This is a genomic window from Flavobacterium sp. DSR3-2 (genome assembly GCF_049896525.1).
Lineage (GTDB): Bacteria > Bacteroidota > Bacteroidia > Flavobacteriales > Flavobacteriaceae > Flavobacterium.
This window is the reverse complement of record NZ_JAFCUM010000001.1, coordinates 173,015-403,700: the sequence shown is the minus strand read 5'-3', so window position 1 is coordinate 403,700 and position 230,686 is coordinate 173,015. Positions and strand designations below refer to the sequence as shown.

Genomic DNA, 230,686 nt, shown 5'->3' with positions numbered 1-230,686 from the left:
TTTCCCGTGGGTTTGAATTGAAAAGTGGTTTTGTTGAAAACTACCGTTCGTTTTTCTTCTGCGTTAAAATCAATAAAATAAAAAGCAGCGTTAAGCTCCTTGATGATTTCCTCGTTTTTAAAAGTGGTGTTTTTCATCGCATGGCAAAACGAGCACCAAGCGGTTTGAATGAAGACAATCGTTTTTCTTTTTTCAATCTTTTGCAAACTGTCTATTTGTTCGAATGAAACGGAGTGCAACTGCGCAAATCCAGCGGGAATCCCACAGCATAATACCAACAGTAAATAAAGAATATTTTTCATTATCTTAAGGTATATCGAAGTCCGAAAAAACTTCTGATTCCTTGATTGGGTCCGTATACATACGTCGTGTCAAATGTCAACCCATACGGGTTTTCAGGCGTTGCCAATACTTGTCCGTTCGAGTCGTACCTTACATTTTTATCAAATGGATCATTTGTCCTTGCAATTAAAAACGGGTTATTTTGTTTAGGCAAAAAGTTCAACAGGTTTTTAATTCCGGCATAAAATTCAAAGTTTTTCAAACCAGAATAGGTAAACTGAATGTTTTGTAAACTGTACCAAGGCGATTCTGGAGCACGAGGATCTAAAGTGCTTAAAAGAGGCAGTTGCATGGGGCTGTAGACATTTCCAGTGTAATCTACATTCAAATCAATAGCTTGAATTTTATAGGAAGCGCTCCAGGTTGCAGTAAATTTTTCGGTTAAAAAAGGTGTTTCTTTCCGGCCATTTTGAACGTTTTTATTGTCTAGCAAAGAAGCACCGGTAATAATTTTTAATTCATTTGGGAAAGTAATATCGATATTCATGCTGATTCCTTGGCTTATCGCGTAACCATTGATGTTGTCGTAGATGATTTGGTTGGGATCAGTAACATAATCCGAAACAATTTTATTGCTGAATCGGGTATGGAAAAAGGAAGTTTCAATTCCAATAAAGGTTCCGCTGTCGAAATTTATTTTCTTGATATAATTCAAATTGGCATTTATCGATTGTTCCGGTTTCAAATTATTTGTGATTACAATTTCACGAGCACCGGTCAAAGCAGCGTGATCTTCGGTAAATAAATTCACCACTCTAAAACCTGTTCCGGCGTTCAGTCGAATAATATTATTATCGTCCAATTTCCATTTAAAGGCAATTCTTGGCGTCAAGATACTTCCGTGATACGAGTTGTAATCGTAACGCAGTCCTAACAACAACTTGTGTTTTTCTGTAAATGTAATTTCGTTTTGAATAAAAATCCCCGGTAACCAGGTTTTTTCTGGATTGTTATTTCCAAGTTTTGAAGTTGCAGCTGTATTGTCATCGTAATAATTGTAACGGGTTGCAATTCCGGTAAGCAAATCATTTCTCCCTATTTTTTTATCCCAAGTCAGCTGTAAAAAGCCAATTTTTTGGTTGGCAATATAGCTCGTTGTACCGTAGCGACTGTCTTGAAAATGTATGTTTCCTGAAAAGGAAAGCATTAGTTTTTCCGGAAAAGGCAATTGGTAACTTCCTATCAATTCGGCTCGTTTGGTATAAATGCTTTCGCCATAGATTTCGTCTCCACCTCGGTATTTTTTCTCCCAACGCACATCGCCACCAAAACGGTCTTCATAAACGCCACGTGCCGCGATGGTAAACAATCGATTTTCTTTTCTGTTGAAAATCCATTTTTGAAAAAGAGAAATTCGGTCTGAAAGTGTTACATCGGTAAAATTGTCGTTATCGTTGTCTATTTTTTGATTGTATCTGAAATAATTTAAACCCAAAAGAGCTGTCGCTTTCTTGCCTACATTGATTTTTACTCCTAAGTCAAGGTTGGTTTCCAACCAAGAAGTAGAGAACGCATCTGCGGAGAATAGGGGAGCGTTTGTTGGATTTTTGGTAATAATATTAATCAAACCTCCAACGGCCTCACTACCGTATAAAGACGATGCGGGACCTTTTACGATTTCGATTCGTTCCACCAGTGAATTTGGAATTCCGGATAATCCGTAAACCGTAGATAAACTGCTCACGATTGGCATTCCGTCAATTAGAACCAAAGTATACGGACCTTCAAGCCCATTAATATGGATGTCGCCTGTGTTGCAAACGCCGCAATTGAGTTGTGGTCGAACGCCATTTACATTTTGTAAGGCTTCATATATACTGGCTGTTGGATTTTTTTTGAAAAATATTGGGGAATAAACCTCGACAGGAACGGCGCTTTCTAATCTTTTTACCGCTTTTAATGTTCCCGAAACCACCACTTCGTTGAGCTGGTTTTCAGTATTTGAAAGTTCAAAATCCAAATTATTATTCTCATTTTTTTTGAGCGTAATGCTCTTTTTTAAAGTTTGAAAACCTGTGGCGACAATTTGAATTTTATAACTTCCTTCATTAATATTCTCGATAATATACTTGCCTAAACTATCCGTTTGGGTGGCATATTTTGTTCCAATTATAAAAACTTGGGCCTCCGAAATCCCTTTTTTTTCTGACGAAACAAATCCCGAAAGACTTGTTTTTTCTTGGGTATAGCCAAAGTGAAACATCAGAAACACAAACAATGGGTATATTTTTTTCACAATGCTTAAATTAAATTTAGACAAAGCTAAAAATTATATTTTGCAAAACAAATTTTTTAATTACATTTGTATCAATAACTTAATGTCATGACTGAATCTTTAGAAGAAGTAAACCAATCCGTTTCCACACTAAACAAGAAATCAGTATTTAGAAAAATCCTTGCTTTTTTTGGTCCCGCTTATTTAATCAGTGTTGGATATATGGATCCGGGAAATTGGGCGACGGACATTGCGGGCGGCAGTCAGTTTGGGTATGCCTTGCTTTGGGTTTTATTGATGAGTAACATTATGGCGTTATTGTTGCAAAGTTTAAGTGCCCGATTGGGGATTGTTACCCAACGTGATTTGGCGCAAGCCTCGCGAGAAACCTATTCGCCGTTTATCAATTATATATTATATTTCCTTGCCGAGATTGCCATTGCAGCCTGTGATCTTGCCGAGGTGTTAGGAATGGCGATTGGTATTAATTTACTCTTTGATATTCCGTTGATTGAAGGTGTGTTGATCACAGTTTTAGACACCTTTTTGTTATTGTTCTTGATTAATAAAGGCATCCGTAAAATGGAAGCTTTTATCATTGTGTTGGTTGCTATTATTGGATTTTCCTTTATTTTTGAAATGATTTTTGCCCAGCCGGAACTGGATAAAGTGTTGTTTGGATTAATTCCTTCGATGCCCAGTGAAGCGGCTCTTTATATCGCTATTGGAATTATTGGCGCTACAGTTATGCCGCACAACTTATACTTGCATTCCTCTTTGGTGCAAACCAGAAAATTCGAGCGAACTACTGCGGGAATTAAACAGGCTATAAAATACAACTTCATCGATTCTACGATTGCATTAAACTTAGCTTTTTTAGTAAATGCCGCCATTTTAATATTGGCGGCAGCCACTTTTTATAAAAACGGAATGTTTGAAGTGGCCGAAATTCAGGATGCTCACCGTTTTTTAGAACCACTTTTAGGAAGTAAATTGGCACCTGTATTATTTGCAATAGCCTTGATTGCTGCAGGGCAAAGTTCCACAATTACAGGAACGCTGGCGGGTCAAATCGTAATGGAGGGCTATCTTAATTTGCGTATTCAGCCATGGGTTCGAAGAATCATTACACGATTAATCGCCATTATTCCTGCAGTTATTGTAATTACTATATATGGCGAAAGTGTCACCGGAAAACTATTGATTTTGAGTCAGGTTATTCTAAGTTTACAATTGGGTTTTGCCATTATTCCGTTAATTCATTTTGTAAGTGATAAATCAAAAATGAAAGGATTTCATATTGGTAGAATCACCCAAATCGCTTCTTGGATTATTGCTACAATTATAGTTGCTTTAAACGCTAAATTGGTTTTTGATGAAATTACGGGTTGGCTGGCAACATCTAAAAACCCAATTTTGTTGTGGTTAACAGTGGTTCCTTTAGCCATAAGTTTCTTGATTTTGTTACTTTATATTGTGTTTAAGCCTTTTATCACCAAAGCTAAAATAGATATTGAAAATCATTCGCCGCATAATTTAAAATTGAAACTTTCTAAATCAGGAAATTACACTAAAAAGAACATTGCGGTCTCCGTAGATTTTTCCGATGCAGATGAAGTGGCATTGAATAACGCTTTTGAATTAGGCGGAATAGGAGCACAATACACTTTGATTCACGTGGTAGAAACCGTTGGCGCTATGATTTATGGCGAAAATATTGATGATCACGAAACTTTAATTGACGAAAAATTATTAGAGCAATATAAAGCAATGCTTACCGAAAAAGGATACAAAGTGGCAACACAATTAGGCTTTGGAAAACCTAATAAAGTCATTCCGGAAATTATCAATAAAGGAGAATTTGACATTTTGATTATGGGAACACACGGACACACTGGATTCAAGGATTTAATCTTTGGAACCACGGTGGATAAATTGCGGCACAAAATTGATATCCCGCTACTAATCGTAAAAAATTAAATTCTTATGTTAAATTTGTTTCGGTATCAGAAGCTATTAGCGTTGTAAGCTGTCCTCACTCGTGTCCTGCTGTCAGTTAAATATTTATTATTTTGTAAAGGGAAAAAAACAACGGATTTATACTGCTATGTGGACTTGGCCATCTGAAACCAAAATACTAATCCTCAATCTAAAATCAAATGACATTTTCAGAAGAAAATTATCTCAAGACCATTTACCACCTTACGGCAGTTTCGGATGCTGATATCAGTACCAATGCCATTGCTGAAAAAATGGAAACTAAAGCATCATCCGTTACTGATATGCTAAAGAAACTCTCCGAGAAAGACTTGGTGAACTACGTAAAATACCAGGGCGTTTCGCTTACTGGAAAAGGGAAATTAGCGGCGAAGATGATCGTTAGAAAACACCGTCTTTGGGAATGTTTTTTAGTGGAAAAGTTGGATTTTTCTTGGGATGAGGTACACGAGATTGCCGAACAATTGGAACACATTAAATCTGAAAAACTCATCAATAAGTTAGATGATTTTCTGGGAAATCCCACTGAAGATCCACATGGAGATCCCATTCCGGATGCTAACGGAAGAATTATAAAAGTAGAAAAACAATTGCTTTCTGAATTTGAAAAAAACCAAATTGGGATTTGCGTGGGTGTCAAAGACACCTCCTCTGATTTTTTAAAATATTTAGACAAACAAGAAATCGCTTTGGGTTCCCAAATTGAAATTATCGAAAAGGAAAGTTTTGATTCCTCCTTTAGAATTCGGGTTGGAACCAAAGAAATAACGGTCTCAAATAAAATAGCCAGTAATATATACATCAAATAATTATGTTTCAATCTGTAGTAGATTATTTTACGAGCATTGACCCAATTTTAGCCGCTTTGTATGCTAGTTTGTTCACTTGGTTTCTAACGGCTTTGGGAGCTTCTTTCGTTTTTATGTTTAAAACTATGAATCGGACGGTTCTTGACGGAATGCTTGGATTTACCGGTGGCGTAATGGTTGCGGCCAGTTTTTGGAGTTTATTGGCTCCAGCTATAGAAATGACCGGTGGTGAAGGCTTTGCAAAAGTCATTCCCGCAGCTTTTGGTTTTTTCCTAGGCGCGCTTTTTATTTTCGGAATCGATAAAGTATTACCGCATCTTCACATCAATTTTAAAGTTACTGAAGGAATCAAGTCGCCTTGGCAACGCACCACTTTACTGGTTTCGGCAATTACACTGCACAATATTCCGGAAGGATTGGCTGTTGGAGTTCTTTTTGGAGGAGTGGCCGCCGGGATTCCGGAAGCTTCCATCGCGGGTGCTGTTACGTTAGCCATTGGTATTGGAATTCAGAATTTTCCGGAAGGAATTGCCGTTGCAATGCCGCTTAGACGTATGGGAATGAGTAGATGGAAAAGTTTTATGTACGGACAATCTTCAGCTTTAGTGGAGCCGGTTGCCGCTGTTTTAGGTGCTTTTGCAGTCACATTTTTCACTCCGATTTTACCGTATGCTTTGGCTTTTGCCGCAGGCGCGATGATTTTTGTAGTTGTGGAAGAAGTGATACCGGAAACGCAACAAGATAAAAATACTGATATTGCCACGCTGGGATTCGTTGGAGGATTTATTGTAATGATGGTTTTGGACGTAGCTTTGAGTTAGAAATTTCGTGGTCTTTCAATAAAATTTTTAAATCTTTAAATACAATATATGAAAAAGTTAGTGCTATTGCTTTTTATGATTATCAGCAGTATAGTTTTGGCGCAAAGCCAAAAATCACAAAAGGTTAAATACGTAACCATAAAGCAAAAAGTATGTCCCAATCAAAAAGGATTTCAGTTGGTTTTAAAAGCGATATCCAATGATTCCCGATGTCCGGAGGGCGTAACCTGCATTTGGGCAGGAGAAGTTACAGCCGTTGTTTCGGTATATAAAGATTCAAAATTAATTGAAGATTCGACTTTGGTTTTTTCAATGAAGAATGAAGAAGACAATAAAAAGTGGCTTGCAAGCTATTTGTCAGACAAACAAAAGAAGATAAAAAGCATTAGTGTATTGCCGTATCCAAAAGAAGGAAGCAAGATTAATCCAGAAGAGTATTACCTGAAAATTGATTATTTAAAGTAGCATTAGCTACAGCCACAATCACCACTACCGCAATCTTTATCGGATTTTTTCTTTTTGAAGAAGAATTTTTTAATCAAAAAAGCCAGTGCTATTCCGAGCGCTAAAAAAGCTAAAATTTCTTGAATATCCATATCGTAAAAATAAGAAAAAGCAACCGAAAATGGTTGCTTTTTTGAGTTAAACTAATGACAAAGTTTTTACAACCGTGCCCTTGTTCCAAAGTTAATACCAAAGGTTTTTATTTCAGATTAGGAAACAGCAATTTCATATTTAATTACAATTTTGCACCAATGGAAATGTAAAATGTTCTTCCTTCTCCCGGTAAAATTCCCGGACCTGGATAACCTCCAGCTCTTCTAGTAGCATAAGATTTGTCGAATAGATTGTTGATTCCTGTTCGTATATTATAGTTTTTTAAAAACTTATACTCGCTAGAGAAATCAAACACATTGTAACTCCCTAACAATCCTGTTACACCATTTGCTGATGGTTCGGTAGTATTATTGGCATCAGTAAAAATTTTACCTGCCATCTTGTATTGCAAAGTACTTGAAATGCTATTCTTGCCCCAAGATAATCCAAAATTATGAATGTATCTTGGTGCATTTTCAACTCTGTTACCTTTAAGATTACGCTCCGTTATAGTTGTATTAGGCGCCGTTCCGGATGCGGTTGAGATTTTAAAATCAGTGTAGCGGCTGTCAATAAAACTTATTGTGGCAAATAAATCTATATTACCCAATTCTTTTTCTTTACCAAGAAAACGCGTTACATTTATATTAACAAAACCTTCAATTCCTTTGTTCACTGTTTCTCCTAAGTTTGTTCTGAAAAGAAAAGTACCTTGACTAGGATCATTGTTAGTAAACTGTCTTACTCCACCAATACGATTATTATAGCTTAAATAGAACAAGCTAAAATCAAAATTCACATAGTTATTGTAGTTGCCTCTATAGCCTAAATCTGCATTATAACCACTTGCATCTTTTAGATTAGGATCAATTACGTCAGTTACTGCTGGGGGTGTTAAATCAGAAAACAGAACGGGTCTGTATGCTTGTGTAATATTGGCATATACATTTGTAGACGCAAATTTATATTCCAATCCTAAACCTAATAACGCCTTGTTTCTCACTAATTTTTTTTCTGAAAAAGGAACATTATTCCCTCCTTTTATGCCAAATAATCCTTTTCCTTCTGAACTTATGTGTTCGTATCTAATGCCGGGAGTGACGCTAAAATTTTCCGTAACTTTAAATTGATTCTCTGCAAAAAGTGCTATATTTTCAGTTATGAAATTTAAATCACGTGGATAGGTTCCACTGATCGATAGGTCAAAATCACTGCCGGTGGTTCCTTTACCGTCCTGTTGTCTTGTAGTTTTAGCTTTGTATAATCTAGCACCAAATGCTAGGTTATGTTTTGTTTTTCCTAAAGTATACTTGAAGATATTTCTGTTTTCAACACCAAAGTTTTCATAAAAGTCACGATCTACACGTCGGTTTGCATAATTGTCTGTAGCAGGATTTATGGCATCTGCCACATTTGGAGTTGCTGTAAAACCAACACTGTTTCTTTCGCCAATTAATCCAAAAAATTTCGTGTTAGAAGTTAAATTAGTATTTATTCTAGTGTCGAACTGCAATGAAAATACGTTCCAGGGGGTTCCAAACCAGTTTCGTTCGCGTAAAGATTTTTGAGAATTTTGCTGAAATTGCGCATCAGTTAATCCGCCGGCTTGTTTCATTTCATAATCCATGTTTGTATATTCTGCAGAAATTTTTGTATCGGCGGTAAAACGATATTCCATGAATGCATGTGAATTTCTTACAGTATACTCACTGTTTTCTCTCCAGCCATCAGCACTGCGCGAGTGATTATACAAATAGTATGAGAATTTTTTTAAATTTCCGCCTATGGCATTATAACTGCTCATTAAACCATAACTACCAATTGTATTTTGAGTTTCGAATGAAAACGTTTTTTTGTATTCTCTTTTCAGAACATAATTCAACATTCCACCAAATTGGGGGCCAAATTGAAGTGAAGCTCCACCGCGAATCAATTCTATTGTTTCAACCGCTTCCAAAGGCGGATTGTAATAGGCTTCTGGATAGCCAAAAACATCAGAGGAGATGTCGTATCCGTTCTGTCTGGTATTTAATTCCCAACTTCTATTTGGACTCAATCCTCTAACACCTATGTTGATTTGAATTCCGGAACCTTCATTTTCCCATATATTTACGCCAGGAACTCTAGAAAAAGTTTCTCTCGCATTATTTGTGGTAAAGTTTCCATTTATATTTGAAAGTTTTATTACTTCATTTTTTTTACCTGAAAAAAGTATGTTTTCCTTTATTTCAGGCATACGTTCAGGACTTTGAATTTTTGGAGTAACCAAAACTGGCAACAAATTTTTAATTGTATCGCTTTGTTGACGCTCAATTTCTTGCGCATAAAACGTTGTGATTAGTAAACACATACATAGCGAAATCGTGTATTTCATATTATTTTTATTTAGATTGATTCTGTGCTGCGAAGTTAAATCCTAAATCTTATTTAGACAAATTAAAAATAATAAATTTGTAATTTTTAACACTTGTTCAATAAATCAAGTGCGTTGTGGAAGAATTTTCAGGTTCAGTAAATTGTTAATATTGTAAACTTGAAGATTATAAGCATATTGGAACTTCGCTGGGAAATACGCAAATACTATTAAAAAATTTTTGTTATTTATATGTAGTGCGGTATCGTAATTTGATGACTAAAATAATTTTAGTCAAACGACATAAATTTTGGTAACGGAAAATGATAGTCTTTTATTTCAGGATTTGGTATGCAAGTAATGCTACGACATAAGCAAACCCAGACATAAAGATTAATTGTCCGGCCGGCCATTTCCATGAATTGGTTTCTTTTTTAGTAACCGCAAGTGTACTGGCACATTGCATGGCAAAAGCATAAAACAACAACAGCGATATCCCGGATGCAAAGTTGAAAATCTTTTCACCAGTAACCGGATTTACTTCGGCAGCCATTTTGTTTTTGATGGTAACTTCATTGTCGCTTCCGCCAACGCTGTATATCGTGGCTAATGTTCCCACAAAAACTTCTCTGGCCGCAAAGGAACTGATAATGGCAATGCCTATTTTCCAGTCATAACCCAAAGGCGAAATGGCGGGTTCAATTGCTTTTCCCATAATTCCAATGTAGGAGTTTTCCAGTTTTTGCGAAGCGACAGCGTTTTCAAATTCGGATTCAGTCAACGGATTTTGCAGGGTGTTTTCAGTAACAATTTTTTCCGCGTTATTAAATTTTTCTCCAGGGCCATAAGAGGCTAAAAACCACAACACAATAGAAATGGCCAAAATGATTTTTCCGGCTCCAAAAATAAACGCTTTTGTTTTTTCGATTACATTGATTCCCACGTTCTTGAAAAGCGGTAATTTATAATTGGGCATTTCTACGACAAAGTATGTTTTTCCTTTAATTTTCAAGATTTTATTTAAAATATAAGCTGAAAAAATTGCCATTCCAAAACCCAAAAGATACAACAGCATCAAGGTCATTCCTTGCATGTTCAGAAAACCAAAAACGCGATTATCCGGAATTACCAAAGCGATGATAATGGCATAAACCGGCAATCTAGCAGAACAGGTGGTGAATGGAGTTACGAGAATAGTAATCAATCTTTCTTTCCAGTTTTCGATATTTCTGGTTGCCATAATCGCGGGAATGGCACAGGCTGTTCCAGAAATAAGCGGTACCACACTTTTGCCCGATAATCCAAATTTTCGCATGATTTTGTCCATCAAGAAAACCACACGACTCATGTAACCGCTTTCTTCAAGTATCGAAATAAACATAAATAGAAAGGCGATTTGTGGAATAAAGATCAAAATTCCTCCAATTCCCGGGATGATTCCCTGCGAAATTAAGTTGGTTAAAACTCCGGCTGGCAATCCTTCCGCAGCAAGCGTGCTCAAGGAAGCAAAAGAAGTATCGATGAAATCCATTGGAATTTTAGACCATTCAAAAATCGATTGGAAAATAACAAACAAAATAAGGAAGAAAATGACGTATCCCCAAACTTTGTGTGTCAGCACGCGATCTAATCTGCTGCGGTAATCTCTTGCAACGCTGGAATCGATTTTTAGTCCCACTTTCAAAACATCATTAATGAATTGATAGCGTTTTATGGTTTCTTTTTGTTGCAAACGTTTTAAATCAGAATGCGATTTGGTAAACGAGCTTCGGATTTCATTTCGTTCTAAATTCAGGAAATTTACGTCTTGTGTAATAACCAGCCACAATTTATAAAGCAATTGATTCGGGAAGGCTTTACGCAAACTGTTGAAATAATCGGGATCAATTACGGAGGAATTCAGGCAAGGTTCGCTCGAAATGGTTCGGTAGCTTACAATCAACTTTTTCAATTCATCAATTCCATACCCTTTTCTGGAACTGATTAACGCAATCTTTGTTTTTAAGTGTGCTTCCAGATATGGAATATCCAATGTAATCCCTTTAAATTTCATTCTATCAGCCATATTGATGACTAAAATAGTAGGAATTTCCAAGTCTTTTATTTGGGTAAAAAGAAGTAAGTTTCGTTTTAAATTTTCCACGTCAGTGACAACTAAAGCCACGTCAGGGTATAATTTGTCGTTTTTGTTGAGTAATAATTCAATGACAACATTTTCATCAATTGAACTGGCATTCAGGCTATATGTTCCTGGCAGATCCAGAATATTCGCCTTTATATTATTGGGTAATTTGCAAAAACCTATCTTTTTTTCAACGGTAATCCCGGGATAATTCCCCACTTGTTGATTCAAACCCGTCAGCTGATTAAAAACGGAAGTTTTGCCTACATTCGGATTCCCGATCAACGCGACATTGATGTTTTGCTTGCTTACCATAAGTTGGTTTTTATAATCTCAACCTCAATTTCTTTTGCGGTTTCCACCCTAATTGCTACGTGCGAACCATTTATATTCAAATACAAAGGATCTCCAAAAGGTGCAATTTGAAGTAATTCTACAAGATTGCCAGGTAAGCAACCCATCTCCAATAATTTTAATGGAACGGTATCGATGTCAAAGTCTTTTATAATGGCTTTTTCGCCTTTTTTGAGAGAATGTATCGTTGTTTGCAAAACTTATTTAGATTGAATTAAGATTGCAAAAATACACATTTTAATACAAACACAAATGATAATTATCACATTTATACGGTAATTAAAACAAATCGAGACAGCGGTTGTCTTTTGTGAAAACCTTTATTTGTAAAGCAGAAATCCGTCTTTATGCTTGTTATTTGCTGCTCAAAAAAGTGATGTCCTCAATTAATCGTTTCATGTCCTCTTTATTGGTTCCGTCATAAAAACCACGCACTCTTTTTTTGGTATCCACCAAAACAAAATTTTCGGTGTGAACCATATCGTAGAGTTCACTTGGTTTACCCAATTTTACAGCCAAATAGGATTTTCTGGCCATCGTGTAAATTTCTTTTTTATCTCCGGTTACTAAGTTCCATTTGTTGTCATCAACATGGTGTTTTTTGGCGTAAGCCTTCAAAACGGGAACACTGTCAATCTCTGGAAAAACGGTGAAGGAAAGCAATTTTACCTTTGGATTGTTGGCGAAAGCTTTTTGAATATCGGACAAATTGGTCGTCATCTTCGGACAAATGGAGCCGCAAGTGGTAAAGAAGAAATCAGCGACATATATTTTGCCTTCGTAATCTTTTTGGGTGATGGTTTTCCCATTTTGATTAATGAATGAAAAATCGGCAATCGTATGATATTTGCTTTTGTACTGAACGGTGCTGTCTACTAATTCTGGATTTACATCTGCGGGATTGAAAATGGGAAGTGTTTTTTTTGGCTTTAAAGCCGAATAAAATAAGGATAAAATAATTGCCGAAAGAACAATGAAAACTCCAAAAAAGAGACGGTATTTTTTAAAAAAATCTGACATGATGCTATTTTGATGCAAAAGTACAAAAACGGGATTTGTTTTTAATTCAAATTAACACAATCTTATTTTAAGCAGATTCTTTCCAAATAAAGCGTGTAAATTAATTCTTTCATGATTAAACCTTTTAGAAATTTTGGTGTCAAAACTTTCGCATATATTTGATTTTAGTAGAAAATCAAAAAATTATTAATAGCTTTGTTTACATAACTAAAAAACAAAAAAAATGAAAAAAACCAGCAATAAGCAATTGCTTTTTGTGATTCCTGCAATTATGGGTTTTGCGGTGAGTCAAGCACAGAATGTTCCGGCAGCCAAAGAACCGGGAATCAATGTGAATTACATGGACAAAAACGTAAAACCAAGTAATGATTTCTTTCGCTATGTGAATGGAACTTGGTTGGATAATACGGCGATTCCAGCTGATAGAACCCGTTGGGGTAGTTTTGATGAATTGCGTCAAAAAACGGATGCTGATGCGTTAGCGATTTTAAAAGAAGCTACAACAAATCCAAGTTACAAATCCAATACAGATCAAGGCAAAGCGGTAAATTTATACAAGTCTATTCTTGATACCGTGGGAAGAAACAAGTTAGGTATTGCTCCGTTGAAACCGTATTTGAAAAAAATTGACGCGGTTAAAAACGCCAAAGATTTAGAAGCATTAATGATTGAGATGGAACCTATCGGTGGCATTGGATTTATGGGTGCTGGCGTGGGAACTGATGCGAAGAACAGCAGTAGAAACGTGATTAATCTAGGTCCTGGAGGCGTAGGTTTGCCGGACAGAGATTATTATGTTTCTGAGGATGCCGATTCTAAAGAGAAACGTGCGAAATATGTTTTACACGTTGCCAAAATGTTGCAATACCTTGGTGATAAACCAGCAGTGGCTAAAACGAATGCTGAAAAAATCCTGGCTCTTGAAATTGCTATGTCTAAACCAAGATTAGACAGAGTAGAACGCAGAGATCGTCGTAAGTCATACAATCCTATGACATTGAGTGAGTTGAGTAAGTTAACTCCATCAATCAACTGGAATAATTATTTTACAAAAATTGGATTGGCAAAAGTAGATACCGTAATCGTATCACAACCAAAATACATGACGGCGCTAGAAACTATTTTTAAAGAAAACAAAGTAGAAGACTGGAAAGCATACATGCGCTGGAGTTTGTTGAATAGTGCTTCAAGCCAATTATCGACAGAAATTGAAAACGCAAACTGGGAGTTTTACGGAAGAACATTGACGGGTGCAGTAAGCCAAAGACCACGTGACGAAAGAGCACTTCAAACGATCAACGGAGCGGTAGGAGAAGCTTTAGGAAAATTATATGTAGAGAAAAAATTTCCGGCTGCAGCCAAAGCTAAAGCGGAGAAGATGATCAAAAATATATTTTCAGCTTTCGAAAACAGAATCAATAATTTGTCTTGGATGTCAGCAGAAACAAAGGTAAGCGCGCTTGCTAAATTGCATAAATCAAGAATAAAAATTGGTTATCCAGACAAGTGGAAAGATTATTCGGCCTTGACGATTAAAAGTCCGGCAGAAGGCGGAACCTATTTTGAAAACGCTAAAAATATGTCTCAATGGCGTTTCAATGAGAATATTGCTGAGTTAAGTAAGCCAGTTGATAAAGAAAAATGGGGAATGTCACCGCAAACGGTAAATGCGTATTACAATCCTTCAAATAATGAAATTGTATTCCCGGCAGCTATTTTGCAACCGCCTTTTTACAATTACCAAGCAGATGAAGCGGTAAATTATGGTGGAATTGGTGGTGTTATTGGTCACGAAATTTCACATGGTTTTGATGATTCAGGATCTCGTTACAACGCTGACGGAAACTTAGTAGACTGGTGGACGGCTGAAGATTTGAAACAATTCTCAGCTTTAACTGGAGCACTTGCAGCTCAATACAGCGCCTTGCAACCTATTCCGGGAACTTTTGTAGATGGTAAATTTACGCTGGGTGAAAACATTGGAGATTTAGGTGGCGTAAATGCTGCTTATGATGGTTTACAATTGTATTTGAAAGAAAACGGAAATCCGGGATTAATTGACGGATATACTCCAGAACAACGTTTCTTCATTTCCTGGTCGACTATCTGGCGTTCAAAAATGCGTGATGAAGCCTTGAAAAATCAAGTAAAAACAGACCCGCATTCTCCAGGAATGTACCGTGCTTATGTTCCTTTGCAAAATATAGATACGTTCTATAAAGCGTTTGATATTAAAGCAAATGATGGCATGTACATTGCACCTGAAAAGCGTGTAAGAATCTGGTAATTGACTTCTATTTATAGCAAAACCCATTCGCAAGAATGGGTTTTTTTATGAACTAATTGTTCTGTACTGTAATAGTGATACATAAATTTCATCGTTGCAGAAAAGACCCCATTAAGTCTCATTGCAAACCCTAAAGCTTGTTTTCATAATACTAAATGCTACTTGTTCGATATGCGAAAGCTGATAAATCTGTATACTTATGTTGTAAATTTAGCGGTTGTAAATAAAATTCAAAACCGCTTTTTCTTTGTTTAAGAATTAATTTCCCTGTTTATAATACCATAGACGATATAAAAAACGATTAAGCCCACAAAAAAAATCCAATCTTTAAAAAAATATTGATCTCTTGTTTTTTTGATTAGATAGACGATTGACATTACTATTAAATTAATTATAGTCATAATTGCAAAATAAGCTGGAAAAAGAAGCGCTAATGTGTCTTGATAGATTATACCCCAGTAGCTAAAAGATAAAAGAGAAGCAATTAGTAGAATATAATTTAACCAACTCAAATAAATAAATTTGTCTTTTTTAATATCTGATGAAATAAAAAATAAGTATAGTGATAAAGTAAATATTGAAAACATTAAAAATTGAAATGCTGCAAAGTATCCTTTTGTGTCGAAATACATTAGATTGAAAAAATAATCAATCAAAGCTAAAATAATAGATAAGCTTCCTGTAAAGACAAAAGTTTTCTTAAATAAATATATATGTTTTTCCATGCTTAATTACATCCTAAATCACTTATTGCTACTTCTCCTCTCAAAACTTGGCGAAATTTTGTCCAATCTGGCCTCCAAATAACGTTTGGACTAGCAGATTGGTAATGCCATATGATATTGCACTATCATAACCATATATACTTTCTAACTAACTGTTCTTAAATTGTATTTTGCTTTTTCTTTGTAATAGTCAGTTTTTTGAAAGGCAGTTTTATAGCTTTCTGAAATCTTTCCAAAATCAAAAAAATTCTTAAAGAAATATGAAAATGAAAAATCGAATCAATTTTTTTGAGACGGTTACTCTTTATTTTTATATAATTTCGCTACTATTTCTCCTTCCTTTCCTCAACGAATAATTTACCATATACAATCCAAACAGCGTAACTCCGCCACCAATGGCAATGGCTGCATTAAGGACTTCACCAAAAATCACAGCGCCTAAAATCACGGCTATAATTGGATTGATATACGCATAAACACTGCTTATTTCAGCAGGAAGGTTTTGGAGCGCATAGATAAAGGCAATGAAAGTCAGTACAGAACCGAAAACAACTAAATACGCAATCGACCACCACGAAATTGCAGGAATAGCACTCAGACTAACTGAAGTTCCTGTTGCACCATTGTACGCAAAAAGTAAAATACTGGATATAAACATTTGCAACCCTAAACTAAAATACGGATTAAAGCTCGCCGCCTTTTTCTTTGTATATAAGGTGCCAAATGCCCAAGTTAATGTGGCTATTAAAGACAGTACAATTCCAAATCTAAAATCTAAAATCATAAAATCACTTAAATGATCGTAAAAAATAACACAGACGCCGCCAAAACTGATAATTAAACCAATAACCGTGAGTCTGGCCAATCGTTCTCCTCTAAAAAAAGTAATGATTACAATCCATAAAGGAACAATAGCTCCAATGATTGCTCCCAGTCCGCTACTGATGTATTTTATACCCCAAGTGCTTAATCCGTTACTTAAAACAAAATTGAGGATGCTTAAAATAATAATGGTTTTCCATTGTTTTCCTTTTGGCCAAGGAGTTTTTTTGAACAAGAAAAAGGAGATATACAATAGTCCGCCAATGAATTGTCTAATGGCAGCAAGTTGTAACGCCGGCATGTGTTTTACACCTTCTTTTGAAGCAATCCAAGTAGTTCCCCAAAAAAAACTGACCCAGCATAAAGCCAAAATAGGCAATCCAATTGCATTGACTTTCGACGAAAAAGCATTTTTAATTTTAGTTTTCACATTATAAATTTGGTTTCGTAAAAGTATACTTTAAAACGGTTTCTATTTTAGTACTCAAGATTGTTTTTCCAATTGATGGATTTTTTTGATTAAATTTTGGCAAAGCCAAATCTAAATCCAGCGCTTTTTGACTGTAATACATTTCTCGGGAAGGATGAAATGGAGCGACCGCATTGAAAGTTTCATTCCAAGCACCATTTTCTATAATTTTTAGAATTATACCAATGCAATCTTCCTGATGAATTAAATTAATCGGAGCGTCCGGATTATCCAAATTTTCACGCCCAGCCAGAAAATGTATCGGATGACGGTCGTCGCCAATTAAGCCTCCAAAACGCAATGCCGTTGTTTTATAATTGCTATTGCTCAGCAAAAGCAGTTCTGTTGCCAACAATTGTTTACCACTTTCAGTATCCGGTTTCGGAATTGTTTCTTCAGTTACCGATGCATCATCATCATTATAAACTGATGTCGAACTGATGAAAAGCACTTTTCTAACAGATGATTTTTCTATGAATGGAATCACATTTCTAATCTTGGAAACAAAATTTTCTATTCCTGAACCGCGAAGTTTCGGTGGAACATCGATGATTAAAATTTCAGAATTTTCCAGAAAATTCGTTAGGTTCTCAGTTGTTTTATTTTCTGAAAGCACAATTAAAAAAGGGGCAATTCCTGCATTTTTCAATACGTCTAATTTTTCTGCAGATGTCGTCGAGCCATTTACTAAATAATCGTTTTTCAATAAGGCTTTCGCCAAAGGCAGACCCAACCAACCACAACCCAGAATACTAATTTTTTTCATTTTTATTTTTTGTAGCCAATTTGTTTGCGGTCTTTTTGTATGTTGTCTTTCTCGTCTTTTTTGATGAGGTAATTCAAAGCTTCATATACATCACTGAATTTCTTATCGTATTTTGTTTCTATTTCAAGCAATTTTTCGTTGAATTCCTTGTGTTCCAATGCATATTTACGAATAATGACAAAAGTACGCATGATAGCAATATTTACATGTATTGCTACATCCGAATTTAAAATGCCACTAAGCATTGCTATTCCTTGTTCGGTGAAAGCAAAAGGATTGTATTTTCTATATTTACCTCTGCCGCTATTCTCTAAGGTCACAATTTGTGACCTTAGAGAAAGATATTCTTCGTCAGATAACTGGAACATAAAATCAGTAGGAAATCGTCGTATATTTCTTTTTACGGCTTGATTTAGGACTTTGGTTTCTACTTCATAAAGTGCAGCAAGGTCAAAATCAAGTATCACTTTTTGTTCCCGAACATCATGTATTTTAGATTGTAATGTATGTATCTGCATATAATTTGTAGTGAGTTCGTTTTTTTATGGTTTTTCTAAACTGTCTTTCACAACGCTTAAACTATCTTTTATAATAGAATTTGAAACAGCAGCTTCCAAAGCATTCACAACAGATACAGGTCTTGGTTTTATTTTTTGTCTAATGACCACAGCATCATTTAAAACAAAAGGCGTTGGCATCATCCAGTTTTCTCTTTTTGCTATTTGAAATAAAGGGTTTGTCATTAAATCAAAAGAGCTTTCCATCAGTTCCATGTCTAAAACTGTTGAGGCATTTATGCTGAACTGCATTTCTAAAGGTGCGTTTCCAACAACATAATAACTCAATATTTTCTTTCCTTTTCGTTGGTAAAGCGAATTTTTCTGGCCTAATGTGGTCACGCCATTGGCTTTGAAATTATGAATAGCCATTTTTTCATTTGCAAAAATATCATAGCGATTTACGTTTCGATTCGGAGAAATTTTAATTTTAAAAAATCTTTGATTGCCCACGATTCTGTCTTCCAGAAATTCTATACTTGGTTTCAGAATGTCTTTTTTGGGCGCTTCGGAAGCATAGGTAAAACCAGAATTGTATTTGCTGAACAATGGTATTTCGTTCAGAGCGGTTGCGTTTTTCGGGTTTTCACCCAAATAGCCTTTGGTCCAGGAGTCAAGATTGGTGTCATACGTTGCCCAATTGGCTTGATCCGTATCGGCATTGTACACATATAGCAAACTGTTTGATTTGGCTTTTCCATATTCGTAACCTGATTCGGAGTGTGCTTTTGCAAAAAAGCCAATGGCAAAAACTAAAAACACTAAAGACCAAATTCCTTTTTTGGCGAAAGCCCCAAAAACGGGTAACAATAGAGCAAAGATCAAAACAGTAAGAACAGCACTTCCAAAAAGCACTTTTAATCCCAAACCAACAGGAAACATTTGGATGAAAGGCGCTATGATGATCAAAGCAGGAATGCTTAAAAAAAGATTTAATGTTTTATTTGATTTTTGAGTAACAATGAAAATACCAAAAATAATCAGACCAAAGTACACTGGGATAATCAAAAATCCGGCTCCTTGTAAACTAAAAGCAAGAGCTCCATTTATCAAAATCCAAATAAATAATGGCGCTACATAATGATTGATGGTTACTTTTCGTTCTGAAAATAAATGATAGAAGAGCATGCTTATCGCCAAAGCCAAAAGTACAAATGCGGCAATATAAGCGTGTCCGTTGTACGTAAATCCGTTGAGTAAATCATTGTATTGCGGATACACATTTAGCAATGCTTTCCAGCCAAAGAACGTAATTAATCCAGTACTAATTATCGAGGCGAAAAACGGAATAAATCCTTTTATAATTACGCGCAACGATAAAATACGCTTGGCTTTTCCTAAAAACAACAGGAAAATAAATAGCGCCAGTGCGATTATGACCATTGGTAAAACCCAGCTAAAAGGATAGCTTATAAAAGTATACGGAATGGTAAAGTAGACATAATCTTCGCTGGCTTGTGTCGTGCTTAAGTTGGTATTTGAAAAATAATTTAACAACGGCATCAAATAAGAACCTTGATGTGCCAGTGTGTTTTTGTTCAAGTGATGGATATCGTCCTGAGCAGTATGATAATTAAAATGGTCATCGATAAAAGCAAAATTATAGCCTTGAATATTGCCTTGTTCCCTAAAAACAGTCAAATCGGTATCATTGGGCAACATTTTATAAATGCTGTACATCAAGGAATTTGAAACTGGAAAAGTCGCTTTTGCGGCAGCGAACTCTTTCACTAATCCAGCATTTCCCTTGTTAGTTTCCATCAGCATGTAGCTGGGTCCGGAAGAACCACGTGCTTCAAAATTGAGGACCAAACCTATTTCTTTTGCCCATTGATGTTGGGTTACAAAAAGTGCAGAGCCGTTTAATCCTAATTCTTCCGCATCTGAAAACAGAATAATAATGTCATTTTTATGCGAAGTTTTATTGTATAAAAAAGCACGAATACTCTCCAGAATTGTCGCTACACCAGAACCCGCATCGCTCGCCCCTTTCGAGTAGGAATGTGGCGCGCTGTCATAATGAGAAAGCAATAGTAAGGCCTTCGAACTATTGGAACCTTTTATTCGGGCTAATATATTTTTTGACTGCACCAGATTTCCCCAATCACTCAAGGTATATCCTTGCTGGACGGAAGTTAGCAGTCCTAAGTTATTAAGCTCTTTCACGAGATAATCAGCGACTACTTCATGTTCTTTGGAACCTACATAATGCGGTTTTTTTGCAATAGCTTCTACTTGGGTCAAAGTTCTTTTGGTCGAAAACTCAGCAAGGGAACTTTCTTCATTAGAAGTCCAATGTGGCATCATGGTTAAGTAAATCAATCCTAGAGTTCCTAGGATAAATAAACCGGCAAAAATGGAGGAATAATCTTTTTTCATTTTTAGTTAGGTAGATTTTGGGGGGGAGATCTGGTGTTAAATATCTTTTTTGACTATCATATAAAAATCATTGTCCAAAAGCATATACCCTTGGTCATATAGGAAATAGTAGGTATTTCCAGTTTTGGTTTGTAAAATATTGGTAAAAAATTCAAAATCGAAACCTTTGCTTAGGAGTTTAGTCCGTGTGGTTTTTGATTTTCCGTCAGTATTAATTTCAGATAAAATGCGATAGTTTTTGCGCAACTTGTTGTTGATGTTGCGCATAAAATTAGTACTGTCTTTGTTTATTTTATTATTGAAAGCGTTACGACAGCCGTCGCTACAAAACTTTTTGTCTTCACGGCCTACAATTTTTTCTTCGCATTCTAAGCAGGTTTTGTTCATGGATTGATTTTTTTGATGTCGTATAAGTCAGTTCTACGATCTTTTAGAATTCGAACACTTCCGTGCTCGTGAAGTTCTTTCAGTAAATCTAAATCTACATCGACAATCAGTGTCATCTCCGTATTTGGAGTTGCTTCAGCTTTGATTCCGTTACTTGGAAAGGCAAAATCAGAAGGCGTAAATACTGCGGATTGCGCATATTGAATGTCCATGTTGTTCACCTTTGGGAGATTACCCACACAGCCAGCTATGGCAACATAACATTCATTTTCAATCGCTCTGGCCTGCGCGCAATGTTTGACTCTGGTGTAGGCATTTTGAGTATCAGTCAAGAACGGAACGAATAAAATGTTCATTCCTTCATCCGCCATTAATCGGGATAATTCAGGGAATTCAACATCATAACAAATCATGATGCCTATTTTTCCGCAATCAGTATCAAAAGTCTTAATTTGTGATCCGCCTGTCATTCCCCAATGCTGTACTTCGTTTGGAGTGACGTGAATTTTAGCATACATTTCAGAAGTCCCGTCTCTTTTACAAAGAAAACCAACATTGTATAACGTACCATTTTCCAGGTAAGGCATGCTTCCCGTGATGATGTTGATATTATAAGAAATGGCTAATTCCTGAAAGCGTTTGCGAACAGGTTCTGCATGTTTGGCTAATTCGCGTATGGCTTCCGCTTCCGATAAATGGTTGTAATCCGCCATCAATGGAGCCGTGAACAATTCCGGAAATAAGGCGAAATCGCTTCCGTAACCAGAAACAACATCTACAAAAAATTCACATTGTTCGAATAAAGCTTCCAGATTATTCAATTGACGCATTTGCCATTGAACGAGTCCCAATCGGATTACGCTTTTTGCGAGGTTTATCAGTTTTGGACTTTCGTCGTAATAAATGTTATTCCATTCCAGCAAAACGGCAAATTCTTTAGAATCTGAGTCGCCTTCCAAGTAGTTTTTAAGTACTCGGATCACGTGAAAATCGTTACTCAACTGAAAAGAAAGAACAGGGTCATGCAATTCTTTCCTTTTTACTTTTTCGATATAATTTTTAGGAGTGAGTGTTCCTGCGTGTTGTCCGTAGTTTGGAATCCTGCCGGCAAAAACAATTGCTTTCAAATTCAATTGTTCACACAATTCTTTTCGGGCGTCGTATAATCGTCTTCCAAGGCGCAGTCCTCTGTAATTTGGATGAATAAAAACATCTATTCCGTATAAAACATCTCCTTTTGGGTTATGAGTAGAGAAGGTGTATTTTCCGGTTATGTCCGAATAATTATGGTTTTTATCTACTAAACTTTCGTCAACAATTAGAGACAAAGCAGAACCAACTACTTTTCCATCTACCAAAATTACCAGTTGACCTTCGGGAAAAAGGCTTAATAATTTTTCAATGTGATGTTCTCTCCAGTAAGAACCTACCATTTCCTTGTACGATTCTACCATAGAGTTTTTTAACTCTTTATAGTCATCAAATTTCAGATTTCGTAACTCTACTTTGTTTATTTTGGTTTGCATAAAAATTTTATTTTATCAAATATATATAAATTTTCCCATTTACAAACGCTTACAAATAGTTACAACCGAAAGTAAGTAGTTAGCAACCGAATACTTTTTGACAGTCAGCGCATCTTTGCAGTGTTGATTTGAAAGAACAATTCAACAAATAACTTATATACACTAACATTTAAATTTTACACGCCATGAGTACATTAAGAAACAAAGTACAGTTAATTGGACACGTTGGGAATGATCCGGAAATCAAATCATTTGACGGAGGGAAAAAGTTGGCCAATTTTACATTAGCAACTAATGAAAGCTACAAAAACGAAAAAGGAGAAAAAGTAGAGGAAACCCAATGGCACAAATTAGTGGCTTGGGGAAAAACGGCTGAAATTATAGAAAAGTATGTTACCAAAGGCAAAGAAATTGCGATCGAAGGAAAACTAACCCACAGAAGTTACGACGATAAAAATGGCGAAAAAAGATATGTCACCGAAGTAGTCGTTAATGAGGTAATGCTTTTAGGAAAATAAAATCAGTTCCCAATAGTAAGTCCCGGTTTGCAGCTAAATTTTACTGCAAACCGGGACTTTTTTTAACAAAAATTGAACGCTTTTATTGGTTCATTAATTCCTGAAAACAATCCACAAATTGTCCGAGATGAAAACCATCCATCAATCCGTGATGAACATGAACAGACATTGCCATGGTTTTTTTGCCGTTGTCAGCAATTTTCATTTTTCCAAACGAAATTTTAGGACAACTATCCGGAAAAGTATAACTTCTTGCGTGGGATAAAGAGGTAAAATCTAACCACGGAATCGCCGAAAAGTGAATGACATTATCATCGTCAAATGATCGGGTAAAGAGTCCGGTTGTAGTTTGAATACGTTCGATTTCGTTAGAGGTGTTTGTTGCAAAAACCGAAAAATCAGAATTGTATTCAATCAATGAAAAACCAAACGTCCCGTCTTCCCGACCAATAGTCGCTGAAGCATTAACTTGGTCACAAACATATATATTGTTGTCTGAAATTCGATAGCGAAACGATTCAATCGCATTCACTGCGATCAATGTATTATGTAAATAGTAACTGAAAAAGGAAGCTTTCAATGCTTTTGCAGTTGTGTATGCTTTAGTACAATCAATTTCGACAGTGGCGCCAAAAAAGGGTTCTTCAAATTGTCTGAAAAAATGGAAGTGTTCTTTTCTTGACCAATTTTCTATATCTAAAAGGGTTCTCAAAATGGGATAATTTTATTTATTTTTCAAAAGTACTGCTAATGTTTTGAATCATAAATCCGTTTTTTTGGAATTTTTGTTTTAAGGAACTGAGCAAATGTTTTTCAAATCGAAACAAAAAGACATAAAAAAACCCTAAAAGAAATTTCTTTTAGGGTTTTTATAGAATATAGAGAGATAATTATTTTACTCTGAAAGTAACTCTTCTAACTAATTTTCTTGCAGCATCTGAATCTTTATCAACTGAAGTGTCTTCACCAGCAGCTACAACATTCAATCTTGACGCGTCAACATTAGCTTTTATCAAAGTATTTTTTACATTATTTGCTCTTGCAGCAGATAATTTATCATTGTATTCTGATCTACCTAATTCGTCAGCGTGACCAATAATGTCAACTGTAGCAGTAGGATTGTTTCTTAAATATGTCAAGATAAAATCTGTACCTTCTGTAGAAACATTTGTTGGAGTAGACTTATTGTAATCAAAATAAACAGCAACATAACCACCGTTGATTAAACTTTTGATTAAATCGTTATTGTAGATAACAGAACCGTCACCAGTATTTCCAGCATAATTTTTCAAGATGTATGCTTCAGTATCGTCAGCAACATTGTTGCTGTTCTTATCAATTGATCTACCTTTTGTATCCACCATTGCACCTGCAGGAGTATTAGCTTCTTCATCTAAATAATCAGCTACACCATCTTTATCTGTGTCTAACATTTTATTTTCAATTGCCATAAATCTTTGGTCAATTGCGTCGAATCTACCTTCATTGTCAATCACCCAGTCAGCATGTTTTTCGTTTTTACCTAAGTAAACTGTTAAACCTACAGTACCATTAAAAAGAATTCCTGAAAATCCTCTTGCGCTACGAGTACTTGCAGCATCAAAAGCAGCATCTTGAGCAGCATTAAGGATAGTTGTGAAATCTCCTGTCAAAGCAATTCTGTTTGATAGTTTGATTTGACCTGTTACACCAGCAATGAAGTTACCCATTCTGTCTTTCAATGCAGAATTTTGATCTTCTAATTGCGCTAAACCAAAACCAGCATGACCGATTAAACCAAGTGTATTGGTCCAAGTTTCAAAGTTCATGATTCTTCCTAAGTTAGCAACGGCTTGTAAGTCTGCTCTGTAATATTTAGTGTCGAAATCAATTGAATTGTTTTTTCCTTCAAAACTGTTCATTCCAAGATCAGCTTTCAAACCAAATTTGTTATTAAACATATATCTAACTCCAAGATCAGCCACGAAAGGACTTGGCGTAGAAGTAAAATAACCAGCAGTCATTGGTCGTTGTGTTTTATTAACACCACCTGCAATTTCAATAGACCATTTATTATAGTCGTTTTCAGTACTTTTTACAGTTTCTGTCTGAGCACTCATTGTAGTAATTGCTGAAGCAAAAACTAACGTAAGTATAATTTTTTTCATTTTGGGAAAATTTTAATTTTCGGCAAATTTACTACACAAAATCGTTAGATTTACGAAAAAGAGTAAATTATATAAGAATTTGTTGTAATTTTATAAAAATAGGGTTCAAAAAGAGCTTTTATTGGATTATTTGCAAGATCAGAAGAATTTTTTTTTAAAATCTAAAAATTTTTATGGCGAATTAGATTACAATCCTGCTTTTTAATCGTTCGTCAGAATTTCAAATGTCTGATTAATAGGCACTTATTTTTTTGTTTTTGATAGCAGATTTAGTGTTTTATAATTGTCTTAAAACCTCCGTGATTTTTTCGAAAGCACTGAAGTTTTCATGCTCCACTTTATGGTCAATTTTTTCGTGTGCCCAAGTTGTATGAAACGGAATATGAACGGCGTGTCCGCCAATGGCCAAAACTGGTAAAACATCAGATTTCAAGGAATTTCCAATCATTAAAAATTCTTCCGGTTGTATTTCCAATCGTTTTATTAAATCGGAATAATCAATTTCTTGCTTGTCTGACATCACTTCGATGTGGTGAAAATAATGACCCAAACCCGAATTGTGTAATTTTCTTCGCTGGTCTAATAAATCGCCTTTGGTGGCAACCACTAATTTGTAATTTCCGTGTAAAGCTGCTAAAGTTTCTTCGACACCTTCTAATAAAACAATCGGTTTTTCGAGTAATTCTTTTCCATATTGAATGATTTTTTCGATGATTTCAATAGGAATGGTATTATTTGAAATATTCATGGCTGCTTCAATCATCGAGAGAATGTAGCCTTTTATTCCGTATCCGTACAATTTTAAATTATCAATTTCTACTTTAAATAGTTCTTTGGAAATCCCTTGATGGGACAGATAATCTTCCATTAAACCACAGAATTTCTTCTCGGTTTCATCAAAATACGTTTCGTTGATCCATAAGGTGTCATCAGCGTCGAAAGCAATTATTTTTAGATTCATAGTGTGTTATGTTTTTTGGGGATAATTACAAAAGCTAATTCTGAATTATAATTTTGCAACTAGTTTAGTTGTAAAATTTGTCTTCTTTCCACAGTTCAGGATTGGTTTCTATATAATTTTGTATTCTCTCAAATGATTCGGAATCACGAATAATATGGTCATGAAAACGTGCTTGCCATTCAAAATCAGCATGGATAAAATGCGCATTTTTGGTTACCACCGATTTGTAGGAACGAATTATGGTGGAAATCGTTCCTCGTTTAGGAGAAATTTTTGACATTGTTTCATTTATTATTACAATATCTGTATTATTTGTAGAGACGTTGCAATGTAACGTCTTTACAACGGTATTTGATTCAATTACATTTTTTTTGTCAATTATCAATATTCCATGAATGTGATTCGGCATAATAACATAATTTCCCAATTCAACAAATGGGAAATGTTGGGGTATTTCTGCCCAAAATTGATCCGTCAATTTTCCGATTTCATTCAACTGCATTTCATTTTCATCATTAACCAAAACGATTTCGCCAAAAAAATGTTCCCGGTTTGAAGTACAAATCGTTATAAAATAGGCCCCGTTATTTCCATAATCCCAATTTTTCAATCGGGCAGAGGGTATGCGGTATTTATTTTGGAATTTGGTATTCATATTATTTCGTTCGGATTTATCAGATAGAGACGTTGCATTGCAACGACTGCCGTCTCCTGTACATTGATGATAACGAATATAATAATTTTTTATATAATTTCTGAATGGTTCTTGGTTAAAACAGTAGAGACGTTGCATCGCAACGTCTCTACGTAATCGTGGATATATGAATGTTTAATTTATCGTCTCCCCATTCGCAACTCCATCATTATCTGGATTTACAAACACTAATTTTCCTTCGGTATTAGTTGTCATCAAAATCATTCCCTGACTTTCTACGCCACGAAGGTTTCTTGGAGCCAAATTCACTAAAACAGTGACTTTTTTCCCTACAATATCTTCTGGTTTGAAACTCTCCGCAATTCCAGAAACGATGGTACGCACGTCAATTCCGGTATCTATTTTCAAAATCAAAAGTTTGTTCGCTTTCGGCATTTTTTCGGCTTCCAGAATCGTTCCTGTACGGATGTCCATTTTGGAGAAATCCTCAAATTGAATCGCTTCTTTCTGTGGTTCTGCTACTTTATTTTCGGCTTTGTTGGCTGTTTTAGTCGCTTCTAGTTTGTCTATTTGTTTTTGAATTTCCTCGTCTTCAATTTTGGCAAACAATAATTCGGCCTCGCCAATTTGGTGTCCCGCTTGAATCAAATCAGAAGTTTGAGCAATAGTATTCCAGTTCAATGGACTTTCTATTTTTAGAATTCTTGATAATTTTTTGGCTGTAAATGGCAAGAATGGCTCGCAAAGTGAACTTAACGCAGCCGCAATTTGCAATGCCACATACATTTGAGTTTGTACGCGTTCCGGATTGTCTTTAATGACTTTCCAAGGCTCTTCGTCGGCCAAATATTTATTTCCCAAACGGGCCACATTCATCAATTCGCTCAACGCTTCACGGAATCTGTAACGTTCCAGAGAGCTTGAAATCACAGCGGGATACGCTTTTAATTCAGCGAGAGTTTGTTCATCAACTTCTGATAGCACATTTGGTTGCGGAACAATTCCGTTGTAATACTTATTGGTTAAAACCACGACACGATTAATGAAATTCCCGTAAATCGCTACTAACTCATTATTATTTCTCGCCTGAAAATCTTTCCAGGTAAAATCATTATCTTTCGTTTCCGGTGCATTTGAGGTCAACGCATAGCGCAAAACATCTTGCTGATTTGGGAATTCTTCTAAATATTCGTGAAGCCAAACCGCCCAATTTTTAGACGTCGACAATTTATTTCCTTCTAAATTCAAGAACTCGTTAGCAGGCACATTGTCCGGTAAAATATAGCTTCCCTCAGCTTTCAACATCGCCGGGAAAATTATGCAATGGAAAACAATATTATCTTTCCCAATAAAGTGAACCAGTTTTGTATCCCGATCTTTCCAGTACGGTTCCCAATCTTTTCCTTCGCGCAAAGCCCATTCTTTGGTAGAAGAAATATAGCCAATTGGCGCATCAAACCACACGTATAATTTCTTTCCTTCGGCACCTTCAACAGGAACATCAATTCCCCAGTCGAGGTCACGAGTTACCGCACGAGGCTCTAAACCACCGTCAATCCATGATTTTACTTGTCCGTAAACATTCGGTTTCCAGTCGTTTTTATGTCCAACGAGAATCCATTCTTTAAGGAAATCTTCATAACGGTCCAAAGGCAAAAACCAGTGTTTCGTTGCTTTCATAATCGGAGTTTCTCCCGTAATGGTCGATTTTGGATTTATCAAATCCGTAGCATTTAAGGTCGAGCCACATTTTTCGCATTGATCGCCGTAAGCTTCTTCGTTGCCGCATTTTGGACAAGTTCCCACCACAAAACGATCTGCTAAGAATTGGTCTGCTTTCGCATCATACAATTGCTCGGTTACTTCTTCAATAAAATCACCTTGTTCATACAATTTTCTAAAAAATTCCGAAGCCGTATCATGATGGATTTTAGCCGAAGTTCTGGAATAGTTATCAAACGAAATTCCAAAATCAGAGAACGATTTACGGATAATTCCATCATATTTATCGATTACTTCCTGTGGCGTAATGCCTTCTTTTTTGGCTTTCATCGAAATCGCCACGCCGTGCTCGTCACTTCCGCAAACAAACAAAATGTCTCTTCCCTGCAATCTTAAATATCTGGAATAGATGTCCGAAGGCACGTAAACACCCGCCAAATGGCCAATGTGAATCGGTCCGTTCGTATAAGGCAATGCAGCTGTAATCGTATATCTTTTTGGATTCTGTATCATAAAATTATTTTTAGATTCTGAAATTAATTCAGAACAAGCTGCAAAAATAAGCAATAGAATTTTTATTTGGAGCTATTTCCCGCTATCCGTTGCAATCTTTCTATTTTTAAAGAAAAAATAGAAAGGATTTTCACTTCTATCGGGGCTAAAAGATTTCGTATGGTGACAACTTTTTACGCTAAGCATATTTAGTTATCTAACAATACTGAAAGATTCAAAAACTTAAGATCAGCAATATAAAACTCTAAAAAATAGTATTATATTTACATTTTTTTTGCCAAAGTATTTTAAATCTAAACGCTTACAATTAAATTCAACTATTTATTAAAATGAAAAAAATAACGATACTGTCACTGTTTTTATGTGTTTTTTCTGTTTATTCTCAAATTCAAAAAGAAGTTTCAAGCGATTGGACTTCTTTTAACCAAACTATAACCATTCAAACTACCGTGTCAAAAAAGTTTAAAGTAATTGCCTCTGTAAAAGTGGAGTCCGAAGAACCTATGGCTTGGGCTGGGGTTTGGGCTAGAGTAGATACCAAAAATGAAGAAGATGGCTTTTTTGATAACATGAATGATAGACCAATTAAAGCAAAAGCTTGGCAATCCTATACTGTTGAAGGAATTATTGATACCAATACTAAATCATTAAGTTTTGGTGGCTTGTGTTTATATAATGGAAAATTCTATTTCGATAAATTTGAATTGCTTATTGAAAATGAAAAAGGCATTTTTGAACCAATTACGGTTTTAAATGCCAGTTTTGAAACTCCTGTAAAGAATGGTGATATTCCAAAATGGGACTTAGGAATATCCAAAAACAAAATAGTTAAAGTAAAAGAATATAAAATTATATCTGATAAAAGTAACGTTGATGGAAAGTTGGGGTTATTGATCGAGGGAAGTGGTATAAAAATAAAAGAGACTGGAAAGATCGGTAATGTTGAAGGAGCTTCACCTCAAATTGGCGCAATGATTTCGATGCTTGAAGATTTAAAAGACCGTGTTGAAAACACAGTCAAAAATATGGATAAATACGAAATTGATTATTTACATGATGAAGAAGCTAATAGGATTGGGGCTTTGGTAATGCATTTAGCGGCAGCCGAGGCTTATTATCAAGTTGTAACCTTTGAAAACAGAGAATTTAACCCAGAAGAAAAGAAAAAATGGGGTTTGGCTTTAGATTTAGATAAGGGTGGTCGCAATGAGATAAAAGGGCATGACATACAGTATTATTTAGATCTATATAATGAAGTTAGAACAAAAACGATAACTGAGCTAAAAAAGAAAGATGATGCTTGGTTTGCTACAGAGCAAAAAAGATATGGTGTAACAAACCAGTATTGTTGGTTTCATGTTATGGAACACCAATCCAGTCATTTAGGGCAAATTTTATTTTTAAAGAAAAGGATTCCGCCGCAAATGGCAGTGGATTTGGAACAAAAGATTAAAAACTAAAGTAATAAAATTTTATCAATAGTACGTCAATTAGGAAAGCCACGTTATTAATGTGGCTTTTTTCATCTTTACAAACGGAATTAATAAAGACTGTAAATTATGACAAAAGGACCCGAAAAAAATACCAAAAATAAGGCTTTACATACCAAATTGCTGAATCGGAAAAAGACTAAACTTCAAGAAGAAAAAAAAGAAAAAGCGATACGTTTGAAAGCTTTAGTGACAAAAATGAATCAGAAAAAGACTAGTGACGAATAGGATGTCAATTGAATAGTAACGCTAATCAATCTGTGCTAATCTGTGCAATCCGTGGCTAAAAAAACATTTCGATTCCTCACTATTTTACCCGAAATTTGCAGCACATATTCAAATAAAAAACCTATGGAATTCGGTAGAATAATTATTTCAGAAACAGCAATGAACAGTGAAAATCTCCAAGATGTAATTCACTCTAATATTTCAGTAATCAACTTAATGCGTGAGGAAGGCGTAAACGATGATTTGATTCACGAAGATGCCATAATGAGTTATTATTTAGATTATTACACATCACAATATACCGAAGGAAATTTTGCTCAATTTGTATACAATTCGGGTTGGGATAAAGAACTGAACGAACTGATAGAAGAAGGTTTGGCTTTGATTGGCGCCGAAAAGCATTTGGACTTGTTTCAACAGCAATCCAAAAAAGTAAAATTGATGAGCAGTGTCAAGCTCAATAAATTCCTAAAAGGGAAACTGGAAGGCGTAAATCCTATCCGAGATTTACTCAACAACGACGCTTTTTTCGAAATAGAAGAGAATTTGGTTACTTTGAATGCTAATTTCTTGAAAACCCACCCCGATTTTGAAGTGCTTTCTGTAGATGACATGTTCGCCACTTTAGAAGAATTTGTGGGTCATGAGATAAAAAGAGAGTAGTCGCTACAATTATTTTGTTCAATAATTACAGGCTTTTTAGGATAATGTCAAATTAAGTATATTTTTGTCCGAACTAGGAGCATTTGGTTAATCAGACAAAAATATAACTTTAGAAATTTATGGAAACACTAAATCAATTTTCAAAATTATTTGTGTTGGATATTCGCAATATATTGGGATTATTGTTTTGGGGTAATTTTGCTTTAGCTACTTTAGTTTTCACCTTCCGTTTGACGGATTCTAGCAAGGACAATAAAACACATTTGTTGGTATTTGGTTGTTCTAAAATTTTTCAATCCTTTGCCTGGTTAGCTTTTTTTCTAAGAACAGACACTAGTGCATTTAATCCAATAAATATTATCATTCCCAATACTTTAGTTTTTGCAAGCTATTACCTTGAGTCCATCGCTATGCTCATGATGGTTAAAGACAGTTCTAAAAAAGCTCATCGAATACAGGCATTACTTTTCGCGATTGTACTGTTAAGTTTTTATTACGCTGTATGGATTAAAGCTGAAGCTAACATCAGAGTTGCCCTGGCTTCTCTATCTATTTTTTTATTGTTGATAATTCCCGCTTTACGATTTTTAACAGAAACACGAAGCAGTTTGTTCAAAAAAATACTTGGGTTTAATTACATCATATTATTGCTAACCTTGATTTTCAGGACTATTTACTCTCTTTTTTATACTAAGACAAGTCTTTACAATGCTGGTCCTACGCAAAACATCATGTTTTTGATTATATTTCTTATGATGATAATCAGCGGAGTTGGTTATTTGCTTTTATTGCAAGAAGAAAAAGAAATACAAATCAAAAAACTGTTAGGGGATAAAGATAAATTTTTTTCCATCATTGCCCACGATTTAAAAGCGCCGTTTAATGGAATCATTGGACTTTCCGAGTTGTTATTGGAAAAGAAGGACCATTGCGACAATGACGAGAACAACGAATTTATTCAGCTCATTCATCAATCGTCAAAGAATACCTATTCATTACTCGAAAATCTTTTAACTTGGGCGCAATCTCAAACCGGAAGCATTGAATTTAGCCCGAAAAAATTAGAAATAATTTCAGTTGCTGACAAAACGATCAATTTGTTGGCCAACATTGCCCAGAATAAAAATATAGCCATACGGTCTCAAATAGAAAAAAACGAATATGTAATTGCCGACAGGGATATGCTTGAAACAATCCTTCGCAATCTGGTTTCTAATGCCATAAAATTTACCCAAACGAATGGCGAAGTGCTTCTTTCGATGACAAGAGAAAATAATCAAACCGTGTTTTCTGTAAAAGACAATGGCATTGGAATTTCTCCAGAAAAAAGCGCTGGGTTATTTACAATTGACCAAAAACACTCAACATTCGGAACGAATGACGAGACAGGAACAGGATTAGGACTGATGTTATGCAAAGAATTTGTTAAAAAACACGGCGGTAAAATTTACGTTGAAAGTCAAATTGGAAAAGGAAGTGATTTCAAGTTCAGCATACCCAATAGTTTTTAATCAATGCCTACCCTAAGTATTTTTTTCAAATGAAAACTTTGTCCCAATCTTATCAAACATTTCCTTAAATTTGCTACCATTATTATACAAGTTAGCGTTTAAAAAATCAGGATATGTTACAAATTGCATTTATTAGAGAGAATCAAGAAAAAGTAATCACCGCTTTGGCAAAGAGAAACATCGATGCTACAAGTGTTGTTGAAGAAGTGGTACAACTAGATGAAAAACGTCGCGCTACGCAAGTGGAGTTAGACGGAATTTTATCCGAATCTAATAAATTATCCAAAGATATTGGTGAATTGATGAAAGCTGGAGAGAAATCGAAAGCCGCAATTTTAAAAGAAAAAACAGTTTTATTGAAAGAGAAAAGCAAGAAATTATCTGAAAGTGCTGATGTACTTGCTGCTGAACTTTTGGAAAAATTATACACATTACCCAATCTTCCTGCAGATATTGTTCCTGCTGGGAAAACACCGGAGGAAAACCTAAACGTTTTTGAAGAAGGGGAGATTCCAGTTTTGCACGAAGGAGCGCAACCTCATTGGGAATTAGTAAAAAAATACGATATTATCGATTTTGAACTTGGAGTAAAAATTACTGGAGCAGGATTTCCGGTGTATAAAGGAAAAGGAGCCAAGTTGCAACGTGCTTTGATCAATTATTTCTTGGATAAAAATACCGCTGCAGGATACAATGAAGTTCAGGTTCCGCATATGGTAAATGAAGCATCGGCTTATGGAACGGGACAATTGCCAGACAAAGAAGGGCAAATGTACCATGATAAAACCGATGATTTATATCTGATTCCAACGGCTGAGGTTCCAGTGACGAATTTGTTTCGTGATGTTATCTTAAACGAAAATGAATTGCCAGTTTTAACGACGGCTTACACGCCATGTTTCCGCAGAGAAGCAGGTTCTTATGGCGCGCATGTACGTGGATTAAACCGTTTGCATCAATTTGACAAAGTTGAGATTGTTCGTGTAGAACATCCAGATAAATCGTATGAAGCTTTGGACGGAATGGTGGAACACGTTAAAAATATTCTTCGAGAATTGAAATTACCATACAGAATATTGCGTCTTTGTGGCGGCGATATGGGTTTCACAGCTGCTTTGACCTATGATTTCGAAGTGTTTTCTACCGCGCAAGATCGCTGGTTAGAAATCAGTTCGGTTTCTAATTTTGAGACTTTTCAAGCGAATCGTTTGAAATTACGTTACAAAGACAAAGACGGAAAAAATCAATTAGCACACACCTTAAACGGAAGTGCACTAGCTTTACCAAGAGTTTTGGCCGGAATTTTAGAAAACTATCAAACTCCGGAAGGAATCGTAATCCCGGAAGTATTGCGTCAGTATTGCGGGTTTGATATTATAAATTAAACATAACATTACTGAAAAACATTTTGTTGATGAAAAGAATTACGGTGTTCTGTGGCTCCAGTTTTGGGAATGAAAAAAATCACGAGGTTCAAGCTATTTTGCTGGGACAGGTAATGGCTAGGAAGAACATCGATTTGGTTTACGGTGGCGCAAAAGTTGGTCTAATGGGTGCAGTTGCAGATGGTGTTTTGAGCGAAAACGGAAAAGTATTTGGTGTTTTACCCCGTTTTTTGATGTCTAAAGAAGTGGCTCACGATAATTTGACAGAATTAATTATTGTAGAAAGCATGCACGAAAGAAAAACCAGAATGAATGAATTAAGCGATGGCGTAATTGCATTGCCTGGTGGATTTGGAACTTTAGAGGAGTTTTTCGAAATGCTGACGTGGGGGCAACTCGGACTTCATAAGAAACCCATTGGGATTTTAAACGTTGATGGATTTTATGATTTATTATTGCAATTCATTCAAAAAATGGTTGATAACGGTTTTTTAAAAGAAATCAATCAAAAGATGATTTTGGTTAGTGATGATGCGGAAGACTTATTGAGCAAAATGGAAAATTACACAGCGCCGGAAGTTGGAAAATGGATTAAAAAGGGAAATGAATAAAGACGTAAATCTGTATTCCATAATCCAAATCTGAATTAGAAAAACAGATAAAAAAATGAAAAAAATCGTTCTCTTAATACACCTGTTTTTATCGCTATTTGCGTTTGCTCAAAACGAACAATTGGCGCAGTATTATTATGATAAAGGCGATTTTGAGAAAGCGAAGATCAGTTATGAAGAGTTGCTGCAGGAGATTCCACAAAATTCACAGTATTTTTTAAGAATAATAGATTGTTCTCAGCAATTACAGCAGTTTGAAAGCGCCGAAAAAGCCATTCAACAACGACTTGAAAAATACAATCAAGGAAATCTTCTGGTAGAATTAGGATACAATTTTCAGTTGCAAAAAAATGAAGCTAAGGCCAAAATTCACTACGAACAGGCGTTAGACCGAATCAAAAAAAATCCAAATGATGTTTACGGAATTTCCAACGCTTTTGAGAGAAAAGTGTTGCTCGAACATGCGCTAAAATCGTATCAAACCGCTTCAGAACTTGATAAAAATTTTAATTTTAATTATCAAATTGGATTGCTTTACGGTCAATTATCCAATATGGAAATGATGATTTCTACGTTTCTGGATGAGGCATATGCCAATCCTCAAAATTCCATTAGAATCCAAAATCAGCTGGTTCGTTTTATGATGGATGAAGGTGACGCAAACTTCAATGAAATATTAAGAAAGGCGCTGATTGTAAGAACCCAAAAAAATCAAGATCTGTTTTGGAATCATTATTTGAGTTGGTTTTATGTCCAACAAAAAGAATTCGAAAAAGCATTTATTCAGGAAAAAGCCATTTATAAACGTAATTCGGAATCGCTTGCTAACATTGTAAATTTAGGGCAGTTGGCAATTGAAGACGAGAATCAAGAAGCAGCTAAAGAAATTTTAAGTTTTGTATTGGAAAATACACAAGATTTAGAATTGCTTATCCAAGCGAATTCTTATTTGGTAACAATGAGAATTGAAAAAGCATCTGAAAAAGATTTTGCAGCCATCAGTACGACATTAGACGGTTTGTTGAAACAGTTTGGGCTAAGTCCTTTTACCTTATCTTTGCAGCTGATTCAGGCACATTTCACGGCATTTAATTTAAAAAAACCTGAGGAAGGAAAGGCAATGGTCAAGCGAGCCCTGGAATTGCAATTGAATGATTATGAAGTGGCTAATGCCAAAATGGAACTGGCCGATATTTTGCTTTACGAAGAAAAATTCAATCAGGCTTTAATCTATTATTCGCAAATTGAATTGGATTTAAAAAATGATGTAATGGCGCATGAAGCCAGTTTGAAAGCCGCAAAAACCAGTTATTTCAAAACCGATTTTGCTTGGGCGTTGAAGCAATTCAAGGAATTGAAATCAGCCAATACGCAGTTGATCGCCAATGATGCTTTGGAATATTTTCTGTTAATTAACGACAATACCGTAGCAGATTCGACACAAACAGCTTTGAAGCAATTTGCAAAAGGAGATTATCTGTTGTATCAAAACAGAAATCAGGAAGCTATAACACAGTTTCAATCGATTTTGAAAAACTACAAAGGACAAGAAATAGAAGCTGTGACCTTGTTGCGATTAGGAAAAATATATGAAAAGAAAGGCGATTTTGCTTTGGCTTTAAGCCAATACCAGACTATTATCGACCAACATAGCGACGGAATTTATATAGATGAAGCGTTGTATTTTTCTGCAGAAATTTATAACAAGCAATTGATTCCTGAAAAAGCGAAGCCGTTGTATGAAAAAGTATTGTTCCATCACCAGGACAGCATTTATTTTGTGGAAGCGAGGAAGAAATTCAGACAATTGCGAGGCGATACTAATTTATAAAAAAGGTTAATTGGTTATTTGTTTATACGAATAACCAATTAAACAAATCAACGACTAAACAGTTAAAAATGATACTATACAACGTTACCACAAACATACACGAAAGCGTTCACGATCAATGGATGATTTGGATGCAGCACAAGCATATTCCTGAAATTCTGGCTACAGGGAAATTCTCTTCCGCAAGAATGGTGCGGGTTTTAATTGAAGAAGAAATGGGCGGAGTGACCTATTCGGTTCAATATGCCACAGAGAGTAAAGAAACTTTGGAGAAATATTACCAGGAAGATGCACCGGCTTTTCGTGAAGAAGGATTGAAATTATTTGGAGATAAAATGCTGGCGTTTAGAACGGAATTGGAATTGATTGCTGATTATAAATAGTCATGGAACTCTATTTTCAAACCAAAGAAGAAAGCAACAGAAAACAATTGGAGGATTTTTTGAAATTGTCCAAAGCAGAACGTTTTTATCAATTTTTGCGTTTGATGGAAAAGGTTAATCAATTTCCAATGAAGTATAAAAAAGACACTAATTCGAATTTTATTATTCAAATAAAAGCAAACTGATATGTTTCAAAAATGGGAAGAAAACATCAATCAATTTATTTCTATTGCCAATAAACATGAAGTAAGAATGTTAATGGTGGGTGGAGGTGCGGTAAATTTTCATGGATACCAGCGCCACTCCGCAGACGTCGATTTTTGGATAGAGACAACGGATGAAAACTTTAAAAAATTAGTAGCGGTTTTTAATGATATGGGATATGAAATTGATGATTTTCCAGAAAATGTAAAAAAACAAGAACAAAATATATCCGTTAAATTCTCTCCTGTAGACTTGGATTTAGAATTAATCACAAAATTTTCCGTAAACAAAACTTTTGCAGAAGCATTTAAAAATAGCGAGGAAGTAGAAGTGAATGACAATCTTTTTTTAAAATGGAATGTACTGTCATTAGAAGATTTAATAACAAGCAAAATTAAAGCAAACAGACCTAAGGATTTATTGGATATTCAGCAATTGCGAGAAATAAATAAAAACCAATAAAATTAGCTAAATAAAAAATACTGAAAGTATTCAGCATAAACATGGAAAAAGTAACAGCCAAAAAACACCTCGGACAACATTTCTTGAAAGACGAAAGCATTGCAAAAGACATTGCTGACACCTTGAACTTAGAAGGATATGAGGATATATTAGAGATAGGTCCGGGAATGGGAGTTTTGACAAAATATTTGTTGGAGAAGCCAGTGAACACCTACGTTATTGAAATCGATTCGGAATCAGTGACGTATTTGGACCAAAATTATCCAAAATTAAAAGACAGAATCATTTCTAAAGATTTCTTGAAATACAATATTAACGATATTTTCGAAGGGAAACAATTTGCTATAATTGGTAATTTTCCTTATAATATTTCGACACAAATTGTGTTCAGAACTTTGGAATACCGCGATCAGATTCCGGAATTTGCAGGAATGTTTCAGAAAGAAGTAGCAAAACGTATTTGTGAAAAAAAAGGAACCAAAGCCTATGGAATTCTGTCGGTTTTAGTTCAGGCTTTTTATGATGCCGAATATTTATTTACAGTAGATGAGAATGTTTTTATTCCGCCGCCAAAGGTAAAATCAGGAGTTTTACGTTTGCGCAGGAAGAAAGATTACAGTTTGCCGTGCGGCGAAAAATTGTTTTTTACCGTAGTGAAAACGGCTTTTCAACAACGACGCAAAACGTTACGAAATAGTTTAAAAACCTTAAATTTGTCGGATAGTTTGAGAGAAGACGAAATTTTCAACCTTCGACCAGAACAATTAAATGTAGAACAGTTCATAGAACTTACCCAAAAAATAGAAGCCGATGGAGTTTAAAATCAGCAAAGAATTAATTCAGGAATTAGAGCAACTCATTCAAAATAAAAACGACCAACAATTGGAAGTATTATTGAATGACATGCACCATGCTGATATTGCTGAAATTCTCGATGAGCTTGATTTTAATGAAGCGACCTATATTTTTAAAGTTTTAGACAGTGAAAAAACCGCCGAAATTCTTCTTGAACTGGAAGATGATTTGCGGGAGAATATATTAAGCAGGCTTTCAGCAAAAGAGATTGCGGAAGAATTAGATGAGCTGGAAACGAATGATGCGGCCGATATTATTGCGGAGCTTTCTAAAGATTTGAAAGCCGAAGTAATATCAGAACTTCAAGATGTTGAGCATGCCAAAGATATTGTTGACTTATTGCGTTATGACGAAGATACCGCAGGTGGAATCATGCACAAGGAATTGGTTAAAGTCAATGAAAATTGGAATGTGCTTACTTGTGTAAAAGAAATGCGCATTCAGGCCGAAAATATTTCCAGAGTCCATTCGATTTATGTGGTGGACGATGAAGACCGACTGAAAGGACGTTTGTCGCTAAAGGACTTATTGACAACCTCTTCCAGAACACCAATTAATGATGTTTACATCCGAAAACTAAACTCCGTAAAAGTAGATACTGAAGATGTTGAGGTGGCCCGGATCATGCAAAAGTACGATTTAGAAGCTATTCCTGTCGTAGACGAAATGGGACGATTAGTAGGAAGAATTACTATTGATGACATTGTAGACGTAATAAAAGACGAAGCCGATCAGGATTATCAATTAGCGGCGGGTATTTCCCAAGACGTTGAAGCGGATGATAGCATCTTTGAACATACAAAAGCACGATTGCCTTGGCTGGTTTTGGCGCTTTTGGGCGGATTCATCACCGTAAGAGTGTTGGGGTTGTTTGAAGGAGCGATGCTTCTGCACGGAAATTTATTCTTTTTCACGCCACTTATTGCCGCTATGGCAGGAAACGTAGGGGTGCAATCATCGGCAATTATTGTGCAGGGCTTGGCAAACAATTCATTGAGCGGATCCTTGTTTAATAGATTGATCAAAGAAGTTTCACTAAGTTTATTAAACGGAGTAATTCTGGCTACGATATTATTTTTAGGAAGTCATTTTCTGTTGAATGTCGAATTCATCATTGGGATTATTGTGACTATAGCATTAATGTCTGTAATTATAATTGCCTCGTTAATAGGAACTTTTATTCCGTTATTGCTGGATAAATTTGGAATTGACCCCGCGCTGGCAACCGGACCGTTCATTACAACGAGCAATGATATTTGCGGAATTCTGATTTATTTTTCGATAGCAAAAATGATTTTGGGGTTTTGAAAAAGTGAAAAGTACTTTTCAAAAAACTTTATTTTATTTTTTGTCAATTAAAAAGGGACAAAAATAAAAAAATAGATAAAAATAATTTAAGACAAATTAAATTCTAATTTTTATAAAAGAATCTAAAAAATTCAACAAAAACTAACACTTTCCCATATTGGCTCCGTCTCCTTTGGAGAGGGTTGGGGAGAGGAAAAACCATAACCAGCATGAAAGTACACATCATTGGCGGAGGAAATTTAGGCGTTTCTATCGCATTAGGACTATCAAAATTTTCACCAGAAAATCAAGTTACGATAACCCGAAGAAACACCTCCAGCATTCTGTATCTCGAAAAATCAGGTGCTACGGTTTCCACCAACAATACCCATCAGATTCAAGAAGCTGATGTTATTATTTTGACGATAAAACCGTACCAAGTAGATGCCGTTTTAGCCGAAATTCTCCCTGTAATTTCCAATAAAATTATCGCTTCGGCCGTGAGTGGATTATCAATCGAAAATTTACAAAACAAAATTGGTACTGCTAATAGTGCGATCCGAATCATGCCCAATATTGCGGCACAGTTTGGCGCATCAGCTACTTGTATTGCGTTTCATGAAAAAGACAAAGAAAAGGCTCAAGAAGTAGTTTCTCTTTTTCAGAGTTTGGGAACTGCTCCTATTATAGACGAAAAATTAATGGATGCTGCAACGGTCCTCGCGGCCAGCGGAACTGCTTTTGCATTGCGATACATTCGCGCTTCGATGCAAGCCGGAATCGAAATAGGATTTGACTGGCAAACTGCTTTAGCCATTTCTGCACAAACCGTAAAAGGCGCTGCCGAAATGCTTTTGGAAGAAAAAGTACATCCGGAACAGTTAATTGACCGTGTCACCACACCACAAGGTTGTACGATTGCGGGATTGAATGAAATGGAAATGCACGGATTCAGTTCGTCATTGATACGAGGAATCAAAACGTCCTTGAAACAAATCAAGGGTTAAGTGTCGTTTGGGCTTGTCCTGCTCCTCAAATTATTAGTTAAATAATGCGTGCCGGTCTGCCGTGCTGACCATGCAATCTTTAAAAGTCTAAAAAGAATTTTCTATAAAACTCCAAATAGAAATTGCTTCACTTGTTAATCAAGATTCTGAAATTTAGTATCTTGATTAACAGCGAAGCAATATTTTTTTACTTGAAATAGGTTCAACCAACGGGTTAGTAAATTGCATTTTGACTATTGCCCGTTTCCTTAAACAAAAATTTAAGCCATAAGATTGCTTAAATCTTTTATTTTTTGGTAGTTTGCTTTTACAGCAGCATGTTGTTGTTTAATCATCACCAGTTGTTCCGCGGATAAATCTTCATCGTGACTTAACGCGTCATCGTAGGTTTCAAGGGCAGCTTCTTCTCCATATTCACATGAATTAATTATCGCTTTTCTGTCGCTACCTGTCATAGCAGATTTGATATCCATCCATACTCTAAATAATTTACCGGATGTAGTTGTTCCTTCTGTAGGTGTTCCACCTAATCTTTTTACTTCCGCAACAAGTTCTGATTTGCATTTTAGACTTGTTTCAGTAAAATGAGAAAACAATGTTTTCAAATCTGTTTCATCAGCCTCTTTTGAAGCAGTTTCGTAACCTATAATTCTATCGTTGTTGATTTGGATTAACGAATTTAACGTGTCAATTGCTTTATCAGTGTTCATCTTTTTGGTATTTATTAAGAGAATTAATTTTCACTTACACAAATATCAGTATACTCTACAATAAAACTTTTACACAATTTTTTTTTAAATTTGCAACATTCACACATTGTTAAGTATTTGACAAACAGAATGTAAGACATGCTGCAGTAAAAAGTTTTAATTGTGAATTCAAAACATTTTTAACTCGTATAATACGTTACATCAACAATCAAAAATCAGTAATAATTTTGTTTTTTTATTTAAATGTGGAAGTTGTAAAGTGTTGTTTTTCTTTTTTACTACTTTTAATTGTGAATTAATTTTATAAAATAAATCTTATATTTGAAAAAACTACCTGCTCCGCAAAATGCTCATCATACAAGCTGCTCAAATGTCTCTGAATTTACGTCTGCAGGAACTAAATTTTAAAATCAAAAAAAATGAACGAGAAAATCAAAGTACTTCAAATTATTCATCTCGCTATTTCCGCGGGAACAGTAATTGCCTATTTATTTATTGGACAGCTTTCAATTGAAAGTTTAAAAATAGAGTTTATTGATTCCTCAGATTTGATATATTTTGCTATCCCGATTTTAGCTTTTTTCGTGAGCAATTTTTTATTTCAATCGCAACTTAAACAAGTCGACGTTAAACTAAAACCTGAAGATAATCTTCCTATTTACCAGACCGCTTCAATTATTCGGTGGGCCATTCTTGAAGGTTCAGCCTTATTTTTCTTGTTTTTAAAACAAGATTTATTGATCCTTGGAATTTTGATAATAGTATATCTTTTATTTTTAAGACCGACAGAAGATAGAGTTATTAGTGCGTTATCTAAAGCAATATAACTGCAATTAGGCTTTTTTACAAAGTGTTTATCATACAAGCTGCGCAAATATCTTTGACGTTGCGCAATTTTTTTACTAAAGCTTCATAAATATCAACATTTCGTTTTCGTGTAAAACATTCAAATAAATCCTATATTTGAAAAAAAACTATCGTGAAAAAACTACTCTTATTAGCGCTTATTTTAATTTCAAGTTATACCGTAAACGCCCAGCAAAACAAACAAAAACAACTGCTCAGGCATGTGGTAATGTTTGGTTGGAAACCGGGAACAGATGCCGCAGCAATTGACAAAGTGGTAACTGCTTTTGGGAATTTGGAACATAAAATCAAATTAATCAAAGCCTATGAATGGGGAATCAACAACAGTCCTGAAAACCTAAATAGTGGTTTGACTCATTGTTTTGTTTTGACTTTCAGGAGTGAAGCGGATAGAGATGCGTATTTAATTCATCCGGCTCATAAAGCTTTTGTAGCTGTTTTAAGTCCGGCGCCGGATAAAGTTACAGTAGTTGATTATTGGGTTAATAAGTAAAAGGAAGATACAATCAGTATCATGGAGATAGCTTTTAAATAAACTAAAAAAGCCTCGTTTGCTGCTTCTTAAACGAGGCTTTTTTCTTGTAAAAATGGAGTTAGATTATATACTATTTGGTTATTTTTTTTGCTTTCCCGGATTTCAAACTAAATTTCAACCATAAGAAACCAACAGTTCCTGCAATAAAGGAAGCAATCAAAATTGCAATTTTAGAATAGATAATTACTTCTTCTCCGTCGTTTTTAAAAGCAAGCAAGGTTATGAAAATAGACATCGTGAAACCTATTCCGCCCAGCATTCCTGCGCCCAGAATACTGCTCCATCTTAGATCTCTTGGAAGCGTACAAATCCCTAAACTCACAGCAAGAAACGAAAACAACCATATCCCTAATGGTTTTCCAACCACGAGGCCTAGCATAATTCCAATCGTGTTGGGATGATTCAAGCCTTCATACCAATCTGATTTTATGGCAATACAAGTATTTGCTATAGCAAACAAAGGAAGAATAAAAAAGGCAACTGGTTTGTGTAAAAAATGCTGTAATCGGTACGAAGATGTTTTTTTGTCACCATTTCCAAACGGAATTACAAAAGCCAATAATACTCCGGTTATCGTCGCGTGAACCCCAGAATTCAGCATGAAATACCACATCGCCGCTCCACCAATCAAATAAGGAATTAGGCTGTGTACTTTTCTTCGGTTCAGGATAAACAAACCGCCCATAATGGCAAAAGCAATAAGCAAATTCAGATAAGCAATCGTGTCTGTGTAAAATATGGCAATTACCACAATGGCACCTAAATCATCGATTACGGCAAGCGCAGTCAGAAACACTTTCAGTGATGTAGGCACGCGATTTCCTAAAAGGGACAGAATACCAATGGCAAATGCAATGTCGGTCGCCATAGGGATTCCGGCTCCGTTTTGTGTAATAGTTCCATAATTCAGCAGTAAAAAGATTCCTGCCGGGAAAACCATGCCGCCCAAGGCTCCAAAAATGGGTAAAGCCGCATTTTGAATACTGGATAATTCTCCTTGATACATTTCGCGTTCTAATTCTAAACCAATGAGAAGAAAGAATACAGCCATTAAACCATCATTAATCCAATGCGTTATCGAATGGCTGCCAATATTGGTTTCCCAAAACGCAATGTAGCCGGTTTGAATTGGCGAATTGGCTAATAAAAGAGAGAGTATCGTAACAAAAAGTAATAATAGGCCACCTGCTTTTTCACTTTCAAAAAAAGCTTTGAATGTTTTTGTTAATTTCATTTTTTGGTTTTCATTTATTATAAGCATGAATTTTATAATAAAAAATTCAGAGGGCTAATTTACAAATTACAACTTTAATCTCCGTTGTTAAAACAATAAACCGTAATTTTTTTGTTAATTTGAAGTATCAAAAACCGAACAATTATGGACATCAAAATCCTTCACATAGACAGCAATCATCCCGTACTTTGGGATCAATTACAGCATTCCGGATTTATAAATCACAGTGATTTCAATTCTTCAAAAGAACAAATCGAAGCCAAAATTCAAGAGTATCAAGGAATTGTAATTCGGAGCCGATTCAAGATTGACAAAACATTTTTGGACAAAGCCACTAATTTGCAATTTATTGCGCGCGTGGGAGCAGGATTAGAGAGTATTGATTGTGAATATGCCACATCCAAAAACATCACGCTGATTGCGGCTCCGGAAGGAAACAGAAATGCGGTTGCCGAACATACATTGGGAATGATTTTGTCACTTTTTAATAAATTAAACCAAGCCGACAGCGAGATACGTTCAGGACACTGGAATCGGGAAAGCAATCGCGGTCATGAACTCGACGGTAAAACGGTGGGAATTATTGGTTACGGAAACATGGGAAAATCTTTTGCAAAAAAACTTCGTGGTTTTGATGTCAAAGTGTTGTGTTACGATATTAAGGAAAATGTAGGTGATGCTAATGCGAAGCAACTTTCACTAGCAGAATTTCAGCAAAAAGTGGATGTCGTAAGTTTGCATATTCCGTGGACTCCCGAAACGGATAAAATGGTTGACAGTGATTTTATCAATGGATTTACTAAACCCTTTTGGATTATAAATACATCTCGCGGTAAGAATATTGTTACTGCCGATTTGGTTGCTGCCATGCAATCCGGTAAAATTCTCGGTGCTGGTTTGGATGTTTTGGAATACGAGAAATTGTCTTTCGAGACTCTTTTTAATGATAAGCACACCCCAGAAGCTTTTCAATATTTGTTGAAAGCCAAGAATGTAATTTTGACGCCGCATGTTGCCGGTTGGACATTTGAAAGTCACCAGCGATTGGCTCAAGTAATTGTAGATAAGATAAAAACTAAATATTTTGGTCAAGCCAAAGATGTAGAGCCGGAGCAACGCGTGACAGGAATTGGCGGTTTCTTTTTTAAATCAAAAAATTCAAAAGAACTGGTTGCTTGGTATGCAAAACACTTGGGTTTAAAAACCGATCAATATGGTGCTACTTTCTGGTGGAAAGACAAAGAGGGTAATGATTGTTCTACACAGTGGTCGCCATTTGTGGAGGACACCACTTATTTTGCACCAAGTGAGAAACAATTCATGCAAAATTTCCGAGTGCATGATTTAGAGAATTTATTAAAAAAATTATCGGATGAGGGTGTAACAATTGTGGGTGATATGGAGTCTTATGAGTATGGAAAATTTGGTTGGATTCTGGATAGCGAGGGAAATAAGATCGAACTTTGGGAACCAACAGATAAAGCATTTCAATAAAATTTTATATTTTTAACCGCTGAAAAACAAGCTAATACCAATAATTTATGGAAAACTTGAAAAATGAAGAATGGAATAATCCGCTTCCAGTACGACAAAACAACAAGAGACTTGCGGCAGGGCTGCTTGCTATTCTTTTAGGACCTTTAGCGATTCACAAATTTTTTTTAGGTTACACTACAGTAGGGATTATTTGGTTAGTAATTAGTTTATGCACTTGTGGAACCGTAACCGGTTTATTGGGACTTATTGAAGGAATAATTTATTTAACAAAATCTGACGAAGAGTTTTACCAAACGTATCAAGTTGGTAAAAAAGCATGGTTTTAATACATAAAAAATCCCGAATAAGTTCGGGATTTTTTTTATAAACAGGCATTCTGCAGTCAATCTTCTTTCTCGCTCAGTTTGCGTTCCAATTCAGCCTGAAACTCTTCCATTACCGGTTTCATAGTGCTTTCCGGAATATCTGCAATTCGGATGTACATCAATCCATCAACGGCATTATTAAATAACGGATCCACATTAAAAGCGACCACCTTCGCGTTTTGTTTGATGTATTTTTTGATCAAAACCGGCAAACGCAAACTTCCTGGTTCGAGCTCATCAATAATTTTATCAAACTTATTTAAATCGGATTCAGCTTCATCAAAAATGAAATCTTTATCGGCATCCTTCAGTTTGACCTTGTACGCTTTCTTCGGATGAATGTATTGCGCAATATACGGATCGTAATAATTAGACTTCATGAATTCAATCATCAGTGATTTCGAAAAATCAGAAAATTGGTTGCTGATACTCACGCCTCCCAATAAAAATTTATGTTCCGGATAGCGTAAAGTGGTATGCATAATTCCTTTCCAAAGCAAGAAAAGCGGCATTGGTTTTTGTTGGTATTCTTTGATGATAAAGGCGCGCCCCATTTCTATGGATTTGTGCATCATATCATGTAATTCTGGTTCAAATCGGAAGAGATCATTGAGGTAAAAACCATTTATTCCATATTTCGGATAAATTTCTGAACCCAATCCCATTCGGTAGGCACCGGCAATTTTATTAGCTTCATTATCCCATAAAAACAGGTGATGGTAATATTGATCGTGCTTGTCTAAATCAATAGACTCATTGGTTCCTTCGCCAACTTCTCTAAAAGTTATTTCTCGAAGACGGCCAATTTCGTGCAGGATATTGGGTATTTTTTTTGCTTCAGCGAGAAACACTTCGTAATTTTTACTTTGTAAAAGACGACAATCCGTACTTCGCAATGCATCCACTTCCTTCGTCATTTTGTCCTGATTGGCGGGAGTGACAATTTTCTTTGGACTTTTAAGAATTTTTAAAGTAGGTGTTGGCAAAAAAGTGCTTTCTTTTTCAAAAGGATTTGCCAGCATGTACGTTTTCTTTCGTAAAAATTCTGAGTATTCCTCGAGCGTAGTATGTTCGTTTTGTTCGCTTACTGAAATCGGTTTCCCAATGCGCACTTTTATCACACGATGTTTCTGGCTAAATACTTCTGACGGTAGTTTTGCGGTCCTAAAAGTCCCGCTGATTTTAGAAAGCAAATAAAATAACCGACTGTTTTTAGCATGAAAATAAATGGGAACGACAGGAACTTGGGCTTTTCGGATTACTTTAATAGCGCCTTCTTCCCAAGGTTTATCTACCATTAATTTTCCGTCTTTATAGGTTGAAACTTCTCCTGCAGGGAAAATACCTAACGGTTTTCCGTCACTCAAATGGCGAAAAGTTTCTTTTATTCCTACCACACTCGATTTAGTATCCTTATGATTTTCAAAAGGATTCACCGGCATGATGTATTTTTTGAGCGGTTCAATGCGATGCAAAAGGAAATTAGCGATAATTTTGAAATTTGGTTCTCTTTCCAGCATCAATTTTAATAACAGAACTCCGTCAATTCCTCCTAACGGATGATTTGAAATGGTGATATACGCACCTTCTTTTGGCAATCGTTTTAAATCCTCTTCAGGTATTTCAAATTTTATTTGTAAATCATCTAGAATTCCATTTAAAAAGGCAACATCCTGAAGATGTTTATTTCTGTCATATACTTTATTTAAGGTAGAGATTTTTAGCGCCTTCATCAGCATCCAGCCGGAAAAAGTACCTAAAACTCCGTACTTATCTGCATTTATTGCTTTTGCAACTTCTTTCGCGGTTACTAAACCCATGTATTTTTTGTTTTTTTTGGAGCAAGAAACAAAGATAGCAAAAAACTCCATTTTCTCTATTTTTCTCAATCAAACTTGTACTTTTTTGTTACATTTGGAACCCACATTCAAACAATATAATTTTTTCCGAGAAAATAAAAAAGTGGGTTCCTGACAACCGCAGGGGAAGATAATTTTCCGGAAGAAATTCAAATTTTTTTTAAATGAGAATTATTTCATACAACGTAAACGGAATCAGAGCCGCCATTTCTAAAGGATTTATCGATTGGTTGCAACACGCAAATCCGGATATTATTTGTCTACAGGAAATTAAAGCGACCGAAGATCAAATCCCTGTCGAAGATATCACAAAAGCAGGTTATCCGTACCAATACTACTATTCAGCAACGAAAAAAGGATACAGTGGTGTAGCGATTCTCTCTAAAATCAAACCCAACAATGTCTTTCACGGCACCGGAATTCACCACATGGATTTCGAAGGAAGAAACCTTCGTGCTGATTTTGATGATTTTTCAGTGATGAGTTTGTACCTGCCATCGGGAACAAATATTGATCGATTGGATCATAAATTCACGTTCATGGATGATTTTCAAACCTACATCAACGAACTAAAAAAAGAAATGCCAAACCTTATTATTTGTGGCGACTACAACATTTGTCACGAGGCAATTGACATTCACGATCCTGTCCGCAACAAAAATGTTTCGGGATTTTTACCTCAGGAGAGATCTTGGCTAGATGGATTCATGAAGTTGGGATTTGTTGATAGTTTTCGCCATTTCAATTCCGAACCGCACCAATATTCGTGGTGGAGTTACCGCGCCGGAGCCAGAGGAAACAACAAAGGTTGGCGTATCGATTACAATTTAGTCAGCGATACTTTAAAACATAAATTAAAAAGAGCCGTTATTTTATCCGATGCCGTTCATTCGGATCATTGTCCAGTTTTAGTGGAATTAGAGTAACAATTTTAGGAGCTGTTTCCCGCTATCCGTTACAATCTTTCTAGTCCTAAACTTGTTTCATGATCCTGAAACAAGTTCAGGACTAGAAAGGATTTTCACTTTTATCGGGGCTAGGGCATCCGATTATAATTTAATTTTTGCTTTCATCGCAACATAAGAAACAACATAAATACCAACAAAATGATTAAAAGAGTTTCCATCGGATTATTAGTACTGGCGCTTTCCACTTCCTGCGTAACCAAGAAAATATACAATGATTTAGAAAGTAAATACGCCGATTCCAAAAAAGAAAATAGAAGTTTAGCAGATGATAATGCCGATTTGCTAAAAGCTAAAAACCAATTAGAATTAGACCGCGACGAGTTAAAAACTGATTTAAGCAAATCCAAAGCGGAATTGGATAAATTGAAAGCAGATTACGCGGCTGCTCAAAATAAGTTCAAAGTCTTGCAGGATTCGTATGTCGCTTTAGAAAAAAATAGCGGAGACGCTTTGCAAAGCAACATGAAGAAAAATCGTGATTTGCTGGAACAATTAGACGAAAAAGGAAAAGCATTGGCATTCGAACAAGAGCGATTGAGCAAAAGCGCACAACGTTTGCAAGAACTGGAAGATTTGATCGCTGCCAAAGAAGCCAGCATGAAAAAACTAAAAGAAACCTTGTCGAAAGCCTTGAATAGTTTTGAAGGAAAAGGGCTGACCGTTCAACAAAAAAACGGGAAAGTGTATGTTTCCATGGAGAACAAATTACTTTTCAATTCGGGAAGTTGGGCTGTAGGTTCCGAAGGTAAAAAAGCAGTTGTAGAATTAGGTAAAGTTTTGGGTGACAACCCGGATATTTCCGTGCTTATTGAAGGTCATACAGATGATGACGCCTTCACGGCTTCAGGTCCTATTGCTGACAACTGGGATTTATCGACCAAAAGAGCGACGGCAATTGTCGCTATTTTGAGTGAAAACAAGAAAATCAACAAGGAAAATCTAACGGCTGCCGGAAGAGGAGAATTTTCACCATTGGGAAGCAATGCAACCGCGGAAGGAAAAGCGAAAAACCGTAGAATTGAAATCATTCTGACTCCAAGATTAGATGAAATTGCCGAAATGTTGAATGAGATAAATTAAGATCAAAACATCTAATGTTATAATTTTCACCATATCGGTATTTAAGGGCTTATTCAAAATGAAACTTAATGTTGCAATGGTTTAAAAAAAGAACTTTCCTATAACTACCGCCAATTTGCTAATTTTATCTTTCGATTGAAGGCTTTTAATTTGCGAATTTGCGGTTATATTTTGTAAACTTTTCTCAATTTTCTGTTAACAGCAAATGGTAACGACAAACTAATTTTATCTTTGTTTTCGAAAAAATATAATACAATTCCCTTCAACATGAAATACACCACTTTACCCAATACTGATGTAAAAGTCAGCAAAATTTGCCTTGGAACCATGACTTTTGGACAACAAAATACAGAAGCTGATGGCCATGCCCAAATGGATTATGCCTTAGAAAACGGAATCAATTTCTTTGATACTGCCGAAATGTATTCGGTTCCGGCGCGTGAAGAAACGTACGGAAGTACAGAGAAAATCCTAGGAACCTGGTTCAAAAAAACAGGTAAAAGAGAAGAAATAGTTTTGGCTTCTAAAATTGCTGGACCCAATCCAAATTTCACATACATGCGTGAGAAAAATGATTTTTCGCCCGCCAGCATCAAATTTGCTTTAGACCAAAGTTTACAACGCTTACAGACGGATTACATTGATGTGTATCAATTGCATTGGCCGGAACGTAAAACGAACTTTTTCGGACAACGCGGTTTTAAAGTACAAGAAGATGGTTGGGAAGATAACATTCATAACGTTTTGGAGACATTAGACGGTTTTATTAAAGAAGGAAAAATTAATCACATCGGACTTTCTAATGAAACGCCATGGGGAATTATGCGTTTTCTGGAAGAAAGCAAATACAACGATTTGCCAAGAATAAAAACGATTCAGAATCCATATTCGCTTTTAAATCGACTTTTTGAAAACGGTTCCGCTGAGATTTGCATCAGAGAAAATGTCGGTTTATTGGCTTATTCGCCAATGGCTTTTGGAGTTTTGTCCGGTAAATTTCTTACAGGTGAAAGTCATCCAAATGCCAGAATAAAATTATTCCCACAATTTTCCAGATACAACAGCACACAAAGTACCGAAGCTACACGCTTATATCAGGAAATCGCCAAGAAAAACGGATTGTCTTTAACAGAATTGTCTTTGGCATTTGTATCGCAACAGCCATTTGTAACGAGCACAATTATTGGCGCAACCACATTGGAACAATTAAAAGAAAATATTAATACGATTCAAGTATCACTTTCGGAAGAGATTTTAATGGCGATTGATGAGGTGCAAGCGGTAATTCCTGACCCGGCACCATAAATTAATTTTAACCACAAAGTTCACGAAGTTTTATACTTTAGGATCAAAAAAAATCAGTTCAAATCTTTGTGAAATTCGCGCTTTCATTGTGAACTTTGTAGTTAAATTTTAAGAATTAAAGGTCAAATTCGTCATCAACGGCCACGGAATCCACTTTAATTTGCGTGGAATCTTGTACTTTAAATTTGATAAAAGATTTTGCAGGTCCTGAAATCAATATGGGTAAGGACTTGTAAATAGTGTCTTCAGGAGTTAAAAGCCCTCTTCGAAACATGATATTTGTTAAGAACGATTCTTGTTGTATCGCAAAATCTTTCAACATCCCTTGATCGTTGAACTGATACATGAATTTTTTCGGACTTGGAATAATTCTGGCGAGATACAAGCATTCGTTCAGCGATAATTCCGAGGGTGTTTTTTGAAAGTAAAACTGACTCGCTTCACCAATTCCATAGACATTTGGACCCCATTCGATAATATTAAAATACACTTCGAGCATGCGCTCCTTGCTCACAATCCGGTTGTTTTCTAGAATGTAAACCAATAAAATCTCTTCCAGTTTACGCGACACTGTTTTCTCTCGACTGAGAAAAACATTTTTCACTAACTGCATGCTGATGGTACTGGCACCGCGCGAGAATTTTTTGGTTTTAATATTTTTGATAATCGATTGTTTGAAAGCTTCTTTGATAAACCCACGATGCGAAAAGAAAGAAGGATCTTCCGTTGTCAAAACCGATTTTCTTAAATACGGCGAAATTTGTTCCAGTGGCGTATAATTTGCATTAGCCGAACCCACTAAAACCGGGCGTTGCAACACGTTTTTTATAAGTGCCCGATACACAAATTCACCATTAAGTTTGTTGAGATTGGCTCTGCCATATTTGGTAATTTTTAAATTTTCTTTCTTCAATTTACTGTCAAAAACCAACTGATTGGGTTTGTTTTGATTATATGCAAAATCCAATTTATAATCAAAAGTACCGCTGGCTTTCATTCCTTGAAAATTGGCAAATAAACCGTCAGGAAGCGAAGTAATAAAGTCTTGCGCTTTCATTTTAGGGATGTTTACTTTGAGTTTATAAATCGTATCTTTTTCCGTTTCATAAGCCGCGTAAGGATAAAATTTTATCTTGTTCAATTGAACCGTTGAGTTGCTGTCAATTGAAATAAAATTAGAACCCAATAAAAATCGGTAATCAAATCTGGCGTTTTTTAGCAATACATCTTTACTGGCAATTTTTGGGTGGTTAATTTTTAAATTAGCAATAGCCATAAAACCATCAATATGTAATTCGTCGCCGTCTTTATCTATGTTTTGAATATTCAATCTGATAGAATCAAAACTCGATTTCAGGTTAAAACGTTCATCTAAATAAGGCATTTGGATGGCGCCAGTATCTATATTTACAAAACGGATATCGGCTTTTTTGTTTCTTGGATCGGCAAAACCTTTGATTTTCCAACGTTGTGAAATGGTGTTGGTTTGAACTTTTATTGAAGCTTCCAATTGCTTACTGACCAATAGCAATTTTTGAAAATTGATGGTTGCTTTTTTCCCGTTATCATTGAGTCGGAAAGAAAGATTGTAGAAAATCATATCTGTCGGGACTAAATTCAATGCTTTTGAGATGATGTTGTAAGCAAACTGTGCGTAATCTCTTTTCTCGTCGCGAATCTCAGTTTGAATGTCTTTATTTAGAAAAGCATCGTAATTTCCTGTTTTCCCTTTTTTTATCAGCTGTACAAAACCATTTTGTATTTCTAAAGTTCCAAGTTGTACATCGCCCATAACCAAGCGCAATAAATTGACGCTGGTTTTTAATTTTTGTATTCTTAGAAGCGTGTCGGCATTTTTTGGAACCAATATTATTTCAGTAAGATTCAAGCCCGATAATCCGTCAAAAGAAGCTTTTTTTATTGTAAAAGTACTATTATAATCCACTGCCATTTCATGGGTAACTTTTGCAATCGTCTGCTGTAAAACGGCATCACGAAACATATAAAAACCAATAATAAAAACTGCAAATAGTACAAAAAGTATTTTTGCAACTAAAAATATTTTTTGTTTTTTCATAAATGGTTTAATAAGTAATAGAATCTAAAACAACAGGCGTTTGGAATATTGGACATAAAGAAAAGGAAAATAATACTAAAGGAAAGTTTTTTATAATTTTCTTTAGAAGGTTGATTGGGAAAATGATTGATATTCCATTTTAAGACATAAAAAAACTACAACATAACTGAGTTGTAGTTTTTTTATGTCTTAGAAGTAGGGATATTAGCTGTTGGGTTCCGGTTTTTTATATTCGGAAGGGTTGTAATAACGTCTTACTTTTTCCACAATTTGGTTTAAGGTCATTTTGTCTGCGGTTTCTACTGCTTTTAGTTTTCCGGGTTCGATTAAATTTCCGTCCATTAATTTTTTTTCTAACCTTGTTTTGGTTTGTGCCGGACCAAAAACAATAAGTTCATCTGATTTTTTGACGTAAGACAAAACGGATTTTATAAAGTAATTGAGTTGTTCTTCTTTTCGAGCCTCAAATTGTGATTCGTTAGTGCTATGATGGCTGTCGCTGGAGAAAGTGCCTTTGTTGCCTTCCCTGTTGTGATATACGTTGTTTTCAACCTCAGAATCTATTTCAGTAATTTTTTCTGTATCACCATCAAGAGCAACAATTATTGCTTTTGAGGAATCTATCCAAATGCCAGTTTGTCTTTTCATGTCTTTGATTTTTAAGTTAAAGTAGATTGTTTTAAAACAGCTTTATTTTAATTTTCATTCAATCCGTTGGGTGTAATTCGATGTGTTTAATTTTTTTAAATCCACTCTGACTTCGCCCTGTGCAGGCTAGACACATAGATTATAAAATTTTGGAAAGCGTTTCACTTTTTTAATGAAAATTATAGTCATGTAAACCCAATAATTGGGCTATCTGACTTTTTTTCTCTGTGTTTCTATTTGGTTCAATTTCTTATTTTTGATTATTTGAAATATTATTATTTACGCCCAACAATTATTCATTTAATTTTCAACCATTTAAAATGAACGTAAGTTCTCTAGTTAAAACTTGTTCTGATTTATTTTTTCCTGAAAACGAAGAAGCGATGGCGTTGGTAGTTTTTAGAATTAAGGCATTAATTTCCGGCGTGAACAAGTGCTGATGTTCTGTTCTGAAAATTTTAAAGTCGGAAATCACTTGTTCCAATTCCCATTCATTTGTGACCAGCCGGTCAAAAACAATTTCGACTTAATAAGCGGTGTCATCGCCATATTCATTGAAACTGTTTTCCAGCGGAAGCGATTCCTTCTTAAGGTTTTATTTCAGTTTCTCTACTTCCTCTTTACCAATGGTTTTTTCAATGGCCGCAATATAATAGAACACCTTGCCTAAATGTTCGTATAAATGAGTCATATTTTGGTGTGAAGGTTTCATTTTATTTTCGCAATGCATTGTTAAACATAAAGTTACAAAAAATAATTAATTCTTCTTCTGAATTGTTGTTTTTCTTTAAAATAAGGAATTTTTAAAGTGACTCAAGGAAAGTTGAAGAAGTTAAAAAGTACTATTTCGTTTTTGCCTCCAGAAAAGACAGCAGATTGTCAGTTTCCAGTTTTTAATCGGCGTATTTTAATTGAAGTTCAGAACCTTCGCCCATTCTATTGTAGTATTCCAACGCTTTTTTTGCAAAGAAGCGTTTGTGAAAATATTGAAGTTCAGGAATTTAAGGAAATGTTTTATGAAAAAGCATTTCGTAATAGGCTTGCCATTCTCTTTCATTTTTATCTTCAATCAAGTTTTCTGTCATTTTTTGACCCATGTGAATCATTTCATGCAGTAGCAAATTGAGCATTAAGTGCAGCGGATATTTGAAAGTGTTTTCAGGAATGCGGATAATTTGGGGTTCGCCAAGAGCGCCTTCGGTAGTCATTAGGATAAATTCTGGTTTGGCTTTTTCCCTCAATTCAAAGCCTTTAAAATTTGGGTTTTCTAAACCATATTCTTGTATTAAAAACCTGACAGCAGCAATGGTTTCTCCAAGTTCATGAAAGGTATTGACGATTTGTAAATGTTCTGGATACGATTTCATTTTAGGTTATTACTATTTTGTGTTATGTGCTGACTGTAATGGGAATGGATTGCAGATTTTCGCTATGGTTGTGTTAATATGCCCGAGCCGTGGGGTTTTGTGTTGTGGTTATATAATATTTTTTCTTATAATTTGTTTTGTTGTATTGTAAAGTGGATTGTGGTCCCTTTATTTAATTCTGATGTTGCCCAGATTTCCCCATTTAGTTTTTCAACTATCTTTTTGCAAGAGGCTAAACCTAAGCCGCTACCGTCAAACTCTTCTTGATTATGTAAACGTTTGAATGGTTCAAAAATAGTTTTGAGATATTCTGGTTTTATGCCTATTCCGTTATCTTCTATTGAAAAAGTAAAAATAGAGTTCGATTCTTCGAGCTTTATATTCAATTGTGTGCGTGTTGCTTTTATTTGATATTTTAAGGCATTACTCAATATATTTTTGAATAATACGATCAGTGCCGTACGTGAACTTTTTATTACCGGCATTGTGTCAATATTGATTTCTGGCTTGTGACCATCGATATTTTCAGTTAGTTCTTCAAAAATAGATGTAATCAATAAGTTCACATCGATGGACTCAAACTCTTTGGTAATAAAACCTCCTTTTGCATAATCCAGTAAATCATGTATCAAAAGGTTCATTCTAGTAGTGGTGTTGTTAATTAATTTAAAGAATGTTTGGTCGGTATCGTCCCATAAATCCTCGTGTTTCACCTTGATAATTTTTAGCGCTGCTTGAACAGAACCTAACGGTTGCTTCAAATCATGTGATGCCATTGCCGAAAAAGCTTCCATGTTTGAAGAGTATTCCTGTAATTTTTGCTGATAAGAGACCAACAGTTTATTTTTCTTTCTAAGATCTAATAAAAACATTACCTGATTTGATAAACTTTGCAGTGCTTCAGTTTGTGCTGCGGATAATTTACCGGGCTTTTGGTCTATGACGCACAATGAACCTAAAGCAAAACCTTCGGAAGTAACGAGTGGAATACCATAATAAAAAACGATATTAGGGTGACCGGTCACCAAGGGGTTCGCGGCAAATTGAGGATTTACACGAGCATCTGTAACTTCGAAATGCGACTGAGGATCTGCAATCGCATGTGCGCAAAAAGAATGCTCCAATGGTGCCGGTTCACCTTCCCCAAGTCCTAAATTTGACTTGAAATACTGACGCTCACTATCAATGAAATTGATTAGTGATATTGGCGTATTACAAATTGAAGAAGCAATTTTTGTTAAATCATCAAACATTTTTTCCGGAAGAGTGTCCATTATATCAAACTCCATCAATGCTTTTACACGCTCTATTTCATTATCGTTTTCTAGAGTCTTCATATTTTTATGTCTTACTTTCAGTATGATTATTTTTCTTTAGTTTAATGTTCCCTTATTGAGGAACAATATTTATTCCTTAGATTTTTCTTTAACAGTGTAATTTGCCTTTAATTTTTTTCTAAATTATTTATCATCAATACCAGCAATTAGTTAGTAATAAAATTTTACAAAAGTAAAATAAAAGATGACATTTGTTAAACCCTGTAGCGCATACTCGTAATCTCTTCACTATACAAATCTATAACTAAAGCTTCTACTTCATACACCAAGCATTCGTAATTTCTTGCAGCAATGAGCCTATAAAAAGGAATGTTATTTTAAATATCAGCCAAACAATTCACTCGCCACATCTTCAATTTTGGCTACTAATCTAATGTTGATTCCGGTATTTTTTAATGCAATTTTATTGTATTTTGATACAAAAATGGTCGAAAAACCTAATTTTTCTGCTTCCTGAATGCGTTGGTCCACGCGATTTACAGGACGTATTTCGCCAGAAAGTCCCACTTCGCCGGCAAAGCAAAAATCTTTATTGACTGCAATATCTTCATTCGAGGATAAAATGGCGGCTACAACAGCCAAATCTATTGCGGGATCATCTACTGAAATTCCTCCGGTTATGTTCAGAAAAACGTCTTTGGCGCCAAGCCTGAAACCGGCTCTTTTCTCTAAAACGGCCAGAATCATATTGAGTCTTTTGGCATTATAACCCGTGGTGCTGCGTTGCGGTGTTCCATAAACTGCGGTGCTGACCAAGGCTTGGATTTCAATCATTAACGGGCGCATGCCTTCTAATGTGGAGGCAATTGCGGTTCCGGATAATTCCTCGTCTTTGTGTGAAATCAATATTTCCGAAGGATTCGAAACTTCGCGTAATCCGCTTCCTAACATTTCATAAATTCCTATTTCGGCAGTGGAACCGAAACGGTTTTTTAACGAACGTAAAATGCGATACACGTGATTTCTGTCGCCTTCAAATTGTAAAACGGTGTCGACCATGTGTTCCAGGATTTTTGGCCCTGCAATATTTCCGTCTTTGGTAATATGACCAATAAGAATCACGGGAATATTGGTTTCTTTGGCAAATTTAATTAGTTCGGCGGTGGTTTCCCGAATCTGAGAAATACTTCCGGGAGTGGATTCAATATAATCCGTGTGAAGCGTTTGAATGGAATCGATAATCACGATTTCCGGTTGTATGGCTTCAATTTGCTTGAAGATATTTTGTGTTTTGGTCTCGGTAAGAATATAGCAATTGTCGCCGCTGGGTGTGATTCTTTCGGCACGCATTTTTATTTGTTTCTGACTTTCTTCACCCGAAACATATAAGGTTTTATACGGTAGTTTTAAAGAAATTTGAAGCAAAAGCGTACTTTTTCCAATTCCGGGTTCACCGCCCAAAAGAATTAAGGAGCCGGGAACTATTCCGCCACCCAGAACGCGATTCAATTCGCCATCAGTGGTGTCCATTCGGATTTCCTGGGCCGAATCAATTTCGTTTATTCGTAATGGTTTTGGTGCCTTACTGCTATTAGGCGTTTCACTTTTCCAAGCTGTTTTTTCTTGTTTTTGGATAATTTCTTCTGCAATGGTATTCCATTCTTTACAAGAATTGCATTGTCCTTGCCATTTTGCATATTGTGTGCCACAGTTTTGGCAAAAAAAAGTTGTTTTTACTTTTGACATTATTTTTTTGGTGTTTGACTGGTCATATCATCGTATTTTTCCATCATCATATTTTTTGTCAGGTTGCCAATTTCCTCTAATTGGGACGCGGTTTGATAACGTTTTGCCGCTTTTTTAAGGTCGCCCATTTTTTCATACATTAAACCCAATTCATAATCGGCTAGCATTGATTTTGGATAATTTTTGTTGGCAATTTCAGCTAATTTATCCAGTTCTGAATAGGCTTTATTTTTAAGAATTGCAGCTTCAATAGCTTTGAAGTCGTTGACGCGAATGGGCATTTTTAGGCCTAAATTTTTAGACAAAACCTCGTATTTATTGGTCAGGTAATCTACATATCCCGATTGAAGGATGACAATTTTATCCGAATATTCGGTAGAAGAAATGGGTTTATAAGTGTCGAAAAATTGGTACAAAGCATTTGGAATCGAATACAGAACCAGTGAATAATGGGAAGCTCCTGCAAAATTATCAAACTTATAATTAAGTAACGGATTCGTCACCTGTTTTATACTGGTGTCTAATTTCTTGATGGATGTCTGTAGTTTTTTTACATCGCCATCACCATTTGACTGATAATAAAAAATTGGTTGTTTGAGTTTTGAAAGTTGCTCCGGAATGCGATTTTCCATATCAGGCGCTAATTCGGGGCTTAATGAAATATAGGCATTGAAAATGGGATTGTCTTTATACAGAAAAAAGTTCAAAAAACCAGCAGTCGTGTCATGACCGGCGATGATGCGGAAAGGCGCAACAGGGTATTTTTTTTCAATGTATGGTAGTAATTCCGTGCCAATAAACTCAAAAAATTTCGCTCCTTTTCCAGAAGGTACGCCATCTGCTTCGTCATAATTGCAATCGTCAAATCGTTCCTTATTTTTGTTTTGGCTGATGCCAACGATAATGGTTTCCGGTAAATCATCCCAATAGGCTCCATAATTTAAAGCGCCAAAGAAAGGTTCAAACAAGTAATCGCCGTCCAATAAAACGAGAATCGGGTATTTTTTATTAGGGTTTTTTTCAAAAGAAGGCGGAAGTCCAATGGTGATTTCCCGACTTTCACCAAGCACTTGAGAATCGAAAGCAATCGTAGTTTTTTGTGAAAATGCGGAAACAGAAAAGAGTAATAAGAGTATTAGTTTTTTCATGATTTAGTTTGTTTTAGAAATTATGATTTACTCTAAATAAGAGCAAGCAATATAAACATTATTACTTTTAATTGAAAATGAATGCCAGTAAATGTTAAGAATGCGCTTTGATTTCAAGGGCGAAATCAGCGTTTATTTGTTTAGAAAAACAGCGTTAAAAAAAACAGCTACTGATTCTCGGATTTTAAAATACAAAATCAAAGAATAAGTAGCTAAAAAAATAGTTATTGGTTTTTTATTCGAATATAAATTAAGTCAACGAATTGTCATTTTCATTTGGAAAAATAACCCATGGTTTGAAAGTTTTAGCTTCTTCAAAATCCATGCTTGCGTAAGAAATGATGATGATGATATCGTCTTTTTGCACTTTTCTGGCAGCAGGTCCGTTGAGTGTTATGGTTCCTGAATTTTTCTCGCCTTTGATTGCGTAAGTATCAAAACGTTCTCCGTTATTGATGTTTACGATAGAGACTTTTTCGCCTTCAATAATATTTGAAGCTTCTAGTAATGACTCGTCAATAGTGATGGATCCGATGTAATTTAAATCGGCGCCGGTTACTTTAACGCGGTGAATTTTTGATTTTAATACTTGAATTTGCATGCTACAAAAGTAAATTAATTTAATGAAATGGTGTCAATCAAACGAATATTGTTGACTAATACGGCAATAAAAGCACGGTATTTTTTATTTTTATTTTTTCGTGTACACGATAAAAGAGTTGCTTCGTCCGCAATGGTGAAGTATTCTAATGTAAAGTGAGGATTGTTGCCGAATGATTTTTGAACCCATCCGGAGATTTCAGCGGTGCTTTTTGTTGCAAACTGCTCACGTACATTAGTTAGCACTTTGTAAATAATGGCAGCTTCATCTCTTTCCTTTGCTGATAAACGCTCGTTTCTGGAGCTCATGGCTAGATGATTAGATTCTCTGTAAATAGGACAACCAATTACGTTTACTTTTAAGTAATTTTTAGCAACCATCTTTTTTACGATTTGCAATTGTTGAAAATCTTTTTCGCCAAAATATGCGTTAGTAGGTTCAATAATTTCAAAAAGTCGTTTTACAATAGTACCTACACCATTGAAATGTCCGGGTCTAAATTTGCCTTCCATTTGGTTTTCCAATCCGTCAAAATCGAACGATTCCGAGACCGGTGTTCCGTCATAAATATCCTCTACAGTTGGAGCGTACAAAATGATATTTGGATTCAGATTGGCAAGTTTTTTTACATCTTCATCCAGCGTTCTGGGGTATTTTTTTAAGTCTTCCGAATTATTGAATTGGGTAGGATTTACAAAAATACTGACAACGGTAGTGTCGTTTTCCAGCAATGATTTCTGCATTAAAGCCAAATGACCTTGATGTAAAGCACCCATCGTTGGAACAAATCCAATGGTGGAATGGATAGTTTTTATAGATTTCAAATAGTCCATTAAAGATGCTTTTCCGTAGAAAATATGCATGGCAGTATTATTAAAATTAAATGCAAACTTACTATTTTAGTTAATAACTGCATAAATTTTTGTAATTTTGCATGGTTTTTATTGCCAATAAATTAAGTAAATTACGATATGAAAGATAAGAGGATATTATATGTATCATCTGAAGTGGTGCCGTATCTCGCTGAAACCGAGGTCTCTTTAATGTCTTATGACGTTCCAAAAATGATTAATGATCAAGGTGGACAGATAAGAATTTTTATGCCAAGGTATGGAAATATTAACGAGAGAAGACACCAATTGCACGAGGTAATTAGACTTTCGGGGATGAATTTGGTAGTTAATGACTTGGATATGCCGTTAATTATTAAAGTGGCTTCTATTCCAAAAGAAAGGATTCAAGTTTACTTTATTGATAATGACGAGTATTTCAAAAGAAAAGCTACGTTTGCTGATGAAGAAGGGGTGATGTATCCAGATAATGATGAACGTGCGATTTTCTTTGCTAAAGGAGTTGTTGAGACAGTTAAAAAACTCAATTGGGTTCCGGATATTATTCATGTTCATGGATGGATGGCTGCAATGCTACCTATTTATATGAAGCATTTTTATAAAAACGAAGCATTGTTTTCGGAAACAAAAATTGTTACTTCTGTGTACAGCCAATCTTTTGAAGGGACTTTAAATGAAGAAATGATTAATAAAGTAAAATTTGATGGTGTTCCAGACGATGCAATAACAGATCTTGAGATTCCAAACTACGAAAATATCATCAAAGCAACTATCAAACATTCTGATGCAGTGATTATTGCTTCAGAAAACCTCTCTCCAAGTTTAACAAAATTTATAGAATCTTCAGGAAAACCTTTTTTACCTTTCGCACCGAAAGATGCATTCGCGGAAGCGTATACAAATTTCTACAGAAACGAGGTTCTTTAAATTAAACTTTTTTAATAAGTATGTACAATAATTCTTTTTTTAAGAAAATTCTTTTAGTAGCAAGTGTTGTTTTTTTATATTCTTGCGATAAAGATTATAACGAAATTGGTGGAGATTTAATCGGTGAAAATAATTTTGATTTTAAAAAAGAAACATACAGTGTTTCTGGTTACAATCAAAAAACAGGACCAATACAATCCAATAATCTTGAAGTAAATCCTTTGGGAATTTACAGTAGTACAAATTTTGGCGAAACAACCGCAAACTTCAATACTCAGTTAACTTTACCTGCTCTTATTACTTCAGTAAGTACAAAACCTTTTGTTGAAAGTGTAGTGCTCTCTATTCCGTATTACACAGACGCAGCCCAAACAAAAACGAATGCTGACGGAAGTCATGTCTATGCATTAGACTCTATTTATGGTCCGGATAAGGCTAAAATGAAATTAAGTATTTATGAATCAGGTTATTTTATGAGAGATGCGGATCCTATTGGAGGATTTCAACAATCTCAAAAATACTTTACAGATCAGAATACTGAATTCGATAATTTAAAAATTCCGACCCGTTTAAATGACAACGTTGATAAGGCTCAGAATGATGAGTTCTTTTTTAACCCTGCAGAGCATGTTGTTGTAACAACAGATACGGTAACGAAGGTGAAATCAACAGCATACATTGCTCCGGGAATGAAGCTGAATTTGAATAGGGATTATTTTAAAGCCAAGATTATTGATGCGGTTAATTCAGGTAAGTTAGCCTCAAATGAAGTTTTTAAAAATTATTTTAGAGGTCTTTATTTTAAAATGGAGAAATCCGGAGGCGGTCAAGGCAATTTAGCGATGCTGAATTTTAAAGGAGGCAAAATAACCATTATTTACAATGAGGATTTAGTTTCTACAACAGGTGGGGCTACAACACGAGTAAAGAAAACGATTGTTTTAAACATGACAGGAAATACTGTTAGTTTATTGAACAACGATTTTAGCGGTAATGGAAGTGCGTATAATGCCTTGCCAACGACTGGAAACACAACTGAAGGAGATGAGAAATTATTTTTAAAAGGTGGTGAAGGATCTATAGCGGTTTTAGAGCTCTTTGATAAAACAGATTTAAAAGGATATGATGCTAATGGAGTGTTAACAGGTCCTAATAAAATTTCAGATCAATTAGATGACTTAAGAAACCCGGCAGATGGTAAAAAAATATTGATTAATGAAGCAAATCTTGTTTTTCATATTGATGCAGCCGCTATGGCCAACACTTATGAGCCACAAAGAATTTATTTGTATGATTTTAATAACAGCCGACCTTTGACAGATTATTACCTAGACCCCACTACTAATAGTGCGAATCCAAAAAAATCTAAAACTATTTTGGATGGCATTATAAAGAAAGTTGCCACTAGTAAAAAAGGGGTGACCTATAAAATTAGAGTAACCAATCAAATAAGAAATCTGATTAATAACAACGATTCTACTAATGTTAAATTAGGTCTCGTAGTTACGGAAGACATTGGAATGATAACATCTTATAAGTTAAAAACTCCAAATACATTTATTTCTCAAGCACCAAAGGCTTCGGTTATGAACCCATTAGGAACCATTTTGTACAGCGGAAAATCTACCGTAACTGAGGCCAAAAGATTAAAACTTGAAATTTATTATACAAAACCTAATTAAACCAAGACTATGTGTGGAATTGTTGGATATATTGGATACAGAGAAGCTTATCCTATTGTAATTAAAGGATTAAAAAGACTCGAATATAGAGGCTATGATAGTGCTGGAGTCATGTTGTATGACGGTGAGAACTTAAAGGTTTCGAAAACAAAAGGGAAAGTTTCAGATCTTGAGGAGCGAGCTTCAAAAGAGATTACCATCAACGGAAGCATTGGTATAGGTCACACACGCTGGGCAACTCATGGTGTTCCAAATGATGTAAACTCACATCCACATATTTCAAATTCAGGGGACTTGGCAATAGTTCATAACGGAATTATTGAAAATTATGCGCCCTTAAAAGCAGAGTTGATCAAAAGAGGATACGTTTTTCATTCTGATACGGATACCGAAGTATTAATTAATCTTATTGAAGAAGTACAGAAAAAAGATAATTTAAAATTAGGGAAAGCAGTTCAGGTGGCTTTGAATCAGGTAGTAGGAGCGTATGCGATTGCTGTTTTTGACAAAAAAACTCCAGATGAAATTGTTGCTGCCCGGTTGGGAAGCCCACTAGCAATTGGTGTTGGTGAAGGGGAATTTTTTATTGCCTCAGATGCTTCTCCTTTTATAGAATATACATCTAATGCGATTTATCTGGAAGATGGTGAAATGGCAAATATTAGATTGCACAAACAAATGAAAGTGCGTAAAATTAAAGATGATACTTTAGTTAATCCTACTATTCAAGAGCTTCAAATGAATTTGGAGCAAATTGAAAAAGGTGGTTACGATCATTTTATGTTGAAAGAAATTTATGAGCAACCAAGCGTTATCAAAGACACATATCGTGGAAGACTTCATGCTAATGAAGGTTTGATTCAAATGGCAGGTGTTGAGGATAATTTAGAAAAGTTCTTAAACGCGGAAAGAATCATAATTGTGGCTTGCGGAACTTCGTGGCACGCTGGTTTAGTTGCAGAGTATATTTTTGAAGAATTTGCAAGAATCCCAGTTGAAGTGGAATATGCTTCTGAATTTAGATACAGAAATCCAATCATAAACAGTAAGGATATCGTTATTGCTATTTCTCAATCTGGAGAAACGGCTGATACCATGGCCGCTATAAAATTGGCTAAAGAAAATGGTGCGTTTGTTTTTGGAGTATGTAATGTAGTGGGATCTTCTATTTCAAGAGAAACTCACGCCGGTGCTTACACTCATGCGGGACCTGAAATTGGTGTTGCGTCTACAAAAGCATTTACAACTCAAATTACGGTGCTGACAATGATTGCGTTGCGTTTGGCTAAAGCCAAAGGGACATTGTCAAATTCAGCTTTTCATACCTATTTACAAGAATTAGAAATTATTCCTGAAAAAGTAAGAGAGGCTTTAGAAACAAATGACAGAGCAAAAGAAATTGCTGCAGTTTTCAAAGACGCTCCTAATTGTTTGTATTTGGGAAGAGGGTATAATTTTCCAGTGGCTCTTGAGGGAGCTTTAAAATTAAAAGAAATCTCCTATATACATGCTGAAGGATATCCTGCAGCGGAAATGAAACATGGACCAATTGCGTTAATTGACGAGCACATGCCTGTGGTTGTAATTGCACCAAAACAAGGGCATTACGATAAAATCGTGAGTAATATTCAAGAAATTAAATCCAGAAGTGGAAAAATTATAGCGGTAGTTACTAAAGGAGATACACAAGTACGCGAATTAGCGGATTATGTTATCGAAATTCCGGAAACTTCGGATGCATTATCACCGTTGATTACTACTATTCCATTGCAACTGTTATCTTATCACATTGCTGTTATGCGTGAATGCAATGTAGATCAACCTCGTAATCTTGCGAAATCAGTTACCGTAGAATAAATTTGTAGATAATTGCATTATTTATAACAAGCCTCGGAAGTTTTTTTCGAGGTTTTTTTTGTGTTTTATAATTTATTAAATAAGAATACTGAGACGCTGGAAAAGTGAAATAAACGGTAAATTTTGCGGCTTTTTGAACTTTTATCAAATATCTAAAAATTAATAATTATTTTGTGATAAATGTATTTTTTATATGCGTGCATAATGATATTCTGGGTTTTTAGCATAAATTTTAACATTAAATAATTAATTATAAATGTGGAATAAGCTTAAATGGGGCAAAAGAACTGAAGAATATGAAATTTTTTCAGTCCTTTTTTATTAATATTAAAAATATTTGTACTTTGGCGGCATAAACCAACAAATTATATCCCAATGAGAGTGTATTTACTTTTTTTGTCATTGTTTTTTTGTAGCCTAACTTTTGCTCAAAACTCAATTTCAGGTATTGTTACAGACAGTAACAACCAACCTATTCCTGGAGCCAACATAAAAATTGTTGGAGAATCTTCGGGTACTATTTCCGATTTAGACGGTTCATTTACATTACAAACTGCTAAAAAGCCTCCTTTCGTAATTGAGATTACAAGTGTTGGGTTTGGAACTCAAAAGATCAATGTTTCCTCTGCTGATCAAAGAATTTCTGTAAAGCTTATAGATGAAGAAAATAAACTGGATGAAATTGTAGTTTCTGCATCAAGAACTCCTGAAAGAGTGATTGAATCACCGGTTACTATTGAAAGAATGGGTATACAACAAATAAAAAGTACAACTGCACCGACATTTTATGATGGTTTAGAAAATCTTAAAGAGGTGCATTTTAACACAAGCAGTATTTCGTTCAAATCTATAAATACAAGAGGTTTCTCTACAGTTGCCAATACTCGTTTTATGCAGTTGGTGGACGGGATGGACAACTCTTCACCAGCATTGAACTTTGTTTTAGGAAATCTGATCGGGCTATCTGATATTGATGTTGCCAACGTTGAGTTGCTTCCGGGAGCATCTTCCGCTCTTTATGGCGCAAATGCTTTTAATGGTATTTTGTTCATGAACAGTAAAAATCCTTTTGCGAATCAAGGAATTAGTACTTACGTAAAATACGGACAAACTACTCAGCAAGCTGCTGGTACGAATGATTATTTTGATTTTGGATTGAGAGCAGCAAAGGCTTTTACTAAGCATTTTGCAGCCAAAGCAAATTTCAATTTTTTGAGAGCTACAGAATGGATTGCCGCAGATGACAGAAGTTTAACAGGTGGTTCAATTGGACACGCTAACAATCAAAACTATGACGGGTTGAACTTGTATGGTGATGAGGTTACTACTTTCATCACTAACGTAGGGCAGGTAAGCAGAACAGGATACCGCGAGCAGGATTTGAATGACAATAAAGTTAGAAGTGTAAAAGCAGATTTCTCTTTGCATTTTAAACCTTGGGAGGGTGAAACCGAAATTATATTACAACATAAATTAGGTTTAGGAAGTACTATCTATCAAGGAGCGAACAGATATGCATTGAATGATTTCTTTATGCAACAATCTAAAATCGAGATAAAAGGGAAAAATTTCTTTGTAAGAGGATATATTACTGACGAAGATGCTGGTAATTCTTATGATATGCGTTTTGCTGCGTGGAATGTTAACAGGGCTGCAAAATCAGATACAGAATGGTTTACTAATTATGCTACTGCGTATCAGTTATCGGGAGCTGTATTAGGTACTAACGCACAGCAATCTGCTACAAATGCAAGAAATTATGCAGATTACAATATCAAACCAGCAGGTTTATCTTTCTTAGTTACTCCAACAGGAAGTGCAAGATTTGAACCAGGTTCTGTACAATTTAAAAGCGCTTTAGCAGCTGCAATTGCAGAGCCGGATTTAACTAAAGGTGCTAAATTTATCGATCAGTCTAAAATTTACCATTCAGATGTAAATTACAATTTTAAAGATTTGGTAAAATTTGCAGAGATTCAATTAGGAGGTTCATTCAGACAATATGAAATGAACTCACAAGGAACAATCTTCACTGATTTTGACGGTCCATTAAGATATAATGAGTACGGTGCTTACGGGCAATTGACCAAAAAATTCATGAATGACAGGTTGAAATTCACAGGATCTGCGCGTTACGATAAAAGTCAAAATTTTGACGGAAATATTTCGCCTCGCGTATCTTTTGTCTATTCTGCCGGAGCAACAAAAAGACATAATTTTAGAGTTTCCTATCAAACAGGTTTCAGAAACCCAACTACACAAGATCAATACATTGGTTTAGACTTAGGGCCGTTTGCTTTAATTGGTTCTGCTCCTGAGAATTTAGATCGTTTTACTGAAGTTAGAGGAGTTAGTGCTGCTGGTCAAGCATTAGGAATTCCTGCAACTTTAACTTTAACAGGTCAAAATGCCTATACTAATTCTTATACTTTGACATCAGTTCAGGCTTTCAGTGCTGCAGTTGCTGCAAGTCCATCGAATATTCCTGCAGCAGCAGCTTTATTAAAAGTAGCTAATCCAATATTGGTTAAGCCTGAGGAGGTTCAGGCTATAGAATTAGGGTATCGTTCTGTAGTTAACAATGATTTGTCAATTGATATTAATGGATATTATAATATTTATAATGATTTCATGAATACTTCAAGAGTGATTAGTCCGTATTACGGAAATGTTAATACCGCTTTTGATTTTGGTAACCCTGCAACTTTGGGTACGCTTTCTGCTTTGAGTAATGGAGACAGAAGAGTGTATCAGGTATATACCAATACTACTGCAAAAATTACATCTTTAGGTTTTGGTGTAGGTTTGTCTAAAAAAGTGTATCAGGATTTTGAAGTTGGTGTAAATTATAACTATGCTGAGTTCAATTTTAATCAAGAAGAAGACCCCAGTTTTATAGCTGGTTTTAACACTCCTAAACACAGAGTTAAAGCATCTATAGGTAACACTAAATTGTTTAAAAACTTTGGTTTCAATGTTAATGCAAGATACAATACGGAGTATTTATGGCAGTCTTCTTTTGCTGACGGTATGGTTCCGGAAAACACTGTATTAGATGCTCAAATTAATTATGGTTTTCCAAAATTAAAATCTGTACTTAAAATTGGTGCTACCAATATTGGTGGAAAAGATTATCTTCAGGTTATTGGAGCAGGAGCCATAGGGCAACAATGGTTTGCCTCTTGGACAATCAACCCATAATTATAAAAAGGTCAATAATTTTAAAAAATATATTATGATAAAAAATTTCAAATGGCTGTTGTTGATTTCGCTAACATTCGCAGCATGTAATAACGATGATGAGGTAATTGCCGAAGAGCCGCTAACAGCGGGTACGGCCGATTTTTCTAAATATGTTGCTTTAGGAGATTCGTTTGCAGCGGGATATAGTGATGGAGCTCTTTTTAAAGCCGGTCAAAAAAATTCATACCCTAATATCTTGGCAGGGCAATTTGCTTTAGTTGGCGGAGGTGCTTTTACAAATCCATTCATGGCCGATGACAACAGAGGTGGGTTTTCAATTGGAGGAAATCAAGTTCCTCAATTCCCAACACGTTTGTATTTCAATGGTGCTGGACCTGTAAATGTTTCAGGGGTTTCGGGAACAGTTTTTGGTGCTAGTATTTCTGGTTCATACAGCAATATGGGAGTTCCAGGTGCAAAAGCAATACATTTAGGAGTTGCAGGTTACGGACGAGCTAATCCATATTTTGGTCGATTTGCGAAAACGGCGATGTCAAGCGTAATAAAAGATGCTACAGATCAAAATCCAACCTTTTTCTCTTTGTTTATTGGAGGAAATGATGTTTTAGGATATGCTACCAATGGTGGTATACCTACTTCGCAAGATCCTGTTGCGGGGAATGACATTACTCCCACTGGTACTTTTAATGCGGCTTATAATGCATTAGCTACTGCTCTCGCGGCAGGAGGTAAAAAAGGAGTTGTTGCCAATTTACCGTATATCAACAATCTACCGTTTTTTACGACGGTTCCTTTTAACCCAGTTCCGTTAGATGCTGCAACTGCAACACAATTGAATACACAGTTGTTAGGGCCAGTAAAACAAATTCTTACAAAACTAGGTGCTGGAAGTAGAATTAAAATATTAACGGCTTCTGCTACAAATCCTTTATTGATAAGAGATGAAACGTTGGTTAATTACAGTGCTCAAATTACGAGTGAGTTAACTGCAGCGGGTGTTCCAGCGCAGCAAGCAGCTTTAATGGGCAATCTTTATGGACAAGCGCGTCATGCTAATGGTGGTGCAAATGTTACTGACAAAGATTTTGTATTGCTTACAACCAGAACAGTTATTGGAACACCACAAGCTGGAGTTCCGCCTCCTTTTAATACCGTTGGGGTAACTTTTCCATTGCAAGACAATAGGGTTTTGACAGCTTCAGAGATTTTGGAGATAAAGTTAGCGACAGATGCCTATAACGTAACGATTAAAGCTGCGGCTGAATCAAACAATTTGGCTTTCGTTGATACAGCTTCAATTTTGAATCAGTTGAACAATGGCGGAATTCGTTTTGGTACTTTTCACATGACTGCTGCTTATGTTACAGGTGGTACTTTTTCTTTAGATGGAGTTCACCCAAGTCCAAGAGGATATGCGTTAATTGCTAACAAATTCTTGGAGGCTATAAATGCTAAATATGGTTCTAATTTGAAAGGTGTTGATTTAGGTTTGTATGGAATTCAATATCCAGCTACCATTCAATAATTTGAACTTTTTTTTTATAAATAATAACCACCCGTTTCTTGACGTGGTGGTTATTTGTTTTTGAGGATATTGCGATCTTTTGTCTGTTTCCAAGTCATTTCTCCAGTATCTATTAAAAATATCCTTTTTTTATAAAAAATTATTGATTTTATATTTTAAAAAATTATCTTTGCACACTGAAAAAAGCATTTAATCGATACAATTCGGTTAGTACTATTTCATAAACCTAAATAGCTATTTAATAAATACATAAGTAATGTCGAAAGTAATAGGAAAAGTTGCCCAGATCATTGGACCAGTAGTTGACGTAGTTTTCAACGGTAAGGATGTTGAACTTCCAAAAATTTATGATTCATTAGAAATCACAAAAAAAGATGGTACTTTATTAGTACTTGAAGTACAATCTCACATAGGTGAAAACACAGTTCGTACCATTTCGATGGACTCAACAGATGGTTTGAGTAGAGGTTATGAGGTAGTTGGAACAGGTAATCCTATTCAAATGCCAATTGGCGCCGATGTTTACGGACGTTTATTTAACGTAATTGGAGATGCAATTGATGGTTTGCCGGAATTGCCAAAAACAGGTGAAAACGGAATGTCGATTCACAGAGCAGCTCCAAAGTTCGAAGATTTATCTACTTCTTCTGAAGTTTTATTCACAGGTATTAAAGTAATCGATTTAATTGAGCCTTACTCAAAAGGGGGAAAAATTGGATTGTTTGGTGGTGCTGGAGTTGGTAAAACAGTATTGATTCAGGAGTTGATTAATAATATTGCAAAAGGTCACGGTGGACTTTCCGTTTTCGCAGGAGTAGGAGAAAGAACACGTGAAGGGAATGACTTACTTCGTGAGATGTTAGAGTCAGGAATTATAAAATACGGGGATGAATTCATGCACTCTATGGAAAATGGAGGATGGGATTTGTCTAAAGTAGATTTAGTAGGAATGAGAGAGTCTAAAGCCACTTTCGTTTTCGGACAAATGAATGAGCCTCCAGGAGCTCGTGCTCGTGTGGCACTTTCAGGATTATCTATCGCTGAGTATTTCCGTGATGGGGCAGGAACTGATCAAGGTAAAGATGTATTGTTCTTCGTGGATAATATCTTCCGTTTTACACAAGCAGGTTCTGAGGTTTCGGCACTTTTAGGTCGTATGCCATCTGCGGTAGGATACCAACCAACATTAGCAACTGAAATGGGTGCAATGCAAGAGCGTATCACATCTACAAACAAAGGTTCTATTACATCTGTTCAAGCGGTTTACGTTCCTGCGGATGATTTAACGGATCCAGCTCCGGCTACAACTTTTGCCCACTTAGATGCAACAACAGTATTGTCTCGTAAAATTGCTGAGTTAGGTATTTATCCTGCGGTTGATCCATTGGATTCAACTTCAAGAATACTTACGCCTCAAATTTTAGGGAATGAGCATTATGACTGTGCACAAAGAGTAAAAGAAATTTTGCAAAAATACAAACAATTACAAGATATCATTGCGATTCTCGGTATGGAAGAATTATCAGAAGATGATAAATTAGCCGTTTCAAGAGCACGTCGTGTACAACGTTTCTTATCTCAGCCTTTCCACGTTGCGGAGCAATTTACAGGATTAAAAGGAGTTTTAGTTGATATTAAAGATACTATTAAAGGATTTAATATGATTATTGACGGTGAATTAGATCACTTGCCAGAATCCGCTTTTAACCTGAAAGGTACTATTGAAGAAGCAATCGAAGCTGGAGAAAAAATGTTAGCGGAAGCTTAAAAATTATAAGTTATGAGTTATGAGTTGTTTCAAATTTTGAAAACTCATAACTCATAATTCAAAACTCATAATTATGTTATTAGAAATAGTATCACCAGAGGCAAAATTATTTTCAGCAGAAGTAACTTCGGTTACATTGCCAGGAGTGGATGGAAGCTTTCAGATTTTGAATAACCACGCGCCAATTGTTTCTATTTTAGAAAAAGGAGTAGTGAAAATTACCGCTTCTAACTTTGCTTTTGCAAAAGAAGTCGCAGGTAAATTCACCAAACTCGATGCCCAAAATTACACACTTGCTATCAATTCTGGGACAATCGAAATGAAAGACAACAAAGTTATTGTTTTAGTCGACTAAAATGATTTCAATATATAAATTAAAGCTTCACAATTTGTGAGGCTTTTTTTTTGGAGCTATTTCCAGCTGTCCACTATATCTTTCACAAAGCTTCCAGCCTTCAAAAGGCTGGAACCTTTGTAAAAGGATGCCGTTTCCATCTGGGCTAAAAATTTGACAACAAGAGATTATTCATCCTTTACAAACTCCATAATATCTCCGGGTTGGCATTCCAGAATTTCACAAATCAATTCTAAAGTCGAAAACCGAATCGCCTTTGCTTTTCCGGTTTTTAAAATAGAAAGATTAGCTGTTGTGATTCCCATTCGTTCCGCTAGTTCATTGGAGCGCATTTTTTTTTTGGCAAGCATTACGTCAAGGTTTACTATGATTGGCATAATTATATGGTTAGTTCGTTTTCTTCTTTCAATTGTTTCCCCATTTTAAAAACTTCGGCTAAAACCGTAAAAAACAATCCAAGAGAAATAAGATACAGGAAAGGATTTGCTCCAATTTCTATTTTTATTTCACCTTGTGCTACTTTATAAAAGAAAGCAGGAATTCCCGATACAAATCCGGAAAGTATAAATAGGTTTCCAATTCGATTGAAGTAAAAGATTATTTTGTTATCGAAAATAATCTTCAACTGAAACAATCGGAGTAGTTTTTTTATTAGATATAAACCATACAATAGTAAGAGATAAGACAAGGTTGCAAAAAATAAAACAATTTTAGCATTGAGGTCCAAAACAGTAATTTTGATACCATTCATGTTTATTGGAACATCAAACGGTTCATTTGAAATCGATAAATATCCGATAAAAAACAATAAGAACGGAATAAAAATTAATGCCATAATCCAGACAAAATCGATAATCGTTTTTAATAAATTTAATTTTTTCATACTATTTTATATTGTTAAATTATTTTCAGTTTCTATGATATTTCCTTTTTTAATTACATCAGAAAAAGCTAATAACCCAATTCCAATTGCAAGTAATAACAAATACATAATAATATCAGATAGTATCTGGTCCTTTGGCGTCTGACTCATGCCCAACAGTTTAATTATGATCCCAGAAACGCTTAACAGCAACGAAAGGTAGCCACTTCTTTTAAATCTCTCTGAGCTTTTAAAATTAAAAACGCCTTCTTTAATAAACGCTTGGAGTCCTTTTTGAATATTAAGTACCGTGAATATTAAGACCACTATTCGTAATAACATTATATAAGGACTTAAATTTCCGAAAATAGATTCCTTATATATTATAGTTATTTCTTCGCTAGACATGTTATACCGTAAGCACTCGTTTATTGGGATAGCTAAGATTAATAATCCTATGAAAATTTTTAAAACCCAATTTAAAATAATAATTTTTCTCATATTTTTTCTTGTAAATATATAAAAATTATCGATAAACAATAATTAAATGTTTAAAAACAATAAAATATAGAAAAAGATTAATTACAGGTATTTTTTTCCCCTTTTTATTTTAAATCTGAATTAAAAACTGTTTTAGGCAAAACTCATTTTTGAATAGTTTTTTTATAAAAAAGCCTAACAGGTTTCCAACGTCTGTTAGGCTTTGGTTGATAACAAATATTAAAACAAACCATTTACAAATTATCAACTTATATTTTAATTATTCAGCTCCATCTATTGTAGCTCTTGCAACAGCAAAGCCACCTACTTTTTTCCCTAATTCAAATCCTTTTTCACAATCACTCCTATAATGAATGGCGCCAAGCAAGCGCGAATCAGAAGCCTGTTTAGCCATAATTGAAAAATTTTGCGCTTTTGCAGGAATAATATGCGATAATACGGCACTGGCAGCACCACTAAAGGTCGAGTGACCTGATACATAAGCAGGAAAATTCGGAATCCCTGTTAATGTTTTTATGGATGGATCCATCTGACACGGCCTTGGATTAAAATAAAAGTATTTTGCATCCCAGCAACTGATAGCCGCATCCATCATGGCAATATTCAATAACGCCATATTTCTGGCCCATCGTACTTCGCTGTAATTTTGGGCTACAAATTCTTCAGCTGCAATAGCATTCCAGTGGCCTGGCGGTGTGTATGTACCCGCACCATCAGCCCAAAAGGTAACAATTTCCATATTTTTTCTAGTGGCATTTTTGCTGTTGGTTTTTACTTCAGCTAATTCTTTTGCAAATTGTTCTGATTTCGTGGAAGGCGGTGGAACCGGACGACTGGCAAGAACCATTTCAGGGGTCATAAGGAATGATTTTACTTTTCCAAACATTGGTAACATCGGTGGTCTCGCGGGAATATCTAGTGATTTCCATGGAGTTTCTCCAGCGGCTGCAGTTTGAGTTTCAAGTTGTGTCCAAAGTGCTTGATTGCCAATAGCTGCTCCTGTTCCGTCAGTGGCAGCTCTGGCGATAAATTTGGCGGCAATTTTTCTGCCTAAAATAATTCCGGCATCAACATCACTTCGAACATTGGCACCACTAATAATGCGATATAATTTTTGTTCCTCTGCTTTTTCTTGGATGTAAGCGATTTCTGTTGGGAATAATAATTTTAATAATTCAACAGTAATTCCTGCTAAAACAGCATCTTCAGATGGATAAGAAGGTAAGCTGCTCTTCGGGATTAGAACGGGTAAAGTTGCGTCAACTATAAATGGTGCATCTCTATTATAAAGTTTTTTATAATGCCAAGTTGCAACCATCGCATCGTATTGCGCAGCGCTCACATACGCATAAGCTCTGGCTGCGTAAGGAGGATTTGAAAAAGGAAATTGAGGATTCGCAAATGGATTTGCTCCAGATGGTGCAGGATATGTTTCGTCTTCATTTTGATATGGTGGACGATTGTGTCTTGCCACTAAGGTCCGCATAATCTCATTCCAACGTAAAACGCCTCCGGCGCTCCAATATTGCATTATTTTTTTCTGTTCCGGAGTTATGCTTGCTTGGTAACTTTTTATTTCATTAATTTCTCTTGCAAAAGCAGGTGTGTTTGATGCTATTGGCGGATCCAAATAAAATTCATTTGGGGCAGTCAATAGGAATGTTTTCCAGCTTCCGGCTAATACATCTGTATTGGCGGGATTTAATTGAGGAAATTGCTCATTGCGTTCTGTTAACTCGTCACTACAAGAATAGTTCAACGTAAGAAACAAAACCAAAAGACTATTGCAGGCTATTTTTTGTACTTTATTTTTCATCTTCTTGTACTGTTTTTTTTAGATTAACGACATAAAATAGACCGCCGTAAAAGGTATTTGATTGCCCTACATTTCGGCCTTTTGTAACAAAATTGCACCCTCCAATAATAGATAATGCCGGTACTTTCTTAAGCGTGTATTTAGTATTCACACCAATTTTTAATGCATTCATAGTATTGCTTAGAAAAGGCATATTGTTCGTTGTAATGTCAAATCCACCAGATTGCGTAACCCAATTATCAAGAACAGCTTCGGTTATTAATCTGCTGGAGCGATAGCCTATTCTGTAGTTTATAGATATAGCATTCGGCATGTCAACTTCATTGGTGTAATGTATTTCGGTTGTGTAATAGGAATTTCTGTCAATGGTTACGTTAGCTCTTTTTACATACGCGCCGGATAGCGTGGTAAAAAAGCGACCTCTTTGATAATCACCCATTAATCGTAAGGAAGCAGTCTTGCTTTTCAGGCCAATACTTAATGGTAAATAATCTGCTGGATAATTTGAAATTGGAGCCGATAGACCTGCTAAAGCATATAGAGAGTAAGTGGCTTTGCCAATTGTTTTTTCAAAAGGCATGTATTTTACGGTAAAAGAGATGTCCTGTAATCCTTTTACTCCTCCCATTGTGCCAGCAGAAGCTTTAGTTTCTACATACGGAAGGCTGAAAATAATATTTAATTTATCAGAAACACCATAGTTTCCCATCAAAGCCAATGACTTTGTGGATACGGTACCAAAATTGAGGTTTTTTCTTTTAAAGGTTCCTTCCCAATACTTGTCCCAGCTACTATGTTGGTATATTGTTCCAAAACAAAAATTGCCTTTACTCATCATAATTCCATCAATCTCTGTTTGAGCATTCATAAATAAAGATGCCAACAGCAGACAACTTAAGTAAAATTTTTTCATTAAAAAATGGTTTTTGTTAATAGCGGGTGTTTGGTATTTAAAAACATTTTGTTTTAATTATTAAGAAAACAACAAATTTTCAGATGCTTAATAACTAAAATCTGGTTAATAATCCTATGTTTGTTGTGTAATCAGCAAAAGCTGAATCACCTTGAACAGGAGTACCTCTCGTCGTTGAATTCTTCTTGTCGGTAACACTTTGCGAACGGTTACAAACCACTGCGAATGATACTGATGCAAAAAGAACAATTTTTTTTACTCGGAGTCTACTATGTTTTCACGGTTTAAAGGAAAGGATATTGTCCTAGTTGTTTAAAAAAAATTGACAAAAAAATCAAATAACAATGTGAATTAGATTGGCGAATCAATGATTTTCCTGCAGTAATAAGGTACTTCTCGCCGTAAATTTATACCAATGTAGCAGACACTAATCAATTTTAATATCAAAACCCAGCGGAGTTATATTGATTTTGAAAATTAATACTAAACACTATATATTCAGTATTGTAATGTTTTTGGTATAAAATGTAAATTAAACGAAATCAGGTGGTGTGTACGATAAAGCAAGGTGTCCCGAGCGTAAAGACGCTATTGGATTTTCATTAATCGCTACAACTTCTGCTTCTTTTTCAGGCGAAAAAGCGAAACAAACAGCAGTGTTTGGTACGTAATCTTTAAGGAAAGATTTTAATAGTTTTTTAACCGGAGACTCTTTTGAGGAAGATCCGTTGAATAATTGATTGTCAACAATGTCTTTTAAATCCTGACTTATTGCATCTTGATGTGAATTGCGCAGGTAATACAGACTTAATATGTTGTTTTGAATTCTTTTTTTGAAAATGTGATAGCTTTTGTTGTTGATTACCACATCTTCATTGACATACTCAAAACCGGTGTCTTCGATAAAAGAGTATAAAGTTGCATTCAATTTGATTACTTGAAACTCAGAATCATGTCTCTTTTCCATAGAAGATACCCACGCTTGCTCTTCTTGATAAGCAAACATCAGATAGTATCCCATCACGTTGTAAAACAACGTTACTACTAAAAAAAGTGATGCAATTCGTTTCATATTTGCCGAAAGTAAAAAACTATTTCATTGGTTAACATTTTCAATATTTATTTTAAGTTTTTTTTAACATAATTTTACGAAGGTTATAAATCGAAACCGTTTTCGAAAAAATTTATGTATTTTTTTTTCATCGGTTTAGTTTCATTGTTAATTTATAATGCATTTGATTTTTTTTGATGAAGAAGCCGAATTTTGATTTTAAGAAAAAAGCTTGATTTTTTTTAGGTTTGATGAAAAAACAAACAAGTAATTTACAAAATCAATAAACCAAAAAAGATGCTTATTTTTGCTGACTATGAAACATTTTCCAGAAAATCTATCCGCTAAACTTGAGATTCGAAAGCAAAATAATGCTTTACGACAATTGCCTTTGTCAAGTAAAAGGATTGATTTTGCTTCCAATGATTATTTAGGATTAGCTAAATCAGAAATTATTTTCAATGAAACACAAGAGTTTTTAATTAATAATAAAATCATTCAAAATGGAGCAACTGGCTCGCGATTGTTATCTGGAAATCATAAATTGTATCAAGAAACAGAAGATTTGATAGCTAAGTTCCACCACTCGGAAACTGCGCTGATTTTTAATTCGGGTTATGATGCAAATATTGGATTCTTTGGCTCGGTTCCACAAAAAGGCGATTTAATTCTATACGATGAATTGTGTCACGCTTCTATTCGTGACGGAATTCAACTATCGAATGCCAAAGCCTATAAATTCGATCACAATGATTTTGAAGATTTAGAAAAGTTGATTTTACGGAATCCTAATACTATTATTTATATCGTCACTGAATCAGTATTTTCAATGGATGGTGATTGTCCAAATCTAGAAGAATTGGTTTTGCTTTCGGATAAACACCACTGTTATTTAGTGGTTGATGAAGCGCATGCTTTGGGTGTTTTTGGTTCAAAAGGAGAAGGATTAGTTCAAATGTTGGGTTTGCAAGAGCACGTTTTTGCTCTAATAGTTACTTTTGGGAAAGGATTAGGTTGCCATGGAGCAGCAGTGTTAGGGTCGAATGAATTGCGAGAATATTTGATAAACTTTGCCAGAAGTTTTATTTACACCACAGGACTTTCACCACATTCCGTTGCCACGATTCTGGTTGCGTATCAGCATTTAGAAATGGATTCGGCTTCAATTTTAAAATTAAGAGAAAACATTGTTTTTTTTAATCAGCAGAAAAATCTGCTGAGTTTAAAACCACTTTTTGTCCGAAGCAAATCAGCCATACAATCAGCTATTATTCCTGGAAATGAAAAAGTCAAAACAATCGCCAACCAATTGCAGGAAAAAGGATTTGATGTCAAAGCGATACTTTCGCCTACGGTTCCCGAAGGTCAAGAACGTCTGCGTTTTTGTTTGCACAGTTATAATTCGACTGAAGAAATCTCGGAAGTGTTGCGATTGTTGAGTACTTTTGTTTTTACGGCAGAAGTATGATACGGCTTTAGCAAATTATTGCTAATCTTTTAATTTCAGGAGGCTAATTTATTGCAAGAAAAGGGAGTGAAACTATTTTTGACTTAGTGAATCGTTGTAAAACAGAAAAATTTATGAAATTATTTATAACAGGAATTGGAACCGATGTGGGTAAAACCATCGCGTCAGCCATTATAACAGAAGCTTTAGAAGCCGATTATTGGAAACCCATTCAAGCGGGAGATCTAGAAAACTCCGATAGCCACAAGGTCAAATCATTTTTGTCTAATAAAAAGACAGTGATTCATCCTAATAGTTATGCTTTGAATACTCCGGCAAGTCCACATTTTGCTGCTGAGCTGGACAAAATTACGATTGATTTAAATAAAATCATTGAACCCAAAACAGAAAATCATTTGGTTGTAGAGGGTGCAGGAGGTGTTTTTGTTCCTTTAAATTCAAATGATTGCGTTGTAGATTTGATTCAGCCCGATTATAAAGTGATATTGGTTTCCCGTCATTATTTGGGAAGTATCAATCATACTTTATTGACCATTGAAGCTTTACAAAACAGAAAGATAGCAATTGCTGGAATTATTTTTTCTGGCGATGAAAACAAAGCGACTGAAGAAATAATCGGGAGTAGAACTGGGGCAAAATGTATTGGAAGAATAGAACAAGAACCCTATTTTGATAAAAATGTAATTAAGGAATACGCAGACCGATTTAGTGAAAATCTTTTGAATTTATAATTATGAGTAGAACAAATATTCCCCCTTCGGGAGTTAGGGGGCTTATAGAAAGAGACTGCCAATACCTTTGGCATCCATACACCCAGCACAAAACTGCGGCGTTGCCAATTGCTATTAAAAAAGGTAAAGGCGCTTTGCTATGGGACGAAAATAACAAAGAATATATTGACGCTATCGCTTCTTGGTGGGTGAATCCTTATGGACATTCTAATACATTTATTGCCGATGCGATTTACAAACAGCTCACGACATTAGAACATGTATTGTTTGGTGGATTTACACATGAACCTGCTATTTTGGTAGCCGAAAAGTTGATGGAAATTTTACCAAAAAACCAACAAAAAATATTCTTTTCAGATAACGGATCAACTGCTGTTGAGGTTGCAATTAAGGTAGCTTTGCAGTATTTCTTTAACAAAGGAGAAAAGAGAACTACTATAATTGCTTTCGAAAATGCTTTTCATGGTGACACTTTTGCGGCCATGGCGGCGAGTGGAATTTCTTTTTACACACAAGCTTTTCAGGGAATGTTTATTGATGTGGTTCGGATTCCGGTTCCTGTAAAAGGAAAAGAACAAGAAAGTTATGATGCGTTACAATTAATTATAAAAAACCAGAATTGCGCTGGTTTTATTTTTGAGCCATTGGTTCAGGGAGCCGCAGGAATGGTAATGTATGATCCGGAGTCATTAGATGAATTGATGCGAATCTGTCAGAAAAATAATGTGCTGACCATTGCAGACGAAGTGATGACAGGTTTTGGAAAAACCGGAAAAACTTTTGCGACGGATTTTTTGGTCGAAAATCCAGATATGATGTGTTTGTCCAAAGCGTTGACCGGAGGAACAATTCCTATGGCGGTTACTACTTTTACTCAGGAATTATTCGATGCTTTTTATGATGATGATATCAATAAAGCGTTGTTTCACGGACATACATTCACAGCGAATCCCACAGGTTGTGCGGCGGCTTTAGCCAGTTTAGAATTGTTGCAAACCAATGAAATGCAAGCGAATATTATTAGAGTAAATAAAAGCCATTTGGACTTTCAAGAACATATAAATAACCATCCTAAAGTAACCACGACTCGTGTGCTCGGAGTCATTTTTGCATTAGAAATAAAAACGGAAAGTTCCGCCAGTTACTATGGAACTTTGCGCAACAAACTCTATGATTTTTTTATCGAAAACGGAGTAATTCTGCGTCCTGTTGGTAATATTGTATACATTTTGCCTCCTTACATTATTACAGACGAGCAATTAAAAAAAGTGTATCAAGTAGTCGAAAATGCATTAGAAACAGTTTGATTTTAGGTAAGAGTGCTTTCTGCCGACAGACAGGTTTGACTGATTTAACAGATTCTCACAGATTAAAAAAAACCGATTTTATCTCTTAAAATCCTTGTTCTCTGCGTGCTATTTTTTCATAACGACGCACACAGAAAATTCATCATTATTGATTTCTGTTTTTTAGGCCGCAGATTGAACATATTAAAAGGATTTTCATTGGTTAAAAGAATAAAATTCCGCTTTTATCATGAGTATCTGTGCTCTCAGTGTACCAATTTTATGAAAAACTTTACGACCTTTGCCACTAAATAATAGTACTATTTTGTCTAAAACAATCTCTATAACCGCTATAGCTTCCATTTCACCTTTGGGTACTGACTCAAAAACAATTTGGGGAAATTATCTCAATCAAAATCACTGTTTTACGGAACACATTTTAGACCATAAAAAAACTTTCGTTGCTATGTTGCTCGATGATTTAGAGCAAGTTATTTTGGCTTTGCGAGCTTCAGACAGTAAATATAAATCCTTGGACAAATCGGTTTTGTATGCCATGGCAGTTTCACGACAAGCGATGAATAATGCGGGCTGGACTTCAAATGACGTTTTTGGAATCAATATTGGTTCTTCGCGTGGTGCCACTGATTTATTTGAAAAACACTATCAGGAGTATTTAAAAACTGGAAAAGCACAAACTTTAGCTTCTCCAACGACGACTTTGGGAAATATTTCCTCCTGGGTCGCTCATGATTTGCAAAGTTCGGGCCCTGAAATTTCACATTCTATTACGTGTTCTACTGCTTTGCACGCTGTATTAAACGGAGTGGCTTGGCTTCGAGCAGGAATGGCAGATAAATTTCTGGTCGGCGGCAGTGAAGCGCCTTTAACTGATTTTACGATTGCTCAAATGCGCGCTTTGAAAATTTATTCGAATAGCACAGAAGAATATCCGAATCGAGCACTTGATTTAGAAAAGAAACAAAACACCATGGTTCTTGGCGAAGGTGCCGGCATTTGTTGTCTGGAAATTGGAAAAAAAGAAAACGCATTGGCTTACATTGAAGGAATTGGTTATGCTACGGAGATTTTAGAACACAATATTTCTATTTCTGCGGAAGCGACTTGTTTGCAGAAATCAATGGAAATGGCGTTGCAAAATATCGATTTTTCAGAAGTTGACGTTATTGTGATGCATGCTCCGGGAACCATCAGAGGAGATTTGACGGAATATAAAGCGATACAAAAAGTTTTTGGCGAAAATTTGCCTTTATTAACTACCAATAAATGGAAAATAGGGCACACTTTTGGAGCCTCAGGTATTTTGAGTATGGAACTTGCTATTTTGATGATGCAACATAATAAGTTCGTTGGAGTTCCTTTTGCGAAAGCACAAATTCAAACAAAGCCCATCAAAAAAGTACTAATTAATGCCGTTGGTTTTGGCGGAAACGCGGTAAGTGTTCTTTTAAGTTTGTAACTCTTTAATTTATATGATGCGTACTTTTAAAAATAGTTAACCACGAACTACTCTTATTTGCTCAAATTTTTAAAAATCGGCAAAGGAATTCGTGGAAATTGGTGTAATTTGTGGCTGAAATAATTAAGGTAGTATTAGGTAAGGATCGTCATGAATTTTAAAATTGGTGCTAAACCGTTACATCCATTTCATCTGTGTTCGAATTTTCAAGCTCTTTTACTTTTTCGTAAACCAAATTACTCTCGAAGCCTTTGCGCAACAAAAAATCACAGAATTTTTTGCGTTTTTTTAGCACATTTTTTTCGGGAATGGATTGCCAGTTTCTTTCTGCAACGGTGTGAAAAGTGCATAGATATTCGGCAGCATTGATTTCTTTGAGTGCCAAATTGATATTGTACTGTGTGATTTTTCGAAATTTTAATTCGCTTACAATTCTGATTTTCCCCCAAAACTTAATCCGGTGTTTTCCTCTGGCAAAACTGCAGGCAAAGCGGCTTTCATTCAGGAAATTATCTTTGATTAGATGCACTAAAATAGTATCGATTTCATCAGAATCCATTTTCATACTTCGTAATTTTTGCACAACTTCTTCGTGACAGCGTTCTTGATAGGCGCAGTAATACTCTATTTTATGGATGGCTTCTTTTACAGAAAAAACTGGATTCATTTTTTTGGTTTTACAGCAGTATTATTGCGCTTAAAGTTGATTGTTTCTACAAGTAATTTGATTTCAAAAATAAGCCTTTAAATCGATATTGCTCCAAATGGTAAACCGGTATTTAATTTTTTTGTTTTTATAAAAAAACCTATTGTCATGTTATTAGCAATAAACGCTGTTATAAAACGAGTTAGATTAAAAAAAATGATTTTTAAAAGGTTGAAAAGTAGAAATTAGAACTGCTTAAATATGTATTTCAACCGATTATTAAGTACTTGGTCGATTAAATTGCGGGTTGTATATAATCAGAAGCTACCTTGCATCTGTAGCTATATTTTTGCTTTTTTTTAAGTAAAAAATTTTATTAAATATAGCGATACTATAAATAAATAATACGATATGAATAAAAAAATACTTTCACTAAATACTACGTTTCTTCTTTTTGTTTTTTTTATGTTGTTGTCTCTGGTATCTAATGGACAAACAACTCTTCTTCAATTTAATTTTGAAACACGGACAGCTAATCCAAATATAAATAATACAGCAGGTACTCCTACAAGCGTTTCTGTTGGTGTTGGAAATATTGATTTTGTTAACGATAATACTTGTGGAAGTGGAATTTCATCATCACTAACGGGTAATTCTTGGAATGTTAATGCTCATTATCGAATAGCGGTTAATACTACTGGGTTTGCCAACATGACTTTTTCTTACTGTAATAAAACAACTAATACTAATATAAATAGTTTTGATATTCGTTATAGTATTGATAATGGTGCAACTATAACTTCGATTGCGCCTGCTTATGTCCCAACAACTACAGGAGGAACTAATAGTTGTGTATTGCCTGTTGCGGCTAATAACCGACCAAATGTTTTGATTTATATTTATAAATCAAATGATGCTGGTTCTGCTAATACTTCATTGCTAGTAGATAATGTTACTTTAAATGGCCATAGAATCCCGACAATATCCAGCTTTACTCCAAATACTTCATGTGCTGCATCCGGAACTTCTGTTGTCATTACTGGTTCAAATTTTACTGGTGCAACCGCAGTAAAATTTAATGGTGTGGATGCGGTTTTTACAGTAAATAGCAATACACAAATAACGGCCCAATTACCTGTCACAGCCACTACTGGAGCTATAACTATAACTACCCCTGGTGGTACAGCAACAAGTTCAACTAATATTTCTCTAGTGCCACCACAAGGAGATCAAGTTATTTATGGTACAGGTTCTTGGATAGGTTTTGTGTATGCTAATACAAACGGAGGTAATCCGCCAACTAATGCCTTTAGTACAAACTATAGAGGTTATGTTACACAAACGGAGAATTTTGATTTAAATTTAGTTGACGGATCGCTTTCGGGACCTAATCTCTGTGGTAGTTATGCTGATAATTTTGCGGTACGATTTAAAATGAATAGAAATTTGCCAGCAGGTTGTTACACTTTTACAGTTGGTGGTGATGATGGATATCGTTTAAGTTTAGACGGAGGTCTTACTTACGTTGTAAATAATTGGGGTGCTCATTCGTATGTCGAAACAACCTACACGGTTTATCTAAGCGGTAATACTAATTTTGTATTAGAATATTTTGAAAACTTAGGACAGTCAAGATTACGATTTTCATCCGTATTTTCATCACTTGTAACGCCTACTGTAGGAACAGTTAATCAGCCCAATTGTGTCGTTACAACAGGAGATATTCCTTTAAGCGGTTTGCCAGCTTCGGGCACTTGGACAATTATTGCCAGTCCAAATACTACGGGCTTGACAGGATTAACGGGTACGGGAGGAACTACGACTGTTGGAGGCTTGGTTGCAGGAACAACGTATGCTTTTGCGGTTTCCAATACAACTTGTACTTCGCCAGTTACCTCTAATGTTGTTGTTGATAACGTAGTAACTACAACCTTTAATGGTTCAACTTGGACTTCTCCACCTACGATATCAAAAATAGGAATTATAGCAGCTCCATCAGCTTCACCTATTACGATCTCAAGCAATACGGAATTGTGTTCTTGCACAGTAAATACAAATTCAAAAATAATTGTAAATCAAAATGTCACACTAAAGCTTCAAGATAAACTTACGATTAATGGAAGTGGCACTTTAACTTTTCAAAATAATGCGAGTCTCATACAAATAAATAATATTGGTAATTCGGGTAATATAATTTACGAACGAGAAACAGCTCCTATTAAACGATACGATTACACCTATTGGTCATCTCCAGTTTCAAACCAGAAATTGATTGATGTTTCTCCTAATACGGATTATGATAAATTTTATTCTTTTAATGCTACAATTGATAATTGGAAACAGGAAAATCCACAAGATTTCATGCAAAGAGGAATAGGGTATATTATTAGAGCACCAGAGAATATCTCTGCACCACCAGCACCACTAGGGGTATATCAAGCTAATTTTGTGGGAGTTCCATTTAATGGACCGTTGACAATTACTGGAATTAGCCAGGACCGATCTTATCTTTTAGGGAATCCATATCCTTCGGCATTATCTGCAGATAGATTTTTAAATGCTAATAGTTCCGTACTAGATGGAACACTGTATTTCTGGACGCACAATACCGCTATAGGAATTGGTGTTAGTAATCCAGGATCGGGTGTTTATGCGTATTCATCAGATGATTATGCTACCTATAATCTTACGGGTGGGGTTGGAATCGGGACTGGTAATTCCATAAATAATGCAGAGCAAACAATCAATAAACCAACTGGAAAAATAGCAGCAGGTCAAGCTTTTTTCACTAGCAGCAAACTAAGTCCAACCGGAACAGTTATTGACTTTAATAATAGTATGAGACTGGATGTAAACGGCGCTATATTGAATAATAATCAGTTTTTTAAAGTAAAAAGTGCAACAAAAAAGACAAATACGCTTGAGCGAAACCGTGTTTGGTTAAACCTTACCAATACCCAAGGTGCGTTTAAACAAATGTTGGTAGGGTATGTCACTAATGCTACTGACGGTTTTGACTCTTCCTTTGATGGGCCAAGTTATAATGGGAATGATTTCATTGATTTCTATAGTATTAGTGATGATGTAGCAATGACCATTCAAGGCAGGATTTTGCCATTTGACGAAAATGACAGTGTCTCATTAGGATACAGTTCTGTTATAGAAGGTGTTTTTTCAATTAGTATTGATGAGGTCGATGGCGTATTTGCGTCTCAAAATATTTATCTTGAGGATAAGTTTAGCAACAGCATTCACGATTTGAAAAAAGCGGCATATAGTTTTGAAACAGCAACAGGAACTTTTGATGATCGTTTTGTACTGCGTTATACAGATAAAAAATTGGGTGTTGGAGATTTTGTTACTACTGGTACGGAAGTTTTGGTATCGGTGAAAAACAAGCGGATAAAAATCAATTCATCAGTACAATCAATCGATAAAGTTTTTATTTATGATATGCTAGGCAAAAAATTATACGAAAAAATTAATGTTGAAAATATGGAACTTGTAATCCCTAATTTAGGTTCAAGTGAACAATTTTTAATTGTAAAAACAGTGTTGCAAAATGGGAATGTGGTAACTGCAAAAACGATTTACTAAAAAAACTTAAAGTAATAGGTTTTAAGCCCATTTTGTTTTAATAAAATGGGCTATTTTATGTTAATTATTTTTTGAAATTTATCCTGGGTTCTCCTCGTTTAATTATTTAATAAAGAAAAGTGCTTTTTAACGAATAAAATTGCTGTTTAACGGTTTAATTTTGATTTTATAATAATTTTATGTGCTTTTGTTAAATTAAACCTTTGTTAAATGCCAATTTGCGCAGCAGGTTTCAATTTAAATTCCAAAACAACTTATGATCAAGAGATTATTGCCTCATTTTTCTTTTTTTTTGATAAAAAATCTAATTTCTTTCCAAATTAAAAATCTCTTAAATAATATTTTTCAGAGGCATAATTCAACCGATACTTCACAACCATTAAGTCTTTTATTTCCAGCTAAAATCATCAACGATAATATCAGGAAGCACGTGTTTGTTTGTATGTTGTTTTTTACTTTTTCATTCATTAATGCTGCTACAAGAACTAGTACTGCTGTCGGAGGAACATGGGCAACTGGCTCTACTTGGGTTGGAGGTGTGGCACCAATAACGGGGGATGATGTTATTATTGCAACAACCGGAGCAAATTCAGTTACAGTAGGAACAAGTACCAGTATTGTAAATGTCACTATTAATGCAGGGGCAACTTTAAATATAGCCAATAGAACACTCACTACCACTGGATTCTTTGTAAACAACGGAACGCTGACGGGAACAACAGGAATTATTGCGCTGACTGGTAATTTTACAAATTCAGGTAATTTTACCCTGACTACTGGTCGCTTAACCATTGCAACTGGAAATTTCAATAACTCTGGAAATTTTACATTGTCAGGAACGGGAAGACTAATGTTAGGAGGAAATTATAGCACTTCTGGGACTATTACACTTTCGAGTTCAGAAGTTCAATTCACGGGAACCGCAAACCAAACCATACAAGGATTTACCACAACAGGAACAGTTACTACGCTCAAAACGGGTGGAGTAGTGACATTAATAGGCAATGTAAGTGGAGCTGGATTAACGGTCAATGGTTCGGGAGGAACATTACATCTTGGTGTTGGATTGACGCATACTTTTTCAGGAATATGGACAAGATCTGCGGGAACCGGTATATTGAATTGCGGGTCGAGTCTTGTAAAAATTGGGGGAAGTGTTTCAGGAACAGGAGGTGCATTCATAGCAGGAACAGGAACGGTCGATTATTATAGATTAGGTAATCAAACAACTGCAGTTGTTGCTTACAACAATCTAATACTATCAGGTACAGGTATAAAAACATTTGCAACGACCCCAACAGTAAATGGAAAACTTACACTAGCAGGAACAGCAACTGTTGTAGTGTCGTCAGGAGTTGTTACTTACGGTTCAAATGCAACATTAGAATACAACACTACAAATGCAAGAACGGTTACATCTGAAGAATGGATAACTCCATTCACCGCCTCTGGAGGAGTTATTATTAATAGCAGTTTATTAATTACTTTAAATTTGGCTAAAACGTTCAACAATTCAGTTCCTTTAACGGTAAATAGTGGCGGAAAGTTAGATTTGTCTACTGTTTTGTTGACTTTAAATGGAGATCTTATCAATAATAGCGGGAGTGTAACGGGAACTACAGGCGGTGTTGCGATAGCTGGGACAGCAAATCAAAGCATTGGAGCTTTTTCAACGACAGGAACAATATCTATGTTAAAAACTGCAGGTACAGCAACTTATACAGGTGCTGTCAGCGGAGGTGCATTAACAATTAATGGAACTGGGGGAACTTTAAATCTAGGTTCAGGATTGATACATAATTTGACAGGTATTGTAACTTTTACAAACGGAATATTAAATGGTGGTTCAAGCAGTCTTAACGTTAATGCAAATAGTGTTACAGCTTGGAATGGTACAGGAACTAATTTTATAGCAGGAAATGGAACCGTAAACTTTAGCGGAATTGCACAGACATTGGCAGCAGCATCGACATTCAATAACTTGATATTTTCAAATTCCGGGTTAAAAACGCTAAATGGTATTCCTACAATAAATGGTTTTCTTTCAATGGAAGGAACAGCAACGGTTTCAGCAGTTCCAAATTATGGTTCTGCGGCTAAGCTTCAATATAATAGAAGTGTGTCTCAGGTTTCTGGTTTAGAGTGGAGAACTCCATTTGCAGCAACTGGCGGAGTTATGGTAATGAATACAGGAATAATAACGGTAAGCGGGATTAAAACTTTTGGAGCTTCTTCGCCTCTTACGATTGCTAACGGAGCAACTTTAGATAACGGAGGTTTTGTAATTTCGGGAGGATCAACATTATCGGTTCTTACTGACGGGTTATTAAAACTTACTGCTACAAGTGCCTTTCCTTCATTTACAAATACAGCTCTGAATGCGATAAGTAAAGTGGAGTACAGTGGAGATGTTCAGACGGTTGCAACACAGGTCTACGGGAACTTGATTCTTAGTGGTGCAGGGAATAAAACCTTTCCTGCTGCAACAATTATAGCAGGGGATTTAAAAATTACCGGATCAGCGGTCGCATTATTTTTAACTGGTTTCTCTTCTTCGCAAACCTTAACATTTGGAATTACAACACAAAGTATCGGCTCATGGGGAGGTACTGGTTCAGCAGCAACAAACAGGGATGTGATTCGGTTTGGTTCTACCACAACAGGTATTTTGAATGTAAAGCTTTCATGTGCAGAAGGAACATGGTTAGGTAGTTTGAGTTCTAATTGGAATACAGCAGAAAATTGGTGTGGTGGAATATTACCATCTGCCACTACTGATGTTGTAATACCAGTTGCAGCAACAAATCAACCCACTTTGGGTACAAATACGAGTGTGCGAAATATAACTATTTCTAATGGTGCGGTTTTAATTATTTCAGGATTAAGTACCTTAAATGTAAGTGGGAACTGGACTAATAATGGAACTTTTATACCTGATATTAGTACGGTAAATTTTAATGGATCTTTGCCTCAAATAGTCGAAGGGACAACAGCTTCTACTTTTTATAATTTCACGAACTTGAATATACTTTCAATCGTTACAGCAGCAAAAGGAATTACAGTAAACAATATATTGAATATTACCAATCCGTCATCAGTGCTTGATATGGCTACTTTTGTATTAATTGGAGGAGATACTTTTTCAAATGCGGGTAATGGACAAATTATAACATCTAATAGTGCAGCTACTCCAATTCCTACAGGTAAAACTTGGACCTGCAAAGTGATTTATAATAATTCAGCGGGTGGTCAAACTATCGTTGGTGGGACTTATAACGGAACACCTTCTCTTGAATTGAAAAACATTTCAGGAAATCAAACCGCATCTGGCAATATTAGTACGGGTGATAAATTGAATATTGCGGTTGGTGGCACACCTTCATTTGATATGAATGGTTTTAACTTAACATCCAACACATTAAATATTTCAACAGTTGGTGCCATACTGGATATGAAAAACGGTAATTTATCGTATAATATTTTAGATTCCATGGACGGTACAATCCGTTTTTCAGGTGCTTCTAATGGGTTATCATTCCCTTCAGGTACTGTTGATTATTACGGTGTAGGACAAACGGTAGCTGGAGGAAATTATTACAATATTCTTTTTTCCGGTATTGGAGGGAGTTATACTATCGCTAATAATATTGATGTTGCTAACACATTTAATGTTACTAAGGGAGATGTATCTGTTAATGATTCTGTTTCTTTAAACCTTAATAGTGCAGTAACAGTGTTTTCTCCTGGAACACTGACTTTACAAAATAATTCAAGTTTAGTCCAAACTACTTTTACAGGAAATAATGTTGGGAACATTATAGTAAGAAGAAATACAACTCCAATTGTTTTAGATGATTTCACCTATTGGTCTTCACCAACAAATGGAACACAAACATTACTTGATTTTTCGCCAAACACTCAGAGCGACAAGTATTTTATTTACAATAATGATTGGGCTAATGTAAATGCATTCATAACCGTTTTTGCTCCCGGAATAGGATATGCCATCCGAGCAGAAGGAACATTGATTCCGCCTGGCATGCCTGCTGTTGATGATTCTTTAAAGTTTATTGGAGTACCTAACAATGGTACAATTGAAATTCCGTTGACGGTCAGAACATCAGATGGTGTAGGGGAGCGATTGATAGGAAATCCATATCCTTCTGCTATAGATGCGGATGCTTTTATCAATGCCAACCTTTTGGGAACGGGGACAATCAACCAAACCATTACAGGAACTTTATATTTTTGGACACACAATCACACTTTGTCAGGCAATGATTATTTAGCTTCGGACTATGCCACTTATAATTTATTTGGAGCTGTTGGTGTAAGTTCGGGAACAGGAAATTTAACTAATCCAAATCAGTATATTGCATCTGGTCAAGGATTTTTTGTTGAGAATGATTTTGTAGGCAACGTTACCTTTGACAACAGCATGCGAGTTATTTCAAACAATACTAACTTCTACAGACAGAAGAAAACCAAAAATACACAAGAAGACAGGCATAGAATTTGGCTGAAATTACAAAAAGGGACAGGTGATTTGACCGGAACATTAGTGGGTTATGGTTCGAATTCGACCAATGATTTTGACCCTGGATATGATAGTTATGTGTATGATGAGAACCAAACTTTTTCGCTGTATAGTTTTATTGGAACAGCAAAGATGGCGATTCAAAGTAAAGCTTTGCCGTTTGTAGATACCGACGTAATTCCTATTGGTTACAGTATAAATGTTGCCGGAAATGCAATAATCAGCATCGATAAAGTGGATGGATTATTTTCAGACAATCAAAACATTTATTTAAAAGATAAAGTATTAAATGTATTTCACAATTTAAAAGAAGACCCATACAGTTTCAGTTCTGAAAAAGGTACTTTTAATGAGCGTTTTGAACTGCGTTTTACGGATAAAACTCTGGCGTCAGCTGATTTTGAATTAAATGACAGCAGCATTCTGATTGCTAAAGATAAAAATGAATTAAAGATAAAATCAGAAATTGAAACTATAAATAGAATTACTGTTTATGATTTGCTGGGGAAAAAAGTATTTGACAAAGTTGCCGTGAATTCTAATGAGTTCCAAACTTCTACTATTAAACTTAGCAATCAAGTGGTCGTGGTGAAATTGACGTTAGCTAATGGAAAGGTAGTTTCTAAAAAAGTTGTTTATTAAAGATTGACATTTCATATTCCAGTCATATTGAAAGTCCCATTCTGCTTGTTCAGAATGGGACTTTTTTTTGACTTTAAATAAAAAAGCACTCCTATTGATGTTTGAATTTTCAGATGTAAATATCACTAAATGTGGGTATTGCAATAAATAAAGTTTGTGTCTACATTTATAAAAGTTATCTCGACTGTTTCTTATGAAATGAGTTTTAACAAAAAAATAGATCATATTTAAATTATTCGATATGGAAAATAATTATTTATTACAGTTATGAATTTCCGCAGTGTTCAGGTAAACGGAATCAGTTTAATTTTTAATATAGTTGCACGATACTTCACTATTTTTTTCATCTTTCTTTTTATCAACGTAGCATTTCCACAACAGGGTAAGTCAGATGTAACATTTAACGCTTATGATGATGGTTTGCTGGGCGACGGTTTTGATGGAACTGTCAGAACAGTCGTTTTGCAAACGGATGGGAAATTGATTGTGGGAGGAGAGTTTTTAAATTTTAATGGTACCGCAACTTCATTCTTATGCCGACTGTTATCAGACGGCTCCAAAGATCTTTCATTCAATTTAGGTTCCGGAATCAATGGCAAAGTATATTGTGCCATAATACAACCGGATGGGAAGATTATTTTAGGAGGTTCTTTTACAAGCTTTAACAGCGCAAATGTTGGAAAACTAATCCGTCTGAATGTGGATGGTTCGAGAGATGTTACGTTCAACTCTTCACTGGGAACTACAACTAACACTATTTATGCATGTGATTTACAATCAGATGGTAGCATTATTATTGGAGGTAGTTTCACGAATTACAATGGCATTGCATCACCCAGGATAGCACGTGTTTTACCCAATGGAAGTTTAGACACATCATTCGCAGTTGGGTTGGGTGCAAGTTCACTTGTTGAGGAAGTTCATATTCAACATGACGGGAAGATCATTCTGGGAGGATCATTTCTTTCATTTAATAAAATTCCGTGCGGCAAAATAATTCGATTGAATACCGATGGAACTGTTGATACTACTTTTGTGCAAGGAACAGGTTTTAATGGAGATGTATCTGCTCTTACAACTCAGCCTGACGGGAAAATTTTAGTGGGTGGAGCTTTTTTAGAATTCAATGATGTTACTGCCGGTAGAATAATTCGGTTGAATCCTGATGGGAGTATCGACGGCTCCTTTATTTCCGGATCAGGATTTAGTAATGGTGTGGTTGAAGTTATAAAAGTAAATGCTTCCGGTTCTATTATGATCGGGGGTTCCTTTACGGGAACTTATAATGGAACAGATATTAATAGAGTAATTTTTTTGGATAGTTCTGGAGTGATAAATCCAGAATTTGATATTGGTTCCGGACCGCATAATGGTACAGTGAATGCGATTACAGAGGATTTAACGAACTCTTATTACTTTGGCGGCTCATTTACTGTTTTCGATTCCCAGATTCAAGGTCGATTAGCTAGAATAGATGGTTCTGGAACTTTAGATTTTGGTTATCTCACCGCCGGAGTGGGTTTTGATAATTCTGTTTTAAAAGTAATTGCCTTAGCAGGTAATAAAACGATGGCTTTCGGAAATTTCACCAAATTCAACGGAACGATATGTAACAGAATTACGCGGTTGTCTGAAGACGGTACGATTGATTCTTCTTTTAATAGTTCTGGAACCGGTGCAAATAACACTATTAAAACCGCTGTTATACAAACAGATGGGAAAGTTGTTTTTGCAGGTGTTTTTACAAATTACAATGGTATTGTCAGAAACAGAATAGCGAGAATTTTGGTAAATGGAGAAATTGATGCGACTTTCTCCATTACAGCGGGCTTCAATAATCAAGTATATGCCTTGTTGTTACAGCCAGATGGAAAAATAATTGTCGCCGGGAATTTCACAAGCTACAATGGAGTTTTGGTGAACCGAATAGTAAGGTTATTACCTGATGGAACTTTGGATTCTAGTTTTACAATTGGTTCTGGAGCCGATGCTATCGTAGATTGTATTTTGTTACAGCCAGACGGAAAGATTGTTTTGGGCGGCCAGTTTTCTTTTTTTAATGGGATTTCGTATAATCGGATGGTTCGGTTGAATATAGACGGGAGTGTAGATGCGGGATTTTCAATTGGAGTCGGTTTTGACAAAAATGTGTTTTCAGTCGCGTTACAGTCAGACAATAAAATGATCGTAGGCGGGACATTTACAAGTTACAAAAGCGTTCCCACAAAAAGACTTTTGAGATTGAATAGTGATGGGAGTTTAGATACCTCTTTTGCAACAGGTTTGGGCTTTAGTAATGGTGAAATTAGAGCTATAGTAATCCAACCCGATGATCGATTATTAATTGGTGGAACTTTTTCTGGAACTTACAACGGAACAGCTGCAAAGCGCATGGTTCGACTGCTTGCAAGCGGAGTTTATGACAATACATTTTCAGTGAATTTAAACAATACGCTGTACAGTATTTGTTTTACTCCAAATAATAAAGCGCTTATCGGTGGGAATTTTAATTCCGTTTCGGGTATAACAAAACATCGTGTGGCTAGGATAAAGCTTTGTACAAATAGCTCTAATTGGAATGGGATTTCTTGGAGTAATGGAATGCCGTCAGCTGAAAAAACACTTTTTTTTAACGAAAATTATACCTTATCAGCAACTGTAAATTCCTGTTCATGTACGATCAGTTCTGGAAAAACAGTTACAATTCCAGACGGAAATACTTTAGGTTTGGTTTTCGATTATTCTGGTTCAGGCACATTGATTTTAGAAAATAATGCTGCATTGTATCAATCCGAAGACCAAGTAAGTAACTCCGGAATCATTCGATTGAAAAGAAAAACAACACCTATTCTGATAACAGATTATACCTATTGGTCATCGCCAGTTTCAAGTCAAAAATTGATTGATTTTGCCCCTGATACGCCTTCGGATAAGTTTTATTCCTTTAATGCCTTTAGAAATTCTTGGGTTAATGAGCTTCCAACAAATGCAATGTCCGTTGGCAAAGGCTACATTATTCGCGGGCCACAAACCTTTTCTCAAACTGTTGCAGCACGCCATGAAGCTGTTTTTATTGGAGTGCCAAATAATGGGGAGATATCAGTTCCCATCAGTATATCTGACACGTCAAATCTTATTGGCAATCCCTATCCTTCAGCGATAAACGCAGATTTGTTCATTGGTAGAAATAAAGGAATTATGGACGGCACTATCTATCTTTGGACACACAACACTGCAATCATTAAAAATGTTTACACTTCAGATGATTATGCAGTTTATAACTTATTGGGAGGAATAGGTACAAGTGCTGCTACCAATTTGGGGGTTAATAATACAATTCCTGATGGTAAAATAGCTTCCGGACAATCGTTTTTTGTGACCAGTATTAATGGTGGAGGACCAGCCATTTTTGATAACAGCATGCGTGTGGCTGGGCAGAATAGTAATTTTTTTAAATCAAGTTCACCTAAAAAGTTGAAATCAAATGAGATTGAGAAACATCGTATTTGGTTAAATTTGAGTAATGCGGAAGGTGCTTTTAAACAAATTTTGATAGGATATGCAACTGGAGCCACTAATGATTTTGATAGTTCGTTAGATGGCAAAAGTTTAGACGGTAACCAGTTTCTAGATTTTTACAGCATCAATCAGGATAAGAATTTAGTCATTCAAGGAAGAGCGTTGCCATTTGAAGAAACAGATGAAATTAGATTGGGATTCAGAAGTACACTTGAGGGAACTTTTAGGATTAAAATTGATCAGGCAGATGGATTCTTATCCAATAAAAATGTTTTTATTGAGGATAAATTAAACAATAGCATTGTTAATATAACAAACGAAAGCTATGTTTTTACTACAGTGTTAGGAACATTTGATAATCGCTTTGTATTGCGTTATACTGACAAATTCTTGACTTCAGATGAATTTGTAAAGGATAATGAATCCGTTTTTGTATCGAGTAAAAACAAACAGTTGCTAATAAACTCAACCAAAGAATTGATAGATGAGGTTACAATATACAATTTGGGAGGAAGAAAAATTTATCAAAAAAAGGAGATAAATGCTGCTAATTTATCGGTGTTGAATTTGCTGGTTGGGCACCAAGTCGTGTTAGTAAAACTTCTTTTGCAGGATGGTTATTCAGTTACCAAGAAAGTAATGCATTGAAATAAACTATAAAAAAACCATCCTGCGAGACAAGATGGTTTAAATATTCATTCAAAATAAAGTTTATTTTTCTTTACCTGATGCTTCAAGATTTCGCTCGATAGTATGTCCAGGTCTTGACCATTTTGGTTTTTCACCTAATGGAGCAAATTGAGAATCTTGCGCCTCAACAGTTTGCGGTTGAGAAACTTTTGTGAATGGTTTTTGTGGAATCAATCCTAACATTTCAAACATTTTCATGTCTTCATTTACATCAGGATTTGGAGTCGTCAATAACTTATCTCCCGCAAAAATGGAATTGGCACCAGCGAAAAAGCACATGGCTTGACCTTCGCGGCTCATGTTCATTCTTCCTGCAGAAAGACGAACTTGGGTTTCGGGCATGATGATTCTTGTTGTTGCTACCATTCGGATCATCTCCCATATTTCAACTGGTTTTTCTTCTTCCATCGGAGTTCCTTCCACGGCAACCAACGCATTTATAGGCACTGATTCCGGTTGCGGATTCAAAGTAGAAAGAGCTACAAGCATTCCGGCTCGGTCTTCAATACTTTCTCCCATACCGATTATTCCGCCGCTGCAAACGGTGACATTTGTTTTACGAACATTTTCTATTGTTTGCAAACGGTCTTCAAATCCGCGGGTCGAGATTACTTCTTTATAATATTCTTCAGAGGTATCTAAATTGTGATTGTAGGCATATAAACCAGCTTCCGCCAATCGATGTGCTTGATTTTCAGTAATCATTCCAAGGGTACAGCACACCTCCATGTCCAGTTTGTTTATGGTACGCACCATTTCAAGAACTTGGTCAAATTCAGGGCCATCTTTTACATTTCGCCAAGCCGCTCCCATACATACACGAGACGATCCGCTGGATTTTGCACGTAAAGCTTGCGCTTTTACTTGGCTAACTGACATTAAATCATTGCCTTCAATTTCAGTATGATACCGTGCAGCTTGTGGGCAATAGCCACAATCTTCTGGACACCCGCCTGTTTTTATAGAGAGTAAAGTTGAAACCTGAACCACGTTAGGATCATGATGTTCCCTATGAATAGAAGCTGCTTCATAAAGCAAGTCCATCATGGGTTTGTTATATATTGCGATAATTTCGTCTTTGGTCCAATTGTGTTTTGTAATGCTCATCGATATTGGTTTTTGATGCTTCAAAAGTAGTTAAATTGTTCTAAAGAACCAATGTAATAGTCTTGAAAAGGCTGAGGTGAAATTTTTTATGACTAAAGTTAAATATTCACATAAGGCTTTTTCTGAATTTTTAAATTCGGGTTGCGGTGATTTTAATACCAAGCTTTAAAGGCACGAAGAATTGGGAATTATTAATAAGCAAACATGCTAAAAACAGATTTTAATATTCTAAGTGGGGTGCTTGTTTTAATGAAAAATACGGGCTGTAAACAGCAGTTTGACTTAAGATTCAGCACCGTGTTTGTCTGAGGAATAACGCGTATCCCAATATAACATGAGCATGAATGTAACAATTACTGCGGATACAATTCCTTCAAACAATAAAGAAATAGAATATGTCATTACAGATGGCTCACCACCAAATAAAAAAGTTTTTGATAATGACCCAACGTATGCGTCTCCGCCTCTTACGTAACTATAAATAATTAAACCGATAATGCTTAAGAATATTCCTGTTAGTGCTGTTAGTAGCGCGGAAACAGCATTAGAAACTAGTATGATTTTGCCTTCAGCGAAATTAGATTTTAATGTTTTGTACGTTCCATAAAACACAAATAAAACATTAAACAGACGTAATAAATAAATATCGGCTAAGCCTAAAAGCTCCATCAGCAAGAAATAAAGTCCAATTCCAATGAAAATAATAAATCCGTTTACTAATTCTTTAGGTAGTTTCATACATCCAGTTTTAAAATTAAAGAATTATACCTTTTTGTGGAATTAGGTATATTCTATCAAATTTACAGAAAAAATAATAAATTTTTATGGAAAACACAAAAGATTTTATTCCGATTTAAAATTTTTGCAAGAGGCTGAGGGCTGTTTTTTTGTCTTTTTTAAGTTGATTTTTTAAGAGATCTACCGATTCAAATTTTTGTTCTGAACGAATTCTCTGCAGTATTGAAACCTTGATTTTTTGATTATACAAATCAGAATTAAAATCGAAATAATGAATTTCAATAGACTGTTTTTTTCCGTTAACAGTTGGATTAAAACCAATATTCATCATTCCAAAAATGGTCTGGCCATCAATTAAGCTTTTTACAATATAAACTCCGTTTTTGGGGATTAGTTTGTAATTTTCGTCGATTTTTAAATTAGCCGTTGGAAAACCAATGGTTCTTCCCAATTGTTTTCCTTGAACGATATTTCCCGTTAGAAAATATTCATACCCTAAATATTCGTTGGACAAAGCCATATCTCCTTCCATTAAAGCATTTCTGATTTTGGTGGAACTTACGGAAATATCATTGATTTCCTGAACGGATATTTGTTCTACTTTAAAATCATATTTTTTCCCAAAATTGATAAGATCATCAATGTTGGCCGTTCGATTTCTTCCAAAGCGATGGTCATGCCCAATAATTATCTTGTGAATGTGAAATCGATCAATAAGAATAGTGCTTACGAATTCTTCGGCAGTTAATCTCGAAAACATTTCATCGAAAGGGTGAATCACTAAATTTTCGATGCCAATTTTTTCCAGCAAATCTATTTTTTCATCGATGGTGTTGAGCAATTTTATATCAGAATGTTCCTGTAAAACCATGCGAGGATGTGGGAAAAAAGTAAGCACCAAGCTTTCATATTTCTCGTTCTCTTTCCCAACGCCTTGAAATTGTGTTAGTTTATTAAGAATCTTTTTGTGACCAATATGAACTCCATCAAAGGTACCCAACGTTAAGATTGTTTTTTTTGTGGAAGCGAAATCGTTTATAGAATGAAAAATCTTCAAAGCAAGTGTTTTATAAAAGCGCAAATTTAAGGTATCTAATTGATATAACTAAAAAAGGATTGAAAACTTCAATCCTTTTTTAGTTATATCGTGATTTTTTATTTTTTAATAAATCGAATTGTATTCGTTTCAGATTTACCTTTCGATAATTTTAAAAAATAAATGCCCTGAGATAAATTCGAAACATTTACGCGGAGGTCTTCTTCAGATTCGATTTTTTTAGATTTTATAATTTGACCAGAAGTATTGATAATACTATAGTTTTCCGGAGTTTCTAATTTATTTCCCACAACTATATTCAATAGGTTTGATGTGGGATTTGGGTAGAGGTAAACCAAGTTTAAGTTTTCTACATCGGCTCTTGTTAATGATCCAATTGCAAAGCTTTTAGAATCTGTTGCGTCAAAGGCTCCTCCGGTAGCAATAATTTCATCCGCTGGTGTTGATAAAGTGTAAGATCCCTCTCCGTAATCACAGCAGATTCCATCGTTATCAGTGTCAAATATTGTAAAAGTGTAACATTCATTGTTTACAAGGTCAAAGCTTGTTTTTATTGGAGCTGGTAGAGGTGAGGTTACCGCACTATCGGTATATGGTCCTCCTTTATACAATATGGTTCCAGCAGAATTTGTAAGATTCCAAGTGGTTTCTGTGCCATAGTGATCCAATTGTAAGGTAAGGATAACTGTATTGGTGGAGTAATTTTTTGTGATATCAAAATTTATAGTACTGTTGTCGTTGGAACTGTTTTGATCCGCTGTTCCATTGGCACTAATAATTGTGCTGCTGAAATTATGATTTCCTCCAGTTGTAGTCAAACTATTTAAGGTTACATCCTGCGTTCCATTTGTGGCAAGATTTCCAGTCCAATTATAAGTTTGCAAGTTGGTATTGTCGATTCCATAATTGATTGAAGCTTTTGTCAATGCTGTGCTTCCTTTGTTTACTATTTTAATAACAGGTGCAAAGGTATTGTTACAAGAAACAATGTTTAAGTTTACAACCATCGTGGAAGCATCATTAGCGAATGTTACTCCGGGAACAAGCGCATCAGAAGTTTTTAATGAAGCGCGTCTAATCGAATTATTCATAACAGTAATCATTCGTGCTTTTTGATCTGCTGTGAAAATGTTCATACAAGCATCATCAGTATAATCCATATAATTCTCAATCATATCTAAACCTGGAGATGCTGGACATGAATCAACACCTACGGGACATCCTTCATTTCCTTGTCCTGCATTAGGTGTATCTTCACAAAAATCGTCTACGTCACAACCACCATCTCCCCAAATGTGTCTTAGTCCTAGCCAGTGCCCCACTTCATGTGAAGTTGTTCTTCCCTTGTCATAATTTGTAACATAAGTTCCTTCTGGGAAGTAATTTGATGAGCCAAAATAGGGATAACCAATCACCACACCATCAGTGACAGCCGTGCCGCCACTTGTGTTTAATCCTGATAGACCCGAGGCGCTTGGGAATTGTGCATATCCCAAAAGTACAGTGTTAGTCAAATTTACCACCCAAATATTAAGATATTTTTCAGGATCCCATTGTGTTTGGGGTTTTACAAAATCGTTAATTTCATCAGTAGACCAGCTTTCTTGTCCTAAGTTTACACGGTTTATCCCATTTGATAAAACGCCAGATGGATCTCGTTTTGCAAGAGCAAATTCAATTTCTACGTCGGCTCCTACTGGGTTGGTGTTAAAACCAGGAGTGCCTGATTTTTTTCTGAAATCCTCGTTCAGTACTTGTAGTTGAGAAATCACTTGTTGATCAAATATGTTTTCATCAACACCTAAAATATCTCCATTATGAATTACATGAACTACAAGGGGTATTGTTATTATTGCATTTGTTTTGTATTCTTTTGAGGCATTCCTTTTTTTGTTTTTTTCGAGTTCAATTTTTGGTGTTATCCATTGTTCAAATTCTGTAGTCGATAATCTGTTTGGATTTTTAGACTGCAAGTATTCTTCATATTCTGTAGAAGCACAGCGAATTACGGAGCCTTGTTTTATGATTTTCTTTTTGCCAAATAGCATGACTTCATTTGTAATATTCACCTGTGCAAAAGTCCAGTTGATTGTGAATAAGAATATGAATATCAGAAAAGTAATTTTTTTCATGGTGTCAGTATTTTTGGACTTAAAAGAATCAAGATAATTTAATAATATGATTTTTAAAAAGGCTTTTGGTTGTTATTCTGTTTTTTGAGCAAGTATGTGGTTGATTTTGAATCTACAGAACAAAACTGTAGGATAAAATTAAATAATTTTTCTTTCGGATTGACATTATGAATCTTTTATTTCCCGTTGTATGCGGTCATGGTGATTTCTAATCCTGCTGTTCCAAAAGATTTTATGATTTCTGATGCTAGTTCTAATCGCTCCGGAAGTGCTGCTTTTTCAGTATCGTCCCAGTCTCCAAGAACATAATCAACTTGTTTTCCTTTTTTAAATTCATCGCTGATGCCAAAACGGAATCGTGCGTAATTTTGTGTATTCAGCACAAGGTTGATGTTTTTAAGTCCGTTGTGTCCGCCGTCGCTTCCTTTTTGTCGGATGCGAATGGTTCCGAAGGAAAGATTTAAATCATCGGTAATAACCAGAATATTTTCAAGCGGAATATTTTCTTTGTCCATCCAGTGTTGAACTGCTTTGCCACTCAAATTCATGTAGGTGTTTGGTTTGAGCAGTAAAAAGGTTCTTCCTTTGAATCTAAATTCGGCCAGTGCGCCTAGTTTTACGGTTTCGAAATTGACTCCTTCTTTTCGGGCGAGGAAATCCACTATTTTAAATCCGATGTTGTGTCTTGTGTTTACATATTCGGCGCCAATGTTGCCGAGTCCAACTATTAAAAATTTATTACTCACGCTTTCTATATTGTTTTTTTTGTGTTCGTGAACCTCTGGTTTCATACAAGTTGTACTGTCTTGTGTTTTTGGTGATGAGAATAAATTTGAAATCCATTTTATCATGCTGCAAAAATAGACTTAATTAGAGTATCGGACTATTAGATTTTTAGAAAATCACTATTGAGAACAAAATAGTTCTGAGTAGCCCTGATGGAAGTGGCATCCTTTTTCCTATTTACCGGGTCAGGGTTTTGAACCCTGACCCGGTAAATAGGAAAAAGATACAACGGACAGCAGGAAGATTCGTGATTGAAATGGAGGTATTTGTGCTCCTAGTAATAAAAAATGGAATAATGAGATTAATTCTTTCCTCGAAATGACAAAAAGTAATGCGCATAAAAAAAGCATCAGTTATACAACTGATGCTTTCTTAAATGATTGAAAAAATATTATTTTTTCTTTCCTTTTACAGGAGCTTTTGCTGCTTTTGCTGCTTCTTGCGCTGCTTTCATAGCCGCACGAGAAATTCTTACTTGAGCAACAACAGTGTTGTCTGGGTGAACCAATTTGTAGTTGTTGTTAACTAATTTAGTAACGTACAATTTGTTCCCCATTTCAAGTGGAGTAATGTCAGCTTCAATAAAATCTGGAAGATTTTTTGGTAAAGCTTTTACTTTAAGTTTACGAGTATTTAAACGTAAAACACCACCAGCAAGAACTCCTTGAGAAGTTCCAACAATTTTCACAGGAACTTCCATAGTGATTTCTTTATCATCAAATAATTGAAAGAAGTCAATGTGTAAAATCTTGTCAGACACCGGATGAACCTGAATGTCTTGTAAAATTGCGTTAAATGATTTTCCTTCACCAAGATCGATCTCAACTGTGTGAGCGTTTGGAGTGTAAACCAAGTTTTTGAAAGCCATAACTTCTGCTGAGAAATGAACTGCCTGATTTCCTCCGTATAATACGCAAGGAACCAATCCAGCATTACGTAGGGCTTTAGTCGCAACTTTACCCACGCTTTCTCTTTCTGATCCTTTAATTGTAATCGATTTCATTGTAAAAAAAATATAGTTATTAAATAATATTACTTGTTTGGCCTTTAGCTTTTGGCTATCAGCATGACTTTACAATTTTAAGACATTTGACATTACGACTTATGTATTACATTATAAATTTTCCACTAATGGAATTGTTATGGTGCACCATGTGCATGACTTCAGCAAAAAGTGGTGCACAACTCAACACTTTTATTTTATTTGATTCTTTCTTTAATGGAATAGAATCGGTAACTATTAATTCTAATAGTTTAGAATTTTCTATTTTTTCGTACGCATCACCTGATAAAATAGCATGCGTGCAAATGGCTCTTACGCTTAAAGCTCCTTTTTCGATCATTAAATCTGCGGCTTTCGCCAAAGTGCCTCCGGTATCAATCATGTCATCTACTAAGATTACATTTTTACCTTTTACCTCACCAATTAACTCCATTGTATCGATAATGTTCGCTTCTTTTCTTTGCTTGTAACAAATCACCACGTCCGATTCTAAAAATTTAGAGTAGGCGTACGCTCTTTTTGAACCTCCCATGTCTGGAGAAGCAATAGTCAGATTGTCTAGACCTAAACTTTTAACGTAAGGCATAAATATTGTCGATGCAAAAAGATGATCTACCGGTTTCTCAAAAAATCCTTGAATTTGATCTGCGTGCAAATCCATGGTCATTACTCTTGTTGCGCCTGCAGCATCTAATAAATTAGCTACTAGTTTAGCTCCTATCGGAACTCTTGGCTTGTCTTTTCTATCTTGTCTCGCCCAACCAAAGTAAGGAATTACTGCTGTTATGTGTCTTGCCGAAGCACGTTTTGCAGCATCAATCATCAGTAACATTTCCATCAAATTATCTGCCGTTGGAAAAGTTGAACAAACGATAAAAACGCGTAATCCTCTGATAGACTCTTCGTAAGAAGGTTGAAATTCACCGTCGCTGTATTTTGACATTGTAATTTTCCCTAATGGAATTCCGTATTGCTCTGCGATTTTCTCAGCCAGATAGACACTTTGTGAACAAGCAAAAATTTTAGCTTCTGGTTCTAGGTGTGACATTTAATTTATTGTTTTTATTCCGCTGCTCTTCATACTGTTGGCTTTGTCATTTGAATAAAGCCGTAAGTTTGTATATACCTCGGGTGTAGTTAGTTGTGTGTTCCGTTTTTAACGAGGTGCAAATTTATAAAATTTATTCAACTCTGAAAGGAAAAAATTAAGTATTTTTAGTTGAACATTTAATATTATTTTTTACATTTGCAGCGTGTTAAAGTAATTGACGGTTGATTTAAACACAACCACCTCTTTTATTGCGTTGAAATAACTGTTGTTATTTCATGTCTGCTAAGCCCGGATGGCGGAATTGGTAGACGCGCTGGTCTCAAACACCTGTGGGAAACCGTGCCGGTTCGACTCCGGCTCCGGGTACAAAAACCGCTTCTTTCGAAGCGGTTTTTTTGGTTTTATATCACAATGAATTCCTAATAATCAAAGCACTTTTGTTCTCAATTTGCTCTTTTTTGCCTTTCAAAATCATTTGTGCCAGTAACTTTCCCATGACTTCAAAATTGGTTGAAATTGTTGTAATCCCGTTTTCGACTACTTTTTTCAGCGGTGTTTCGTTATATGAAATAATACCATAATCACTACCTAATAGCAGTTTCTGAATCTTTGCTTTTTCAATGACGCGCACTAAATCCCTGTCGCTCGGAATAATATACACTTCGCCTTTTTTTATTTCTCGATTCTGAAATTCAGTAATGATTTCATAATCGAATGCAAAGTCTTTGCAGAAATTCTCAAAACCTATTTTCATACCCAGCGGCTCGCGGAATCCCGGGAAAATCATAATCAGTTTTTCGTATTTGTTCAACTTGGATTTTCCTTTCATTAAGCCGTCATAAATGTCTTTTACGAAATTTTGGTATACGGCGGGAAACGATTTTAGTTCTGGATTGGTCTGGTCTAATATGTATACTTCATTAACTGGTAGGGTTTTTATCACTGCGGCGGCCTCCGCTAAATTGGTCGGCATAATGATGTATTTGGTGTAATTGCCGTTACTGTCATTAATCAGTTTTTGGAAAACGGGAGCATTAAAATGATGAAAGAAAATATCTACCTGAGCGTTAGTGCCAACGTTTTCCAAAAATGAATTATACAAGTCTTCCTTAAAAATGTTCAATTCGTCAAAAAGTAAAAATATCCTTTGTTTTATTCTTACTTCAGTGCTTTTTATATAGTATCCTTTCCCCAGAATAGCATAGATTAATCCTCTTTTTTTCAGCTCTTCGTAGGCCTGTAAAACCGTGTCTCGGGATAGTGAAAATTCAAGACATACTTTGTTTATTGAAGGGAGTTTTTCGTCTTTTTTTAAATGACCTTTCTCAATCGTTTTTTCTATGGAGAAAATGATTTGTTTGTATTTTGGGACACCCAAATTATTTTGAATATTGATGATTTTCATAGAAAAGCTTTTTACAAATATATAAAAACTGGTAGGTACTGGTATGTTAAAATTAAGTTTTATTTTATTTTTGATTTTTTAATATTTCGTAAAAAATTAATTAAAAAAAAAACATATTCTATTTTATGTCTATTTTATTACATAGATTGTTTGATTTGTATCTAATAAAGTGGGTATTTGTTTTTTGTATTTAGCTAATGAAAATGGAATTAAAGATCATGTGGTATGTTGCTGTCATAGTTGTATTGTGCAGCAGTAAAAATTTGTCTTAAGCTATGAATTGATAGGCAAGCTAGACCTAGATAGAAGATCTAAAGAAGATTAATATTTTACGTTAACAATCTAATATACAGTGTAAAAATTTACTTTAAATTAAACAAAAGCAATAATAATTTTGAATAAATTAATTTCGAACTCAATTTCAATTTTATCTTTTATTAAGAAAGCTTCTAATCTTCCCTCTCTTTTAAAAGCATAATTAAACGAATAAAAAAAAATATTAACCAACCAATTTTTAAAACCATGAATTTATGAAAACCATTAAAAACGTAAATCATTTGTTAAGGATTAAACCATTCTTAACATCTAAACTCACTTTGTCAATAATCATTATGGTATCCTGTATTAGTTTACAGGGTCAAAATATTATAACAGGGTCTGTTGTAGATCAAAAAACATTTCAAACTGTTATTGGCGCTTCTGTAGTAGTCAAAGGAACGACAAATGCAACAATGACTGACGGTGAAGGGAATTATAAATTAAATGTATCTGATCCTAATGCTACATTAATTTTTTCCTACATCGGGTATGTAACAGTTGAAGAAGTCATTGCAGGTAGAAATTTGATAAATGTTTCACTCAATGAAGAAAATAATACATTAGATGAAGTAGTTGTAATTGGATATGGTACTGTTAGAAAAAGTGACTTGACAGGAGCTGTTGGAGGATTAAAAGCTGCACAATTAGATTCTCAAAGTAATACAAATTTAGGAAGTGCAATACAGGGTAAAATTGCCGGTGTTACTGTAGAGTCTGCGGGTGGAGCTCCTGGTTCTGGAACCAGAATTCAGATTAGAGGTGCTGGATCACTAAACAATAATAATCCTTTGATATTAGTTGATGATATTGCAGTTGCATCAATGAATAATCTAAATCCAAGTGACATCGAATCAATTCAAGTTTTGAAAGATGCTTCTGCAGCTGCTATTTATGGTTCAAGAGCTGCAAATGGTGTAATTTTGATTACTACAAAAAGTGGGAAAAAGGGAGAAATGAAAGTTACCTTTGATTCTTTCTATGGTGTTGGCAGTGTGACTAAAAAACTAGATTTGTTAAATCAAGAGCAATGGGCTAAAGTAAGTAATGCTGCATATAATGCAGCAGGAAAAGCACCATTAGACATTGCGCTAAATCCTCAAGTTCCTGGTGCGGGAATTAATTGGCAAAATGAAATATTTAGAGATGCTCCAACACAAAATTATTCATTAGGGCTTTCTGGAGGATCGGATAATTTGAAATATAATATGTCATTAAGCTACTATAATCAAAAAGGAGTTATAAAAGAAACAAATTATGACCGTGTTAACTTAAGAGTTAAATCAGATTACAAAAAAGGGATTTTTAAAATTGGAGAAACAGTAATGTTGACCAAAGAAAAAAGAAATGATTTGCCGGGCATACCAGGTCAAGGAAGAAATATTCTTGGAGCTGCTATATCTATGATTCCTGGATTTGCAATTTATAATGAAGATGCAATAGGAGGATATGGTGGTGCATCAGGTGCGGTTACCGATATATTTAATCCTGTAGCAGCGTTGAATCTTTTTGATGTAAAAAATGATTACTACCAAGCATTGATTAATACGTATGCTGAAGCAAGTTTCTTTGATGGCTTTAAATATAAATTAAATATAGGGGTAACGCTTTCTGAGCATAAGAGTTATAACTATACACCACGTTATGAGGTGGGTGGATTCTTCAAGAATTTAAAAAATACTTTAGCGGAAGGAAGTGATTTAAACCAATATTATCAAATTGAAAACACTTTAAATTATTCAAAAAAATTCGGGAAACATTCTGTAAATTTATTAGCAGGACATACTGTTTATCAAAATAGTTTTCGTTCTATTTTAGGCTCTGTACAAGGAATGCCAGATGGTATATTTGTTCTTGCGGGTGCAGAACAACCAGCTATTTCTGGGTTTGCTACTGAAAGTAAATTGACCTCATATCTTGGACGGGCGATATATTCTTACGATAATAAGTACATCCTAACGGCAACTTTTAGACGTGATGGTTCCTCTCGTTTTAGTCCAGAAAACAAATGGGGAAATTTCCCGTCAATTTCTGCAGCATGGGGAATCGGAAAAGAAGATTTTTTCAAAAACCTAGACTTGCCTGTATCTGAACTCAAGGTACGTGCAAGTTATGGTATATTAGGAAATCAAGAAATTGGAGATTACCAATACCTTGGATCAATTACATCAGGAATAAGTTATGGTACAGGAGAACCAAATACACTTTGGATTGGTAATATTCAAACAGAATATCCTGCGATTGGATTAAAATGGGAATCAACAACGACTGCCAATGTTGGTTTTGATTTAGGTTTATGGAATGGTAAATTAGATTATACTTTCGACTACTTTCAAAAAAATACGTCAGATTTACTTTTACGTGTGCCAATTCCTTTGTCAGTGGGGTCTAGTAATGATCCTTATACAAATGCCGGTGAGGTTTCAAATAAAGGTTTTGAGATGGGTTTAACACTTAATCAAAAAGTAGGAGAAGTTAATTTCTCTATAAATTCTAATATTTCAAGTGTAAAAAATCGTGTTGAAGGATTGAGCACAGGAAGTCAGATTCTTGCGGGTTCTAGTGGATCATTTCATGGATCAGCTGTGACTTACAGTAAAGTTGGATACCCTATTTATTCTTTTTTCCTTGTTAAGACAGATGGATTGTTCAGATCACAAGAAGAACTGGATGCACATAATGTGAATGGAAGTCCTATTCAACCAAGAGCAGCAATAGGAGACATAAGATATATTGATTTTAATGGAGATGGAAAAATTGATGCTGGAGACAGACAATTTAGAGGAAGTGCTTTTCCTGATTTCGAATATGGACTTCGTATTCAAGCAGATTGGAAAGGAATTGATTTGACCGTTGCTGCTCAAGGTGTTCAAGGTAATGAGATATATAATGGAAATAATACGGACTTAGCAACAGTAAAAGCAAATACAAATTATGCTACTTCAACTTTAGATTCATTTACTTTTAATCCTAACTCTAATTTTCCAAGATTGAATATTGATGATCCAAATGATAATGGCGCTGATTATTCAGATCGTTTCCTTGAAGATGGTTCTTATCTTAGGATAAAAACGATTCAAGTTGGGTATACGTTTCCTAATGACTTAAGTAAAAAAATAGCAATTGACAGATGTCGATTCTATGTTGCAGGAGATAATCTTTTCACTTCTACTAAATATACAGGATACAATCCGGATGTTTCGGCTGATGGACTTGGAGGTAGAGGAATAGATTATAAATCGTACCCATTAAGTAAGACTATTATTTTTGGCTTGCAACTTAACTTTTAAATCAACGAAAAATGAAAAAGAAATTAATTATATTATATTTTATGGGAGGACTTGCTCTGCTAAGTTCTTGTTCTGAGGATCTTGAATTACAAAATCCTAGTAAAGTAACAACTGGATCTTTCTGGCAAACTCAGGACGATTTGGAATCTGGATTAGCGACTGTTTACAATGTTTTAGTAGATAACAATAACGCAGGATATTGGGAAATACAAGCAATGCAGTTGAAGGAAAACAGAACAGAAAATTTTGTTGCCAGAAATGATGTTCCGGGGCGTTATGCAGTTTCTACTTATAAGAATACACCTAGTACAAATGAAACTACTGGAATGTATAAAGCAATGTACATTGGTATATTTCGTGCAAATCAAGTAATCAATTATGCTCCTCAAATCAAAAATATTGATGAAACAAAAAGAGCACAGCTAGTTGCTGAAGCGACATTTCTTAGGGGATTAAATTATTTTAATTTAGTGAATGAATTTGGGAGTGTTCCAATTTTTACAGATATAGTAAAAGAATCAGCAGATTATTTTAAAGAAAAATCGACAGAAGAGGAAGTATGGAAACAAGTAATTGCTGATTTTGAGTCTGCAGCAACAAGTCCGCTACCGGAAATCTATCCTTCAGCTTTAAAAGGCAGAGTAACAAAAAATACGGCAATCGCTTACCTTGGAAAATCGTATTTGTATTTAAAAAATTGGGCAAAAGCCGAAGAGCAATTTTCTAAACTGGTAAATAACGAAACCGCAAATGGATTTGGTCTTTTGGATGATTACGCACAATTATTTGATGGTAAGCACGAAAATAGTAAGGAATCAGTGTTTGAGATTCAGTTTAGTAGACAAGGGGGTGCTACTATTTGGGGTGGAAATCCATCCGAAAGATCTAGAGCAACTACTATGGCTCAAGAATTAGCGCCAGGAGAAGTTGGAGGATGGTTTGAGCTGTTGCCAACAAAAAAATTATTAGAGGCTATGATCAAAGAGAAAACTGTGGATGGCAGCTTTGATCCTAGAGCTTTAAGTACTTTGGCTTGGAGCTATCCTGGCAGTATTTACTATAATTATGATTTTTCATCAAAGTTTGGGGCGAATGCTATATGGATAAGAAAAAATCAAAACTGGTGGAACAAAGATGAAGGGGATTGGAAATCAGAACTGAATGAATATGCAATGCGTTATGCTGATGTGCTTTTAATGCTTGCTGAAGCAAAAACAATGCAAGGAAAAGTTGGTGAAGCCATACCTTTGGTAAAAAGAATTAGAGATAGAGCGAAGTTAGGCACTGTCGTAATGACAGGATGGAGTCAAACTCAAATGATGGATGAGATTATGCACCAAAGAAATGTTGAATTTGCTCGGGAAGGGATTCACTGGTATGATTTAAGAAGATGGGGTACTTTAGAAAAAGTAATCAAAGGAAGTCAAGTTGGTGGTTATCTTAATTACTCGGCTAAATACAACTACTTTCCTATTCCGGAAAGTGAGTTAAATAATAACCCAAAAATGACACAAAATGCCAATTGGTAATTAAGGTTTATGCAATTTAATTAATGAAAAGTTAAATTAAGAATTTGACAAATGATTAATAAACTATATCATAGCGGATTAATCATTTGTCATCTCATATAAAAAACATCCGATATCTTTAAGTTTATTAGATAAAAGTATTTCGATCTTAAAAATTCATTATAAATGAAAAAAGCAATAATTTTAGCCTGCATTTTTACCGTTATTTCTTTGGTTGTGTTCGCACAAGAAAAGCCAATGACTAATGATTGGGAAAATCCAGCAATATTTCAGATTAATAGAGAACCGGCGAGAGCCGCATTTTTGCCTTATGCTGATGAATCATCTGCTATTGCTGATGATTATACTCGTTCCCCTTGGTTTCTTACCTTAGATGGGAAATGGAAATTTAATTGGGCACCAACACCCGATCAGCGTCCTAAAGATTTTTTTAAAACAGATTTTAATACAACCAATTGGAAAGAAATTACGGTTCCTTCAAACTGGGAATTGGGCGGGTATGGAATTCCTATTTACACTAACATTACCTATCCATTTGTCAAAAATCCACCATTCATTGATCATGCAGATAATCCAGTGGGGTCTTACCGACGTACTTTCGAGTTGCCAGAAAATTGGAACGAACGCCGTGTTTACCTTCATTTTGAAGCAGGAACTTCAGCAATGTATATTTGGATAAATGGAGAAAAAGCAGGCTATAGTGAAAACACGAAAAGTCCAACGGAATTTGATATTACTAACTATGTAAAAGTCGGTAAAAACCAGGTTGCTGTTGAGGTGTATCGATGGAGTGATGGTTCTTATTTGGAAAATCAAGATTTTTGGCGTTTGTCAGGGATCGATCGTGACGTTTACCTTTACAGTACTGCTAATACTCGTATTGCAGATTTCTTTGCCCGTCCTGATCTTGACGATTTTTATAAAAACGGAAGTCTCTCTGTTGATGTTAAATTTAAGAACATGAACAAGGTTGCGAAAAATGGTCAAACTGTAGACGCTAAATTGGTGGATGCAACAGGAAAAGAAGTTTTTGCAAAAACGATTAAAGTAGATTTAAAAGCAAATTCAACGGAATCAGTTAGCTTTAATGAAAAAGTAGCTTCACCACTTTTATGGAACAATGAAAGTCCTTATTTATATACTCTATTGCTTACACTTAAAGATGATATTGGAAAGCCCGTGGAAACGGTTGCTACTCAAATCGGTTTCCGAAAAGTAGAATTAAAGAACGGACAGTTATTGGTTAACGGCATCCGAATCATGGTGCATGGTGTAAATATTCATGAACACAATCCTAAAACGGGTCATTATCAAACTAAAGAAACCATGATGAAGGACATTCGCATGATGAAGCAATTAAATATCAATGCGGTGCGAAGCAGTCATTATCCGTCTAACCTTGAATGGGTGAAGTTGTGTAATCAATATGGTTTGTTCTTGGTAGACGAGGCTAATATTGAAACTCATGGTATGGGTGCTGAATTGCAAGGTTCCTTCGATAAAACAAAACATCCTGCTTATCTGCCTCAGTGGAAAGCAGCTCACATGGATCGCATTTACAGTTTGGTAGAGCGAGATAAAAATCAACCTTCTGTAATTCTTTGGTCTTTGGGTAATGAGTGTGGAAACGGACCTGTTTTTCAAGAGGCTTATAATTGGATAAAAAATAGAGACAAAACTCGATTGGTTCAATTTGAGCAAGCTGGTGAAGAAGAAAACACCGATATAGTTTGTCCCATGTATCCTAGTATGGATTATATGAGAGAATATGCTAAACGCAAAGAGGTGAAACGTCCGTTTATTATCTGTGAATACTCACATGCTATGGGTAATAGTAGTGGTAATTTTCAGGAATATTGGGATATTATTCGCAGCAGCAATAATATGCAGGGAGGATTTATATGGGATTGGGTAGATCAGGGATTTGAAATGACAGATGAAGTAGGACGCAAATATTGGTCGTATGGTGGAGATATGGGAAGCCAAAATTATACCAACGATGAGAATTTCTGTCACAACGGATTAGTTTGGCCCGATCGTACGCCACATCCAGGTGCTTTTGAAGTAAAAAAAGTGTATCAGGATATTCTTTTCACAGCGGTTGATTTAAAACAAGGAATTATTCAAGTAGAAAACGGATTTGGTTACACTGATCTTGATAAATATTGTTTTAAATATGAGGTTTTAGAAAACGGGTTAGTCATAAAGACAGGTGCTGTTGATATAAGTCTTGTGCCACAATCCAAGAAACAAATACAACTTCCATTGCCAAAATTAGAATCACTAAACGGAGTCGAATATCTTTTAAATATTTTTGCCTACACAAAAGAAGGTACAGAAGTGCTACCTCAAAATTATGAAGTAGCACGTGAACAGTTTTCAATTGGAGAGCATAAGTATTTTGTCAAAGCAGCAGCTGAAAGTACAAATTCAGCGGTTAAAGATGAACAAGACACCGTAACTCTCAGTGCAGCCGGAGTTGAAGTAACCATAAATAAGAAAACGGGTTTGATGCAACAGTACAAATCTAACGGAGACTATTTTTTCAATCAAATGCCAGTTCCTAATTTTTGGCGTGCCCCAACGGATAATGATTTTGGAAATTACATGCAAGTTAGCAGTAATGTATGGAGAACTGTAGGAAGATTTAGTAGTTTGGATACTATGGAGATTAAAGAAGTAGGAGATAAAACAATAGTAGTCACTCGCCTTTTCTTAAAAGATGTAGCGTCTTATTATACCATTACTTACACAATGGACTCTGACGGTGGTTTAACCGTACAAAATTCATTCAAGGCAGGAAACAATCCTTTGGCCGAGATGCCTCGTTTTGGAATGTTGTTCTCTCTCAAAAAAGAGTTTGATAATTTTAGTTATTACGGTAGAGGACCTTGGGAGAATTATCAAGATAGAAACACATCATCTCTGAAAGGAATTTATGAAAGTAAGGTTGCTGATCAATACGTTCCTTACACTCGCCCTCAAGAAAATGGATATAAAACGGATGTCCGTTGGTTAACACTTACAAATAATTCAGGAAATGGAATTGAAATAGAAGGTTTACAGCCATTAGGAGTAAGCGCATTACATAATTATCCTGAAGATTTTGATCCAGGTTTGACAAAAAAATACCGTCATACAAATGATATTACGCCACGAAATGAAGTTGTGATTTGTGTTGATTTAGCCCAAAGAGGCTTAGGTGGAGATAATAGTTGGGGCGCTATGCCACACGAACAGTACCAATTGAAAGACAAAGAGTACAGTTATGGCTTTATTATTAAACCTAAAAAGAAATAAAAAATTAAAATTTCACTCCTTTTTAGTATTTATAATTTGGGGTGAAATAAATTAAGCTAATACAAATGTAGCTGTTGAAATTAATTATTATGAAAGAAAAACTGAAATTCTATTTTAATAAAAAGGGTATTTTAATATTGTTTTTTATGTTTAGCGCAACCAGTTTTTGGGCGCAAAAAGTTACAATACCTATTGCGACCAATAGCAATATGATGTTGTTGCAGACAGATAGTAATAATCGTTTGATGACAGTCTATTTTGGGAAACCTCTGGCAAATGTCAGTGAATATCAATCAGCTTCTTTGGCTTATAATTTCAAGGATGAGAATGCTGGAATTTATAATGGAGTCTATACTCCTGCAGGGACTTGGAATCTTTCCGAACCAGCTGTTCAAGTAAAACATGCTGACGGAAATCCCTCTTTGGAACTTAAATATGTAAGTCATAAGACGGAAAAAATTGATGCGAATTCCTCTGTTACAAGTATTGTTTTAAAAGATCCTGTTTACCCATTTATGGTGACTTTGTTTTATAAAGTTTGGCCAGAAGAAAATGTAATTGAGCAATGGTCAGAAATCAAGCATAATGAAAAAAAGGCAGTTCTCTTGCAGAAATTTGCATCGGCTAATTTATATTTTACTAATAAAGATTTTTACTTGACTAGTTTTCAAGGTCAGTATTTAAAGGAAATGCAGCCTATTGAGTCAAAACTTTTGCAGGGAATAAGAACAGTAGATTCTAAACTGGGAACAAGAGCGATGTTGCTTCAAAACCCAAATTTTATTTTGTCTTTTGGGAAGCCTGCTTCAGAAACTGAAGGTACAGTGATGCTGGGGCAATTGGCTTGGAGCGGAAATTTTAAATTAGATTTTGAGGTTGACTCGTATAAGAATCTTCGTCTTATTGCAGGGGTTAGTCCATATGCCTCTGAATATCTTTTGCCAGCGAATCAAGTTTTTAAAACCCCGTCTTTGATATATGCTTTATCTAATAATGGTACTGGTGAGGCAAGTAGGAATCTTCATGATTGGGCAAGAAAGTATAGGGTGTTGGATGGTGAAGGAGAACGTCTTACGTTGTTAAACAACTGGGAGGCGACTTATTTCGATTTTGATGACAATAAAATTGCAGATTTATTTAAAGATGCTAAGGACATTGGAGTAGATATGTTTTTGTTAGATGACGGATGGTTTGGAAATAAATATCCTAGAAATGATGATAAAGCAGGTCTTGGAGATTGGAAAGAAAATGCAAAGAAGTTACCTCATGGATTAGCTTATTTAGTAAAAGAAGCTAAAAAAGAAGGGGTTAAATTTGGAATTTGGATTGAACCTGAAATGGTAAATCCTAAAAGTGAGTTATATGAAAAGCACTTGGACTGGGTAATTCGACAACCGGAAAGACCGGAAGTATATTATAGAAACCAATTAGTGCTTGATTTATCAAATCCAGAAGTACAGGATTTTGTATTTGGGATTGTAGACGACCTTTTTGTTAAAAATCCGGAATTGGCATTTATAAAATGGGATTGTAATGCGGTTATTTACAACGCGTATTCAGCCTATCTTAACAAAAAAGGTATTCCACAATCTAATTTATATGTTGATTATATAAGAGGGTTATGTAAAGTACTAGAAAGAATCCGTGTTAAATATCCTAAAGTTCCTATGATGTTATGCTCAGGCGGAGGAGGACGTGGAGATTATGAACTGTTAAAATACTTTACAGAATTCTGGCCGAGTGATGACACTGAGCCTTTAGAAAGAATATTTATGCAATGGGATTATTCGTATTTTTTTCCCTCTATTACAACGGATAACCATGTCACTGACTGGGGGAAACAGCCGTTAAAATTCAGAGTTGATGTAGCAAGTATGGGTAAATTAGGGTTTGATATTGTGGTTAGTCATTTAAGCGATAAGGATAAGTTGTTCTGCAAAGAAGCAATAAAAAATTATAGCTCATTCAAAGATATTGTTTGGCATGGTGATTTGTATCGTTTAGTGAATCCACATGAAAATGATATTTCTGCATTAATGTATGTTGATAAAGACAAGAGTAAGGCAGTTGTTTTTAATTATTTGGTTAACAATCGATTTATGTTGACAGCAACTCCACTTCCAGTCGTTTTAAAAGGATTAGATCCAAATAAAAAATATGCATTAAAAGAATTGAACATATATCAGGGAGCCGGTTCTACGATCCCCTCTGAAAATGTTTTTTCAGGTGATTTTCTGATGAAGGTGGGGATTAATCCAAATGTAAATTTACAAAGAACAAGTGTCATCCTTGAAATTACTGGAGTGAAATAAGGTAAAAATATGGTATGTATACAAAAGTTTTGACTTAGTAATTAACCCTCGAATAGTAAACATTCGTGGTTTTTTTAACACTTAAAAACTGGTAGGTACTGGTATGTATTTTTAGACAATTGTTTTATTTTTGATTTTTTGTATTTAATAAAAAAAAGATGAAAATAAAAGAGATATCACATTTAAAAGACAGCTGTATTATGGAATTATTTGGTAGTATGCATGATGGTGAAGTTGTTGATTCGTGTGAATTAACTAATAAAAATGGAATGAGGCTTAAAGTGACCAATTACGGCGCGACTATTACTTCATTGAACATACCACTGAAAAACGGTGAATTTGTTGATGTAGTATTGGGTTTTGATACTTTAGAGGCCTATATTAAGTCATTTGATCTGGAAAGTGCGCCCTACTTTGGAGCGACTATTGGACGTTATGCTGGCAGAATTAATAATAGCATTTTTAGTTTGAACGGTAAAGCTTTTCATTTAAATAAAAACAACAATAATAATTCGTTACATGGCGGAAATATTGGCTTTAGTCAAAAAATGTGGCGGGCGAAAAATGTGAAAAAAGGAAAGAATCCATCAATAACTTTCGCGTATTTCAGTGCTGATGGAGAAGAAAATTATCCAGGAGGCTTATCAGTAGAAATTACCTATATGGTATCGGAGGACAATGAATTAATTATAGAGTATAAAGCCATTTCGACCGAAGATACAATTGTAAATTTAACCCATCACAGTTATTTTAATCTCGATGGTCACGATTCTGATATTTTAGAACAGGAGTTAATCGTTAACTCTCAAAAAATGGTAGAGACAACTAGTGAAAATGTACCAACGGGTAGGTTATTGGAATTAGAAAATAATCCTTTCGATTTTAATAATCCTAAAAAGTGTCCTTCAAAAATAGACAATACCTATGTTTTAGAAAAGGAAAATGAATTTGCTGCTTCCCTTTTTAATAAAAACAATAATTTGAAAATGACCGTTTACACGAATCAACCTGGGGTTCATATTTATGTTGGTGGAAATTGTTTTAATACAGTAAAAGGAAAAGAAAATGCAAATTATCATGCTTTGAGCGGTATTTGTTTTGAGACTCAAAATTTTCCGGATGCACCTAATAACGAACATTTCCCGAATGCGGTTCTAAAAAAAGGGGAAATATATTATCATAAAACAATTTATAAGTTTCAATCCTTTTAAGATGAAAAATTTCAAAACTATATTGTCGTTGTTACTGTCGTTTTTGTTTTATACGTATTGTAATTCTCAAACGAATGTGGATGAGACACCAACGTCAATATCAACGGTTTCTACTTTTGCAATAGGAGCTGATATAGGTTGGTTGCCACAAATGGAAGCCACAGGATATAAGTTTTATGATACCGACGGTACTGAAAAAGATTGTTTGCAATTACTCAAAGACAGAGGAATGAATAACATTCGATTGCGGGTTTGGGTAAACCCTTCTAATGATAAAGCAAGCGGACATTGCAGTCCAGCAGAAACTGTTGTAGCGGCTTTACGCGCTCAAAAATTGGGCATGCGCATTATGATTGATTTTCATTATAGTGATACTTGGGCCGATCCGGCAAAACAAGCGAAACCCGCAGCTTGGGCAAATCACACTTTTCCGGAATTATTAAATGATGTTTACAACCATACTTTTGAGGTGTTAACGGCATTGAAAAATGCAGGAGTTACGCCGGAATGGGTACAGGTAGGGAATGAAATTCCTGGAGGCATGATGTGGCCCGAAGGGAGTACCAAAAATTGGAATCAATTGGCACAATTACTTAACAAAGGGTATGAAGCTACAAAAGCTATTGATCCTAAAATTAAAGTTATCGTTCATCTTGACGAAGGAAATAATAATGAAAAATTCAGATTGTTTTTTGATAGTGCCAAAGCAAATAATGTAAAGTACGACGTGATTGGACTGTCTTATTATCCTTTTTGGATCAAGAAAAATTACACGGAAACTATTGGTGATTTAGCTTATAATTTGAATGATATGGTTACTAGATATGACAAAGAAGTGATGGTTGTAGAAGTTGGTGGCGAATATGACAAAGTGCAAAATACGTATGAAATGTTAGCAGCAACAATCAAAGCAGTCAAAGCGGTACCAAATAATAAAGGACTTGGCGTAATTTATTGGGAACCACAAGGAGAAAAAAGTTGGAGCGGTTATTCCCTGAGCGCTTGGCAGCCTGACGGGTCACCTTCAGCGGCTTTAGATGCTTTTAAAGGATAGTTTTGGCTTTGCCTTTTGCGGAAGTATGAGTATATTAAGGAATAGATTTTAATTGCGTGACATTAAATAATTTTATAGGTTTAAAAATGAAGAAATTGATATGTATTCTTGTTGTATTTTTAGTATTTACACAAATGGCTTTGTCTCAAACACGAGCCATTAAAGTGTTAAGTAGCAATTGGAAATTTCAAAAAGGCGATTTTGAAGAGGCGCATAAAGTAAATTTTAATGATTCGAAATGGGAATCCGTAACCATTCCGCATGATTGGGCAATTTACGGGCCTTTTGATAAAAATGTAGACAAACAAAGAGTTGCCATTGTTCAAAACGGAGAAAATATAGCTACCGAAAAAACGGGAAGAACGGGAGCTTTGCCCCATGTAGGAACAGCGTGGTACCGCAATACATTTACATTGCCTAAAGATTCAAAAGGGAAAAAAATAATTTTACTTTTTGAAGGAGCAATGAGCGAACCTCAAGTGTATTTAAACGGGAAAAAAGTGGGAGAGTGGGCGTACGGCTACAGTTATTTTTATTTTGATGTTTCCCAATTTATACAAGAAGGAGCCAACACATTGTCAGTACAATTAACCAATAAGGAATTTGCTTCCCGTTGGTATCCGGGTGCTGGTTTGTATCGAAATGTAAGCGTTATTGTAAAAAACAACGAAAGTATTGACCAATGGGGGCAGTTTGTAACGACGCCTTTTATAAGTTCGGCAATGGCCAAAGTAAATATTAAGACCAAAGTTTCTGGCGAAAATACTCGTTTAGTCACCACTGTTTTTGATGCCGAAGGACAGAAACTAAATTCAGAGGAATCTACGCTTCAATTCGGAAATGAGTTCGATCAAAACATAAAAGTAGAAAAACCAAAATTGTGGAGTCCCGAAACGCCTTACTTGTATAAAGCGGTTTCCCAATTGTATGTTGGAAAAGAACTAAAAGATGAAATTTCAACCCGTTTTGGAATCCGAGAAATAAAATACGAGCCCAATAAAGGTTTTAGTCTGAATGGAAAGATAACCAAATTTAAAGGAGTTTGTCTGCACCACGATCTTGGTCCACTCGGAGTTGCAGTAAATAAAGCCGCGTTGCGCAGGCAAATGAAGATATTAAAAGATATGGGTTGTAATGCAATTCGCAGTTCGCACAATATGCCCTCTTTTGAGCAACTGGAGTTGGCGGATGAAATGGGTTTTATGTTTTTGGCAGAGAGTTTTGATGAATGGGCAAAGCCAAAAGTAGAAAATGGGTATCATCGTTTTTTTGAGGATTATGCCGAAAAAGACATCGTAAATCTCGTGCAGGCTACAAGAAATCATCCTTCTATTGTGATGTGGAGTTCTGGAAATGAAGTGCCGGATCAATGGGGAGAGGCTGGTGTAAAACGAGCCAAATGGCTGCAGGAAATATTTCATCGAGAAGATCCAACACGTCCTGTAACTGTTGGTATGGATCAGGTAAAAGCGACTATGGAATCTGGATTTGGAGCTGTGCTGGATGTTCCGGGATTGAATTATCGGGTGCATTTGTATGATGAGGCATTTGCAAAATTTCCACAAGGGTTTATTTTAGGTTCCGAAACTGCGTCAACGGTTAGCTCCAGAGGGATTTATAAATTTCCTGTGGTTCAGGAGAAAATGAAACAATATCCTGATTTTCAGTCTTCCTCTTATGATTTGGAAGCCTGTAGCTGGTCTAATGTGCCTGATGAAGATTTTGTGCTTCAAGATGATAAACCTTGGGTGATCGGCGAGTTTGTTTGGACTGGTTTTGATTATTTAGGAGAGCCTACGCCGTATGATGAAAGCTGGCCGTCCCGAAGTTCTTATTTTGGAATTAACGATTTAGCGGGTTTACCCAAAGACCGCTATTATTTATACCGAAGCCGTTGGAATACGAAGGAATCAACCCTTCATATCTTACCGCATTGGAACTGGGAAGGCCGTGAAGGAGCGATAACCCCCGTTTTTGTATATACGAGCTACAACAGCGCCGAGCTTTTTGTAAATGGCAAAAGTATGGGAGTGCAGAAAAAAAACAAAAGTACACCACAGAATCGCTATCGTCTGATGTGGATGGATGTAAAATATGAGCCGGGAACGGTCAAAGTTGTGGCTTTTGATGACAATGGAAAAGCTGTTGCTGAACAAGAGGTACATACTGCCGGCAAACCTTATCAGATTGTTTTAGATGCAGACAGGAAAATAATCAATGCCAATGGCGAGGATATATCGTTTGTAACAGTATCTGTAGTTGACAAAAATGGAATTCTTTGTCCTACTGCGACTAACCAGCTAAAATTTAAGGTTTCAGGGGCGGGTACTTACAGAGCTGCCTGCAATGGTGATGCCACTTCACTCGAAATGTTTCATAAAGATACCATGAAGCTTTTTAGCGGAAAATTGGTAGTGCTTGTAAAATCGACAACGACTGCTGGTGCTATAAAACTTGAAGTAAATGGTGCTGGACTAAAGAGCGGAAAATTGACCTTAGTGTCTCAAAATAAATAAAAAGCAGAAGCGGGTATTGCAACAATACTTTTGAAAACTAAAAATTTAAAAAACGATAACAATAACAGTAAGTTTCCAAAAATTGAATTGGGAAACATACAATTTCTAAACAATGAATGACATTTTAGTACACAAAACAATTGATTTTTTTCAGCAGACTTTTAAATCAGAGCCTGAAAAAATTGTCCTTTCCCCCGGCAGAATTAATATTATTGGGGAGCATATTGATTATAATGACGGTTTTGTTTTACCGGCAGCCATCGATAAAATCATCTGTTTTGCTTTTGAAAAAAACAATTCGGATAGAGCTAAAATTGTAGCGATAGATTTGAATGACGAGTTTGAGGTTTATATAAACGAAGACCAAAATCAGACGGATAATGTATGGACAAATTACCTGCGCGGTGTTCTGAATCAGTTAAAAAAGAACGGTTATACCGTGGAGGGTTTCAACTGTGTTTTTAGCAGTAATATTCCTGTGGGTTCCGGTTTGTCCTCTTCGGCGGCATTGGAATGTGGCTTTTTATTTGGTTTAAATGAACTTTTTAATTTGAAAATCAAACCAATTGATATTGCCTTAATGGGACAAAAAGCAGAACATTGGGTGGGCATAAATTGCGGGATAATGGACCAGTTTTCCAGTGTGATGGGTTTAGAAAATAAAGTTATAAAAATTGATTGCAGAACATTGGAATTCGAACATCATGACGCTAATTTCAGTGATTATTCCTTAGTTTTATTTGATAGTAATGTCAAACATTCCTTATTCAGCTCTGCTTACAATACCAGAAGAGAAGAATGCGATGAAGGACTTTCGATAATTAGTGCTAATTTCCCGGAAATTACTAGTTTTAGAGATTGTAAAGAAGAGCAAGTTTTGAGTCTGAAAGATAAAATGACTGCGAATGTGTTCAAAAGAAGCCTTTTTGTGGTGAAGGAAATTCGAAGAGTAACGCAGGCTTGTGAAGCTTTGGATGTGGGAGACATTGTAGTTTTAGGGCAATTGATGTTCGAAACGCACGAAGGATTATCAGTGGATTATGAAGTGAGTTGCGCCGAATTAGATTTTTTGGTCAACACGGTTAAAAAGGAAAAATCAGTGATAGGTTCCCGATTAATGGGCGGTGGTTTTGGTGGCTGTACCATCAATTTGATTAAAAAAGGACAAGAAGATGCAGTGAAAAACAAACTGACAGGATTGTATCAGGACGCATTTGGAATAGAATTAAAAATTTATGATGTCAAAATTGGAAACGGAACATCACTTTATATTGCGAAATAAATGAAAAATTTTGACATAAACGAAGATCCGCACAGACGTTATAATCCGTTAATCAACGAATGGGTTTTGGTTTCCCCACACCGTTCGAAACGTCCTTGGCAAGGACAAAATGAAACCGTAACTTCGGATGCATTGCCCGAATATGACCCGACTTGTTATTTGTGTCCGGGAAATGTTCGAGCAAATGGAATGGTAAATCCGGATTATGAAGATTCATTTGTTTTTGAAAATGATTTTGCCGCTTTGAAGCAAGAAGAAATTGCTTTTAAAGAAAATAAAAAGGAGACTTTTTTTAAAGTGAAACCGGAAAGAGGAATTTCTCGGGTGGTTTGCTTTTCGCCAAAACACAATTTGACATTGCCGGAAATGCCATCTGAGGCTATTGAAAATATTATCCACACTTGGCAAAAAGAATACACGGATTTAGGCAATGTAGATTACATTAATCATGTTCAGATTTTTGAAAACAAAGGAAGTGTGATGGGTTGCAGTAATCCGCATCCACACGGACAAATTTGGGCGCAATCTTCATTGCCAACCGAAGTCGAGAAAACACAAAATAATCTAAACGCTTATTTTGATACGCACAATAAAACACTTTTAGAGGATTATGTAAAAGAAGAGTTGAAGTTAGACGAACGCATTGTTATTGAGAATGATCATTTTGTGGCATTGGTTCCGTTTTGGGCTATTTGGCCCTATGAAACGATGATAATCAGCAAACGAAATGTGAATAAAATAACTGATTTCACTGATACGGAAGTGACTGATTTTGCGATTATTTTAAAACAATTGACAACAAAATATGATAATCTTTTTGAAACCTCTTTTCCGTATTCTTCAGGAATTCATCAATCTCCTACTGATGGAGCGTTGCATCCGGAATGGCATTTTCATATGCATTTTTATCCACCATTGTTGCGTTCAGCAACTGTGAAGAAATTCATGGTAGGATATGAAATGATGGGTGAATCACAAAGAGATATTACACCAGAAAAAAGTGCTGAAATTTTAAAAAACCAATCGAACGTTCATTATAAAATAGTAAACCAAAACTAAAAACATTTAACCAATGCAAACTTTAGCAGTCCAAGATTATATTGTCTTTTTATGTTATTTCATCCTGATTGTCGGTTATGGAATATGGATTTATAAAAGGAAAAAGAAAGAAGAAACGAGTAGTAAAGATTATTTCTTAGCCGAAGGATCACTTACTTGGTGGGCAATAGGCGCATCATTAATTGCCAGTAATATTAGTGCGGAGCAATTTATAGGAATGAGCGGCAGCGGTTTTAAAATGGGATTAGCGATCGCCACTTACGAATGGATGTCTGCTTTTACCTTGATTATTGTTGCTATTTTCTTTATTCCTGTGTACTTGAAAAATAAAATTTTTACCATGCCGCAATACCTGAATCAAAGGTATAACAGTAATGTTGCCATGATTATGGCTGTATTTTGGTTGCTGTTGTATGTTTTGGTCAATCTTACTTCTATATTGTATTTGGGCGCTTTGGCGATAAGCAGCATCTCAGGTTTGGACATTACTTTGTGTATGATTTTCTTGGCGTTTTTTGCGGTAATGATTACGCTGGGCGGAATGAAAGTGATTGGGTATACGGATGTGATTCAAGTTTTCTTTTTGATTTTGGGTGGATTAGTAACTACTTATTTAGCGTTGAATTTAGTTGCAGAAGAATTTGGATCTACGGGAGTGATAAACGGTTTTAATTTGATGACGACACAAGCAAACGATCATTTCCACATGATTTTTGAAAAAACAAATCCTAATTATATGGATTTGCCAGGATTGTCAGTTTTGATAGGAGGAATGCTAATCATCAATTTAAATTATTGGGGCTGCAACCAATACATTACGCAACGTGCATTGGGAGCTGATTTAAAAACGGCCAGAAATGGAATTTTGTTTGCTGCTTTCTTAAAATTGTTAATGCCTGTAATTGTTGTTTTGCCGGGAATTGCGGCTTTTGTATTGTATCAGAACGGACATTTTGGAACCGAAATGTTACAAGACGGTACTGTAAATCCTGATCGGGCGTATCCCGTTTTGCTAAACTTGCTTCCGGTGGGTTTAAAAGGGCTTTCGTTTGCTGCATTGACTGCGGCGATTGTAGCGTCATTGGCTGGAAAAGCGAATAGTATCGCTACTATTTTTACGTTGGATATTTATAAAACAAAACTAAATGTAGATGCCGATGAAAAAAAATTAGTTAATGTGGGCAAAAAAGTAATTGTGGTGGCGATATTAATTGCAGTTGTAGTGGCGCCTTTTCTAGGAATTGATAAAAAAGGAGGATTTCAATACATTCAGGAATATACGGGATTTGTAAGTCCGGGAGTTTTCGCTATGTTTATTTTAGGCTTCTTTTGGAAAAAAACAACTTCTAATGCGGCTTTGTTTGCTACAATTGGTGGATTTATGTTATCTATCCTTTTCAAATTTATGCCAGCATTTGTTGACTTATCGTTCCTTCATGCGACTGGTTTTTCAGTACCAAATGCTGATGGTGTTTATGAAATTCCTTTTATTGACCGAATGGGATTTGTATTCTTGATTTGCGTAATCGGAATGTACAGCATAAGTATGTACGAAACAGCTAGAGGCGTTAAAACAAATGGTCTTGAAATTGACCGTACTATGTTTAAAATGTCACCAGGTTTTACTGTCGGGATGTTGATTGTACTTTCAATTATTGCTGCTTTCTATACGATCTTTTGGTAGAAAACAGCCTAAAATAAAAAAAGCGATGGGTTCAATTATATTGAATTCATCGCTTTTTTATTTAATAATAAGGTACGAAGAAAATTGGTTCCAGTAATTTAGATGTGTGTAAAGTTTTTTTAATACCTGATTCATGTTTTTTGAAGAAAAATATGTGTTTGCAAATAGTCTTTTTCGTAAATCATTTTTATTGTATGCGACAAAACTTTAATGTGAAGGCAAAATAAAAAACATAAGGCACAAAAAAAGCTTTCGAATTAACGAAAGCTTTGTATGATATTTGAATTTTATTTAGTTATTCACTAATGCATCTTGTTTCCAAGTTTTTACAGAAGCAATTCTACTGTTGGAATAATCTACTTCACTTAGGTTGTTACCATTCCAAAATAACCATTTTCCAGTTTTTTCTCCATTTTTATAGGTAGCAACAGATTGTTTGTTTCCATTCATATCGTATGAAGTCCAAACCCCCTCCAGTTTTCCATTTTTAAAGAAACCTTCTTGTTGTATTTTTCCATTTTCAAAGTAGTAAGTAGTTTTAACTAATTTACCTACAGCTTCTAATTTTGGGTTATTTTCTTGAGCGAATGCTATTCCTGAAAAAAGCAATGCGGTTAATATTATATATTTTTTCATATTGTTTGGTTTTTTAAATTCATATTAGCTTAACAAATGTATAAAACATTTTACAATAAAAAAACTTTTACTTAACAATTTAATAACATTAGAATAAAATTTAACATTGGTTATAATGTTTGCCAAAAAACCAATTACTAAAATTTCTTATTTCTCAATTCATTATTCATAATTAGTCCTAAATTTGCACCCGTCTCCAAAGGAGAAAATAATCTAAAATTTGAATCATGTATAGAAGTCATAATTGTGGCGAATTAAATGCCACTCATATTAATACAGAAGTTACCCTTGCGGGATGGGTTCAAAAATCACGCGATAAAGGTTTTATGAATTGGGTCGATTTGCGCGATCGTTATGGAATCACACAATTAATTTTTGACGAAAGTCGTTCTGAAAAATCCGTTTTTGAACTGGCCAAAACACTCGGTCGTGAATTTGTAATTCAAGTAAAAGGAACCGTTATTGAGCGTGAAGCCAAAAATAAAAATATGGCAACCGGTGATATCGAAATTTTAGTGACAGAGCTAAGTGTTTTAAATGCTGCTTTGACGCCTCCATTTACGATTGAAGATGAAACCGATGGTGGAGAAGACATCCGAATGAAATACCGTTACCTCGACATTAGAAGGAATCCTGTGAAAAACAGTTTACTTTTTCGCCATAAAGTAGCAATGGAAGTTAGAAAATATCTTTCTGATTTGGATTTTTGTGAAGTAGAAACACCTTACCTAATTAAATCAACTCCAGAGGGAGCCAGAGATTTCGTAGTGCCTTCCCGAATGAATGAAGGACAGTTTTATGCATTGCCACAATCGCCTCAGACTTTTAAACAATTATTGATGGTGGGCGGAATGGATAAATATTTCCAAATCGTAAAATGTTTCCGTGACGAAGATTTACGTGCAGACAGACAGCCGGAGTTTACACAAATCGATTGTGAAATGGCTTTTGTCGAACAAGAAGATATTTTAAATGTTTTCGAAGGACTGACCAGACATTTATTAAAAGAAATAAACGGTATTGAAGTAGATAAATTTCCAAGAATTACCTACGATTATGCAATGAAAACTTACGGGAATGATAAACCGGACATTCGTTTCGGAATGGAATTTGGCGAGTTGAATGAAGTAGCGAAACATAAAGAATTTCCGGTTTTCAACGCTGCCGAATTAGTGGTGGGAATTGCAGTTCCAGGAACTGGAAACTACACCCGAAAAGAAATTGACGGACTTATTGAATGGGTAAAACGCCCACAAGTTGGCGCAAGCGGAATGGTTTATGTAAAATGCAATGATGACGGAAGCTATAAATCATCGGTGGATAAATTCTACGATCAAGACGATTTAACTCAATGGGCAAAAATCACAGGTGCAAAACCTGGAGAAATGATTTTTGTGCTTTCTGGTCCAGCCGATAAAACACGGACACAGTTGAGTGCATTACGTATGGAATTAGCGACTCGTTTAGGATTGCGGAATCCAGCCGAATTTGCACCGCTTTGGGTAGTTGATTTTCCTTTATTGGAGTTTGACGAAGAAAGCGGCCGATACCATGCCATGCATCATCCGTTTACATCTCCAAAACCGGAAGACATGCACTTATTGGAAACTGATCCGGGCAAAGTTCGTGCGAATGCATATGATATGGTCTTGAATGGAAATGAAATTGGCGGTGGATCAATTCGTATTCACGACAAAGCGACACAACAATTGATGTTCAAATATTTAGGTTTTACTGAAGAAGAAGCTAAGGCGCAGTTTGGATTCTTAATGGATGCATTCCAGTTTGGTGCGCCACCACACGGAGGTTTAGCCTTTGGATTGGATAGATTGGTTGCCATTTTGGGAGGAAGAGAAACAATTAGGGACTATATTGCGTTCCCAAAAAACAATTCGGGAAGAGATGTTATGATAGATGCGCCATCAATAATTGACGAATCACAGTTAAAAGAACTGCATATAAAACTAGCTTAATTGTAGTTTGTCGTCATAATATGTTAGAAAACGTTGAATATCAATATTTTTGCAAAATAAAAAGAGAAGAACGTCTTTCGTATTATATTAAATATTACATTTGCTTCATTATAAATTATTATTACTATTACAATGCGTACAGGTACAGTTAAATTTTTCAATGAATCTAAAGGTTACGGATTCATTACAGACGAAGAAACAGGAAAAGACATTTTTGTTCATGCATCAGGAATCAACGCGGAAGAATTGCGCGAAGGTGACAGAGTTAGCTATGAAGAAGAAGAAGGAAGAAAAGGAAAAGTTGCTGCGAAAGTAGCAGTGATCTAAGCATAAAAAAAATATTTTTTTTGCCTACGAATGTTTAAAGCGTTCCGATTTTTATCGGAACGCTTTTTTGTTATTTCCCTCCAGGTGCCAATAAATTATACTCCAAATTCCAAATTGCGGAATTTCTAAAACGTTAAACACATCTTAATATAATGGGACTGCCTTATTTATAATTAATAAAAATTGTAAATTTACATCGTTATAGTTGGCATGTATTTTTAAGATTTAATTGTTATTTAATAATTTGAAAGTTATCTTTGTACCTCATTTTCATTCAAAAAAAACACAGTATGCAATCCGATCAATTAAATTATATTCCAATTTTAATGCAGTTTATTCTAGCTGTAGGATTTGTTGTAGGAACTATATTGATTTCATCAAAATTAGGACCCAAAAGATCCTCTGAAGTTAAAGATAGAAACTTTGAATGTGGTATCGAATCTGTTGGAAATGCAAGAATTCCTTTTTCAGTAAAATATTTTCTCGTTGCCATCTTATTTGTTTTGTTCGATGTTGAGGTGATTTTCTTATATCCATGGGCTGTTAATTTCAAGGAATTGGGTATCGAAGGAATGGTCAAAATGGTCATTTTTATGCTTTTGCTTTTGGTGGGTTTTTTCTACATTATCAAAAAGAAAGCGTTAGAGTGGGAGTAAAAATTTATTTTAAATGTTGAGTTGTAAATAGCAAATAATTTATGATTCAAATTTTATAATGGTAAATAATAAAAAATGAGTGATTCAAATATAAATATGGTTGCCCCTCCCGAAGGAGTTGTTGGGGAAGGTTTCTTCGCCACAAAACTGAATGATGTTGTAGGATTGGCTCGTGCAAATTCATTGTGGCCATTACCTTTTGCGACTTCTTGTTGTGGTATTGAGTTTATGGCAACGATGGCTTCGCATTATGATTTGGCACGTTTTGGTTCAGAAAGAGTAAGTTTTTCTCCTCGTCAAGCTGACATGCTAATGGTTATGGGGACGATTTCGAAAAAAATGGCGCCAATTTTACGGCAGGTTTACGAACAAATGTCAGAACCTCGTTGGGTAATCGCGGTTGGAGCTTGTGCTTGTTCAGGTGGAATTTTTGACACCTATTCTGTTTTGCAAGGAATCGATAAAGTAATTCCGGTTGATGTATATGTTCCTGGTTGTCCGCCAAGACCAGAGCAAATTGTTGATGGTGTTATGAAATTGCAGGAATTAGTGAGAAATGAATCGGTGCGAAGAAGAAGTTCTCCGGAGTATCAAGAATTATTGGCTTCATATAATATCAAATAAATAATGGCGCTAGAAACAATACAAATCCAAGAAAAATTAGTCGAAACATTCGATTCGGAAGTTTTTGAATTCAAACAGGAAAAAGATATATTTTCATTTGAAGTCGCTGCCGATAAAATTACGGCTGTAATTCTTTTTTTGAAAAACGACTCAACATTGCGTTTTCATTTTTTAACGGATTTATGTGGGATTCATTATCCTGACAATGATGTAGATCATCAATTTGCAGTAGTGTATCATTTGCACAATTGGTACGAAAACAAAAGGATTAAAATTAAGGCCTTTATTAACGGTGAAAATCCAGAAATTAAAACAATATCAAACATTTTCTTGAGTTCAAATTGGATGGAAAGAGAAACGTTTGATTTTTATGGGATAAACTTCATTGGTCATCCACAATTGAAACGTATTTTAAATATGGATGAAATGATTTCTTTTCCAATGCGAAAAGAATTTCCAATGGAAGACAGTGGAAGAACTGATAAAGATGACCGTTTCTTTGGAAGAACAACCGACAATTATTAAAAACACACACTATTATAATTTTTCACATTAAATAAATGTCAGAACTATTATTACCACCGGAGCATCGTTATGCTAAGAGAATAAAAGAACAACTAAATGAGGATGGAAGCGAGCTTTCGATCCTAAATTTAGGACCTACTCATCCAGCTACACATGGTATTTTTCAAAATATCCTATTAATGGATGGAGAAAGAATTCTGGAAGCGGAACCAACCATTGGGTATATTCACAGAGCTTTCGAAAAAATTGCTGAAAACCGTCCTTTTTACCAAATCACACCTCTTACTGATAGAATGAACTATTGTTCGTCACCTATAAACAATATGGGTTGGTGGATGACATTAGAAAAATTATTGGATATTGAAGTTCCAAAAAGAGCGCAATATTTAAGAGTTATTGTAATGGAATTGGCAAGAATTACGGATCATATTATTTGTAATTCGATTCTTGGTGTCGATACCGGAGCATATACCGGATTTTTATATGTGTTCCAATTTAGAGAAAAAGTATATGAAATCTACGAAGAAATTTGTGGAGCGCGTTTGACTACTAACATGGGAAGAATTGGTGGCTTCGAAAGAGATTGGTCACCGGAAGCTTTTAGAAAATTAGATGTGTTTTTAGAAGAATTTCCAGCAGCTTGGAAAGAATTTGAAAACTTATTCGAAAGAAATAGAATTTTTATTGACAGAACGGTAAATGTAGGAGCTATAACTGCTGAGCAAGCTATGGCTTACGGATTTACGGGTCCAAATTTACGTGCTGCGGGCGTGGATTATGATGTAAGGGTATCTCAACCATATTCTTCGTACGAAGATTTTGATTTTATTATTCCTGTTGGAAAATCGGGCGATACGTATGATCGTTTTTGTGTTCGTAACGCCGAAGTTTGGGAAAGTTTGAGTATCATTCGTCAAGCATTGGCAAAAATGCCGGAAGGAAATGACTTCCATGCAGATGTTCCTGATTATTATCTTCCTCCAAAAGAAGATGTTTACACGAGTATGGAATCGTTGATATACCATTTTAAAATTGTTATGGGAGAAGTTCCAGTTCCAGTTGCTGAAATTTACCATCCTGTGGAAGGTGGAAACGGAGAATTAGGTTTTTACTTAGTCACTGATGGTAGTCGTACTCCTTACAGATTACATTTCCGTAGACCTTGTTTTATTTACTATCAGGCATATCCAGAAATGATAAAAGGTGCTTTACTGTCGGATGCAATTGTTATTTTGTCAAGTTTAAATGTTATTGCCGGAGAGTTAGACGCATAAAGATTTCAGATTATTGATTATCAATTTCAGATTTTAAAATAAAACTTTGTGACTTTGTGCCTTCGTGGCAAAAAAAATAAAAATGGAAAGAACGTATCACAAACAAGAAATAAATATGACAGAAACATTGATGAATCGCATCAATGAATTAATTAGTCATTATCCTGAAGACAAAAGAAAATCGGCATTATTGCCAGTTTTACATGAAGTTCAAGATGCTCACGAGAATTGGTTGAGTATCGAATTAATGAATAAAGTAGCAGCAATTCTTTTGATAAAACCGATTGAAGTTTACGAAGTAGTTTCGTTTTACACGATGTACAATCAAAAACCAATTGGTAAATACATGTTTGAATTTTGTCAAACTTCTCCGTGTTGTTTAAATGGAGTAGAGGATTTAATGGATTATACCTGTGAAAAACTGGGAGTCAAAGTGGGGGAACGTACTCCAGACGGTCTGTTTGAAGTGAGAGGAGTTGAGTGTTTAGGTGCTTGTGGTTATGCTCCAATGATGCAGTTAGGCGATTTTTACAAAGAACATTTGACGGCAGCAAAAATCGACCAGTTAATTGAAGATTGCAAAAACGATACAATAATATTACACGATAAATAACATGTCACAAAAAATATTATTAGACAAAATAAATATCCCAGGAATTAAAACCTATGAAGTATACCGTCAAAACGGGGGTTACGCTTCATTAGAAAAAGCCCTAAAAACATTAACACCGGACGAGGTAGTCGAAGAAGTGAAAACTTCAGGATTGCGTGGTCGTGGTGGAGCGGGTTTTCCTGCCGGAATGAAATGGAGTTTTATTGATAAAAAATCTGGAAAACCTAGGCATTTAGTTTGTAATGCTGATGAATCAGAACCGGGAACTTTCAAAGACCGTTATTTGATGGAATTTATTCCTCATTTATTGATTGAGGGAATGATTACCTCCAGTTATGCATTGGGTGCAAACCTTTCATATATCTACATTCGTGGAGAATATATGTGGGTTTATAAAATATTAGAAAGAGCCATTAATGAAGCAAAAGCTGCTGGATTTTTGGGTAAAAATATATTAGGTTCAGGCTACGATTTAGAACTTTATGTTCATTGTGGTGCCGGAGCTTACATTTGTGGTGAGGAAACTGCGTTGATTGAATCCTTGGAAGGAAAAAGGGGAAATCCGCGTATCAAGCCACCATTTCCTGCTATTTCAGGACTTTGGTCAAATCCAACGGTTGTGAATAACGTAGAAACAATTGCCGCTGTGCCATGGATTGTGAATAATTCAGGTGCGGAATATGCTAAAATTGGTATTGGACGTTCTACAGGAACCAAATTAATTTCGGCTTCAGGGCATGTTAAAAACCCAGGAGTTTATGAAATTGAATTGGGATTAAGTGTTTACGAATTCATGAATTCTGATGAATATTTAGGAGGAATGAGTTCGGATAGACCTTTAAAAGCTTTTGTGCCGGGAGGAAGTTCTGTTCCCGTTTTACCGGCCCATTTAATTTACAAAACTGCCGCTGGCGAAGATCGTTTAATGTCCTACGAATCGTTAAGTGATGGTGGATTTGCAACAGGATCGATGTTAGGATCAGGTGGATTTATTGTTTACAATGATACGTCTTGCATCGTACGTAATACTTGGAATTTCTCTCGTTTTTACCACCATGAAAGTTGTGGACAATGTTCTCCTTGTCGTGAAGGAACCGGATGGATGGAAAAAGTATTACACCGAATAGAAAATGGTCACGGTCGTGAAGAAGATATTGATTTGCTGTTGAGCATTCAAAGCAAAATTGAAGGAAATACAATTTGTCCATTAGGTGACGCGGCAGCTTGGCCAGTGGCAGCAGCAATTCGTCACTTTAGAGAAGAATTTGAATACCACATTCGTTTCCCGGAAAAAATAAAAAATAGAGATCATTTTGTTGCTGAACCTTTTGAAAAAGTAAAGCATTTAGTTTCTAAAGTAATCGTATAAAGTCAAGAATTTCAGAAAATGAAAGTAACCATAGACGGTCAAAGCATAGAAGTAGAACCAGGAACAACAATCCTGCAGGCAGCACGTATGATAGGTGGAGAAGTAGTTCCCCCGGCAATGTGCTATTATTCTAAACTAAAAGGGAGCGGTGGAAAATGCCGTTGTTGTTTAGTGGAAGTTGCAAAAGGAAGTGAAGCTGATCCAAGACCAATGCCTAAATTAATGGCATCTTGTGTAACAGGTTGTATGGACGGAATGGAAGTGAATAGTAAATCTTCACCAAGAGTAACCGAAGCCAGAAAATCAGTAACGGAATTTTTATTGATCAATCACCCATTAGATTGTCCGGTTTGTGACCAAGCTGGGGAATGTGATTTGCAAAATTTAAGCTTTGAGCACGGGAAATCAGAAACTCGTTTTATTGAAGAAAAAAGAACATTTGAGCCAGAAAATATTGGTCCAAATATTCAATTGCACATGAACCGTTGTATTCTTTGTTACCGTTGTGTGATGGTGGCTGATCAATTGACAGACGATCGTGTGCACGGAGTAATGGATAGAGGAGATCATTCGAATATCTCGACTTGTATCTCAAAAGCGGTTGATAATGAGTTCTCTGGAAATATGATTGATGTATGTCCTGTAGGCGCTTTGACAGACAAAACGTTTCGATTTAAATCTAGAGTTTGGTTCAGTAAGCCTTACAATGCGCACAGAAATTGCCCTACTTGTTCTGGAAAAACTACCGTTTGGATGTTTGGTGACGAAATTCAACGAGTTACCGGAAGAAAAGATGAGTACCATGAAGTAGATGAATTTATTTGTAATGGATGTCGTTTTGATCACAAAGAGATTGCAGATTGGACTATTGAAGGACCGAGAGCATTCGAAAAAGACTCGGTGATCAACCAAAATAAATACAACAGAAAGTTACAAAAAGTAGAAATCGCAACCGAAGATCATATCCTTTTAGGTAGAGAAGAAGACCGTAAGAAAATAAGCATGGCCGAAATTCCATTGACCGAAGAAGACATTATTAATCAAAAAAGCTTGGGTAATAATGGATAGTACTATTATCATAGAAAAAAGTGTCATTATTGTTGCAGTTTTTGCTTTGACAATGTTGATGGCAATGTACTCCACTTGGGCTGAACGAAAAATTGCCGCTTGGCTGCAAGATCGTGTTGGACCCAACAGAGCTGGTCCTTTTGGATTGTTTCAACCGCTTGCCGATGGTTTAAAATTATTTTCGAAAGAAGAATTTGAGCCAAACACGCCAAACCGATTTTTATTTTTTGTAGGTCCGGCGATTGCTATGAGTACCGCTTTAATGACGAGTGCCGTAATTCCTTGGGGAGACAGGCTGCATTTGTTTGGAAGAGATATTTTATTGCAAGCAACGGATTTAAACATTGGATTGTTATACTTTTTCGGTGTTGTTTCGGTAGGTGTTTACGGTATTATGATTGGTGGTTGGGCGTCGAACAATAAATTTTCATTAATTGGTGCGGTTCGGGCAGCTTCGCAAATGGTGTCGTATGAAATTGCCATGGGATTGTCCATAATCGCATTGCTGATGATGACCGGAACGTTGAGTTTAAGAGAGATCTCTGAACAACAAGCAGGAATGAATTGGAATGTGTTTTACCAACCGTTGTCTTTTATTATATTTTTAATTTGTGCTTTCGCAGAATCAAACAGAACTCCTTTTGACTTAGCGGAATGCGAGACAGAACTTATTGGAGGATACCACACCGAATATTCATCGATGAAAATGGGATTCTATTTATTTGCTGAATATGCAAATATGTTTATTTCTTCTACGATTTTGGCAGTTTTATTCTTTGGAGGTTATAATTATCCTGGAATGAGTTGGGTTGTTGAAAATTGGGGAGTAAATATTGCCAATCTTTTAGGATTTGTTGCTTTGTTTATCAAATTGTGTGGATTCATATTTTTCTACATGTGGGTTCGTTGGACTATTCCAAGATTCAGATACGATCAATTGATGCATTTGGGTTGGAGGATACTAATTCCATTGGCGATCATTAATATTATCATCACCGGAATTGTGATTTTGAGAGCAGAAATTGCTACTTATTTAGGATTTTAATTAGTACCGAAAAAGCCCTAGCCCTGATAGCAGTGGAAATCCTTTTATCCTGAACTTGTTTCAGGATCCTGAAACAAGTTCAGGATAAAAGATTGAAACGAATAGCAGGATTAAGCTTCAAATAAAAATAAAAAATGTCAATAGAAAGTATATCCTTATCGGGAAGAAAAAAGCTAGTCTCTAATAAGGAGATGACTTTTTGGGAAAGAATGTATCTTGTTGCGATTGTCAAAGGTTTGATAATTACGATTCAGCATTTGTTCACCAGAAAGGTAACGATTCAATATCCGGAGCAAGTACGTGAAATGAGTCCTGTTTATCGAGGTCAACACCAATTGAAAAGGGATGAATTAGGTCGTGAAAACTGTACGGCTTGTGGCTTGTGTGCGTTGTCCTGCCCTGCTGAAGCTATCACGATGAAAGCGGAAGAGCGTAGAGCCGACGAAAAACATTTGTATCGAGAAGAAAAATATGCGTCGATATATGAGATTAATATGTTGCGTTGTATTTTCTGTGGTTTGTGTGAAGAGGCTTGTCCGAAAGACGCTATTTACCTGACGACTTCTAAAGTATTGGTTCCATCCAGTTATGAAAGAGAAGATTTTATTTTTGGAAAAGACAAATTGGTCATGCCATTAGATATCGCAATGAAAAATGCTCAACTTAAAAACGCTAACTAATGTCTACAGTACTTATTATATTTTGTGTGTTGGCTGCTATCACTTTAGCAACGGCATTTTTGACAATTTTTAGCAAAAATCCGATTCACAGTGCTATTTATTTAGTGATTTGTTTCTTTTCGATTGCGGGTCATTATTTATTGTTGAACGCTCAATTCTTGGCGATAGTTCACGTTATTGTCTACTCAGGAGCGATTATGATCTTGTTTTTATTCACCATCATGTTAATGAATTTAAATGAGGAAAGAGAAGTGCACCGACCTAGAATTACGCGATTAGGAGCTATTGTTTCTTTTTGCTTGATTTGTCTGGTTTTGATTGCCATTTTCATCAACTCAAAACCTATTGTAGGAGAATATGTAACCACCGGTGAGGATTATCAATCGATAAAAGTATTGGGTAAAATACTGCTTAATGAATATATGGTTCCGTTTGAATTTGCTTCTATATTACTTTTGGTTGCTATGATTGGAACGGTATTATTGTCTAAAAAAGAAAAATTGCAAAAATAAGATGAACAATATTTTAAACCACATCGGTATTGAAAACTATATATTCCTAAGCGTAATACTTTTTTGTATTGGCGTTTTTGGGGTGTTGTACAGACGAAATGCTATAATCGTATTTATGTCGATTGAAATTATGCTTAACGCAGTAAACTTATTGTTTGTAGCATTTTCGACCTATCATCAAGATGCGCAGGGACAAGTTTTTGTGTTTTTCTCCATGGCCGTTGCTGCAGCAGAAGTTGCGGTAGGATTGGCAATTCTAGTTTCTATTTTTAGAAATTTAGGGTCAATCACTATCGATAATTTAAAAAACTTAAAAGGATAAATGGAAATGAATACCAATATAGCTTTAGTTTTAGTTCTTGCTCCTTTTTTAGGATTTTTAATCAATGTTTTCTTTGGTAAAAGCCTTGGAAAATCACTTTCTGGAATAATCGGAACACTTTCAGTTTTGGTTTCTTTTGTCGCAACTGTTTATTTCTTTGGGGGAATAGCTGCTCAATCAGAAGGAATTCGTATTTCACTTTTTGACTGGATCCAAATCAGCAATTTCAAAGTTGATTTTGGATTTCAATTGGACCAATTGTCAATTTTGTGGTTGCTTTTCGTAACCGGAATTGGTTCTTTGATTCATTTATATTCGATTAGTTATATGCACGATGACGAAAATATGCACAAGTTTTTTGCCTATTTGAATCTGTTTATATTCTTCATGATAACCTTAGTAATAGGAAGTAATTTATTAGTGATGTTCATCGGTTGGGAAGGCGTAGGTCTTTGTTCGTATCTATTAATTGGTTTTTGGCATAAAAACCAAGAGTACAATGATGCTGCCAAGAAAGCTTTCATCATGAACCGTATTGGTGATTTAGGTTTGTTAATTGGGATTTTTATTCTTGGTAATTTATTCTCAACTTTAGATTATGCTACTTTAAAAACGGCTATTGTCACTGCAACGAATCTTGATATGTATTGGCTTTCTATTGCTGGTTTCGCTTTATTCATTGGAGCTTGTGGTAAATCGGCACAAATTCCTTTGTATACTTGGTTGCCGGATGCAATGGCAGGTCCAACACCGGTTTCAGCATTGATTCACGCGGCTACGATGGTAACTGCAGGGATTTTTATGATTACCAGATTAAATTTCTTGTTTGATTTGACTCCAGATGTCCAATCAATAATTGCTATAGTTGGAGCCGTTACCGCTTTAGTTGCTGCCACCATTGGTTTGGTTCAAAATGATATCAAAAAAGTATTAGCTTATTCTACCGTTTCTCAATTGGGATTAATGTTCTTAGCTTTAGGCTTAGGTGCTTACGAAGTGGCCGTTTTCCATGTAATTACGCATGCTTTCTTCAAAGCTTGTTTGTTCTTAGGTTCGGGTTCTGTGATTCACGCTTTGCATGGAGAACAAGATATGCGTAAAATGGGTGGCTTGAAAAAAGCGATGCCAATTACGTTTGCAACGATGTTGATTGCTTCTTTAGCAATTTCAGGAGTTCCATTGTTCTCCGGTTTTTTCTCGAAAGACGAAATTTTATTAGTGGCTTTCCATACTAACATTCCGTTATGGATTGTGGCTTCGGTTGCCTCTATCATGACCGCTTTTTATATGTTCCGTTTAATGTTCTTAACGTTCTTCCAAGAATTTAGAGGAACCGCAGAACAAAAACACCATTTGCACGAAAGTCCTTCTTTGATTACTATTCCTTTGATTGTTTTAGCAATATTGGCCACTATTGGTGGTTTGATTAGTTTGCCTGGAAACAGTTGGTTGAATGGCTATTTGACTCCTGTTTTACCAAAATTAGCAATCGCAGAACACCATTTAGGAACTACTGAATATGTTTTGATGGCTATTGCTGTTGTTGGCGGATTAATAGGCATTGGTATTGCTTACGCCAAATACATCAAACAAAATACAGTTCCCACAGAAGACGCGGCCATTACAGGGTTTTCTAAAGTGCTTTACAATAAATATTATGTTGATGAATTTTATAATGCTATTTTTGTAAAACCAATTAATTTCTTGTCTCGTTTTTTCAGAGACACTGTAGAAGCAGGTTTGTCAGCTTTGGTTTTTGGATTAGGAAAAGTTACGAACGAAATAGGTTACCAAGGGAAGAAAATACAAAATGGAAGCATTGGTCTTTATCTTTTTGTTTTCGTATTAGGGCTTTGTGCCATCGTTTCTTATTTATTTTTAGCTCAATAATCATATAACATAAAATAGATTTTTTAAAACCAAAATTTCAATTTTAAAATAAATTATCTTTTAAAAGTCTCTTACATTTGACCTTTAAAAAACAATAAAAAATTACAAATGAATGTATCTCTAATATTAATTATACTTTTGGTTGGTGCGTTTGCAACGTTTCTTGCAGGCGATAAATTGGCTTCAAAAGTTGCCTTGTTCTTTGGGTTAGCTGCTGCAGGCGCTTCTTTTGTATTATTAAATCACTATAATTTAGGTGAAAATATCAGTTTCATCAATCAGTGGATCACGCAACCAAATATTTCTTTTGCTCTTAAAGCAGACGGATTATCAATGGCGATGCTTTTATTGACCACAGTTTTGACTCCATTAATTATATTTTCTTCTTTTGGCAATCAATATAAAAATTCAAAATCATTTTATGCGTTAATCTTGTTTATGTCGTTTGCGATGGCAGGAACATTCCTTGCTTCAGATGGTTTGCTGTATTACGTTTTTTGGGAATTATCTCTTATTCCAATTTACTTCATAGCTTTAATTTGGGGTAATGGAGATACAGAAGAACGCAAAAAAGCAGTAGTTAAATTCTTTATCTTCACATTGGCAGGTTCATTATTTATGTTGGTGGCTTTTGTTTACATGTACCAAAAAGCGGGTAGTCTTTTATTAGAAGATTTATACAAATTGAACTTATCAGCAACCGAGCAATTATGGATATTCCTGGCTTTCTTCTTGGCATATGCGATTAAAATTCCTTTAATTCCGTTCCATACGTGGCAAGCAAATGTGTACCAAAAAGCCCCAACCGCTGGTACGATGATGTTGTCTGGTATCATGCTAAAAATGGGATTGTACAGTGTTATTCGTTGGCAATTGCCATTAGCGCCATTGGCAGCTAAGGAGTACATGTATATTTTCATCGGACTTGGAATTGCAGGTGTGATCTATGGTTCTATAGTAGCGTTGAAACAAAAAGACTTAAAGAAACTATTAGCGTACTCTTCTTTGGCACACGTAGGCTTAATTGCAGCCGGAACGTACACATTGACATTAGACGGTTTGCGCGGCGCGGTTTTACAGATGATCGCACACGGATTTGTAGTTGTTGGGTTGTTTTACGTTGCCGAAATTATTTTTAGAAGATATGAAACCAGAGCCATTGCTGAAATGGGTGGTATTCGTTCTCAAGCACCAAAATTTACTTCGATGTTTTTAATTTTGGTTTTGGCATCGGTTGCCTTGCCAACTACCTTTAACTTTATTGGTGAATTCACCGTTTTATACAGTCTTTTGCAAATTAATATTTGGTTTGCTATTTTAGGAGGAACAACCATAATTTTAGGAGCGTATTATATGTTGAAAATGTTTCAACATGCGATGTTGGGAGAAACAAATACAAAGCCTTTTGCTGATGTAACTGTCAGCGAAGGAATAACTTTGGTACTAATAATTGGTGTTTTATTCTTTTTTGGGATGTATCCAAAGCCAATTACCGATTTGATTACCCCAAGTCTGGAAGAAATTTTAACACAAATTAATAGAATTAACTAGTCAAATAAAAAAATGAATACATTAATAGCTATAATAGGATTAGGTGTTTTATGCCTTTTATTTGAAATATTTAATTTAAGGAAAGCCATTGTGCCTTTAACGATCATTGGATTAGTAGGAGTGTTGGGTTTAACCATATCTGAATTTAATTCAACTGAAAGCTACTACAACAACATGATTGTTGTGAGTAAATTTTCAAGTACTTTTTCATCATTGTTTATTGTGCTTACCATTTTCTTGGTGGCTTTAGGTCATAATTTTTACGAAAGCCACCAATCTAAAATCTCAGATTTTATTGCCATAAAAATATTTTTATTGGCAGGAGCGGTGGCAATGGTTTCTTTTGGAAACTTAGCGATGTTCTTTTTAGGAATAGAAGTATTATCGATTGCGCTTTATATCCTAGCGGCAAGTGATCGTATGAATTTAAAAAGTAACGAAGCGGGAATGAAGTATTTCTTAATGGGATCTTTTGCATCAGGAATTATTCTTTTTGGTATTTGTTTAATTTACGGAGCCATGGGAAGTTTTGACGTTACTGAAATCAGCGAATTATCACAATCAGCTGAATTGCCAATTTGGTTCCCAATAGGGATTGTATTGGTAACAATAGGGATGTTGTTTAAAGTGGCGGCAGTTCCATTTCATTTCTGGGCACCGGACGTCTACGAAGGTTCGCCAGCGTTGACAACGGCTTTGATGAGTACTTTGGCTAAAGTAGTTGCGATGGCGACTTTGTACAAATTATTATCAGTAATGAATGCGGATATTTCTGAGTCATTCAAAATTATCGTAGTCGTGATTTCTATGGCGTCCATGACTGTTGGTAACATAATGGCCTTGAGACAAACAAATGTAAAACGTATGTTAGCTTTTTCAGGGGTTTCCCACGCCGGTTTTATGTTGATGACTTTATTAAGTTTATCTACGTCCGCAGGAAGTTTGTTGTATTATGCTTCCGCGTATTCTTTATCTGGAATCGCTGCTTTTAGTGTGATTTTGTACGTTTGTAAAAATAGAGATAACGAAGATATTGTGAATTTCCACGGTTTAGGAAAAACCAATCCATTGTTAGCAGCAATTCTTACAGCGGCTTTACTTTCTATGGCTGGTATTCCGATTTTTGCCGGATTCTTTGCTAAGTTGGTTTTATTCAATCAAACGATTCAAGCGGGTTATTTAGCTTTAGTAATAGTGGCAGTGGTGAATTCCATTATCAGCGTTGGATACTACTTCAAATTGATTATGGCGATGTACACCAAAGAACCAAACGAAGAACGAAAAGGAACGCCAGTTATTATTTATGCCGTTGCTGTTATTGCGATTGTGTTGAATATCGCATTAGGTTTATTCCCTTCTTTAGTGTTGGATTTATTAGCATAAACCGAAGCTTAAAAATATTAAGAAAACCATCAGAAGTAATTTTGATGGTTTTTTTGGTTTAAAAGCGCGTTGGTGATTCAAATAAATATTTACTATTCAAGTATCTATAATTTTATGCTAAAACCCAAAAATTTTAAAATTGAATTGAGTAAATTTGTATATACAAATATTTAATCATTTACTAAATTTAAGATCATGGGAAATTCATTAAAAATACAAATTTGGTCGGATATTATGTGTCCGTATTGTTATATAGGAAAAAGGAGAATAGAAGGAGCATTAGCGCTTTTTGAACATAAAGATGCTGTTGAAATTGAATGGAAAAGTTTTCAGTTAGACGCTGGTTTTATAGCGTCTCCTGAGGACAATATGGTAGAGCATTTAGCAGAAAAATATAGAAAGGATAGTGATTGGGCTCAAAATATGCTGGATAGTATGACCGAAAATGCTAAAAATTCAGGATTGGATTTTCATTTTGAAAAATCTATTTTAGCAAATTCTTTGAATGCACACCGACTTTTGCATTTAGCTAAAAAACACAATCTGGCGGATAATTTAGAAGAAATACTGTTCAAAGCGTATTTGACCGATGGAAAGAACGTTAATGATTTAAATACTTTGAAAACGTTAGGACTGGAAGCAGGGCTGAATGCAGAAGCTATTGAGGAAGTGCTAAATTCTGATGCTTACGCAAATGAAGTGCAACAGGATATTGAAGAAGCGCGATCTATAGGTGTTCAAGGAGTTCCCTTTTTTGTTTTCGATAATAAATATGCAGTTTCAGGTGCGCAACATGTGGAAACATTTGTGAAAACACTTGAAAAAGTATGGGAAGAAGGTAAATTTGATTCTAAGGTTACTTTGTTGAATGCTACTGATGGAGACAGCTGTGGAATCGATGGATGTGATTAAAAATAGCATTTTAAGCCATAAAGAAAGAAAGGTACTTTTAGTTCTCATGCTTTATCCAACTTAATTTCTTTATAGTTTAATTATATTACGAAACATTTGCAGTAGCGCACAATCGTCAGAAGTAGTGAAAAATTATTTATTATGAGTGAACGTACAAAAGTAATTCGTTGGGGAATATTGGGCTGTGGAGATGTCACCGAACTGAAAAGTGGTCCCGCCTACCAGAAAACGGATGGCTTTAAGGTAGTAGCAGTAATGCGAAGAGATGCGGTTAAGGCCGCAGATTACGCTACAAGACACGGAATAAGTAAGTTTTATAGCAATGCCGATGATCTAATTAATGATCCTGAAATTGATGCAATTTACATTGCCACACCTCCTGATGTCCATAAGTTGTACGGACTCAAGGTGGCTGCAGCCGGTAAAATTTGTTGTATCGAAAAACCTTTAGCTCCAAATTACCAAGAAAGTCTTGCAATTTATAATGCTTTTGCAGACAAAAACATTCCTTTGTTTGTAGCGTATTATAGGCGTACGCTACCTCGTTTTCAGCAAATTAAAACGTGGCTTAATGCCAAAAGCATTGGTGAAATCAGACATATAAGATGGCACTTGAGTAAATCCGCAAATTCTACAGATGTATCCGGAGATTATAATTGGCGAACCGATGCCGCTATTGCTACAGGCGGTTATTTTGATGATTTAGCGAGTCATGGGCTGGATTTGTTTATTCATTTTTTAGGAAATATAAAAGAGGTTTCAGGGATTAGTCTCAATCAGCAGGGATTGTATTCTGCTAAAGATGCTGCGACTGCGTGCTGGGTTCATGATTCTGGAATTACGGGTTCTGGAAGTTGGAATTTTGGTTGCTATGAACGGGAAGATAAAGTGGAGATTTATGGAAGCAAAGGAAAAATAACGTTTTCTGTATTTGAAAATGAACCGATAATGCTTTCTAACGAACTGCAGCAAACGGAATTATTTATTGAACATCCTGAGAATATTCAGTTGTACCATGTAAAGCAAATGCGAGAAGACCTTTTGGGGAATAGTAAGCATCCTTCCACAGGTTTAACAGGATCGCATACAAGCTGGGTTATGGACAAGATTATTGGGAATCTTTAGTAGTTCTCAATTGCTCAAACAAAAAACCCGCTGATACGAATACCAACGGGATTTTTCAAACCAATCATCAAAACCAAACAATCATCTTCTGTTTATTACAATTGCAGTATTATTGGATACTTTAGTGTCTTCAACTTTGACTTTCGTACCATTGTTTTTATAATAGTAGTGCTCTTGATCATTGGAGTTTTGGTTATGATCATAATCATAATCGTTTTCGTCATTGTTGTTTTGGGCATATTGATATCCTCTGCCGCCTTTTACAGCTCCAACGATATCAACAATTTGACCACGACGGTTGTAAATAATTTGTAAGCCACCTACTCGTTCCAACGCATAACGGTTGTATGTCATGTAAACGGAACCTACTCGTTTTACTCTATCATTCGAGTCATAATTAATAAACACGTTTCCAATACGTCTTATTCTGCCCGAATTGTCTTGTTCTACTTTTACACCATAATTTCCGTTTCTACTATTTGAGGGTGCACCGTACGTTGTATTGAAACCATTTTTTTTACCCATTTTATAATATATACCGTCATTTGAGCTATTTGAAGGACGTGTATTAAAATCAAATTGTCCGTCAGGAAACACGAAGAACTCAATTCCTCTTTCTGTGAACACAATCGGGTCGGCATCTCTAAAATCTACAAGTGATCTTCTTTCTACAAAAAAATCGATTTTTTCTGTGGCTGTTGCTACATTACCTCCAAATACGAAGATACTAGCAACTAAAAAGGTAATTTTTTTCATGATACAGCTATTTTGAATTTTGCCTACTCTTTAGCTTTTCGGCTTTCGCTTTTTTGAACTTATTTGGTAAGAGATATTCAAGTAGCATGCCAAAGAGTAGCAGGGTAGTTTGGTGATTTTAAATAAAGAATGGATTGTAAATTCATAATTAGCGTATTATCAATTATTTGCTATTTAAAAAAAATAAAAAATATTTTTATAAAAAAGCTTTAATTAGGAGTTTTTACAATAATTCCAGATTTGCTAGATACTTTTTCTTGTGCTTTTAGCATTTTTATAATGCTAATAAACGCGCAATCATTTATGGGAATAAGGAACTTATTGAAAATCCACTGTCCACCTTTTAAATCAAAGTTAAAGGCAAGTCCATAATTGATGTGGGAAATAATTAAAAAGATGTTCGAGTGTGGGATAGAAGTTTAAAACCGCAAATAATAAAATTGTCATTTGCTTTAATGATAGTGAATTTGCGGTGAAACGCTTGCAAGTCGAGAAAGATAGTTTGTATTTCATGCCTAAAAACCCAATTTTTGCTCCGATAAAAGTCACTAAAGAAAACCAATGGATCATTTGGGGAAGTGGGACAGATGTGATTAAGAAGTTATAGTTAAATCTTTTGTTTCGAAATAAATATCTTTAAAAAAAGAAAGGCTTCCAATACTATTGGGAGCCTTTCTTTTATCTTAAAAAATTACTGTTTATACGGTATGTTTTGGATTAAAACCATCTTCGCTTAACTCGACGTGGTCATAATCAGCAACCATTTCAGCTTCGTAATCGACTTTTTCTCCCTTACTGAATTTAGCAATTAATTTCTCCATAATTTCATAAATTACCGGAACAATAATCAAGGTTAAAAATAGGGAAGAAATCAATCCTCCGATAATTACCCACGCCAATCCATTTTTCCATTCGGCACCGGCTCCACTTGCAAGTGCAATTGGCACCATACCAAATACCATCGCGATAGTGGTCATCAAAATTGGACGAAGACGCGCATGATTCGCCTGGATTAATGCGGTTCTTATAGTTTCGCCCGCTGCTCTTCGCTGATTGGTGTAATCCACCAGCATAATCGCATTTTTACACACTAAACCAATTAACATAATCAGACCTAGAATTGTAAAGATATTCAACGTATTATTGGTCAATGCCAAAGCTAATAGAGCGCCAATAAACGAAAGCGGAATAGCAAACAATACCACAAACGGGTGAACAAAACTGTCGTACAATCCAACCATTACAAGATAAACCAAGATAATAGCGGCCAGTAAAGCAATTCCTAATGTTCCAAAACCTTCGGATTGATTTTCCTGATCTCCACCCCAAATGTAGTTTACACCAGTTGGTTTCTTGATTTGGTCTATTTTTTCTTGCCATTGCGCAACAATTGTTCCTGCCGGGACTCCTACGTTTTGTCCTTTTACAGTTACAGACGCCGTTTTATCTCGACGCTCTAACTGACTCGGTCCAGAACCTTCTTTTACAATAGCAAACTGGGACAGTTTGATTTGTTCGCCTCTTTCATTAATGAAAATCAAGTTGCTCACATCATTAATACTCTTTCTGTCAAAAGCATTGTACTTGATGTTAATGTCGTATTCGTATTCACCAGCTCTGAATTTCCCATCAGTATTCCCGCTGTATGCCGTTTGCATGGTCATACCTACGGTTTGTAGACTCAATCCCAAAGCCGCCATTTTATCTCTGTCAACTTGCACATTGATTTCTGGGTTTCCATCTTCTACAGATAATCTAATTTCTGTAGCACCAGGAATTTTATACAATTCAGCTTCGGCTTTTTTGGCGAAAGCCATGGCACTTTCAAGAGATGAACCCGTAACGATTAGTCCTAATGTTGCATCTTCGGCGGTTCCCAAAAGACCTACAGGGACGGTTTTAACTTTTGCACCAACCAATACTTTTTCCAGTTTACGTTTTATTTTCGCAGCATATACTGAGGCTTCATCAGAGCGATCTTTTTGCTCGATCATTTTTACGTCAACCTCTGATTTGTATGCGGTAGCTTGCGATGCTCCTAAACCTTCACTAGTTTGACCTACGGTTGTAATTTGACTTTTCACATATTCTTCTTTATCCAAGAAAGCTTCTGCTTTTTGAGTCATGAAATTCGTTTGTTCCAATGAAGCGTCTTTTGGCATTTCAATTTGAACCAAAAACTCACCACTATCTGATGCGGCAAAAAATTCTCCACCAATAAATCCTGCCGGCACAAGCGCGATAGAACTAAAGAAAATGAACAGAACAATTGCCAGAGTAGTTTTGTAATGGTCCAGACACCAAGTCAATAAACCAGAAATCCAGTTGATAAATCGGGTTAAGTAACTTTCAAATCCAAGAATAACTCTTCCAAAAACATTTGTACCCTCAATATGTTCTAATTTTCCGTAACGGGATGACAACCAAGGAATAATGGTAAAGGAAGCCAACAAAGAGAACAACGTTGATATAATTACAGTCACGCAAAATTGTGTAATAATATTAGAAACTAAACCGGAGCTCATTGCAATTGGTAAAAAGACAACAACGATTACTAGCGTGATGGAGGTTACTGTTCCGCCAATTTCTGCAGTTCCGTCATAGGAAGCTCGAATTCGGCTTTTTCCCATTTCCATGTGGCGGTAAATGTTTTCCAAAACCACAATTGCGTCATCTACAAGAATACCAACAACAAGTGATAATCCCAGTAAGCTCATTAAATTCAGCGTGTAACCCAATAAGTATATTCCAATAAAAGTTGCAATCAATGAAGCAGGTATAGAAACCATTACAATCAACGAGTTTCTAATACTGTGTAAGAAAAACAACATTACAAAAGCCACCAAGAATACTGCTATCAGCAAATCGTGTACTACCGAGTTAGCTGCTTCCAGTGTGAAAACCGTACTGTCTTTTGCAACTTCCAGTTTAAGTTGAGAGGTTTTATAATCGTTTTCAAGAGCAGTAATTGCTTTTAATAATTCCTCACTTACGGCAACTGCATTCGCATCAGATTGTTTTACAATTTGTAAAATAATTGCACTTTTTTGATCGACACGGGCTATTTTTTCAGTGATTTTTTGCGTATCCTGAACATCAGCAATATCGCCTAAACGAACTTGAACTCCGTTTTTTGAGGATACAACCAAGTTTTTTAGCTCTTCTACATTTTTGTATTTTCCAGCTAAACGAATTAAGATTTTTTGTTCTCTTGTTTGAATATTTCCTGTTGGAAAGTCAAGATTGGAAGTTAAAATATTTTGTTGTACCTGCGGAATAGAAAGTCCGTACCCTTGCATTTTTACCGCATCAAGATTGACTTGAATTTCTCTTTCCTGTCCACCAATGATATTTACTTGCGCCACACCGGCTACACGAGAAAGTATAGGAGCTATTTTCTTATCTATTAAATCATAAAAAGCAGCTTCATCCATTTTTCCGTTGGCACCAATAGTCATAATCGGTAAATCGCTTAGGGAGAATTTAGTCAAAGAAGGCGCTTCAGCATCGTCTGGCAATTCGCTGATGATGGAGTTTATTTTTCGTTGCGCATCATTCATTGAAATGTCAACATTGGCACCGGAATTCAAAGTGATAGAAACCGTAGACAAACTTTCGTATGATTTAGAATCTAATTTTTTGATGTTTTCTAATGAAGCGACGGCATCTTCAATTTTTTTTGTTACCGTGTTTTCTATCTCACTTGGAGACGCTCCAGGATAAATAGTGGCAACAGTTATTACATTGGTTTCGAATTTTGGAATTAATTCATAGCCCAATTGGCTGTAACTGAACAGTCCTCCTAAAGTTAGTATCGTAAATAGTACGATGACTAATGAAGGACGTTTTATGGATATTTCTGCTAATTTCATATATTTAAATTTTTATATCTTGTAGCTTTATGCTTGAAGCGGTTTCTTTAGTACTTTGAGGCTTTCGACTTTGAGACTTATTTTATAATATCCACTTTAGATCCGTCTTGAAGGTTGATTTGACCTGTGACAATTACAGTTTCGCCTTCTGAAAGACCGTTTAAAATTTCTACCTTATCACCAAGAATTCTTCCGGCCGTAACCGTTTTCAGTTTGGCTGTTCCGTTTTCAATTACAAATATTTCATTGCTGCTCACACTTCCTAGAAAGGCATTTCTAGGAACAATCATCAACGATTGTTTTCCTTGATTAGCAGTAAATTCAGCGGTTCCGTACATTCCGGCTTTCAAATCATTTGAAGCATTATTAGCAATTTCGATTTCTACAGGAAAGTTCAAACTTGCGTCCGCTTTTGGAGCGATGAATGAGATTTTTCCGGAGAATGTTGCGTCTGGATAGACGCTCGCTTTCACAGAAATTGTAGTTCCTACTTTTAAACCTGCAACTTGATTTTCATTGACATTAACTTTCAGTTTTAATTTTGACACATTTACGATGTCAAACAATTGAGTTCCCGCACCAAGAACAGATCCCGGTTCAATGTATTTTTTGTTCACAATTCCGTTTATTGTCGCCTTGATATTAGTATCACCAATGTTTACTCTTGCTTGTTGCAATCTTGATTTTGAAGTTACTAAATTCAATTTGGCTTGGTCTAATTGTTGTTTCGTTACACCACCCGTTTTAAAAGCATTTTCAAAACGACTGTAATCGGTCAAAGCATTTTGATAAGAAGCTTGTGCTGTTTGCAAGTCAGCCGTAATTTGTTCGCTTCTTACAATTGCTAAAGTTTGACCAATGCGTACTCTGTCGCCTTCATCAACTAAAACACGAACAACTCTTCCTGATTTCTCAGCAGAAAAACTTAATTCTTGTAATGGCGCGAAATTTCCATTGGCAGAGAAATCAAGCGAAATTTCTTCGGTTTTTACCGTGGCAACTTTAACAGAAATACTGGCATTTTTCTCTGCTACAATAGCAGTTTTAGCTTCGTTTTCTTTTTTGTTATTCATTAATACATATCCGATAACGCCTAAAGTGGCTACGATTGCTACAACGATTAGTATGTTTTTTTTCATTTTTTTTAGTTATTTATAAGTGATTTTAATTCTCCTTTTGATTTGATTAATTGTATTTCTGCCAGCTTGTAATCTAATATGGCTGATGTGTAGTTGTTTTGCGCTTCAGTCAATGAGTTTTCAGCATCTAATAAATCAGTTAAAGAGGCCAACCCTTGAATGTAATTGTTTCTGGTATTGTCTAAAACTTCTTTGGCTAATTGCGCATTCTCTTTTTGATTGTTGATTGTCGTTAAACTGTTGTCAATTTGAGTTTTTGCATTGGCGAAAGCCAGGTCAAGGGATAATTTTGTATCGTTTAGATCTTCTTTTATGGATCGTAAATCAATATCAGCTTGTCTTACTTTGGCACGAGTGCCAAATCCAGTAAAAATAGGCACTTTTAAATTCAAACCAATTGAGGAGAAATCTGACCAATATACGCCATCAGCCGGTTTTCCTCCGATAGGTATTACAGGACCCTGACCGATATAATTGTACCCGGCGCTCAATGATACTGTTGGATAATAACCAGCTTCAACAGCCTTTTTTTGATAAGTCAACAGTTGTTCTTGTTTTTTCAAAAGCAAATATTCTGTTCTGTTTGACGTATTTGGAACTTCTGACAATGATTGCGAGCTCACTTCAAATGCCGTATTAGGAATCACGATTTGAGTTTCTATTGGCATTCCCATGTAGAATTTCAATGTGTTTTCCTGAATTTGAACTGCATTCAATACTTGTTGGCGTTGCGTATTGATGTTTGAAATTTTAACTAAAATTCGATCCAAATCAATTTTTTTAGCTAATCCGTTGTCGAATTGCCCTTTGATTATGTTTCGTACTTTAGTAGTGTTTTTATATGTACTATCAATAACCGTTAGTTTTTGTCGTTGCACGTACACCTGATAATAATTATTGGCCACGCGCTCAATTACCTGTTCTTCGGTTAATTGTTCATTAATTTGGTAAAATTCTCTAGTAGATTTTGCTGCTTTCAAACCAATAAAAACCGATTGATCGAAAAGTGCTTGTGTCACAGAAACACCAGCAGTTGAAATCCATTTTTGACCAAAATTAGCTTGGATAGTACTTCCTGGTTGACCAAAATTAGCTCCATCGATTACAGTTGTCTGTAAAACAGGATTGTAAGTCAGATTACCGTTGGCTGAAATTTGTGGTAAAGCTCTGGAGCGTATTTCCTGAATTTGGTATTCGCTGTTCTCCACTTTCAGTTTTGCTTTTTTAGCATCGGCTTTATTCTCTAAAGCGTAATTGATAGCTTCTTTCAGCGTCAGCGATTTTGTATTTTGTGCATTGGCACCAAGCGCAAATGTCAAAATTATTAATAGAACTGTTTTTTTCATTATTAAGTAATTGGATTAAGTAAGTTTTTTTCTAATTCGGCAATTCCTTTTTCTGTAGCCATTGCTCGTGTGTGGTATTCAAGGGCTTCCATTTCTAATGCAAAAGCTTCTCGTTCGGAACGGGTGTTTTCGTTAATGCTAAAAATCAATGCATAATAAAGTTTGATGTAGGCTTCAATATTTAAGTCTTTTCTATACAAGCCCTGAGCAATTCCTTTTTCGATATTTTGCTTGAAACAACTTTCACATTCTTGAACTTGATACTCTAAAACCGTTTCGTAAACTTCCGGATAATGTTTCTTTAGTTGATAAATCGGAGAAGTATCAGTTGATTGAAACATATCGGCAAACATTTTCCTGATTTGGAAGTTTTCCTCGATGGCGTTGTAGTTTCTAGAAATAATGTCGGTGATAATTTCATGAACTTCTTTACGAAGCACTTGTGTGCTTTCTTGTATCAACAATTCTTTGTTAGCAAAATATTTATAAATTGTTTTTTTTGAAATACACATTTCACCAGCAATGTCATCCATAGTGATGCTCTTAAAACCCAGTTTCAAAAACATATCTTTTGCTTTATTTATAATTTTTTCTTTCATTTTTTGTAATCTGAAATAGTTTTATTCTGTTATAAATCAATTAATTAAAGTTTAAAATGGAGGACAAATGTACAAAGGAAACTATTAGCACTGAAATAGTTTCCATTAATTTTGTAATTATTTAACATTCGACTACGGTTGAAGTTTTAAACGGTAAATTCTAAATTGGCAATCAGTTTAATGTCCTGACCCAGAGCTATTCCGCTAGTTTGATTGAATGAAATAAAGGTTAGCCCAAAATCTTTACGGTTAATTTTTCCGCTTACCTCAAATCCTGCCTTTTGATCCCCATTGTAAGCATTGATTCCAATAAATTCCGCATCGAGTTCCACTACTTTAGTAATGTTTTTGATAGTCAAATTTCCTTTTAAAAAATTGATATTTTTATTTACTTTTTCAAAAGAAGTCGACTTAAAGCTGATGATTGGATATTCGTTGACATCAAACAAATCATTCATTTTTAAATGCGTGTCAATTTGTTCCAGTTTGATGTCTTTGTTGTTTACATCCAAAGAAAACTCAATCGATGCGTCTTCAATTTCATTATTTTCGATCTCTATATGCCCGCTAAATTTGTTGATGGTACCCGCTAAATAAGCAATTATAGAGTGTCTCATTTTAATTAGAACATCAGATTGATTGGAGTCAATTGTCCATTTGGTTTTCATAATTCTCGGGTGTATTATAAATTTAATCAATTCGTACAACCGCTTCAAAAATACTGTCAGTATTTGAGCGGTTAAATTCGACTGCAAATGTAAGATGGAAACTTTGAATACCAAAATAGTTTCCAACGTATTTTGATTTATTTAACATTTGATAATGAAACGGAGTTTGTAATGCAAATTGAATACTGTAAATTAGCCAAAAAATTTATTTTATGCATTCTATTTACCAGTATCAGGAGTTCCTTTCGGATTATTTGCAATCACAATATGAAACCAAAGAACCTAGAAATTTATATGAGCCTATACATTATATATTAGATCTTGGCGGAAAAAGGATGCGTCCGGTACTTACATTAATGAGTGCTGAGGTTTTTGATGCGGATTATAAAAAAGCATTACCAGCGGCTTTGGCTGTTGAGGTTTTTCATAATTTTTCGCTGGTACATGATGATATTATGGATGATGCGCCCTTGCGAAGAGGACATGAAACGGTTCATGAAAAATGGAATTTGAATACTGGGATTTTATCGGGTGATGCAATGCTGATTTTAGCATACCAATATTTTGAACAATACGAACCAATTATTTTTAAAGATTTAGCCAAACTTTTCAGCAAAACGGCACTCGAAGTTTGTGAAGGTCAACAATTGGATGTTGATTTTGAAGAGCGCGATGATGTTACCATTCCGGAATACTTGAAAATGATTGAATGTAAAACGGCTGTTTTAGTAGCCGCGGCCATGAAAATGGGGGCAATTATTGCCGAGACCTCTGAAGAAAACGCCAATTTGATTTATGATTTCGGACTCAATTTAGGGTTGGCTTTTCAATTACAAGATGATTTTCTAGATGCTTTTGGGAATCCAGAAACCTTTGGAAAACAAGTAGGAGGAGATATCATCGAAAACAAAAAAACGTATTTATACCTTAAAGCAGTTGCTTTTTCAAATAGAGAGGAAGCACAGGAATTGAGAAGCTTGTTTTCAGTTCAGCCTGAAGATAATACCAATAAAATAGAGAGAGTGAAAGTTCTTTTTAATAGTTCGGGTGCGTCAAAGGCAACTCAGGATGCGATTCAGGATTTTACTTTAAAGGCTTTCCATACTTTAGATAAAATGAATATTGGTACCGATAAAAAAGAAATGCTAAAAGGTTTTGGTGAAAATTTAATGGGAAGGAAAGTGTAATTCAATTTCAATAACAATTTCAAAAATCAATAGTAATGTTGACTTTGAAAGTTGATATTTCAAATTAACAAAAAGTAAAATGTACCATAATAACAATATTGAAAATTGCAATTGATATTGCCATTGAAATTTTAAAGATATGTTTATAGTTCCAAAAAATACCGATTTACTGCTTACTGAAGCAGAAGCCGAAAACTTATATTTGAAATTAATTGAACAAATGAATAAGGATTTCAATTTGGCTAACGAAGCCATTGATTGTTCTCTAAAAAGCACACCTGACGAATTAAAGGCGCAGCTCCATGAAAAAATCTACCGACTCATTCAATACAAGTTTGCAGAATACCTTAATTTACTCTACATAATTGATGTTTCTGAAGAAGAAATAAAAAAACTGGACGGATCAGATTTAGTAGTTCTTGCCGAACACGTATCTTTTTTAATTCTAAAAAGAGAATGGCAAAAAGTGTGGTTTAGGAACAAGTATTAGTTACTGTAAGTCTTTTGTAAAGATTATTTTATTCCATAATTCAGTTCCTGCAGTATCAAAAATAGTTAATTTCATTTGGCGGTTTTCTTTAGAACCCAAGAATGAAATTGTACCAAAATTATGTTGCGCAATCAAGCTGCCTTTTGTTCTGTAAATGTTGTTTTCCTTTAAGATATTTTCAGATGCAACGCCAGAAGTTAACGGCGAAACAGTCCAGTCGTACAACGGATAGGTATTGTCTCGAGGAACTTCAGAAAATTCAGTGAAATGCCGGTCACCGCTTATAAACAGAATGCCTTTGATTTTATTATCAAGAATTTCTTTTAACAATCGTTCTTTCTCTTTAGGATAATTGCTGTAGTTTTCTTTTTCTGCTACTGAATTTAATACTTGTCCGCCAATCACAATTATTTTAAAACTGGCTTTGGAAAAGCTTAAGGCATTTATCAGCCATTCTAATTGTGTGTTTCCTAAAACCGTTCTTTCGCCGGTGATTCTGTTGTTTGGAGTTTTGAAAAACCGGTCATCCAATAAAAAGAATTGCGCATCACCCCAGCTAAAGGTCGAATAAATGCCTTCGTTTTGCGCTGAATTCATGCCGTAACTTTTATTTGCCCAGAAATCTTTAAACGCTTTTTGAGTCAGAAATTTGTTGTAAAAACTGCCATCGCTATCATCCGGACCAAAATCATGGTCGTCCCAAATGGCAAAATTCTGTGTTTTTGCCAGCAAAGGCTGTATTTCTTTTATTGACCTTGAATGAGTATAGCGATGATAAATCCCAGTTTTACTATCCCAATCCGCTTCTCTGAGATAAATGTTATCGCCACTCCATATCATAATTTCTGGATTTTTTTTGGCAATACTTTCAAAAATTCCATACTCACTTCCATAGGCTTTTCCCGGTCTGTCCAAAGGAGTTTCGTTAAAATAGGAACAACTTCCAATTGCTACTGTGAAATCAGGAGCATCTTCGCGCCATTCCCATAATTTTTTTGATGAAAAAGAAGTTTCGTATGGCAAGATGATTTTTTTGTCATTTATGATAACCTCATACTTATATTTTTTTCCGGGACTTAATTGATCTAAAATAATGTGATGCGTGAAGCCAACTTCTTTTGAAGACGAATAGACCTCGGAATAGAAAATTTTGCTAGGATTGTCAAGTGCGAAATAAGCTATTTTCACCGAAGCTTTTTTGTTGGTTTGAAGCCAAATCACCGCCTCCGTCATTTCGCAATACCCCACCATAGGGCCAGACTGCAATATATTGTTTTGAGCAAAACTGTAACTTACAAACAATATACAGAATAATTGAAAGGTTTTTTTCATAGCAGGTAATTAAAAATATATTCTGAAGAATGGCATAAAGGCACTGCCGTAAATATTATTTTTATCGTTCAAAACATTATAACGGGCGCCAATTGTCGCATTTCCGGATCGGTAACCGGCACCAATAAATAATCCGGTGTTCCAATAATCTTGTGAATTGCTATTGGATCCATCCAAATTTACATTGACTCTTAATTGTTCGAGTTCAGCCGAAAGTTGGATTTGATTTATTGGATTTAACAATCCGATTACACTTCCCCCATACAAATGTGAAGCGTAATAATCCTTTTGCTTTAAGTATTTATATTGCGCACCAACACCAAAAGCCACGTATTTATTGAAATTGTAAATAGCACTTGGCGCCAAAGAGATATCAGTATAACCGGAACCAAATCCTAAACCAATTCCGCCTCCAAATTGTACATTTCTCCAGAATTGATTTTCTGTTTCTGGTTGCAAATCATCTTGTTGTGCAAACACGCAGCATGAAAAAAAAACGGCAATTAGTGTCAAAAATGATTTGGATATATTCAAAAAGCAATTCTTTGTCATAAGTTTTAGTTTTTTAACAATATTCAATGTAAAAGTATCTTAAATTAAATTATAAATTTATTGTATTATCGTACTTTTGCCAAACTATTTTAACAAAAAAGGTATATTCACTAAATATTATGGATAGGTTTTCATTTTTAAACGCAGCACACACAGAATTTTTCGCACAGTTATACGATCAATATTTAGAGAATCCAGACAGCGTGGAGCCAAGTTGGAGAAGTTTTTTTCAAGGTTTTGACTTTGGGATGACAACTTACAATGAGGAAAACCCTGTGGAACAAATAGCAAATTTTGCCTCTAATAATACAGATGTAAGTTTGATCTCTGAAAAGCTTCAAAAAGAATTCAACGTATTGAAATTAATAGATGGATATCGCTCTCGCGGTCATTTGTTTACTAAAACAAATCCGGTTCGAGAAAGACGTGTATCATCACCAACGCTAGAAATCACAAATTTTGGACTGTCCTCCGCAGATTTGAACACCGTTTTTGATGCCGCAAAGGTGATAAATATTCAGCCTTGCACGCTTCAGGAAATCATAACGCATCTTGATACAATATACTGCCAGCACATCGGGGTGGAATATATGTATATCCGTAAACCGGAAGTAGTGGAGTGGATTCAGAAAAAGTTAGGTGTCAATGACAATCAGCCTAAATTTTCTTTGGATGAAAAAAAATCGATTCTGAATAAACTGAACCAAGCCGTTTCTTTTGAAAACTTTTTGCATACAAAATATGTAGGTCAAAAGCGTTTTTCTTTAGAAGGTGGAGAATCAATCATTCCGGCTTTAGATGCTTTGATAGAAAAAGCAGCAGAAAAAGGAGTGGAACAATTTGTAATGGGAATGGCACATCGTGGCCGCCTAAATATTTTGGCCAATATTTTTGGCAAATCAACCCAAGACATATTTGGAGAGTTTGATGGTAAAGATTACGATCAGGAATATTTTGACGGAGACGTAAAATACCATTTAGGACTTACCGCTGATAAAGTTACTAGCACCGGTAAAAAAATAAATATCAATTTAGCGCCAAATCCTTCGCACCTAGAAACTGTAGGTGCAGTAATTGAAGGAATTACAAGAGCAAAACAAGACAAATATTTTCCTAACGATTTCTCAAAAGTATTGCCAATCGCCGTTCACGGAGATGCCGCGATTGCTGCTCAGGGAATTCTTTATGAAATAGTGCAAATGGCACAATTAGACGGTTATAAAACCGGAGGTACCATTCATATTGTAATCAACAATCAAGTAGGATTTACAACTAATTATCTTGATGCGCGTTCTTCTACGTATTGCACGGATGTTGCCAAAGTCACGCTTTCGCCGGTATTACACGTAAATGCGGATGATGCGGAAGCCGTAGTTCACGCAATGTCATTTGCATTGGATTACAGAATGGAATTTGGTCGCGATGTGTTTATCGATTTATTAGGATATAGAAAATACGGACATAACGAGGGTGATGAGCCTCGTTTTACCCAGCCTGTATTATATAAAATTATTGCAAAGCACAAAAATCCAAGAGACATTTATATGGAGAAATTACTTGCTGACGGAGTAATTGATTCCACTTTTGTAAAAGGATTGGAGCAAGAATACAAATCAAACTTGGAGATAAACTTAGAAGAATCCCGTAAAAAGGATTTAACTATCATCACACCGTTTATGAAAAATGAATGGAAAGGTTTTGAACAAGTCTCTGATGTGGAAATGCTGAAAAAAGTAGATACTACTTTCCCTGTGGCAGGACTTACTGAGGTAGCAAACGTAATTTGTAACTTACCTTCAGACAAAAAATTCATCAGCAAAATACAAAAACTGATCAACGACAGAAAAACAATGTTTTTCGAAACGAATAAGCTAGATTGGGCTATGGCCGAACATTTAGCGTATGGTTCACTTTTAAAAGAAGGATTTGATGTTCGTATTTCCGGACAAGATGTGGAGCGTGGGACATTTTCTCACCGTCACGCCGTTGTAAAAGTCGAAGATTCAGAAGAAGAAGTAACTTTGTTAAGTAATTTAGAGGGAACAACGGGAAAGTTCAATATCTACAATTCATTGTTATCTGAATACGGAGTTTTAGGATTTGATTACGGATATGCTTTGGCGAACCCAAATACATTAACCATTTGGGAAGCACAATTTGGAGATTTCAGTAATGGAGCTCAAATTATGATTGACCAATATATCTCTTGTGGAGAAGACAAATGGAATACCCAGAACGGAATCGTTTTACTATTGCCTCACGGTTATGAAGGGCAAGGAGCAGAGCATTCTTCGGCAAGAATGGAGCGTTATTTGCAACTTTGCGCCAGACATAATATGTATGTTGCGGATTGTACAACGCCAGCCAATTTCTTTCACTTGTTGAGAAGACAAATGAAAACAACGTTCCGTAAACCGCTTATTGTTTTTACACCAAAGAGTTTATTGCGTGATTCAAGAGTGGTTTCTACCGTTGAAGAATTTGCAAACGGATCTTTCCAGGAAACATTCGATGACCAAACAGTGAATAAAGACGAGGTGAAAACATTAGTTTTCTGTACTGGTAAATTCTATTATGATATTACTGCCGAAAGAGAAAATCTTGGTAGAAATGATGTTGCGGTCGTTAGAATCGAACAATTATTCCCATTGCCGGTAGAACAATTAAAAGAGATTATTGCTAAATATCCAAACGCTGACGATTATGTTTGGGCACAAGAAGAGCCAAAAAACATGGGGGCGTACAGCTTTATGTTGATGAATTTCGATTTAGTAAAATGGAGATTGGCGTCACTAAAAGCATACGCGGCTCCGGCAGCAGGAAGTTACACAAGAGCAAAACGCCGTCAGGCCGATGCTTTGCGAATGGTTTTTGATAAAAATTTATTTAGATAGTCATTGCGAGGCGTTGCTAGCGACGTAGCAAAGCAATGTCACTAAAATAATTATTTTTACGAGCCGGGAACCTGCTTTACGTTGCAATCTTTTTATTTTTAAAAAAAAATAAAAAGGATTTTCACTGCAATCAGGGCTAAAAAACAGTTCATACAATAAACACAGGTTGTTCGAGAACAATTTAAAATTTAAAATTCATAATTTAAAATAATAGAACATGATTTTAGAAATGAAAGTCCCATCACCAGGGGAATCTATAAAGGAAGTTGAAATTGCAACTTGGTTGGTAAAAGACGGAGATTATGTAGAAAAAGACCAAGCAATTGCTGAAGTTGATTCTGATAAAGCAACTTTAGAATTGCCAGCAGAAGCCAGCGGAATCATTACTTTAAAAGCAGAAGAAGGCGACGCAGTAGCAGTTGGAGCAGTTGTGTGTCATATTGATACGGACGGAGCAAAACCAGCAGGAGATGCACCAGTTGCCGAAGCTACAAAAACAGTTGAAGCGCCAAAAGCTGAAGTTAAGGCAGAAGCGCCAAAAGCGGCTCCGGTAGCGGCAGCTCCAGCAGCGACTTATGCTTCAGGAACTCCATCTCCGGCAGCAAGAAAAATATTAGACGAGAAAAATATAGGGCCAGCTTCCATAACTGGAACTGGAAAAGACGGAAGAATCACTAAAGACGATGCCGTAAATGCTGTGCCTTCAATGGGAACTCCTACAGGTGGTTCTCGTGGATCGGAGCGTACTAAATTATCGATGTTGCGTCGTAAAGTGGCTGAGAGATTAGTTGCCGCTAAAAACGAAACGGCCATGTTGACTACTTTTAACGAAGTAAACATGACGCCAATCAACTTGATTCGTAATGAATACAAAGATGCATTCAAAGCTAAACACGGTGGAATTGGTTTAGGATACATGTCTTTCTTTACGAAAGCAGTAACCAGAGCGTTAAAATTATTCCCAGATGTAAACTCAATGATGGATGGTGATCATAAGATCGCTTTCGACTTTTGCGATATTTCAATTGCGGTTTCAGGACCAAAAGGATTAATGGTTCCTGTGGTTCGCAACGCGGAAAACTTAACGTTCCGTGGTGTTGAAGCAGATATTAAACGATTAGCGCTTAAAGCACGTGACGGACAAATCACAGTGGATGACATGACTGGTGGAACCTTTACAATTACTAACGGTGGTGTTTTTGGAAGTATGCTAAGTACGCCAATTATCAATCCTCCACAATCGGGAATTCTTGGAATGCACAATATTATTGAGCGTCCAATTGCCGTAAACGGAAAAGTAGAAATTCACCCAATGATGTACGTGGCTTTGTCTTATGATCACAGAATTATTGATGGTCGTGAGTCAGTTGGATTCTTAGTTGCTGTGAAAGAAGCTTTAGAAAACCCAATGGAATTATTGTTAGACAACAATCCTAAAAAAGCGTTTGAATTGTAATTCTAAGGTTTTAGAATATAAAAGAATCCTGTTTAGTATGTTCTAAACAGGATTTTCTATTTTAGCAAATACAAATAATGGTTGTAATAATCGACAATCGCCTTCCCTTTCATCAAAATATCAGCGCCAATAATACCATGAACAGGTTTGGCTTTGTGTTGTGTTAGCGCTTCATTTACATGTGACAAATCAAAAATAACGAGTTCGAAATTAGAATCTTTCCAGGAACCAAGCTGCAATTGATTTTTCAAAGCCAGTTGCGTAAACATTCCGGTGGCTCCCGCACCAGCGGCTTTCGTCTTTGATTTTTTTGCGTCCAATAAAAATAAATCGACACTTTCAAATCCCACACAACTGTTTGAAGCTCCTGTATCCAGAATAAAATTTCCTGTTACACCATTTATTTTTGCTTTTATCAACAAATGTTGCGTTTTAGTAATTTTAAATTTTACTTTTCTGTAGTTTTCTTTTTTGAGAATATCGTGGAGGTTTTTCATTTATGCTGAATTTATTTCAGTAATTTTTAACTGTTTACAAAGATAGGCGGAGTTGCTTAAGGAATTGTACGAATCTTTTTAAAACCATTTTTTCGACAACATTTATTCATGTAATTTTGTACTCTTAAATTTTACACTTGAAAGCAACTATAACTATTACTGATACGCATACTCATTTATATTCAGAGGAATTTGATCAAGACCGAAACGAAATGATACAACGCGCCATTGATGCCGGTGTTTCGCGTTTTTTTATTCCCGCCATCGATTCTACCTGTACAGAATCCATGTATGAATTGGAGAAAAATCACCCAAATACTATTTTTTTAATGATGGGTTTACACCCAACGTATGTAAAAGATAATTATTTGGAAGAACTTCAACATGTAGAAAACGAATTGGCTAGAAGAAAATTTTACGCCGTAGGCGAAATTGGAATCGATTTGTATTGGGACAAAACCCATTTGCCACAGCAACGAATCGCTTTCAAAAGACAAATTCAGTTGGCGAAACAGTATAAATTACCCATTGTGATTCATTGCCGAGAAGCTTTCGACGAAATTTTTGAAATTTTAGAGGAAGAAAAATCACCTGAATTATTTGGTATTTTTCATTGTTTCTCTGGAACGTATGAGCAGGCATTACAAGCGATTTCATATAACATGAAGTTGGGCATTGGTGGTGTGGTGACTTTTAAAAACGGAAAAATCGACCAGTTCCTGAACCAAATTGAACTTAAACACATTGTTCTGGAAACAGATTCTCCCTACTTAGCGCCAGTCCCCTTCCGAGGTAAAAGGAATGAAAGTAGCTATATTTTAAACGTAGTAGAGAAGCTAGCCCAGATTTACAGCCTTTCGGCAAATGAAATTGCGGAGATAACCACGGAGAATTCGAAAGCTATTTTTGGGATTTAAATTAGAATTCACCTTATTTTAATATTTTTTTTGTTCATTTGCCCACACAAAAATTGAGAACCAAAATGCAGAAATTTGACGCTATTCGGCCATTTTATGATTCTGAAATAAACGAAGCACTTCAGAATGTTGTTAATCATCCAATGATGAAAGCATTGATGAATTTTACTTTCCCCGATGTTGCAGATGAAGTTTGGAAAGAACAACTTCGAAAAACGCATTCCATACGTGATTTTCAATGTAATTTCATCTACCAATCGGTTCAAAAGGTTTTAGAAAAAAGCTCCGAAGGATTGACAACCTCCGGTTTTGAAAACTTACAACCTAATACTTCTTACTTGTTTATATCCAATCATCGCGATATTCTCTTAGACACGACGTTGTTGAATACGGCTTTATTTGAGCATGGTTTAGTGATGACTGCTTCAGCAATTGGCGATAATTTAGTCAAAAAAGCATTCTTGAATACGTTAGCAAAACTGAATCGGAACTTTCTGGTGCAACGTGGCTTAACGCCAAGGGAAATGTTACAAAGTTCAAAAATGCTGTCAGAGTATATTGGTAATTTATTGCTGCATGAAAACCGCTCTGTCTGGATTGCGCAACGCGAAGGAAGAACAAAAGACGGCAATGACGAGACCAATCCTGGCGTATTAAAAATGCTTGGAATGGGTTCTGATGAAAAAAACTTGATGGATTATTTCAAGAAAATAAAAATTGTACCCGTTTCTATTTCGTATGAATATGATCCCACAGATGCTTTAAAAATGCCTCAATTGATGGCTGAAGCCAACAATGAAGTGTACATCAAAGAAAAAAATGAAGATTTCATGACGATTCTCAGTGGTGCTTTGGGACAAAAGAAAGGGATTCACATTCATGTAGGTAAGGTTTTAGACACGGAAATTGAAGCCATCAAAGCTGAAAATGACAGTTCGAATAAGCAAATAGTTGCTTTGGCACAAATAATTAACGATGCCATATTAAGCAATTATAAATTGTGGCCTACGAATTTTATTGCGTATGATATTGTAAACAACACCAATCGCTTTTCGCATTTGCATACCGAAAATGAAAAATCATTATTCGAACGCAGACTTGAAATGCGGATAGATCATGATAATCCAGTTGCCTTAGACGGTTTTCTGGCTATGTACGCGAATCCTGTTGTCAATAAATTAAAATACCACGATGTTGTATAAAGCCAAAATTCTTTTAATCTACACCGGTGGAACCATCGGTATGAGGAAAGATTTTGAGACGGGAGCGCTCACGGCATTCAATTTTAGTAAATTATTACAGCGCATTCCGGAATTGAAACAATTGGATTGTGAAATCGAAACCATATCTTTCGAAAATCCAATTGACTCCTCAAATATGAATCCTGAAGGATGGGCTAAGATTGCGATCATTATCGAGGATAACTACACTTCTTTTGATGGGTTTGTCGTGCTTCATGGGTCGGATACGATGTCCTATTCGGCATCGGCATTGAGTTTTATGCTTGAAAATTTATCGAAACCCGTAATTTTTACCGGTTCTCAATTACCGATTGGAGATTTACGTACGGACGCCAAAGAAAACTTAATCACCGCAATCCAAATCGCGTCTCTACGAATCAACGATGAACCAGTTATCAGCGAAGTATGTCTTTATTTTGAATATAAATTATATCGAGGGAATAGAACTACAAAGATTAATGCGGAACATTTTAAAGCATTTACATCCCCCAATTATCCTGAATTGGTGGAGTCTGGCGTACATTTAAAATTAAATTCCGAATTATTCCTGTCTAAAAATGAAAGTAAAGAATTCAAGGTTCATAAAAACTTGGATAATAACGTGGCGATTATAAAAATGTTTCCGGGTATCAGTGAAGCAGTTTTATCCGCTATTTTAAATATTCCAAATCTCAAAGGAATTGTTTTAGAAACGTATGGAGCTGGAAATGCACCTACGGAGGATTGGTTTTTAAACCTATTAAGAAAAGCAATTGCCGAGGGTTTGCACATTATCAATGTGACACAGTGTTCTGCTGGAAGCGTCAGTATGGGGCAATATGAGACCAGTACTGGAATGAAGGAAATTGGAGTAATCTCTGGAAAAGACATCACAACCGAAGCGGCAATCACAAAATTAATGTATTTGTTGGGTCAAAATAGTGAAGCAAAGGATTTCAAAACTATTTTTGAAACTTCTTTACGTGGAGAAATGATATAATTTTAGATTTTACTTTTCTAACTCATTTTTTTTCGTGTTCTTTGCAATCTTATAAAATAGAGAGGTGGCCGAGTGGCTGAAGGCGCACGCTTGGAAAGCGTGTATATGGCAACATATCGAGGGTTCGAATCCCTTCCTCTCTGCAAAATGACAATCCTGCTAAGTGATTTTAGCAGGATTTTTTTTATTCAACTTTTAGCAGGATGTAAAAATCAATAATTATGCTTTCTGGCTGTAAGAAATTCTACAAAATGGTATATTTGTAAAGCGATCACGAGAAATAAAAAACCACAATTTTTGTTTTTGCGCAACAAGCCATTTTAAAACAAAAAACAATATGCGAATAGTCCTTAGTTGTTTCCTGCTTTTATTTGTTTTTAATGTTTTTTCGCAAGAAAACACCACTGTTGTTGAGGCTCCAATTGTAAAAGTTGATTCCTTATATAGAGAAGATCAGTTTTATTTTGCGATAACGTACAATACGCTGGTCGATAGGCCAACAGGCTTGTCTCAAAATAAATTTTCTTCCGGGTTTTCAGCGGGTTTTCTGAGAGACATGCCCATTAACAAAAACAGAACTATTGCCATCGCTTCGGGTTTTGGTTTTACGTATAATAATTACAATCAGAATTTAATTATTTCGCCAACGGATGCAGGGCCGGTTTATGCTTACATTGATCCGAATACAAAGTACAATAAAAATAAATTCTCCTTACTCTCTGTTGATGTACCTGTTGAATTTAGATGGAGGAGTTCAACTTATGAAAGTCATAAATTTTGGCGAATTTACACTGGAATAAAGTTTAGTTATTTATTGTATGATAAGTCTGTTTATGATGGAAGTACTGGTAAAGTGTCAGTTACTGGAAACAAAGATTTCAATAAATTTCAGTATGGCGCTTATATTTCATCGGGTTACAATACGATTAATTTATATGCGTATTATGGGTTGAATTCGTTGTTTAAGTCAGCGAAGGTCAACGACGAATCCATTAATATGCAATCTTTGAATTTTGGAATCATATTCTACATTTTATAACCACAGAACCAGTAATAGCAGCTGCGGTATTGCTCCCAGAATAAAACCTAAAATCAGTTCATTATTAGTGTGTGCTTTCATTTCTAACCGGGATGAAGCCACAAAACCATTCAGCAAAATCAGTGTTGCAATAATAAAAGTATTCTGAATTTGGAGATGCATACTTAATTCAATTATAAAGACCGTCAAGGAACTGATTGCTATCATGTGAAGGCTCGCTTTTATATTGGTAAACAAAAGGATGAGTGCCAAGATTGTGCTCAAAAGCGCCCCCAACAAAAAAAAGTGCAGTTCAGGATATCGGTCTATAGTAATGCTTTTTCTTACCAAAAGAATAAGCAAAAAACAATGTAGTACTAATGGAATTTTGCGCTGGGATATTTTAGATGCCATAATTGAATCCATATTTCCGGTTGCTCGCAAAAGCAGGAATGCCAAAACAGGAATAAATACTGTTACAATCACAACTTGAAAAAAAACAAATAGTTTTTCCTGACTTACAAAGTCATTCCCATTATAAAAAAGATAAAATAGTGTTGCCATTACCGGTATGAATATCGGATGGAAAACATAGGAAAACAATGGGAGTATTTTTTTCAAAACTGCTGATTTTTATCTAAAAACAAATATATGTAATCTGCGAAAATTAGTAAAGCTATTACTGTTGTTTCTTTTCGTTAAATAATCGGAACTGCTCATAATTATGGTGGATCTAAGTCATCGTTTTGAAAAGAAGTGTTATTTTTGAGGAAGTTTTACAAATAGACAAACTAGTAAAAAAGTAATTTCTATAAAAAATCTACCTCAATCTCTTTCTAATTCCATGAGCCAAAAAATTCTAAAAAGCATTCAAAATATCCCTGCTACATTTATTGGTAACAACACTAATTTGATTATTGATGCTATCGCTATAGATAGCCGTTCTTTGCAAAATGGACCGCAGACTTTATTTTTTGCATTGGTCGGAGCCAATAATGACGCACACCGATACATAATGGATTTAATTGCAATTGGAGTTCAAAATTTTGTGGTTACATATATTCCGGTGCAATGTGAAGGTCAAGCTAATTTTTTTGTTGTCGAAAATACGCTGACTGCTTTACAGCAATTTGCAGCAAATTATCGCAGTCTTTTTAATTTGCCTGTTATCGGATTGACGGGAAGTAACGGTAAAACGATAGTAAAGGAATGGCTTAATTTTTTACTGAGCCCTGATTACAATATTATTCGAAGTCCAAAGAGCTACAACTCACAAATTGGTGTTCCGTTGTCTGTGATTGCAATCAATGAACAACACAATTTGGGGATTTTTGAAGCCGGAATTTCCACTCATTCTGAAATGGAAAAACTGGAGAAAATAATCAAGCCTACCATTGGAATTCTGACTAACATTGGTTCTGCGCACGATGAAGGTTTCGTAAATTTAGAAAATAAAATAGCGGAAAAATTAAAACTTTTTGAGCATGTTCAAGTTTTAATTTACAATAAAAATGAAATCATCAATACCTTTATCAGTCCCGAAATGAAAACTTTTTCTTGGAGTTTTGACTTCAAAGATGCTGATGTTTTTGTTTCAAAAAAAAGTGCTAAAGACAAGACTGTTTTAAATGTTCAATTTGGGCAACGACATTTTGATATAAAAATTCCATTTCAGGATAAGGCGTCAATCGAAAATTCAATTTCGTGTTTAATGGTTTTATTGTATTTTAAATACGATGAAGAAACCATTCAAAATCGAATGGAATTGTTGTATCCGGTAGAAATGCGTTTGAAAGTTAAGAATGGAATCAACAACTGTAGTATTATTGACGACAGTTACAGCTCGGATTTTCAGTCATTAAAAATAGCGTTAGATTTTCTCGAAAGTCAGAAGCAATACCAAAGGAAAACGTTGATTCTTTCGGATATTTTTCAAAGTGGTTTGGCTAATGACGAATTGTATACAAAAGTCTCGCAGTTAATTGTTTCGAATAAAATTGATCGTATTATTGGAATTGGAGAAACCATTTCGGCGTACGAAAATAAATTTGCTCATTGTGTCACTTACAAAAACACAGCTGCATTTGTCGCTGATTTTCAAAACTTGGACTTTGCCAATGAAACTATTCTAATCAAAGGAGCGAGAACGTTTCAATTTGAAGAAATTGTTTCTTTATTAGAAGAAAAAAAACATGAAACAGTTCTGGAAATCAATCTGAATGCGATTAGTCATAACCTGAATTTCTTTAAATCGAAATTGAAGCCGAATGTGAAGATGATGGTTATGGTGAAGGCTTTTGGATACGGAAATGGCGGTTTTGAAATCGCTAAATTATTAGAACATCACAAAGTGGATTATCTCGGCGTGGCTTTCGCCGATGAAGGAATTTCGTTGAAAAGTGCTGGAATTCATTTACCTATTATGGTTTTAAATCCTGAAACGACCAGTTTTTCTGCGATTATTCATCATCAGTTAGAACCTGAAATTTATAGTTTAAAAGGACTTCATGCGTTCCTTAAGATTGCAGAACAAAAGAACTTAAATCAATTTCCGATACATATCAAACTCGATACGGGCATGCACCGTTTGGGTTTTGAGGACAATACGATTGCTGATTTGATTGCGACTTTAAGAGGAAATAAAACTGTTAAAGTAAAAAGTATTTTGTCTCACATGGCCACAAGTGATGATTTGGAATTCAAGGATTTTGCAAATTCACAAATTGATTTATTTGAAAAATTATCACACAAATTGATGACAGAATTACAAATAAAACCTTTACGGCACATTTTGAATACTTCGGGAATCAGCAATTATTCAGATTCACAATACGATATGGTTCGGTTGGGAATTGGACTTTACGGTGTTTCTAATGATGCGGAAGAACAGCAGAAGTTGGAAAACGTGGGTACACTAAAATCTATAATTTCACAAATCAGAAGTATTGCTGCTGGCGAAAGTGTTGGTTATGGCAGACGATTTATTGCGGACAAACCCACTAAGATTGCCACGATTCCTATTGGATATGCTGATGGAATTTCCAGAGGTTGGGGAAACGGTTTAGGTTATGTAATAATTAACAAATCAAAAGCTTCCATTGTTGGCAGTATTTGTATGGACATGCTGATGGTTGATGTCACTGCTATAGAATGTGCAGAAGGAGATCAGGTGATTATTTTTGGCGAAAGCCCAACGGTGACTTACATGGCGCAGAAATTAAACACAATTTCCTATGAAATTCTTACTAGTATTTCTCAACGAGTGAAACGGGTATTTTACAGGGAATAAATAAATATTGGTAAAAGACGGTCAATTGGGGTAAAATTTATATTATATTCATTTTACAAAGATTAATTGTAACCCTAAAATTAAATAAATTATGGGATTTTTCAGGGATTTTAAAGCTTCTTTGATGAAAGGAGACGTTTTAAGTTTAGCAACTGCGGTTGTTATTGCTGGTGCATTTGGCAAAATTGTTGGATCTGCTGTAGATGATATTATAATGCCTATCGTTGGTTTGATAACTGGCGGTATCGATTTTACCCAAAAATTCATCACTTTGGATCGGAGCAGTTATCCTGATTTGGCTGCAGCAAAAAAGGCTGGGGCTGCTGTAATCACTTATGGAAATTTACTCCAAGCTATTATTAACTTTGTTATTATTGCATTTTTTGTTTTTGTAATATTGAGAGCCGCCGAAAAAGCGAAGAAAAAAGAAGTGGTTGTTGTAGCTATTCCTGTTGGGCCAACTCAAGAAGAATTATTGATTCAGATCAGAGATTTATTAAAAAAGTAATTTTTGCTACATTATACATTCTAATTTATTCTGAACACATTTCAGAAACCGCTTCATATTTGAAGCGGTTTTACTTTGTGCTTTCGTCAAGAAAATTAGTCCTTAGATTCTCAGATTGGCAATGGAATAAAAGCCATAGAATTATTCCTAACAGCATATGTTATAAATGTAACATTTTGTTATTTTTTGTGAAGCTACTTGTTTTGGTTTTAATATTGGTTACTTTTGTACTTCAAATTCAATATTCAGTAATAATATATAAGATGAGAATAGCAGTTGTAGGCGCTACCGGAATGGTTGGCGAAGTAATGTTGAAAGTTTTGGCAGAAAGAAATTTTCCTGTAACAGAATTAATTCCGGTTGCTTCTGAGCGATCAGTGGGTAAAGAAATTGAATACAAGGGTAAAAAATATAAAGTAGTGGGCATGCAAACGGCAGTAGACATGAAAGCGGATATTGCTTTGTTTTCTGCAGGTGGCGACACGTCATTGGAGTGGGCTCCAAAATTTGCGGCAGCAGGAACTACTGTTATTGATAATTCATCGGCATGGAGAATGGACCCGACCAAAAAATTAATCGTTCCTGAAATCAATGCAGCTGAATTGACTGCAGCAGATAAAATTATTGCGAATCCAAACTGCTCTACAATACAAATGGTATTGGTTTTGGCACCTTTACACAAAAAATACAATATCAAACGTGTAATTGTTTCTACCTACCAATCCATTACCGGAACAGGTGTAAAAGCACTGCAACAATTGGAAAATGAATACGCAGGTGTTCAAGGTGAGATGGCGTATAAATATCCAATTCACAGAAATGCGATTCCACAATGTGATTCTTTTGAAGAAAATGGATACACAAAAGAAGAGATGAAACTGGTTCGTGAAACTAAAAAAATCTTAAGCGATAATACAATTGCTGTCACGGCTACTGCAGTACGTGTACCGATTGTAGGCGGACATAGTGAAGCGGTAAACGTAGAATTTTCGAATGATTTTGACCTAAACGAAGTACGAAACATTCTGCATCATACCGATGGAGTAGTCGTACAGGACAATAATGACACCTACACGTACCCAATGCCAATGTATGCGCAAGGAAAAGATGACGTTTTTGTAGGTAGAATTCGTCGTGACGAAAGCCAGGAAAACACATTGAATATGTGGATTGTTGCGGACAACTTGAGAAAAGGAGCAGCGACTAACACAATACAAATTGCAGAATATTTGATTGCAGCCAAATTGGTTTAAATCGATTTTTATTTTTAAAATGAAACCATTTGTTTCGCAAAAATATATTTTGTGAGACAAATGGTTTTCTTTTTTCCTGTTTTTGTTACCTTTGGCTCGAATGAAAAAGAATAAACTCATAGTAGGTCTTTCTCTGATTGTTACAGTCTTGTTCTCAATGCTGTTTCAGTCATTGCACACCTATGAGCATTTGCAAAAACAGCTTTCCGAAAAGCAGTGCCACCATAAATACAATGTTACCGGTACAGAGATAACGCACCAACACCAGAAAGTTGACCATTGTTACGTTTGTGAATTCTCTTTTGGAAGTTACAGCACTCCAAATGATTTCTCCTATCAATTGTACTCCAGTATTGAAGAAATCCCGTATTTTTTTACTGCAGCGGAGACGGTTATTTCGTTTTCCGGCAGTTTGTATTCCCTCCGAGGTCCACCCGTAGATAGTTTAAGCTGAATTCATTTCAGCTTCTTTTGAATTCATTTCAGCACGTTTTACACGTATTATTTACTAAATAATTCCGGTCTCGGCTCCCTCTCCTTTGTAGAGGGCTGGGCAGAGGAAAAACTATACAATCATTTTCAATGAAAAAATTTATTATAGGCCTATTCTTGGGTTTTTCGGCAATGCTTCAAGCGCAAAATGCCCTTTCGGGAACCGTTACCGATTTAAGGAACCAACCCATAAAGGGTGTTTCAGTTTATGCATCAGAATTGCATAAAGGAACCACAACAGATGAAAACGGAAAATATGCATTTTCCAATCTGCCGAGCGCAAACGTAAAAATCAGCTTTACATTTTTAGGATTTGCAACCCAAAATAAAACCATAAGCAGTCTTCAAAAAGAAAACATACTTGATGTTATCCTTGAGGAAGCAATATTCGAAATGGATGAAGTTATTGTTTCAACCGCTTTCAATAAAATACAATCGCAAAACGTGATGAAAGTGGAGCATGAAAGCATCAAAAATTTACAACGAAAAGGAACTGCTACGTTAATTGAAGGATTGGCGACTATCCCGGGAGTTTCGCAGGTTTCTACCGGAACATCTATTGGGAAACCAGTGATTCGCGGTTTGAGCGGCAATCGTGTTTTGGTGTATTCTCAAGGTGTTCGAATAGAAAATCAACAGTTTGGTGACGAACACGGTTTGGGATTGAACGATTCAGGAATAGAAAGTGTTGAGGTGATTAAAGGACCGGCTTCTTTGTTGTACGGTTCCGATGCATTGGGAGGAGTATTGTATTTTAACCCCGAAAAATTTGCTGATGCGAATACTTTTAAAGCGAACTTTAGTCAAAAATATTTCTCGAATACCGCCGGAAGCAATTCCTCTTTGGGTGTGAAAACCTCCACAGACAACTGGAAATTTATGGCACGGGGAAGTTACAACACCCATTCTGATTATAAAAGTGCTTCGCCAGTTCGGTCTTCGACTTCCGGTGCTGATGGCGACCGAGTGACAAATACCCGGTACAATGAAACCGATTTCAAAACAGGAATTGGTTATAGTAATGCCAAGTTTTCAAGTGTACTACGTTACAATTACAATGAATTAGATTTGGGAATTCCGGAAGATGGTATCGCGGAGCAAACGATAAGTAAGAAAACTGGATTTCCAAAACAAGGAATTTTCAATCATTTGTTGAGTTTAAACAATGTTTTCTTTTTCGAAAAATCAAAGTTGGATGTCGACTTAGGATATATTGCCAATGATCGAAGCGAGTTTGAAGACAGCAATGTGGCCGTTCTACACATGAAACTGAAGACTTTCAATTACAATGCAAAATACCATCTACCAAAAATGGGAAAAATAGAAACCATTGTTGGAGTTCAGGGAATGCACCAAACTAATACAAATTCAGGGGAAGAATATTTAATTCCGGATGCGGTTACCAATGATTTTGGTGTTTTTGGGACAGCTAATTATGAGTGGAATACGAATGTGTTGCAAGCCGGATTGCGTTTTGATAATAGAAATATCACTACGGATGCACAAGGAATTGCAGGTGAAGAAGGTTCATTTGAAGCCATCAATAAATCATACGACAGTTTTAATGCATCGTTGGGTTACAAAACTAATCTAGCCGATGATTTGACGTTGCGGTTGAATGTAGCTTCAGGATTTAGAGCGCCAAATTTAGCCGAATTAACTTCTAATGGAGTTCATGAAGGAACGAATCGCTATGAAGTAGGAAATAGTGATTTAGAAACCGAGCAAAACGTTCAAACGGATTTAAATTTAGAATATAAAACGGATCATTTTGAGTTTTTTGTAAACGGATTTTACAATCACATCAACAATTATATCTACACCTCGCCAACAGGAGAAATGGTTGCAGAGAACGCTGTTTTTGATTATATTCAGAATAATGCCAAATTATATGGAGGCGAAATCGGACTGCATTTTCATCCGCATCCATTGGACTGGTTGCATTTTGAAACGAGTTTTGAAACTGTAACCGGTGAAAAACAAAACGGAGATTACTTACCGTTAATCCCGGCAAACAATTGGAATAACACCATTAGAACCGAATTCAAAATCAAAAACTGGTTAAAAGATGGTTTTGCAACACTAAATATTTCCAGTACGTTCAATCAAAAAAATGTAAGCGGATTTGAAACAGAATCGAGTGGATACAACTTAGTGAATTTAGGTTTTGGCGGAACTGTAAAACTGGGTAAAACCGCTTTTGATGTCAACATCAACGGGAATAATTTATTTGATAAAAGATACATTGCACATCTTTCTCGGCTAAAAACAGATGGTATTTCAAACATTGGAAGAAACATTATTTTGGGAGTGAATTTTAATTTGTAATTTATTTGCTTCAGTAAAAAACAAAAAACGCTATTCGAAAGAGTAGCGTTTTTTTGGGTTTAAGAACAAAAAGCATTTATTACTGTTTCAGTGCTTTTTTCGTATTATTGTGTACAGAATAAATGAATTTTATAAACCAAAACAATGATGCTACAAAACCAATCTGTAATTCCTGATATTAAAGTCATTATAGCAGCTTCGAAAGACAAAGCGATTAAAGCGGTGGACAATGAAAGAACCTTGATGTATTGGTATATTGGGCAACGTATTTTTGAGGAAGAACAAGAAGGAAAAGACCGTGCGGACTATGGAACGTACTTAATTAAATTTCTTTCGCAACAATTACAACCAGAATATGGAAGTGGTTTTTCAGTGAGGCAATTAGAGAGATACCGACAGTTTTACCGAATGTTTCCAATTGCGTCCGCACTGCGGACGCAATTGAGTTGGACACAATATAAATTCCTTTTGGCAATTGACAATCAATATAAAAGAGAGTTTTATGTTGCGGAAAGTGTAAAGAATAATTGGACATCAAGGCAACTCGAACGTCAAATTAACAGTAGCTTATATGAACGTCTTCTAATGAGCAATGATAAAGAAAGCGTACTTGCTGTAGCTAAAAATGAAAAACTGCCTTCGGATGCTAAAGAGATTATAAAAGACCCGATGTATTTAGAATTTTTGGGACTAAAACGGGAAGCGGCTTATTACGAAAGAGATTTAGAAAGCGCAATAATTACGCATTTGCAAGATTTTTTATTGGAACTGGGAAATGGTTTTTCATTTGTCGCGAGACAAAAAAGAATACACATTGACGGTGATGAATTTTTTACAGATTTAGTTTTTTATAATCGAATATTACAATGCTTCGTCATTATCGAAATCAAGACAGATAAACTCACCCATCAGGATATTGGTCAACTACAGATGTATGTCAATTATTACGATCGAATAGAGAAACTGCCTCGTGAAAATCCAACTATTGGTATTTTGCTTTGTGCCAATAAAAATGACGGTGTCGTAAAATTTACGCTGCCGGAAAACGAAAAAAATATTGTTGCCAGTAAATATAAATTATACCTGCCAACAGAACAACAGTTGTTGGAAGCTGTAAATATTGAATTACAGAATTTTGAGCAAGGAAAAGAAAGTGAATAATCTAGCGTCTGCACACAAATATTGACTTGAAGATGAGAATTATCTACCTGTAAAACCAGTGTAAATTAGTTCAGTAGGTGTCATCTGTTGGCTAGTTTGAATTGTGTCCGCAGTGCGGACACAATTGCATTAGTTCTGAAATCCACAACTCTAATCAAAACCATAATTCGAGCAAAATTCAAGCAATTCGTGGTAAGAAAAAAATAGTAGCAATCTCATTCATCCCAAATCCTATTCGTAAGAATAGCGAATTTTAGTTTTATTTAAGACTTTCTCACCGTTAGAAGACTAACTATTTTCCCTATTTTTGTAACAACCTTAAACAGAATCTAATGAAATGGGCATGAAGGTAATTGGGTCGCAAGCACCAATGATAATATGCCACTCGAGCATAGCGAACAGGTAAAACAATTACATATAACCGATGAAAAACAATAAATATCAACATATGAAAAACACTTTTTTAATAATGGCTGTATCATCTGCAATGGCGACTTTTGGCCAAAACCCAAATCCAAAACCTATAACCTATCCCACTACTAGTAAAGGGGAAACCGTGGATGTGTATTTCGACACCAAACTTCCGGATCCGTACCGCTGGCTCGAAGACGATAAGTCGGCAGAAACCGGTGCTTGGGTAAAAGCCCAAAACGAAGTGACCTATGGTTATTTGGCGCAAATTCCGTTTCGTGATGTCTTGAAAGCAAGAATGGAAAAACTGTGGAATTATGAAAAGATAGGAGCGCCTTTCAAAGAAGGAAATTTCACTTATTATTACAAAAATAACGGTTTACAAAATCAATCGGTGTTGTACAGAAAAGATACCAAAGGAACCGAAACCGTTTTCTTGGATCCCAATACGTTTTCTAAAGACGGAACCACTTCGCTTGGCGGCTTGGATTTCTCCAAAGACGGTTCTAAAGTAGCCTATGCCATTTCAGAAGGCGGAAGCGACTGGAGAAAAGTTATTATCATGGATGCCATTACCCAAAAAATAATCGAAGATACTATCGTCGACGTGAAATTTAGCGGTGTGTCTTGGAAAGCAAATGAAGGATTCTACTATTCCAGTTATGACAAACCAAAAGGAAGCGAATTATCGGCGAAAACCGATCAGCATAAATTGTATTTCCACAAGTTGGGAACTTCGCAAAAACAGGATCAAGTGGTTTTTGGTGCCGACCAAAAGCGCCGCTATGTAGGTGGTGGAGTTACGGAAGATGACCGTTATTTAGTCATCACCGCGTCAAATTCTACTTACGGAAACGAATTGTACATCAAAGACTTGACAAAGCCCAACAGTCCTATTGTGACAATTGTGGATAATTTCAAGAGCGACAACAACATCATTGAAAACGAAGGTGGAAAATTATTCATAGAAACCGACTTGAATGCGCCCAACAAACGCATCGTTACCGTGGATGTCAACAATCCAAAACCGGAAAACTGGAAAGATTTTATTCCAGAAACTGAGAATGTGTTGTCTCCTTCAACAGGTGGCGGGTATTTCTTTGCGAATTACATGAAAGACGCCGTTTCGTTGGTAAAACAATACGATTATTCAGGGAAACTAGTTCGTGAAATTCAGTTGCCGGGCATAGGAACCGCAGGTGGTTTTGGTGGAAAGAAAAAAGAGAAAACATTATATTATTCCTTCACGAATTACATTACACCGGGTTCTACTTTTTCATTTGAACCACAAACAGGAACTTCAGCGGTATATCAAAAACCAAAAGTGGATTTCAACAGCGAGCAATACGAGTCCAAACAAGTTTTTTATACCTCTAAGGACGGAACCAAAATCCCGATGATTATCACCCATAAAAAAGGATTGAAACTCGACGGAACAAATCCAACGATGCTGTACGGTTACGGAGGATTCAATGTGAGTTTAACACCAAGTTTCAGTATTGCCAATGCCGTTTGGATGGAAAACGGAGGCGTTTATGCCGTACCAAATTTACGTGGTGGTGGCGAATACGGGAAAAAATGGCATGATGCGGGAATCAAAATGCAAAAACAAAATGTATTTGATGATTTCATCGCAGCGGCAGAATACCTGATTGCGGAGAAATACACGTCTTCACAATACCTGGCCATTCGTGGTGGGTCAAACGGAGGATTGCTAGTGGGCGCTACCATGACGCAACGTCCGGATTTGATGAAAGTCGCTTTGCCGGCAGTGGGAGTGATGGACATGTTGCGCTACCACACCTTTACAGCAGGAGCAGGTTGGGCGTATGATTACGGAACGGCTCAGGACAGCAAGGAAATGTTCAACTATATCAAAGGGTATTCTCCCGTACACAACATACAAAAAGGGATTCAATATCCGGCAACGATGGTCACTACGGGCGATCACGATGACAGAGTAGTGCCGGCGCACAGTTTTAAATTTGCTGCCGAATTACAGGAAAAACAAACAGGAACAAACCCAATCCTAATCCGTATTGACATCAATGCAGGACACGGCGCCGGAAAGTCAGTGGCGGCAACCATTCAGGAAAATGTAGATATTCAGGCTTTTACCTTATTCAACATGGGAGTCGTATTGTTACCAGAATTAGAATAACAGGATTTATTTCAGGAGCTATTTCCTGCTATTCGTTGCAATCTTTATATCCTCCGAAAAGGCGGAAATAAAGGATTTCCACTGCTATCAGGGCTAGGGCATTCGATTTTCCAAACGATTGTCATTGCGAGGAACGAAGCAATCACATCATAAATTGATAAGAAATTCAAAAAACGCTATTCGAAAGAGTAGCGTTTTTTTGTTGAATAAATTTACTTATCAAAAAATCAAGTTGAAAACTAAAAATTAATGAGGTCAATTGTAGGCGGGTCAATTGTAGGCGTAAAACTAATTTTATCAAATATGGAGATTAAAGAAAAATTTGGTCAAAAAGTAAAAGAGTTAAGAGAGCAAAAAGGCTTCTCTGTTGAACAACTGGCTAATATTTCGAATGTTGACAGGAATTATATTTCTGACATCGAAAAAGGAAAAAGAAATGTTTCAATAACAATAATTGAAAAAATAATCCTTGCACTCGATACTGATTTTATAGAATTCTTCAATGATAATAGTTTTAAAAAATGATAATGAAAGAGCTACAATATAAAAATGATGTTGTTGAAGAATTGATTTTTAATGAGCCACAATTAAATTTAAAATTTTTAAGTCAATCTCAATCAATAATTGATACAAATAAAAAAGATAAGTCAAGTATGCTTAATGTGCTTTCTTTATTTTCAGGATGTGGTGGAATGGATTTAGGATTTGAAGGAGGATTTACTGTTCATAATTCATCTATTAATGAAAAACTTAAACCAGATTTTATTGAAGAAATAATAAATGATAAGCTTGTTAAGTTAAAAAAAACAAGATTTAAAACTGTGTTCGCAAATGATATTTTAAGTGATGCTAGGAATGCTTGGGTTAATCATTTCCAAAAAGAAGGGCATAATTCTGAAATGTTCCATACTGATAGTATAGTAGACTTAGTCAAACTTCACAAAACTGGGACTGAAGTATTTCCAAAAAATGTAGATATCGTTACTGGTGGATTTCCATGTCAAGACTTTAGTATTTCCGGAAAGAGAAATGGATTTGAATCACATAAAAATCATAAGGGTGAATTCATTGTAAATGAATCCGTATCTGAAGAAACTCGCGGTAAACTATACATGTGGATGAGAGAAGTTATTGAAATAACAAAGCCGAAAATATTTATTGCTGAAAATGTAAAAGGGTTAGTAAATCTATCTAATGTTAAAGAAATTATCCAACATGATTTTTCCTCAATTGGAAAAAATGGATACATAGTTTTAAATCCTAAAGTATTGCATGCAGCAGACTATGGTGTTCCTCAATCAAGAGAAAGAGTTATATTTATTGGAATTAAAAAATCGGCTTTAAAAAAATCGGCTCTTGTAGAATTAGAGAAACAAAGCATTTCGGAAAAATATAATCCATATCCAAATCGAACGCATTCTTACACCATAAAGGATTCAGATTTAAAAAATCCAGTTCAACTTAAAGAAATTTTTAGTTTGGTGGACGAGCCTGAAATGAGCGATGATTTATCCCAAAAGAATTTTTCCAAAGCAAAATTTATGGGTAAGCATTGTCAAGGACAAATTGAAATTAAACTTAATGGGATAGCTCCGACTATTAGAGCCGAACACCACGGTAATATAGAGTTTAGAAGACTTGATGCCAGTAATGGAGGCAATTATGATGATGAACTTTCAGCTGGCTTGGAACAAAGAAGATTAACTCCTAGAGAATGTGCATTGATACAAACTTTTCCGATAGATTATGAATTTGTTATTGAGAATAAGAATGGAAGAAAAGGTTCTTATCTAATTAGTCCCTCACAATCGTATAAAATTATTGGAAATGCAGTTCCTCCATTACTAGCTTATAATTTGGCTAAAAGGTTAGAAGAAGTTTGGTCTTTGTATTTTAAACAATAATATTATGATATATTCAGCTAATTCTGAGCCACACAGAGATGAATTTAATTTACTGCTAGGTGCTACGCTTTCAGAACTTAACACTACTGCTCAAACGACTAATAATTTTCTGTCACTAACCGGTAATAAATTAGAACCTTACATTTCTGATTTGATGACTGAGTTGGCTATTGGAACTCCTTTTGCAGATACAATTGAATGGGTTGGTGGGCAAAAATTTCCAGATATAATTGCAAAAAAATACTATGGGATAGAAGTCAAAACAACGACTCAAAATCATTGGAAGACAACTGGAAATAGTGTACTTGAATCTTCCAGAGTTAATGATGTTGAAAGAATTTATATGTTGTTCGCTAAATTAGCGAATCCGATTGAATTTAAATGTAGGCCATATGAAGAATGTTTGTCAGAAGTTGTGGTGACTCACTCTCCGAGATACCTTATAGATATGAATTTAGGTGCTGGGAAAACAATTTTTGATAAAATGAGTGTACAATATAATGATTTAAGAAATAAAGAAAATCCTATAAGGCCCATCGTAGATTATTACAGAAGTAAGTTAAAACCTGGTCAGGATATTTGGTGGATGGATCAAGAAAATGGTAGTTCGTCAAGTATGATTATTAAGCTTTGGAGTGATTTATCACCAAAAAGTAAAGGAAAATTAGTTAATGAAGCGAGAATTTATTTTCCGGAATTATTTGGTAGAAGCCCAAAGAAATATGGAAGATTAGGAATATGGTTGATAAATAGAGAGAATGTTATTTGTCCTAATATGAGAGACCCTTTTTCTGCGGGAGGTAACGCCATAAGATATGAGTTTAATAGTAAAACCTATGAAAAGGTTCCAAAAAAAATAGTTAATTTATTTCAAAATCTAAACGAGATTGTTAAGTTATTAAGTGAAATTTCTGCACAAGAACTTTCGGAATATTGGAAAATTAAAACAACAGAAGACAAAAAGATATTTGATTGGATAGAGATAGTTTCTCAATATTCAAAAACAGTAAGCTCATCACAACATTTAGATCTAAAAACAATATTAACTACCGCTGTTTTTAAATAATTTTAACTCTACATTCACAAAAAATTAAAGTGTTTTTTTGTAATTTTATTTAATGGATTTTTTAAACCCTGCTGAAAGAAGAAAAAGGATGCAGTCTATTAAAAGTACAGATACCAAAGATGAAATCCGCTTGGCAAAAGCTTTATGGTATCTCGGCTATCGCTACCGTAAAAATAACAGAACTGTTTTTGGTAAACCAGATTTAACTTTTAAAAAACTCAAAATAGCTATTTTTGTAGACAGCGAATTCTTCCACGGCAAAGATTGGGAGAATTATAAATACCGTATAAATTCTAATAAAGAGTTTTGGCAAAAGAAAATAGAACGCAACATAAAACGAGACATTGAAGTCAACAATTATCTCGAATCACAAAACTGGAAAGTGCTTCGTTTTTGGAGTTTGGAAATAAAAAAAAATCTGGAGGATTGCATCACTAAAATACGATCCGAAATTATTTCGAGACAAACCCAAAAAGTAAAATCGTAAACTTGAAATTAAAATTCATTTCCCCATCATCAACTCCAGAATTTCTTTCTTTTATTTTCCCAATGTTTTATTAATTCAGTCGTTTTTTTGCACTGCAATCGGTAAATTTGAAAGTCAACATTAAATAAATAAAAATATGATAGTACAGATTAACACAGACAACAATGTAGAAGGAAACGCACGTTTGAAAGCGTATATCGCAGAAGAAGTAGGAACAGCTTTGTCCCGTTTTGAAGATAAAATAACCCGATTAGAAGTGCATCTTGGTGACGAAAACAGTGATAAATCCGGAGTCAATGACAAACGATGCCTCATAGAAGCCCGACCAAATAATATGCAGCCCGTTGCAGTTACCAATCATGCCGATACTACCGAAAAAGCCTTTCAAGGTGCATTAGACAAAATCAAAAAAGTATTAGACACAGCTTTCGAAAAACAGAAAGCGCACTAAATAGTTGCCCGTAGGCAAACAAACATAAAACTAAAATGACACTGTCTAAATAAGACAGTGTCATTTTTTTTGTTAATTATTCTCGAGTGAAAGAAGGTGCTCTTTATTTGTCAAATAATAACGTCGCCAAAGTTTCATCTCTTTTGTATATGTCTTCATAGAAATGTACAACTCCATCATCACTTACCCACGCGGTGAAATAACCAATATAGACCGGAATTTTATTTTTTAGCGTATACCAATATTCCTCCCCGCTATTCATTGCAGTTTCTATCTTTTCAGGATTCCATTTTTTGTCGTTCTTCATAATCATCGCAGCAAGTTCTTTTGGCTTGGCTACACGTATGCACCCGTGGCTGAACGCACGGTCTTCTTTACCAAATAAACTTTTGGACGGCGTATCGTGCAAATAAATCGCATTCGAATTTGGGAATAAGAACTTTACAAGTCCCAATGAATTTTCCGGGCCGGGTTTTTGTCTCACATAATCATCTTTCCACTCCATATCATGTTCGGCTAAATAATTTGGATTCTTTTCGATGGCAGGAAGAATTTCTTTCTTTAAAATACTTGCGGGCACATTCCAGTACGGTCTAAAAACAATATATTTCATTGGGGCACTAAAAATAACGGTTTTATGCATCGTTTTTCCCACCACAACTTTGGAACGTAATTCCGGGATTCCGTTTCTGAAAAAAGTCAGTTCATACGCTGGAATATTCACAACAATTAGTTCCTTAGATTTGGTAATGTCATTTGAAATCCATCTACAGCGTTCCATATTGACCATGAGGGTTTTGATACGGGCTGCAACGGAAACGTTCATATAATTGATATGTTCCGGCAGAATTGTTTTGTTAATGGTATTGCCACTTCTTTTTTTAAATTTCAAAATTCCGGTTGCTAATTCATCATCATATACAGCGCTTTTAGAATCTCGGCTAAGATCACCAGTAATTAATAAACGCGTTCTGATTTGCGCAATTGTAGCGGCACTATCACCAGGTTTGTACGATTTGACATTTGGATCTAACGCAATGGTTTTCCACCCGCCTTTTTTTTCTATTTTACGGTATTCCTGCAAGACGTCTTTAAGCAGGTAATATTGTTTTAAAACCCCTTTTTCATCTTTGTTGATAAGCGTAGGATTGATTAACAATGAATCTAAATAATTGACATACGATTGTTTTTTTCTTGGCAAAAACCAGCCTAAATCTTTCGTTTTTTGAGTACTGATACCATCGTATACTTTATCAGCATAAAAAAAGTACAGTGAAGAGCTCAATAGTTCGGTGTCAATATTCGCTTTCTGATTTTCCTCCGGATTGTCATAGATATCTTCTAATTTTTCCTTGTAAGGAATTACGGTTTCGATTCCTTCAACAGCCAAATTGTTCACTTTATTGTACAACAAACCCGCAAATTCATTAAGTCCATCTTTGTCAAACCAGATGTAATGAAATTGATGTTTACGGTATAATTTTTCTACATCGCCCTGATAATTTTTCAGTTTTGGATATTTTTTAAAGAAGGTTTTGATTTGCGTACTGTCAAAAGCAACTTCAATGGTATTTGTACTCGTTTGATTTATTGGCAAATCAATATTGCTTTTCTTTTTACAGGAAACGGCAGTAAATAGTATCGTAAAAACAACAATTAGTATTGGCGAAAATAATTTTTTCATAAGTCAACTTTTAATTTGTGAAGAACACAATTATGGGCCTACAAAAATACGTCAAATCACGTGCCGTACTACCAGAATTGGACGGACTGAGTTTTTCAACTTTAAAATATGACCTGTGGTTTAACAGTAAAAGGGAAAGAAAAATAATTTATAAGTACTTATTAATAAATTAGTTGCGATTTTGTTTTTGTTTTCTAAAACGAAATTTAGCGTTGGATAAATTTTTTAAAATCCAAAAATTATGAAAATAATAGTGCTTTTTACACAACTATTTTGCCGTTTTTGTCTCCTGTTATTATAGAGGTAAGGTTTTAATTTAAAGTTTAATACCACTTTTTTGAGGGTGTTATTATTTCAAATACTTTCCGAAGTTTGAAATAGTAAAAGGTACAAGGCTCAAACGGATGTTTAGGAAGCCGAATCATATTTTGTAGATTTAAAGCAGTAGGAAAACCAGTTTTTATGCTATCTTTATTTGAGAACAGTAAAGAAATTCAGATGAACCAATTTTGGCAGGAAACAAAAACATATTTTAAAACAACGGGTTTTAAGAAAATTTTCAAAAGAATTGGTTTTTTCTTTTTGGGAGTAGTTGTGTTTTTTATGCTTTCTTCTGGGCTTTTAGCACTTTATTTTAAAAATAACAAAGCGGAAATTATTACCCAAATCAATACTAAAATCAACGAAAATATTACAGGAAAAATTGATATTGGCGATATTAGATACAAATTTTTAAAGGGCTTTCCCAATATGACTTTGGCGTTAAGCCAAGTGGAATTGAAAGATAGTTTGTGGGTTGTTCATAAGCGGACCCTCCTAAAAGCGGAACAAATTGAGATTAGGATTAATCTTTGGGATTTGATTTCCAATGAAATTAATATCGATAAAATCGAAATTCAAAAAGCGACTTTGTATTTATTTAAAGGAAAGAACGGAATCGTAAATACCGGTATTTTTAAACCAAAGCCAAAAGGTAAAAATTCAAAAAGTTCGACTACTTCCACCATCAATGAAATTGTTTTAGACCAAGTGCATTTCATTTCCGAAAATCAAATGGGAAATAAATTGTTTGATTTTAATGTTTTAGCTTTACGAAGCAAAGTAGATTTTGAAGATGACAATTGGCATACCAAAATGTACGTGAAAACGCTTGCCAAAAACATGGCTTTCAATACCAAAAGAGGTAGTTTTATAAAGGAAAAAATAGTTGAAGGCTTTTTGGTTGTTGACTTTTCGGACCAGAAAAACCAAATCAGTGTAGCAACCGAAAATCTCAAAATAGGAATAGAACTTTTTGATATTAACGCACATTTTAGTTTGGACAAAAACAAGTCTCCTTTTGATATTGTTATTAAAACCGACATTTTGTGGAAAGATGCTTCAGAATTATTGAGCGCTAATATTAGTAGTCGAATCAATCAATTTGACTTAAAAAAGCCAATAAATGTGGGTTGTACGATTGTGGGCGATATGAATGCTGAAGGTGATCCGGAGATTGTCGTGACTACGAATATAAAAAATAATGAACTCACGATACCTGACGGAATTATCACCCACTGTAGTTTTGGCGCTACATTCACCAACCAATATAAAAAAGGAGCAGGCTGCAACGACACTAACTCGACAATTACTTTAACAGAATTTTCGGGGAAATACAAAACGATTCCATTTGCAATTCCAATCGGGATTATTTCCAATTTTGAAAAAACCACTGCAGCAGGAAGTTTTAAATCGGATTTTCCCGTTTCCCGACTGAATGAGATAGTCAACAAGGATTTAATGCATTTTTCTAATGGTCAAGCTGAAGTGAATTTGGATTTCAAATTTGATATTAGAGATTTAAAAATACAGAAACCGTTATTCACAGGAAGTGTAGCAGTTAAAAATGCAACAGTTAATTATGGTCCAAGGAATTTGACTTTCGTAAAAACAGAAATTCAGCTTGATTTTACGGAGCAAGCTTTGTTGATAAAAAAAATTAATTTTAAAGACCGTCGCAACACGGTTTTTATGGAAGGAAAAATTAATAATTTCCTGACGTTATATTATGAAAATCCTGAAAAAATGCTCGTTAATTGGGATATTTATGCTCCTTTTCTGGATGTGAAACAGTTTGTAGGTGTTTTTACCAGTTCGGGTAAAAAAGCTTCAAAAACCAAGAATAAAAAAGATGATTTTTCAGATGAATTGTATTCCGTGATTGAAAAAAGCCAAATGGTGTTAAATGTTAAAGCAGATAAAATGGTGTATAGTAAACTCGAAGCGACTAATGCTAAAGCTACCATTTTATTACTTAACAATAAATTAATTGTGAAAAATGGCTGGGTGCAAAGTTCTGGCGGGATAATTTCTTTTGACGGTCAGTTAGCTCCATATGGGGATAATTTCCTTTTGGAATCCAATGCGAAGATCAATCGGGTGAATATTTCCCGTTTCCTGACTTCGTTGAATAATTTTGGGATTGAATCTTTTGAGCCTAAAAACATAAAAGGATTTTTGACGTCTTCGGCATCGTTGAAAGGAACGTTGCTTTCCGGCGGACAATTAAAGAAAAATTCGCTTTCCGGCGATGCTAAATTCGATGTGAATCAAGGGACTTTAATCGATTTTAAACCGATTACAAATATTGGAAAATTTGCTTTTCCTTTTAGAAATGTGAACAACATCGTATTTAGAGATTTGTCAGGAAACTTTAAAATCAATGGCGATATTGTAGCTGTTAATGATCTGAAAGTGAGCTCCAGCGTTTTAAACTTAGATGTAAACGGCATTTATTCGTTTAACAGAGGGACAAATTTAGCGATCACTATTCCATTGAGAAATCCAAAAAAGGATGAGGGTATCACGGATAAAAATGAAAGAGCTGAAAATCGAAATAAAGGAATTGTATTGCATTTATTAGCCGTTGACGTTGATGGAAAAATAAACATAAAATGGAATAAAAATCATGAATGAACACAAAAAGCACATGAAAATACTACTGACTGTTCTTGTTTTTGTCACTTTATCGGGTTGCAAAAGCATAATGGAGAACCAATCAATTTCAAAAGCAAATATCAACGCCACATTAAATTCCTGGCATAAAGCTGCGGCAGATGCTAACTATAACGATTATTTTTCTTTTATGACTGATGATGCTGTTTTCATTGGTACTGATGCGACAGAGAATTGGAATAAAATAGCTTTAAAAGCCTATTCAAAGCCACATTTTGATAAAGGAAAAGCGTGGAATTTCACCGCATTAGAACGCCATATTTATTTTGATAAAACGGGTAAAACAGCTTGGTTTGACGAATTGCTGAATACACAAATGAAAATTTGTAGAGGTTCGGGTGTTTTAGTAAAAATAGGCACCGAGTGGAAAATAAAACAATATGTTCTATCGATGACGATTCCAAATGAAAATTCCAATGAAGTCGTTAAAGTAAAGTCAACGCTGGAAGATGCGTTGATACAAACCTTAAAATCGAAGCAATAAATTTATCTTATTAGCTAATCAGTTATTCTCTTTTTTTTACAAAAAAACCTCTGCGAAAAAAGCAGAGGTTTTCATTAATCTATAAATCGGATAATTACCAGATTTTGACTCTTTTCTCGGGAGCCAGATACAATGAGTCTGTTGGTTTTATTTTGAAAGCGGTATAGAACTCAGGAATATTACGCACTACACCATTGACTCTAAATTTTGCGGGTGAATGCGGATCGGTAGCAATTTGATTTCGCAAAGCTTCCTCCCGACTTTTATTTAACCAACATTGTCCCCAACTTAACAATACTCGTTGATCACCCGTAAAGCCATCTAAAACAGGTGATTCTTTTCCTTCCAAACTCATTTTATATGCTTTTATGGCAATGGATAATCCGCCTAAATCGCCAATGTTTTCCCCTTGGGTAAATTCCCCATTTACATTGAGGTCAGGAAATACTTTGAAGGTATTGTACTGTGCGACTAATGCACCTGTTTTTTGCTTAAAAGCGGTTAAATCTTCCGGTGTCCACCAATTGCGAAGCACTCCGTCACCATCGAAGCTACTTCCTTGGTCGTCAAAACCATGGCCTATTTCGTGTCCGATTATTGCGCCAATTCCACCATAGTTTGCTGCGTTTTCAACTTTTAAATTAAAGTAAGGCGGCTGCAATATCGCGGCAGGAAATACAATCTCATTAAGTGGCGGATTGTAATATGCGTTTACGGTTTGTGGAGTCATTCCCCATTCAGTTCTGTCAACAGGTTTTCCTAATTTGTTAATTTGTCTGTTGTATTCAAAATCAGTGGCTTTTTGCTGGTTTCCGTATAAATCGCCTTTAACAACTTTTAAAGTTGAATAATCTCTCCACTTGTCAGGATAACCAATTTTCGGAGTGAATTTAGAGAGTTTGTCCAAGGCTTGTTTTTTTGTTACCGAACTCATCCAGTCCAAGTTTTTTATGCTTTCCCCGTAGGCTTTAAGTAGGTTTTTGACTAACAGTGTTACTTCTTCTTTGGCTTGAGGAGAGAAATGTTTTTTTACATAGACCTTTCCCACTATTTCACCAAGGTTATTATTGACCCTGTCAACACCTCTTCTCCATAATGGTTGTTGTGTTCGGATTCCGTTCAGGGTTTTGCCATAGAAGTCAAAGTTTTCATTGTCTAAAGCCGTGTTCAAAGATCTTGCCGCTCCATGAATAGCATTCCATTTCAGATAACCTTTCCAAGTAGTTAAAGGTGTTGTTTTAATAATGTTATTGAGCGATTTGAGATAATCAATTTGTGCAACAACAATGTTTTGTTGATTAAGAATTCCGGCGTTTTTTAGCATGTTGTCCCAATTAAAATCAGGCATAAGTTGGTCCAAATCAGAAATAGCATATTTGTTGTACAGTTTTACTATGTCACGGGTTTGTTCTTTTTTCATGTGTTGGGCAGCCAAAGTTGTTTCTAACGCCATGATTTTTTTGGCTAAATCGGGAGCATTGGCAATTCCTCCAAGCTGTAACGTTTTCTCGATATGGATTACGTATTTTTTTTGGATTTCCTTAGATTTAGCATCTACAAGAGAGTAATATTCTCTATCAGGTAATCCTAAACCACCCTGCCAGGAAATAAGCATGTACTGGGTTGGATCTTTTAAATCCTCCATTACCGAAACGGAAAAAGGAATGTTGATTCCGGATTTATTGGCATATCCAAAATAAGCAGCCAAATCATTATAGTTGTTGATAGCGTCAATTTTTTTGTATTCAGGAAGTAACGGCACAATTCCTTTTTGATCCCTTATTTTAGTATCCATGAAGGCTTCGTAAAAGTCCCCAATTTTTTGTTCATCAGAACCTGTTGCAAACTTACCTTTGGAGGAAGCTTCAATAATGGCCTTAACGTCTTCTTGTGCTTTTTCATGTACCATGTAGCCAACGCCATAAGAGGCTTTATCGTCCGGTATTTTAGTTTTTTTCATCCAAGCGCCGTTGACATACGCATCAAAATTATCACCTGGCTGAATGGATGTGTCCATGTTTTCTGTATTAATTCCGGAAATTGTTTTGTCTGACTTTTCAAAAGTAGAAAAAGCAGCCAACAGTAAAATGGACGATGCTAACACTAGTTGTGTTTTAATTGGGTGTGGTTTTGATTTCATAAATTGGGTTTTTAGAATATCAAATATAATATAAAAAATCTCGCATAATCTTATTTAATTGATTATTAGTACATTGATGCTAAAAAAAGTTTAACAGATTAGCTTAAATCATTGAATTCATTTCTTTCTTACGAAATGCCTCTATTTTTTTCGTGTTTTATTCCGTTGAATCAATAAGTTAAGTTCGAAATTAAACCGTGAGTACAGTCCTTTTATTTGGTGTCATCAGAAAAAAGAAGTTCCGCTAAACGGTCGTCACGTTGATAGATGTCATTAAAAAAACTAACTTCACCGGAATCATTTACCCAGGTAGTGAAATATCCAATGTGAACCGGAATTTTCTTTTTTAGGATGCATGTGGTTTCTTTGCCGCCGTCCATGGCTTTCTTGATGCGATCAGCTGGCCAGTCCTTATCATTTTTTAAAATTAAATAAGCCAACTCCTGTGCTTTATTTACATTGATACATCCGTGACTATACGCCCGGTATTCAGAATCAAATAAACTTTTGGCGGGCGAATCGTGTAAATAAATATCGGAGGCACTTGGAAACATAAATTTGACTTTTCCTAAAAGATTTTTAGGACCGGGTTTCTGCCTTACTCTGCCTTTATTATATTCCATGTCATTATCTGCCAAATAGTTTTTGTCGCGATCCATAGCCGTTTTTATTTCGCTTTGAACGATACTTGTCGGTATGTTCCAATACGGGCTAAATATCAAATGGCTGATATTACTGCTAAAAATGACGGTTTCATTCATGGTTCCGCCCACAAACACATTCGATTCTAATTCGGTTATGCCATTTCTTTTGTAAATCAGTTTAAAAGAGGGAATGTTTATAATGATGTATTCTTCCGCTTTTGTCAACTCTGGAGCAATCCATCTGCAACGTTCCATATTGACCATAATGGTTTTGATGTAATTTTCAATAGGAATATTCATTCTTTGAATGTGGCTTGATGTAATTATATAATCAGGTTTATAGCCATTTCTTTTCTTAAAATTCAGTATTCCGGTCATTAACTCCTCATCGTATAAATTACTTTTGGAATCTTGCTCTAAATCTCCGGTTACAGTGAGTCGTTGTCTGATTTGACCAATGGTCCGTGAGTCATCACCAGGTTTGTATTCCAGTATTGAAGAATCTCTAACTATTAAATTCCAATCTCCATTCTGCTCTATTTGGCGGTATTTTTTTAAAACAGTACGCAATTTGTAATACTGACTAAAGAGTTGTTTCTCATTTTTATCCAATAATTCTGGATCCGACAACAAAGAATTTAGAAGGGTCTCGTATGAGAGATTTTTTGTTGGTAAAAACCATCCAATTTCTCTGATTTTTTCGATGTCGATGCCTTTATATACTTTTTTTGCATAGAAGATATACATTGCTGATAGTAAAAGCTCTGTTTCGGTGGTGGTAAGATTGTTTGGTGTTTTTTTATTGAAAATCAAGTCAGTTCGTTCTTTGTAGGCAAATCGGGAAAGTAGCCCTTCCTCTTCAAGTTGATTTACTTTGGAATATAATAAATTGGAAAACTCGATAACTCCTTTACCATCAAGCCAAATGGAATTATAATCTCTCTTTTTATATAAGATCTGAACATCCGATTTGTATTTTTTTAAATTCGGATATGTTTTAAAAAATCTCGAAATAATCGAACTGTCAATCTTGACGAAATATCTTTCTGCTTTGTATTTTGGGAATGTTTGAGCAACATAGGTGTTGGTAATCTTTTTGGCATTGGTATGGTAAGCATAAGCAAGTGAAAAGCTGAATAATAGTAGTGCAATAGATAAAACAACGTTTTTCATAGCATGATTATTTGTATAAAGATACAGAAATATTTTCTTGGTAAAAAGTGAATTAACAATGAAGTTAAGAGTTGAAATAGTACAATTGTCATTTCTTTTGGAAACATTTTTGCAAAAGATTTCATAAAAAACGATTAAGACAATAGTGATTTCGTAAACGTTTTTTCATTTTTTCACTTGTTCACCATTCGGTCTATTATATTTCCCTAATTTTGCCGAAATATTTTGAAAAAGTGGGAAGCAAAAATAAATTAAAAAGATTCAAGGAAAACGAGACATTTACAAACGTTTTTCAACCAACAAGAGAAGAAGTGGTAGCAGATTTATTTCCGCTCAAAGGTAAATGGAATTCGGAATTCTTCAAAAATGAAAATCCATTAGTGCTGGAATTAGGCTGTGGAAAAGGGGAATATTCTGTTGGTCTTGCTGAAAGGTATCCAAATAAAAATTTTGTTGGAATCGATATCAAAGGAGCACGTTTCTGGCGTGGAGCCAAAACGGCAGTTGAAACCGGATTATACAATGTGGCTTTTATCAGAACCCAAATTGAATTAGTCAACCATATTTTTGCTGAAAACGAAGTAGATGAAATCTGGATTACGTTTCCGGATCCACAAATCAAATACAAACGCACGAAACACAGAATGACAAATTCGGAGTTTTTGCAATTGTATAAAAAAATCCTCAAAAAAGAAGGTGTTGTAAACTTGAAAACCGACAGTGAATTCATGCATGGATATACCCTTGGATTGTTGCACGGCGAAGGACATGAAGTTTTGTACGCCAATCATAATGTATACGTAAACGAGGGAAGTCCGGAGGAAGTGACTGCATTTCAAACTTTTTATGAAAAACAATATTTGGAAGTTAACAAAGCAATTACGTATATTCGATTTAAAATTAAAGAATAGTTTTACTTTTTCGATTCTTGCACTTTACCTATGAATTTATTTACTTCTTTACTATTGGGTTTTATTACTGCCTTTATAGGGATTACGCCTCCGGGATTAATCAATATGACAGCAGCTAAAGTAAATCTCAAAGAAGGAAAAAGAAGTGCTTACTGGTTTGTTCTGGGTGCGGTAATTGTAATTTTCTTTCAGGCAGCGCTCGCAATATTGTTTGCGCAATTTATTAAAGAGCACCCGGATGTAATTGTTTTGCTGCGTGAAGTGGGTTTGGGAATATTTGCATCATTGACAGTCTATTTCTTGTTGATTGCTAAAAAACCCAAAAAGAAAAAAGAAATAATTAAAAAAAAGAGCACTTCCACTCGTTTTTTTCTTGGAGTGCTGCTCTCAGTACTTAACTTTTTCCCCATTCCTTATTATGTTTTTGTAAGTGTTACGTTAGCGTCTTACAATTTGTTTTATTTCGAAATGTTTCATGTTTTTATTTTTGTTTCAGGGGTCGTATTAGGCTCTTTTTTAGTGTTTTACTGTTATATTACTTTCTTTCAGAAAATACAAGACAAGACAGATTATTTTATGCGAAATATGAATACCATCATAGGAAGCATTACAGGATTAATCTCTTTAATCACTTTAATCAATATTATTCGGTATTATTTAAAGTAGATTTTTAACCAAAACCATAAGAATTTCTTTTTTATTAGATGTAAAACCATGTCAAATGACAATTTTTTCAAAAGAGTGTATGCCGTCGCCAGACAAATTCCTTATGGGAAAGTCACTTCGTATGGCGCCATAGCAAAGTCTTTAGGAACCGCGCGTTCTGCTCGAATGGTTGGCTGGGCAATGAATGCTTCGCATAGTCTTGAAGATGTTCCGGCACATCGTGTCGTGAACCGAAAAGGATTACTCACAGGGAAATTGCATTTTGACGGAACCAATCTGATGCAACAATTATTGGAAAACGAGGGAATTGTTGTGATTGACAACCAAATTGTGGATTTCGAGAAGCATTTCTGGCAACCTGATGTTCGATTGGAATAATTGATTAGATTTTTCGTCTTCATAATACTGTTTCCCGATTAAAAACTTTAATTAGATTATAACCAACATCAATTTTCGCATCAATAAATCCGATACAAATCCTTTAAAATAAGAACTTTTCATAGTATCTTTGTAATCTGAAATCAGTTTAAATAAAGATAATATTCTGGCGCTAAAATGCCAATAGAAAACAGTAAACTAAAAATGAAATTAGACAGAAAAGACATTCTTAAAGCTTTAGAAACAATTACTATAGCCGGAGAAGGAAAAAATATGGTTGAAAGTGGCGCGATAGCAAATGTGATTACTTTTGGCGATGAGGTTGTGGTAGATTTAGTATTGCACACGCCGGCAATGCACATTAAAAAACGTGCTGAAGACGATATCAAAAAAACAATTCTTGAATTAGTATCTCCAGATGCTAAAATCAAAATCAATAGTAAAGTTGAAGTTCCGGACAAACCGGAAATTAAAGGAAAATCAATACCGGGAATCAAAAATATCATTGGTGTTGCCTCTGGTAAAGGAGGAGTAGGAAAATCTACGGTAACCGCGAATCTAGCGGTATCACTAGCGAAAATGGGTTTTTCAGTAGGAATTTTGGATGCTGATATTTACGGACCTTCGATGCCAATCATGTTTGACGTAGAAAATGAAAAACCAATCTCTGTCATGGTGGATGGGAAATCAAAAATGAAACCCGTGGAAAGCTACGAGGTGAAAATTCTTTCGATTGGATTTTTTACAGCACCGAGTCAAGCCGTAATTTGGAGAGGACCTATGGCTTCCAAAGCATTGAACCAAATGATTTTTGATGCGGACTGGGGAGAATTAGATTTTATGTTAGTTGATTTGCCTCCGGGAACAGGAGATATTCACCTTTCTATCGTGCAATCATTACCTATCACAGGTGTTGTAATTGTAAGTACGCCACAAGCTGTAGCTTTGGCCGATGCTAAAAAAGGAGTTTCTATGTTCATGTCAGAAGCTATAAATGTTCCTGTTTTAGGAATTATTGAAAACATGGCGTATTTCACACCTGAAGACTCGAGCGAAAGCGAACAGGCGAAGCAATTACCTGAAAATAAATACTACATCTTTGGAAAAGAAGGAGCCAGAAATCTTGCAGAGGATTTAAGTGTTCCGTTCCTTGGTGAAGTGCCAATCGTACAATCCATCCGTGAAGCAGGAGATTACGGTCGTCCGGCAGCGATGCAAACGGGTTCCGTTATCGAAACAGTTTTCGAGGAAATCACCAGAAATGTGGTGCGGGAAGTAGTAAGCAGAAACGAAAATTTACCTGCAACAGAGGCTGTTAAAATTACAACTATGGCTGGTTGTTCCGCAGTAAAAAAATAGGCTACTTAGATTTTTAGACTACTTAGACAAACTAAGAGATCTAAAAACCTAAAAAGGTCAGAAAATCTAATAAGTCTAAATTATGACAACAGAAGAATTATTTGTAGAAGTGCAAAAAGCACTTGAAGAAATCAGACCCTTTTTAAATTCTGACGGCGGTGACATCACATTAATCTCCATCGAGGACGACAAACATGTAAAAGTACGTCTCGAAGGCGCATGCACCAGTTGCAGTGTAAACCAAATGACACTAAGGGCAGGCGTGGAAACCACCATCAAAAAGTTTGCACCACAAATAGAAACTGTTGTAAATATTCTATAAATCTTTTGGGCGTGCCCCTTTTAAGAAAAAAGGCTACTCAATACAACGAGTATTTGCCTTTTTTCTTAAAACGGTCGGGCTATACGCGCTACTTCGGTAGCTAGCTTCTATCCCTTACGCAAACACACAACTCATAACTTATAACTCATAGCTGATTTATGGATGTATTAATAAAAATTAAAGATAGAGAAGGAGTAGTGCATGAATTACAAGCTCCTACAGATATGGCCATGAATATCATGGAATTATGTAAAGCTTATGAGCTTCCTGTAGAAGGGACTTGTGGCGGAATGGCCATGTGTGCTTCTTGTCAGTGTTATGTGTTGAATGAAGTGCCTTTACCAGAAATGGGCGATGATGAAGAAGCGATGCTTTCAGAAGCATTTTACGTCAAATCAAATAGTCGTTTGGGCTGTCAAATCCCAATCACCGAAAGCCTCGAAGGATTAGAATTGGAGTTGGCTCCGGAAAATTAAATAAAGAAAGCGTTTGCCTTGACAAACGCTTTCTTTATTTATAATCTTTTAGATTTGTTGGGCCTTCAAGTACTTCTCTAACAACTTGCAGAATGCCATTTTCCTTAGTGTCGATAAACCATTTTATAAGTGTTATGGTTCCATTTACTATTTCAATTCCGGTAATGCTTCTGGGATGTACGCAGCTTCCGTCATTGAAGTAAGGTGTTGATTTTTCATTTGGATAAGAAAAACTTGGACGATGAGTATGGCCTACAATGGTAATTTTGCGATTATTGTTCTCAATCCATTTTTTTATTCGGAGTTCGATTTTTATTCGTTCCACGTAATTTTTAGCAGGACTTGTCGGATCGGATATTCCCCAAATTTGGAGTGGTTTCCATAAAATACGGACCATAAATCTGTTGATTTTCCAGCCTACGTAATTCATAAAATCAGCTTGATGACCATGTGTCAAAAACAATTCCTGTTTGGTTTCCCGATGTACTAAAACGAGTGCTTCATGGCATTTGATGCCGGTAAATAAAGGTTCAAGCTTGTCGTTTTGTGTGTTTGTATATGTCGTAAGAGTTTTTTGTACATGATCTTTATCTCGAAAAGTCATTTCATGATTCCCCCAAATTTTTAGGTATCTGTCGGAATCGTGAAATTTTTTAAGCAGAAGATAGACGTTTTTGTGTGCTTCAAAAATAGTTTTAAAGAAGATATTTTCCCATAATTCATCTCCATCTCCTAATTCGCAATACGTAAAGCCATCATTATAATATTGAGTCATTGCATGAAAATACACATTTCGATTACTTGCAAAATCATCGGCAAAACTATTATCGCTTCTGTGGCAGTCGCTAAAAAGGATGAATTTTGATTGATTGTCAAAAGGAATTCTTTGTGCTTCTTTATAAGCTCTGGTTAATCGTTCTTGGGAAGACATTTATTTAATTTAAAAAATAAAGATAAAAAAAATAGCTAATAAAGCTATTTTTTTCATCGGTACTTATTATCAGAAGGTGTTTTTCATTATTTTAAAATAAGATAATTAATTTCAAACAATAAGTTATTTTATAAGGAAGAATAAATTTTATGCTAATTCCACTTTCATCATAATTGTTTCCTCAATGGCATCCCAAAGTCCGATGCGTTTTTCTAAGGCTAATTTTGAAACTTCTTCTACGTCGGACCATTTTTGTGCATCCGTTCCACAAAGTTCTGTTATCATTTTCATTGCCATTGGACCGTGTTCGTCAGCATCCAGTTCTATGTGTCTTTCAAAATAATAAATGAGTTTACTCAAATCAGTATCCGGGAAATTTGCTTGAAAATTTTTCAAGATTTCAGTGAACATACTTGGAATTAAATCTTCTCTTCCAAAAGTAAAAGCGGCCGCTATTTCATGCGTTTTCCCTTCTTCAATAACTCTGAAAGTAAAGTCTAAAAAAGCTTTAATATTTGGGTGTAAATGGCTGGTTTTAATCGCAACAAATATGTTTTTAAGCGAATCCACTTCATTTAGAAATTGTTTGATTCCATCCGTGTTAGCGTTGCACGCTTCCATTGCTTCAATGTACATTTCGTAATGACTTGAGCGCTTCCCGTCTTTTGTTAAATCAGATTCTTCCGCAAGGACAATTTCGTTAATTAAATATCTGGTCTCAGGATTTTGTGTGGCAAACCATGGAGTTGTTGTGCAAGTCAATTTAGATTGTAATGCTTTCAGTAATGACATAAAATCCCAAACTGCATAAACATGATTTTCAAGAAAAGATTGTAAATCCTCAACGGTTTTTACTTTTTTGTATAAAGAATGTTGTAACAATAGTTCTTTTTGGGGCTGAATGCTATTGTTGATCGTTTCAATATTCATAGGTATTATTTTTTATGTAAATATAAAAAAGCTTCCTGTTTCCAAGAAGCTTTTACTATCAATTTTATTAATACTTTAATAATCGTTTACAACTATTTAAAAGCTGGAATCCCGGTTATATCCATGCCGGTAATTAGCAAATGGATGTCATGTGTTCCTTCGTAGGTAATCACCGATTCTAAATTCATCATGTGTCGCATGATAGAATATTCTCCGGTAATTCCCATTCCACCCAACATTTGTCTGGCTTCGCGGGCAATATGAATTGCCATATCTACATTATTTCTCTTGGCCATTGAGATTTGAGCTGTGGTAGCTCTCCCTTCATTTCTCAAAACACCTAATCTCCAAGTCAACAATTGTGCTTTGGTGATTTCAGTAATCATTTCAGCCAATTTCTTTTGTTGCAATTGTGTTCCTGCAATAGGTTTGTCAAACTGAATTCTTTCTTTCGCATAGCGTAAAGCAGTATCATAACAGTCCATGGCAGCACCAATAGCGCCCCAGGCAATTCCGTAACGTGCGGAATCAAGACAGCCAAGCGGCGCTCCTAATCCAGATTTATTTGGTAATAAGTTTTCTTTTGGAACTTTAACATTATCAAAAATTAATTCTCCAGTTGAAGAGGCACGAAGGGACCATTTATTATGTGTTTCTGGTGTGGTGAAACCTTCCATTCCTCTTTCGACAATTAAACCGTGAATTCTGCCTTCTTCATTTTTTGCCCAAACAATAGCAATATCAGCAAACGGAGCATTAGAAATCCACATTTTGGCACCATTCAATAAATAATGGTCACCCATATCTTTGAAATTTGTAATCATACTGCCTGGATCAGAACCGTAGTTAGGTTCCGTTAATCCAAAACATCCCATGTATTCTCCGGTAGCCAACTTAGGTAAATATTTTACGCGTTGCTCTTCGTTTCCGTATTTCCAAATTGGATACATCACCAACGAGGATTGTACAGATGATGTGGAACGAACGCCAGAATCTCCACGCTCAATTTCCTGCATGATTAATCCATAAGATATTTGATCTAAACCGGCACCGCCATATTCTACTGGAATATAAGGACCAAACCCACCAATTTCTCCCAAACCTTTTATGATTTGTTTCGGAAATTCAGCACGTTGCGCATAATCTTCTATAATAGGCGATACTTCTTTTTTTACCCATGCACGTGCAGAATCGCGCACCAATTTGTGTTCTTCCGTTAATAGATCGTCTAAGTTATAATAATCTGGAGATTGAAATAAGTCTGGTTTCATGGTTTTATGAATTTTATAGAGTACAAATTTACATAAAGAAATATAACAAAACGATTAACAATTGTTATATTTTAACGTATTTGATTTGTAATGAATTCGAGTATTTAAAGTACAACTAAAGGTTCAATTAAATAGGAAACTATGAAATTTTAGGAAGTGGGTTAAAGCAAGTTTTTTACATCTTTAAATAAAAATCTTTTGTCAATTCAATGTATTCGGGAGTATATTGATGTCTTGAAGTTTCAATAATTAATTCATCAATTGGAAAATTCACACTTTCTTTTCGGCTGAAAGCCAATAAGCTACGCTTAATTTCGGTAATCGGAGTTCCTTTAGCTCTAGTTATTTTTAAAGGGTAAAGTTCATATTCTTTGGCTAGAGCCAAGAAATTTTCTTCTTCTTTAAAAGGAATGATTACTGCGAATATTCCGTTCTCTGAAAGCAATAAATCTGCGGCCTCGATTAAATCTTCAAAAGGCATTGCGTCAGCAAAACGGGCTAAATCGCGTTGTTCGTTATCAGATTTGTAATCATCAGTGTAAAATGGTGGATTGGAAACAATCAAATCGTACTCGTCTTCAGGTTCTTCTACAAATTCATCTAAACCGGCATGAAAACAAAATAAGCGATCACTCCAAGGGGAGTTTTCAAAATTATCTACGGATTGCTCGTAGGCTTCTTCGTCAATTTCTAAAGCGTCAATTTGTTCCGCATTACTTCTTTGTGCGAGCATTAAAGCGATTACGCCTGTTCCCGCTCCAATATCTAAAATACTAATAGGATTGTTTTCAATAGGAGTCCATGCGCCAAGTAAAACTCCGTCAGTTCCAATTTTCATGGCACAACGATCTTGTTCAAGGGAAAATTGTTTGAATTGGAATTTGGACATAGAAAATTCTAATTTCAGATTGCAGATTAACGATTTTTGAGGAACTGAACACTAAAAACTGAATACTGAACACTAACTTAAAGGTACATTTCAATAAGTCCTTCTGGTAAATCCATGATGACTTTTTTGTTTTCCCTATCAATTTTCACAAGGAAATGGTCAATCATTGGAATAAGAATTTCTAGATCACCGTTTAAAACTTCAAAAAGAGGTTGGGCAGTAGTATCATTCACGGATTGAATTTTCCCGACAACACCAAGGCGTTTATCTTCAACTTCAAAACCAATTACTTCATGGAAATAGAATTTGTTACCGGTAAGTTTTGGCAACATATTCAAAGGAAGATATATAGCGTTTCCTATTATTGCATCGGCATCTTCTTCGGTGTTCATGTCTTCAAAACGAATTCGGAGAAAGTCATTTTTATGCAATGAACTGCTTTCAATAAAAAAAGGAACCAAGTGTTTGTTGCATTCAACAAACACTGATTCCAAGTTTTCGTATAACTCAGGTTCGTCCGTGTCTAGATAGGCAAGAACTTCTCCTTTGAAACTAAATTTTTTAGCGATCTTACCTAAGTAGAAACAATCTTCTTTACGCATTTTCGCCTTCTAAAATTATGCTTCAGTTGTTTTGTTATTTTCTTCTTCAGCAGGAGCTTCTTCAGCTTCGACTTCAGCAACTTCTTCTTCAACAGCTGGAGTTGCAGCAGCGATAGCATCAGCTTCTGCTTGAGCAGCTGCAGCTAAACGTTTAGCGTTAACATCTTGTTCTGCTTTGAAAGCTTTAACTTTAACGTCAGCTTGTGCTTTAGTTAAACCTTCTTTTTTAGCATCAACTTTTCCAGATTTTGCATCTAACCAATCCGCTAATTTTGCATCAGCTTGTTCTTGAGTTAAAGCTCCTTTACGGATACCACCATCAAGGTGATGTTTCAATAAAGCTCCTTTGTAAGAAAGAATTGCTTTTGCAGTATCAGTTGGCTGAGCACCATTGTGTAACCATTTTACTGCACTATCAAGGTTTAAGTCGATAGTTGCTGGGTTTGTGTTTGGATTGTAAGTACCAATTTTCTCTAGGTATTTACCATCTCTTTTTGAGCGAGCATCTGCTGCTACAACCCAGTAAAAAGGTTTTCCTTTTTTACCGTGTCTTTGTAATCTAATTTTTACTGACATAATCTTATGATTAAATTTTGAGGTACTCGACCTCGATTAATTAAGGGTGCAAAGATACATCTTTTATTGATAATTGCTAATCCGAACAATAATTTAATGAACTAGAGTAGCTTAAGTATAATTTTGGTTGGCTTTTTTATTAGGGTTCTGTTTTTTTAAGCATTATTACATTATTTTTGTTTGTTCTAAAGCACTTTTTTATGAAAAAATATTTAATGTTTCTGGTGGTAGTTTTTTTTCTAATTTCTTGCGAGGAAGACATTAGTTTTAACAACCCTTATTTTCAAGGAATGAAAGACAATGTGTTTTGGAGAGCAGTGGATTCTAAAGCTTTTTTGGCCGCTGATGGATCTTTGATAATCGAAGGATATACCGGAGATGAGGTTTTGACTTTAAGAACCACTTCTACAAAAGCGCAAAAATATCCTTTGGGCACCAGTAGCTCCAAAACAGCTGTTTATGTACTGACAAATGGTACTGTTGAAATTTCATTTGCAACTGGAATTGGCATTGGTAACGGTGAAATTGTTATAACTGAATATGATAATGTGGGTAATACCATATCAGGGACATTCAAATTTAAAGCAGAGAACGTAGATGGTAATCCTTTAGGAGGTGGTATTTTGAATTTTCAGCAAGGTGTTTTTTATAAGGTACCAGTAAGTTTGCAAGTCCCATAAATGATGGCAATTTGCGTTCTTACATCACAGAAGCACGATATTTTATCAGATTAATATTGTTTTTAAATTTAAAATAAAAACATAAATAAGCTTATATATAGTAGATTAGAATAAAAATGCAGTACATTTGTTCTATTATTTAAATAAGTACATATGAATATTTTTGTTGGAAGCCTTCCATTCAGTATTGAGGAAGCAGATTTAAGAGAGTCTTTCGAGGCTTACGGAGCAGTTGATTCAGTTAAAATTATTACTGATAAATTTACTGGAAGAAGTAAAGGATTTGGTTTTGTTGAGATGCCAAATGATGACGAAGCTCAAAAGGCAATTGACGAATTGAACGGAGCTACTGTTCAAGGACGTGCGATAGTAGTAAACAAATCTGAGCCTAAGCCAGAAGGTGAAAGAAGAAGTTTTAACAATAACAGTCGTGGTGGAGATTCACGCGGTGGTTATGGTGGTGGAAGCAGCCGTGGTGGAGAAAACCGTGGTGGTGGAAACAGAGGAGGATATTAATATTTTTTTCTAGTTATATAAAAAGGTGTCAATGTAAATTGACACCTTTTTTGTTTGTATACGGTAGAGAGCAATGCACAGACGCTATCTAGAGAACGCACTGCAGTGCGTCTCTACATTTTTTATAAATTAGCAACCAGCCAGTCACCAACTTCACTCGTTTTATATGCTTTACTTCCCATTGACACTAAATCCTCCGTTACAATTCCTTGCTCTAACGATTTGTTAACTGCTGTTCTAATCGCTTCTGCTTCTCCTTTTAATCCAAAAGCATCTTCAAACATCATCGCTGCTGATAATACAGTCGCCAATGGATTAGCGATATTTAGACCTGTTGCCTGTGGATAAGATCCATGTATAGGTTCGTACAAAGAAGTGTGTTCTCCTACAGATGCTGATGGCATTAATCCCATTGAGCCAGATATTACAGATGCTTCATCCGTTAAAATATCTCCAAATAAATTTTCAGTAATCAAGACGTCATAGGAATTCGGCCATTGCACCAACCGCATCGCAACCGCATCGACAAATTCGTAATTCACTTCAACTTCTGGATAGTCTTTTTCCATTGCTTGTACTGTCTCTCTCCACAATCGGGAAGTTTCCATTACATTGGCTTTATCTACACAGCACAGTTTTTTGGTTCGTGTCATGGCTAATTCAAATCCTTTTTTAGCCAAACGTTGTACTTCGACTCTTGTATAACTACAAGTATCATAAGCTGTTTCGCCACCGTCTTTTCTTCCTTTTTCTCCAAAATAAATTCCTCCGGTAAGTTCTCTTAAAAATACCAAATCAGTTCCTTCGATCCGTTCTCTTTTCAAGGGAGAATTGTCGATCAATGAAGGAAAAGTAAACGTTGGACGAATGTTGGCAAACAAACCTAATTTTTTACGCATCAATAATAATCCTTGTTCCGGGCGAACGGGTGCCGTTGGGTCGTTATCATATTTTGGATGTCCAATGGCTCCAAATAAAACAGCATCTGCTTTCATGCAAATTTCATGTGTTTCGTCAGGATAAGGAACTCCAACGGCATCAATGGCACAAGCTCCAGTAAGTGCAGGAGTCCAAGTGATTTCATGGTTAAATTTTTTTGCAATTGCATCCGAAACTTTTACAGCTTCATTGATTACTTCGGGTCCAATTCCGTCTCCGGCTAAAAGGGCTATGGTAAATTTCATATTAATAGTGTTTTCCTCCCCCCAGCCCCCTCCGAAGGAGGGGGAGACTAGGTGGAATAGGATTGGGTTTATAGTATGTGTTAAATCTCTTTAATTTTATTCCAAATTTTCAAGCTCCAATTTCGGCTTGGCTCCCTCCCCTCCGGGGAGGGCTGGGGAGGGGATTACATTCAACATTTTCTGGGTTGCTATAATTGCGGCAACCGTTTGATCCGAATCTAATCCTCTGGTTTTAAATTCTTTTTCATTATTTGTCCAAGTGATTATGGTTTCGCATAATGCATCAGAACTGCTCCCTGGAGGAATTCGTACGGCGTAATCGATCAATTTAGGCAATTCTAAATTTTTGCTTTTGTATATTTTTGCCAATGCATTCATAAAAGCATCAAATTGACCATCACCTTGCGCGTGCTCTTCAATAATTTCGCCATCTATTTTTAAGGATAAAGTAGTTGATGGACGCATGCCTTTTGCATGAGATAATATATAAGACTCGACAACAACTTTTTCCTGATAGGTTTGGCTGTCCAAAACATCAGAGATAATGTAAGGCAAATCTTCTTTGGTAACTGTTTCTTTTTTGTCGCCCAATTCAATGATGCGTTGGGTGACTAATTTTAAGTCGTGCGGATTTAATTTTAAACCTAATTCCTGAAGGTTTTTTTCAATATTAGCTTTTCCAGATGTTTTTCCTAATGCATATTTTCTCGTTCTGCCAAAACGTTCCGGAAGTAAATCATTAAAATATAAGTTGTTTTTATTATCTCCGTCGGCATGAATACCTGCAGTTTGCGTAAACACGTTGTCACCTACAATAGGTTTGTTAGCAGGAATTCTATAACCGGTAAAAGTTTCTACAAATTTACTCACAGAATATAATGAAGATTCTTTGACACCGATTTCTATTTGTTGAAAAAAGTCATTAATTACAGCAACAGTACTTTCGAGTGGTGCATTTCCGGCGCGTTCTCCCATTCCGTTTACGGTTACGTGAAGTCCTTGAATTCCAGCTTTTACAGCTTCCATTACATTTGCGATACTTAAATCGTAGTCATTGTGTGCATGAAAATCAAAATGGGTATTTGGGTATTTCGTTACAATTTTAGAAATAAATTCAAAAGTTTCAGAAGGTATTAAAACGCCTAGTGTGTCCGGTAGTAAGATTCTTTTGATCGGTTGCTTGGTCAAAAAATCTAAATATTGAAAGACATATTCAGGTGAATTGCGCATTCCGTTACTCCAGTCTTCCAGATAAACATTCGTTTCAATATTATTTTCTTTAGCTAAAGCTATTGTTTGTGCAATTTCAGTAAAATGTTGTTCGGGTGTTTTTTTTAACTGATGTGTTAAATGATTCAAAGATCCTTTAGTTAATAAATTCTGCACCTTTGCACCAGTATTTTTCATCCATTCAATAGAAAGTCCTCCGTCGACAAAAGTTAAGACTTCAATGCGGTTACTATATCCTTTTTCTGAAGCCCATGACATGATCCCTTTTACACCTTGAAACTCTCCTTCACTCACTCTTGCTGAAGCAATTTCGATTCTATCAATATTTAATTCTTCCAACAACAATTGCGCAATGGTTAATTTTTCTGCAGCAGAAAATGATACTCCCGAGGTTTGTTCACCATCACGGAGTGTTGTATCCATTATTTCAATTTTTCTTCTTTCCATTATAAATTTGATGCTAAAAGTGGTTTTGACTTCCGTAATTTGAAGTCGTGTTTGTTTCTAGTAAGGAAGCTTGTTTGCAAAATCAACAATTTCTTCTTTGATGTTTTGTAAATAGTCAATATCATCAAAACCGTTGACCATATTGTCTTTTTTATAACCAGAAATATCAAAAGATTCTTTTTGACCAGTTGCTAATAAAGTGATAGTTTGCTCCGGAAGATTGATTTCCAATTTTGTTTTTGGATCCGCTTCAATAGCCTCAAAAATTGTTTCAGCAAATTCAGGACTCACTTGAACCGGTAAAACACCAATATTCAAGCAATTTCCTTTGAAAATATCTGCAAAGAAACTGGAGACAACAGCGCGAAATCCGTAATCGTAAACTGCCCAAGCTGCGTGCTCTCTGGAAGAACCTGAACCAAAGTTTTTTCCGCCTACCAATATTTTTCCGCTATAAGTTGCGTCATTCAATACGAAATCTGCTTTTGGGGTGTCATCTCCATTGTATCTCCAGTCACGGAAAAGGTTATCGCCAAAACCAACACGTTCAGTTGCTTTTAAGAAACGCGCAGGAATGATTTGATCAGTATCTACATTTTCTATCGGTAACGGCACTGCGCTACTCGTAAGGATGTTAAATTTATCGTATGCCATTTGATTTTTAGATTAGCCTCCCAAACCCCGAAGGGGGAGTTGTAGAAGGACGTATGTTTTTTTGTAAAATGTTTTCGTATTTCGAGAAATTCCCCCTTCGGGGGTTAGGGGGCTTACATTAGCTCCCTTGGATCTGTCAACATTCCAGTAACTGCAGCTGCAGCTGCCATAATTGGACTTGCCAATAAAGTTCTTGAACCCGGACCTTGACGACCTTCGAAATTTCTGTTTGAAGTACTTACCGCATATTTTCCTGCAGGTACTTTGTCATCGTTCATTGCTAAACAAGCGGAACAACCAGGCTGACGCAATACGAAACCAGCTTCGTTAAGTATGTCCAGCAGCCCTTCTTCTTTAATCTGTGCCTCTACAACATGCGAACCTGGAACTAACCATGCGGTAACATTGTCGGCTTTTTTTCTGCCTTTTACAATTTCTGTAAAAGCTCTGAAATCTTCAATTCTACCATTGGTACAACTTCCTAGGAAAACAAAATCAATTGGTTTGCCAACCATTACGTCATTTTCTTTAAAACCCATGTAGGCTAAAGATTTTTTATATGTTTCGGCGCCACCTTTAACCTGGTTAGCATTTGGAATAGTTGCCGAGATGCCAATTCCCATTCCAGGATTTGTTCCATAGGTAATCATTGGTTCAATATCTGAAGCATTGATATTTAATTCGGTATCAAAAACGGCATCAGCATCTGTTTTTAATGTTTTCCAATACGCTACCGCTTTGTCCCAAGCTTCGCCTTTTGGAGCGTATAACCGTCCTTCTAAAAAATCGAATGTTTTTTGGTCCGGAGCAATCATACCGCCACGAGCACCCATTTCGATACTCAAGTTGCAAACGGTCATACGACCTTCCATAGACATGTTTTCAAAAACATCTCCTGCATATTCCGCAAAATATCCTGTGCCTCCAGAAGTAGTTAATTGAGAAATAATATAAAGTGCAACATCTTTTGGACCCACGCCTTTGCTCAATTCACCATTTACGTTGATGCGCATTTTCTTTGGTTTTGGCTGCATGATACATTGTGTAGCCATCACCATTTCTACCTCCGAAGTTCCGATACCAAAAGCAATAGCACCAAAAGCGCCATGAGTAGAAGTATGAGAATCTCCACAAACAATAGTGGCGCCAGGTAATGTAATTCCGTTTTCAGGACCTACCACGTGAACGATACCATTTTTTTGGTGACCTAATCCCCAGTGAGAAATACCATATTCTGCTGCGTTGTCTTCCAATGCTTTTAGCTGATTGGCAGATAATGCATCTTGAACTGGTAAATGTTGATTTATAGTTGGGGTATTGTGATCGGCAGTAGCAAAAGTACGTTCTGGGTATAAAACTGAAATTCCTCTTTCTTTTAAACCCAAAAAAGCTACCGGACTAGTAACTTCATGGATGAAATGACGGTCAATAAAAAACACGTCCGGTCCATCTTCAATTTTTCGCACCACGTGCGAATCCCATACTTTGTCGAATAATGTAGTACTCATTTTAATATGTTTTTAATGTATTTTTTTATAGCCAAATTGGCTATGACGATAACAATGAAAGCAAAACTAAAAAAAGAATCAAGTCTTTATTTTTTAATATTTCATTATATACGATACCCAAAACCGTTTTAGAGCATTTCTTTACTGATTTTTAGCTTTTAAGCTTTTTTTACAGTAACGTAGTTTTTTATTTTGATATAATAAAAAATTAATTTTTGGCGGGTTTTTATAATTATCGAATTGCTAAAATATGCTTATAAAAAGCTATTATATTTATAAATATGTAATTAAATGGCAATAAAATCGACTTTTTTTTAATATTAAATTTGTTATTTGACTTTAGTTGAAGTTGTTTTTAAAACTGATTTTATTAGTAAATGACATATTTTTCAACCGTATTTCAGTATTTTTTTTGATGAAATACTACGACATCCAAAAAATCAATACGGATTCTTTTTATCTTTTTAACAAGATGCTGCTAAGATAATTTGTTGAAAATGATTGTGGTTTTAATGGGAGAATAATCCTGAAAAATATATTTGTTTTTTGTTGATTATTTGCTTCTATTTCATTCGAAAAAAACTAAATTTGAAATTCATTTTTGGTTACTTTTATTAATTTTAAAGTGTTTAAAACCAGTTAAATACACGGTCCGAATCTAAGGATTTTGACACCCTTCCCTTCGGGGAGGGCTGGGGAGGGGATTTATGTACTTAATATTCGATACCGAAACTACAGGATTACCAAAGCGTTGGGGCGCACCTATTTCTGATACGGACAACTGGCCACGTTGTATTCAGATCGCTTGGCAGTTGCACGATGATGTGGGAAAACTCATAGAGCATCAAGATTATTTAATCCAGCCCGAAGGTTTTAATATTCCGTATGACGCTGAAAGGATTCACGGAATTTCTACAGAATTGGCGAAAGCCGATGGGATTTCGTTAGCAGAAGTTTTAGAAAAATTCAATATCGCATTAGGCAAAGCCAAATTCATCGTTGGTCAGAATTTAGGTTTTGACATCAATATTATGGGTTGCGAATTTTACAGAATGGGTGTTGAAAGCCAGATGAGTTCGATGCCGATACTAGATACCTGTACTGAAATTACCGCTTCTTTGTTGAAATTGCCAGGTGGTCGAGGTGGAAAATTCAAATTGCCAACCTTAACGGAATTACACTCTTATCTTTTTAATAAACCTTTTGGTGAGGCGCACAACGCCACTGCCGATGTCGAGGCAACTACGCGTTGTTTCTTAGAGTTAATTCGTCGAGATATTTTCACAAAGGAGGAATTAGATGTTCCATCCAGTTATTTTCAAGATTTTCAAAATAAAAATCCAAGCGAGATTAAACTCATTGGTTTAAAACATATTAATCTTAAGGAAGCTTCAGATAAAATCCGCCAACAGTTTGGCGAAAAACAAGCTCCGACCGTTTCAAGAGCAGCGCTTTCTGAGAATAAAAAAGTACTTACAGATGCGCCTTTCGTGCATTTGCACAATCATACGCAGTTCTCGGTGTTGCAATCTACTATTAGTATTGCGGCATTGGTAAAAGCGGCGGCACAACAAAAAATGCCTGCGGTTGCTATGACGGATCATGCGAATTTGATGGGTGCTTTTCATTTTGTCCGCGATATTTTATATCATAATAAAGCGGCTGAGGCCAAGAATAAAGCGGCAATCGAAAATGGTGAAGAGCCTACCGAAGTTCCGATGAAACCAATTGTAGGTTGCGAATTCTTTGTTTGTGAGGACCATAAAAACAAAAAAGTAAAAGACAATGGATACCAAATAGTGCTTTTGGCGAAGACTAAAAAAGGCTATCATAATTTGGCGAAAATATCTTCCATCGCTTACACGGAAGGTTTTTATTATGTGCCTAGAATCGACAGGAAAGTTATTCAGGAATTCAAAGAAGACATTATTGTTTTGTCTGGAAATCTTTATGGCGAAATTCCAAATAAGATTTTAAATATTGGTGAAAACCAAGCTGAAGAGGCCTTGATTTGGTGGAAAAACGAGTTCAAGGAAGATTTTTATATCGAAGTGATGCGCCACAATCAGGAAGATGAAAATCGGGTGAATGCTTCTTTGATTTCATTGGCAAGAAAACACGATGTCAAAATTGTTGCGACAAACAATACGTTTTATATAGACAAGGAAAATTCAAATGCGCACGATATTTTGCTTTGTGTGCGTGATGGCGAAAAACAAACCACACCTATTGGTCGTGGTCGCGGCTATCGTTATGGATTGCCCAATCAGGAATATTATTTCAAGTCGGGAGACGAAATGAAGCAGCTTTTTGCAAATTTACCCGAAGCGATTTCGAACATTTCGGAGATTGTGGATAAAATTGAAATTTTCGATTTGGCGCGGGAAGTTTTATTGCCAAAATTTGAAATCCCTGTTGAATTTAATAATCCCGAAGATGCAGTTGATGGAGGAGTACGGGGGGAAAATGCCTATTTAAGACATTTGACTTTAGAAGGTGCTAATCGCAGATATCCTGTAATCACCGAAGAAATTCAGGAACGACTAGACTTTGAATTATTAACAATTTCTAATTCTGGTTATCCGGGATATTTCCTAATTGTACAAGATTTAATTGCCGAGGCGCGAAGTATGGGCGTTTCGGTAGGGCCAGGAAGGGGTTCTGCAGCTGGATCGGTGGTGGCGTATTGTTTGAAGATTACCAATATCGATCCATTGATGTACAACCTGCTTTTTGAGCGTTTCCTGAATCCGGATCGTGTGTCACTTCCCGATATTGATATCGATTTTGATGATGAGGGACGAAGCAGCGTAATGGATTATGTGATCCGGAAATACGGTTCGAAACAAGTGGCACAAATTATCACTTACGGTAAAATGGCAACAAAATCAGCCATTCGGGATACCGCTCGTGTTTTGGATTTGCCTTTGTTTGAAGCAGATAAAATTGCGAAATTGATTCCGGGAATGATGCCTTCTAAGTGGAATTTAGCCCGTTTTTTAAATGAAAAAGAAGATGTAATTAAAAAAGCGGTTCGTCCGGAAGAATTTGATAAAATAAAAGAATTAATAGGACTAGCGAATGAAGATGATCTGGGTGGAGAAACGATTCAGCAAGCCAAAGTTTTAGAAGGAAACTTAAGAAATACAGGAATTCACGCCTGTGGAGTGATTATTACGCCAAGTGATATTACTGATTTTGTTCCGGTGGCTACCGCCAAAGATTCGGATTTGTATGTGACGCAATTTGACAACTCGGTGGTGGAAAGTGCGGGTTTATTAAAGATGGACTTCTTGGGTTTGAAAACTCTGACTCTGATTAAAGATACGGTCAAATTAGTTAAATATAGAAGTGGAATTGACCTAAATCCCGATGAATTTCCAATTGATGATTTAAAGACTTATGAGCTTTTTCAACGAGGAGAGACGGTGGGGATTTTCCAGTATGAGAGTCCGGGAATGCAGAAATACATGAAGGAATTGAAGCCTACGGTTTTTCCCGATTTGATTGCCATGAATGCATTGTATCGTCCGGGACCGATTGCTTACATACCAAGTTTCGTCAAGCGAAAAAATGGTGAAGAGCCAATTGTATATGATCTTGATGCCTGCGAAGAATTACTAAAAGATACGTACGGAATTACCGTTTACCAGGAACAAGTAATGCTTTTGTCTCAAAAACTAGCGGATTTTTCCAAAGGTGATGCCGACGTTTTGCGTAAAGCGATGGGAAAAAAGCAAAAGGATGTTTTAGATAAAATGAAACCTAAATTTATCAGTCAGGCGGCCGCCAAAGGTCATGCCGAAGATAAATTAGAAAAAATATGGAAAGACTGGGAAGCTTTTGCGGAATATGCCTTTAATAAATCACACTCGACTTGTTATGCTTGGATTGCATACCAAACTGCTTATTTAAAAGCCAATTACCCAGCCGAATATATGGCTGCGGTTTTGTCCAATAACATGAGTGATATCAAACAGGTTTCGTTCTTTATGGAAGAATGTAAACGTATGGGATTACAAGTTTTGGGACCCGATGTCAACGAGTCATTTTACAAGTTTACCGTTAACGATGATTACGCGGTACGTTTTGGAATGGGAGCCGTGAAAGGCGTGGGTTCTGGTGCAGTAGCGACTATTGTAGAAAGAAGAAAAGACGGAAAATACAAGTCTATTTTTGATTTGACCAAACGTATTGATTTGCGTGCAGCGAATAAAAAAGCATTGGAAAATCTGGCCTTGGCCGGAGGATTCGATTCTTTTTTAGGAACAACACGAGCGCAATATTTTCATGATGATGGCGACGGAATTACATTTTATGAAAAAGCGATTCGGTATGGGTCTAAATTTCAGGAAAACGAAAATTCATCGCAAGTGAGTTTGTTTGGTGATGCCAGCGATGTGCAAATCGCTGAACCGATCGTGCCACCTTGTGAGGATTGGAGTACGATGGAAAAATTATCAAGAGAGAAAGAAGTTGTTGGGATTTATATTTCGGGTCATCCTCTGGATGATTTTAGATTTGAAATGAAATATTTTTGTAATTCTAAGCTGGAAGCGCTTAGAAACATGGAAATGTATGTGGGCAAAAGCTTAACATTTGCCGGAATTGTAAGCAATTTTCAACGCAGAACCGCAAAGAATGGTAAAGATTGGGCAATCTTTACTTTAGAAGGCTTTGACGAGAGTTTTGAGTTTAAGATTTTTGGAGAGGAATATTTGAAGTTCTATCATTTTTTATACAACAATCAGTTTGTTTTTATAAAAGTTCTGATAAAAGAAGGCTGGGTCAATCAAGACACAGGAAAAAAAAGCGAGCCCAGATTGCAGTTTACAGAAGTAAAACAATTACAGGATGTACTGTCAACGTTTGCTAAAAAACTGATTTTATATTTGAATATTAAAGATTTACAAGCGGATTTTATCCATAAATTAAGTCATCTTTTTCAAGAGAATAAAGGCGACAACTCAGTGTCTTTTGAAATCATGGAATTGGAAAAAACGAAACGAATTGTTGCTGTTGCTCCTGTTGAGATTGAAAATGATGAGGTAGCTTTTATTGATGATAATGAAGATTCTGAAATGGAAACGCTAGAAATCCCGGAGACAGAAACTTTGGCAAAAGTGGAAGAAGTTGAAGAGATTAAAGTTGTAACCAAACTTACTATGCCAAGCAGAAAATTGAAAATAAAAATCTCAAACGAACTGCTGGTGGAGTTGGAAAAAATGCAGGTTAACTTCAAATTGAATTAAAAATCCACGGATTATAAACGAAATCTGTAGAATCTCATGTTAAGTCTGTTGTGTAATTAGTGTCATTTTAAATTTTATCTAAACCTTCAATTGTAATCTTTTGTTTTTATTTAACATATTATTCATCGCATTTGTCATTAATTTTTCATCAAAAATGGTTTATTTTTACATAAATGATAATAAACGAAATTATGAAAAAGCAATTATTTTTATTGGGATTTGCGATTTGTTCGATCACAATGGTAGGGCAAACGGAAAAAAAAGAAAGTTGGTATTTTAAAGTAGCAGGATCTTATTTTACTCAAACGGCTGCCACTGAGTTCCCTACTGTAGGAGGAAATGCAGCTTTGAATAAAGTATACGTAGGTGGAAAATTAGTTTCTGAAGAGAGTGTTACAGGTTCATTTGGTGAAGGTTTTAGAAGTGGAGCAGCAGTTGGTTACAGATTCAATACTCGTTTGGGAGCAGAAATGGGAATTAATTATTATTCTAGTGCTGATAAAACGATGGCTCAAACTACTACAGATATAATTTTTATTTCTAGTGGTCGTCCTGTTTACAATTTTAAATCAGTGGGACAAATCAGTGCTTTTGATTTAGCACCTGCTTTAGTTTTGTTTTTAGGAGAGCAGAATGGTTTTGAACCATATACTAAAGTTGGAGTTCTTGTGCCAGTGTATGGGGATTTAGAAATTACTACAGATGCAATTGCACCAACTGGTGTCGCTAGTCCAGCTACTGCAGCCATTCATAGTGTGGACAAGGTGAAACCGAATCCTACTGTTGGTTTTATGGCGGTACTAGGGACCTCTTATAAATTGGGAAAAAATATTTCGGCATTTGCAGAATTAGAATACCGTAATTTTACCGTTCATGGTAAATCGAAAGAAACTACTGAATTTACTATGAATGGTCAAAATGCTTTGGCTGGCAGAACTGAAGCTCAAATTCACACGAATTATGTAAATCGTTTGGATGTTAATTCAAATAATGCTGCGACAAATCCTAATGGATTGAATTCTACTAAACCAATGGATGAATTAAGTTCTTATGTTGGAATCAGTGGTCTTGGTTTGACACTTGGATTGAAATATAGCTTGTAATACAACTTTTTAAAGGTGAAGGGATGTTTGAAAAAGCATCCCTTTTTTGTTTTAAAAAAATTCGTTTTGGAAACACGGGTTAATAGCCCTGATGGGAGCGGCATCCTTTTCCGGCTTTTTTAAGCCGGAAAAGATATAGCGTACAGCGGGAAATAGCTTCAAGAAAGAAGGAAAAAGTATTTTATAAAAGTTATGGATAGGAATTGATAATAGGTTAATAGTCAAAACTAATTTGAGAATAGTGTTTGATTTGTTTTTAATTTCTAAATTTGTATTCTAGTTTGAAACTTTAAGATATTCAAACGCTAAACTTTAAATAAAATATTATGGCATTAGCAATAACAGATGCTACTTTTGAAGAAGTAGTTTTGAAATCAGACAAACCGGTAATGGTGGATTTTTGGGCAGCATGGTGTGGACCTTGTAGAATGGTAGGTCCAATCATTGATGAATTGAGCAACGAATACGAAGGTAAAGTTGTTGTAGGTAAAGTTGATGTTGATGCGAACCAAGAATTTGCTGCTAAATATGGTGTTAGAAACATCCCAACAGTATTGGTTTTTCATAAAGGTGAAGTAGTAGGAAAACAAGTAGGAGTTGCTCCAAAACAAACTTACGCAGATAGTTTAGACGCTTTGTTGTAATCGGTAGATTATGATTTATATAGAATCCGTAAGGATTCAGAGAGAAGGTTTGACGAAAGTCAAGCCTTTTTTTGTTTAAGCTAAATTTATTTCCGTTGTTAAATTTAGTTTCTGTAATGGTTTAATTTTTAAATTGTTCAATCTTTTAATATATTTGGAATATGAAGATCGAATCGCAAATAGAGAAAATTTCCAGTTTCCAGCATCTGGAGTTGCTGGCCAATCAGGTTGTGGAGGGTTTTATTTCAGGTATGCATAAAAGTCCGTTTCATGGATTTTCGGCTGAATTTGCCGAGCATAAAGTCTATAATGTTGGCGAAAGCACTAAACATATTGACTGGAAGTTGTTTGCCAAAACCGATCGTTTGTACACCAAACGATTTGAGGAAGAGACTAATTTGAGGTGTCATATTATTATCGATAATTCCTCGTCAATGCATTATCCGAAATTAAAAGAAAGTCAGAACTTTTTTGAGAACAAAATTGGGTTTTCGGTGTTGGCTTCGGCGGTTTTAATGAGTCTGTTGAAGAAACAGCGAGATGCTGTCGGATTAAGTGTGTTTTCAGATACTTATGAGTACTACGCGCCAGAAAAAGGCAGTGATCGCCACCATCGAATGATTTTAAATACACTCGAAGGTCTTTTAGAAAAACCTGTGACAAAGAAAAACACGGATACTATTACTTTTTTGCATCAAATAGCGGAAAAAATTCACCGTCGTTCGATGATTATCTTATTTACGGATATGTTTCAATCCGGTCCCGAATCCCGAAGTCTCGGCACGGGAGAAGAAGCGCTGTTTAATGCGCTGCAACATTTAAAACACAATAAGCATAAAGTGGTCTTATTTCATGTTGTCGATAATAAGACAGAGTTAAATTTTGACTTTGATAACGCTCCAAGAAAGTTTATTGATGTGGAAACGGGAGAAGAAGTAGCGATTTTTGCGGATAATGTGAAAGAAGAATACGAAAAGCAAGTTAAAAGTTACTTCAAGAAGTTGGCTTTAACCTGTTCTCAAAACCAAATAAAATATATTCCGGTGAGTGTGAATGAAAGTTTTGAAAAAGTTTTAATGACATACTTGGTTGAAAAACAAAACTTTGGATATTGATGTGAAATTTTATCAATTATTTTTTCAAAAAACGCTTGCGTAAACGGAAATCTATTGTATCTTTGCCACCGCAATAACGCAGAGGTTTGGTAGTTCAGTTGGTTAGAATACATGCCTGTCACGCATGGGGTCGCGGGTTCGAGTCCCGTCCAGACCGCAATATTGGGGAAAGCCTTTCGTAACAGAAAGGCTTTTTTGCCCCATAAGGTTTTTAACGTTAGTTGTGTTGTTTGCTACGAATTTGTAACTCGTAGCGGGTTTAGTAGTTAGACCAATGAAAAGCTTTCCACTTTTGTGGATAGCTTTTTTGATTTAAAAATAAAGCAGGTTTGGTAGTTCAGTTGGTTAGAATACATGCCTGTCACGCATGGGGTCGCGGGTTCGAGTCCCGTCCAGACCGCTCATTTAAGAAAGCCTTTCGTAATGGAAAGGCTTTTTCTTTTAAATATAGTTCTAAAACTAAAGGTACATTAAAACAACTGGGATTTATAGTTCCATACAATCCACACAAACAATCCCAAATACATTACGCAAACCACAAATTTCATAAAACTGGAAGCTAGAAACCCCGCAAAGGAACCTGCAGCCGCTTTCAAAGCCCTGTTGTGGTCTTTAAAGTCATAAATAAGTTCGCCTATCAACGCACCAACAAAAGGACCGATAATGAACCCAAAAGGAACAGGAGCAAGAATTCCAATAATTAGACCGATGTTTGTTCCCCAGATGCCATACGAGCTTCCGCCAAATTTTTTAGTTCCCTTTGCCGGAATCACGTAATCTAAAACCGAGATCATTACAGTGATTAAGAATGCAATCCCCAGAATCCAATAATTAGCCGGAACAGCTTTTGTGAAATAGAGTAATGCTAATCCAACCCAACTCACACTTGGTCCGGGTAAAATTGGTAAAAAACTACCAAATAAACCTGTAACAACGCATGCGAAACCTAAAGTTAAAAGCAGAATATCCATAAATTTATTTTTAGTAATTTTGAAAACACAAAAGCAACACGTATTACGCTAATGTTTAAGATGAAATTAATACAATTATTTTCAGTAACACTCTTATTTACTCTTTCTTTTTATTCGGTAAGCGCTCACGAGAAAAATGAAAGTGGCAAGGACCTGCTTTTAAAAGAGACCATTTACAACGCAGAGAGGGCAAAAGTACTGGATTTTTCCTCAAAGAGTTTGACGCATTATTTTTTGAATATTTGGATAAAAAATCCGGCCTTAGTTTAATATTAACAAAGGAGGAATATTATAAGGATATGATACAGACTACAACTTTTTCAGATCGATTGACGGTTCTGGATTCAGGTCAAAAAAAAATTGCAATCGAAAACAAAAAGAAATGGTTTGCTGAAAACTACGAAGATTATTTACTTTCGAAAGCATCCCAAAAAAAATAATTGTATTTTTATAAAATATTAGTCCAATTCAAAAACAAAGCCTTGAAGCAGTATTACCTCTTTTTAGTATTTCTATTTTTTAATTCCTGTCAATACTTTGACAAGCAAATTCCTTCTGAAAAGGAATTGTTGCAGAAGGAGCTGAAATCCATCAACTGGAAAGAAGTCGATGAATATCCATCAGTGGTAGATTGCGAAAAAATTGATGATAAAAAACAACGCCAACAATGTTTTTTTGAAGTTCTAACGCAGTTGATTCAGCAGAAACTGAGCGTTGACACTTTGTCGATTCTCTATCCTGAACTCGATACAATTGAAGTAAAAGTTACAGTTTTCCCAAATGCAACCCTGCAATTTGAGCCTCAATTTCCCAAAGATTCCGTGACCTACGACAAAATCAAAATCGATAGTATTCTGAAAGCCCGTTTGGTTGATTTCCCAAAAATCAATCCAGCCATCAAGCGCGGAATTCCCGTAAAAACACAATTTATTCTTCCGGTTATTCTAAAAGTAGAGTAGTTTTTTAGAAGCTATTTCCAGCTGTTCACTGTATCTTTTTCTTTTTTAAAGAAAAAAGAAAAAGGATGCCGTTTCCATCTGGGCAAGGGCTTTAGTGTAAAACAAGAAGTATCGTTTCAGAAATCAAAAATCGTTAATCAAAAATCTGCAATCTAAAATTTTCGTTCCTTCCACTCATATTTACCAAGTAAAGAATACAACGCAACACCCGTGCTAAAAAACGGATAGAACAAACTGCTCAAAATCAAATAGCTGATTTTGCTTTTATTCAAAAAATGATTGGCTTTGTAAATCAAGACAGTATCAACAATAAATTTCAGTAGGAATAATAAGAAGATATTTGGAAACGAAACTAAACCGAGTACGCAAAAGCTAATACCTAAAACCAAACACAAATTTCCAATAAAAACCAATAATCCCAATCCTTTCCCGAAAGTACTTTGATACGAGCTTGTTTTTGAAGCCCATCGAACGCGTTGGTAGAATAACGATTTCCAGTCGTTCAATGGTTTTGTGGTGACAATATTGTTTTGAGATTTTAGATAATGCACTTTTTCAGGTACTTTAGCAACTGCTTTTTGCAACAGGAATACATCATCGCCACTGGCAATCTTATCGTTTCCTTCAAAACCATTCAACTTTTTAAAAAACGATTTACTGTAAGCAAAGTTAGCGCCATTACACATAAATGCTTTGTCAATACCAAAACTACCAATGGTCGCGCCTTGTAAACTCGCTAAATCCAACTGTTGGAAATGGTGCAAAAATGAATTATTACAATCATACGTTACCGCTCCGGCAATCATAGCAACATCATTAAGTTGAATATAATTGTCCAAGGATAATAACCAGTTTGTATTGACGGTGCAATCCGCATCCGTGGTGATAATCCAGTCCGAATTTACAATTTGCATCGCAGTTCCAATCGCATCTTTCTTTGGTGAATTCGAAAACCTGACATTATTTACAACCGAAACTTTAAATTTTAAACTTGGAATGATGAACTTTTCCTCAGATTCATCGTCAACTAAAATCACTTCAAATAATTCCACAGGATAATTCAGCTTCGACAAACTTTCTAATAAAACAGGCAGATTTTCGGCTTCATTCCGGAAAGGAATAATAATGGAGAATTTTGTTTTTGGCGTCAGCCTGGTACATTCAATTGTGTTCACTTTGGTAAAACCATAAATCAGTATAATTATCGCAAAGCAATAGGAGAAAATTATGATATGTAAAATAATTGTAATCATAATTGTTTTATAAAGTTTCGTCTCCCTCACCTTTGGAGAGGGTTGGGGAGAGGATTTTATAATTTAACACATAATAAGCGCCAATTATTACCGGTAAAACCACATTTAAAAACCACATTAAAGTCGAAATGAAAATCACAATCCATTCGTTAACGCCTAAAATCGCAAAGAAATAAACCGCAACACTTCCTTTGACGGCAAAGTCCAGAAATTGAAAAGTAGGTAAGGAGGAAGCTAAAAAATAAACAGACGAAATGGTCGCAATCAATGTAAAATAAGGCAAGTCAACATCAAAAGCCAAAAACAAAAAGTAGTATTGGTGCGAAAAAACCAGATACCGGCAAATACCTAAAAAGATGTTTTTTTGATGGATGGGTTTTGGGATTTCATTAATTTTTTGAATCAGTTTTTCTATCGAATAGTCTTTAATAGTAATTTTTTTAACCGAAAATAAAATTATGAAAAGAAGTATTAGAAATCCAAAAATTAGTGCTGCCGTTTTTGTGGAAATCACATTGTACTGCGAGTTAAAATACAACAACCCGAAAATTCCAAAAATGACGGTTAATATCATTTGGATTCCGTTACAAATCAGGTTCAAGAAAATCACTTTTTTTGCGTTTGATTTATCAAAAAATAGTGCTTTTCCGGCATATTCTCCAATTCCATTTGGTGTAAATAGTCCGGCGGTTAATGCGCCAAGAACTTGTTTTGTTGCTGCTCCTAACGATATTTTATGGATAAATGCAACTAAGTTTTGCCATTTTAAGATTTCAAAAAACCGATTCAAAACACTTAATAACATAATAAACGCAATTCCGCCAATGGATTGATTTTTTTGGAATAAAACAATGAATTTTTGCCAATCCAGTTTGTCGTTGTTGGCCAATTGATTGTATATAAAATAAAACGCACCGCCCACAATCAAAATTTTGATCAGAAGTACGAGGAATTGCTTAGTTTTGTGTGGAATTGTAATCATTTGTGCAAAGTAACAAAACTTTAAACTTTTAGACTTTAAACTTTAGACTAAATCATTGGCAAACGAACGCATCATATTAGGAATTGACCCAGGAACCACGATTATGGGTTTTGGATTGATAAAAATTGTCAATAAAAAAATGGAATTTTTGCAACTGAACGAACTGCAATTGTCCAAATACGACAATCATTATCAAAAGCTGAAAATCATTTTTGAACGTACGATTGAGTTGATTGATACGCACAATCCGGATGAAATTGCGATTGAAGCGCCTTTCTTTGGTAAAAACGTACAATCGATGCTGAAGTTAGGACGTGCACAAGGAGTGGCAATGGCAGCAGGACTTTCGAGAGACATTCCCATTACTGAATACGAACCTAAGAAAATAAAAATGGCGATTACCGGAAATGGAAATGCCAGCAAAGAACAAGTTGCCAAAATGCTTCAGCAACTTTTAGGATTAAAAGAATTGCCTAAAAATCTTGACAGTACAGATGGATTAGCAGCTGCGGTTTGTCATTTTTTCAATTCTGGAAAAGTGGTGGGAGAGAAAAGTTATACCGGTTGGGATGCTTTTGTGAAACAAAACGAAGAACGAGTTAAAAAGTAGTGAGCAGTGTTCAAATTTTTAGTATTCAGTAGTATTCCTTAAATTAGAGTGTTCAGTTTTCTAAAATGTATTATATGAGATTCCAAGATTTATTAGCCTATAAAAAATCATTTGCATTAGCAATGAAGATTTTTGAAATAACAAAATCATTTCCAAAGGAAGAAACCTACTCATTAACGGATCAAATTCGACGTTCTTCAAGGAGTGTTCCTGCAACTATTGCCGAAGCATATAGAAAGAGAATTTACCCAAAACATTTTTATAGTAAGTTGACCGATTCTGATGGAGAAAATTCAGAAACACAAGTGTGGTTAGAGTTTTCCTTATCTTGTAAATATATTTCTGAAGCTATTTATCAGGAATTTATTTCTGAAAGTTTAGAAATTGGAAAACTTGTAAATTATATGATTTTGAACCCTGAAAAGTTTGGAGTTAAAAAGGAGTGATTAGTGTTCAGTTTTTTAGTATTCAGTACATATATGATTACTAAATAACTGCTCACTAAACACTTTCTCAAGACTGGATACTAAAAAACTGAACACTGAACACTAATAAATGAGCGGAATCTATATCCATATCCCTTTTTGCAAGCAGGCGTGTCATTACTGCGACTTTCATTTTTCGACTTCGATGAAGAAGAAAGAAGAGATGGTTTTGGCTATTGCGAAAGAAATTCAGATGCGTAAAAATGAATTTAAAAACGAAATTGTTGAGACTATTTATTTTGGCGGAGGAACGCCAAGTGTTTTAACTTCCGAAGAAATTAATTTCCTGATTGCTGAAGTGTATAAAAACTATTCTGTTGCAGAAAATCCTGAAATTACACTAGAAGCCAATCCTGATGATTTGTCAAGTCACCGAATAATTGAATTGTCTGAAAGCAAAATTAACCGGTTAAGCATTGGAATCCAATCTTTTTTTGAAGATGATTTACAAATGATGAACCGTGCTCACAATTCGGCGGAAGCCAGAAAATGCCTTGAAGTAGCAACTCAATATTTCGACAATATTTCCGTTGATTTAATCTATGGAATTCCGGGAATGAGCAACGAGAAATGGAAGCAAAATATTGAAACAGCCTGGTCTTTCGGGATTCCGCATATTTCCAGTTACGCGTTGACGGTAGAGCCAAAAACGGCTTTGAATAAACTAATTCAAACCGGTAAAATTGCAGCTCCAAAAGATGAAGTTGCTCAAGAACATTTTGCTATTTTGGTCGAAATGCTCGAAGTAAATGATTTTATTCATTATGAATTATCGAATTTTGGAAAGTCAACTTTTATTTCCAAGAATAATTCGGCGTATTGGTTGGGGAAAAAATACATTGGAATTGGTCCTTCGGCGCACAGTTATGATGGCATCTCGAGAAGTTGGAATGTGTCGAATAATTCCCTTTATTTAAAATCCATTCAAGAAGATAAATTGCCCAACGAAATAGAAATCCTTTCAATTAATGACCGTTACAACGAATATATTATGACGGGTTTACGTACGATTTGGGGAGTTTCTTTGGATAGAATTAAAACTGAATTTGGAACTGAATATTTGGAATATCTGGACAAACAGGCGCAGAAATTTCTTGATGATGATTTAGTTTTTATCGAAAACAATATTTTGAAGACAACACCGAAAGGAAAATTTTTGACAGATGGAATTGCAAGTGATTTGTTTTACTTAAATTTGGAATAACATAAACCACTAAGAACGCAAAGATGGCGCAAAGTCCACGATGCTTTGTGATCTTGGTGATAATCTTAGTGCCCTTCGTGGTTGAATAATTATGATAGCAACTATTGATAACTTTAAAGTCGATTTATCAAAACCCATTGATATTTCGATTCCGTTGACGAATACGGATGAGAATCCAATTGCGTGGTATATCGAGAAACCAGTCATTGAACCGGTAGTTTTTGGGGATTGGATTGGGAAAGTTTCGGAAGGAAAATCTTCTACTAATTTCAATAATATTTTCTTCAATCCACACGGACATGGAACGCACACCGAATGTCTGGGTCATATAACAAGAGAATTTTACAGCATAAATCAATCGTTGAAACAATTTTTATTTTTGGCTGAATTGATTTCGGTTGAGCCGGAATTGCAAGGAGAAGATTTGGTGATTACATTGGATAACATCGCGACTGCGCTCGATTTGACGCTAAAGTTAGGTGTTCCAAAAGAAGCCCTAATTATTAGAACTCTACCTAATTTTAAAATAAAAAAATCTTTAAAATATTCGAATACGAATCCGCCTTATCTAAATGAAGAGGCGGCGCGTTTTATTCGCGAAATCGGAATTCAGCATTTATTAATTGATTTGCCAAGTGTTGATAAAGAAAAAGATGAAGGAAAATTATTGGCGCACAAAGCTTTTTGGAATGTAAAAGATGTCAATAATCTGAATGCAGATGCCAGATTGAATTGTACGATTACCGAGATGATTTTTGTAGATGAAGAAGTGAAAGATGGCAGTTATTTATTGAATTTACAAATTGCGTCTTTTGAAAATGATGCCAGTCCCAGTAAACCAATACTATATGATATATGGTAACCGTTTCAAATGATAAAAATAAACTAAACGTTATGTTTATTCAGCAGTTTCTGAAAGATACATATTGGGCAAAAGGAAGGACAATGACTGAAGTTCAAATCACGATTGATAATTCATTTTGTTTTGGGATCTATTTAAATGAAAAGCAAATTGGTTTCGCACGTGTAATTACTGATTATGTGGTTTTCGCTTATGTAATGGATGTTTTTATTGTTGAAGAACATCGAGGGAAAGGGTATTCCTCGATTCTAATAAACAGTATGATTACAGAACCTAAACTGAAAGAGGTTAAAATTTGGAGATTAGCTACTTTAGACGCTCATTTTTTATATCAGAAATTTGGTTTTAAAGCATTGGAAAATCCAGAAAAAATGATGGAAAAGAAAATAATTTGAATGAAAATAATTTCATAAAATGAACTTAGAAACATACTACGAATATTCGCTTTCCAAAAAAGGAGTGACGGAACATTTTCCTTTTGATGAAGATACATTGGTGTTTAAAGTGGGTGGAAAAATGTTTGCATTGTCTTCTTTAAGTCAGTGGGAAAAAGGACAGCCATCAGTTAATTTAAAATGTGATCCAGAGCGTGCTCAGGAATTGCGCGCTGAATACGATGCTATTCAACCGGGTTTTCACATGAGTAAAACCCATTGGAATACAATTGCTGTAAATGAATCAGTTGCGGATGCATTAGTCAAAGTGTTAATTGATCATTCCTATGAATTGGTTTTCAAAAGTTTAACAAAGAAATTACAAAACGAAATTCAAGAATTTGACAATTAGGCATTACTTTTGCGAATAAATTAGGATTAAAATTATAAATACTTACTGAAATAAATTCAGCATATCACATGAAAGAACAATTTAAAAAGTTTTTAAACGAAGAACAAGACCCAAAAGCCATTGAAAAAATCGCTTCAAAGCTAAGTGATTTATTGATGAAAAATGAAGAAATCGGATATATTGCTGTTCAAAAAAAACCAGCGATTACTGTTTTGCCGGATAGTATTGTGATGACGAATAAAAGAATTATCATTTGTCAGCCCAAAAATCTGGGACTATCGATGAATTTTATTGATTACACTTGGGATGAGGTTGAAGGAACTTTTGTGAAAGAAAATATTTTGGGTTCTGAGTTTTCATTTACGACCCGAACAAACATGGAAGTTTCTATTGATTATATTCCTAAAATCCAAGCGCGCAAGATTTTTACGTATGCTAAAGAACAATTGGATATACTAAAAGTTGGTTCTGTATTAAACGCAACAATAATGGATGAAGTTCCGGTTGTTCCAATCGAAGAAGTGGAAATTATCGAAGAAATGGAAACAGAAGAAGTGACAAGTTTTGCTGAAATAATGCCGGTTTCACAACCTAATTTTACTGTTGAAAATCAGGAATTTGAGGAGGTTGCGGTAACGTCAAAAGACAAATCATTAAGTGATTTTTCGCAAGACGAACTTTTTGAAAAATTGCAGAATTATAAAAAATTGTTAGATAACGGATTGATTTTACAAGGCGAATACGACGCTTTCAAAAAAGAAATTTTGAGTTACATGTAATTAGTCTTAAAGTCGAAAGTCCTAAAGTCAAAAGATATTTACTTCCTTTTGACTTTAGGACTTTCGACTTTCGACTTAAAGTGTTCTTTTCTGCTTTTCTACAAAATTATTGGATTGTAATTCTAATAAATCGGTAGCATTTTTTCGTTGTAAATCATACAATTTGGTGTCGTCAGCAATATCTCCGTAGACTTTATCATGCATTGTAGCACTAGTTTTTACGAGCAAAGTACGTTGGTATTTGTCTTGCTCGATTGTTGCTTTCAACGCTGTTTCCAGATCTTCTAATTTATAGTCGTATTCGCCTTTTGGAGATAAAAGTTTTGCAATAATAGGGGAAGTTTCTATAGCGAGAAATAACAACATAATGAAAAATGAAGGCAACCAAGGTAATTTGTCCAAGGCGTTTATTCGTGCCATTAAACCATCAAATCCATCAATTATAGGTTGGGTTTCGGTGACTTTCTTGTCTAAATTGGTTTGTAGCGTTTTTGTATTTTTATCCATTTCAGCAATTTTAGCTAAGTTGGTTTTTTGTAAAGTGTCCAGTTCCTTTTTGGCCAGATCATGTTTGGCGATTTTTTCTTTAAAAACAGGACCTTTCCCTAATTTTTTCGTTCCTGCAGTTCCTTCTGCTTCGGTGATGTAGGTTTCATAAAGTGTATTAACTTCTTTCTCTTTCTTTGTGATTTCCGATTTCAAACTGGCTATTTCAGCTTTGTTTTTATCCAAATCTGATTTGAAATAATTGGCCACTTCTTTTTTATTATTCAAAGCCATCACATTTTTTTCTTTCAATAAAACGGTATTGATTTCTTTTTCGAAAATTTTAATTTCCAATGGTTTCGAAATCACTATAGCAATGATTACCGCTAAAATAATTCTGGGCGTAGCCTGCAGAAATTCACTTCCAAATTTATCTCTTTTTCGAATTGTTGAAACAATAAAACGATCGAGGTTAAAAATGAGCAAACTCCAAACGATACCAAATGCGATTGCGGGATAAATGCTGTCAAAAACGGTAAAAAGCGCATACGAGCTGGCAAGAAAAGCCATGACCGCAGTAAAGAAAACGGTGGCGCCAATGCCTACATATTTGGTTTGTTCGCCTTCGGAACAGCCCTCAAGAAGATCCTTGTCGGCTCCGGAGCAAAGAATGAAAAATTGTTTTAACATGATTTATGATTTTTTGATTGATTGCTTCGCCAGTTCGCCTGTCGAGTTCCTGTGGTAATTACAAATTTAACGCCAAAAAATGAATATTGGTATATGTGGCTGAGATGTTTTTAATTAGCCTTTTGTATATACAAATAGAGCCGCTCTTTACGAACGGCTCTAGAGCTTTTTGAATTATAATTAACTTAAGCTAAAGGAGCTCCTGCCATAATTTCAGCATTAGCAAATTCTTCAAATTTGGCGAAATTATCTTTAAATTTTTGGGCTAACTCTACTGCTTTTTTATCGTATTGTTCTGGGTCTTCCCATGTATTTCTAGGATTCAATATTTCACTAGGAACATTTGGACAGGTTTGCGGTTTTGCAATGCCAAATACTGCGTGATTTTCGTAAGCCACATCGTCCAATTCTCCGTTTAAGGCGGCGGTGATCATGGCTCGCGTGTATTTTAATTTCATTCGACTTCCTACTCCGTAAGGTCCTCCTGTCCAGCCTGTATTGATTAACCACACTTTTACATTGGCATCTTTCATTTTTTTGCTCAACATTTCCGCATATTTAGTTGGGTGTAATGGCATAAATGGTGCGCCGAAACAAGCAGAAAAATTAGGTTGCGGTTCTGTAATTCCGGCTTCTGTACCCGCAACTTTCGCAGTATATCCTGATATAAAATGGTATGCTGCCTGTCCTGGGGTTAGTTTTGAAATTGGAGGTAATATTCCGAACGAATCGGCAGTCAAGAAAAATATATTTTTTGGATTTTCGCCGATAGATCCTGGTTGAATATTATCAATATGATAAATAGGATAACTCACTCTGGTGTTTTGTGTGATGGAAATGTCCTCAAAATCAACTTCATTAGTATCTTTTTTAAATACTACATTTTCCAGGATTGCTCCTTTTTTTATAGCGCGGAAAATATCTGGTTCATTTTCTTCAGAAAGGTTTATCACTTTCGCGTAACAGCCTCCTTCAAAGTTGAAAACGGTATTTTCATTTGTCCAGCCATGTTCGTCGTCACCAATTAATTTTCTGTTAGGATCAGCTGATAAAGTTGTTTTTCCGGTTCCTGATAATCCAAAGAAGATAGCTGTATCACCATCTTTCCCAACGTTGGCACTACAGTGCATTGGTAACGTATTTTTGAAAACTGGCAAAATGAAATTCAAGGCAGAGAAAATTCCCTTTTTCATTTCACCTGTATATCCGGTTCCGCCTATTAAAACTATTTTCCGTGTAAAATCAAGAATTGCAAAATTGCTCTGACGTGTTCCGTCTATAATTGGATCTGCCATAAAGCTAGGCACGCAAAGTAAAGTCCATTCTGGGTCGAAGTCTGCTAATTCTTCCGTTTCAGGTCTTAAAAACATATTGTAACAAAATAAATTTGCCCAAGGCGTTTCTGTGACTACTCTAACATTTAATCTGTAATTTGGATCAGCGCATACGTATGAATCTCTTACATAAACTTCTCTGTTAGATAAGTAGGAAGTTACTTTGTTGTAAAGCGCTTCAAACGCAGCTGGTTCAAAAGGGATATTTACTTTTCCCCACCAAACTTTATTTTCACTGATGCTATCTTTTACTATATATCGGTCTTGCGGAGAACGGCCAGTATATTCGCCTGTATTAACTGCTAAAGCGCCTGTTGAGCTTTCAACTCCTTGACCTGATTTTATTGTTATGTCGTGTAATTCTTCAGGGGATAACTGGTAATGAATTTTTGCATTTTCAATTCCTAATTCTTTTAACGAAATCGATTGCGAGAAAAGTGTGTTATTGTCCATAAATTTATTGTTGTAGTTACTTTTTTATAGGCAGCAAAAATAGAAATTATATTTCAGTTAGCCTTTGATTCTTTTAATTTTGTGCTTTTTTATTTAAAGAAGATGCCAATAAAACACCCCAAGCCATTATTAACAGTAGTCCGCCGATGGGTGTCAGAAATCCAATTGATTTAAAATCAAAAGCAGTAAGGTCGTTTGTAGCCAATAAATAAATAGAGCCGGAGAATAAAATTACACCAAAAACGACTAAGAAGCAGATTGTTTTTTTTGTTTTTTCAGTGACGTTGTCCAGTAGTCCTATGAACAATAAAAACAGCGCATGGTACATTTGGTAGCGAACGCCAGTTTCAAAAGTAACTAATTGCTCGATAGAGAGTACTTTTTTTAAGGCGTGTGCTCCAAAAGCACCTAAAATTATAGCGATCATGCCTAGAATGGCTGCTGTGATAATTAATTTTCTTTTCATTATGCTAGTCTTTACTGCAAAAGTATTTCATCTCAAATGAATTTAAAAGTATTTACAATTATTGTTTTACTTTCTTACCGTTAAATAGTACAAATGCCTATTTATTTAACCCAAAATATTTCACTTCAATTTGTTATAAATACAACATTTTTGTATGTTTGTGTTATAAATAAAAAAAATGAAAACAATTTTAATCATTGGGGCAGGAAGATCAGCTTCGTCTCTAATTCAGTATCTTTTAAATAAATCTGAAAAAGAGAATTTGCATCTTGTTATAGGTGATTTGTCTTTGGCTTTAGCCCAAAAAAAGACGAACAATCACGCCAATGCAACGGCTATTGCGTTGGATATTTTTGATGAAGATCAAAGAAAAAAAGCGATTCAAATTGCTGATATTGTCATTTCGATGTTGCCGGCTCATTTGCATATTCAAGTGGCCAAAGATTGTATTATTTATAAAAAACATCTTGTTACCGCTTCGTACGTGAGTGATGCTATGCAGCAATTAGATGCGGCGGCGAAAGAGAATAATCTCATTTTCATGAACGAAATTGGGCTAGATCCTGGGATTGACCACATGAGTGCCATGAAAGTGATTGATGAAATAAAGGATAAAGGAGGAAAGATACTTCTTTTTGAGTCATTTTGTGGTGGACTGGTTGCGCCAGAATCCGATACCAATCTCTGGAATTATAAATTTACGTGGGCGCCACGCAATGTGGTTTTGGCAGGACAAGGAGGCGCTGCCAAATTTATTCAGGAAGGAACGTATAAATACATACCGTACTGTAATTTGTTTCGAAGAACCGAGTTTTTGCAGGTGGAAGGATATGGGCGATTTGAAGGCTATTCGAATCGGGATTCCCTAAAATACCGAAGTGTCTATGGTTTAGATAATATACTTACTTTATACAGAGGAACAATCCGAAGAGTCGGTTTTTCTAAAGCTTGGAATATGTTTGTGCAATTAGGAATGACAGATGACAGTTACGTCATGGAGGATTCTGAAAACATGAGTTACAGGGAATTTGTGAATTCTTTCTTGCCGTATCATCCAACGGATTCAGTGGAAATTAAGACTCGTTTGATTCTTAAAATTGATCAGGATGATATTATGTGGGACAAATTGTTGGAACTCGATTTGTTCAATCCAAACAAAAAAGTAAGTTTGAAGAATGCCACTCCGGCACAAATTCTGGAAAAAATCTTGACTGATAGTTGGACGCTCCAGCAAGATGATAAAGATATGATTGTCATGTATCACAAATTTGGATACGAATTAAATGGCAAAAAAGAACAAATTGATTCCAAAATGGTTTGCATTGGCGACGACCAGACGTATACAGCGATGGCAAAAACAGTAGGCTTACCTGTTGCAATGGCAACATTATTAATACTGAATGGTAAAATTACAACTCCTGGAGTTCAATTACCCATTCGTAAAGAAGTCTATGTTCCTATTTTGAAAGAATTAGAGGAATACGGTGTTGTTTTCAAGGAACAATCCATGCCGTATTTAGGATACAATCCTGATAAAGAGTTTAGTTAGTAGTTTTTTTTAGATTTGTAGTTTGATAAATCCGCTTCTTTTGAAGCGGATTTGTTTTTTAAAATTCTTTATTTATGCTGAGCGTAGCCGAAGTATGGGCGTGACCCTTCAGATTGCTTCGTCGTTCCTCCTCGCAACTTTGGGTCGGGCTGTTCGCTGCAATCTTTATGTTTTTAAAGAAAAAACATAAAGGATTTTCGCTACCATCCCTCACGCAACGCATTCTACATGTTGAGCGGTTTTTTTTACTGAATTGTAAGAAAATTTAATTATATTTGGAAAACGCAAAGCGAAACAAACTTTTGCTAATCTACCAAAATATACGTGTGCACGAAGGTTTGTTTTGGCTATTTAAAAGTAAGCAGTAATTTTAAATAAAATATACATAATAATGATTAACCTTAAACTAGCACTTGACTGGACACCCAACACAAATCACATTGGATTTTTAATCGCAAAAGAATTGGGGTTTTACAGTAAACAAGGAATAGACCTTGAGATTTTAAATCCTAAAGATGATAATTACCTGATGACACCAGGAAAAAAGTTAGAACTTGATATTGCTGACTTTGCAATTGCTCCATTTGAGACTGTAATAAGTTTGAATAATAAAGCAAATCAGGTTCATGCAATAGCGATTTATGCCATTTTGCAGGAAGATTTAAGTTCTATTGTATCACTCAAAAAATCAAATATTACAGCACCAAAATTTCTTGACGGCAAAACGTATGCCTCATACAAAGCACGTTATGAAGACTACATTGTAAAAGAAATGATAAAGAACGACGGAGGGGAAGGAGATTTGAAATTAGTTTATCCTGACAAACTTGGTATTTGGAATACTTTATTAAATGGTCAAGCTGACGCGACCTGGATTTTTGACAACTGGGAAGGTATTGAAGCAAATGGAAAGAACATTCAGTTAAACAAGTTTACATTAGATCAATTTAAAATTCCTTACTGTTATTCGCCTGTTGTATTGACAAAAAGAGAGAATTTAATACAGCACAAAGAATATTATTCGCGTTTTATAAAGGCTACAAAAAGTGGTTTCTTATTTGTGAAAAATAATCTGGAAGAATCAACAATTATTTTACAACGCAGCTTAAGTAAGTATGATCTAGAGAATATAGATATAGAAAAATCCTTATCCTTTACAATTCCTCACTTTGGTAATGAACTTAATTGTGGAATGATGGAACAAGACAAAGTCTTAAGATTTTTAGAATGGCTTGTGGATAAAGGTTTAGAAGACAAAATAATTCTTGAGCAAAATCTATTTACTAATGAATTATTTGACTAAAATTATCAGAAACAACCAGAGTTTCGTTGCTTGCGCAGCGCTAACAAAAAAACCCGGTTTGAACAGCCTTTCCTGTTTTTGCGGGGGAACCAATTGAACATCCGTTAACACTATGGAGTTTTCGTAAAGAGTTTAGAGAGAATATGAAGAGGATTTAGTGTCCTGTTTTTTTGAGAAGTGTTTTTGGGAGTGACCCTGCAGATTGCTTCGTCGTTCCTCCTGGCAACTTCGGGTCGGGCTGTTCGCTGCAATCTTTATGTTTTTAAAGAAAAAACATAAAGGATTTTCGTTGCCATCCCTCACGCAACGCATTCCAAAGACACGCTGTTTATTTTACTAAATTGTAAGAAAATTTTAATATATTTGGGAAGAAATAAACACTGCTCGCTGTCAGACCTATCTCTCTAAATGTGGGGTGATAGGTCTGATTTTATCAGACCTACATGCAAGTTGTGCGTAATACTCTGGAAAATCGTAATAAAAAGAACATTTAATGGCAAATTTAGTAAAAAGACAACATTATGTTCCTCGAACATACTTAAAACATTTTGGTTTTCTAAATGGCGCAGAGAATTTCATTAATGTTCTTCCGAACATTGAAAATGAAAACGAGAAAATATTTGAAAGGAATATTAAAAATGTTGCTTTAGAAAAAAATCTTTATACTCTTTCTGGAGAAACTATTGAACAGAAAATGGCAATAGAAAAATTTTATGCAGATGAACTAGAACAACATTATGATAAAATATACGAAATATTAATCAATCCGAATAAAATTGAAATTACTTCCGAAGAAAGAAGCTTAATTATTTCAACAGTTGTGACAATGTATTACAGAACAACAAAATGGGTAAATCTAAGTCGAAATTTAATGAGTAGAGTTTTTGCTCAAATGTTTGAACTTTGCGAGCAAACAGGTAAAGATTATTTCAATTATGAAGGAGAAAAAATCTCAATTGCTGGAAAAAGTTTGGAAGAATTCACAAAAGAGTTTAATGATGAGCGTCAACCCGGAATGATTTTAATCCAATTAGAAACAGCATTTAAACTAATTGCATTGCGAAGTAAATTTGATGCAATTGTTGTCGCAAAATTAAATAATGAAAATTGTGAATATGTTACTAGTGATAATCCTGTTGTTGCAAGTAACCCAAAAACGGAAAGAGTTGTTCCTTTTAATCACGAAAATTTATTATACCTACCTTTAGATTCAAAACATATGTTGATTTTAATTCCAGAAGTGGAAAAAGGAAATGAGAATAGAATATTCAGAAAAACATATGAAGATGTTAGAAGTAAAAGTGCAAGAATAACCTCTAACTACCAGCAAATGGCAAACTCTGAAAGATTTGTTTTTGGTTCAAAATCTAGTTTAGAGTTATATTTAAAAACGAAGTCGTTAACAGAGAAACCATTAACAGAAAAGGAAGCTAACAATGCAGATATTATTAATGAAATTTTATCTAAACTAGACTAAATTGATTAATAAAGTACTAGGAACAACAGCTGTTTTGAGCTAGCTGGAATTTAATGGAATTACCGTTTCGCATCAAGTTTTCGTTAAGCCGAAAATTGAGTGTTTACGAACTTCCAGCCATCTCAAAGTGGCATAAAGTTAGCAACCATAATAAGAAAAAAATGATACAGACATTTAAACTAAAAAAAGGTGAAATTTCCTTTGAAGCCGACAAGGTCAAAATTTCGGACAATTCAAGGAAACTAAACAGAATTCAATTATTCAGTTCAGGTATTTGGACAATTTATGGAACAATTTCTGTTTGGAGATACTTGAAAACAAGCGATCAATTCTTACTTTGGACAGGTTTATTTATTGGAATAGCACATTTTGTCATTTTCATTCTAAATCTACTTAGGTCAAATCAGAGCGAAATTTTATTTGACGATATAAAGTTTATAATGGTTAAACAAAGATTTGGAAGAGAATTTTTAGATATAAAACTTAAAAACAATAGACTTAGAAGAGTAATTGGAATTGAAAATTCACAAGATCTTGAAGAGTATGTCGAATCAAATATTGAGAACATAATAACAAAATAAATTACGGTATCTAACAGCCATTTTGAGCTAGCTATAATTTAGTGGAATTATAGTTTCGCATCAATTTTTCGTTAAGCCGAAAACTGGGCGTTTATTAAAGTCCAGCCATCTCAAAGCAGCAAAACGTTGCGCGACCGGGCAAAAATAAACCTCTTAACAATTAAGGAATAATTATGGCATTAGACTTTTCAGAAATTTTAGTAGTAGGTGTTTCTTCAAGAGCTTTATTTAATCTTGAAAAAGAAAATGAAATCTTCAAAAAGGAAAATATTGTAGGTTTTAGAAAATATCAATTAGAACACGAAGATGAATTACTTGAAAAAGGAACAGCTTTTCCATTAATACAAGCGTTATTAAAGTTAAATGACTATGTAGACCCAAAAAAACCAATTGTGGAAGTTGTGGTTATGTCCAGGAATAGTCCTGAAACTGGAGTAAGAGTATTAAAAGCAATTAAACATTATGACTTACCCTTAACAAGATGGGCTTTTTCCGGAGGTGAACCTTTATCACCTTTTTTAGATGCATTTGATATTGATTTGTTTCTTTCTAAAGACGAAAAAGAAGTACAAAAAGTTATTGATAATTCAAATTGTGCTACTGCTTTAATCTATAACGCACCTTTAGACTACAATCCCGAGACAGAACGTGTCAAATTTGCATTTGATGCTGATGCTGTAGTTTTTTCAGAAGAATCTGAACTAATATATAAAACACAAGATTTAGAAGCATTCCATAAGCACGAAGAA

The 230,686-nt window shown here is 35.4% G+C and carries 192 protein-coding genes, 4 tRNA genes and 1 pseudogene (2 of these 197 cut by a window edge); 121 read left to right on the top strand and 76 right to left on the bottom strand.

The window, feature by feature from the left end:
• On the bottom strand, positions 1-302 hold the 5' portion of the coding sequence (locus ACP7AV_RS01705) for a thioredoxin family protein (RefSeq protein ID WP_426062551.1). Its footprint begins 166 nt before the window's first position; 302 of the gene's 468 nt are visible here — the first part of the coding sequence; the start codon lies at positions 300-302; its stop codon lies beyond the left edge, outside the window.
• On the bottom strand, positions 302-2,545 hold the full coding sequence (locus ACP7AV_RS01700; RefSeq protein WP_426090793.1) for a TonB-dependent receptor: 2,244 nt from the start codon (positions 2,543-2,545) through the stop codon (positions 302-304). The genes ACP7AV_RS01705 and ACP7AV_RS01700 overlap by 1 nt, the downstream gene beginning before the upstream one ends.
• Positions 2,546-2,665: 120 nt before the next feature.
• Between ACP7AV_RS01700 and ACP7AV_RS01695 the strand changes: the two genes are divergently transcribed.
• The 4 genes from ACP7AV_RS01695 (at position 2,666) to ACP7AV_RS01680 (ending at position 6,650) form a co-directional block, all read left to right on the top strand.
• Positions 2,666-4,537 carry an Nramp family divalent metal transporter gene (locus ACP7AV_RS01695; RefSeq protein ID WP_426090502.1) on the top strand — a complete coding sequence of 624 codons (1,872 nt, stop codon included), beginning with the start codon at positions 2,666-2,668 and terminating at the stop codon, positions 4,535-4,537.
• A gap of 179 nt (positions 4,538-4,716) precedes the next feature.
• A complete protein-coding gene (locus ACP7AV_RS01690; RefSeq protein ID WP_426090501.1) occupies positions 4,717-5,364 on the top strand; it encodes a metal-dependent transcriptional regulator in 648 nt (215 codons plus the stop codon).
• 2 nt (positions 5,365-5,366) lie between these two features.
• Positions 5,367-6,185 (top strand): ZIP family metal transporter, encoded by an 819-nt coding sequence (locus ACP7AV_RS01685; protein WP_426062554.1) that lies wholly within the window; start codon positions 5,367-5,369, stop codon positions 6,183-6,185.
• A 48-nt stretch (positions 6,186-6,233) separates the two neighbouring features.
• Positions 6,234-6,650 (top strand): hypothetical protein, encoded by a 417-nt coding sequence (locus ACP7AV_RS01680; protein ID WP_426062555.1) that lies wholly within the window; start codon positions 6,234-6,236, stop codon positions 6,648-6,650.
• Between the two features lie 2 nt (positions 6,651-6,652).
• On the opposite strand, the gene ACP7AV_RS01675 is transcribed toward ACP7AV_RS01680, so the two are convergent.
• The 5 genes from ACP7AV_RS01675 to ACP7AV_RS01655 all read right to left on the bottom strand — a co-directional run bounded on the left by ACP7AV_RS01675 (position 6,653) and on the right by ACP7AV_RS01655 (position 12,631).
• Positions 6,653-6,781, bottom strand: a complete 129-nt coding sequence (locus ACP7AV_RS01675) for a FeoB-associated Cys-rich membrane protein (protein WP_121363983.1) — start codon at positions 6,779-6,781, stop codon at positions 6,653-6,655.
• 143 nt (positions 6,782-6,924) lie between these two features.
• On the bottom strand, positions 6,925-9,156 hold the full coding sequence (locus ACP7AV_RS01670) for a TonB-dependent receptor family protein (RefSeq protein WP_426090500.1): 2,232 nt from the start codon (positions 9,154-9,156) through the stop codon (positions 6,925-6,927).
• Positions 9,157-9,469: 313 nt separating this feature from the next.
• Positions 9,470-11,572 carry a ferrous iron transport protein B gene (gene feoB / locus ACP7AV_RS01665; RefSeq protein WP_426090499.1) on the bottom strand — a complete coding sequence of 701 codons (2,103 nt, stop codon included), beginning with the start codon at positions 11,570-11,572 and terminating at the stop codon, positions 9,470-9,472.
• The gene (locus tag ACP7AV_RS01660; protein ID WP_426062558.1) at positions 11,566-11,808 is read right to left on the bottom strand and encodes a FeoA family protein; all 243 of its coding nucleotides are present in this window, start codon (positions 11,806-11,808) and stop codon (positions 11,566-11,568) included. Before ACP7AV_RS01660 ends, feoB begins: the two co-directional genes overlap by 7 nt.
• 157 nt (positions 11,809-11,965) lie before the next feature.
• On the bottom strand, positions 11,966-12,631 hold the full coding sequence (locus ACP7AV_RS01655; protein WP_426062559.1) for an SCO family protein: 666 nt from the start codon (positions 12,629-12,631) through the stop codon (positions 11,966-11,968).
• A 223-nt stretch (positions 12,632-12,854) separates the two neighbouring features.
• Here ACP7AV_RS01655 and ACP7AV_RS01650 point away from each other — a divergent pair, with 223 nt between their 5' ends.
• Positions 12,855-14,918: a M13 family metallopeptidase gene (locus tag ACP7AV_RS01650; protein ID WP_426090498.1), complete on the top strand. Its 2,064-nt coding sequence runs from the start codon at positions 12,855-12,857 to the stop codon at positions 14,916-14,918.
• A 251-nt stretch (positions 14,919-15,169) separates the two neighbouring features.
• On the opposite strand, the gene ACP7AV_RS01645 is transcribed toward ACP7AV_RS01650, so the two are convergent.
• From ACP7AV_RS01645 to ACP7AV_RS01615, 7 genes are all read right to left on the bottom strand, one after another.
• On the bottom strand, positions 15,170-15,643 hold the full coding sequence (locus ACP7AV_RS01645; RefSeq protein WP_426090497.1) for a hypothetical protein: 474 nt from the start codon (positions 15,641-15,643) through the stop codon (positions 15,170-15,172).
• Positions 15,644-15,953: 310 nt separating this feature from the next.
• Positions 15,954-16,895 (bottom strand): DMT family transporter, encoded by a 942-nt coding sequence (locus tag ACP7AV_RS01640; protein WP_426090496.1) that lies wholly within the window; start codon positions 16,893-16,895, stop codon positions 15,954-15,956.
• 1 nt (position 16,896) lies between these two features.
• A complete protein-coding gene (locus ACP7AV_RS01635) occupies positions 16,897-17,700 on the bottom strand; it encodes an SDR family NAD(P)-dependent oxidoreductase (protein WP_426090495.1) in 804 nt (267 codons plus the stop codon).
• 2 nt (positions 17,701-17,702) lie between these two features.
• A complete protein-coding gene (locus tag ACP7AV_RS01630; RefSeq protein WP_426090494.1) occupies positions 17,703-18,218 on the bottom strand; it encodes an ORF6N domain-containing protein in 516 nt (171 codons plus the stop codon).
• Between the two features lie 24 nt (positions 18,219-18,242).
• Positions 18,243-20,564 carry a M28 family peptidase gene (locus tag ACP7AV_RS01625; protein ID WP_426090792.1) on the bottom strand — a complete coding sequence of 774 codons (2,322 nt, stop codon included), beginning with the start codon at positions 20,562-20,564 and terminating at the stop codon, positions 18,243-18,245.
• Positions 20,565-20,672: 108 nt separating this feature from the next.
• Complete coding sequence (locus ACP7AV_RS01620; protein ID WP_426062568.1) at positions 20,673-21,023, bottom strand: hypothetical protein; 351 nt, start codon at positions 21,021-21,023, stop codon at positions 20,673-20,675.
• Positions 21,020-22,549, bottom strand: coding sequence for a GNAT family N-acetyltransferase (locus ACP7AV_RS01615; protein WP_426062569.1), 1,530 nt, complete (start codon positions 22,547-22,549; stop codon positions 21,020-21,022). Before ACP7AV_RS01615 ends, ACP7AV_RS01620 begins: the two co-directional genes overlap by 4 nt.
• A 185-nt stretch (positions 22,550-22,734) precedes the next feature.
• Here ACP7AV_RS01615 and ACP7AV_RS01610 point away from each other — a divergent pair, with 185 nt between their 5' ends.
• Positions 22,735-23,067, top strand: coding sequence for a single-stranded DNA-binding protein (locus ACP7AV_RS01610; RefSeq protein ID WP_426062570.1), 333 nt, complete (start codon positions 22,735-22,737; stop codon positions 23,065-23,067).
• A gap of 82 nt (positions 23,068-23,149) precedes the next feature.
• On the opposite strand, the gene ACP7AV_RS01605 is transcribed toward ACP7AV_RS01610, so the two are convergent.
• The 5 genes from ACP7AV_RS01605 to metG form a co-directional block, all read right to left on the bottom strand.
• Positions 23,150-23,779: a CatA-like O-acetyltransferase gene (locus ACP7AV_RS01605; protein WP_426090493.1), complete on the bottom strand. Its 630-nt coding sequence runs from the start codon at positions 23,777-23,779 to the stop codon at positions 23,150-23,152.
• Positions 23,780-23,957: 178 nt separating this feature from the next.
• Positions 23,958-25,214 carry an OmpA family protein gene (locus ACP7AV_RS01600; protein WP_426090492.1) on the bottom strand — a complete coding sequence of 419 codons (1,257 nt, stop codon included), beginning with the start codon at positions 25,212-25,214 and terminating at the stop codon, positions 23,958-23,960.
• 277 nt (positions 25,215-25,491) lie between these two features.
• Positions 25,492-26,175, bottom strand: a complete 684-nt coding sequence (locus tag ACP7AV_RS01595) for an HAD family hydrolase (RefSeq protein ID WP_426090491.1) — start codon at positions 26,173-26,175, stop codon at positions 25,492-25,494.
• A 64-nt stretch (positions 26,176-26,239) separates the two neighbouring features.
• On the bottom strand, positions 26,240-26,830 hold the full coding sequence (locus tag ACP7AV_RS01590) for a transposase (protein WP_426090490.1): 591 nt from the start codon (positions 26,828-26,830) through the stop codon (positions 26,240-26,242).
• 174 nt (positions 26,831-27,004) lie between these two features.
• Positions 27,005-29,065 carry a methionine--tRNA ligase gene (metG, locus tag ACP7AV_RS01585; RefSeq protein ID WP_426090489.1) on the bottom strand — a complete coding sequence of 687 codons (2,061 nt, stop codon included), beginning with the start codon at positions 29,063-29,065 and terminating at the stop codon, positions 27,005-27,007.
• A 329-nt stretch (positions 29,066-29,394) separates the two neighbouring features.
• Between metG and ACP7AV_RS01580 the strand changes: the two genes are divergently transcribed.
• From ACP7AV_RS01580 to proC, 13 genes are all read left to right on the top strand, one after another.
• Positions 29,395-30,525: a DinB family protein gene (locus tag ACP7AV_RS01580; RefSeq protein WP_426090488.1), complete on the top strand. Its 1,131-nt coding sequence runs from the start codon at positions 29,395-29,397 to the stop codon at positions 30,523-30,525.
• Positions 30,526-30,624: 99 nt separating this feature from the next.
• Positions 30,625-30,783, top strand: coding sequence for a hypothetical protein (locus tag ACP7AV_RS01575; protein ID WP_426090487.1), 159 nt, complete (start codon positions 30,625-30,627; stop codon positions 30,781-30,783).
• A 123-nt stretch (positions 30,784-30,906) separates the two neighbouring features.
• The gene (locus ACP7AV_RS01570; RefSeq protein WP_426090486.1) at positions 30,907-31,446 is read left to right on the top strand and encodes a DMP19 family protein; all 540 of its coding nucleotides are present in this window, start codon (positions 30,907-30,909) and stop codon (positions 31,444-31,446) included.
• Positions 31,447-31,565: 119 nt separating this feature from the next.
• Entirely contained in the window at positions 31,566-32,957 is a 1,392-nt protein-coding gene (locus ACP7AV_RS01565; protein WP_426090485.1) for a sensor histidine kinase, read from the top strand.
• A gap of 113 nt (positions 32,958-33,070) precedes the next feature.
• Positions 33,071-34,342, top strand: a complete 1,272-nt coding sequence (serS, locus tag ACP7AV_RS01560; RefSeq protein ID WP_426090484.1) for a serine--tRNA ligase — start codon at positions 33,071-33,073, stop codon at positions 34,340-34,342.
• A gap of 29 nt (positions 34,343-34,371) precedes the next feature.
• On the top strand, positions 34,372-34,953 hold the full coding sequence (locus ACP7AV_RS01555) for a TIGR00730 family Rossman fold protein (RefSeq protein WP_426090483.1): 582 nt from the start codon (positions 34,372-34,374) through the stop codon (positions 34,951-34,953).
• A 55-nt stretch (positions 34,954-35,008) separates the two neighbouring features.
• Positions 35,009-36,784 carry a tetratricopeptide repeat protein gene (locus ACP7AV_RS01550; protein ID WP_426090482.1) on the top strand — a complete coding sequence of 592 codons (1,776 nt, stop codon included), beginning with the start codon at positions 35,009-35,011 and terminating at the stop codon, positions 36,782-36,784.
• A gap of 68 nt (positions 36,785-36,852) precedes the next feature.
• A complete protein-coding gene (locus ACP7AV_RS01545) occupies positions 36,853-37,167 on the top strand; it encodes a DUF4286 family protein (RefSeq protein WP_426062582.1) in 315 nt (104 codons plus the stop codon).
• Between the two features lie 2 nt (positions 37,168-37,169).
• Positions 37,170-37,352, top strand: coding sequence for a hypothetical protein (locus tag ACP7AV_RS01540; protein WP_426090481.1), 183 nt, complete (start codon positions 37,170-37,172; stop codon positions 37,350-37,352).
• A gap of 1 nt (position 37,353) precedes the next feature.
• Entirely contained in the window at positions 37,354-37,833 is a 480-nt protein-coding gene (locus ACP7AV_RS01535) for a nucleotidyl transferase AbiEii/AbiGii toxin family protein (RefSeq protein WP_426090480.1), read from the top strand.
• 41 nt (positions 37,834-37,874) lie between these two features.
• On the top strand, positions 37,875-38,654 hold the full coding sequence (rsmA, locus tag ACP7AV_RS01530; RefSeq protein ID WP_426090479.1) for a 16S rRNA (adenine(1518)-N(6)/adenine(1519)-N(6))-dimethyltransferase RsmA: 780 nt from the start codon (positions 37,875-37,877) through the stop codon (positions 38,652-38,654).
• Positions 38,644-39,996 (top strand): magnesium transporter, encoded by a 1,353-nt coding sequence (mgtE, locus tag ACP7AV_RS01525; RefSeq protein WP_426062586.1) that lies wholly within the window; start codon positions 38,644-38,646, stop codon positions 39,994-39,996. Before rsmA ends, mgtE begins: the two co-directional genes overlap by 11 nt.
• Positions 39,997-40,205: 209 nt before the next feature.
• On the top strand, positions 40,206-40,982 hold the full coding sequence (gene proC, locus ACP7AV_RS01520; protein ID WP_426062587.1) for a pyrroline-5-carboxylate reductase: 777 nt from the start codon (positions 40,206-40,208) through the stop codon (positions 40,980-40,982).
• A 260-nt stretch (positions 40,983-41,242) separates the two neighbouring features.
• Here proC and ACP7AV_RS01515 read toward each other — a convergent pair whose 3' ends face one another.
• A complete protein-coding gene (locus ACP7AV_RS01515; RefSeq protein ID WP_426062588.1) occupies positions 41,243-41,692 on the bottom strand; it encodes a PA2169 family four-helix-bundle protein in 450 nt (149 codons plus the stop codon).
• 419 nt (positions 41,693-42,111) lie between these two features.
• Here ACP7AV_RS01515 and ACP7AV_RS01510 point away from each other — a divergent pair, with 419 nt between their 5' ends.
• On the top strand, positions 42,112-42,519 hold the full coding sequence (locus ACP7AV_RS01510; protein WP_426090478.1) for an MFS transporter: 408 nt from the start codon (positions 42,112-42,114) through the stop codon (positions 42,517-42,519).
• A 152-nt stretch (positions 42,520-42,671) separates the two neighbouring features.
• Positions 42,672-43,052, top strand: coding sequence for a Dabb family protein (locus tag ACP7AV_RS01505; RefSeq protein WP_426090477.1), 381 nt, complete (start codon positions 42,672-42,674; stop codon positions 43,050-43,052).
• A 112-nt stretch (positions 43,053-43,164) separates the two neighbouring features.
• On the opposite strand, the gene nhaA is transcribed toward ACP7AV_RS01505, so the two are convergent.
• Positions 43,165-44,328, bottom strand: a complete 1,164-nt coding sequence (gene nhaA / locus ACP7AV_RS01500; RefSeq protein ID WP_426090476.1) for a Na+/H+ antiporter NhaA — start codon at positions 44,326-44,328, stop codon at positions 43,165-43,167.
• A gap of 144 nt (positions 44,329-44,472) precedes the next feature.
• Between nhaA and ACP7AV_RS01495 the strand changes: the two are divergent.
• Together ACP7AV_RS01495 and ACP7AV_RS01490 are read left to right on the top strand one after the other, a co-directional pair.
• A pseudogene (locus ACP7AV_RS01495) lies at positions 44,473-45,411 on the top strand (2-hydroxyacid dehydrogenase); the annotation flags it as partial.
• 458 nt (positions 45,412-45,869) lie between these two features.
• Positions 45,870-46,151, top strand: coding sequence for a TM2 domain-containing protein (locus ACP7AV_RS01490; RefSeq protein WP_426062592.1), 282 nt, complete (start codon positions 45,870-45,872; stop codon positions 46,149-46,151).
• Between the two features lie 56 nt (positions 46,152-46,207).
• Here the strand turns inward: ACP7AV_RS01490 and ACP7AV_RS01485 are convergent, their stop codons facing one another.
• Positions 46,208-48,010, bottom strand: coding sequence for a GNAT family N-acyltransferase (locus ACP7AV_RS01485; protein ID WP_426062593.1), 1,803 nt, complete (start codon positions 48,008-48,010; stop codon positions 46,208-46,210).
• Between the two features lie 203 nt (positions 48,011-48,213).
• On the opposite strand from ACP7AV_RS01485, the gene ACP7AV_RS01480 reads away from it, so the two are divergent.
• The 3 genes from ACP7AV_RS01480 to ACP7AV_RS01470 all read left to right on the top strand — a co-directional run bounded on the left by ACP7AV_RS01480 (position 48,214) and on the right by ACP7AV_RS01470 (position 51,402).
• Positions 48,214-48,975: an exodeoxyribonuclease III gene (locus ACP7AV_RS01480; protein ID WP_426090475.1), complete on the top strand. Its 762-nt coding sequence runs from the start codon at positions 48,214-48,216 to the stop codon at positions 48,973-48,975.
• A gap of 180 nt (positions 48,976-49,155) precedes the next feature.
• Positions 49,156-50,097: an OmpA family protein gene (locus ACP7AV_RS01475; protein ID WP_426090474.1), complete on the top strand. Its 942-nt coding sequence runs from the start codon at positions 49,156-49,158 to the stop codon at positions 50,095-50,097.
• A 267-nt stretch (positions 50,098-50,364) separates the two neighbouring features.
• Complete coding sequence (locus tag ACP7AV_RS01470) at positions 50,365-51,402, top strand: aldo/keto reductase (RefSeq protein ID WP_426090473.1); 1,038 nt, start codon at positions 50,365-50,367, stop codon at positions 51,400-51,402.
• Between the two features lie 115 nt (positions 51,403-51,517).
• On the opposite strand, the gene ACP7AV_RS01465 is transcribed toward ACP7AV_RS01470, so the two are convergent.
• From ACP7AV_RS01465 to panC, 9 genes are all read right to left on the bottom strand, one after another.
• Positions 51,518-53,479, bottom strand: coding sequence for a biosynthetic peptidoglycan transglycosylase (locus ACP7AV_RS01465; protein WP_426090472.1), 1,962 nt, complete (start codon positions 53,477-53,479; stop codon positions 51,518-51,520).
• Between the two features lie 204 nt (positions 53,480-53,683).
• A complete protein-coding gene (locus ACP7AV_RS01460) occupies positions 53,684-54,127 on the bottom strand; it encodes a hypothetical protein (protein WP_426062598.1) in 444 nt (147 codons plus the stop codon).
• 307 nt (positions 54,128-54,434) lie between these two features.
• Positions 54,435-54,611, bottom strand: a complete 177-nt coding sequence (locus tag ACP7AV_RS01455; RefSeq protein WP_426090471.1) for a hypothetical protein — start codon at positions 54,609-54,611, stop codon at positions 54,435-54,437.
• A 517-nt stretch (positions 54,612-55,128) separates the two neighbouring features.
• A complete protein-coding gene (locus tag ACP7AV_RS01450; RefSeq protein ID WP_426090470.1) occupies positions 55,129-55,494 on the bottom strand; it encodes a hypothetical protein in 366 nt (121 codons plus the stop codon).
• A 125-nt stretch (positions 55,495-55,619) separates the two neighbouring features.
• Positions 55,620-56,831: a GAF domain-containing sensor histidine kinase gene (locus tag ACP7AV_RS01445; RefSeq protein ID WP_426090469.1), complete on the bottom strand. Its 1,212-nt coding sequence runs from the start codon at positions 56,829-56,831 to the stop codon at positions 55,620-55,622.
• A 324-nt stretch (positions 56,832-57,155) separates the two neighbouring features.
• Positions 57,156-58,517 carry a DNA repair protein RadA gene (gene radA / locus ACP7AV_RS01440; protein WP_426090468.1) on the bottom strand — a complete coding sequence of 454 codons (1,362 nt, stop codon included), beginning with the start codon at positions 58,515-58,517 and terminating at the stop codon, positions 57,156-57,158.
• Positions 58,517-59,665, bottom strand: coding sequence for an alpha/beta hydrolase (locus ACP7AV_RS01435; RefSeq protein WP_426090467.1), 1,149 nt, complete (start codon positions 59,663-59,665; stop codon positions 58,517-58,519). The genes radA and ACP7AV_RS01435 overlap by 1 nt, the downstream gene beginning before the upstream one ends.
• Before the next feature lie 250 nt (positions 59,666-59,915).
• Positions 59,916-60,266, bottom strand: coding sequence for an aspartate 1-decarboxylase (panD, locus tag ACP7AV_RS01430; protein ID WP_426062603.1), 351 nt, complete (start codon positions 60,264-60,266; stop codon positions 59,916-59,918).
• 14 nt (positions 60,267-60,280) lie between these two features.
• On the bottom strand, positions 60,281-61,129 hold the full coding sequence (gene panC, locus ACP7AV_RS01425) for a pantoate--beta-alanine ligase (protein WP_426090466.1): 849 nt from the start codon (positions 61,127-61,129) through the stop codon (positions 60,281-60,283).
• A gap of 108 nt (positions 61,130-61,237) precedes the next feature.
• Between panC and ACP7AV_RS01420 the strand changes: the two genes are divergently transcribed.
• From ACP7AV_RS01420 to ACP7AV_RS01390, 7 genes are all read left to right on the top strand, one after another.
• Positions 61,238-62,044: a glycogen/starch synthase gene (locus ACP7AV_RS01420; protein ID WP_426062605.1), complete on the top strand. Its 807-nt coding sequence runs from the start codon at positions 61,238-61,240 to the stop codon at positions 62,042-62,044.
• A 20-nt stretch (positions 62,045-62,064) separates the two neighbouring features.
• Complete coding sequence (locus ACP7AV_RS01415) at positions 62,065-63,726, top strand: DUF4270 domain-containing protein (protein ID WP_426090465.1); 1,662 nt, start codon at positions 62,065-62,067, stop codon at positions 63,724-63,726.
• Positions 63,727-63,735: 9 nt separating this feature from the next.
• The gene (gene glmS, locus ACP7AV_RS01410; RefSeq protein ID WP_426090464.1) at positions 63,736-65,583 is read left to right on the top strand and encodes a glutamine--fructose-6-phosphate transaminase (isomerizing); all 1,848 of its coding nucleotides are present in this window, start codon (positions 63,736-63,738) and stop codon (positions 65,581-65,583) included.
• 375 nt (positions 65,584-65,958) lie between these two features.
• Positions 65,959-68,784 (top strand): carboxypeptidase-like regulatory domain-containing protein, encoded by a 2,826-nt coding sequence (locus ACP7AV_RS01405; protein WP_426090463.1) that lies wholly within the window; start codon positions 65,959-65,961, stop codon positions 68,782-68,784.
• 34 nt (positions 68,785-68,818) lie between these two features.
• A complete protein-coding gene (locus tag ACP7AV_RS01400) occupies positions 68,819-70,312 on the top strand; it encodes a G-D-S-L family lipolytic protein (RefSeq protein ID WP_426090462.1) in 1,494 nt (497 codons plus the stop codon).
• A 256-nt stretch (positions 70,313-70,568) separates the two neighbouring features.
• On the top strand, positions 70,569-72,080 hold the full coding sequence (gene atpD / locus ACP7AV_RS01395) for a F0F1 ATP synthase subunit beta (protein WP_426062610.1): 1,512 nt from the start codon (positions 70,569-70,571) through the stop codon (positions 72,078-72,080).
• Between the two features lie 73 nt (positions 72,081-72,153).
• The gene (locus ACP7AV_RS01390; protein ID WP_196852647.1) at positions 72,154-72,435 is read left to right on the top strand and encodes a FoF1 ATP synthase subunit delta/epsilon; all 282 of its coding nucleotides are present in this window, start codon (positions 72,154-72,156) and stop codon (positions 72,433-72,435) included.
• Positions 72,436-72,602: 167 nt separating this feature from the next.
• On the opposite strand, the gene ACP7AV_RS01385 is transcribed toward ACP7AV_RS01390, so the two are convergent.
• The 6 genes from ACP7AV_RS01385 to ACP7AV_RS01360 all read right to left on the bottom strand — a co-directional run bounded on the left by ACP7AV_RS01385 (position 72,603) and on the right by ACP7AV_RS01360 (position 77,599).
• Complete coding sequence (locus ACP7AV_RS01385; protein WP_426062612.1) at positions 72,603-72,812, bottom strand: helix-turn-helix domain-containing protein; 210 nt, start codon at positions 72,810-72,812, stop codon at positions 72,603-72,605.
• 2 nt (positions 72,813-72,814) lie between these two features.
• Positions 72,815-73,318 carry a DUF2975 domain-containing protein gene (locus tag ACP7AV_RS01380; protein WP_426090461.1) on the bottom strand — a complete coding sequence of 168 codons (504 nt, stop codon included), beginning with the start codon at positions 73,316-73,318 and terminating at the stop codon, positions 72,815-72,817.
• A gap of 6 nt (positions 73,319-73,324) precedes the next feature.
• A complete protein-coding gene (locus ACP7AV_RS01375; RefSeq protein ID WP_426090460.1) occupies positions 73,325-73,798 on the bottom strand; it encodes a hypothetical protein in 474 nt (157 codons plus the stop codon).
• Positions 73,799-74,057: 259 nt separating this feature from the next.
• Positions 74,058-75,614 carry a phosphatase PAP2 family protein gene (locus ACP7AV_RS01370; protein WP_426090459.1) on the bottom strand — a complete coding sequence of 519 codons (1,557 nt, stop codon included), beginning with the start codon at positions 75,612-75,614 and terminating at the stop codon, positions 74,058-74,060.
• A complete protein-coding gene (locus tag ACP7AV_RS01365; protein WP_426090458.1) occupies positions 75,604-76,527 on the bottom strand; it encodes a hypothetical protein in 924 nt (307 codons plus the stop codon). Before ACP7AV_RS01365 ends, ACP7AV_RS01370 begins: the two co-directional genes overlap by 11 nt.
• Positions 76,528-77,059: 532 nt before the next feature.
• The gene (locus tag ACP7AV_RS01360; RefSeq protein WP_426090457.1) at positions 77,060-77,599 is read right to left on the bottom strand and encodes a hypothetical protein; all 540 of its coding nucleotides are present in this window, start codon (positions 77,597-77,599) and stop codon (positions 77,060-77,062) included.
• A gap of 295 nt (positions 77,600-77,894) precedes the next feature.
• Between ACP7AV_RS01360 and ACP7AV_RS01355 the strand changes: the two genes are divergently transcribed.
• From ACP7AV_RS01355 to ACP7AV_RS01340, 4 genes are all read left to right on the top strand, one after another.
• A complete protein-coding gene (locus ACP7AV_RS01355; RefSeq protein ID WP_426090456.1) occupies positions 77,895-79,046 on the top strand; it encodes an aminotransferase class I/II-fold pyridoxal phosphate-dependent enzyme in 1,152 nt (383 codons plus the stop codon).
• A gap of 113 nt (positions 79,047-79,159) precedes the next feature.
• Entirely contained in the window at positions 79,160-79,777 is a 618-nt protein-coding gene (gene bioD, locus ACP7AV_RS01350) for a dethiobiotin synthase (protein ID WP_426090455.1), read from the top strand.
• A gap of 2 nt (positions 79,778-79,779) precedes the next feature.
• Complete coding sequence (gene bioA / locus ACP7AV_RS01345; RefSeq protein ID WP_426090454.1) at positions 79,780-81,084, top strand: adenosylmethionine--8-amino-7-oxononanoate transaminase; 1,305 nt, start codon at positions 79,780-79,782, stop codon at positions 81,082-81,084.
• Between the two features lie 304 nt (positions 81,085-81,388).
• Positions 81,389-82,543: a beta-ketoacyl synthase N-terminal-like domain-containing protein gene (locus ACP7AV_RS01340; protein WP_426090453.1), complete on the top strand. Its 1,155-nt coding sequence runs from the start codon at positions 81,389-81,391 to the stop codon at positions 82,541-82,543.
• 169 nt (positions 82,544-82,712) lie between these two features.
• On the opposite strand, the gene ACP7AV_RS01335 is transcribed toward ACP7AV_RS01340, so the two are convergent.
• Complete coding sequence (locus tag ACP7AV_RS01335; protein ID WP_426090452.1) at positions 82,713-83,210, bottom strand: regulatory protein RecX; 498 nt, start codon at positions 83,208-83,210, stop codon at positions 82,713-82,715.
• Between the two features lie 390 nt (positions 83,211-83,600).
• On the opposite strand from ACP7AV_RS01335, the gene ACP7AV_RS01330 reads away from it, so the two are divergent.
• The 3 genes from ACP7AV_RS01330 (at position 83,601) to ACP7AV_RS01320 (ending at position 96,132) form a co-directional block, all read left to right on the top strand.
• Entirely contained in the window at positions 83,601-86,786 is a 3,186-nt protein-coding gene (locus tag ACP7AV_RS01330) for a T9SS sorting signal type C domain-containing protein (protein ID WP_426090451.1), read from the top strand.
• A 256-nt stretch (positions 86,787-87,042) separates the two neighbouring features.
• Complete coding sequence (locus ACP7AV_RS01325) at positions 87,043-91,965, top strand: T9SS sorting signal type C domain-containing protein (RefSeq protein ID WP_426090450.1); 4,923 nt, start codon at positions 87,043-87,045, stop codon at positions 91,963-91,965.
• A 267-nt stretch (positions 91,966-92,232) separates the two neighbouring features.
• Positions 92,233-96,132, top strand: coding sequence for a T9SS sorting signal type C domain-containing protein (locus tag ACP7AV_RS01320; protein WP_426090449.1), 3,900 nt, complete (start codon positions 92,233-92,235; stop codon positions 96,130-96,132).
• A gap of 63 nt (positions 96,133-96,195) precedes the next feature.
• On the opposite strand, the gene bioB is transcribed toward ACP7AV_RS01320, so the two are convergent.
• The 7 genes from bioB to ACP7AV_RS01285 all read right to left on the bottom strand — a co-directional run bounded on the left by bioB (position 96,196) and on the right by ACP7AV_RS01285 (position 104,045).
• Positions 96,196-97,281, bottom strand: coding sequence for a biotin synthase BioB (bioB, locus tag ACP7AV_RS01315; protein ID WP_426062630.1), 1,086 nt, complete (start codon positions 97,279-97,281; stop codon positions 96,196-96,198).
• 282 nt (positions 97,282-97,563) lie between these two features.
• Positions 97,564-98,019, bottom strand: a complete 456-nt coding sequence (locus ACP7AV_RS01310) for a hypothetical protein (RefSeq protein WP_426090448.1) — start codon at positions 98,017-98,019, stop codon at positions 97,564-97,566.
• 115 nt (positions 98,020-98,134) lie between these two features.
• Positions 98,135-99,076: a bifunctional riboflavin kinase/FAD synthetase gene (locus tag ACP7AV_RS01305; protein ID WP_426090447.1), complete on the bottom strand. Its 942-nt coding sequence runs from the start codon at positions 99,074-99,076 to the stop codon at positions 98,135-98,137.
• A gap of 98 nt (positions 99,077-99,174) precedes the next feature.
• Complete coding sequence (locus ACP7AV_RS01300) at positions 99,175-101,208, bottom strand: M43 family zinc metalloprotease (RefSeq protein WP_426090446.1); 2,034 nt, start codon at positions 101,206-101,208, stop codon at positions 99,175-99,177.
• Positions 101,209-101,384: 176 nt separating this feature from the next.
• Complete coding sequence (gene pth / locus ACP7AV_RS01295) at positions 101,385-102,059, bottom strand: aminoacyl-tRNA hydrolase (protein ID WP_426090445.1); 675 nt, start codon at positions 102,057-102,059, stop codon at positions 101,385-101,387.
• Between the two features lie 326 nt (positions 102,060-102,385).
• Positions 102,386-102,997: a 50S ribosomal protein L25/general stress protein Ctc gene (locus tag ACP7AV_RS01290; protein ID WP_426090444.1), complete on the bottom strand. Its 612-nt coding sequence runs from the start codon at positions 102,995-102,997 to the stop codon at positions 102,386-102,388.
• A 106-nt stretch (positions 102,998-103,103) separates the two neighbouring features.
• Positions 103,104-104,045, bottom strand: coding sequence for a ribose-phosphate pyrophosphokinase (locus ACP7AV_RS01285; protein WP_426062636.1), 942 nt, complete (start codon positions 104,043-104,045; stop codon positions 103,104-103,106).
• Positions 104,046-104,334: 289 nt separating this feature from the next.
• On the opposite strand from ACP7AV_RS01285, the gene ACP7AV_RS01280 reads away from it, so the two are divergent.
• A tRNA-Leu gene (locus ACP7AV_RS01280) sits at positions 104,335-104,414 on the top strand.
• 40 nt (positions 104,415-104,454) lie between these two features.
• On the opposite strand, the gene ACP7AV_RS01275 is transcribed toward ACP7AV_RS01280, so the two are convergent.
• Positions 104,455-105,453 (bottom strand): GntR family transcriptional regulator, encoded by a 999-nt coding sequence (locus ACP7AV_RS01275; RefSeq protein ID WP_426090443.1) that lies wholly within the window; start codon positions 105,451-105,453, stop codon positions 104,455-104,457.
• Between the two features lie 530 nt (positions 105,454-105,983).
• Here ACP7AV_RS01275 and ACP7AV_RS01270 point away from each other — a divergent pair.
• The 10 genes from ACP7AV_RS01270 (at position 105,984) to ACP7AV_RS01225 (ending at position 125,005) form a co-directional block, all read left to right on the top strand.
• Positions 105,984-109,058 carry a SusC/RagA family TonB-linked outer membrane protein gene (locus ACP7AV_RS01270; RefSeq protein WP_426090442.1) on the top strand — a complete coding sequence of 1,025 codons (3,075 nt, stop codon included), beginning with the start codon at positions 105,984-105,986 and terminating at the stop codon, positions 109,056-109,058.
• A gap of 11 nt (positions 109,059-109,069) precedes the next feature.
• On the top strand, positions 109,070-110,587 hold the full coding sequence (locus ACP7AV_RS01265; protein ID WP_426090441.1) for a RagB/SusD family nutrient uptake outer membrane protein: 1,518 nt from the start codon (positions 109,070-109,072) through the stop codon (positions 110,585-110,587).
• A 165-nt stretch (positions 110,588-110,752) separates the two neighbouring features.
• Complete coding sequence (locus ACP7AV_RS01260; RefSeq protein WP_426090440.1) at positions 110,753-113,887, top strand: glycoside hydrolase family 2 TIM barrel-domain containing protein; 3,135 nt, start codon at positions 110,753-110,755, stop codon at positions 113,885-113,887.
• A gap of 146 nt (positions 113,888-114,033) precedes the next feature.
• Entirely contained in the window at positions 114,034-116,199 is a 2,166-nt protein-coding gene (locus ACP7AV_RS01255) for an alpha-galactosidase (RefSeq protein ID WP_426090439.1), read from the top strand.
• 158 nt (positions 116,200-116,357) lie between these two features.
• Positions 116,358-117,410: an aldose epimerase family protein gene (locus ACP7AV_RS01250; protein ID WP_426090438.1), complete on the top strand. Its 1,053-nt coding sequence runs from the start codon at positions 116,358-116,360 to the stop codon at positions 117,408-117,410.
• A 1-nt stretch (position 117,411) separates the two neighbouring features.
• A complete protein-coding gene (locus ACP7AV_RS01245; protein ID WP_426090437.1) occupies positions 117,412-118,464 on the top strand; it encodes a glycoside hydrolase family 53 protein in 1,053 nt (350 codons plus the stop codon).
• An 86-nt stretch (positions 118,465-118,550) separates the two neighbouring features.
• Positions 118,551-120,980, top strand: a complete 2,430-nt coding sequence (locus tag ACP7AV_RS01240; protein WP_426090436.1) for a DUF4982 domain-containing protein — start codon at positions 118,551-118,553, stop codon at positions 120,978-120,980.
• 112 nt (positions 120,981-121,092) lie between these two features.
• Positions 121,093-122,262, top strand: a complete 1,170-nt coding sequence (gene galK / locus ACP7AV_RS01235) for a galactokinase (RefSeq protein ID WP_426090435.1) — start codon at positions 121,093-121,095, stop codon at positions 122,260-122,262.
• Positions 122,263-123,321 (top strand): UDP-glucose--hexose-1-phosphate uridylyltransferase, encoded by a 1,059-nt coding sequence (locus ACP7AV_RS01230; protein ID WP_426090434.1) that lies wholly within the window; start codon positions 122,263-122,265, stop codon positions 123,319-123,321.
• 13 nt (positions 123,322-123,334) lie between these two features.
• On the top strand, positions 123,335-125,005 hold the full coding sequence (locus ACP7AV_RS01225) for a sodium/sugar symporter (RefSeq protein ID WP_426090433.1): 1,671 nt from the start codon (positions 123,335-123,337) through the stop codon (positions 125,003-125,005).
• A gap of 291 nt (positions 125,006-125,296) precedes the next feature.
• On the opposite strand, the gene ACP7AV_RS01220 is transcribed toward ACP7AV_RS01225, so the two are convergent.
• On the bottom strand, positions 125,297-125,641 hold the full coding sequence (locus ACP7AV_RS01220) for a toxin-antitoxin system YwqK family antitoxin (RefSeq protein ID WP_426090432.1): 345 nt from the start codon (positions 125,639-125,641) through the stop codon (positions 125,297-125,299).
• A 227-nt stretch (positions 125,642-125,868) separates the two neighbouring features.
• Here ACP7AV_RS01220 and aspS point away from each other — a divergent pair, with 227 nt between their 5' ends.
• From aspS to ACP7AV_RS01130, 18 genes are all read left to right on the top strand, one after another.
• Positions 125,869-127,614 (top strand): aspartate--tRNA ligase, encoded by a 1,746-nt coding sequence (gene aspS, locus ACP7AV_RS01215; protein ID WP_426090431.1) that lies wholly within the window; start codon positions 125,869-125,871, stop codon positions 127,612-127,614.
• A gap of 132 nt (positions 127,615-127,746) precedes the next feature.
• The gene (locus ACP7AV_RS01210) at positions 127,747-127,941 is read left to right on the top strand and encodes a cold-shock protein (RefSeq protein ID WP_007137066.1); all 195 of its coding nucleotides are present in this window, start codon (positions 127,747-127,749) and stop codon (positions 127,939-127,941) included.
• Positions 127,942-128,231: 290 nt separating this feature from the next.
• Positions 128,232-128,597 (top strand): NADH-quinone oxidoreductase subunit A, encoded by a 366-nt coding sequence (locus ACP7AV_RS01205; protein WP_426062647.1) that lies wholly within the window; start codon positions 128,232-128,234, stop codon positions 128,595-128,597.
• A 75-nt stretch (positions 128,598-128,672) separates the two neighbouring features.
• Positions 128,673-129,221, top strand: a complete 549-nt coding sequence (locus tag ACP7AV_RS01200; protein ID WP_091203184.1) for an NADH-quinone oxidoreductase subunit B — start codon at positions 128,673-128,675, stop codon at positions 129,219-129,221.
• Positions 129,222-129,224: 3 nt separating this feature from the next.
• Positions 129,225-129,746 carry an NADH-quinone oxidoreductase subunit C gene (locus tag ACP7AV_RS01195; protein WP_426062648.1) on the top strand — a complete coding sequence of 174 codons (522 nt, stop codon included), beginning with the start codon at positions 129,225-129,227 and terminating at the stop codon, positions 129,744-129,746.
• 35 nt (positions 129,747-129,781) lie between these two features.
• The gene (locus tag ACP7AV_RS01190; protein WP_426062649.1) at positions 129,782-131,020 is read left to right on the top strand and encodes an NADH-quinone oxidoreductase subunit D; all 1,239 of its coding nucleotides are present in this window, start codon (positions 129,782-129,784) and stop codon (positions 131,018-131,020) included.
• Between the two features lie 82 nt (positions 131,021-131,102).
• Complete coding sequence (locus ACP7AV_RS01185) at positions 131,103-131,633, top strand: complex I 24 kDa subunit family protein (protein WP_426062650.1); 531 nt, start codon at positions 131,103-131,105, stop codon at positions 131,631-131,633.
• A 1-nt stretch (position 131,634) separates the two neighbouring features.
• Positions 131,635-133,002 carry an NADH-quinone oxidoreductase subunit NuoF gene (nuoF, locus tag ACP7AV_RS01180; RefSeq protein WP_426090430.1) on the top strand — a complete coding sequence of 456 codons (1,368 nt, stop codon included), beginning with the start codon at positions 131,635-131,637 and terminating at the stop codon, positions 133,000-133,002.
• 18 nt (positions 133,003-133,020) lie between these two features.
• Positions 133,021-134,070, top strand: a complete 1,050-nt coding sequence (locus ACP7AV_RS01175; RefSeq protein ID WP_426062652.1) for a 2Fe-2S iron-sulfur cluster-binding protein — start codon at positions 133,021-133,023, stop codon at positions 134,068-134,070.
• A complete protein-coding gene (gene nuoH, locus ACP7AV_RS01170; protein ID WP_426090429.1) occupies positions 134,063-135,115 on the top strand; it encodes an NADH-quinone oxidoreductase subunit NuoH in 1,053 nt (350 codons plus the stop codon). The genes ACP7AV_RS01175 and nuoH overlap by 8 nt, the downstream gene beginning before the upstream one ends.
• 134 nt (positions 135,116-135,249) lie before the next feature.
• Positions 135,250-135,795, top strand: a complete 546-nt coding sequence (locus tag ACP7AV_RS01165; RefSeq protein WP_426090428.1) for a NuoI/complex I 23 kDa subunit family protein — start codon at positions 135,250-135,252, stop codon at positions 135,793-135,795.
• Positions 135,795-136,307 (top strand): NADH-quinone oxidoreductase subunit J family protein, encoded by a 513-nt coding sequence (locus ACP7AV_RS01160; protein ID WP_426062655.1) that lies wholly within the window; start codon positions 135,795-135,797, stop codon positions 136,305-136,307. The genes ACP7AV_RS01165 and ACP7AV_RS01160 overlap by 1 nt, the downstream gene beginning before the upstream one ends.
• A 1-nt stretch (position 136,308) precedes the next feature.
• Positions 136,309-136,629 carry an NADH-quinone oxidoreductase subunit NuoK gene (gene nuoK, locus ACP7AV_RS01155; RefSeq protein WP_066079401.1) on the top strand — a complete coding sequence of 107 codons (321 nt, stop codon included), beginning with the start codon at positions 136,309-136,311 and terminating at the stop codon, positions 136,627-136,629.
• A 6-nt stretch (positions 136,630-136,635) separates the two neighbouring features.
• Entirely contained in the window at positions 136,636-138,519 is a 1,884-nt protein-coding gene (gene nuoL / locus ACP7AV_RS01150) for an NADH-quinone oxidoreductase subunit L (RefSeq protein WP_426090427.1), read from the top strand.
• Positions 138,520-138,627: 108 nt separating this feature from the next.
• Complete coding sequence (locus ACP7AV_RS01145) at positions 138,628-140,070, top strand: complex I subunit 4 family protein (RefSeq protein ID WP_426090426.1); 1,443 nt, start codon at positions 138,628-138,630, stop codon at positions 140,068-140,070.
• A 12-nt stretch (positions 140,071-140,082) separates the two neighbouring features.
• Entirely contained in the window at positions 140,083-141,453 is a 1,371-nt protein-coding gene (locus ACP7AV_RS01140; protein ID WP_426090425.1) for an NADH-quinone oxidoreductase subunit N, read from the top strand.
• Between the two features lie 195 nt (positions 141,454-141,648).
• Positions 141,649-142,365 (top strand): DsbA family oxidoreductase, encoded by a 717-nt coding sequence (locus ACP7AV_RS01135; RefSeq protein ID WP_426090424.1) that lies wholly within the window; start codon positions 141,649-141,651, stop codon positions 142,363-142,365.
• Between the two features lie 141 nt (positions 142,366-142,506).
• Positions 142,507-143,490, top strand: coding sequence for a Gfo/Idh/MocA family protein (locus ACP7AV_RS01130; RefSeq protein WP_426090423.1), 984 nt, complete (start codon positions 142,507-142,509; stop codon positions 143,488-143,490).
• Between the two features lie 81 nt (positions 143,491-143,571).
• On the opposite strand, the gene ACP7AV_RS01125 is transcribed toward ACP7AV_RS01130, so the two are convergent.
• The gene (locus ACP7AV_RS01125) at positions 143,572-144,246 is read right to left on the bottom strand and encodes a hypothetical protein (protein ID WP_426090422.1); all 675 of its coding nucleotides are present in this window, start codon (positions 144,244-144,246) and stop codon (positions 143,572-143,574) included.
• Positions 144,247-144,685: 439 nt separating this feature from the next.
• Between ACP7AV_RS01125 and ACP7AV_RS01120 the strand changes: the two genes are divergently transcribed.
• A complete protein-coding gene (locus ACP7AV_RS01120) occupies positions 144,686-144,853 on the top strand; it encodes a LexA family protein (protein WP_426090791.1) in 168 nt (55 codons plus the stop codon).
• Between the two features lie 91 nt (positions 144,854-144,944).
• On the opposite strand, the gene ACP7AV_RS01115 is transcribed toward ACP7AV_RS01120, so the two are convergent.
• The 5 genes from ACP7AV_RS01115 to ACP7AV_RS01095 all read right to left on the bottom strand — a co-directional run bounded on the left by ACP7AV_RS01115 (position 144,945) and on the right by ACP7AV_RS01095 (position 151,870).
• On the bottom strand, positions 144,945-148,118 hold the full coding sequence (locus ACP7AV_RS01115) for an efflux RND transporter permease subunit (protein WP_426090421.1): 3,174 nt from the start codon (positions 148,116-148,118) through the stop codon (positions 144,945-144,947).
• A gap of 77 nt (positions 148,119-148,195) precedes the next feature.
• Positions 148,196-149,257, bottom strand: coding sequence for an efflux RND transporter periplasmic adaptor subunit (locus ACP7AV_RS01110; RefSeq protein ID WP_426090420.1), 1,062 nt, complete (start codon positions 149,255-149,257; stop codon positions 148,196-148,198).
• Positions 149,258-149,262: 5 nt separating this feature from the next.
• Complete coding sequence (locus ACP7AV_RS01105; protein WP_426090419.1) at positions 149,263-150,603, bottom strand: TolC family protein; 1,341 nt, start codon at positions 150,601-150,603, stop codon at positions 149,263-149,265.
• Positions 150,604-150,605: 2 nt separating this feature from the next.
• Positions 150,606-151,202 (bottom strand): TetR/AcrR family transcriptional regulator, encoded by a 597-nt coding sequence (locus ACP7AV_RS01100; RefSeq protein ID WP_426090418.1) that lies wholly within the window; start codon positions 151,200-151,202, stop codon positions 150,606-150,608.
• A 146-nt stretch (positions 151,203-151,348) separates the two neighbouring features.
• On the bottom strand, positions 151,349-151,870 hold the full coding sequence (locus ACP7AV_RS01095; RefSeq protein ID WP_426090417.1) for a YceI family protein: 522 nt from the start codon (positions 151,868-151,870) through the stop codon (positions 151,349-151,351).
• A 212-nt stretch (positions 151,871-152,082) separates the two neighbouring features.
• On the opposite strand from ACP7AV_RS01095, the gene ACP7AV_RS01090 reads away from it, so the two are divergent.
• Both ACP7AV_RS01090 and ACP7AV_RS01085 read left to right on the top strand, forming a co-directional pair.
• Positions 152,083-153,057, top strand: coding sequence for a polyprenyl synthetase family protein (locus tag ACP7AV_RS01090; RefSeq protein ID WP_426062668.1), 975 nt, complete (start codon positions 152,083-152,085; stop codon positions 153,055-153,057).
• 139 nt (positions 153,058-153,196) lie between these two features.
• Entirely contained in the window at positions 153,197-153,547 is a 351-nt protein-coding gene (locus tag ACP7AV_RS01085; protein WP_426090416.1) for a hypothetical protein, read from the top strand.
• Here the strand turns inward: ACP7AV_RS01085 and ACP7AV_RS01080 are convergent, their stop codons facing one another.
• Together ACP7AV_RS01080 and ACP7AV_RS01075 are read right to left on the bottom strand one after the other, a co-directional pair.
• Positions 153,548-154,879 (bottom strand): alkaline phosphatase D family protein, encoded by a 1,332-nt coding sequence (locus ACP7AV_RS01080; protein WP_426090415.1) that lies wholly within the window; start codon positions 154,877-154,879, stop codon positions 153,548-153,550. It lies immediately after the preceding gene.
• Between the two features lie 9 nt (positions 154,880-154,888).
• Complete coding sequence (locus ACP7AV_RS01075; RefSeq protein WP_426062671.1) at positions 154,889-155,431, bottom strand: hypothetical protein; 543 nt, start codon at positions 155,429-155,431, stop codon at positions 154,889-154,891.
• A gap of 119 nt (positions 155,432-155,550) precedes the next feature.
• On the opposite strand from ACP7AV_RS01075, the gene ACP7AV_RS01070 reads away from it, so the two are divergent.
• Both ACP7AV_RS01070 and odhB read left to right on the top strand, forming a co-directional pair.
• The gene (locus tag ACP7AV_RS01070) at positions 155,551-158,325 is read left to right on the top strand and encodes a 2-oxoglutarate dehydrogenase E1 component (RefSeq protein WP_426090414.1); all 2,775 of its coding nucleotides are present in this window, start codon (positions 155,551-155,553) and stop codon (positions 158,323-158,325) included.
• Positions 158,326-158,542: 217 nt separating this feature from the next.
• Entirely contained in the window at positions 158,543-159,781 is a 1,239-nt protein-coding gene (gene odhB / locus ACP7AV_RS01065; protein ID WP_426090413.1) for a 2-oxoglutarate dehydrogenase complex dihydrolipoyllysine-residue succinyltransferase, read from the top strand.
• Positions 159,782-159,837: 56 nt separating this feature from the next.
• Here odhB and ACP7AV_RS01060 read toward each other — a convergent pair whose 3' ends face one another.
• Positions 159,838-160,278, bottom strand: coding sequence for a retropepsin-like aspartic protease (locus ACP7AV_RS01060; RefSeq protein ID WP_426090412.1), 441 nt, complete (start codon positions 160,276-160,278; stop codon positions 159,838-159,840).
• Between the two features lie 149 nt (positions 160,279-160,427).
• Here ACP7AV_RS01060 and ACP7AV_RS01055 point away from each other — a divergent pair, with 149 nt between their 5' ends.
• The 5 genes from ACP7AV_RS01055 (at position 160,428) to ACP7AV_RS01035 (ending at position 164,454) form a co-directional block, all read left to right on the top strand.
• Entirely contained in the window at positions 160,428-161,195 is a 768-nt protein-coding gene (locus ACP7AV_RS01055) for a TatD family hydrolase (RefSeq protein WP_426062746.1), read from the top strand.
• A 65-nt stretch (positions 161,196-161,260) separates the two neighbouring features.
• On the top strand, positions 161,261-162,397 hold the full coding sequence (locus ACP7AV_RS01050; RefSeq protein WP_426090411.1) for a 1-acyl-sn-glycerol-3-phosphate acyltransferase: 1,137 nt from the start codon (positions 161,261-161,263) through the stop codon (positions 162,395-162,397).
• Positions 162,387-163,415: an asparaginase gene (locus ACP7AV_RS01045; protein ID WP_426090410.1), complete on the top strand. Its 1,029-nt coding sequence runs from the start codon at positions 162,387-162,389 to the stop codon at positions 163,413-163,415. Before ACP7AV_RS01050 ends, ACP7AV_RS01045 begins: the two co-directional genes overlap by 11 nt.
• A 58-nt stretch (positions 163,416-163,473) precedes the next feature.
• A tRNA-Ser gene (locus tag ACP7AV_RS01040) sits at positions 163,474-163,558 on the top strand.
• Between the two features lie 194 nt (positions 163,559-163,752).
• On the top strand, positions 163,753-164,454 hold the full coding sequence (locus tag ACP7AV_RS01035) for a porin family protein (RefSeq protein WP_426090409.1): 702 nt from the start codon (positions 163,753-163,755) through the stop codon (positions 164,452-164,454).
• Here the strand turns inward: ACP7AV_RS01035 and ACP7AV_RS01030 are convergent.
• Positions 164,449-165,054, bottom strand: a complete 606-nt coding sequence (locus tag ACP7AV_RS01030; RefSeq protein WP_426090408.1) for a hypothetical protein — start codon at positions 165,052-165,054, stop codon at positions 164,449-164,451. The two genes, ACP7AV_RS01035 and ACP7AV_RS01030, sit on opposite strands and share 6 nt — an antisense overlap.
• 223 nt (positions 165,055-165,277) lie before the next feature.
• On the opposite strand from ACP7AV_RS01030, the gene ACP7AV_RS01025 reads away from it, so the two are divergent.
• The 12 genes from ACP7AV_RS01025 to ACP7AV_RS00970 all read left to right on the top strand — a co-directional run bounded on the left by ACP7AV_RS01025 (position 165,278) and on the right by ACP7AV_RS00970 (position 179,944).
• Positions 165,278-167,722, top strand: coding sequence for a bifunctional UDP-N-acetylmuramoyl-tripeptide:D-alanyl-D-alanine ligase/alanine racemase (locus tag ACP7AV_RS01025; protein ID WP_426090407.1), 2,445 nt, complete (start codon positions 165,278-165,280; stop codon positions 167,720-167,722).
• A 91-nt stretch (positions 167,723-167,813) separates the two neighbouring features.
• Positions 167,814-168,230, top strand: coding sequence for a large conductance mechanosensitive channel protein MscL (mscL, locus tag ACP7AV_RS01020; protein ID WP_426062680.1), 417 nt, complete (start codon positions 167,814-167,816; stop codon positions 168,228-168,230).
• Positions 168,231-168,493: 263 nt separating this feature from the next.
• Positions 168,494-169,483, top strand: coding sequence for an aspartate-semialdehyde dehydrogenase (locus ACP7AV_RS01015; RefSeq protein ID WP_426090406.1), 990 nt, complete (start codon positions 168,494-168,496; stop codon positions 169,481-169,483).
• Between the two features lie 100 nt (positions 169,484-169,583).
• Entirely contained in the window at positions 169,584-169,937 is a 354-nt protein-coding gene (locus ACP7AV_RS01010) for a hypothetical protein (protein ID WP_426090405.1), read from the top strand.
• A gap of 128 nt (positions 169,938-170,065) precedes the next feature.
• Complete coding sequence (locus ACP7AV_RS01005) at positions 170,066-172,303, top strand: TonB-dependent receptor (RefSeq protein ID WP_426090404.1); 2,238 nt, start codon at positions 170,066-170,068, stop codon at positions 172,301-172,303.
• 147 nt (positions 172,304-172,450) lie between these two features.
• Entirely contained in the window at positions 172,451-173,464 is a 1,014-nt protein-coding gene (locus tag ACP7AV_RS01000; protein ID WP_426090790.1) for a PDDEXK nuclease domain-containing protein, read from the top strand.
• A 469-nt stretch (positions 173,465-173,933) separates the two neighbouring features.
• Positions 173,934-176,036: a prolyl oligopeptidase family serine peptidase gene (locus ACP7AV_RS00995; protein WP_426090789.1), complete on the top strand. Its 2,103-nt coding sequence runs from the start codon at positions 173,934-173,936 to the stop codon at positions 176,034-176,036.
• Positions 176,037-176,285: 249 nt separating this feature from the next.
• Entirely contained in the window at positions 176,286-176,561 is a 276-nt protein-coding gene (locus tag ACP7AV_RS00990; RefSeq protein WP_426090403.1) for a helix-turn-helix domain-containing protein, read from the top strand.
• Between the two features lie 2 nt (positions 176,562-176,563).
• A complete protein-coding gene (locus tag ACP7AV_RS00985; RefSeq protein ID WP_426090402.1) occupies positions 176,564-177,940 on the top strand; it encodes a DNA cytosine methyltransferase in 1,377 nt (458 codons plus the stop codon).
• Between the two features lie 4 nt (positions 177,941-177,944).
• Positions 177,945-179,006: a hypothetical protein gene (locus ACP7AV_RS00980; RefSeq protein WP_426090401.1), complete on the top strand. Its 1,062-nt coding sequence runs from the start codon at positions 177,945-177,947 to the stop codon at positions 179,004-179,006.
• A 52-nt stretch (positions 179,007-179,058) separates the two neighbouring features.
• Positions 179,059-179,493 carry a very short patch repair endonuclease gene (locus ACP7AV_RS00975; protein WP_426090400.1) on the top strand — a complete coding sequence of 145 codons (435 nt, stop codon included), beginning with the start codon at positions 179,059-179,061 and terminating at the stop codon, positions 179,491-179,493.
• A gap of 136 nt (positions 179,494-179,629) precedes the next feature.
• Positions 179,630-179,944, top strand: a complete 315-nt coding sequence (locus ACP7AV_RS00970; protein WP_426062692.1) for an HPF/RaiA family ribosome-associated protein — start codon at positions 179,630-179,632, stop codon at positions 179,942-179,944.
• 103 nt (positions 179,945-180,047) lie between these two features.
• On the opposite strand, the gene ACP7AV_RS00965 is transcribed toward ACP7AV_RS00970, so the two are convergent.
• Entirely contained in the window at positions 180,048-181,628 is a 1,581-nt protein-coding gene (locus tag ACP7AV_RS00965; RefSeq protein WP_426062693.1) for a L,D-transpeptidase family protein, read from the bottom strand.
• Between the two features lie 462 nt (positions 181,629-182,090).
• On the opposite strand from ACP7AV_RS00965, the gene ACP7AV_RS00960 reads away from it, so the two are divergent.
• Positions 182,091-184,583, top strand: a complete 2,493-nt coding sequence (locus ACP7AV_RS00960) for an AsmA-like C-terminal region-containing protein (RefSeq protein WP_426090399.1) — start codon at positions 182,091-182,093, stop codon at positions 184,581-184,583.
• Positions 184,576-185,106: a nuclear transport factor 2 family protein gene (locus ACP7AV_RS00955; RefSeq protein WP_426090398.1), complete on the top strand. Its 531-nt coding sequence runs from the start codon at positions 184,576-184,578 to the stop codon at positions 185,104-185,106. The genes ACP7AV_RS00960 and ACP7AV_RS00955 overlap by 8 nt, the downstream gene beginning before the upstream one ends.
• Before the next feature lie 94 nt (positions 185,107-185,200).
• On the opposite strand, the gene ACP7AV_RS00950 is transcribed toward ACP7AV_RS00955, so the two are convergent.
• Both ACP7AV_RS00950 and ACP7AV_RS00945 read right to left on the bottom strand, forming a co-directional pair.
• Positions 185,201-187,246 (bottom strand): M13 family metallopeptidase, encoded by a 2,046-nt coding sequence (locus ACP7AV_RS00950; RefSeq protein WP_426090397.1) that lies wholly within the window; start codon positions 187,244-187,246, stop codon positions 185,201-185,203.
• 212 nt (positions 187,247-187,458) lie between these two features.
• Positions 187,459-189,063, bottom strand: coding sequence for a L,D-transpeptidase family protein (locus ACP7AV_RS00945; RefSeq protein ID WP_426090396.1), 1,605 nt, complete (start codon positions 189,061-189,063; stop codon positions 187,459-187,461).
• A 233-nt stretch (positions 189,064-189,296) separates the two neighbouring features.
• On the opposite strand from ACP7AV_RS00945, the gene trmB reads away from it, so the two are divergent.
• From trmB to ACP7AV_RS00915, 6 genes are all read left to right on the top strand, one after another.
• Positions 189,297-189,974, top strand: a complete 678-nt coding sequence (gene trmB / locus ACP7AV_RS00940; protein WP_426090788.1) for a tRNA (guanosine(46)-N7)-methyltransferase TrmB — start codon at positions 189,297-189,299, stop codon at positions 189,972-189,974.
• 30 nt (positions 189,975-190,004) lie between these two features.
• A complete protein-coding gene (locus ACP7AV_RS00935; RefSeq protein WP_426090395.1) occupies positions 190,005-190,640 on the top strand; it encodes a LysE family transporter in 636 nt (211 codons plus the stop codon).
• A 48-nt stretch (positions 190,641-190,688) separates the two neighbouring features.
• Positions 190,689-191,018 carry an MGMT family protein gene (locus ACP7AV_RS00930; RefSeq protein ID WP_426090394.1) on the top strand — a complete coding sequence of 110 codons (330 nt, stop codon included), beginning with the start codon at positions 190,689-190,691 and terminating at the stop codon, positions 191,016-191,018.
• A gap of 204 nt (positions 191,019-191,222) precedes the next feature.
• On the top strand, positions 191,223-192,377 hold the full coding sequence (locus tag ACP7AV_RS00925) for a P-loop NTPase (protein WP_426090393.1): 1,155 nt from the start codon (positions 191,223-191,225) through the stop codon (positions 192,375-192,377).
• A gap of 82 nt (positions 192,378-192,459) precedes the next feature.
• On the top strand, positions 192,460-192,699 hold the full coding sequence (locus ACP7AV_RS00920; RefSeq protein ID WP_113636516.1) for a NifU family protein: 240 nt from the start codon (positions 192,460-192,462) through the stop codon (positions 192,697-192,699).
• Between the two features lie 158 nt (positions 192,700-192,857).
• Entirely contained in the window at positions 192,858-193,175 is a 318-nt protein-coding gene (locus tag ACP7AV_RS00915) for a 2Fe-2S iron-sulfur cluster-binding protein (protein WP_426090392.1), read from the top strand.
• A 34-nt stretch (positions 193,176-193,209) separates the two neighbouring features.
• Here the strand turns inward: ACP7AV_RS00915 and ACP7AV_RS00910 are convergent, their stop codons facing one another.
• The 6 genes from ACP7AV_RS00910 to ACP7AV_RS00885 form a co-directional block, all read right to left on the bottom strand.
• Positions 193,210-194,106 carry a serine/threonine protein phosphatase gene (locus ACP7AV_RS00910; RefSeq protein ID WP_426062709.1) on the bottom strand — a complete coding sequence of 299 codons (897 nt, stop codon included), beginning with the start codon at positions 194,104-194,106 and terminating at the stop codon, positions 193,210-193,212.
• Positions 194,107-194,253: 147 nt separating this feature from the next.
• Entirely contained in the window at positions 194,254-195,036 is a 783-nt protein-coding gene (locus ACP7AV_RS00905) for a DUF3050 domain-containing protein (RefSeq protein WP_426062710.1), read from the bottom strand.
• Positions 195,037-195,128: 92 nt separating this feature from the next.
• The gene (locus tag ACP7AV_RS00900) at positions 195,129-196,307 is read right to left on the bottom strand and encodes an acyl-CoA dehydrogenase family protein (protein WP_426062711.1); all 1,179 of its coding nucleotides are present in this window, start codon (positions 196,305-196,307) and stop codon (positions 195,129-195,131) included.
• A 175-nt stretch (positions 196,308-196,482) separates the two neighbouring features.
• On the bottom strand, positions 196,483-197,196 hold the full coding sequence (locus ACP7AV_RS00895; RefSeq protein WP_426090391.1) for a tRNA1(Val) (adenine(37)-N6)-methyltransferase: 714 nt from the start codon (positions 197,194-197,196) through the stop codon (positions 196,483-196,485).
• 77 nt (positions 197,197-197,273) lie between these two features.
• Positions 197,274-197,798 carry a ribosome maturation factor RimM gene (gene rimM / locus ACP7AV_RS00890; RefSeq protein ID WP_426062713.1) on the bottom strand — a complete coding sequence of 175 codons (525 nt, stop codon included), beginning with the start codon at positions 197,796-197,798 and terminating at the stop codon, positions 197,274-197,276.
• Positions 197,799-197,813: 15 nt separating this feature from the next.
• Positions 197,814-198,374: a 30S ribosomal protein S16 gene (locus ACP7AV_RS00885; RefSeq protein WP_091203130.1), complete on the bottom strand. Its 561-nt coding sequence runs from the start codon at positions 198,372-198,374 to the stop codon at positions 197,814-197,816.
• A 200-nt stretch (positions 198,375-198,574) separates the two neighbouring features.
• Here ACP7AV_RS00885 and ACP7AV_RS00880 point away from each other — a divergent pair, with 200 nt between their 5' ends.
• A complete protein-coding gene (locus ACP7AV_RS00880; protein ID WP_426090390.1) occupies positions 198,575-199,054 on the top strand; it encodes a DUF6252 family protein in 480 nt (159 codons plus the stop codon).
• A gap of 153 nt (positions 199,055-199,207) precedes the next feature.
• Positions 199,208-199,570: an RNA recognition motif domain-containing protein gene (locus tag ACP7AV_RS00875; protein WP_426062715.1), complete on the top strand. Its 363-nt coding sequence runs from the start codon at positions 199,208-199,210 to the stop codon at positions 199,568-199,570.
• Positions 199,571-199,692: 122 nt separating this feature from the next.
• Here the strand turns inward: ACP7AV_RS00875 and leuB are convergent, their stop codons facing one another.
• From leuB to leuC, 4 genes are all read right to left on the bottom strand, one after another.
• Positions 199,693-200,754, bottom strand: a complete 1,062-nt coding sequence (gene leuB / locus ACP7AV_RS00870) for a 3-isopropylmalate dehydrogenase (protein WP_426062716.1) — start codon at positions 200,752-200,754, stop codon at positions 199,693-199,695.
• Between the two features lie 96 nt (positions 200,755-200,850).
• Positions 200,851-202,431, bottom strand: a complete 1,581-nt coding sequence (locus tag ACP7AV_RS00865) for an alpha-isopropylmalate synthase regulatory domain-containing protein (RefSeq protein WP_426090389.1) — start codon at positions 202,429-202,431, stop codon at positions 200,851-200,853.
• Between the two features lie 57 nt (positions 202,432-202,488).
• Positions 202,489-203,085, bottom strand: a complete 597-nt coding sequence (leuD, locus tag ACP7AV_RS00860; protein ID WP_426090388.1) for a 3-isopropylmalate dehydratase small subunit — start codon at positions 203,083-203,085, stop codon at positions 202,489-202,491.
• A gap of 113 nt (positions 203,086-203,198) precedes the next feature.
• On the bottom strand, positions 203,199-204,593 hold the full coding sequence (leuC, locus tag ACP7AV_RS00855; RefSeq protein ID WP_426090387.1) for a 3-isopropylmalate dehydratase large subunit: 1,395 nt from the start codon (positions 204,591-204,593) through the stop codon (positions 203,199-203,201).
• A 707-nt stretch (positions 204,594-205,300) separates the two neighbouring features.
• Between leuC and dnaE the strand changes: the two genes are divergently transcribed.
• The 6 genes from dnaE (at position 205,301) to ACP7AV_RS00825 (ending at position 213,107) form a co-directional block, all read left to right on the top strand.
• On the top strand, positions 205,301-209,845 hold the full coding sequence (dnaE, locus tag ACP7AV_RS00850) for a DNA polymerase III subunit alpha (protein WP_426090386.1): 4,545 nt from the start codon (positions 205,301-205,303) through the stop codon (positions 209,843-209,845).
• Positions 209,846-210,036: 191 nt separating this feature from the next.
• Entirely contained in the window at positions 210,037-210,948 is a 912-nt protein-coding gene (locus ACP7AV_RS00845) for an outer membrane beta-barrel protein (RefSeq protein ID WP_426090385.1), read from the top strand.
• 326 nt (positions 210,949-211,274) lie between these two features.
• Positions 211,275-211,592, top strand: a complete 318-nt coding sequence (gene trxA / locus ACP7AV_RS00840; protein ID WP_091203124.1) for a thioredoxin — start codon at positions 211,275-211,277, stop codon at positions 211,590-211,592.
• Between the two features lie 161 nt (positions 211,593-211,753).
• Entirely contained in the window at positions 211,754-212,707 is a 954-nt protein-coding gene (locus tag ACP7AV_RS00835; protein ID WP_426062722.1) for a DUF58 domain-containing protein, read from the top strand.
• An 83-nt stretch (positions 212,708-212,790) separates the two neighbouring features.
• Positions 212,791-212,864 (top strand) — tRNA-Asp (locus tag ACP7AV_RS00830).
• A 169-nt stretch (positions 212,865-213,033) separates the two neighbouring features.
• Positions 213,034-213,107: transfer RNA gene (locus tag ACP7AV_RS00825), tRNA-Asp, on the top strand.
• A gap of 70 nt (positions 213,108-213,177) precedes the next feature.
• On the opposite strand, the gene ACP7AV_RS00820 is transcribed toward ACP7AV_RS00825, so the two are convergent.
• On the bottom strand, positions 213,178-213,678 hold the full coding sequence (locus ACP7AV_RS00820) for a DUF456 domain-containing protein (RefSeq protein ID WP_426090384.1): 501 nt from the start codon (positions 213,676-213,678) through the stop codon (positions 213,178-213,180).
• Positions 213,679-213,977: 299 nt separating this feature from the next.
• On the opposite strand from ACP7AV_RS00820, the gene ACP7AV_RS00815 reads away from it, so the two are divergent.
• Both ACP7AV_RS00815 and ACP7AV_RS00810 read left to right on the top strand, forming a co-directional pair.
• Entirely contained in the window at positions 213,978-214,118 is a 141-nt protein-coding gene (locus ACP7AV_RS00815) for a hypothetical protein (protein WP_426090383.1), read from the top strand.
• Between the two features lie 42 nt (positions 214,119-214,160).
• A complete protein-coding gene (locus ACP7AV_RS00810) occupies positions 214,161-214,637 on the top strand; it encodes a hypothetical protein (RefSeq protein WP_426090382.1) in 477 nt (158 codons plus the stop codon).
• A gap of 152 nt (positions 214,638-214,789) precedes the next feature.
• Here the strand turns inward: ACP7AV_RS00810 and ACP7AV_RS00805 are convergent, their stop codons facing one another.
• Positions 214,790-215,890 (bottom strand): glycosyltransferase family 2 protein, encoded by a 1,101-nt coding sequence (locus tag ACP7AV_RS00805; RefSeq protein ID WP_426090381.1) that lies wholly within the window; start codon positions 215,888-215,890, stop codon positions 214,790-214,792.
• A gap of 7 nt (positions 215,891-215,897) precedes the next feature.
• On the bottom strand, positions 215,898-216,872 hold the full coding sequence (locus ACP7AV_RS00800; protein ID WP_426090380.1) for a hypothetical protein: 975 nt from the start codon (positions 216,870-216,872) through the stop codon (positions 215,898-215,900).
• A gap of 55 nt (positions 216,873-216,927) precedes the next feature.
• Between ACP7AV_RS00800 and ruvC the strand changes: the two genes are divergently transcribed.
• From ruvC to ACP7AV_RS00765, 7 genes are all read left to right on the top strand, one after another.
• Positions 216,928-217,482, top strand: coding sequence for a crossover junction endodeoxyribonuclease RuvC (gene ruvC, locus ACP7AV_RS00795; RefSeq protein ID WP_073205242.1), 555 nt, complete (start codon positions 216,928-216,930; stop codon positions 217,480-217,482).
• Between the two features lie 74 nt (positions 217,483-217,556).
• Positions 217,557-217,928, top strand: a complete 372-nt coding sequence (locus tag ACP7AV_RS00790) for a four helix bundle protein (protein ID WP_426090379.1) — start codon at positions 217,557-217,559, stop codon at positions 217,926-217,928.
• A gap of 109 nt (positions 217,929-218,037) precedes the next feature.
• A complete protein-coding gene (gene hemW, locus ACP7AV_RS00785; protein WP_426090378.1) occupies positions 218,038-219,171 on the top strand; it encodes a radical SAM family heme chaperone HemW in 1,134 nt (377 codons plus the stop codon).
• A 91-nt stretch (positions 219,172-219,262) separates the two neighbouring features.
• Complete coding sequence (locus ACP7AV_RS00780; protein WP_426090377.1) at positions 219,263-220,033, top strand: cyclase family protein; 771 nt, start codon at positions 219,263-219,265, stop codon at positions 220,031-220,033.
• A complete protein-coding gene (locus ACP7AV_RS00775; protein WP_426090376.1) occupies positions 220,027-220,428 on the top strand; it encodes a GNAT family N-acetyltransferase in 402 nt (133 codons plus the stop codon). The genes ACP7AV_RS00780 and ACP7AV_RS00775 overlap by 7 nt, the downstream gene beginning before the upstream one ends.
• Before the next feature lie 19 nt (positions 220,429-220,447).
• Complete coding sequence (locus ACP7AV_RS00770) at positions 220,448-220,819, top strand: MmcQ/YjbR family DNA-binding protein (protein WP_426090375.1); 372 nt, start codon at positions 220,448-220,450, stop codon at positions 220,817-220,819.
• A gap of 68 nt (positions 220,820-220,887) precedes the next feature.
• Positions 220,888-221,598, top strand: coding sequence for a PH domain-containing protein (locus ACP7AV_RS00765; RefSeq protein ID WP_426090374.1), 711 nt, complete (start codon positions 220,888-220,890; stop codon positions 221,596-221,598).
• Positions 221,599-221,673: 75 nt separating this feature from the next.
• Here ACP7AV_RS00765 and ACP7AV_RS00760 read toward each other — a convergent pair whose 3' ends face one another.
• The 3 genes from ACP7AV_RS00760 to ACP7AV_RS00750 all read right to left on the bottom strand — a co-directional run bounded on the left by ACP7AV_RS00760 (position 221,674) and on the right by ACP7AV_RS00750 (position 225,027).
• A complete protein-coding gene (locus ACP7AV_RS00760) occupies positions 221,674-222,774 on the bottom strand; it encodes a DUF4407 domain-containing protein (protein WP_426090373.1) in 1,101 nt (366 codons plus the stop codon).
• Between the two features lie 185 nt (positions 222,775-222,959).
• Positions 222,960-224,561 carry a phosphoenolpyruvate carboxykinase (ATP) gene (pckA, locus tag ACP7AV_RS00755; protein WP_426090372.1) on the bottom strand — a complete coding sequence of 534 codons (1,602 nt, stop codon included), beginning with the start codon at positions 224,559-224,561 and terminating at the stop codon, positions 222,960-222,962.
• Between the two features lie 73 nt (positions 224,562-224,634).
• A complete protein-coding gene (locus ACP7AV_RS00750) occupies positions 224,635-225,027 on the bottom strand; it encodes a DUF423 domain-containing protein (protein WP_426062735.1) in 393 nt (130 codons plus the stop codon).
• 178 nt (positions 225,028-225,205) lie between these two features.
• On the opposite strand from ACP7AV_RS00750, the gene ACP7AV_RS00745 reads away from it, so the two are divergent.
• The 5 genes from ACP7AV_RS00745 to ACP7AV_RS00725 all read left to right on the top strand — a co-directional run.
• Positions 225,206-226,576: a saccharopine dehydrogenase family protein gene (locus ACP7AV_RS00745; RefSeq protein WP_426090371.1), complete on the top strand. Its 1,371-nt coding sequence runs from the start codon at positions 225,206-225,208 to the stop codon at positions 226,574-226,576.
• Positions 226,577-226,967: 391 nt separating this feature from the next.
• Positions 226,968-227,879, top strand: coding sequence for an ABC transporter substrate-binding protein (locus ACP7AV_RS00740; RefSeq protein ID WP_426090370.1), 912 nt, complete (start codon positions 226,968-226,970; stop codon positions 227,877-227,879).
• 493 nt (positions 227,880-228,372) lie between these two features.
• Positions 228,373-229,356, top strand: coding sequence for a DUF4238 domain-containing protein (locus ACP7AV_RS00735; protein ID WP_426090369.1), 984 nt, complete (start codon positions 228,373-228,375; stop codon positions 229,354-229,356).
• A 161-nt stretch (positions 229,357-229,517) separates the two neighbouring features.
• The gene (locus ACP7AV_RS00730) at positions 229,518-229,937 is read left to right on the top strand and encodes a hypothetical protein (RefSeq protein ID WP_426090368.1); all 420 of its coding nucleotides are present in this window, start codon (positions 229,518-229,520) and stop codon (positions 229,935-229,937) included.
• A 173-nt stretch (positions 229,938-230,110) separates the two neighbouring features.
• Positions 230,111-230,686, top strand: the 5' portion of a protein-coding gene (locus ACP7AV_RS00725) for a 5'-nucleotidase (RefSeq protein ID WP_426090367.1). The gene runs 426 nt beyond the window's last position; the window shows 576 of its 1,002 coding nt (coding positions 1-576); the start codon lies at positions 230,111-230,113; its stop codon lies off the right edge, out of view.

Excerpts from the sequence above, each read along its gene's own strand:
- ACP7AV_RS01320 (WP_426090449.1), top strand. The coding sequence starts at position 92,233 with ATGAATTTCCGCAGTGTTCAGGTAAACGGAATCAGTTTAATTTTTAAT.
- ACP7AV_RS01115 (WP_426090421.1), bottom strand. The coding sequence starts at position 148,118 with ATGAAATTAGCAGAAATATCCATAAAACGTCCTTCATTAGTCATCGTA.
- ACP7AV_RS00900 (WP_426062711.1), bottom strand. The coding sequence starts at position 196,307 with ATGAAACCAGACTTATTTCAATCTCCAGATTATTATAACTTAGACGAT.
- leuD (WP_426090388.1), bottom strand. The coding sequence starts at position 203,085 with ATGGCATACGATAAATTTAACATCCTTACGAGTAGCGCAGTGCCGTTA.
- ACP7AV_RS01645 (WP_426090497.1), bottom strand. The coding sequence starts at position 15,643 with ATGGAAAAACATATATATTTATTTAAGAAAACTTTTGTCTTTACAGGA.
- trxA (WP_091203124.1), top strand. The coding sequence starts at position 211,275 with ATGGCATTAGCAATAACAGATGCTACTTTTGAAGAAGTAGTTTTGAAA.
- ACP7AV_RS01405 (WP_426090463.1), top strand. The coding sequence starts at position 65,959 with ATGAGAGTGTATTTACTTTTTTTGTCATTGTTTTTTTGTAGCCTAACT.
- ACP7AV_RS01100 (WP_426090418.1), bottom strand. The coding sequence starts at position 151,202 with ATGAAAGAAAAAATTATAAATAAAGCAAAAGATATGTTTTTGAAACTG.
- ACP7AV_RS01370 (WP_426090459.1), bottom strand. The coding sequence starts at position 75,614 with ATGAAAAATAAAGTACAAAAAATAGCCTGCAATAGTCTTTTGGTTTTG.
- ACP7AV_RS01175 (WP_426062652.1), top strand. The coding sequence starts at position 133,021 with ATGAAAGTAACCATAGACGGTCAAAGCATAGAAGTAGAACCAGGAACA.
- ACP7AV_RS00730 (WP_426090368.1), top strand. The coding sequence starts at position 229,518 with ATGATACAGACATTTAAACTAAAAAAAGGTGAAATTTCCTTTGAAGCC.
- ACP7AV_RS00930 (WP_426090394.1), top strand. The coding sequence starts at position 190,689 with ATGTCAAATGACAATTTTTTCAAAAGAGTGTATGCCGTCGCCAGACAA.
- ACP7AV_RS01360 (WP_426090457.1), bottom strand. The coding sequence starts at position 77,599 with ATGAAACGAATTGCATCACTTTTTTTAGTAGTAACGTTGTTTTACAAC.
- ACP7AV_RS01185 (WP_426062650.1), top strand. The coding sequence starts at position 131,103 with ATGGAAAGAACGTATCACAAACAAGAAATAAATATGACAGAAACATTG.
- mgtE (WP_426062586.1), top strand. The coding sequence starts at position 38,644 with ATGGAGTTTAAAATCAGCAAAGAATTAATTCAGGAATTAGAGCAACTC.
- ACP7AV_RS00800 (WP_426090380.1), bottom strand. The coding sequence starts at position 216,872 with ATGATTACAATTCCACACAAAACTAAGCAATTCCTCGTACTTCTGATC.
- ACP7AV_RS01300 (WP_426090446.1), bottom strand. The coding sequence starts at position 101,208 with ATGAAAAAAATTACTTTTCTGATATTCATATTCTTATTCACAATCAAC.
- rimM (WP_426062713.1), bottom strand. The coding sequence starts at position 197,798 with ATGCGTAAAGAAGATTGTTTCTACTTAGGTAAGATCGCTAAAAAATTT.
- ACP7AV_RS01380 (WP_426090461.1), bottom strand. The coding sequence starts at position 73,318 with ATGAAAAAATTAAATTTATTAAAAACGATTATCGATTTTGTCTGGATT.
- pckA (WP_426090372.1), bottom strand. The coding sequence starts at position 224,561 with ATGGACAATAACACACTTTTCTCGCAATCGATTTCGTTAAAAGAATTA.
- ACP7AV_RS01135 (WP_426090424.1), top strand. The coding sequence starts at position 141,649 with ATGGGAAATTCATTAAAAATACAAATTTGGTCGGATATTATGTGTCCG.
- ACP7AV_RS00970 (WP_426062692.1), top strand. The coding sequence starts at position 179,630 with ATGATAGTACAGATTAACACAGACAACAATGTAGAAGGAAACGCACGT.
- ACP7AV_RS01010 (WP_426090405.1), top strand. The coding sequence starts at position 169,584 with ATGAAAAAGAATAAACTCATAGTAGGTCTTTCTCTGATTGTTACAGTC.
- feoB (WP_426090499.1), bottom strand. The coding sequence starts at position 11,572 with ATGGTAAGCAAGCAAAACATCAATGTCGCGTTGATCGGGAATCCGAAT.
- ACP7AV_RS01110 (WP_426090420.1), bottom strand. The coding sequence starts at position 149,257 with ATGAAAAAAAACATACTAATCGTTGTAGCAATCGTAGCCACTTTAGGC.
- ACP7AV_RS01145 (WP_426090426.1), top strand. The coding sequence starts at position 138,628 with ATGAATGTATCTCTAATATTAATTATACTTTTGGTTGGTGCGTTTGCA.
- ACP7AV_RS01220 (WP_426090432.1), bottom strand. The coding sequence starts at position 125,641 with ATGAAAAAATATATAATATTAACCGCATTGCTTTTTTCAGGAATAGCA.
- ACP7AV_RS01230 (WP_426090434.1), top strand. The coding sequence starts at position 122,263 with ATGAAAAATTTTGACATAAACGAAGATCCGCACAGACGTTATAATCCG.
- bioD (WP_426090455.1), top strand. The coding sequence starts at position 79,160 with ATGAAATTATTTATAACAGGAATTGGAACCGATGTGGGTAAAACCATC.
- pth (WP_426090445.1), bottom strand. The coding sequence starts at position 102,059 with ATGATAAAATGGATTTCAAATTTATTCTCATCACCAAAAACACAAGAC.
- ACP7AV_RS00770 (WP_426090375.1), top strand. The coding sequence starts at position 220,448 with ATGAACTTAGAAACATACTACGAATATTCGCTTTCCAAAAAAGGAGTG.
- hemW (WP_426090378.1), top strand. The coding sequence starts at position 218,038 with ATGAGCGGAATCTATATCCATATCCCTTTTTGCAAGCAGGCGTGTCAT.
- ACP7AV_RS01695 (WP_426090502.1), top strand. The coding sequence starts at position 2,666 with ATGACTGAATCTTTAGAAGAAGTAAACCAATCCGTTTCCACACTAAAC.
- ACP7AV_RS01205 (WP_426062647.1), top strand. The coding sequence starts at position 128,232 with ATGCAATCCGATCAATTAAATTATATTCCAATTTTAATGCAGTTTATT.
- ACP7AV_RS01275 (WP_426090443.1), bottom strand. The coding sequence starts at position 105,453 with ATGAAAATCATCAATATTCAAAATAATTTGGGTGTCCCAAAATACAAA.
- ACP7AV_RS01600 (WP_426090492.1), bottom strand. The coding sequence starts at position 25,214 with ATGAAAAAAATTATACTTACGTTAGTTTTTGCTTCAGCAATTACTACA.
- ACP7AV_RS01650 (WP_426090498.1), top strand. The coding sequence starts at position 12,855 with ATGAAAAAAACCAGCAATAAGCAATTGCTTTTTGTGATTCCTGCAATT.
- ACP7AV_RS00745 (WP_426090371.1), top strand. The coding sequence starts at position 225,206 with ATGAAAACAATTTTAATCATTGGGGCAGGAAGATCAGCTTCGTCTCTA.
- ACP7AV_RS01085 (WP_426090416.1), top strand. The coding sequence starts at position 153,197 with ATGTTTATAGTTCCAAAAAATACCGATTTACTGCTTACTGAAGCAGAA.
- ACP7AV_RS01130 (WP_426090423.1), top strand. The coding sequence starts at position 142,507 with ATGAGTGAACGTACAAAAGTAATTCGTTGGGGAATATTGGGCTGTGGA.
- ACP7AV_RS01480 (WP_426090475.1), top strand. The coding sequence starts at position 48,214 with ATGAGAATTATTTCATACAACGTAAACGGAATCAGAGCCGCCATTTCT.
- nuoL (WP_426090427.1), top strand. The coding sequence starts at position 136,636 with ATGAATACCAATATAGCTTTAGTTTTAGTTCTTGCTCCTTTTTTAGGA.
- ACP7AV_RS01485 (WP_426062593.1), bottom strand. The coding sequence starts at position 48,010 with ATGGGTTTAGTAACCGCGAAAGAAGTTGCAAAAGCAATAAATGCAGAT.
- ACP7AV_RS00980 (WP_426090401.1), top strand. The coding sequence starts at position 177,945 with ATGATATATTCAGCTAATTCTGAGCCACACAGAGATGAATTTAATTTA.
- ACP7AV_RS01655 (WP_426062559.1), bottom strand. The coding sequence starts at position 12,631 with ATGTCAGATTTTTTTAAAAAATACCGTCTCTTTTTTGGAGTTTTCATT.
- ACP7AV_RS01285 (WP_426062636.1), bottom strand. The coding sequence starts at position 104,045 with ATGTCACACCTAGAACCAGAAGCTAAAATTTTTGCTTGTTCACAAAGT.
- ACP7AV_RS01490 (WP_426062592.1), top strand. The coding sequence starts at position 45,870 with ATGGAAAACTTGAAAAATGAAGAATGGAATAATCCGCTTCCAGTACGA.
- ACP7AV_RS01535 (WP_426090480.1), top strand. The coding sequence starts at position 37,354 with ATGTTTCAAAAATGGGAAGAAAACATCAATCAATTTATTTCTATTGCC.
- ACP7AV_RS01250 (WP_426090438.1), top strand. The coding sequence starts at position 116,358 with ATGAAAATAAAAGAGATATCACATTTAAAAGACAGCTGTATTATGGAA.
- ACP7AV_RS01450 (WP_426090470.1), bottom strand. The coding sequence starts at position 55,494 with ATGAAATCGTATCCAGAACATTTACAAATCGTCAATACCTTTCATGAA.
- ACP7AV_RS01190 (WP_426062649.1), top strand. The coding sequence starts at position 129,782 with ATGTCAGAACTATTATTACCACCGGAGCATCGTTATGCTAAGAGAATA.
- ACP7AV_RS00740 (WP_426090370.1), top strand. The coding sequence starts at position 226,968 with ATGATTAACCTTAAACTAGCACTTGACTGGACACCCAACACAAATCAC.
- ACP7AV_RS01470 (WP_426090473.1), top strand. The coding sequence starts at position 50,365 with ATGAAATACACCACTTTACCCAATACTGATGTAAAAGTCAGCAAAATT.
- ACP7AV_RS00880 (WP_426090390.1), top strand. The coding sequence starts at position 198,575 with ATGAAAAAATATTTAATGTTTCTGGTGGTAGTTTTTTTTCTAATTTCT.
- ACP7AV_RS01570 (WP_426090486.1), top strand. The coding sequence starts at position 30,907 with ATGGAATTCGGTAGAATAATTATTTCAGAAACAGCAATGAACAGTGAA.
- ACP7AV_RS01540 (WP_426090481.1), top strand. The coding sequence starts at position 37,170 with ATGGAACTCTATTTTCAAACCAAAGAAGAAAGCAACAGAAAACAATTG.
- ACP7AV_RS01015 (WP_426090406.1), top strand. The coding sequence starts at position 168,494 with ATGAGAATAGCAGTTGTAGGCGCTACCGGAATGGTTGGCGAAGTAATG.
- ACP7AV_RS00950 (WP_426090397.1), bottom strand. The coding sequence starts at position 187,246 with ATGAAATCAAAACCACACCCAATTAAAACACAACTAGTGTTAGCATCG.
- ACP7AV_RS01125 (WP_426090422.1), bottom strand. The coding sequence starts at position 144,246 with ATGAAAAAAATTACCTTTTTAGTTGCTAGTATCTTCGTATTTGGAGGT.
- ACP7AV_RS00735 (WP_426090369.1), top strand. The coding sequence starts at position 228,373 with ATGGCAAATTTAGTAAAAAGACAACATTATGTTCCTCGAACATACTTA.
- ACP7AV_RS01700 (WP_426090793.1), bottom strand. The coding sequence starts at position 2,545 with ATGTTTCACTTTGGCTATACCCAAGAAAAAACAAGTCTTTCGGGATTT.
- nuoF (WP_426090430.1), top strand. The coding sequence starts at position 131,635 with ATGTCACAAAAAATATTATTAGACAAAATAAATATCCCAGGAATTAAA.
- ACP7AV_RS01670 (WP_426090500.1), bottom strand. The coding sequence starts at position 9,156 with ATGAAATACACGATTTCGCTATGTATGTGTTTACTAATCACAACGTTT.
- ACP7AV_RS01075 (WP_426062671.1), bottom strand. The coding sequence starts at position 155,431 with ATGACAAAGAATTGCTTTTTGAATATATCCAAATCATTTTTGACACTA.
- ACP7AV_RS00975 (WP_426090400.1), top strand. The coding sequence starts at position 179,059 with ATGGATTTTTTAAACCCTGCTGAAAGAAGAAAAAGGATGCAGTCTATT.
- mscL (WP_426062680.1), top strand. The coding sequence starts at position 167,814 with ATGGGATTTTTCAGGGATTTTAAAGCTTCTTTGATGAAAGGAGACGTT.
- atpD (WP_426062610.1), top strand. The coding sequence starts at position 70,569 with ATGTCGAAAGTAATAGGAAAAGTTGCCCAGATCATTGGACCAGTAGTT.
- ACP7AV_RS01050 (WP_426090411.1), top strand. The coding sequence starts at position 161,261 with ATGCAGAAATTTGACGCTATTCGGCCATTTTATGATTCTGAAATAAAC.
- ACP7AV_RS01510 (WP_426090478.1), top strand. The coding sequence starts at position 42,112 with ATGAACGAGAAAATCAAAGTACTTCAAATTATTCATCTCGCTATTTCC.
- ACP7AV_RS00925 (WP_426090393.1), top strand. The coding sequence starts at position 191,223 with ATGAAATTAGACAGAAAAGACATTCTTAAAGCTTTAGAAACAATTACT.
- ACP7AV_RS00815 (WP_426090383.1), top strand. The coding sequence starts at position 213,978 with ATGATACAGACTACAACTTTTTCAGATCGATTGACGGTTCTGGATTCA.
- ACP7AV_RS01240 (WP_426090436.1), top strand. The coding sequence starts at position 118,551 with ATGAAGAAATTGATATGTATTCTTGTTGTATTTTTAGTATTTACACAA.
- ACP7AV_RS01690 (WP_426090501.1), top strand. The coding sequence starts at position 4,717 with ATGACATTTTCAGAAGAAAATTATCTCAAGACCATTTACCACCTTACG.
- ACP7AV_RS01545 (WP_426062582.1), top strand. The coding sequence starts at position 36,853 with ATGATACTATACAACGTTACCACAAACATACACGAAAGCGTTCACGAT.
- nuoK (WP_066079401.1), top strand. The coding sequence starts at position 136,309 with ATGAACAATATTTTAAACCACATCGGTATTGAAAACTATATATTCCTA.
- ACP7AV_RS00995 (WP_426090789.1), top strand. The coding sequence starts at position 173,934 with ATGGCTGTATCATCTGCAATGGCGACTTTTGGCCAAAACCCAAATCCA.
- ACP7AV_RS01260 (WP_426090440.1), top strand. The coding sequence starts at position 110,753 with ATGAAAAAAGCAATAATTTTAGCCTGCATTTTTACCGTTATTTCTTTG.
- ACP7AV_RS01000 (WP_426090790.1), top strand. The coding sequence starts at position 172,451 with ATGCTACAAAACCAATCTGTAATTCCTGATATTAAAGTCATTATAGCA.
- ACP7AV_RS01270 (WP_426090442.1), top strand. The coding sequence starts at position 105,984 with ATGAAAACCATTAAAAACGTAAATCATTTGTTAAGGATTAAACCATTC.
- panC (WP_426090466.1), bottom strand. The coding sequence starts at position 61,129 with ATGCATATTTTCTACGGAAAAGCATCTTTAATGGACTATTTGAAATCT.
- ACP7AV_RS01310 (WP_426090448.1), bottom strand. The coding sequence starts at position 98,019 with ATGAAACTACCTAAAGAATTAGTAAACGGATTTATTATTTTCATTGGA.
- ACP7AV_RS01140 (WP_426090425.1), top strand. The coding sequence starts at position 140,083 with ATGAATACATTAATAGCTATAATAGGATTAGGTGTTTTATGCCTTTTA.
- ACP7AV_RS00990 (WP_426090403.1), top strand. The coding sequence starts at position 176,286 with ATGAGGTCAATTGTAGGCGGGTCAATTGTAGGCGTAAAACTAATTTTA.
- ACP7AV_RS01580 (WP_426090488.1), top strand. The coding sequence starts at position 29,395 with ATGAAAAAAATAACGATACTGTCACTGTTTTTATGTGTTTTTTCTGTT.
- ACP7AV_RS00835 (WP_426062722.1), top strand. The coding sequence starts at position 211,754 with ATGAAGATCGAATCGCAAATAGAGAAAATTTCCAGTTTCCAGCATCTG.
- ACP7AV_RS01195 (WP_426062648.1), top strand. The coding sequence starts at position 129,225 with ATGGCGCTAGAAACAATACAAATCCAAGAAAAATTAGTCGAAACATTC.
- dnaE (WP_426090386.1), top strand. The coding sequence starts at position 205,301 with ATGTACTTAATATTCGATACCGAAACTACAGGATTACCAAAGCGTTGG.
- ACP7AV_RS01325 (WP_426090450.1), top strand. The coding sequence starts at position 87,043 with ATGATCAAGAGATTATTGCCTCATTTTTCTTTTTTTTTGATAAAAAAT.
- ACP7AV_RS01575 (WP_426090487.1), top strand. The coding sequence starts at position 30,625 with ATGACAAAAGGACCCGAAAAAAATACCAAAAATAAGGCTTTACATACC.
- ACP7AV_RS01265 (WP_426090441.1), top strand. The coding sequence starts at position 109,070 with ATGAAAAAGAAATTAATTATATTATATTTTATGGGAGGACTTGCTCTG.
- ACP7AV_RS01465 (WP_426090472.1), bottom strand. The coding sequence starts at position 53,479 with ATGAAAAAACAAAAAATATTTTTAGTTGCAAAAATACTTTTTGTACTA.
- serS (WP_426090484.1), top strand. The coding sequence starts at position 33,071 with ATGTTACAAATTGCATTTATTAGAGAGAATCAAGAAAAAGTAATCACC.
- ACP7AV_RS00845 (WP_426090385.1), top strand. The coding sequence starts at position 210,037 with ATGAAAAAGCAATTATTTTTATTGGGATTTGCGATTTGTTCGATCACA.
- ACP7AV_RS01005 (WP_426090404.1), top strand. The coding sequence starts at position 170,066 with ATGAAAAAATTTATTATAGGCCTATTCTTGGGTTTTTCGGCAATGCTT.
- ACP7AV_RS01390 (WP_196852647.1), top strand. The coding sequence starts at position 72,154 with ATGTTATTAGAAATAGTATCACCAGAGGCAAAATTATTTTCAGCAGAA.
- ACP7AV_RS01290 (WP_426090444.1), bottom strand. The coding sequence starts at position 102,997 with ATGAAATCGATTACAATTAAAGGATCAGAAAGAGAAAGCGTGGGTAAA.
- nhaA (WP_426090476.1), bottom strand. The coding sequence starts at position 44,328 with ATGAAATTAACAAAAACATTCAAAGCTTTTTTTGAAAGTGAAAAAGCA.
- ACP7AV_RS01420 (WP_426062605.1), top strand. The coding sequence starts at position 61,238 with ATGAAAGATAAGAGGATATTATATGTATCATCTGAAGTGGTGCCGTAT.
- ACP7AV_RS01610 (WP_426062570.1), top strand. The coding sequence starts at position 22,735 with ATGAGTACATTAAGAAACAAAGTACAGTTAATTGGACACGTTGGGAAT.
- ACP7AV_RS00765 (WP_426090374.1), top strand. The coding sequence starts at position 220,888 with ATGAAAGAACAATTTAAAAAGTTTTTAAACGAAGAACAAGACCCAAAA.
- ACP7AV_RS00915 (WP_426090392.1), top strand. The coding sequence starts at position 192,858 with ATGGATGTATTAATAAAAATTAAAGATAGAGAAGGAGTAGTGCATGAA.
- rsmA (WP_426090479.1), top strand. The coding sequence starts at position 37,875 with ATGGAAAAAGTAACAGCCAAAAAACACCTCGGACAACATTTCTTGAAA.
- ACP7AV_RS01680 (WP_426062555.1), top strand. The coding sequence starts at position 6,234 with ATGAAAAAGTTAGTGCTATTGCTTTTTATGATTATCAGCAGTATAGTT.
- ACP7AV_RS00760 (WP_426090373.1), bottom strand. The coding sequence starts at position 222,774 with ATGTTAAAACAATTTTTCATTCTTTGCTCCGGAGCCGACAAGGATCTT.
- ACP7AV_RS01445 (WP_426090469.1), bottom strand. The coding sequence starts at position 56,831 with ATGAAGACTCTAGAAAACGATAATGAAATAGAGCGTGTAAAAGCATTG.
- ACP7AV_RS00865 (WP_426090389.1), bottom strand. The coding sequence starts at position 202,431 with ATGGAAAGAAGAAAAATTGAAATAATGGATACAACACTCCGTGATGGT.
- ACP7AV_RS01550 (WP_426090482.1), top strand. The coding sequence starts at position 35,009 with ATGAAAAAAATCGTTCTCTTAATACACCTGTTTTTATCGCTATTTGCG.
- ACP7AV_RS01090 (WP_426062668.1), top strand. The coding sequence starts at position 152,083 with ATGCATTCTATTTACCAGTATCAGGAGTTCCTTTCGGATTATTTGCAA.
- ACP7AV_RS00905 (WP_426062710.1), bottom strand. The coding sequence starts at position 195,036 with ATGAATATTGAAACGATCAACAATAGCATTCAGCCCCAAAAAGAACTA.
- leuC (WP_426090387.1), bottom strand. The coding sequence starts at position 204,593 with ATGAGTACTACATTATTCGACAAAGTATGGGATTCGCACGTGGTGCGA.
- ACP7AV_RS01620 (WP_426062568.1), bottom strand. The coding sequence starts at position 21,023 with ATGAACAAAACCTGCTTAGAATGCGAAGAAAAAATTGTAGGCCGTGAA.
- ACP7AV_RS01255 (WP_426090439.1), top strand. The coding sequence starts at position 114,034 with ATGTTTAGCGCAACCAGTTTTTGGGCGCAAAAAGTTACAATACCTATT.
- ACP7AV_RS01375 (WP_426090460.1), bottom strand. The coding sequence starts at position 73,798 with ATGAGAAAAATTATTATTTTAAATTGGGTTTTAAAAATTTTCATAGGA.
- ACP7AV_RS01565 (WP_426090485.1), top strand. The coding sequence starts at position 31,566 with ATGGAAACACTAAATCAATTTTCAAAATTATTTGTGTTGGATATTCGC.
- ACP7AV_RS00935 (WP_426090395.1), top strand. The coding sequence starts at position 190,005 with ATGAATTTATTTACTTCTTTACTATTGGGTTTTATTACTGCCTTTATA.
- aspS (WP_426090431.1), top strand. The coding sequence starts at position 125,869 with ATGTATAGAAGTCATAATTGTGGCGAATTAAATGCCACTCATATTAAT.
- ACP7AV_RS01625 (WP_426090792.1), bottom strand. The coding sequence starts at position 20,564 with ATGATGCCACATTGGACTTCTAATGAAGAAAGTTCCCTTGCTGAGTTT.
- ACP7AV_RS01200 (WP_091203184.1), top strand. The coding sequence starts at position 128,673 with ATGAGTGATTCAAATATAAATATGGTTGCCCCTCCCGAAGGAGTTGTT.
- ACP7AV_RS01160 (WP_426062655.1), top strand. The coding sequence starts at position 135,795 with ATGTCTACAGTACTTATTATATTTTGTGTGTTGGCTGCTATCACTTTA.
- ACP7AV_RS01515 (WP_426062588.1), bottom strand. The coding sequence starts at position 41,692 with ATGAACACTGATAAAGCAATTGACACGTTAAATTCGTTAATCCAAATC.
- ACP7AV_RS00875 (WP_426062715.1), top strand. The coding sequence starts at position 199,208 with ATGAATATTTTTGTTGGAAGCCTTCCATTCAGTATTGAGGAAGCAGAT.
- ACP7AV_RS01245 (WP_426090437.1), top strand. The coding sequence starts at position 117,412 with ATGAAAAATTTCAAAACTATATTGTCGTTGTTACTGTCGTTTTTGTTT.
- ACP7AV_RS00780 (WP_426090377.1), top strand. The coding sequence starts at position 219,263 with ATGATAGCAACTATTGATAACTTTAAAGTCGATTTATCAAAACCCATT.
- proC (WP_426062587.1), top strand. The coding sequence starts at position 40,206 with ATGAAAGTACACATCATTGGCGGAGGAAATTTAGGCGTTTCTATCGCA.
- ACP7AV_RS00920 (WP_113636516.1), top strand. The coding sequence starts at position 192,460 with ATGACAACAGAAGAATTATTTGTAGAAGTGCAAAAAGCACTTGAAGAA.
- ACP7AV_RS01635 (WP_426090495.1), bottom strand. The coding sequence starts at position 17,700 with ATGAAAAAAATTAGTATTCTGGGTTGTGGTTGGTTGGGTCTGCCTTTG.
- ACP7AV_RS01025 (WP_426090407.1), top strand. The coding sequence starts at position 165,278 with ATGAGCCAAAAAATTCTAAAAAGCATTCAAAATATCCCTGCTACATTT.
- ACP7AV_RS00895 (WP_426090391.1), bottom strand. The coding sequence starts at position 197,196 with ATGTCCAAATTCCAATTCAAACAATTTTCCCTTGAACAAGATCGTTGT.
- ACP7AV_RS00805 (WP_426090381.1), bottom strand. The coding sequence starts at position 215,890 with ATGATTACAATTATTTTACATATCATAATTTTCTCCTATTGCTTTGCG.
- metG (WP_426090489.1), bottom strand. The coding sequence starts at position 29,065 with ATGATACAGAATCCAAAAAGATATACGATTACAGCTGCATTGCCTTAT.
- ACP7AV_RS01165 (WP_426090428.1), top strand. The coding sequence starts at position 135,250 with ATGTCAATAGAAAGTATATCCTTATCGGGAAGAAAAAAGCTAGTCTCT.
- bioB (WP_426062630.1), bottom strand. The coding sequence starts at position 97,281 with ATGAGCATTACAAAACACAATTGGACCAAAGACGAAATTATCGCAATA.
- panD (WP_426062603.1), bottom strand. The coding sequence starts at position 60,266 with ATGCAAATTCAAGTATTAAAATCAAAAATTCACCGCGTTAAAGTAACC.
- leuB (WP_426062716.1), bottom strand. The coding sequence starts at position 200,754 with ATGAAATTTACCATAGCCCTTTTAGCCGGAGACGGAATTGGACCCGAA.
- ACP7AV_RS00965 (WP_426062693.1), bottom strand. The coding sequence starts at position 181,628 with ATGAAAAAATTATTTTCGCCAATACTAATTGTTGTTTTTACGATACTA.
- ACP7AV_RS01080 (WP_426090415.1), bottom strand. The coding sequence starts at position 154,879 with ATGAAAAAAACCTTTCAATTATTCTGTATATTGTTTGTAAGTTACAGT.
- ACP7AV_RS01385 (WP_426062612.1), bottom strand. The coding sequence starts at position 72,812 with ATGCCAATCATAGTAAACCTTGACGTAATGCTTGCCAAAAAAAAAATG.
- ACP7AV_RS01355 (WP_426090456.1), top strand. The coding sequence starts at position 77,895 with ATGAAACATTTTCCAGAAAATCTATCCGCTAAACTTGAGATTCGAAAG.
- ACP7AV_RS00985 (WP_426090402.1), top strand. The coding sequence starts at position 176,564 with ATGAAAGAGCTACAATATAAAAATGATGTTGTTGAAGAATTGATTTTT.
- ACP7AV_RS01210 (WP_007137066.1), top strand. The coding sequence starts at position 127,747 with ATGCGTACAGGTACAGTTAAATTTTTCAATGAATCTAAAGGTTACGGA.
- odhB (WP_426090413.1), top strand. The coding sequence starts at position 158,543 with ATGATTTTAGAAATGAAAGTCCCATCACCAGGGGAATCTATAAAGGAA.
- ACP7AV_RS01590 (WP_426090490.1), bottom strand. The coding sequence starts at position 26,830 with ATGAATACCAAATTCCAAAATAAATACCGCATACCCTCTGCCCGATTG.
- ACP7AV_RS01400 (WP_426090462.1), top strand. The coding sequence starts at position 68,819 with ATGATAAAAAATTTCAAATGGCTGTTGTTGATTTCGCTAACATTCGCA.
- ACP7AV_RS01105 (WP_426090419.1), bottom strand. The coding sequence starts at position 150,603 with ATGAAAAAAACAGTTCTATTAATAATTTTGACATTTGCGCTTGGTGCC.
- ACP7AV_RS01365 (WP_426090458.1), bottom strand. The coding sequence starts at position 76,527 with ATGAAAAAATTTTACTTAAGTTGTCTGCTGTTGGCATCTTTATTTATG.
- ACP7AV_RS01070 (WP_426090414.1), top strand. The coding sequence starts at position 155,551 with ATGGATAGGTTTTCATTTTTAAACGCAGCACACACAGAATTTTTCGCA.
- ACP7AV_RS01460 (WP_426062598.1), bottom strand. The coding sequence starts at position 54,127 with ATGAAAAGACAAACTGGCATTTGGATAGATTCCTCAAAAGCAATAATT.
- ACP7AV_RS01555 (WP_426090483.1), top strand. The coding sequence starts at position 34,372 with ATGAAAAGAATTACGGTGTTCTGTGGCTCCAGTTTTGGGAATGAAAAA.
- ACP7AV_RS00775 (WP_426090376.1), top strand. The coding sequence starts at position 220,027 with ATGGTAACCGTTTCAAATGATAAAAATAAACTAAACGTTATGTTTATT.
- ACP7AV_RS01595 (WP_426090491.1), bottom strand. The coding sequence starts at position 26,175 with ATGAATCTAAAAATAATTGCTTTCGACGCTGATGACACCTTATGGATC.
- radA (WP_426090468.1), bottom strand. The coding sequence starts at position 58,517 with ATGTCAAAAGTAAAAACAACTTTTTTTTGCCAAAACTGTGGCACACAA.
- ACP7AV_RS01475 (WP_426090474.1), top strand. The coding sequence starts at position 49,156 with ATGATTAAAAGAGTTTCCATCGGATTATTAGTACTGGCGCTTTCCACT.
- ACP7AV_RS01415 (WP_426090465.1), top strand. The coding sequence starts at position 62,065 with ATGTACAATAATTCTTTTTTTAAGAAAATTCTTTTAGTAGCAAGTGTT.
- ACP7AV_RS00750 (WP_426062735.1), bottom strand. The coding sequence starts at position 225,027 with ATGAAAAGAAAATTAATTATCACAGCAGCCATTCTAGGCATGATCGCT.
- ACP7AV_RS01330 (WP_426090451.1), top strand. The coding sequence starts at position 83,601 with ATGAATAAAAAAATACTTTCACTAAATACTACGTTTCTTCTTTTTGTT.
- ACP7AV_RS01685 (WP_426062554.1), top strand. The coding sequence starts at position 5,367 with ATGTTTCAATCTGTAGTAGATTATTTTACGAGCATTGACCCAATTTTA.
- ACP7AV_RS01060 (WP_426090412.1), bottom strand. The coding sequence starts at position 160,278 with ATGAAAAACCTCCACGATATTCTCAAAAAAGAAAACTACAGAAAAGTA.
- ACP7AV_RS00960 (WP_426090399.1), top strand. The coding sequence starts at position 182,091 with ATGCTATCTTTATTTGAGAACAGTAAAGAAATTCAGATGAACCAATTT.
- ACP7AV_RS01675 (WP_121363983.1), bottom strand. The coding sequence starts at position 6,781 with ATGGATATTCAAGAAATTTTAGCTTTTTTAGCGCTCGGAATAGCACTG.
- ACP7AV_RS00820 (WP_426090384.1), bottom strand. The coding sequence starts at position 213,678 with ATGGATATTCTGCTTTTAACTTTAGGTTTCGCATGCGTTGTTACAGGT.
- galK (WP_426090435.1), top strand. The coding sequence starts at position 121,093 with ATGAATGACATTTTAGTACACAAAACAATTGATTTTTTTCAGCAGACT.
- ACP7AV_RS01225 (WP_426090433.1), top strand. The coding sequence starts at position 123,335 with ATGCAAACTTTAGCAGTCCAAGATTATATTGTCTTTTTATGTTATTTC.
- ACP7AV_RS00790 (WP_426090379.1), top strand. The coding sequence starts at position 217,557 with ATGAGATTCCAAGATTTATTAGCCTATAAAAAATCATTTGCATTAGCA.
- ACP7AV_RS01630 (WP_426090494.1), bottom strand. The coding sequence starts at position 18,218 with ATGCAGATACATACATTACAATCTAAAATACATGATGTTCGGGAACAA.
- ACP7AV_RS00955 (WP_426090398.1), top strand. The coding sequence starts at position 184,576 with ATGAATGAACACAAAAAGCACATGAAAATACTACTGACTGTTCTTGTT.
- ACP7AV_RS00945 (WP_426090396.1), bottom strand. The coding sequence starts at position 189,063 with ATGAAAAACGTTGTTTTATCTATTGCACTACTATTATTCAGCTTTTCA.
- ACP7AV_RS01045 (WP_426090410.1), top strand. The coding sequence starts at position 162,387 with ATGTTGTATAAAGCCAAAATTCTTTTAATCTACACCGGTGGAACCATC.
- ACP7AV_RS00910 (WP_426062709.1), bottom strand. The coding sequence starts at position 194,106 with ATGTCTTCCCAAGAACGATTAACCAGAGCTTATAAAGAAGCACAAAGA.
- nuoH (WP_426090429.1), top strand. The coding sequence starts at position 134,063 with ATGGATAGTACTATTATCATAGAAAAAAGTGTCATTATTGTTGCAGTT.
- ACP7AV_RS01335 (WP_426090452.1), bottom strand. The coding sequence starts at position 83,210 with ATGAATCCAGTTTTTTCTGTAAAAGAAGCCATCCATAAAATAGAGTAT.
- ACP7AV_RS01435 (WP_426090467.1), bottom strand. The coding sequence starts at position 59,665 with ATGAAAAAACTAATACTCTTATTACTCTTTTCTGTTTCCGCATTTTCA.
- ACP7AV_RS01095 (WP_426090417.1), bottom strand. The coding sequence starts at position 151,870 with ATGAAAACCAAATGGACAATTGACTCCAATCAATCTGATGTTCTAATT.
- ACP7AV_RS01615 (WP_426062569.1), bottom strand. The coding sequence starts at position 22,549 with ATGCAAACCAAAATAAACAAAGTAGAGTTACGAAATCTGAAATTTGAT.
- ACP7AV_RS01035 (WP_426090409.1), top strand. The coding sequence starts at position 163,753 with ATGCGAATAGTCCTTAGTTGTTTCCTGCTTTTATTTGTTTTTAATGTT.
- ACP7AV_RS00885 (WP_091203130.1), bottom strand. The coding sequence starts at position 198,374 with ATGTCAGTAAAAATTAGATTACAAAGACACGGTAAAAAAGGAAAACCT.
- glmS (WP_426090464.1), top strand. The coding sequence starts at position 63,736 with ATGTGTGGAATTGTTGGATATATTGGATACAGAGAAGCTTATCCTATT.
- bioA (WP_426090454.1), top strand. The coding sequence starts at position 79,780 with ATGAGTAGAACAAATATTCCCCCTTCGGGAGTTAGGGGGCTTATAGAA.